Below are 211,283 nucleotides of genomic sequence, written 5' to 3'. Positions count from 1 at the left end.
ATGGAGCGTTTATATCCAAATTTAACCTAGCAAAGTTGGCTTGGCAGACTACTAGAGATTGCCGCACCATTTCGATTTTTTCAGTGTAATCTTTGACTGTTAACCCCTCTCCAACATCGAGAGTTTGACTAATAGATTTAACGCTTGCTAGACGTAGTTCAGCTTTCCCAAGAGTACGTGAATTGCGTTTTCGCCTTCCCATAATTAATACTCATTTTCTCAATTTCTCATAACTCTATAGTGGACATTTGTTGAAGAGGTTGCCATACGTGGAATTGTTGATTTTTCTGAAAAAGCCTAAAATTTGTTTGCTTTATACCAATTCGTAATTACGAATTTTGAATTACCAATTGCGAATTCGTATAACATCAAAGCGGAAGCTGCTACAGCTTGCGCAAAACACGGAAACGTTAAAGCAGAAGTTGCTACAGCTTGCGCAAAACGCGGAAACGTTAAAGCAGAAGTTGCTACAGCTTGCGCGAAACACGGAAACGTGAGAGCGGAAGTTGCTACAGCTTGCGCAAAACACGGAAACGTGAAAGCAGAAGTTCTTACAGGGAAGGCGGAAGCTGCTACAGACTGCGCGAAACACCGAAACGTCAACCCTGGAGCAATATTTTTTGATGCGATCGCAAAATTCCGAAATTAACTAATTGGGGAGTGGAGAAGGAAATAACAGCGTTTTTACCTTATATCAAGCTTACGCCCTGAGAGTTTTCTTACTTAACTTTCTGCTTTTGAAACATCTTATTTATACGTTTTATGCTTAGAAAGGAGATTACTATCAAATCTAAATTTGTTATTAGAGCATCAATCATCTCTTTGATTGGAGCTTCATTAGTTGCCTGTGGTGCTTCTCTAAGAGAATATAAAAAGTTTGCCAACGCTGGACAAGAATATGCAGATGCACTAGATACTTTATTGGTTACATCAGGAAACTACGTTGTTGATGCCAATTCGGAAAAATTGCTGCGTAACCGCCTAGAAGATACAGTCAAAGCTGGTGAAATGTATATCGACATTACTAAACAAGATAAGGATTGGCTTATGATAATTGGACGAATGCGCCAACATACCGATCTACTCCAACGCTACTTGATTGCTTTAGAAAATCTAGCAACCTCAGATTCCCCAACACAAGCACAAGAAGTTACTGAAGATATTTTCACTCAATTAAATAATGTCAGCACTGATATTCAAGGTAATCCTCTTGTCTCTGACAAAATTGGCTCTGCTTTATCTGAAATTCCTAAAATTATATTGAGTAATAAAATTAAAGGTGCGTTGAGAAAAGAATTAGAGCAGAGGAAAGAAACGATTTACCGAGAGCTTGCTATTCAGGAATCAGTACTTGAACTTCTTACTATTGAACTACAAAGTAATTTAAAAACCATTCAAAAAAATCAGGAAGAGCGTTTACTCTTCAGACCTTATACGGCTGCCGATCCAATTAGCGATCCTGACGAATGGATAGAAAAACGGCAGAAGATTTTGACGATGACACTTTCGATAGAAGCTTTGAATGATGCTAGTGAATCAGCCAAAGACTTCAAAGAAGCTTTTCAGTTACTTTTAGAAGATAAGTTTACTATTGCACGCGCTAATGAACTTTTATCTGAAATCAACTCTCTAGTTAATGTAGCTGAATAAATCAAAAATAACTAATAAATAAAAGCAAAAATAATTTTATGTCAGAGATATTGTCTAATATTGATAACAAGAAACAATTAGAATTTTTTAAAAAGATCAAAGGCATAGAGGAAAAATTGTATGAAATTGATATTGAAAGTAAATTTATCAATCCAAAACAGAAAGAAGAATTTAAAGAGTATCGTCAGAAATGGACGAGTTGTGTCAACAAAGTCAGAAACAAAATTGGTACTATTCTAGTTAACAAACTAGAGGAAAATGAAAAAGGTTTTGAAGATGGCATTAAAGCGATAAATCAAGAAATTCAGGAAATAAATAATGCTGTAGGTTTCTTAAATATTTTTAGTAAGACAATTGAGATTATTGAAAATATTGTTGGCTTAGTAATTTGACATGGCATAAAGTTTCAATTGTCTTAAATTTAACGTGAGTTCGACGGCTCTAAAAACCCCACTTCCATTCCTCTCCCCCACAGGGAGAGAGGCTTTGAAACCCTAATTTTTTCGTTGTCAACTAAAAATATTTCTGCCCCTCTCCGCCTCCAAGAGGGGTTGGGGAGAGGTTCATCGAACTCACGTTAATGAATGTTTGGTTTCCTGATGTCAACCCAACCGACAGGGATGAGCGATCGCACTGCGGTTGACCGCAGGTTATCGTACTTACCAATAACGAGTAACTGCATAATTGTCTAACACTGTATCTACGCTAACGATCGGGATCTTTTCTGTGAGTGCTTGGGCAACCAAAAGCCGATCAAAGGGATCTTTATGATGGAATGGCAAAGTCACGATTGCGGCAGCATGAACAACTTTAATCGGTAATATTTCAAATTCATTAACATAGATTTGATGCTCCATCCATGTTTCAAAATTTTCAGGAATTTGATACTTACCAATACTAACTTTGATGGCAATTTCCCAATACGAAGCAGGACTGAGCAAGATGTCATTGAGAGGATCGACAATCAAATCACATGCGACTTGACTAAGGGCAAGATCGTTGAGTACAAACCAGAGAAATGCTTGAGTATCGAGCAGAAATTTCATGGTATGTAGTCGTGAAAATCTTCCAAGTGGGTTTCATCTTCGGACAGGATGGTTAGTGTTCCGATTGCACTACCGGGTTGGCGAGGCTTCCGGGGTGGTTGGAATTCGCCAATCAATCTGGCAATGGTGCGATCGCCGGAAAAAATCTGTACTTCTTCACCGGGTTGCAGACTTGCAATCAGTTCAGGTAAACGAAGTTGAGCTTCTGTTAATGGAATTCGTGTCATTGTTTTGTACTTCTATGCGTTAGCCTAAAGTTTTGACAGAGCCATCGCTTTTACTTAATTTTACAAGTATCTTAAATTTAGGCGATCGCTTATCTAATTAGTTTAATCGTTAGCTTACCTATTCCCATGATTGAAATTCATCAATGGCGCTACGAATTAAGGAAGTTATTTGAGCGCGACGGGTTTCAAAGTTGGCGGCAATATAAATCAATAAAATGCCAACTAACAAGCCAACAACCCATTTTAAAAAGGAGTACTGCAAGCTGAAAATTACCGATTGATAGATTGTCGTGATTAAAAAAGTTGCTGTACCAATGTAGAGAAAAGCTCGTACTCGTAAAGCTAATCCAGCAAAAATAGCGATGAGACTAAAAACACCTGGAATCCAAGCTGTATTTTGATGAAATAAAATTGCCCACCCACAAATTAAACCGCTCCCTAGCACTCTCAGAAAATGACGAGATGTTTTGTACTCTGGTAGCTTCAGTTGGGTATCCACTTGAGCAATATAAAGCAGCGATAACCCAATTGGCGTTACATACCACAAAGCATCAGTCAGATGTAAGGAATCAAACCAACGGTAAAGTGCCCAATCAATCAACGCTACACTAATATAGGTGAAACGGATGTTTTCACCTACTTTTGCTAAAAAGATGTAAAATCCAGCTGCGATTATCAAGGTTATGGGGTAAGTTTGCAGTCTGGTTTCCCATAAAATTATCAGTGGTATGATGTATGCAGCTTGTTGCCAAGGTCTTTTAGACCAACCCCAATTTTCCCAAGGTAGGATGTATAAAAAGTAGGCTACCACACAAGCGATCGCACCATTCCAAGGAACTAATGGCCCAGCCCAAAATCGCCCTACTGCTGTCTCTCGCCAATAAATCCTCATCCCGGCTACCTCTAATAAACCAAGGTAAACCCACATCTCGGCGATTGTAATTCTTCCTAAGATCCTGGGGGAAGTGGGTGAATTTCGTCCCTGAAAGACGGCGTAGCGAATCAAAAATACTCCCGTTCCCAATCCCACCAAACGGTTAACTGCAATGGGAACAGGAATGGCAGCCATTAATAAACAGCTACTCCAAACCCAGTGAATATGGGCAATTCTTTTCAATTCTTGGGGAGTTAGGTGTAAGTAGCTGACTAGCCTTGGCGACAAAATGCGGTAAGCATACATGATACTCGCACCAAGGGCAGACATGGCAATTAATCCATCACCTAACGCTCCTCCTGAAGCTTGTGACATTTGATAGAACAAAAGTTCATAAGCAGAAATTGATACGCCAATAATTCCTAAGTAAAGCAAGGGTTTGAAGCTGTCGTGCCGTCGCCCTACACCAATAATAATTAAAGCTACACCCAAGGAATACAAACCTGTCCACTCGGTGAAGGTGTTCAAACGCAGCAATACACTAAATGCACCATAAATTAATGGCAAAATGTGCAGGCTGCTAGGAAACCTTTCTAATTGATGTCGTCGCCGCCACCACTCGCCAACAAGTTGAGTAATTAAACCCAAGGCGATGTTTGCGATCGCAATTCTCACGATTGAACGTTCCCCCAACCCCAACCCTTGGGCAATCAACAATTCCAAACACCAACCAATGCCATAAAATGCCCAATTTGTCGGTTCGCGCCAACTGCGATAAACAATGGCTGCCAAGGTAATTACAGTGGCAATTAAGAACAAAAATCCTGAAGTCGTAAACCCTTGGTAAATCAGTACTGAGTGCAGCGTCAAACTTAATAATTCAACGCTGCATAAAGCGATCGCCCATTTATCGCTAGCGGCTGCATAGATAACTGCTAATTCGTTACCGCGTCGGCTGAAAACAGTGCGTGCTAACCATAGACTGAGAGTTGCGATCGCTCCGACAACAAACCAACCTGCTACCGCTAGGCGAGGTAAACCAGGTATACCCGCCCACAGCAGCACGCCAATAAAACTTAAAACAAATCCTTCTGTAATTACCGCAGATACTTGGTTGCGCAAATAGCGGGTATTTACAAACATCAATCCAGCACCTACAGCCAAACCGATTAATCTGATTCCTGGTAGTTGTAAAGTTAGTAACTGGGCAATTATTACAGCCAAGACACTCAAGTAACGGCTAGTAAGCCGTCGCTCTATAATTGCGGCATTGGCAACACCCGTCAGAGCTAAAGGCGTAACTAGCCATAAAACTCCCCAATCAGATCGCTCGTCAGTGATGCCATACCAAGATGATTCTGAATTCATCCACAACAGGAAAAAACTCGCTGCGGCTAATCCTAAACCGATGTCCCATGCGCTACGTTGCCATAGTCCTTCCTGCAAGCTAAATCGCCATTCTGCAACCATCAGAGCCAATAAAATACTTGCCCAGCATTGTTGAGTCAGGCTGGGGAATAACCAATTAATGGTAAAGCAAAATGTCAGCACCCCCATGATATGAGTTAGGTATACCAGGGGAAGGGATGAGGGGGAGCGGCGTTGAGTCACAAATGCGAGAGTGGCGGTAGAAAATAGCAGATTTAGCGATCGCAATGGAGGATTTACAAGAGCGATCGTTGTTAAAAAAGCTCCAAATAACAGAGTGAGCAGTTCGCCAAATTTAGCTAATTCTCGTTTTTGGCGGCGATAGAAATTATCTGTAAGCGCCACCATCAAAATTACGTAGGGAAATAAAGCTATACCCAGTAGCGCCCAAGGTTCATTTTGAGAATTGGTAAGTTGGGTAGTAGTTGCGATCGCTAATTTCTGTAAGTTATCGGGTACTAATCGCCAACCTAGCAAAATCGTCTCTAAGCCGATGACGAAAACCCCTGCAAAGTCTCGCTTTAAACTGTACCGCCACAAGCGACTCCCTACAAACCACAAACCCAAACCACAGACAGCTATTGCTTGCCAAGGATAATTTACTACCGATACCACCCAACCCAAAAAGAGTAAAACCCCACCAAGTCTTTCCCAGAGTAAGAGGGATGAAGGAGACAAGGGAGACAAGGGAGACAAGGGAGACGAGGAGGATATTAATGTTACTTCCCCTGCTCCCCCTGCTCCCCCTGCCCCCCTGCTCCCCTGCTCCCCTGCTCCCCCTGCTCCCCTGCTCCCCTGCCCTCCTGCCCTCCTCTGCTCTGCTAACCAAGTCATCAACCAGCCGCAAATGCCAATAGCTAACCCCAACAGTGCGACATCTACCTTGGTAACAAAAATTGCCCGCACCAACAATACTATTAAAGAATAAATAATTACAGTAGCAGGTAAACTAATACTTAACCTACGGCGATCGTCGCTGACAGTACGAGGCTGTTGGAAAAGATTGTAATAAACAGTAATGATAGTTGTGGCGATCGTTGCCAGATAAACAGCAATTAAGGGAAATCCTCTTAATTGCCAACCCCAATGCAGATAACTCAGCCCTAGAATATTTATCAGAGGTAATTTGCCAGTATGCAAATTGGCAAAAATAGTTCGATTTTTGGAGAGTAAAACAGTTATAGCAGTCAGTGTAGGACAGGCGATCGCAACTACAATCCAATCCACAGGATTTTGCCACAATTTGAAGCTATCCATTGCCCAAAAATTCACTGGTACTAACAAAAGAGTGGCAATCAGCAATGTCTGAGCCGTCAATCTGAGGTTATTTTGCCTAGTCGCCCAAAAGCTTAATCCCCAAAAACTCAAAGTATAAGCAAATAAAACCCCGTACTGTCCAGCAGCCGGAAACCTCGCCCATTGACTAGCAGCCAGTACTCCAGAGGATACAACTACCAAAAAAACCCCTAGAAAAAGTAGCCAACGCACACTCAGTTCTGCCCCCAAAGACTGCAACATTGTGCCGATGAGGTTGGGTTTAGCTGGTTTTTGTTGTGGTTGTTTACTGCTACTAGATTGTAAAGCTGCTACAGGCAACTCCTGCACGGAGTCGGAAGTTGCAAATACTACCTTTGTTTGAGCTTCAGCCTGGGGTTGCAACACCACCGCACACACCAGAAACTCTCGACATAACTGCCTGACTTGGGTATCAGATATCAAACCTAAACGCAACCATATATCCAATCCTTCCAATAATTGAGGATGGGAAGATGGCAATCTGATTTCAATTTTTAACGGGCGCTCAAGGGGCGATGACATAAGCGGCAGCAGTACCAGTATATACTTAAATTATTTGTTTAATTAAAGTATATTTTTGCTCTAACTGTGCAACTTATCAGGCTAATTGATATTAATTTTTAACCGCCAAGCGAGATTCAAATGCCAACTATCTGCTTTTAGTTTCCACTTGCAGTCTCCCAGGCGGTAGATGTGCCCGTATCCTTAGTTTAATTAGCTTTTGTTATTTTCCAGAGAAAGTCGTCTACCTGCTGTAACTTTGAGTTATAAACTTTTTCAATTCCAGCTTTTAAGAAATCAGATGGCTCGAACAAGAATAAAAATATGTCACTAAAGCCATTAGTAATCTCTGGTAACTGATTTTTTCCTACAATTTGGAATTGCACTTTTGGATCGATTAAGTTACTAAGTACTTGTAGTGGTGGAATGATGTTATCCTCATCACTAATTAAAAGCGGTTTCTTAGCTTGATTAATAATATGAGCAATGTGAGGATATTCTTGGTATTTTTCAGGGAATTGGTTCCACCAAATCTGCGGTTGAGAGTGAACCATACAAGATACAACCCCGCCTATAACTACCATAAATGCTACAAGTGACCAAAACTTTTTTTGCCAAGCTTTAGTAGAAATAGACGTAATTTTAGTGGTAAATAGGTAAGCAACAGCTAACTGTATCCCTAAAACAGAAGGAAGTGTATATCGACTAGTAGCATATCGTTTTAAAAAGACGAAATCTATTATCAGTAATGGAAGCCCTACTGATGCAATTAAGGTTAAAACAAATAACCAAACTTTTTTAGAGGTTCTTCGACATAAAAAATAGATTGAGTAGCCGATTATAACTAAAAGAATCAAAATAAAAGGAATTAATAAAAACTTAAGTTTTCCAGGCTCGTTAGGACTAATACCTAAATCAATAAACGCACGACTAAAAATACCAGCCCACCTGACAGATGACATAAATACTGTTTGTTTAATATTCGCCCAAGTTACTGCTTCTGGCTGAGGATTGGTAATAATAATCCAAATCCAAGGTACAAAAGTGATAAAACCCGCAAGCGATGATAGCAGGTAAGAAATTAATGTTTTACTCAATCGAAAGCGTTCGATTGTAACTACATAAATTCCTTGTGCAAAAGCAACCAAGGTAAAAAATAGATGAGTATAAAACCCTATTGATAATGTTGCTGCATAAATGCACCAACTAACTTTTGTTTGAAGGCGCATAGCTCGCAGCAGTGCTGCACTCGATATAAAAATGGCTACTATTGCTAAACTATACGATCGCGCTTCTTGTGCATACACGATATGAATAGGTGAAACGGCTACCAACCCGATGGCTATCCACCCGACTAGTGAAGACTCAAATAATTCTTGACATAGCCAATAAAGACAAGGAAAGGTAAGCAGACTAATAAATGCCGAAAAACTTCTGATCGCTGCTATAGAATTGCCAAAGCACTCTACCCAAAACCGGGTCATCAAGATGTATAATGGCAAAATTTGCGAGTCTTCTACAATAATTCCTTTAATTGTATCAATTGTATTTTTTTCAGGATTAGGATACTGGTATTTATGTAAATCTTCTAGGCCAATCAAACGACCATTACCTAATTGCTTCCTCATTTCTGACTGCGTATAGCCAGATATGCGTAATGAGGATAAAGCTTCATCACCCCAATAAATTTTTTTATCAATATTAACGAAGCGAAAAAATACACCTATTACTAATAGAACTATGATTAAAAAACGTAACCAATATTTAGAAATAGTCCATTTCTGTGATATCTGCGTTTTCTTTTGTGGTAATTGCTTTTTCATGTAGTTTTCGATCTCCTCAAGGCATTAATCAACCTTGGTAAAAAATCAACTGATAATTTTTTATTAGCGTGTTGCTAATGAAAAAAGCAAATTAGTATCTCTGAATAAAAGAGTGAACTAAAATTAAGATTTATCTAATTTACGAATTAAATATACGGTCTTATTTTCTTATCAACCAGTATCAAATTGTCTACAAACATTTTAATTAAAAAATTTTACTTCAAATAATTATTTAAATATTGATTTTGCAGTTTTTTGCAACACGTAATTATTATAAATATAATTGTTTCTTTGTCATCCTACAGTATAAATTAATCAAGAAATAAAATACTTATGTGAAAAATAAAAAGATTTAATAAACTTTATATGAAATAACTCTAAGTACGTCTCACTGGATCTGAGAAGCTTCTTAATATCTGTGTTCCGAATTTTTACTTACCTTTTCCCGGACTAAATCTACCATTGTTACAGCAGTCTAAAATACGGCAAGTATATACTACGGTAAATCGATCAATTTATAGTAATATATTAAAACTGCGATCGCTTCCTTTGGTATGTAGCCATTAAGCGCAAGCAACATATCTCAAGTAAACGGACGAGTGCGAACACCGCCCGATCGATCAAACTATGGAGAATTGAGATGAGCAACAAACACATTGAAGTCAAACAGGTAGCAGGTTTCATCGGTGCCGAAATCAGCGGCGTAGACTTGTCACGTCCTTTGCACGATGATGCAGTCAAAGAAATTCGTCAAGCACTATTGAAGTGGAAAGTCGTGTTCTTTCGCGGTCAAAACATCGATCATGCGGCACAGATTGCATTCACAGCTCGTTTTGGTGAAGTGACTTACGCACATCCCCACGAAGACGAGCCGATTGAAGGCTTCTCAGAAATCTTGCCCATTGACCGCAGCCGTTACGAGCGGCGCAATGGTCTGCGTCGTTCCAGCTACGAGAGCCGTTGGCACACCGATGTTACAGCAGTTGTCAACCCACCTGCGGCATCAATTTTGCGTGCGGTTAATGTCCCTAGCTTCGGTGGTGACACACAGTGGACAAATTTAGTTGCAGCCTATGAGGGTCTGTCAGCACCCCTACGGGCATTAGCAGACACATTAAAGGCCGAACATCGCTTCAATGCGCGTTTGAATTTGCCCAGCAACAGCAAGATTGCCCAGCGCATCGCAGCCAATCCCCTGGTTTCAATCCATCCAGTGGTAAGGGTTCATCCTGAGACTGGTGAACGCGCATTGTACGTCAACCCTGGCTTCACCTCGCACATTCTTGACGTATCACGACAAGAGAGCGACTTGCTGCTTGAGTTGTTCTTCAACCAGATTACCAAGCCCGCCTACACCACCCGCTTCCGCTGGAATAACGGTGACATTGCATTCTGGGATAACCGCGCTACCTCCCATTTGGCCCCTCAAGACTTGGATCATCTGGAAGTCGAGCGCGTTCTCTATCGCACCACCATCACGGGCGATGTTCCAGTTGGGCCCGATGGTTTCCGATCGCAAGTGGTTGAAGGTGAGGCGTTCAACAGCGAACTACCAACCGTATTGAAGAACAAAGCTGAGAAGTTAGAACCAGTATCAGCACTTTCATAAGCTACAGAGTGGTAAACAAGGGCTGCGCTGTTCGTAGCCCAGTTTACCTACTGAAATTTTTCTCGGCAGATTTTTACCGATATAGTTGGTTATAAATTGGTATATTTGGTACTATTTTACCTAACGTCAATTTTATGGAAGAAACCCTTCAAACGCCTTTTCTATGAAAAGAAGACAAATTTTTGGCTTTTTGGGTATAGCGATCGCTGGCTTGCTGTTAGCAATTGGTTTACCGTTGGTTCCTCCTTCTCCTGTAGTAGCACAGTCGAACACCAGCATACTCGTGTCCGCAGCTGCCAGCTTAAAAGAGGTACTGGAAGAAATTAAGCCTTTATACCAACAAAGTAAATCAAATATCAATATTAATTATAACTTTGGGGCTTCTGGTGCCTTGCAGCAACAAATTGAGCAAGGTGCGCCAGCAGATATCTTTATTTCTGCTGGCAAAAAGCAAGTGGATGCCTTGGAACAAAAAGGACTATTGCTACCAGGTAGCCGTACTAACCTGGCAAATAACCGTCTAGTATTGATTGTGGCTCAGGATGTTGTTGGCATCAATAGCTTCTACAATTTAACAGATAGTAAGATTAAAAAAATTGCGATCGGTGAACCCAGAAGCGTACCCGCCGGTCAATATGGTGAGCAAGTCTTAAAGAAATTGAAACTTTACGATCGCCTCAAGTCGAAATTGGTCTTTGCTAACAATGTGCGTCAAGTTTTAGCAGCAGTAGAAAGTGGTAACGCCGAAGCGGGTTTAGTTTATGCCACTGATGCCAAAATTTCCAACAAGGTAAAAGTCGTAGTTGCTGCTGATGATAAATTTCATTCCCCAATTGTCTATCCGGTAGCAATAATTAAAAGCAGTAAAAATCCTTCTGCTGCCAAAGAATTTGTTCAGTTTCTATCTGGCGGTGAAGTCAAAACTGTACTCAAAAAATATGGGTTTATTGTGAGTTAAAATAAGGGGCTTAAGCCCCTTGTTGATTAATTGAAGTTTAAGAAGCTGTAGACTGTAATTTTTCTAGTCGTGCCAGCACTTCTGAACTGTGAATAGTTGGGTTGACTTTGACAAAAGTCTCGCGCAAGACGCCTTGAGGATCGATGATGAAACTGTGGCGCATAGATAAAAAGCCGAGCCACGAACCGTAAGCTTTGCTCACTGAACCATCAGTGTCAGCCAACAAGGGAAATTTTAGTCCTTCTGAATCACAAAATTTGGCGTGGGAATCAATGTCATCAGCACTAACGCCAATTATCTGAGCATTTTTTTCGAGGTATTGGGGTAAGTCTTGCTGAAAACGACGAGCCTCTATAGTACAACCAGAGGTAAAGTCTTTAGGATAAAAATACAGGACTAGCCATTTACCGCGCAAGTCAGAGAGGGAAATTTTGCCATCACCTGTGTTGGTTGGCAAAGTAAACTCAGGTGCGGGTTGATTAATTGGCGGAAGTTTACCACCCATAGCATCAGCAGTAGGGGTAAAATTCAGCCAGCTGATGACAGAAATACAGCTGGCAAATAATATGCTTAAAAAAGTGCGGCGGGAAATCATGGTGTAAACCAGAATTACAACTTTACACAAGTTTACAATTCTTGGTTGCGAGAAATCTTATTCTGAATGGGATTCGGCAGGGGTATCTGTGCTTTCGATATATTGACTATCTAGGAGAAAGACACCCCTAGCAAAGCGAATACCCCAATATCCACCGGGTCTGCGGTCGATGACTATACCTTCTTCGCCCATGTGAATTACATTAGGGGGGCGTAGCATGGGCATAGGTTCAGCAGTTTTAACATAAGCTGGTAGCGCCACAACACGGACTTTACTACCAATTGCGAATTCTTTTGACATTTTAATCAAGCGGAGTTTTGATTAACTCATAACTCAAAACTAGCTTGAAAGTCTACTAAATTGAGTAGGGGAATAAATAGGGAAAGGGAAAGGGGATGAAGTTTTTCCCCTTTCCGCATCTTCTGCAAGAAGTCTATATAATTTATTGTGGGATTGAGATGGGCGAGTACTGCCCACCCCAGAATTATTATTTTTTGAAAGATGATTATTGAGGATTGCCTTGTTGACGGCGTGAAGGAGCATTTTGACGGAATTGCTCTAATTTTTGACGCTGTTCTGCGGTTAAGACTGCTTGAATCTGTTGTTTCTCAGACTCGCGGATTTGTCGCATTTGGGTTTTTTGGGCTTCAGTTAGATTTAAGTCAGCAAAACCACCCTTTCCTCGACGTTGACCGGGTTGCCGTTGACCTGTTTGCCCTTGAGCTTTACGCGCTTGCCATTCAGCCCGCCGTGCTTGTTTGGCTGCCTCTAATTTTGCTTTTTGTTCTGGGGTCAAAACTGCTTCAAATTTGGCGCGACTATCGCGGCGAATCGTCTGAATTTGGGCTTTTTGGGCATCTGTTAGACCCAACTCTTTCCAAGGGCCTCTTTCTTTTTGTGGAGTTTGTGCAAGTAACAGGGGTGAAGGAGAGGCTGTTTGAGCGTGAACAGCAAAGGAGGTTGCAGTTAAAGTGAGAGCGATCGCGGAAGCAACTAGCGATAATGCTTTGAGTTTCATTACTTGTCTGGTGGGTTTTTCCTGGTTGGATGCCACCATCATAAGAACTTATCCTCAGCAGTTACATGAGGAGAAAGTCATGGTTATATCCATGACTTTAGTCACGATTGACAAGAGATAGTTAAGAGGTAGAAGTTAGGAGTTAGGAGTTATAAATTATGAAAATTTTGATTATGATGATTTTATCAGTCATTATTTAGCTGATTACCTAACGAATTTGTTCTTTGAATTTGCTTTTAATTTCTCAATCAAGGAACAAATAAACGGTTAAGCATCTGCTAAAATCTTCAGAATTATTCACTTCTAATTCCTAACTTATAACTCATAACTCATCACTTCTAACTGGAGCAACGCGACTAATGAGTCGTCCAATTGAAATTAAGAAACATCCTTTTCCGTCTCTGCTTTATCTGGAGTGGACATTACTGGCAATCACCGCATTGACAGCTGTTATACCACCTCCGTTACGGCGATTTCGTCCCAAGCCTCTAGAGCTATCAATTTGTGGTGCATTTCCAGACTTGTCAGTTTGTAGTATATTGCCAGAATTATCAATTTATAGTCTGATTATTTTTGCGGCAATGGGCTTAACATTACCCAGAAAAAATCAGACAACTAAAGTAATATATACAGTCATTGAAATTTTATTAATTTTAATTATTGGACTTTTTGGGGAAAGATTTGCTCGGCTTTTTCCTTTTCTATATATAATTTTAGTGACTCGTAGTTGTCTAATTTTTCAGTTAAATGGACGCTTATTCGTTACAGCTTTGTCATTTGCCTTATTTTTAGTTACTACACAACTAAAATATCAGCTATTCAATTTTCAAGCATCGCCGCAGGCACAAGAGCGATATCGATTTTTGATTTTGAATTCGTCGCTAGTATTTGGCTTAAGTTTGGTTTTTGTATTGTTGATGATGAATGCAGTTTTGTCTGAACGGCAAAGTCGAGAAAAGCTAGCTCTTGCTAACGACAAACTCCGCCAATATGCCATGCAAATTGAAAATCAAGCTACCTTAGAAGAACGTAACCGTATTGCTCGTGAAATTCATGATTCATTAGGACACTCTCTGACTGCTTTAAATCTGCAATTAGAAACTGCTTTAAAACTATGGCAATCTAACCCAGGTAAGGCTGAAACATTTCTTGCAACTGCAAAGGAATTAGGTTCAAAAGCACTAAAGGATGTCCGTCAATCTGTTTCTACTATGCGTTCTAACCCCTTACAAGAACAATCTTTAGAAGATGCGATCGCTAGTCTTTCAGAAAATTTTTATCGCTTTAATGGAATATTACCAATTTATCAAATCAACCTGGAATATTCTCTACCACCTGAAATAAATACTGCTATTTACCGAATTACTCAAGAATCTTTAACTAATATATCTAAATATGCGTATGCCACAGAGGTAAAATTGGAACTCACTACGACTAAAGGCAATTTACAATTGATAATTCAGGATAATGGTAAAGGTTTTGATGTCGGGCAAAATACTACTGGTTTTGGACTTCATAGTATGCGCGATCGCACTTTAGCACTTGGGGGTCAGTTTAATATTAATAGCGCTCTTGGCTCTGGCTGCAAAATTACAGTTAATATTCCATTAACAAGGTTAACATAATGATTAAAGTATTGCTGGTAGATGACCAAAGTTTAATTCGCCAAGGATTAAGAGCGTTATTGGAATTAGAACCAGATTTAGAAATAGTTGGAGAAGCAGAAAACGGCGAACAAGCAATTAATTTTGTTGCAGAATTTCAGCCAGATGTAATATTACTAGATATCAGAATGCCGATTATGGATGGAGTTGCAGCCACAAAGGAGATTCAAAAACGTTTTGCCAAAACTAAGATTTTAGTACTAACGACTTTTGATGATGATGAATATGTGTCAGCAGCTTTAAAAAATGGGGCTATGGGTTATTTATTGAAAGATACACCATCAGAGGAATTAGCTGTTGCTATTCGTGCCGTTCATAAAGGATATACGCAATTAGGCCCAGGTATAGTTAAAAAGCTGTTGACCCAATTTTCCCATGTTGCACCAACTCATTCGCCGCCTGTACCATCTAGTTTAACTGAACTTACTCCTAGAGAAAAAGAGGTTTTGCGATTAATTGCTACAGGCGCTAGTAACCGAGAAATTGCTCAGGGACTCTACATTTCTGAGGGAACAGTAAAAAATCATGTTACGAATATTTTAAACAGATTAAATCTGCGCGATCGCACTCAAGCGGCGATTTGGGCAAATACATATTTATCGTATTTGAATGAGCCAAGTTAAATAATTCGTAATTATTTACTGAGCTATTTATACAAATAAAAAAATCATAACTTCCGCATTAATAAAGTAGACAAGAAATAATTGAATAAATCAGCAAAAAGCAGGCGATCGCTAGAAATGCCATCGCTCATCACCTTAAGCAGAGCGATCGTTAAGCTTGAAGCTAAAACTGTATAATGGACATTTACATAATACGCTTGTAGTATGTAGATTAATCTCATTGGGCTTAATTGTTTTATGGAAGTCATTTTGGGTGATATCACAAAGTTAAAAGTTGATGCCGTCGTCAATGCTGCAAATACTAGTTTGCTTGGGGGTAGCGGCGTAGATGGAGCGATACACAAGGCATCTGGAGCAGACCTAGTTAATGAGTGTAGATCGCTTGGAGGATGTCAGATTGGCGATGCTAAACTAACCAAAGGATATCGCTTACCTGCAAACTTCATCATTCATACCGTAGGCCCAGTATGGCGAGGAGGTAATGACGGAGAACCCGAACTTCTGGCTCAGTGTTATTATAAATGTATGCAAATTGCCGCAGATAAAGAGTTTAATAGTTTGGCATTTCCTTGCATTAGTACTGGGATTTATAAATATCCTAAAGCTTTAGCGGCTGAGGTGGCAGTGAAAATATGCGATGAACAGCTACAAAAGAATGGTCGTCCACAAAAAATAATTTTTTGCTGCTACGATCCAGAAAACTATGAAATATATGCGAATATTTTAGGGATTACGCATTGACATAAATAAATGAATATTCATTAGAGAAATTACTTTTAAACCACAGATGCACTGAGAATGATACTTGCATGGGAAAGTTTTCCGACTTGAGCAAAGTGTCTGTAACACAAAGAGAAAGAAGGAGAGTTTTCGAGTTACTTTGAAAGGGATACTCTAAAAATAAGTTTTTTATAGTTTATTTAAATAATTCCAAACATTCATTTTTTAAAACGTCTTTTATGACTTTTATTTTCCGAAATGATTTAGCGATTACCTCTTCGCAAGATATACTAATTTGTGATTGATTTACAGTAATTAAATCTTGAATTGAAGCACCATATATAATTTCTGATAAACCACTCCAAACACAAGCAGTTGCACACATCGGACAAGGTTCGCCAGTTGTATATATGCTATAACCTTCTAAAGAGGGGTTTTTCAGTTTAGCTGTTAAACTACGAATAGCATTGATTTCTGCATGGGCTGATGGATCGTTGTCTCTCTTTACAGTATTATGAGCTACGGCAACGACTTCGTTATCTTTAACAATCACTGCACCATAGGGTGCATCGCCTTTTTTTGCTTCTGCCAATGCTAAACGCATAAAAGATTCTGAGTTCATATAAGCTGAGGTTAACATAAGGATAATGGTTAATAATATCGTATTTCTAATGTTATAACTGGGAATTAAGATGTTTTAATGGTCGAGTATGTTACTGAGCAGACAAGAAACAGAATTTTACTTAGAAGACCTAGAAACACCAATAGGTAAAGCGATTAATTTAACCCTTGCCTCTTTGGTGCTAATATCATCAGGAATTTTTGTGGCAGAGACATATAATATTCCTGATGATATGCGGTTTCAGTTAAATGTAGCTGATACTGCGATCGTCATCATCTTCGCTGTGGAATATTTGCTTCGCTTGTGGAGTGCGGAAAACAAAATTAAGTATATTTTTAGTTTTTATTCGATTATTGACTTAATGGCGATTATGCCATTTTTTCTCGGTATGGTAGATATTAGCTTTATCCGACTATTACGATGGTTTCGGATTTTACGATTAATTAGATTTATAGATAGAAAGTTTTTATTCGCTAGCATCAGCAGTGAAGATGGGATGATTTTTGCGCGAATATTATTTACATTATTTGCAATTGTTTTTATTTACTCTGGCTTAATTTATCAAGTCGAGCATCCGGTTAATCCTGAAAATTACGGTACATTTTTGGATGCATTCTACTTCTCTGTTGTCACAATGACAACTGTAGGATTTGGTGATGTTATTCCTATTTCGGAATCAGGACGTTTGCTAACAGTATTGATGATTTTTACTGGAATTGCATTGATTCCTTGGCAAGTGGGGGATTTAATTAAGCAAGTAGTGAAAACTGCTAATCAGGTAGAAATAGTTTGTTCGGGTTGTGGTTTAGCTTTCCATGATGTAAATGCTGGGTTTTGTCAGAGGTGCGGGACTAAGTTACCTAGTCGCAGGATTGATTAAACATCTGGTGAAATTATAGCAGGAGGCAGGAGGTAAAAGTATTGCTAGCTTTAGCATTCACCCTTTACAAATGTCCTAACTTATGTGACTACGGCTATAAATATGCGTTATCTATCATCCTTGGAGAGATGTAGCACTGCTACGTCTCTCCGTTCTTTTTAACTCCTATAGGATATCTCCCTTGATGAAAACCCAGGTTCAGTTTAGGGTGTCGTCTGCGGTGGATTCGTGGAATTAGGAAATGGAAGAGTTGGTACAATTACAGGTACAGGCTTTGCTTTTTCGCCTTGCAGTTGAATTTGGGCTTGATTGCGGCCCTCTATTGCTTGTTGGTAGTTAGGCTTATATTTTATTGCTCGATCGTAAGAAGCGATCGCATCTTGAAACCGTTTTAAATTTAATAGAGCATTGCCTCTACTATACCAGCTTTCGGAGTGGTCTGGTTTATAACGAACTGCCTTATTATAAGACGCGATCGCATCTTCGTATTTCTGCAATATGTATTGTGAATTTCCCAAATTATACCAGAGTTGATAGTTATTTTGCTTAATTATCGCCGCTTTACTATAAGCTTTTATTGCTTCTTCATAACGTTGGTTTTGATGCAGCGACCATCCCAAATTATACCAGGCTTGATAGTTTCTAGGACTGTATTTAATTACTTGATTAAAAGATTCAATTGCTTCTGGATAACGCTGTAAATTCAGCAGTATATTACCTCTAGATAACCAAGCCTGGTAATAATCTGGCTGATATTGCACCGATTTATCATAAGCTGTAAATGCATCTTGATAGCGTTTTAAATTGACTAGTGCATTCCCCAAATTATACCAGGCTTGCTCGTAGTCTGGTTTTAAATCTACGACTTTTTGATAAGCGGCGATCGCTTCTTCATATTGCCGAGAATTCTGCAAAGCTAATCCTTTTTTATACCAAGCTTCGTAATTATCTGGTTTGAGTTCAATTGCCTTTTCATAAGACTTAATTGCTTGGTCATATTGGTTTAAATTACTGAAAGCTTCACCCCTAGCATTCCAGACTTCTGAGTTGTCATTCTTTAATTCTAAGGCTTTATCAAAAGAGGCGATCGCTTCTTGATATCGCTGTAAATTTCCTAATACAGTACCACGTCCAATCCAAGCATCTAAATAATCTGGCTGAATTTGAATTGCTTTATCATACGCCACTAATGCGTCTTTGTATTTTCTTAATTTATTTAGTGTTTTGCCTTGACCATTCCAAGCTTGAGCATAATCTGGTCTGAGATTAACGGCTTTTTCATATACTTCTAGCGCATCTTGATAGCGTTGTAAATCAAAAAATGTATTTCCTTGTTTAGATAATTCTATAGCATTATTTGAATTAATGTAATTCCAAATAAATATTGATGCTATTCCGCCAACAGTAAAGAAAAATATTGTTAGTAAAATTTTACCTAAAATACCTTTTTTTGGTTCAGGTTTGTTGATATTTTTTGGTGGAGGAGGAGTTAACGCTATTGTCTGAACAGGGGGTCGTGTTACCTCCTTCAACGCTTGTAATGCCACCGTTGCCGAAGGATAGCGTTGCCGAAAGTCGTAGCACACCATTTTATCTAAGAATTGAGCAAATTCTGGTGTTACCGTGGCTTTATCGTGCCAGATAATTTCATTAGTCTCAGCATCTTTTACTATTTCCTCTGGTGATAATCCAGTGAGAGCTTGAATAGCAATTATTCCCGTAGCATAGATATCACTGCTTAATTTTGGCGTACCATGAGCTTGTTCGCCAGGAATGTATCCAGGCGTACCGATAGCTACTGTTGCAAGAGTTTGACCTTGGGGAGTAATAACTTGAGTTGCAATTTGTTTAACTGCACCAAAATCAATTAAAATTAGTTTGCCATCTGGTTGGCGTCTAAGAATATTGTGAGGATTGACATCACGATGAATTACATTCTGTTGATGGACAAATTCTAAGATTGTCAAAAGTTCTTGTAAAAGTGAAATGACTTCTTCTTGACTGAGGATTTTACCTGATGTTAATTCTTTACTCAGGTCATGACCTTCGATCAATTCTTGTACAAGATAGAATTCGGCATTTTCCTCAAAGTAAGCTAAAAGTTGGGGAATGCGATCGTGAGTTCCTAATTTATACAGAACTTGTGCTTCCGTATCAAATAAACGCCTAGCTGTTTCCAAAGTTACCGGATCGCTTGCCTGGGGTTTGAGTTTCTTAACAACACATAGAGGTGAACCAGGTAATTGGGTATCACAAGCCACAAAAGTTTCACCAAAACCCCCACCTCCCAAGTTACTAATAATTTGGTATCTTCCTACAAGTGTGTTTCCTAGCATCTTGTTTGCCTAGTTAAGTGCAATGCGATCTGATTTCAATCTTGCCACAGGCTAAGAAGGAGTGATGGAAGCTGAGGAGGCAGAGGAGGCAGGGGAGGCAGGGGAGGCAGGGGAGGCAGGGGAGGCAGGGGGAGAATAACTAATGACGACAAATGACCAATGACCAATGACAAATGACAAATGACAAATGACAAATTTATATGATTCCTATTAGTGATAACATTCGTTGTCGAAATAAACCAATTATTAATTACTGGTTGATTGGCATTAACCTGGCTGTATTTTTATGGGAACTTCAACTAGAGTTTAGCGGTCAATTAGGCTATTTTGTCAATACTTGGGGTATGATTCCAGCGCAGATTAGTGGAGCAGTTACCAATGCTCTCTTTTTCAACTCTGCTGCTTGGATAGTTGTAATTTGGCGGGTATTTACCCTATTTTTTGGAATGTTTCTGCACGGCAGTTTTAGTCAAATATTAGGAAATTTACTATTTTTGTGGGTTTTTGGGAAAACTGTAGAAAATCTTTTAGGACACAGACGCTATTTAGGATTTTATCTGGCTGCTGGTCTAATGACAGGTGTAATACAAATTCTGCTTGAACCGAGTTTGCCAGTTCCCTTGATTGGAGCAAATGGTGCGATCGCAGCTATTTTAGGAGTATACGTTATGAAATTTCCTAAAGCTACAATTGACACTGTTTTACCGCTAATAATCTTGTATATCCCTATCCAGCTACCAGCCTTTTTCTATATATTTTGGTGGTTTGTACAACAATTTTTTTATGGTATAGGCAGTTTAAATATTCCTCCTGTTGGCGTAAATCAATCGGGTGTTGTCGTCTTAGGGCAGGTTGTGGCATTATTAATTGGTGCAGCTTTCATCCGAATAAAGAAATAAATTTTAATTTAGCTATCTAGCTATTATTTCTAAGGTGGACACTATTAACTGACTGATGTCATAAAGCTCAATTTTGATATTTTTGGCAGTGTTTACCCTACAGTTCTTGAAACTGATATATACCTTTTGGCTGAAATATATAAATTGTTTTTGCTTAATCAAGCATAATTAATCAAACGCTTACGCTGTTGTATGAAATTTTAATTTTTATTTAATTATTTAATTACGCCTTGCGGTACTAAGGAATACCTACTCTTCAAGTCGATATTGTTAAACATTAGCGGTGTACAATATGCAAAATGTTGATCAAATTAACTTTCAACTTACTGATGAATTAGCAGTGTTGCGGCAGCGGGTAGCTGAGTTAGAGCAATCAGAGATATTTTATCAACAAAGACAAGCAGCACTTGAAGAACAATTAACAGAACTAAAAAGAAAGCTGGCAGTAGAAGCAGAAAAGTCTTATATTAAAGTTCAAGAAACATCTGTGCATCTCATGTCAACAGAGGTAGCAGTAATTTTCGAGCAACTCCAACAAGAAATTGCGGCGCGTCAGCAGTTAGAAGTAGTCCTTAGAGAGAGTGAAGAACGGCTGAGGCTGACTCTAGAGGTATCCCAGATGGGCTTGTGGGATTGGAATATTGTTACCAATCAAGTTATTTGGTCGGAAAATTATGAACTACTTTTTGGTTTAATTCCAAGTAGTTATGATAGTCCTTATGAAACGTTTAAAAAATGCGTTCATCCTGAAGATAGCCAATCTGTAATGCAAGCGATCGCCCACGCTTTGACACAAAAGACTGACTACAATGATGAATTTCGTATAGTTCGCTCAGACCAAAGTACACATTGGATTTATGCTAACGGAAAATTTATCTATAACGCTCAAGGCCAAGCGGTGCGAATGATCGGCGTTTGTATGGAAACTACTGTGTGTCAGCAGGCAAAAGAAAGTACTCGCGAACTCACAACACAAGTCCAAGAACAGGCAAATATTTTAAATGCCATCCTCACTGCTTCAGTAGATCATATTTACATCTTTAATTGCCAAGGTCGTTATCAATATGTCAGCCGCGATGGAGCAACTATACTAGGTTTAAATCCCGAAGATATTATCGGTAAAAGTTTGCCAGAAATGGATTTACCCGCAGACCTAATAACCCAGGTAGATAATCAACGACTTACTGTAATGAAAACTGGGCAACCGATTAAAGATGAGTGTAAATATGTTACTCGTGATGGCGTACATTATTATGAATATATTCTCACACCATTACGGAATGTTGACCAAACTATTGAAGGCGTAATTACTGTTTCTCGCGATATTACCGAACACAAACGGGCAGAAAAAATTTTACGTGAAAGTGAAGCACGTTTTCGGCGTTTGTTTGAATCTAACTTGATTGGGGTCGCTTTTTGGAATGTGCATGGCTTTGTGATTGATGCCAATGATGCCTTTCTTCAACTAGCTGGCTACACTCGTGATGAGTTTGCTACTTTAGGTGGAATTAATTGGAGAGAACTGACTCCTGTTGAGTATCAGGATTCAGACGATCGCGCCCTTTTGGAGGTGCAAACCATCGGAGTTTCCAAAATTTATGAGAAAGAGTACATCCAGCGTAACGGCAAGCGAGTACCGATTGTTTTGGGGATGGCTTTGCTGAATGATTCCCAAGAACATGGTGTTGCTTTTATACTGGACATCACCGAGCGCAAATTGGCTGAACAAGAATGCGATCGCCTACTCGATTGCGAAAGGACAGCACGACAACAAGCAGAAATCGCCAACCAAATTAAAGATGAGTTTCTGGCGGTTCTCTCCCATGAACTGCGAACCCCACTCAATCCCATCCTGGGATGGTCGAAAATGCTGCGGACTCGCAAGTTTGATGAAAAAACTACTCACCACGCCTTAGAAACCATTGAACGCAACGCCAAGTTACAAACTCAGCTAATTGAAGATTTGTTGGATGTGTCGCGCATCCTGCAAGGAAAATTAAACTTGAATATCTGTCCTGTCAGCTTGGTAATGGTAGTTGAAGCAGTGCTAGAAACAGTAAAACTAGCAGCACAAGCCAAGTCAATTCAAATTAAAACCTTATTTGATCCCAATTTGGGACAAGTTATGGGCGACCCAAATCGGCTGCAACAAGTTGTGTGGAACTTGCTTTCTAATGCGGTAAAATTTACACCAACAGGAGGACGGGTAGAAATTCGACTCATGGAAGTTGGTAATCAGGCTCAAATTCAGGTCAGCGATACAGGTAAAGGAATTAGCCTAGACTTTTTGCCTTATGTATTTGATTACTTTCGCCAAGCTGATGGCACAACTACACGCACATTTGGCGGACTAGGTTTAGGATTAGCGATCGTGCGTAAGGTTGTAGAAATGCATGGGGGAAATGTTCAAGCCGAAAGTCTGGGAGAAGGATTGGGTGCAAGCTTCACTGTCGAGTTACCGCTTTTGGTGAGAAGCGAACAATTTCGGGGTGAAGAGAATCAGTCCTCATATTCAGAGCCGGAATCCTCGCTGCTTGCAGACACTCAAGTTTTGGTAGTGGACGATGAACCAGATATCCGCGATTTAGTTACCTTTATTTTGCAAGACTACGGCGTGCAAGTAACCGCCGTATCATCAGCACAGGAAGCACTACAAGCGCTATCTGACTCGATACCAGATGTTTTAATTAGCGATATTGGAATGCCAAAAACAGACGGTTATATGCTGATGCGTGAAGTGCGATCGCGATCCCCTGAACAAGGAGGAAACGTACCCGCGATCGCTCTGACAGCTTATGCAGGAGAAATGAATCAGCAGCAAGCATTAGCCGCAGGATTTCAAATGCATATTTCTAAACCAGTAGATCCAGATGTATTGGTACAAGCGATCGCTGATTTGATTGAACCAAGTTGATACTAAATCCGTTTTTGAAGTAATAGACTTTTTGGATGAATCAATGAGCTTTCACCCTAAATCCCTCTCCCAAGCTTGGGAGAGGGACTTTGAAATTCGCTCCCCTTCTCCCAATATTGAAAGAAGGGGTTGGGGGATGAGGGCAAATTTTGCGACAATACAGTTCAGAATGAGCAACAAAACCCAGATTGTAGAGACGCGATTCATCGCGTCTTGAAAGGTCAATCGCATTGTTAGTCAATGCAATCGCATTGTTAGTCAATGCAATCGCATTGTTAGTCGATGCAATCACATTGTTAGCCGATGCAATCGCATTGTTAGTCAATGCAATCGCATTGTTAGTCAATGCAATCGCCTTGTCAGCCGAAACAATCGCATTGTCAGCCAAAACGCGATCGCTCATGCCCAGGAACACTACTAAAGGTACTAGTTATCCCTTTAAGAATCGCTATAAGATGACAAAAAGGGTCTTCTAGATTTGGATGAAAATGACTGAGCAACGTGATGCTGATTTACCATCAACTGATTCTCAGCAATTGAGCGAACCGACCGACAAAACGATTGCCAAGTCGGCCGATAATTCCTGGAGAAATCAGATTGCTGGCGTATGGAACAAAGCAACAACACGTCTAACACAACACCTACCCGTAGAACAACTGGCACAGACAGTTGTTGAATGGTTTAGTGTGAGCGATACTCAGGTTGCAGAGATTTTAGAGAAAATCCGAGCCGAACTGCCAACCACAGAAGCCCTCTTAATTGGTAAACCTCAAGCTGGGAAAAGTTCTATTGTGAGGGGATTGACGGGAGTTTCGGCTGAAATTATCGGTCAAGGATTTCGCCCACACACGCAACACACCCAACGTTATGCCTATCCTTCCAATGACCTGCCGCTACTGATTTTTACTGATACAGTGGGGCTAGGTGATGTTAAACAAGATACTCAAAAAATTATTCAAGAGTTAGTTGGCGATTTACAACAAGAAACTCGTTCCGCCAGAATCCTGCTTTTGACGGTTAAAATCAATGACTTTGCAACTGATACCCTACGACAAATTGCTCAACAACTGCGCCAGAAGTATCCAGACATTCCCTGTCTGCTGGTAGTTACCTGCTTGCACGAAGTTTATCCTGGCAATACCGTCGATCATCCCGCCTATCCGCCAGATTATCAAGAAGTCAACCGCGCATTTGCCGCAATACAAGAAGCCTTTGCAGGAATCACAGATCGCTCTGTACTCATTGACTTTACCTTAGAAGAAGATGGCTACACTCAAGTATTTTATGGCTTAGAAGCACTGCGAGATTCCTTAGCAGAACTACTCCCACAAGCAGAAGCCCAAGCGATTTATCAGCTATTAGATCGAGAAGAAGTTGGGAAGCAAATTGGCAACCTTTACCGAGATACTGCACGCCGTTATATTTTGCCATTTGCGATTATGTCTGCAACTCTGGCTGCCGTACCTCTACCATTTGCCACAATGCCCGTACTCACTGCCTTGCAAGTATCAATGGTGGGACTGTTGGGTAAATTATATGGGCAGACAGTTACTCCCTCTCAAGCAGGAGGCGTTGTGAGTGCGATCGCAGGTGGTTTTTTCGCACAGGCAATTGCCCGTGAGTTAATTAAATTTATACCAGGTTTTGGGAGTGCGATCGCAGCTTCTTGGGCAGCCGCTTATACTTGGGCACTAGGCGAAGCAGCCTGTGTTTACTTTGGCGATCTAATGGGAGGTAAGAAACCCGATCCTCAAAAAATTCAGTTAGTGATGCAAGAAGCATTTAAAGCGGCGCAAGAACGGTTTAAGGAAATCAAACTTTAGGAGTAGTTGCAATCCAGTTCAGGTGATTTGATTTTGAATTTTTTTGAATTCTTTCTCAAAACAAATTAAAGCTTTCTGAAATCCATTCCTAGACAGAACTATAAAGAAAAAAGCCCTAGTCGAAATACTTATTTAAAAGTATTTTTTATATCTGACTAGAGGCTGATGAAGATAAAGCATTTGATTAGTTTCCTAGATAAGGAGAGGCTACGCAAAATCGGATAAAAGTTTGGCAACTGTTTGATTTTGTGTCAGCATCTGCAATTAACAGAGGAATTCAAATGTTTTATCACAATAAGAAACTCCAGTATTTTAAGCCGCCAGAAAAACCAGATGCGGTTTATGCAATGAAAATTCAAGAACTCATCGGCGGTACTTTTGGTGAAATGACCGTGATGATGCAGTATCTGTTTCAGGGCTGGAACTGTCGAGGCCCTGCCAAGTACCGGGATATGCTGCTAGATGTTGGGACTGAGGAAATCGGTCACATTGAGATGCTGGCAACGATGATTGCCCATCTTCTAGATAAAGCGCCGCTCAAAATGCAAGAAGAAAGTGTCAAAGATGCGGTTGTGGGTGCTGTCATGGGCGGTAGTAACCCACGGGATGTAATTATGGCGGCGGCGATGAACCCCCAACACGCCATTGTCTCTGGTTTAGGTGCAACACCATCTGATAGCGTCGGCTATCCTTGGAATGGTCGTTTTATTGTCTCCAGTGGCAACTTGTTGGCAGATTTCCGGTCTAATCTCCACGCTGAAAGTCAGGGACGTTTGCAAGCAGTACGACTGTATGAAATGACGGACGATCCAGGGGTGAAAGATACCTTGAGCTTTATGATCGCTCGTGATACGATGCATCAAAACTTGTGGCTAGCAACCATTGAAGATTTAGAAAGTTCTGGACTGGAAACCACTCCGGTTCCCAGTTCCTTCCCGTTGGAATTGGAGAAACGCGAGTTTTCTTATCAGTTCTGGAATCACTCAGAAGGCACAGAAAGCGCCGAAGGTCGTTGGGCAAAAGGCCCCTCAATGGATGGCAAAGGCGAATTCGAGTATGTGGAAAATCCCCAACCACTAGGCCCAGAACCGCAACCTCCTGTGCCCGATCCACGACTGCATGGTACCTCGAAAATGCCACTGGCACAAGGCGACCTTTAAAGCGCACCCCCTTTGATTGACCGTATAACAAATATCGGTGGCTAATCATATTTCCAGCAATACCATTCTACAAAACACCTGATACAGATATATAGCTTTGGTAGCACAGCTAGCTGTGTTACCTGCATCCAAAGGAGAACGCTGTATTGCAATATGATTCAGTTAACGTGAGTTCGACAAGCCCTTTTTTGACCTCTCCCCCAACCCCTCTTGGACACCCAGAGGGGAGCCAAAACCCTAATTTATCGTTGCTCCTCCCTTTCCCCGTGGGAGAGGGAGGTTGGGAGGGAGAGGTTTATCGAACTCACGTTCAGTTAAGGATAATTGGTCTTTCAAGACGCGATAAATCGCGTCTCTACATCATCAGGGTTTTGGGTTTATCTGAACTGTATTGCGCTATATCGTCTCTCCTACACTTTCTCCTTGGCTGCTGGCACAATGCCAAACTTATTTAAACCTGCATCGATTTCCCTAAGTGTTTTAAAATCTTCTTCTGGTAAAGGATAGCTGCTACTGCCGATCAAATCTCCACTGACAGTAGGCTGCTTTTCTAAAAAAGAGAAAGCTTGGCGAAACTGATGCGGTTTAGCTTTAATTGGTGAATCAAAGTGGCAGGGAATTATCCACTCGAAGTCCCAACTTATAACTTTATTAGCCCAGTCAATGGTTTCTTGTGGTGCGCGATTGAGAATCAACGTTTGTAAAATTGGTGCGACAAATAAACGCCCATCACCTCGCAGGGCATCAAACGATCGCTGCCAATCTGACTGCCATTTAAAGGGATACAATCCAAAATAAGCTTTTCTTGAGCGTTCTGGAGCTTTCAAGGCATCTTGCAATACATGATTCCATTGGCGTATATCTAATGTGCTTGGTTGAAAGTACAAAGCAAACAGACAGATGCGCTGCCAACCCTTACGGCGATTTGCCTGACTATCTGCAACAATATCAGAAGCATAATCCTTGGCATGGAATAATAAAGGATATGGATCTAAGAGAACGATCGCGGGTGGATCTTCTGGAATCGAAAGTACAGAATCCGTGACTAAAAGAGTATGCGATCGCTTGTGGAAAAAAGCAACTTCTGCAAACCTTCCAGGGCCAAGACCAATGGGGCCTAGCATTGCATAATCAAACTCGTCAGCAAAGGGGGTTTTGCAACTATCTTCTGGAAGTACTTGAGTTCGTTTTGGGGGTAAGCCAAGCCAGCTAAGGGGAAGATTTAGCGGGAAACTCCACTGATGGGGAGCCACAAACACCTGTGCAGTCGGAAAGTATCTGGCGAAGGGGCCAACAAAAACTTTGTGTTCTATACCAGAGATAGTTGGCAGAATGATGTACTTAATGTCGCCATATTTCACCACCAACTCATTCACAAGTCTTATGCACTCTAGCGTTGGTGCAACAGGCGCATAGACCAGAAGTCCCCCGGTTTCCAACTTCACAACAGTCATCCGAATCGGGACAACAACGTAGAAAATGCCTTGAATCTGGTCAAAATTCCAGATTGTGTCCTTAAGTACTTCTTGACGAATTGTCTGCCGCCTACCGTAGGGGTAGAGTGGCACAACAGGCCATAATCCCCAGGAAAAATCCTTTGGATAAATATGTTGTGTATTGACTATGCGTTCATCAGCCACTCTGCAACCCCCTCCAAATTCGCAATACTCAAATTGTTTTTATTTGCTCTCCACGAAGTTGGAGTTTAGCAAATAGTTGAGATAATAATACCAATTTGTAATTCGTACTACTCCTCAAAGGCAAGAAGCAAGCTACGTAAGTAGTAATTCGTAATTAAGAGGGGTTAGATTTCATCTGGATTTTCAATTTTGAATCTGTAGGTCTTTTTGTAAATGGTATAACCTAGCTCAATACTTGTTGGGTTTTGGGGAAAAGGGTAAAGGGGAAAGAAAAAACCTTTACCCTTTTCCCTTTAACCTTTCCCCCTGCTCCCCTACTGGCTATTTGTATCAACCTGAAAGTGAAATAGTATTACCAAAGGGAGATGCCAAGGCACTGAGATTCTTTTTATGCGTCTCATAAAGAATTGGTATCAGTCCTAAAAACAATTAATTGGAGAATAACGTGAAAATAGCGATTATTGCTAAAACATTAATTACATCTATAGGTTTATTAACTTTGCTTGCCCCAAGTCAAGCATCGGCTCAACTGATACCGCAACCTTGGGTTTCAGTCGGTGGAAAAGATGGTGATATAACTTATGCTGTCGGAGCTAGAGCTTTGAATTTCGGGGTTGAAGTCGGAACTGGCGCTGATGGTGCTACGGGAGTAGATGTTTTAAAATTTATCAATTTGCCTGTAATTTCACCTTATGTAGGAATTGGACTTTATTCAGAGGATAAAGGTGTTGCCGTTTCAGGTGGCGTTCAGGTAGGTGCTACTAATAACGTTTTTGTTGGTGCTGGTTACAATTCTGTTCGTGGCTTTAACGGGCAACTGGGAATTAGATTTTAACTAATTCGTAATTCGTAATTCGTAATTCGTAATGACGTTCGCGGACTCGCTAACATCATTATTGGCGAAATACTCATGCGTAATTGTATTTATTGGTGGTCTTGAATTAGTAGGGTATTTAGACTCTAGGTAATTCAATTACGAATTAAGAATTACGAATTACGAATTAATTATGCAGGGGGAGTAATTGAAGCTGAGATTAGTTCTCTAACATGCTGTGCGGAATCTTGTTGTAATGCTGATGCCGCGATCGCTTCACTCTCAACTATACTCAACCGAGCGATCGCCTGCTTCACTCCAGGTATACTTTGGGGATTTACGCTCAATTCATCCAGCCCTAAACCTAATAAAATTGGTGTTGCTAAAGTATCTGCTGCCAATTCTCCACATAATCCTACCGAAATCCCCGCCGCATGGGCAGCTTGGACAGTTTGCTGCACCATTCGCAATACAGCTGGATGTAGTGCATCAACCAAATTTGCCACGTTTGGATTAGTGCGATCGCTAGCCATGACGTACTGACTCAGATCGTTAGTTCCGATACTAAAGAAGTCTACTTCCGCAGCTAATCGATCGGCGATCGCTACTGCTGAGGGAACCTCTACCATAATTCCTACTTTGATCGCGGCATCAAATGCGATACCAGCTTGATTTAATTCAGTTTGCACTTCGCCCAAAATTACCTTAGCTGCACGTACTTCAGTTACAGTAGCAATCATCGGCAACATGATTTTAATTTGGTGTCCGACACTAGCTCTCAAAATTGCCCGTAACTGAGTTTTGAAGAGTTCTGGACGATCTAAACAGAAACGAATTCCCCGCCAACCCAAAAAAGGGTTAGCTTCTGGCAACCCTACTTTAATATAGGGAAGTGGCTTATCACCACCGACATCTAAAGTACGAATAATTAGCGGCCGATTATCTAAAACTTGGGCGATCGCCTGATACACTAATAATTGTTCTTCTTCAGTCGGGGCGCTGGTTCGGTCTAAATACAAAAACTCAGTGCGGAGTAGTCCCACACCTTCTGCACCGCTAGCCACAGCAACTTGCACATCATTTATACTACCAATATTGGCGAAGACGCTAACTTGCCGACCATCACGAGTAATCGCTGGCTGATGTGCCGTAGCTCGTGCTTCCTGTTGGGCAGTTTGCCAAGCTGATTGCTTTGCTGCCAGTAAATCCAAGATGTCTGATTCTGGTTCTACCCAAGCTCTGCCACTTTCACCATCAAGTGCCATCAGTGTACCATCAGCCAGGTGCAACACTTGGGCATCCACTCCCAAAACTGCCGGAATACCCAACGTCCGGGCGATAATGGCACTGTGGGAAGTTGCACTACCAGAAGTAGTACAAATACCCAACACCTTTGTCGGATCTAGTCCCGCCGTATCTGAAGGAGTTAAATCAGTCGTCACCAAAATCGCTGGTGACTCAAGATGCAAGTTAGCCGCAGCATTCCCAGCGAGTAATCGCAGTACTCTTCGCCCGACATCTACAACATCGTCAACTCGCTCTTGCAGGTAAGAATCCTCAAGTGCGCGGTAGGAAGTCGCTACTTCATCGACTACAGTTTGCCAAGCGGCTTCAGCATTTATATGGTTGTCTAAAATACGCTGATGAGCCGCTTCTAACAGTACTGGATCTTCTAAAAATAGTAATTGGGCATCAAAGATGGCGGCTTCAGCATCACCAATTTGCAGAGATGCTTGGGAGAAAACTGCTTGAATTTCTTGTCGGGCAGTGTTAATCGCTGCCTGTAATCGTTGCCACTCTGCATCAGGATCGTTTACGTGGTATTCCGTAATTGCGATGTGAGTGGGTTGATAACGAACAACAGGTGCGATCGCTACTCCTGGAGAAGCTGCAATCCCTGAAAGTTCGCCGGAAGTTGTTGGTGTAACTTCATGGTGTGCTGGTGGAGAATTCAAGGCAACATTATCTTCACCAAAGTTATTGGCGAATAATCCCTGTAATGCAGCCAGCGCCTCATCTGCATCAGAACCAGTGGCAGTAATCAGCAGTTCGTGTCCTTGACGCACCCCTAAAGTTGTGACTTGGTTAATACTGTCACCCCTGACTAGCTCAGTATTTCTCGTTAAATTCCTTACCAGAATTTGAGATTGAAACCGGGCTGCGGTTGCCACAAACTGGGCGGCGGGGCGGGCGTGTAATCCTAAGCGATTGCTCACAATCAGCCGAATTTCTCGCGTTGGCGATTCTATATTGGTTGTTATTGCGCTGACAACAGACAATGGCTTACTAACTACACCCAATTGAGTTGCTTTGGCGAGGAGTGCACCGCGTGCTTCCACCATAACTTGGTGAATATCTCTACCAGCTGCCGCCGCCACTACAGCAGCGATCGCGCCTTCTACTAGAGGTGCTTCACACAAATATACTTTCTGCTGCTGTGCTTCTGGCAAAAACTCGATTGCCATTTCCGCACTCAGCAAAGCACTACCCAAATCCATTAACACCAAGACACCATCATCAGAAAAAACAGAAGCGATCGCCTCATAAACCTGAATCGGATCTGTACCCAATGGATTTTCAGAATCTTCAATACCTGCTGCAACAGCAATGGGAACTTGGCCTTGAACCATCTGCGCGGCGAGTTCCCGCACACCCAAAGCTAGTTGTTTACTGTGAGAAACGATAACAATTGCGATCGCGGCCACACCGTCAACCTTGTTGAGAGGTTTGCGTTTAGCTAGTTATCCATTTCATTTTCCCATTCCGCTACAATTGCAACTGCCCGAAAATATTCCGGTCTTTCCAGCTAGAAATACGAATAAAATAGCCTTCTTTTACGGAAATACGTGGTTTCCACTCATAAACTCCATCGCTAGCAGTACGGGAAGAAATGTTTTGGATAAGTTTGTTCCCATCGTACAACTTAATCGAGACATCGCCATCAAAATTATCCCGCCACAATATTAAAAAAGGTTGATCCTTCTTTGGAAGCACTTTACCAACTGGTTGAGCGATCGAGATTTTTGGCGCAATCTGATTTGTGCTTTTCTTACGGAATCCCAGATAATGAGGTAAATGTCGGAAAGTAGGATTTTCTTGCAGATTAGACAGTTGGGGAACAATAATGTTTCCTTTTTGGGAATTGAACAAATAAGTCGATCTGCCACCATCAACGGTAATAATATCGCCTTTGACTCCTAATTTACGTAATAAATCGGCTGCCTCATCCAGAGTTGCTTGGTTCACCGTCATAATCAACAAAAGCTCGTCACCTTTAACACCATCTTTGCTCAAAGTACCGATAACTTGATACTTATTCGCTTGGTTTTGGGCTAATACTTTCGCCGGATGATCGCTATATCGGTAAGTGACAATCGCATTCTTCACTGCTTTTTGGTTAACAGGCGCACCGCTAGCTTGGTTGTAATCGGTAATATATGCCTGCTTATCATCCCAGACTAAGGTTTTGAGGCGAATATTACGATAATATTTATCTTTTGGTTCCTTGATTGGGCCATAAGGGCTAGTGCCACCAGTGATGACTACACCATTAAGTTTAATCGGAAAGGATAATTGAGTACTAGATTGGTATTGCTCAAAAAAAGAACAATTAATCGTCGAAAAAACGTTGTTTGCGTAAAGTTTTTTATATTCGTCTGCAACATCAGAAAACAATTTATTTTGGAAAAAAGGGCTGTAATATTCACCTTCCCCTTGATAATATTTTCCTTCATTTAGACCCATATTATCTACCTCTCCGATAATTTGGTCTATGTGCATTTTACGAAGATTAATAACTTGTAAATAGGCTTCGTTACCATTCGTTAATTGTTTTTTATATAAAGCTGCTCCGTCTACAGCTTGGAGAGGCTGATAAGAAGATAAAGGGTTGAAAGTTTGGGCAATCCAAAAGCTACTCAGAATCGGCAGCAAAAAAAGCAGTAAATTGATTAGAGCATTCATCGTCTCGCGATCGCAATTCCACAATAAGTTGTTGTTACTACTTTAAGGCTAATGAGTTTTGATGCCTGCGCCCTGCAATACAAGGGACAGGCTTTTCAGCCCATCCCACAAAACTAACAAAATCATCCCGCAAATATGCAACGGCGGCGATTAAAATTAAAAACGCAGACATAATCAAATTTAGCCAATAACATCTGCAAACCATCCAGACTCATATCGAAAGTTGAGAAATAAAACTCAACATCTACTCTTTGTTAACAGTAATTGCATTGAGCACTATCGTTTGCAAGGTGCTTACAAAAGCACCTCGCAACCCCTGTCACTTAACGATTAGAGAATTTAATAACGATTAAACAAGCACAAAATTCTTTTCGGCTAATGACAGTCCAGCAGATAGTTGGGCAAATTTTACTTGAGTAAACTCAGCCGCACTGCCGTCCTGGTCAAAGTACAGTCCACCTGTAGAATTATCATAAATAAATCGTTGATTGCTTGTCGTTGCAGATGTTCCGATGGTGAACTGAGCATCCGAGAGTGAACCTATTAATAACCCGCCACCAAAACCATTAGCATATACTTCAATCAGTTCATTAGTAGCGTTGAAGTCATAAATAGTGTCAACACCCCCATTGTAATTATAGAAACCAAAGGTATCAGTCCCATCCCCTCCAATTAGGCTGTCATTACCGTCTCCACCTCGGAGGATATCATTGCCATTGCTGCCAACAATATTGTCATCATAGCTGGTACCTGAGATATGTAATTGTTCGATATTGTTGTAGTTAACTCGATACAAGCCTACCGTAATTGAGCCAGTGTTAGTAGTAGCATTGAATGTCGAAGTGATTCCTCCAGCAGTATAGTTGTAAAGGGTGAACAACGAATCATCACCATTACCCCCATCTACCGTTTGAGTCACTAAATCAGACAGGTCAGGATCTAGGGAGTTAATGATTAGATTGAAGGAATCATTGCCATCGCCCCCAGACAGAAGGTTATCACCTGTTGAACTGCTAAAGCTCAACTTGTCGTCACCAGCGCCTCCTTCTAGCGTGTTATTACCAGACGGGCGAGAGTCGGAGTAGTCGTTGGAGTTGTAGCTGTCATAGCCACCAGAGATATCAAGCTCATCATTGCCATCACCCCCAGAAAGCAGGTTATCGCCTTTTGAACCACCAGCGCTCAAGCGATCGTCACCAGCACCTCCGTTGAGAGTGTTATTGCCTAATGAGCGAGAGTCCGAAGAGTCTGTGGGATTATTCTCGTTGTAGCCGCCAAAAATGGTAAGAGAATCATTACCATCGCCCCCAGAAAGCAGGTTATCACCTTTTAAACCACCAGCACTCAAGATGTCGTTACCTGCACCTCCGTTGAGAGTGTTATTGCCTAATGAGCGAGAGTCGGAGATGTAGCCGTAGTTATTCCTGTAGCTGCCAGAAATGTCAAGAGAATCATTGCCATCGCCCCCAGAGAGCAGGTTATCACCTTTTGAACCGCTAGCACTCAACGTGTCGTTACCTGCACCTCCGTTGAGAGTGTTATTGCCTAATGAGCGAGAGTCGAATTTGTCGATTGTGCCACTGAATGTGTCGCTGAATATCCTGCCAGAGATATCAAGAGAATCATTACCATCGTCCCCAAAGAGCAGGTTATCGCCTGTTGAATTGATAGCACTCAAGGTATCGTCACCAGTACCTCCGTCAAGGGTGTTATTTCCCGCACCACCTCTGAGCAGGTCATTACCGCTCAACCCGTCGATGATGTCGTCACCCCCCTGACCATTGATGACATCATTAGAGTTGTCAAAACCCGTAATGTTGTTATCCAGGTCATTAAGGAAGGTAACAGTGTTCCTGTTGAACACAGTAGTTTGAGTGGAATCAGCATCAAACACATCAAAACTGTCGCTGATGCTGGTTTGTCCATTAAACAGGATATTGCCAATAGCTGGTCGTGAAGAAGTTGTTGGTAGATTATCCAGGTTTTCTAACTTAAAGTTTTGTAGAATAACTTTCCTGTCATTATTAAAACCTTCAAAGGTAATTTCTAAGTTGTTACCATTTTGAGTTAATTGCAGATTTTCAGCAGTAAAACCTATAAATTGCAAAGTGTCTAAGGAGGCAATTACGGTTGCTGAGGGATTTGAACCTTTACCTATGCCACCGAAATCGGTGATAATATCAATGTTAGTGCCGTCATAGGAGCTATCGCTCAAGCTATAAACAAATTTATCATTGCCCGTGCCACCAGTTAGGGTGTCCTTCCCACTCTCACCTGCCAAGATATCATTACCTGCACCGCCAATAATCGTATCTTTGCCATAGCTCCCAAAGAGCGTATCGTTACCATCGTTCCCCACAATAAAATCATCGAACTGTGTACCTGAGATATTTAATCGTTCGATGTTCTTGTAGTTAACTTGATTTGTGCCCGCCGTAATTACTCCCTTGTTTGTAGCAGCATTGAATGTCGTTGCGATCCCCTTTGTAATATTGACATTGGAGATGTAATCAACGGACAATACATCGTCACCCGCTCCCCCATCGATTGTATCTTTGCCAGTATTGCCTGTTGAAAGCGTATCGTTGCCACTATTGCCAACAATATTGTCGTCGAAAGCTGTACCTGAGATATTTAATCGTTCGATATTCTTGTAATTAACCTGATTTGTGCCCGCCGTAATTACTCCCTTGTTTGTAGTGGCATTGAATGTTGTTGCGATCGCCCCTGTAGGATTGCTGTACCTGTAATCAACGGACAATAGATCCTCACCTGCTCCCCCATCGATTGTATCTTTGCCATCATATCCCCCAGAGAGCGTATCGTTCGCACTGCTTCCTACAATATTGTCGTCGTAAGCTGTACCTAAGATATTCAATCGTTCGATATTCTTGTAATTAACCTGATATGTGCCTGCCGTAATTTCTACATTGTTTGTAGTGGCATTGAATGTCGTTGAAATACCCGCTGTAGCGAAACTGTAATCAACGGATAAAAAATCGTCACCTGCTCCCCCATCTATCGTTTGAATTGCTAAATCAGAGAGGGGAGTATCTGAGGATTTGGTACTTAGATAGAAGGAATCATTGCCATCGCCCCCAGAGAACAAGTTATTGCCTGTTGAATAATTAGCAGTCAATGTATCGTCACCCGCGCCACCGTTGAGGATGTTATTGCCTGAAGAAAGGTAATAAAATTCTCGACCGCTATAGTTGATAATATCGCCAGATATCGAGAGGGAATCATTACCATCACCCCCAGACAGTAAGTTATTGCCTGTTGAAATGCCAGCATTCAAGGTATCGTTACCAGCACCACCGTTGAGGGTGTTATTGCCTGATGCCTTAAAATTAGGGTCTCCTCTATAAGTTGTAATTCCAGAGGTGGAGAGAGAATCATTGCCATCGCCTCCAGCAAGTAAGTTATTCCCTGATGGAGACTGAGCATTCAAGGTATCGTCACCAGCACCTCCTTCTAGGGTGTTATTACCTGAGGAGGGGTAATAAATGTTAGGGCTGAAGCTGCTATAAGCATTAGAAGTGGAAAGAGAATCATTACCTTCGCTCCCAAAAAGTAAGTTATTCCCGGATGTTGCCCCAGCATCCAAGGTATCATCACCAACGCCACCCTTGAGGGTGTTAGCGCCTGTTGAAAATTCAACATCTAAGCGATCGTTTCCAGTACCACCAATGAGGGAGTCATTGCCCGCACCACCCACGAGGGAGTGATTACCTGTGGAAGAGTCATTACCCGTACCGCCTATGAGAATATCATTCCCCGCACTACCAATGAGGGAGTCATTGCCCGCACCACCTCTGAGTGTGTCGTTGCCACTTAAGCCGTCAATGAGGTCATCCCCGCCCTGACCATTGATGACATCATCTGAGTTATCAAAGCCGCTAACATTATTCTTCAGGTCATTAAGAAAAGTGACTGTGTTCTTATTGAAGATAGTGCTTTGGGTGGAGTTGGCATTGAACACATCAAAGCTATCTGTGGTGCTAGTTTGTGTATTAAATAAGATATTGCCCAAGTCTACAGTGGCCCCTGTAGATTTGCTCAAGTTTTCCAGGTTTTCCAGGGCAAAGTTTTGCAGGATAACTGAGTTATCAATAAACCTCAAATAAGCATCCCCTGCAAAGCTGATTTCCAAATTGTTGCCTTTTTGGGTCAATAACAAATTTTGGGCAGTGGTGCCATCGCCCTCGAATGCTAGGGTATCCACTTCGGCAATGACTGCTGCTGTCGGGTTTGTTCCTTTACCTACACCACCAAAATCGGTGACGATCGCAATATTGTTGTTGTTGTTATAGTAGTAGTAGAAGACGAATTTATCATTGCCGCCTCCACTAGTCAAGGTGTCGTTGCCACCGTTCGGATATATAGTATCGTTGCCTGCTTTAGCGTTAATCGTATCCGCCTCATCATAACTACCCTGTAGGGTCTCATTACCGTTGGTTCCAATGATATTTGCCATAACTTTTACCTTTCTAAATCGTTTTTTTCAGTAACTTCAGTTATCAATTTGTAGATTGTGCTGTTTAAGGGCGCAAAAATTCACCGAAATCTACATAATTTATACGTCACCCTTCAATAACAGTAAATTTCTGAAAAATTTCCCCAATTTCAAGGTTTTTACGTATACTTCTTTGACCTCAAACTATTTAAGTCTTAAGCACTGTACAAATTAATTAGCGTGTGAATTTGCAAGATCTGGTCATTTCAGGTTTTTATCATCCTTTTTGAGTAAAAATTACTCTTTTAAGTACCAAAAAATTCAGCTTCAATACCTAAAATTCTTTCTTCATATTTATTTTTTGCCAGCGCCTAAGTTTTACTAGAAGATAAAAATAATCAACAATTGACTCTTAATCGGGAAAAGATTTTGATGCCTTCCTTGTAGGCTGTTATCCGTGGGCATCTAGCTTGAAAATACAGAACATCTCAAGAACCTCAAAAGAACTACACAGTCAATATCATACTTAGATGTTTCTACTTAAATACTCATCTTTGCATACTCTTCACATTACTTGCTGAAAAATATATACACAAGTATTGAGCTTTGTATATTCTTTATATTCTTCTGTGTCTAGGCAATAAGAAAGTAGAACCTAGTAGGTAAATATTTTAACAAGTAATAAAAAATACATATATTTATTTTTGAAGGCTGCGATCGCCTGTGGTTTTTGCTAGCTACGTCTTGGTTAACTTATACTACGATGAGAGCGATCGCCTGCCAATATATATCCGTGCAAGAATCGCTATGGGTTATAAAAATTATCAACGCAGATATAAACAAACTTAACCAAGAATCCTGCAAATCATTCGCACTCATGCCGAAAGTTAAGGAACCAAACCCAACATTTACTCTCTGTTAGCACTAATTGCATTGAACAATTGAATGGGGGGTTGTTTATAAGTACCTCCCATTTCATGCCTGGAGCGCTAATTAAGATTAGACAACCACAAATAAGAAAGCATAATTCAGTAGGTAAATATTTTGATGGTTTTTACTAGGCTACGCGTGTCAATGTATTGTATTTAAGCAAGAATTGTTAAAAGTTGCTAAAATCACAAACGCAGACATGATTCAACTTAGCCAAGAACACTTGCAAATCATCCGCACCCATGCCGAAAGCACCTACCCAGATGAGTGCTGTGGTATAATTTTGGGCTATCTGGCTAGTGAGGGCAAAACTGTGGTAGAAGTCATGCCAACAGAAAATGCTTGGAATACAGAAGCGGCGGCTGAATTTCCAGGGGAAGGCACAACAGAAAGTAAAAGACGGCAATATACGATCGCACCCGAAGTTATGCTAAAAACACAAAGGGAAGCACGCGATCGCTCACTGAACATTATCGGCATTTTTCATTCTCATCCAGATCATCCTGCTATACCCTCAGAATGCGATCGCCTATACGCTTGGCAGGGATACTCGTATATAATAGTTTCCGTCCAAAACGGCAAAGCTGGAGAACTACAAAGCTGGAGCCTTGATGATACTCATCAGTTTCAAATAGAGGCAATTGAAAATATAAAATAACCGACTTAGTTTAAAGACAGTCACTCATCGCGGTTTTCGCCGCTATCACAGATGAAAATTCGTCTTTCCCACTCCTATCTCCATATAATATCATGTCCGCCAAATTACCCATAATAAAAGAACCCCAACCCCTCCCGAAAAGCGGGGAGGGGAGACAAAGCACAGCTTTGGCGGGGTGTGGTTCTTCGGGTTTAATAAGCAATCAAGCGGACATGATATAAGATCCAGTTTTTCGATAGGATTAATATTCCGCTTTCCCACATCATAACTGCTATGCTCAATCCCAATCTGGACGAAATCCAGTTGACCAAAGACGATTACGAACGCTACTCCCGACACCTGATTTTACCGGAAGTAGGACTAGAGGGGCAGAAGCGCCTGAAAGCCGCTAGTGTAATGTGTATCGGTACAGGTGGACTCGGTTCACCACTACTTTTATATTTGGCGGCGGCGGGTATTGGACGCATCGGAATTGTCGATTTTGATATTGTCGATACTTCTAATCTGCAACGCCAAGTAATTCACGGGACATCCTGGGTGGGTAAACCTAAAATTGAATCGGCAAAAAACCGGATTCACGAGATTAACCCCTATTGTCAGGTTGATTTATACGAAACTCGTCTGACTTCCGAAAACGCCTTGGAACTGATTCAACCTTACGATATCGTCGTGGATGGTACTGATAACTTCCCCACCAGATATCTAGTTAACGACGCCTGCGTATTGCTGAATAAGCCCAACGTCTACGGTTCAATTTTACGCTTTGAAGGGCAAGCTACTGTATTTAATTACGAAGGTGGCCCGAATTATCGTGACCTTTTCCCAGAACCACCACCACCAGGAATGGTTCCTTCTTGTGCAGAAGGTGGCGTTTTGGGAATTTTGCCAGGAATTATTGGTTTAATCCAGGCAACCGAAGCTGTTAAAATCATTCTGGGACAAGGCAACACTCTTAGCGGACGATTGCTGCTATACAACGCCTTGGATATGAAATTTCGGGAGTTAAAGCTGCGTCCGAACCCGATTCGCCCAGTGATTGAAAAGCTGATAGACTACGAAGAATTCTGCGGGATTCCACAAGCTAAGGCAGAGGAGGCAAAACAGCAGATGGAAAGTCAAGAAATGACCGTCAAGGATTTGAAAGAGTTGCTGGATAGCGGTGCAAAGGATTTTGTACTGTTGGATGTCCGCAACCCCCATGAGTACGACATTGCCAAGATTCCGGGTTCAGTGTTGGTGCCCTTACCAGACATTGAAAATGGGAATGGCGTTGCTAAGGTGAAGGAAATATTGAACGGCCACCGCTTAATTGCTCATTGTAAGATGGGCGGGCGATCGGCAAAAGCTCTCGCCATCCTCAAGGAATCCGGCATTGTCGGGACAAATGTTAAAGGCGGAATTACCGCTTGGAGTCGAGAAATCGATCCTTCAGTTCCAGAGTATTAACAAAGAGAGGCAGGAGGCACAAGGAAGGGTTAAAGGGGAAGGGTGAAAGGGGAAAGGAGAATATCTGTCCTTTTCCCTTTAACCTTTTCCCTTTCCCCCTCTTCTTCTGCCGTGAGCAGAGCGAGTTTGCAGTTTAAATCCCCACTTCCCATCTCCTGATGACCTTTTTGGAATTAAAAATTAAAAGTTAAAAATTAAAAATTTTTCTATTTTTAATTAATTAATTTTGGTACAGAGCTAACAATGATAGATAGCGTAGTGTTAGCGAGTCCACGTACTCCTGCAAAGAAGCAAGCTAGGCGCAGCGTCTCGTAGAGAGCGTCTTGAAATTTTTAATTAATAATTTTTAATTTTTAATTGGAGCGAAGCGACTTGACTACCTCGAAATCTCATCTGAATATTTTATGGGTGCAAGTTTGGGTGTTGGCAGCTGTGCAGGGAGCAATTACCCTCTCGTGGTTAATTTATAATATCTATTTACCGCAACTTTTGACTCAGTTTAGTTTTCCTGCTTCACTGGCAGTTGGTTTGGTGCTAGTCGAAAATGCTTTGGGTGCGGTGCTGGAACCAGTGATGGGTGGACTTTCAGACCAAGCTAGACGCTGGGTAGGAACTCGGTTTCCTTTTATCTCAGTAGGTATGATTCTGGCATCGGCTTTGTTTATTGCTATACCATGCGTTGTAAGTTTGATCCCGCCTACTACCGTGATGCGATCGCTCTTACCTATAGTATTGGTAGCTTGGGCATTGGCAATGACAATATTTCGTTCTCCAGTTATGTGCCTATTGGGGATGTATTCAAAACCAGCCCAGTTACCTTTAACAGCAAGTTTTGTCACTTTAACAGGCGGTGTGATTGGAGCTTTTAAACCAATAAGCTACAAGTTTATTCTGAGTTTAGGCCCAGTTTATACTTTTGCGATCGGTTCTTTTGTGATGCTGGGGGCGGCAGCCGTGTTTCGCTTAGTCAATCCCCCAGAAGTACCAGTAGATAGACACCAAGCAGAAACAGTAAAGTTGCCCTTAGAGAAATTGGCGTTGATTTTAGGAACTGGTTTTGGTGTCGCCTGGGGTATCCGATTTCTCATGGATGTCTTGGGTAAAGTACTCAAGACCCAACTGAATACTGATAATATTGATATGCAAATGGTTTGGATTGGAATAGCGATCGCAATTGCCAGCATACCAGCAGGAATTTTTGCCGTTAAAATTGGTAATAGTCAAGCAATGCTTTGTGGGATCTGTGCAATCATCCCTTCGTTATTGATAATGATATCTCTGGGCGCACAAATTCCACTAATTGTGTTGATCGTTGCGAGCTTTAGTTTAATTGTCAACGGGGCAATTCCTTTTGCTTTAGGGCAAGTACCCCAGCGATGGGCGGGATTAGGAATTGGGATGTATTTTGGTGGGTTTGCTTTAGCGATGAGTTTGTTTGGCGTTATATTTCCCCAACTGCAAGTAATAACACCTTTTTTTGGTGCTGTTGGGGGTGGATTAGCATTTTTGTTAGCTGGTATTTGTATTGCGATAAGTGGCATTTCTGAAACGCAAAGGAACGCAGAGGTTTAACGCAAAGGTACGCAAAGTTATTCTCTGCGTACCTCTGTTTAGGAATTACGTTAGCGTAGCAAGACAAAGCCCATTACGAATTACGAATTAGCTACGGGTTTAACTTGACTCAACAAATCGTGCAGTTTTTCGCCTTCAATGACCTCTGTTTCTAAGAGCTGAGTAGCGATCGCTTCTAGCAAGTCTCGATTCTGTCTGAGAATCTCTAGGGCTTGTTCATGGGCTGTTTCCACGATTTCCTTGACTTCGATATCAATCGCTTTCGCTGTATCTTCACTTACCAATCTCCGAGGATTCGGCGCACCATTACCCAAAAATGCTGCTTGTTGTCCTTGTTGATAAGCTAATGGCCCTAAGACTTTGCTCATACCATAAGCTGTTACCATCCGTTCTGCCAAGTCAGTTGCTCGTTGCAAATCGTTGGAAGCACCTGTGGTAATACTGTTAAACACAACCTCTTCGGCGGAACGTCCACCCAACAAAGTTGCAATCTGACCCCGCAGTTCATCTTCATTCATCAAAAAGCGGTCTTCAGTTGGTAATTGCAGAGTGTAGCCCAAAGCTGCCATCCCACGAGGAATAATCGAAATCTTTTCTACACGACCGTTTCCGGTTGTGAGCGCCCCAACCATTGCGTGACCAACTTCATGGTATGCAACAATCTTTTTCTCAGTCTCGTTCATCACGCGACTCTTCTTCTCTAAACCGGCAACTACCCGCTCAATTGCTTCGGCAAAGTCTTCTTGAGCAACCTTTTCACGCAGATTGCGCGCTGCCAATAATGCGGCTTCGTTTACCAAGTTTGCCAAATCTGCGCCAGCAAAACCAGGGGTACGAGTAGCGATCGCTTTTAAATCTACATCATCTCCTAATTTGACCTTTTGAGCGTGAATCTTGAGAATTGCTTCACGGCCAGATAAATCGGGACGGTCTACCAACACTTGGCGGTCAAAGCGACCTGGACGCAGCAATGCCGGGTCTAGAGTTTCCGGGCGATTGGTCGCTGCTAGTACAATTACTGTTGCATCCCCAGCTGCAAACCCATCCATCTCAGTTAGTAATTGGTTGAGGGTTTGTTCGCGCTCGTCGTTACCACCGTAGAAGCCGTTACTGCTACGAGACTTACCGATCGCATCCAATTCATCAATGAATACAATACAGGGAGCTTGTTTTTTAGCCTGTTCAAACAAATCCCGCACTCTGGAAGAACCGACACCGACAAACAATTCGACAAACTCGGAACCAGAGATGCTGAAAAATGGAACTCCTGCTTCTCCTGCTACGGCTTTCGCTAAAAGTGTTTTACCAGTACCTGGAGGGCCAACTAACAACACACCTTTGGGAATCCTAGCGCCAATTTGCGTAAACCGTGCCGGAGTCTTCAGGAAATCCACAATTTCCACTAACTCAGTTTTTGCTTCTTCTACCCCAGCCACATCTGCAAAGGTGATTTTTGCGGATTCGCCTTCAACGTAAACCTTAGCTTTGCTCTTACCAATGGAAAGGGCACCTTGAGGGCCACCGCCACCAGCACCACGTGCAAGAAAGAACTGCCAAATCCCAATAAAAATCAGTGGTGGAATCACCCAACTTAACAGGGTTGTAAACCAAGTATTCTTAGGTGGCGGTGTAGCAGCAAACTCAACTCCCTTTTCTTCTAAGAGTTTGGGTAACTCCAAATCAAAGATGGGTGTAGTTGCAAACACCTGACCCGGCTCGGCATTTTCTGTTTTTATTTGGTAGAGGATCTGGTTTTGACCAACGGAAACGCGGTTGACTTCCCCTTCCTGTACTTGATGAATAAACAAGCTGTAAGGAACACCAGTCGGGCCAGAAGCAAATAAATTAGGCAAAAATAAATTTAAGAGCAAGAATAGCCCTGATACTGCCAGTAATATATTAGCGACGATCCGAAACCGAGGTGACTTAGGCTGTTCTTTAATTCCCATAAATGTTACCAATCCTGAAATAATGAAACTAACTTGAAAATTGTGTATGGGGCATTGGGCATTGGTTTTACCCATTCTCCTCTGTTTCTCATTTTCCTTAACGCTTTGAGAAACTTGATTAAAGACTGGTCAAAAATGCTGGTATATTCGCATCTGAGCATGTCTACGATGGGCTGTAAGGCTCATGATGCTCGTTAGCCCTTACATCTCTTTGGGAGAAGACTCGCTAACGATAAGGCAAAGTTATTCGGCTTGTCTGGGTCTTCAAGTATACTACTCTTTCTCATAATTTCTCCCATTTAGGAATGTTTACAGCATTTTTTTACTTATTTATGTAACTAAACTTAACAATTTAATTAATCTTTGTGAACTAACGAGCAAATACGGTTTACCGTACTCAAAAAATATGCAGAGATTGGGAGACGCAAATAGAAATCCCCCACTAAGAGTTATTTTGAAGCCTTTGTGGAGTTTTCCTTGTTCCAATCTGGAATTTTTATCAAGTCATTCTACTCTGAACTTTGGAACTGCGTTCTCCATATATGCGGTTCCTCTAGCCATTAATGTCCATCATGTGACCAGTGGGGGCGATCGCTAGATAATTTAATCACACCGTAAGAACGCCCAACCTGCCATAAAGTAGAATTTTCATAACTCGTTCGTGGCTGATTAATACTAACTGTCGTTCCACTAGCGTTTTTGATATTTAAGGTTCCTGACCAAGTAATTTCCCAATCAATTGCTAATCTTTGGGTATGACGAGAGGTAAGAACAGGTCGAAAAGCAATATTATAAGCAGCCACCATTTCTTTAGCAGCTTGGACAGAACCAGCATTGGTGTAATGTAGCCAATTAATATCTACATTAGGCATCGGTGGAACATCTTTGGCAGCAATTTCATTATTACTAATACGGAAAGCATAGTGCATTAAATAAGCTCGTTCTGAAGGGCGAAATACTGAAGATATATCGATATTAGCTCCGGCATTTTTTAAGGCTTGCTCAAAAGCTTGTACTTTTTGACGAAAGGGAGAAGCTAAATCATCAATTGAGTCGCTGTCTGGGAAAAAATTAACCCAGGCTTTTCCACTCAGTCGTTGTCTTAATTTTTTAGCGTATTCAGTTATGTTGTCTAAAGCCAACTCCAAATCAATGCCAAGCTTGGTTTTTGTTGTATTAGAAAGCTGTTGAGCTAACTCGGCTCGAAAATTGACGTCTCTGATTTTATAAGTTTCGGCTAGTCCTTTTGTACTGTTGGGGCCAAAGTCTCCATCAGCTACTAACGGCGGATTCAAACGACCGATCGCTGTTAAACTTTTTTGTAAATCTTTGACCTCATTTACTCCAAAGTTAAGATAGGTTAAGAATTTATTCCCGGCATCGGTGTAGATAGCAAAATAAATTGCAAAACCTTGCTCTAGCGCTTTTTTATAAGTAGCAGTATCGACAATTCCCGTTACTGTTAAAGCATTACTAGTCTGATAATCACGAGTTGCTTGGGCTGTAATATTCCCAAAATCCCCATCAACGGCAGCAATCGGGAAGTCATAATCTAAAAGAAATTTCTGCCAAGCAGTTACAATTGGCCCTTCGGATTTTTTTTGGAGAGTCGGAAGTTGCAAAGCTTGAAGTTTAAAGCTCATAGTTTTTCTTGGATGAAACAATTGTTTTGAGTTAATTTCTCTGTCACTATTCGTCGTATAATTTAAGTTACTACCGCTGCCAATTTGGTATCTCGTACTTCATGAGAGCGATTGGAGTTCAATAAACGCTGTTTTGCAAAACCCACTTTGGATTATAACATCCGCAGTTATATTAGCTTTTATCAGGCGATCGCCGATCATCGTATATATAAACGCCTCTATCCTTTTGTTCTTTCTGTGATATCTTACGGTTCCTGTGCTACACGTAATACGTTAATTAAATTCATCCTATCAGGTGAGTCTAATGGGTGAGGTACAACAAACACCAAGTATTGTACCTTGAGGCTATCAAATGGTTGTTTAGCACCCCAATTTCTCGGCTCAAAAATTAGGAAGTAGATAATGACTGTAAACCAAATTATTGGAGATTCAAAAAATAATATTTTTGCAAACCTTGGTAAACATTTTTTTGCCTGGATGATGGCTTCAAATAGTAGTAAATATGATAAAATAGTCAGCGATCGCAAACGTTCTCTTTTTGCTAATCTCCAAGGTAAAGTTTTAGAAATTGGCCCCAGAACAGGTGCTAACTTACGCTACTATCCTAAAGATATCCATTGGATAGGAATCGAGCCAAACTTACAGACGCATTCTTCTCTTCAAAAACAAGCAGAAAAACTGGGTTTAGATATCGACCTCCGCATTGGTAATGCCGAATGGTTAGATGCCGAAGATAACAGCATCGATACTGTTGTTAGTACATTATTTTTATGCTCTGTGCCGAATATAGATTATACATTGCAGGCAATTTTAAGAGTACTTAAACCAGGCGGACGCTTCTTATTTATTGAACGTGTCGCCGCACCTCAAGGAAGTTTATTGCGACAAGTACAAAACACAATTAGTCCAATTGGGAAAGCAATAGGTGATGGTTGTCATCCAGATAAAGAAATTTGGATAGCATTAGGAAAGGCTGGTTTTAGTAGCATCAATTATGAGCGATTTGATGCGCAATTGCCAATTGTTAGTCCTCATATTATCGGCGTAGCAACAAAATAAAAGTATGAATAAACCCCCGGCTTAAGTCGTGGGGTTTATCAGGTTTTCCAGCAGAGATTTTATGGATTCTCGCGCAGGAAAGTATCAATATCATTTAGTTCCTGCTGATTAAGACGAAATTCTCCAGCACCAATGATTCCTTCTACCTGCTTAGGATTGCGTCCGCCAACGATCGCCGCAGTCACCGCCGGATTATTTAAAGTCCAAGCGATCGCTACTTCACCTGGAGAGCGATCGTGTTGTTTACCAATGTGTTGCAACACTTCGACTAGCTTCAGGTTACGAGATAGACGTGGCTCCTGAAATTCATTACTGTTTTTGCGCCAATCATTATCTGGGAAATTAGCAACTCGCTCAGGTGTCATCTTTCCTGTAAGCAAACCAGATTGCATAGGTGAATAAACAATCACACCTATGTTATTTTCCTTACAAAAAGGCAGAATCTCCTTTTCGACATCCGGCTTCACCAGCGAATAAGGCGGTTGCAATGACGTAACTGGTGCAATCTCTTGGATACGTTTCAACTGTTCGACATTGAAATTAGAAACTCCGATATAACGAACCTTACCCTCATCCTTGAGCTTGGCCAAAGTTGTCCAGCCTTCTTCGATTTCTGAGTCAGGGTTGGGCCAGTGGATTTGATAAAGGTCGATGGTTTCAATGTCTAGTCGGCGCAGACTGGCTTCAACCTCCCGCCGCAAAGAATCCGCTTTCAGACTGCGAGCAATTTCGCCCTTTTCATCCCAGACCATTGAGCATTTCGTGAAAATGTAAGGGCGACTAGATCGACCTTTGAGCGCCTTAGCAACAACCTCTTCAGAATGCCCTAGACCATAAATAGCTGCGGTGTCAATCCAATTAACGCCGAGGTCAAGAGCGCGATCGATCGCTGCGATCGATTCTTGATCGTCTTGCTCTCCCCAGCCAAAAGCCCATTCACCGCCACCAATCGCCCAAGCACCAAAGCCGATTGGGGTAATGTTAAGCTCTGAATTGCCAAGCTGTTTGGTTTGCATATCTACCTTCTGCAAGAATTTTTGAGTCAATTGCTACTTTAAGCTGCAAATATTTTCTCAACAGCTATCTGAGGTGTGAATTAGTACTGGTGCAAATATGACAGGCGATCGCTACTTGTGTAGGATTACTAAATCTCAAATATTGTGTTGATACACACTACTTATACACTAAACTTGGTCAAAGATAGTAACCGTTGTCAGTGTTGATCAAAATAGAGAAGTAATATGTCAGAAGATTTAAAAGGTAAAGTTGCGCTGATCACAGGTGCAAATAAAGGTATTGGCTATGAGATTGCTCGTCAACTAGGTTCTAGAGGTGCTACTGTTCTTGTTGGTTCAAGAGATATAGGACGTGGTGAAGAAGCGGCGAATAAACTTCGTCTTAACCAGATCGATGCCCGAACAATTCAACTTGATGTGAGCAACCAAAAAACAATCGACTCTGCGGCTAAACAAATCGAGAGCGAATTTGAAAAACTTGATATTCTTGTGAACAATGCTGGAATAATAAGTGATGGCGATCGCCTTCCACCTAGCCAAGTTGATATTGAAACACTACGACATACTTATGAAACGAATGTATTTGGAGTGTTTGCAGTTACAAAAGCGTTGTTGCCATTTTTAAAGAAATCAAAAGCAGGGCGAATAGTGAATTTATCAAGTGGTTTAGGTTCTCTGACTCTGAACTCCGATCCCAATTACGAATTCGCTGATTTTAAGTTTCTTGCTTATAACTCATCCAAAACAGCAGTGAATGCAATCACAGTTTTATTAGCTGCCGAACTTAAAGATACCCCAATTAAAATCAATGCTGCCGATCCTGGTTTTACAGCAACTGACATTAATCAATACCAAGGGTATCGCACTGTTGAGCAGGGTGCGATCGCAGCAGTAAGACTTGCTACTCTACCTGATGATGGTTCTAGCGGAGGATTTTTTGATGAAAACGGTGTGGTTCCTTGGTAAAAACTAGAGGGCATTGGGCATGGGTTATTTCCCTTATTCCCTTATCTCATCGTACCTCTACGGGAAAGCAAGCTAAGTGCAGTGTCTGTTTGCAACGACATACTACGCAAACGTACAAAGTGTTACGAATTACGAATTACGAATTACGAATTACCAAACCTACCGAATATTAACCTCTTGCAAGTAATTTACTTCTTGAAGAGATTCAATCTTAGTAACTGACTTTTTCGGAACAAATAAATTTGTTCTTTTTGCAGAAGCTATCTTTTGATAGTCAGCTACCACGCGTTGTTTTTGAGTATACTCATTCAATTTGACTTGAGCTTGAGCATAAACTAAAGTATCTTGGGGAATATTTCGGAGAAATTTTACAGCTCGATCGAAATCACCAATAGATGCTTTTTTATAGGCTTTCTGTAAAAAGTAGGCTGCTCTGATCTGCCGTTTTCGATTATATTCAGCTAACTTGTCTTGAACTAAAGCCCCGGCACGACTTTCTTGAGGAATTTGACGTAGATATTGTAAGGCGGCAGAAAAATCTTTGTCAGCAGCTTTTTCGTAAGCTTTTGCTAATAAATCTTGCGTCTGTAATTCAATGTTGACAGATGCTTTTTGAACTATTTTATCTGTTTTAGATTGCCAATATGCAATCTTTGGAACTTTGGCAGCAGCATGAAGAACATCTGACCATCTGTTCTCTTGAAAAGCTAGTTGTGCTATTTCGTATTGCTGTGCAGCTACTTGCCATTGTTCTTGCCATTCTTCAATTGTGGCTTGCGCTTCTGGATAAACATTGCTGTGAGAAGGAATTGATTTAGCGAGTGCGATCGCTTCTTCCAAATCCCCTGCTTGATATTCTTTTGTTGCTTTATATAATGTATCTGTTTCTGAATATGCAGGTGCAGTATTAACTAAAGAATATACACCAAATCCCATCAATAAAGAATTAGCTGCCAGCCCTACTTTCATTCCTGTGAATAATGGGGATAATTTCCCAGACGCAGGATTTTTTGCTACTTCTAAGGAAAATTGAGAATCTTCCTCTAATGTTTCTGATGGCTGAGGTTCCCAGATTATTTGTTTGAGTACCCGCAACACTTCACCCGCAGACTGAAAGCGGTCTTGGTAATTGTAGCGGATCATTTGGCTGAGAACAGCAGCTAAATAATCGTTAACTGGCGTGTTTTGAGAACGCCAAAAAATTTCATTAGTAGAAGGATCGGTTTTTAATTGTAGTGGTTCTAGCCCTGTTAAAGCCTGGATAGCAATCATACCCAAAGCATAAATATCACTGTTGGGCTGTGTTTGACCAATAAATTGTTCTGGCGGTATATATCCCAATGAAGTGACGGGAATTCTATAAATGGGCAATTCTGCACCTATGCCAAAATCGATCGACTGGATTGAGCCAAAGTCAATCATAACTAACTTGTTATCAACAGTACGTCTAATCAAGTTTTCTGGCTTGATATCGCAATGGATAACGCCTTGAGAGTGAACAAATTCTAGAATACCTAAGACATCTATCAAAAAGTTTACAACTTCGCTCTCACTCCACAGACAGCCCCATTGGCTATCGATGGGCAATTCCGCAGTCAGCGCATGTCCTTCAATACACTCTTGCACTATATAAAATCGCTCGTTTTCTTCAAAACAGGCGATAAATTCAGGAATTTGGTCATGGCTTCCTAGAAGCTTGAGGGTTTGGGTTTCAGTCAGAAACAGTAACCTCAACATCTCCAAATAGCCAGATTCGGAACTGCTAACTTTAATCTGCTTAATAACGCATTTGGGATTCTCTGGATAATCTACATCTACAGCAATGTATGTTTGTCCAAACACCCCTGCACCGAGGCTTTGGACAACTTGGTAACGCCCTTGTAGTAATTTACCGATTATGTGGTGGGTCATGACCTGGTTACTCAGTAAGTCCTTTTATCTAGTTTTTCTGACATTCCCTTCTGTTTCCGGAATACTTTAGAAATAAATAACCAGAATTTTGACACTAAAATATAAGTTAATTTTTTTTAAGTATTTTTGCGTATAAAAAACATTTTTTTAGGAAAAAAATACTTCGCAAACAAAATGCCTTTGTTGGGTTGCGCTTTGCTTCACCCAACCTACAATTTTTCTTAACTTTTAAGTAAGTCGGTGCAATAAAACCAAACTGTGTGAAGGAAAGTAAATAAGCCTCAAACTCTTTCTCCCCCTGCCCCCTGCCTTATCCCAATAATTATTTACGCCGACCTACTTACCCTTTCCCCTTGACTTAGCAATTTCTTGTCTAATCTTGAGTTTTTTGTTGATATATTTGCGGCGCAAGAATCACTTGAATTTGCTTTTCGTAGCATTTTTGAGAAAAAACGCTAATTTGCTCGGACTCGCCTCCTTCAATTGACAAAGATTGCAAAAATCCTTGAAATCCTAAAAAAGCTAATTCATAGATAGCTTTTTGAGTAAAAGCACCTTCAAAATAGCCTGTGTGGGTATCAACACCTTGAGGATCTGTATTCTTAAAAGACTTCCGAATAAATGCCAAGGTGAGTAAAATATAATTACCAAAATTTATCGCTGGCTTTTGGATGGCAGAACTAACTATTCCGATCTGCTTCATCCGGTCATCTTTATAATCTGTACAGTCAAAATATGTAAATAAATCTGCGGGTTGTACCAAGTTTTCTGACATTTCAGTTATCTCTTCAAGTTTTCTATGTTCGCTACTAGAAGAACGAATTTCTAAATATTTATAAGGATTATCAAGGCTGTAACCTTTGCCATAGTCTTGTTTGTGTAAATTAACAACTCCATATCTGGGTGTATGACCCACTGAATCATTTTTATTGTTGAAATGTTTAACTGTTATATTACCAAGCCTGTACCCACTAATACGAGTTCGCGCTGGGAAACTAAAATAATTTGCGGCAGTAGAGGTAAATCGTAACGCTAGGTCGCCTTCATTACAAAATATATAAGCTTCTTCACAACGACGTAAAGAAGAACGAAGAAAATTAGCACGTCCTGGCAAGATACTTTCTACAGGGATATCAGGTGCAACTAGCACAAGTCTGCCTAATCGAAATACATTGCCAATATCCGAATTCGGTTTTTTATTAATAGATTTAATATCAAAAACATCAGAGAGAATCCGAATTACATCTGTTACTACAAAACACCCCATACTATGACTAATAAAAGACAATTTAATACGCTTATTTGGGGGAAGCTTTGCTGTATAATCCAACTGTCTGATCAATTCAACTAAATCTGTAGTTCCATAATTACTTGCTCTGTAAGTATCACGAAAATAAGTAGATATCCTGAGAATAATTAGTGTAAAGATAATTGAAGATACAATACCAGATAAAATTAACATTGCTGTGAAAAAGTGGACAGCACTATTACTCAAAATATTTAGGAATAATAAAGCTATGGCAGAGCATATACTAATTGTTAGTCCTAAAGCTAAATTAATAGCTAGTAAAGTTGGTAGAGAAGAAAGTGCGTTGATTAGCTTTTGTCTAAAGGAACCAGATTCATCCGTTTTTATAGGATTTTCTGATGGCCATCTGTATCCGATAAAAATATATTTATTTGGTTGTTCAATATGCGTATTAACATATTCATAAATCTTTTTACACCCCGTCTCTGTATCCGATGGTGTAGAACTATATCCATGAATATTTATAATTATTTCTGGGTCGGGGCTTGATTGCAAACTTTTAGAAATTTTCTCAATCATTTCTTGGGCTGAAGGTTCAGCTTTTCCATCATTGATATTAAAAAACTTTTTATTCGCAACTGATGAGAAATATCTATGAGAATTGTCTTCTTCTGTCTCAACGTTCAGTTTCGCAGTACTAACTACTAAATAACCAGGTATTTTTTCTTGATTATTTTTTTTAAATTCGTAAATTTTATACGGTTGATTGTCTGGCAGACTCTGATTATCAGGATAGGTCATTAGGTCTATTTCCTTTCACAATTTATATTCAGTATATCGCGATCGCTTTTTGGTGATATCGGGTCAGCCTGCTTAGATACTGAGTAAACTCAGTACTTATATGAGTTATCTATAAGCCAACTCTGACCCATACCATTACTGCTTGATGGTCATTAAAAGCTATAGCCTTATTCACCATAGCTTAAAGTTATTCAAGCGTGCCATTCAAGTATGAGCCAGCGTTGGATAGTCGGAAGTTTGTGGTAGTGTAATGAAACAAGGGGGGTTGATGCCTCACCTTGATATAAATTATACCGAATATCAGATTAACTAAATAATCCTTAAAGCCGAAAAAGTTTTGACTTCAAAGTTTTAGTTTTATGGAGAACTATCAGTTTCAGGAAGAACAATTTTAATTCCATATTTTGGAGCAGTTGCTAATATGCTGTCAATCAATTTTTGAGTTATAGGTAACGGTGGAACTGATGAATTCTCTACTTTAGTTCCGACTTGTGCAAAAAACTTTTCTATTCCACCTGGAGTAGCCAAAATCAGCATTTTAGCTGGTGCAGAACCAATATTTTTAAAACTATGGAGTTGACCTTTAGGAGAATGTAAGAAGGTTCCGGGAGTTGCTACAACTGTTTGTTCATCAAGATAAAACTCAATCGAACCTTCAAGAATGTAGAATGCTTCATCTTCTCGACTATGAATATGTGGCGGCGGGCCTAGTTGGGGTGCAAGTACTACTTCAAACAGTGCATACTTGCCATTAGTTTGTTCGCTCGTAGCTTTAAAGGTGGTTACATCGCCTGCTACTGAATAACTATCACCATCACCTAGTTGCGATAAGATCCCATGATTAATTGTCATTTTCATCATCTCCTAAGTTTTATGACAAACAGATTACCCTGCTTGCACAAATAATTAAAATACAGCCTAGCCATGATTCAAAAGCCCAGTAATTAAGCTCCAATGCGCTACCCACTATTGTTTTCCGAAAAGTAATTAGAATAATTATTTCATGCTAAAACTGATATTTACTGGAGGCTTCTATCTAAAGAATTAGTTGTTTTCTGCCTATGGGGTTGCCTAACAAGCACCAAAAAATCGCGCGTCGATTTGCTGCAAAATACTCCCCAATGTTGGACACGATTTGCGATAACACTATTCAATTGCATATTGCTTTCTCTTCCCTTTTTTGTATTTGCAGATAATCCATGAAATATTATTGTTAATTATGAATGGAACATCAATAGCGAACGGAGGCGGCAGATCGTGAACGACTGGAATTTACCCTGGGAAGGTGGATGCCGTTGCGGACAGATACGGTTTCAGGTAAGTGCCCCGCCTCTGCTGACGATGGCTTGCCACTGCACGGGTTGTCAGCGAATGACCGCTAGCGCTTTTTCTTTAAGCGTTGCGATTCCAAGCGTTGGGTTCTCAATACTGAAAGGCCAGCCGACCATCGGCGGTTTGCACGGCGCGACCCGCCATTACTTCTGCCCGCACTGCATGAGTTGGATGTTTACTCACCCGGAAGGAATAGATGAGTTCGTCAACCTTCGTGCGACGATGCTGGACGATGCGTCATGGTTCACGCCTTTCATTGAAACTTGGACGAGGGAAAAGCTGCTATGGGCGACGACCTCTGCGGTTCATAGTTTCGAGACCCTGCCCAATTACGAAGACTATGCTTTCTTGATAGAAGAATACGCCAAGCAAGCGTCGAAACCTGCACGATGACCTATGATATCATGTCCGGTGAAAGACTTATCATTAAGAACGCAGGGGAGCAGGGGGCACGGAGCAGGGGGAAATAGGGTTTTTTGGTTTTTGCACAGATGCAAGAATTATAACTAATTAGGCGAACATGATATCAGTCATCAACTCAAATGGTTGCATTCAGGTTTGGGGAATTTTAGCTACAAAAGTCAATAAACTTTAGTGTTGAACTGAAGCTTGCTTTAGCGGGGTTCCGTTCCAAGAGAAAGTAGGTTCCCCCTCGCAATAGCTCCATCTTGCTTCCCAGGGCATGGGAAAATTAGGAACCAGAAAGCGGATTGAAAATCTTCCCCAGGTGTTGCTCAACTTGCCTGACCCATCTTCTCGTGACGTATCACATTTGACATTGGAGTTACCAACCCAATAGCCATGATAAATTCCACGATTGCTCGTTACTCCAGCTAGCCCTTCAATGAAGATAGTTCCTCCTGGATAAGTCCATATAGCAGTTTTACCGCGATCGCTTTGATAGACCACCCTGCCGTAGCCGCTATTCCACACTTCATCTGCAAACGTAATTTTTGGCACAGCCGCCAAAACAAATACTGTACTGACAATTACTAGTTGCTGAAGCTTCATTGCACTCCTGATTTCTAGTGAGCGTATAACACTACACACAGATGATATCGCTTGTGGTCATAAAACTAACAATATTTAGCTATTGACTTCTTCATCATGTTCAACCACCTCAGATTTATCTTGTAATGGCTTCACTACCCGTGCGATCGCTTCCTGAATAAAAGCTTTAATAAATTCATCTCTGCGATTAATTTGAAACTGTTTCTGCACAACTTCTGTCATTCCACCATCACCCCAATCTTGGTCATGACGAAAATATTCAATGAAACTTTTACCGGCAATTCGCGTTAAATAAGCTGCTGTCACGCCTTGAATTGCTCTACCAACCAGAAAGGTGGCAACATTGAGTTGCAAGGCTGTAGATAATAATTGAATTGCTCCTTTGACAATGCCTAAACTAGCGATGGTTTTCGCTAAAGAAAGAGCTAATTCTCGTCCCCGTTCCATATTCAATTCACAGCCATACACTCTACCAATTTCCACAACCATTTGAGCGTTGACTGCGGCTGTGGCTAATAAATCTACAACTGGTATTGGCGTGACTGATACCACACCAGCACCAATCCATTGAAACCGTTCTACGATTTTGTCAGCTTGACGGCGACGCTGCCCATCGATGAGTTTTCGCGCTTCGTCTCCCAATCGCAGAGATTGCAAAAGAATATTATCTGCTACTAAATCTTCACCTTCAGCACGTAAAACAGCAGCCGTGCGCCGCAGCAAAGGAACAATATCCGGTTCCGGCTGGAAGGTTTCGCCAGTTTCTAGTTGTGCAGGTTGGGGATTAGCAGCGATCGCTACCACATCATTAGTAGCAATAAATCCCCGTACCCGTTGACGCAATCTCGCAAGGATGGATTCTTTATCTTCATCTGTATATAAATCAGTTTTGTTGAGAACTAAAAGCGATCGCTTGCCAATTTCTGCCAACCCCCGCAACGGCTCATATTCTGAGCGTCGTAAGTCATTATCTACCACAAACAACAGTAAATCTGCTTCTGTCGCCAGTTCTCGCGCCATTTGTTCCCGTTCCGTTCCCGCCACTCCTGCTTCTAAAATCCCTGGCGTATCTGTAATTAAAATCTTGCGTTCTAATCCCTTCAACCGCAAACAATAAGTTTCTCCAACCTGAGTTGTACCCATCGGTGCATCTACCTGACCGACCATGCGTCCCATAATCGCATTAACTAGAGAAGTTTTACCAGCACTCCCCGTACCAAATACCACTACTTGAATTTCACCCCGTGCTAAGTTCGCTTCAATCTCTCGCGATCGACTTAATAAAGCTTGACGTGTGACTTCATCTTGAATTTGCGCTACCTGTTGCCGCACAGCCTGGAGAGTTGTAGAAGCAGCGTCAGATTTAGCAGCCGGAATTTGTGCCGCAGTCGCTCGCTTCGGATTGCGACGCGATCGCTTTTCCCCCGATCTAATCACCAATACATAATAAACAAAAGCGGCAACCAAGGCTCCAATCAGGAGAATCAGCAGCAACAGCAGTAAATTGCCTAGCAACGGCGAATAGGATAATTGCCAATAGAGGCGTGAGAGGGAATCAATTAGCCATAGGGCTAGCCCCAAAATGACGATCAGACCGACAATCAGCGTTACTAGGCGTGACAGAGGCATGGCTGGGAAAAATTAGTGAATATTCAGTAGGCAGATGCTTCTAATCTTAATAGTTTCAGCATTTTTTACCAGAGTAGGAGATTTGCAAAGAATAAATTACTCAAAAAAATTACGAGAGCAAGCTTAAATAGGAGCGAAGTTAATTCAGTTATTTACTATCTTCCCAATACACAGTTATATCAAGTCCGCCAAATTACCCATAATAAAAGAACCCCACCCCCAGCCCCTCCCCGCTTTTCGGGAGGGGAGACAAAGCACAGCTTTGGCGGGGTGGGGTTCTTCGGGTTTAATAAGCAATCAAGCGGACATGATATTATATCAAGTCCGGGTAATTAGTTATGATTTCCACAGTCATTGCACCCCACCCCCAGCCCCTCCCCGCTTTTCGGGAGGGGAGACAAAGCACAGCTTTGGCGGGGTGGGGTTCTTCGGGTTTAATAAGCAATCAAGCGGACATGATATTAAAGCAACTGTTGCATCATCAGTTGTGCAAATAGCCCTGATTGATTTGCTAGTTCAACAAAACTACCCTGCTGCACTACTTTGCCATTTGCAAGTACGTAAATTCGGTCAGCGTTTTGAATAGTACTGAGGCGATGAGCGATCGCAACCCTAGTTACCTTTAATTGTTGTAAACTTTCACTGACAATTGCCTGGGTTCTGTTATCTAAAGCGCTAGTCGCTTCATCGAATAGCAAAATCCGGGGTTTCAACACCAACGCCCTAGCAATCAACAACCGTTGTCGTTGTCCACCAGAAAGATTACTACCTCCCTCACTGACGATTGTATGCATCTGCATCGGCATTGCTGCAAGATCATCTGCAAAACCTGCCATCTGGGCTGCTGCCCAAGCTTCGTCCATCGTCACCAAAGCACCACTGGCAATATTCTCGAAAATAGAGGCTGACATCAACCGACTATTTTGCAGTACCACACCCAATTGACGGCGTACAGCATGGACATCCAAAGAAGTTAAGTCTTGCCCGTCGTAGTAAATCGTGCCAGATTTGGCAAATTCAAACCCCAAAAGTAACCTCAATAAAGTTGATTTGCCGCTGCCAGAAGGCCCAACAATGGCAATAAATTCTCCTGGTTCAGCACGAATGTTGACATTATCCAGCGTCAAGGGGCCATCATCGCGATAGCGGAAAGTTACCCGATCTACGACTAATTTGCCCGATAACCTACCCGGATCTGCTTGAGCAGAACTAATTTCCGGTTCAGCTTGCAAAATTGGTTGGGCCCGTTGCCACAAGGGTAAAACTTGCAAAACTTCCACAACTGTGCTGCTTAAGCTAGTGGCTCCGTTAATAAACGTGCCAAAAGCAACGTTGAATGCTAAGAAAGTGCCAGTGGATAAACCACCTCCAGGAGTTTGGGATTGCCCAATTAAGCTAGTAGCAAACCAGAAGAGGGCAGCAGTGGTTAACACAGGTAATACTTGATTGATGACGGCGAGGCTATCTTCAATGCCTTGGGTACTCAGCATTAATTTCAGTTGATGCGTATACTGTTTACCCCAGTAGGCAAAGGCGCGGGTTTCAGCTTTGGCGATTCGGAGTTTGGCAACTCCATTAATTAACTGCACCATTACGCCAAAGATTTGTCCTTGTAGCTCTAGTAATGGGCGAACTTTACGGACAATAAGACTACCAGAGATGATAGTGACGGCAATATTTACCAGTGCCACTGCACAAGCTATGAGAGCTAAGGAAACATTGTAGTAAAATAACAATCCCAGATTCAATAAGGAAAACAAACTGGAGAAGATTGTTTTTAAGACTGTGTTACCCAGTCGCTGGCGAATTTGAGTAATAGCCGTGACTCTAGAATCCAAGTCACCAACTGAGTAAGAGCGAAAAAAGGAAACCTTCAAGTTTAACAATCGATCCCAGACTGCGGCTTGGGTGGAGGAATCGGCAAAAGTTTCCAGCCTAATGGTGGCAAACCCAAGGGCTAGTTGAAACAGCGTTCCGCCAAAGGCAGCAGCCACCAAACCAACAGCAATTTGGCTCAACAAGCCTCGATCGGCATCTGGGATTGCTTTGTCGATTAGGATAGCCGTAGCTTGAGGTGTCAGCATTCCTAACAGACTGATGGTAATTCCCATTACTAAAACTATAATTAGTTCTTTGTAATGTCCTTGGAGGGCAAACTGAAGTAAATCAAAAGTTTTCAGTTTTTTATCAGGTAAAGGTCGATAGAATGCGTAGGCAGTCTTAGCTAGGGCTGCTGCTATGTTGGCATCGACAGAGATAGGTGTTCGTTCTCCAGGAACGTAGAGTTTGTAATGTGTATCAGACACTGGTAATAGTGCCACTGGTAGTTTATCGACAAGCGTAAATGCCAACATCGCCCCGCAATCCTTTTGCCACCAGTTGTCCCGCAACTGAATTCGTCGCAAGCGGATACGCGAAGCACGGGCGATCGCTTCTACAGGATCTTGCACTCGATTAGAATCTTCTGAGGCAGCTGGCGGACGAATCTTAATTCCTAATGCTCGTCCTACAGCACCAGCAGCAATTAGTAAGGCTTGATTTGGGTCAGTTGCATCAAGATTACTACTGAATCCTATATTATTTAGTCTGTCTGACTTTGGCTGTGGCAATACAGATGCTAATTCTGCTAACGTCTCTTGCATCACTTGGCTCTCAAGACGTTCTCTGGCTTGAAATCTCAGTAATTCTGCATCCATCTCTTGCCGTTGCAGCAGGTTAATGCAGTGAAGGAAGTAAGTTTGTAGTTGGGACAAACCACCTAACAAGGAATCGATATCTTCTATGTCTGCGGTGTTAACACTTTTCAACTCCATAGTGTTATCTGCTTGCAACCAGATATTTTCAGCCAAAGGCAACATTCCAGAGGCAGAAGTTAACGGCAGTTCTGCAAACCCCATCCATCTAGCGCGCCCTTGGATAATTTGCACCCACGATATTTGATGCGGCTGGAAGATTTGGTCTTCGACTAAAGAGAACTGGCGGATTTTTGGCAGCGATGTTGGTATCGTTGGCGTAGCGATCCCAGCAAGTACCGAACCTAATTGATAAATCCAGCGTTCTATCAGAGTTACTACTTCTCTATTAGCGTCAGCAAACAACTGGTTAAAGTCTGCTTTCGATACTTTGAGAATTTCTGTCTCCTCAAGCGATACTGCTAAAACCTCTTGCTGCTTACCCTTTAAACTTGGTGCGATCGCAAACATCGCCTGTCCGGCTGTGCTACTAAATAAATAGCGACGAGTGCCTTCGGGAATGCCATCATTAACTGCGATCGCAAATAGCGCCAAGTAACCAGATTTTACTAGCCAAATTGTCTCCGGGTCATCTAGCAGTAGCGATTCATTGCATTGAAAACGATAGTGTTGTCCTTTGAGATTTGCAAACGATAAGAGGGATGAGGAAGACAAGGAAGTAATTTCTTCCCCTACTCCCCTGCTCCCCTGCCTCCCCTGCTCCCCTGCTCCCCTGCTCCCCTGCCTCCCCTGCTCCCCTGCTCCCCTGCTCCCCTGCTCCCCCGCCTCTTCTGTTTCTTCACTACGAATCAATTGTAAATACGGCCCTTCAACTTGCTGCAATTGTGCATGGCTTCCCCGTTGGACTATCTTGCCGCGATCGAGGACAATAATTTCATCGCAATCTCGGATAGTCGAGAGTCGATGCGCCACGATGATACAAGTGCAACCGCGCAACCGCAGATTACGACTGACGTTCTTTTCTGTTTCGGCATCCAGGGCGCTGGTGGCTTCATCCATAATCAGGATACTGGGATTATTCACCAAAGCACGGGCAATTTCAAGCCGTTGTCGCTGACCACCACTCAAATTAGTAGCACCTTCCAAAAGGTCAGCATGATAGCCTCCAGGTAGTGAAAGGATGACATCGTGAAGCGCTGCGTCTTGACAAGCTCGGACGAGATGACTCTCAGGTATGGTAGTATCCCAAAGCGTCAAGTTGTCTCTGACGCTGCCAGCAAATAACAAAATCTCTTGCTCGACGACAGAAATAGAATTGGCTAGTATCTGGCGAGAAATTTGCTCTCTGGGTTTGCCGTCGAATCGAATTTCTCCCTGCCACGGTTCGTACAGCCCACATAAAAGTTTGGCAACAGTAGACTTACCAGAACCACTCCCACCCACCAAGGCAACTCGCTGCCCTGGCTGGAGCAAAAGATTAAAATTTTCAATCAACGGCGGGGCAATTTGGCTATAGCCAAATGTCACATTGCATAATTCAACATACCCCTGGAGTTTGGGCAGAGTGTAAGGAGATAAGAGAGACAAAGACGACAAGGAAATATTTTCTTCCCCTGCTTCCCCTGCTTCCCCTGCTCCCCCTGCCCCCCTGCCCCCCTGCTCCCCTGCTCCCCTGCCTCTTTCCTGCAACTGCCGGTCAATGGGGTTACGTAAGACATCATCAAGGCGAGTCAGATTACCTTCCATCTCTTGGAGTTCGCTTCCCAGGCTGATGAGATTACTTACTGGGGCGAAAAATCTTTGCATCATGCCGAGAAAAGCTATTAACATACCGATGCTCAAGGCTCCATCCATGACTCGCAAACCGCCTACAGCTAAAAGCAGCATAGAAGCGATCGCTGACAGAAAAGATGGTAAAACACCTATTGTCTGGTTTGTTTCCTCTAATTCCTGCTGGGTGTTGATGGCTTTGGCATAGTGACCCGCCCAGCGAGAGAAGAAATCTGACTCTAACCCAGATGCTTTTAGCGTCTCCATACTCTGAAGACCAGAAATTTCTACGCCGCGAACTTTTCCCTGTTCTTGGATGAGTTTGATATTGGCATCTGTGCGCCGCCGTCTCACCCACTGTAAGGCGGCAAGGTTGATCGCGACAAAGGCGATCGCAATTAAAGTTAGTACAACATCATATTGCAGCATCACTACTACATATATAAATACTGATACTGTTGCGATCGCTGTAGTCGCTAATTCACCCGAAAGCATATTAGCGATGCTGTCGTTGAGTTCCATACGGCTACTGATTTCCCCAGCATACCGTTGATCGTAAAAACTCATGGGTAGGCGTAAAATGTGCCAGAGATACCGACTTTCCATACCCACGGACAACTTAATTTTCATTTGACGCAAAAACTGCAACTGTAGCAGCGTCAAAAATCCACTGAGTCCGGCTGTGAAGATCATGCCTAAAATTAAGGGACGTAACCACTCATACCGATGCTCAATCAATACATTGTCTACAAATACCTGGGAAAATGCAGGTAGCGCCAGTCCCGGAATTACTAACAAAAATCCTGCCAGCACGCAGTAAAGTAATGCGCCAATGGAGCCTCGCAACCGCGACCACAAAGCTAAGATTGTACTAGGCTTGCGTCCTTTGCGTTGAAACTCTAAACCAGGCTCTAGAACTAGCACCACACCCGTGTAAGCGCCACTGAATTCTTCCAAGGAGACGATGCGCCGTCCAGTAGCAGGGTCATTGAGATAAACTCGCTGTTTGGTGATTCCTTCTACTACTAAAAAATGGTTAAAGTTCCAAAATACAATGTAGGGAAATTTTAACTGCGACAAGCCAGCTAAGTTGGTTTTAAAGCTTTTAGCGTTGAGTCGATAATTTCTGGCAGCCTTCAAGATATTTAAGGCACTAACTCCATCCCGCGAGACACCGCACGCTTGCCTCAGTTCTGTGAGTGGGACAATGCGATTGTAATAACCGAGAATAATTCCCAAAGCAGCAGCGCCGCATTCTACTACCTCCATTTGCAGCAGAGTAGGAGTATGACACCGCTTGTTTTTTGGCAAGCGCCCTAATATATTTTGCAGATTTTGCCAGAACATAAAAATATTTTTTAAAACTTGGATTTTGGCTTAATTTAAGCGTTTAAACATAAATTTTTAGCTATTTTTCAACATGACTAAAATTGCTGTATTACACTACTTTTCCCTTCGGAAGTCTTGATTGTATTGATGAAGCCAAATTAATAGACCTCTTGCAAAAATCCTTGAATCACCCCTCCCCGTATGTATTGGGGAGGGAGCAAGACTTCAAGTTTCCCCCCTTTATAAGGGGGGATTAAGGGGGGTCGATTCGACTTATGCAAGAGGTCTAATAAGCAAAAAGGCATATTGCTTTCTCATTTTGCTTAAATGCTTTCTCATTTGGGTAGATTTAGCAAGCAAAAAGGCATATTGCTTTCTCATTTTGCTTAAATGCTTTCTCATTTGAGTAGATTCAGCAAGCAAAAAGGCATATTGCTTTCTCATTTCAGTAGATCGCGTATTCATTTTAGTGTTTTCCGCAAATAATTAGATACATTGTTTTCTCCGTACCCCAAAAGGCATTCTTATTTAAGTAATTTCCGCACTCTAGTACAGCCTCAAGGTTGATTCGCTGGGTAAAATTTTTAATAATTTCTTCCTCATTCCTCTTATCGCCAATATCACGAAATGCCACTCCAGGATCTCAGAATCGGCAGGACAAAAGTAATTGGGGCGCGTTCTTCCACAGTGACTTGTACTGAAGTGGTAGTTCCAGAAGTGACTTTCATCTGTGGCCCTTGGGAAGAAGACCATTTGTAGGCGCTGAAGGTCGAATTGTCTGGTTGCAGTCGTGCAGTAATTAGCATCTGTGGCCCTTGTGACATCAAAGCTTCCACGAATTCGGAATTGCCGACTACACTTAATGCACCTTCTTTAGTCACGGGAAAGGCTGAGACTTCTGTGACAGCACCGATGATGCCACCAAAGCGTTCGCGTTGCACTGTGCTAGGTGTGACTTGTAACTTCATCCCTGGTTGAATTTGCTTACCATTACCAACGGGAAAAAATGCCACACTCACAGGTTGAGCCGATCGCTTTTGTGCAGCGATCGCTCCTATGGGTGTACCCTGTAAAACAACCTGTCCGGGACTTGCGGAGATTTCTAAAATTCGTCCAGAGTAACTGCTCTTGACTAAGCTGTTGCTTGATAGTTGCAGTGCTAATTGAACAATATTTCGCTGGACTTCCTGGATTTCTTTTTTGCGGTTGGTTACAGTTTCTAAGTCTTGTTGCGCCGCAGTCGCTTCTTTGCTATCTAGTTGTTTTAATTGCGCTTCCAAATCTTTAATTGAGTTCAAATTCTCTAGGTATTGTCGTTGAGCATCTGCTTCCTTGACATCCAGTTGCTTGAGTTGCGATTCGGCTTCATTAATTTGTGTCACAGCATTTAAGTAGTCTTGCTGCGACTGTAAGACTGTATCGCCAGAAATTGCTCCCTCCTTCAATAGCTGCTGGCGGTTTGTCAATCTCTGTTTGAAGGTAGGTAAGAGATCCCGCAGTGCTTGTAAGCTTTGGGTTTGATTGGCGCGATCGCGTTGAATCGAATTTAGCCCTTTCTCTTTTAAAATCGGGGTGAGTTTCTGTACCGCCTGGAGGTTTTGCTGCAAAGATTGGCGTTGCTGTTTAATCGCTTCTTTGTCTGCCTTTTGCCGCTGTCCTTGCACTAAGTTAGCAGCGCTATCTTCTGTTTGTAGTTGCCCTAATTTAGAGCGTACTAATTGTAGCTGTTTCATCAGTTCGCTTTGGTCTAGCGTCGCCAGCACATCTCCTCTATTTACATAGTCGCCAACCCGGACATTGATTGTTCGCAATTTACCTGCGATCGGTGACTGGAATGAAGTAATTGTACTGGGATAGACTATTATTCCAGTACCCGTCACCGTAATTGGGATTCGACCTAAAAAACTCCAAGTCAGCCCCGCTGCCACCAACGAACCAACAGCAACTAGAGGTAGCCACTTTTTCGGGCTGACTACCTGCATAATTTGATCTAGTTCTTCCGGCGAAGAAGCACGCTCTAAAGCTTCTTTGCGGAATAAGTCGCTTTTTTGATTAATCACTATAAATCATCCCAATTTGCATTGCATTCAGAAGGAATTGGGTATTAGGCTGACAATTGAATAAAAAATTACCTTCTATCTTTAGCGGAAGGCGGATATGTTTTGTTTGCTTTGGCATACTAATAATTCAGATGCAAAAATCAACCTACCATCTGATGAAAGGTCGAAAGCTGAGAAAATCAAATTTTTTATTTTTAAATTTTGCGATTTTGCGTAGACGAAGAGTAACTTTTGTTAAAGTAACGATTTTGAAATCTTTATATGAAAACATTGACGGGTGGGTAAGAAGTAAAGGATAATAATGATTGGTCGCTTACCTTTTGACCTTTCGTTGTTATCCGGCTTACACCCGCCAATGTTTGTGTAACGTTGTAAAGGGTTGTGATGCCAATAATAGCCAGACCACTATGTTATAAGATGTCTGTAGCTTATTCGTAAGGGTCGTTTGTAGTCCTTTGTCAGTTGTTCGTAGCAATTGGCAAAGGATTACTGTTTAATAACTGTCCTAACGAAATAATGCATAGCTTTCATGCTTACTAGCTTAGTGCTGTTTTGATTTGTAACGATGATACAAATCATGATATAGAAATTTTTGGCAATACAAACACTGTTAAAGTGACTTTTGGTTGAGGTGGTAACTCAACATGAGCGTGCTATGGAGATAACGTAGTACCTATTAGTACTAGAAGCGCACGCGGTCTCTGCTATTATCAATCCCTTGATTTGATTTTTGAATAACCTTAGCATCTCCTCCACCAATTGCTATTGCAACACCAACTTGATTGGATACTTGTACGTTTCCACCTTTGGCTTTAACGTTAATTTTAGCCTTGGTATCGATATCTACACCTCCGCGTCCTCCGACAATTTCACTGATTTCTTCATCAGTTAACTCGGTCATGACTGCGAGTGTTTCTTGTTCAAATGTTACAACTGACATCAAAATTCCTTCCTTGTACAAAATGGTTTTGGAATAGTGAAATAGTAACTCAACATGAGCCTACTATGGAGATAACCTAGTACCTATTAGTACTAGAAGTACACACGGTCTCTGCTGTTATCAATCTCTTGATTTGAATTTTGATAAACCTTAGCATCTCCTCCACCAATTGCTGATGCGTTACCAACTTGATTGGATACTTGTACGTTCTTACCTTTGGCATTAACGCCAACTTTGGTTCTGTTATCGATATCTATACCGCGTCCACCGCCGACAATTCCACTGATTTCTTCATCAGCTAATTCGGTCATTACTGCGAGTGTTTCTTGTTCAAGTGTTACAACTGACATAAAAATTCCTTCCTTGTACAAAATGGTTTTGGAATAGTGAAATAGTAACTCAACATGAGCCTACTATGGAGATAACCTAGTACCTATTAGTACTAGAAGTACACACGGTCTCTGCTGTTATCAATCTCTTGATTTGAATTTTGATAAACCTTAGCATCTCCTCCACCAATTGCTGATGCGTTACCAACTTGATTGGATACTTGTACGTTCTTACCTTTGGCATTAACGCCAACTTTGGTTCTGTTATCGATATCTATACCGCGTCCACCGCCGACAATTCCACTGATTTCTTCATCAGCTAATTCGGTCATTACTGCGAGTGTTTCTTGTTCAAGTGTTACAACTGACATAAAAATTCCTTCCTTGTACAAAATGATTTTGGAATAGTGAAATCTTGACTTTAATTAACCAATTAATAAGAATATTTAGATGCTTAAAATAAAAGTATCTAGCAATTTTTATTACCAAACTTGTTGTTAAAACGCACTAATAAATGTGCTTAACGACAATTTGTTATTGGTTTACTTTGCGATTTCACTATGTTTAAACAATACAGGTTTTTCAAAATATTTTATATAAAGAAATGATGAAGTTAGTAGAAAATTTTTTAAAGATTGGTCTTTTAAGAAATATCAAATATCGGTATTAATTGAAATTAAAAAAAGGTAGGATAAGTCAAACGTGTATCTAAAAATAAGTTTTTTTAAAGTAACTATCTATATCACAAATCCTTGCTGTATAAGTAACAGATAACATCTTAAATTATTCATAAAATAATATCCCCAACTTATAAATAAGTTGGGGATACGTACCTTCAATTGGGTACATAAACCGTGAATTTAATTTGAGTTACTGTGAATGCTAAATGGCTGAAGTCACTGTTGAATCTATTGTTTGTCCAACTCCATTTATCAGTGTGAATCTTCTTCTTGTGCGTGTTCTTTGCTTAGTTTTCGTATTCACAATATCCTGATTGGAGTCTTGAACAACAGCATCATTTCCATCAGTTGAAGTCGCATTTATCTGTGATGAAAAATCTAAAACAATACTAATACCTCCCACTATTCCTTTTAATTCGCCATCTATCAGTTCCTCGACAATAACTTTTCGATTACAGGTGGATTTGAAACTCACTTGATTGATAGTAGTCATAAATTACTCCAGAAGAATGCAGACATGTTGTGTCTGAGATGTATTTACAAATAGCAGGTTATTTAATAATTTGTCAACAGATTATAAAAAATATCTTACTTTTCCTAACTAACTTACTTTTCTCATTTTTTATTTTTCATTTCTCTAATTTTTTCTAGTTTTATTACTAATGTTTCTAGAATATACAAGCTTAATATTACAATTTTTCATCAAAAAAGATTGTCGTCTAGTCTTTGCCATCCGACAAACGTGAATTATCAATAAAAGCTGTAAAAACATTTGTTCGATGTTTGCCAAACTACTGCGAATGTTGGCAGCATCACATATCTTGATTACGACATTAAACCGCTAAAATCTCAAATTTTCAATCTTAATTCAAACTTTTGACACAAATAGGTTTTTTGTAAACACAGAAGTGACATGAGAAAATTCAGAAGTCAGATTATTCTGACTTCTGGCTACAGTAACAAACAATGAGGAGTGTACAATTGGTGTTATACTAAATATGATTTGAGCGACAAGGAAGGTGAATTTGTAGTCTTTTTTGGGTCAACAAACTTTTATAAAAATTACAACCTTTACAGGCTAACATTTTTATACTAGCTGCTTCCCTAACTTTATTTACTTCTCAAAAATCACCTTGAGTTGTTTTATGATATTGATTCGCTCAAATTCACCTCAGATGTTATAAATTACGTTTTTTACACTTTACTTCGTCGGATTAGGCAACTCAATTATTATTGAGGAGGCCCAAATGATAAAACAGTTCCTGCAACCTCATCGGCAGCATCGAACACTCTTACGACAAGAGTGCCCACTGCTCTACCTAACGAGCCAAGTAATCCCGCTCCCACTACTCCTTCTAATTGATCATCACTAATTTCTTCCAAAATGATTTCTTGATTGTTGGGTTGTGTCAATTCATTAACGTTAGTCATAATTTTCTCCAAAAAAAAGTGCGTAGGCATTTGTGCCTTGGATGTACTTACAAATATCAATTTATCTAAAAGCTTGTCAACAGTTTTTAGAAAAGATCCTACTTATCCCACTTATCCCAGTTATCCCACTTATCCCACTTTTTAAATCCCACTTTATTTAACTTTCTTCTTAACATTTTAATAGCCTGACAATAGGTGTGAAATAAGCAGTTATTCAAAAATTTACCTAACATCTTAATAACCTGACAATAGATGTCAAACAAGCTAGTTATTATGAAGTTATCTAATTTACGACCTGCTAATAGGGGTGAAATAAGCAGTTATTCCGAAAGTTACGCTAAAGATTTGATCGGCCGCGTTCAATATTCCGTAGCTTGTCACCGCAGACATCGCCAGGGATAAAATTAGTCTGGTACAACCAGTAAAAAACTGGTATTAAAAATTGATCTGGCAATGACCGTATTGAATTGCTCCTCACACCTTTTGCAGGTAGATATTCAACTACCAGACGACTTAGCACCATTGTCATTTATGTTCTTGGGTTCCCTGGTTGGTTCTAGCAAGAGCCAAGCAATACTGAAAATGCTTTCCATTATGCGCGATCGCTCAGACTATCGTGTTATCTGTTTGGACAGGTTAGGCGAAATCCTTGAAAAATTCGTTGATGACACCACCCTCGTATATAACCAGCAGAGAAGGCAGGGGAGGAATTTTGTAAGTTGCTAAATCATCCCGCTTTCTCTGCAACGCCAAAAATTGTAACAATGTCAGAATACATCCATCTACATCAATTCAGGCAAGATTTTAATATGCAGACTATCGCTAAAAAGTCAATAAATAAATCTTGGGCTGGTGCGATCGCAGAACCAGCAAAAGAATTTCCCCTTACTCAACTGTCAATTATTTCTGGTAAAATTCCAGATGGCTTGCGTGGCACTCTTTACCGCAATGGCCCCGCACGGCTAGAACGCGGTGGTAATCGCGTTGGACACTGGTTTGATGGAGATGGGGCAATTCTCGGCATCCATTTCACAGATGCAGGAGCTAGCGGAGTCTATCGCTATGTGCAAACAGCAGAATATCAAGCTGAAACTCAAGCAGATAGGTTTCTTTATGGTGTCTATGGGATGCATCCGCCTGGGCCCATCTGGAAGCGCTGGGGGCAACAGATCAAGAATGCAGCAAATACCTCAGTGTTGGCTTTACCTGATAAATTGTTGGCTTTATGGGAAGCAACCAATCCTTATGCCCTTGATTTGCAAACTTTAGAAACGAAGGGATTGGATGATTTAGGCGCTTTGGATAACGGATTACCTTATTCTGCTCATTACAAGCGCGATTTCCAAACAGGCGAGATTTTTAACTTTGGAATCAGTATCGGCAGTTCCGTACAACTGAATCTCTACAAAAGCGATGCTACTGGCAAAATTATCCAAAAAACTGCTTTTAAGCTAGATCGCTACTCGATAATGCATGATTTTGTTTTAACTCAAAGGTATCTGGTGTTTTTTATGCCACCGATGCGGATGAAAATGCTGTCACTTTTGCTAGGTGTGACTACCTTTAGTGAATCTCTGTTGTGGGAACCTCAATTAGGAACCCAGGTGTTAATCTTCGATCGCGAAAATTTATCCTTAGTTAGTCGTGGCGAAACCGATCCTTGGTTCAATTGGCATTTTGGCAATGGTTGTGAAGATAAAGACGGTTCCGTGGTTCTAGACATGGTGCGATATGCAGATTTTCACCAAACTAATGAATATCTCAGAGAATTTGCAAGTGGTGAGACGCACACAGTTACTAGAGGAACATTGTGGCAAGTTCGCCTCAATCCCCAAACTGGTAAAGTTATAGAAATGCAGGAAGTTGTCAACCGCAAGTGTGAATTTCCTGTAGTACAGCGATCGCAAGTTGGACAACCTTGGCGCTATACTTATGTATCATTAATGCCCCAAAGAGGGGATATAGACAAAGAATTGTTCAGTGCGATCGCCCGTTTTGACTACAAAACTGAAACCCTCACGGAAGCAGACTTAGGAGAAAACTGCTATCCTTCAGAACCCATCTATGCCCAAGATGTCCAAAACTCCGAGCAAGGCTGGGTGCTAACTGTTGTATACGATGCTAATACTCATAGTAGTGAAGTTTGGGTATTTGATAGCGATCGCCTGGATGCAGAACCAGTTTGCAAACTAGGATTACCTAGCGTCATTCCCCACAGCTTCCACGGCACTTGGAACCCAGCTTAACAATTTGGGGAATGAAGCAGGGGAGCAGGGGAGTTATGAGTTATGAGTTGGAGCAGGGGGACAAGGAGGAATTATTGAACAAGTCTCTCCCAAGTCTTCCCCCTCTGACTTGTCTACCTTTGTCTCTTCTTCATACCCAATGCTCAATACCCAATCCCCAATGCCCAATGCCCAATGCCCAATGCCCAATGCCCAATTCACCTAATCTTTGATAATTGCTAAGTGTAAAAACGTAGTATCCTACATATTGGTATCTAAAAATAAGTCCAAAATCATGAGGAGAAACCGGATAGCATTACTATTTAGCGGAGTGATTGTCAGCTTTGGACTGTCATCATTGTTAGCTCAAGCACAACAAAAGGTTTCTGATGCCCAAGTCGCGGCAATGGTAGAGGCGCTACGACTAGCTGCACCGCAGACCGGCACCGCAAATGATGGACTTTACAGTGAATGGCAAGTTAAACCAGAAACCTTAAAAGGCTGGTCGAAATATTGTCTTAAACAAGAACTAACACCAACGCAGTTTGAAAATAGTCCCGCCAAAGCACGCCAAGTTGTATCTTGCATCACGCGCCGTGAGTTTAACAAGCAATTTCTCGCCAACAGTAATAATGAAATTGCTGCTGTGCGTGGCGTCGGTTGTTGGTGGATGACTGGCAACTATACAGGCTGCAACAGTGGATTTACTGCTACATATCTTCAAAAAGTTGTAGGTTTTTACCAGCAGCGTTCAAAACCAACAACTACTCCATAGACATCACCAAATTAATCGTCGCGATTTGGTATAAAAATATAAGTGAAAAAGAATGTAGAGACGTAGCACTGGTACGTCTCTACAAGGGTTATGGATAATGCAATATTTAATTTCACCAAATATCTAATGATTAAGCGATCGCAATTAAGTAAACGTGAGTTCGACAAGCCTTTTTTGACCTTTCCAAAACCCTAATTTCTCGTTGCTCCTCCCTTTCCCCGTGGGAGAGAGAGGTTGTCCGGGAGAGGTTCATCGAACTTACGTTAAGTAAAATCAACCTCTATGCGTCTATGTTGACTTTAATACAAAGTTTTAATCTTAACCTATCCGTATTGAGTTATATCTAAACAAGGGATTGTTTGAACTTTGCCAATGCTGTTAGAATGCCTCAATGTCAAAAAAGCAACATTTATTAAACAAAAAACTCGGTTGGTCTTTGGATGAGCGAGATCCAAAGTTCATAGAATCTCTGATGCCCCTAGTTGGCTTTTTCTATCGGTACTATTTCCAAGTTCAAACTAGTGGCTGGGAGAATATTCCACCCCAGCAAAAAGTTTTGTTTGTTGGTTCGCACAATGGTGGACTCGCAGCCCCAGATATGGTGATGATGATGTACGACTGGTTCCGAAGATTTGGTGTAGAAAAACCAGTTTATGGTTTGATGCATCCCAAAGTTTGGCAGGTTAGCCCACCACTAGCGCAATTAGTCGCCAAGGCTGGAGCAATCATTGCTCATCCAAAAATGGCTTACGCTGCCTTACGCTCTGGAGCGAGTCTGCTAGTTTATCCCGGTGGAGCCGAAGATATCTTCCGACCGAATTATTTACGTAATAAAATCTACTTAGCTGGGCGACAAGGATTTATCAAGTTAGCGTTACGGGAAAATGTGCCGATTGTGCCTGTGATTTCTTGGGGCGCTCACGATACACTTATTGTTATCGCTGACTGCTACAAAGTTGCGCGGCAACTCCACGAATGGGGAATGCCTTGGCTATTAGGTATCGACCCAGAAGTTTTTCCAATCTATCTCGGACTGCCTTGGGGATTAGCAATTGGCCCGTTGCCCAATATCCCATTACCAGTGCCCATGTATACGCGGGTTTGTCCGCCAATTGTATTTGAACGCTACGGTCGTCAAGCAGCTAGCGATCGCCATTATGTCAATGAATGTTATGAATTAGTTGTTAGTCAAATGCAACAAGAGTTAAATAACTTAATAAAGCTAACTGCTCAGACCAATTCTCTTTAAATAGTTATGAGTTAAAAGTTTTGAATCTTTAATCGATCGCTCCTAACTCTTGTACAGACAAGGGTTAATCGCGTCTCTACTCCTAACCGCCGCTGACTGGTGGAATCAACACAACCTCATCTCCATCTTGTAGTAAGGTATCTGGTTCGACAAATATCAAATTAATCCCAAAACGGGTTATATCGCGCCATTGAGAGAGTTCAGGGCGTTCAGCTATGAGGCGATCGCATACTGCTTTGACTGGCATACTATTAGGAAATTCCAGCACTAATTCCGAAACCCTAAAGGCTTCTTGATAAGCAGCGAACAATTTGACGGTAACGGTGATTACAGATTTAGACATAGAACATATTTTCCTACACCCTAAACCTGCAACCTTGCCCTGACGAGCTTTCAGCTTTTCTTAGTGCCATTCTATTCAGCATTGAGGATTTTTGGTACTTTGAAAAATTCCCCTTCCTGTTCGGGCGCACTGTTGAGAATACTTTCCCGGTCAGGATAGGGTTGCAATTCATCCTCTCGTGTGATGTTGCTGACATCAATTGCGCGTGTTGTTGGCAGTACATTACTGACATCAAGTTCATTCAATTGTTCGATATAGTCCAGAATACTTCCCAACTGAGTAGTGAATTGTTCCTCTTCTTCTGGAGTCAATTCTAAACGAGCAAGATTGGCTACTTTGTGAACTTGTTCTTGGTCAATCATAAATTGTCATTTGTCATTGGTCATTTGTCATTTGTCATTGGTCATTAGTCCTTAGCAAATGACAAAGAACTAATGACTAATGACTAAAAGAATACGTCAATTTGCGATCGCCCGGTGGTTTTTAGCCAGTTTTGAGCTTCGATGTAGTTATTGGGAGCCATGCGAATAGCACGAATCCAATAGTCTGCTGCTTGGTCAAAAAGTGCTTCGCCAGCCTCGTTATCTCCAGCTTCTTTTTCTTTTTCGCCTTGGTAGTGATAAATCACAGCGATATTATTCAAGGCTTGGGGCATACGTGGATTCAACTCAATTGCCTTGTGATATAGTTCTAAAGCCTTGTTGTGGTCGCCATTGCTGGCATAAATTAGCCCCATATTGTAGAGTATATAGCCGCGATCGTTGGTATCTTCCTCTAGTGTTAGAGCTTCTTCATAGTATTCCAATGCCTCAGCATATTCCCCTTCCGCTTGGGCTGACATCCCATCTCGATAATAAACAAACGCTTCTTTAGCTTTTTTGTTAGTTGGCAGGATCTTCAGAATGATATCCGCCATCACAGTAAAGGATTTGTCAATAAAATTATCGTTTTTTTGTGTTCTTGGCATATTTCTCTCTGGGTATTGGGCATTGGGGATTGGGCATGGGGCATTGGGAAAACGCTTTTTTATCCCCTTGTCTGCTTGTCTCCCCAATTCCATAGTTCACTCAATAGTTAATTTAACTGATTTGCGGGGGCGTTCTTCTCACTGAGGGGTACGATACATTCTGAACTATTATGTCGAGAGTTGTTTACCAAGGTGCTAACTGGATATGCAATCATTGCTGGCGCTGGATAAGGACGCAATAGCTGCTGTAGGGTTTGGGCCGTTTGTACTTGGGAATCTAGCCATAAATCGTAATCTTGTGGCTCTAGAATTACTGGCATCCGCTCGTGGATGGGTTGGAGTAATTCGTTAGCTGCCGTAGTCAAAATTGTACAAGAAATTATTTCTTCGTTAGCAGGCGAACGCCATCTTTCCCACAAACCTGCAAAACCGAAGGGTTGCCCATCTTGGAGACGAAAATAAAATGGCTGCTTCTTACCTTGTTGGCGTTGCCACTCATAAAAGCCATCAGCTAGCACTAAACAGCGTCTGTGCTTAAAAGCCGAACGAAAAGCAGGTTTTTCAGCAACAGTTTCTGCCCTAGCATTAATCAGCTTTGCCCCCATTCCTGCATCTTTCGCCCATGACGGAATTAATCCCCAATGCAACTGCTTAAATTCTCGCTTTTTGTTTTCGGGATTTTGTAACACTGTCGCCACCATTTGCGTAGGCGCAATGTTATATTCCGCTGCCAAATCGGGAACTGACTCGACATGGAAAACTTCAGACAATCCTGCTGCCGAATAGTTTAGAGTAAATCTTCCACACATAGTTTTCTTTTCGACCATTAACTAAATTAAACATCTCAAACTAGAAATAAATAACATTTTTTTATTTTCTTGAATAATTTCCTGTAGTACGTTCAGAACCTAAATACAAAAAAAATATCCGGTTTTGGGAAAATCTTTTGGTAAAATATTGTATTTTGAACCTTTACTTCTCAACATATTCCTAACTGTATTTTAACATGGAACTACTGCATCTGTACGATTTTTTACCTTCTGGTCATGGTTATAAGATACGTCTTTTATTGACACAACTAGGTATGCCTTTTGAGAGGATAGAGCTTAACATCTTGAAAGGCGAGACTCGAACACCAGAATTTTTAAGTAAAAATCCTAACGGTAAGATACCTGTTCTGGAAATCGAGCCAGGGAAATATTTGGCAGAATCAAATGCTATATTGGTTTATCTCAGTGAAGGTACAGAGTTTTTACCTTATGACCGTTTTTTACGAGCGCAGGTGCTGCAATGGTTATGTTTTGAACAATATAGCCATGAGCCTTTTATTGCTACATCAAGATTTTGGATTTCTATTTTAGGTAAAACTGAAGAATACAGTGAAGCTATCAAACAAAAACGCGAACCAGGCTATGCAGCACTTAACTTGATGGATAAACACTTAACTTCTCAAGATTTTTTTGTCGGAGAACGTTATACGATAGCTGATATTGCCTTGTTCGCCTATACTCATGTAGCTGATGAAGGTGGGTTTGATTTAACACAATATCCTGCTATCCAAGCTTGGATAGGAAGAGTCAAAACTCAACCAAGGTATATCAGTATTACAAAGGCATAAAAATTAGATGAGAGCAAGTTACTATCTCTCGTTTCTTGTCTTTAGTAGAGAATGTCCTGGGTGGAATGTAGATCGCATTCAGAAAGCAGAAAAGTCTTCACAAAAGATATTATTAAGCAACAGTTAGGTATTCGGATCGATTTCCATCAGCTTTTGCCGAGAGGAGAAACCTGACTTAATTCTGATATGAGACTTGGGTACATCAAATTTATCTGCTAGTAGTTTAATTAACTCTTCGTTAGCCTTACCATCAACTGGGGGCGATTTTAAATAAACAGTCAGACTACCATCAGGTTGTTCTTCAATTTTTTGCTGTTTTGAATTAGGTTTAACCTTGACTTTTTTTTGCATAACTTATTTTGTGTAATTGTCGCAGCCATAACCAGCCTAAAACAGAACCCAATACATAATGAGGAAAATCCCACCAAACAAAAGTTGTACCAAGTAACAATTTACCTATCAAGGTGGCGCGCATTTGCTCTAATAGTGGCGGATGCCAAAGTTGCAAGAATTCTAGTATACAGGTGATGACAAAAACCCATATAGGAATTTGGATTACTGCCGCCCAACTTCTGAAAAACCAAAATGCGAACAGACACCAAAATATTTCGTAAAATACAGCTGCTCCGTAGTCATTAAACCAGTGATGAGCAGGGCCGTTATAATACTTAAACAAAAATCCCATCGGTACAACGATGAGTACAGAAATAATAATAAATATTGTTTGCTTACGGTATCGGAGCATTTCTATAGACTAGAGACTATCCAAAATTTTAGCAACGGAACGACTAGAAGTCTCCTCTGGGTACTAGGGAAGAAAATATAAGAAGCTACAAAGCTCCCACAGCCAGTAGTTGGATATTTTTTATTGAGAAGTTTCTAACTAAATAGTTAATGTTTTTTAACATGAAATTACGCAAATTACAAGTAAGCTACATGGAACTGATAAATAGTTCTTTCATTGATGCTGAACTTACATATTTAGTGAGAAATTTAGGAGAGATAATATGGTTTTCGGTACTACAAATCCTGATACGATAAATGGGAGTTCGGGAAATGACACCATAGTTGGTTGGGCTAGTGGTGGTAACGCCAATACTGCCTCCGGTAACGATATCTTGAATGGCTTGGCTGGTAACGATTCCCTCGCAGGTGGCACGGCGAACGACAGTCTTAGCGGCGGAGATGGCAATGACACACTTGATGGGGGTACAGGAAACGATACTCTAAAAGGTGGTGCAGGCAGTGATACCTTCAAAGGCAGTCGGGGTAACGACAACATTGATGGCGGAGATGGCATTGATACCGCAGACTATAGTCAACTAGGTCAAACCATTACCTTATCAGGTGTTGGAACCATTCAAAAAGGTGGGGGATTGGAAAAAGACCTACTCTTTAAAGTAGAAAGGGTGATTGCTAATCCTAATGTTGCCAACAACACTATAGATGCATCCGAATCTTTGGCTGGGGTATCTATCGCCGTTAACCTACAAACCCAAAGTTTAGCTGCTAATAACGTTCCTGGTTTAGGAAGATTGTCATTTACCGCAGTTAACTTTGATAATGTCATCGGCACAAATGGAAATGACACCATTACTGGTGACAATCAAAATAACCAATTATCCGGTAATAATGGCAATGATACACTTGATGGGGGCACAGGAAACGACACTCTAAAAGGTGATGCAGGCAGTGATACCTTCAAAGCCAGTCAGGGTAACGACAACATTGATGGCGGAGATGGCATTGATACCGCAGACTACAGTCAACTAGGTCAAACCATTACCTTATCAGGTGTTGGAACCATTCAAAAAGCTGGAGGATTGGGACAAGACCTACTCTTTAAAGTAGAAAGGGTTATTGCTAATGCTAATGTTGCCAACAACACCATCGATGCATCCCAATCTTTAGCTGGAGTATCTATCGCCGTTAACCTGCAAAGCCGAAGTTTGACTGCTAATAACGTTCCTGGTTTGGGAACATTGTCATTTACCGCAGTCAACTTTGATAATGTCATCGGCACAAATGCAAATGACAACATTGTTGGCGATAACCAAAATAATCAATTATCCGGTAATAATGGCGATGACACACTGAATGGGGGTATAGGAAATGATACTTTAAAAGGTGGTGCAGGTGACGATAGTTACTTTTTTGACACTACTCTTGATATCATTACAGAGGCTGCGAATTCAGGCATAGATACCGTCCGGTCTTCTGTAAGCTACACATTAGGAGCCAATCTGGAGAATCTGAGGCTGAGAGAAGGTGGCAACCTTACCGGGATAGGTAACAGTCTTAACAACTTTCTTTTTGGTAATACTTCTAATAACACTCTAAATGCAAGAGTAGGCGATGATACGCTAGACGGTAGTAATGGCGACGATATTCTCAATGGTGAGGACGGCAATGATAGCCTACAAGGCGGGCCGGGCAATGATATCCTCAATGGGGGATCTGGAAATGATATCCTCATCGGTACTTTTCCTGGTAGTCCGCTTCCACCTGGATTAGGGGAAATTGATAACTTGACTGGCGGGGCCGGGGCAGATAGATTTATCCTGGGGGACGCTGAAAACGTTTTCTACGACGATAACAATACTACGAATCCTGGTTTTGGAGACTTGGCTTTTATTACTGACTTCAACTCTAGCCAAGACCGAATAGAACTCAACGGATTTTCACAAGATTACCGCTTGCAAGTTGTTGGAAGTAACACACGAATATTCTTAGACAAACTGGGAGCAGAGCAAGATGAAATCATCGGTATTGTGCAGGGGGTAGTGGGTCTCACACTTGATAGTGACAACTTCACTTTTCTATGAGCGGGAAAATACTGGATAAAGTACAAACAATACATTCGCCAGTCCTGAAGGGTTAGGTTGCTTATCATCAGGCTCAAACATTAATCCTTCAGCCCAGATTGCCACAGTTCAACCAGGGGACGATCCCGATTTCGACTTTAGACTTCTTGGCATTTGTGGGGAAAAGGGGAAGGGTTAAAGGGTAAAGGTATGGAATTTTCCCAAACCCAGTAACCTTTAACCTTTCTCCAACCGGAAAGCAAAAGCTACTTTTGCAAGATGTCTATTGACTATTGCTATTTGGGCATGAAAAAATAACTACTACTAGCGTACTCTCTCTCAAAGAACCTTCTAATAATGTCCGTCCCAAACCTGATACTTTACTAACCTACAATCCTCGAAATAAAAAACCAATAATTAGACCAACTATTCCAGCAATCAAATCAGCACAAAAGAAGTAGAAAAACAATTCAAAACTTGCTTGAATATTTTGGGTATATCTGAAATAAAATATTGCCCAGATTGCTCCAAGCGTTCCTAAAATTCCTGTTGGAATCGTTACGATTGCTATGAGACTTTGAGTTTCCATTTATATATGTATAGTATTATGAGCCGTAAAAGTTTATAGTTAAACACATAACAAACATAAAAGACCGAAATTCGACAAAAATCCAAAAATACGCACGAATAGGATCTATAAATACGTACTTATCCAGAACGGATTATGAATAAAATCTGATGAAAATCAATCCTCCTAAAACTGCTCCTTCAATAATGCCTATAATCCAAAAAATTGAAATCCAAAGAAGCCAACTGGCGCTTTCAGTGACCAATAAAACCACCAACTATTCCACCAAACAATCCTCCCAAAAATGAGTAGAAAAACAACTTGAGAGTTACTTGAATATTTTGGCTATACAGTAGATAAATTATTGCCCAGAGCAATCCTATGATTGCTGAGATTCCTACTTGTATCGTTGTACAAAAAATTATCGTTTTCATCACTTTTTTTGCGATCTTAGCTATGGCTAAACATCTAAGGTTAAGACGTTAATAGTAACATGACAAAAAATATCGCCAGGAAACGGGAGCATCCCATTTTGCAAAAAGAGGGAAAAAAAACTAGATTATTCGTGAGTTTCTTCCTTTATTTTTGCTGTGATACTCCCTTAAGGCTAAGGTGGGCTAACAAGCCTCTGAACACTATTACTGAAGCTTTAGAGGTGTTTAGAACGGCTATATATGCTCAATTTTTCAATTGGGTTGCCTGGGAAATTATCGCTCATAATTTAACTATTATTAGCCGAGATACTCTCAAAAATAAAATAAGTTATCACAGTTTTGCTTGAAGTTATTACTATCAATTAAGTTTGAGGATGATTTTTAATTGTCCTATCAAATTTAGCGGGATAGTATAGTTAAAACTGGCTTGGTTATATGTACTAACTAGTGATTATTAACAAATTTTTATATCTGATTTGTTCAGCAGTTTCGCACCGATAACTAGTCTCAACTCCAGTAATGACTATCTCGATCGCGGTATCAATGATAACTATCTTGATGGAGGTGATATTTTCATCATCTAATTTAAAATTTCTCTGGTAGCAATTCTAATCCTGATTTTACTTATACACTAGGAGTCAGTTTTGCATAAAAACATTGTCAACTTAAGAAAGTACTAATATCAAAAGGCAGATTCAAGGATACTTTTCCTCGTGACTAGGGGAACACGGCTGCGTGTTCTCCTTTATTCGACATGAGACTCTTTACAAGCCAGTACTTATCTCGAGGAGTAACACATCTTAATTATTTCTAATTGATTAGCGTTCTAAAATTATCTTGATAATTGCAATTTTGGGTAAATGATAATCAAAACTAATCACCTTGACAAATTTAATCGTCAATAGTTGCAATCAAAACCGATGAAATCCCTCAAAAGTCCCTCATCCAGCTTTTCTAATTTTCAAGCACCAGAACAAACTCCTCAATTGGCCTATAGACCGTTTGGTGGCCAAACTCAAAAAGCATCTTTTACGCCCGTGACACAAACGGATGTAGAGAATGAAGCTGAAGAAAAGATGGAAGTAACTGGATTGGAATTACAAGCCAAGCATCGGACGATTACGCCAGAGGGACAAGAACGGCTGACTGTATTGCAAGCCAAGATGGATCGATCTTTGAATTCTCGGCTGGAAAAAGCAACTCGATTTGGTCATAACTTTGCCAATATTCCAGTCAGAAGACCAAATACATCAACACTAATTCAAGGAAAACTGACGATTGGGGAGCCTGGAGACAAGTACGAGCAGGAAACTGACCAAACAGCACGTCAGGTGATGCAAAGAATTCATCAGCCACAGAGTGGGAAACTTCAGCGAGAAGAATTATCTGATGAAGAAGAATTGCAAATGAAACCAGAGGGCAGTATTCAGCGCGAAGAACTGCTAGAAGAAGTACAAATGAAATCTTGGGGAGAAATTCCCTTGCTACAACGGGAGGAACTACCAGAAGAAGAATTGCAAATGAAGCCGCTTGGTACTTCATCCCAGATAATGAATGAGGTAAAATCCCCAAGCAAACCGCTTGAACATGACATTAGTCGAATATCACTGCGGCGTCCACAAACAAAACTGACAGTTAGCCAACCTGGAGACATTTATGAGCAGGAGGCTGATAGTGTCGCCCAATTGGTGATGCAGAGGATGAGCGAACCTGTGCAATCTATCCAACGGGAGGCATTACCAGAGGAAGAAGACCAATTACAAATGAAATCCCTGGCGGATTCTATTACTCCTTTGGTGCAGCGTCAGGGTGGAGGAAGGACAGCCGCAACATCTGAGCTAGAAACTTCAATCCAACAAGCACGTGGCAATGGGCAGCCACTTGCAGATGATATCAAGCACCCAATGGAGCAAGCATTTGGGGCTGATTTCGGTAGCGTCCGGGTTCATACTGATGCTCAATCTGATCGTTTAAATGAATCTATACAAGCTCGTGCTTTTACCACAGGGCAGGATGTGTTCTTCCGTCAAGGCGAATACTCTCCTGGAAGTGATGCAGGCAAGGAGTTACTGGCCCATGAATTGACGCACGTTGTCCAGCAGAATGGCAGTGCAGTGCAGCCGAAATCTCTTCATGTAGCACCAAAAGAAAATAAACTCCAGACAAAAGTGCCGACAACATCTGCGAGGCATGGACTAGCTATCCAACTGCGAGAGAATTTCCAAAAACCAAGTGACGAAGACAACCAAAAAAAATTAGAGTCCAAAACTGATACGGAAAAAGGCGAACAACAAAATCAGCCTACAACAGAAAAACATCAAGCTATCGCTACACCTCCAGATAATGGTGGAAACGCGGCAACAGACCCACCTCCAACAAAAAAAGTTGGTGCAGCAGTAACTCAGAAACAAGTTGAGGTTGGGGGAAATCAACCAAAAGAGCTTGAGTCAAAAGATATTAAAGTTAATACAGAAAAGGTCGATTCTCAACAGCAAGCTCAAAGCAAAGGAGCAGATGTAGGTAAGGTAAACGCAGATTTATCTGGAGGAAACGCAGGGAAAGCGATCGCTGGATTACCAAGAGCAAATGTAGCCGGCACCACAGTAAAATTACCTGATGCAGCTGATGGGAAAAAGGCTCCCACTTCCCCTGAAGATGACCCAGCATTTCAAGCGGTAGTCGGCACAACAAAAGAGGTTGCAGGACTTGAGAAAAAACACCCACCTGCTAATAGCAAAGCCCAAGAAGCCCAAGCGGCAGCTCAACCCCCAGGTAATGAAGTAGACAGCAAAGCGCAAGCCAATCAAGTTGGACAGATGCAACAGGCCCCAACACCAGGATTTGACGCTGCCGCCTTCAAAGCCAAATTGATGCAGCGCATTGCTGATATGGCTCCCAAGAACTTGGAAGAAGCGGACAACTTTAAAAATAACAATAAACTGGACTCTGTTAAAAGCGATTTGAGCGGTCAGGTTAAAGAAGAACAGAAAAGCTCTCAGGGTCAATTAGAAGAAAAAACTAAAGAAAAACCTGATGCCAGTGGGATTGAGGCTAAACAAGTAACACCACTGCCCAAGAATGAACCAGGGACACCGCCAACAGGTGTTGATGCAGATAAAGCCGCACCCAAATCTAAAGGACAAGGTGAAGTCGAAGCACCACTGCAAAATGACAGTAAAAAACTTGACCAGCAGATGAAAGAGGCGGATATTACTGAGGAGCAATTGGCAAACTCCAATGAACCGGAGTTTCAAGGCGCACTCGCAGCCAAGAAAGACGCTCAAACCAATGCCCAAGAAGCACCGCCACAATATCGCCAACAAGAGCAAGGGATACTCGCAACCGCTCAAGCTACGGCGTCAGCTACAGCCCAGCAGCATTTACAAACAATGCACGGTATCCGTACCCAAAACCTCGGTCAGGTAGGGGAGCAGCAGGTGGGTGCCAAGAGCAAGGATGAGCAAGCACGGGCAAAAGTTGCTGGTGATATTAATAAGATTTATGACAAGACCAAAAGCAAAGTTGAGAAAACCCTCAGCGAACTAGACACTCAAGTTATACAAGCCTTTGATGCTGGTGCTGCTGACGCCAAAAAAGCCTTCGAGGATTACGTTGGCAAGCGGATGGACGATTATAAGAGCGATCGCTACAGTGGCTTTTTTGGGCCAGCAAAATGGCTGAAAGACAAATTGTTTGGTATGCCCTCAGAGGTGAACGCCTTCTATCAAGAGGGTCGGCAGCTTTATATTAATCAGATGGATGGTGTGATTAACAAAGTTGTCGCCATTATCAGTAAAGGACTGACCCAAGCCAAAGCAGAAATAGCCAATGGTAAGCAGGAGATTCAGAATTATATCAACAAACTGCCACAAGACTTAAAAGGAGTTGGTCAACAAGCTGCCGCAGACATTGACAGCAAATTTGCAGAATTGCAACAAAGTGTTGACGATAAGCAAGATGAGCTAATTGACACCTTAGCGCAGAAATACAAAGAAAACTTGGAAGCTGTTGATGCCCGCATTGAAGAGATGAAGGCAGCAAATAAAGGTTTTATTCAAAAAGCTTTCGACTTCATCGTGGGAGTCATCAAGACGATCGTCGAACTGACCAAAATGCTTTTGCAAGTGCTAGCGCGAGTTGCTGGCGTAGTTGGGCAAATCCTCAAAGACCCGATTGGTTTCTTGACTAATTTGATCCAGGCGGTGAAGCAAGGCTTCCTCAACTTCATGAATAACATCGGGAAGCACCTCCAACAAGGATTAATTGGCTGGCTGACAGGCACAATGGCAGAAACTGGTATTGAAATGCCAGAAAACTTCGACCTTAAAGGAATCTTTAGCCTAGCGATGCAGCTTTTAGGCTTCACTTATGAAGCAATTCGTGCCCAAGCTGTGAAACGATTGGGTGAAGAAAAGGTCAGCCGATTGGAACAAACTGTTGATGTATTTCAAGTTTTAGCCAGTCAGGGAGTGGCTGGGATGTGGGAGTTTGTCCAAAAGAAGATGGGCGACCTCAACGCTTTGGTGATTGAACCCATCAAGAATTTTATTATTGAAAAGGTGATTACAGCCGGGATTGAGTGGATTCTCAGCTTGTTGACTCCGGCTTCAGCATTTATCAAAGCTGCTAAGGCGATTTATGAAATTGTCAAATTCTTTATTGAACGCGCCCAGCAGATTGCCGATTTAATTAATGCGATACTGGATGCGATTGGTGCGATCGCTAGTGGTGCGATCGATCAAGCAATCAAAGGCGTTGAAAATGCCCTAGCTAAATCTTTACCAGTTGCGATCAGTTTCCTAGCAAGTCTTTTGGGCTTAGATGGAATTGCTGGCAAGGTTCAAGCAATATTCAAGAAGCTGCGTAAACCGATGGAAAAAGCAGTTGATTGGGTAATTGATAAAGGTGCGAAGGCGTTTAAGAAAGTTGGCAACAAATTTAACAAGAGTAAGGTTGGAAAGAAATTCAACGCTGCTAAAGATACGGCGAAGGAGAAATATAAAGCAGGTAAGCAATGGGTTGAAGATAAGAAGGAAGCCGGTCAGAAATGGGTTGAGAATAAGAAAAAATCTGTTAAGGATAAGTTTCACAAGTTTGGCAATAAAATTAAGGATAGATTTAGGTCTGGCAAGGATAAACACAAAGAAAGGCAAGCCAGAAATGGCAAAGCTGATGAGCGGACAATGGAGAAGAAACAAGCTGACCTTAAGGCAGCTTTAGCAGAAGCTCAAACACTGATGCTCAATGATAAACTTTCATTTGAAGATGTCGAGAAGCGTCTGCCTAAAATTAAAGCTAAATATAAGATGACTTCGTGCAAACTTGTCATTGACAAAGATGCTGAAGAGCAAACAACTGCTCATCTTGAGGGTGAAATCAATCCTAAGGCGAAGAAAGACAAGGTTTCCAAACCCAAATTATATGACAATCCCGCCCCGATTGTCGGTAAACACGTGGTGAAGGATGTAGTTAAGGGTCGCAAACCACCACGCCATTCTCACCACGTTCCTGCTAAAGGACTAAAAGTTGCCATCAGTCAGGATTTGGAAGCAATCATCAAAAAGCTGAAAAATAAACCTTTCAAAGATGATAATGCTGCTAAGGATCTGGCAAATAATCTTAATACTCGCGTTGCTGAACTCAACAATATTAATAAAGAAGGTGTGGGACTTAGCGCGATTCTAATTCACGAAGATACTCATAAAAAGAGTTCAACAGCTGTGCATAACAGCAAATTGAAAGAACCACTCGCAAAACATCTAGATGCAGAGCAGCAACTGACTCAACAGAAGCGGATAAGGGTTATGGATGCCACTCAGAAAAAGCTTCTTGTGAATCCAAGGACGAATAACTGGAGAGATTTTTTAGCAGCTTGTTACCAAGAAATTAAAAACAAAGCCCAATCACCTAACCAAAAGAAAGTTACTGAAATTATCTTGAGTGATGCAGAAAAAGAATTCAAGGATATTGACGATGATGATAGAGAAAGAATCTTAGAAAACACCAAAGATCAGTTAAACAATTTACTTGAGCGAGCTTTTAATGACGCCTACCACTTTGATAAAACTAAAGTAAAGTTAGCTTTGGATGCCAGCAAAGTAGATGGTAGCTCAAAGAATAAAAACGCAGCTATGAATGATTTGGAGGATCTAGCAGAACAAACATGGGAACCAATTTATAGACCAATACATTAGGTATTATGGTTTCATCTCAAAAAAATGAATACCAATTGATTTTTGGTACTAAATTTAAACTTTAGTTTCATAAAATATTACATAAGGAAGGAGTAAATCTGACACATAGCTGACAAAATAAAATGAAAAGCTGACAATAGCTAACATTTAGCTTGACAAAAGGAGCAGACATCGACATGACTCGGCTTTCCTTAACCTGTTCTTTTGATCCCTCAACATTCAACTTGAGCGAAAGTACCCGCAAAGCAACTAAAATAGACTTTAATATCCAACCAGAGCAGCGTATCAGTTTGGTTAATCAAGGTACGTGGAGTGTACTTCCTTTCGCCAGAGTTCTTCCTTTTACAGATACCTTTGGCAAGGAGATAGTTGGTATTCGCCTTTTACCTGGTAAAGTCTTAGCGCAGAGTCCTGTAGTTGTCTGCTCTCAAAACCAAATTGTTACTGTATCTACTTCTTTAAGTACGGCCCTACCAATGCTCATTTATAGATATAAGTTGTATAAATTACGCCGTGGGAAGGAATCTCTACGTGAGTTGTGGCCGGAGGTAAAGGACGAACTGATCGAACTCCATGTTGCAATGGGTGGAGAGGATCATCTCGAAGGGCTGGAGTCAGTCATCTTCGATGACAAATTATATCCACAAAGCGACAATGCAGCAGTTGTTCAGGAAGCTGCGTGTGAAAGTTTGGAGCGTTTAGACTCAAATCCGCAACACCTACTATATCGAAAATACCTGCATCAAGCAATAACTAAGCAGGTAGTAGCTATTCCGCTTCCCGATCGGCTTGGTACTTGGAGAAATGCAGCAGCAGTTGTAGCGCTACAGATCAGTAACCAGTTGAAGAAAAATATTGAAGAACAGCAACTTGCAGCTTGGGAGGTTGCTAAACTTCCTGCTTCTATAGATACAAGCACCTCCCGCACAATTGAACATATCTTCAAACTCGGTGGTAATGCTGATTTAAGGGTAGCTAAGGCGGCGCAGATTCTGGTAAAACAGCAGGATTCGGTATTGCAAGAATGGAAACGCGATCCGATTTGGACAGCGACAATAACTTTAGCTAACGAGGGCAAAACATATAATGGTTTGGCTCATGTTGAAGCAGCCAAAAACTTAGATGAATCGGGTGAACCAGCACGCGCCTTTGATGCTCTGATCAGCGCTGCATTCTGGTCTTACAATTTCCAGGGCGAAGCTCTAATATCTGTAGTGGATGCAGCACGCTACCTTGCGACACAACATGAATGGGAAGAAATTAGTGAGATTCTTGAAAACCTGGCTAACCTCTACAACAAGTAGAGTGGACTTTCAAAAGTGGTAACTATTGACACTGCCACCTGATTCAATCTCAAATCAGATGGGCATAACCCCCTATCATCTGGCTAATTCCTAAGAGAACCAGACATTACAATCGCTACTAATTAGATGCTGAATTATTACAGCAAAATCATTAATTGTCAAATAACCATATATGTACGCGATCGCTAAAACAGATGATCATCAAATCAACACCGACTTAACCCTACACGACTCCTGCCAATCTCCCTTAACCGTTCGCGCGATCGCACTCACTCTCACCAAACAAAACAACGAACTCATTGTGTGTCGTCTCACCTTCCAAGTCAACCCACAACTCTACCAACGCATCGATACCACCGCTTTATTCAATCTTAAACCAGCTGTGCGTAACCCTCTATCATCTGACAAATTTCTCCGCGAACCAGACATCACCATCGAAACCAGTCTGAAACCCGATTTATTACCACTACTAGCAGAACACGCTGTCAATATTGATGCAACGGCAAAATATATCCTGAATTTAAGTCAAGAACAACCTGATAATCAAATCCTTTCCACCGAAAGTTGGTTAGGTTTATCTGTTAAACAGCAACAAGAATCAGGCGAAATCGGCTATCGTACTTTTTGGTCTTATATTAGTCCAGAAAAACTAGCTCAAACAAGCACGAACGGTGAAGGAATTGCTGAAGGTATTGTCAACTTTTTTAAAGATTGGACTGAAGCTAATTTATCTGTAAAAACTCAGAAAGCATCTGCAAAAATGCTAGAAAGGATCGATAAATTTTTGACTGAATTTGCTGATATTAACCAAGATGAAATAACACAAAAAATAGAGGCAGATTTGCCCTCAGATTCTACAGATGGTAGTATTTTTGAAGAAATAATCAATTTTTTCCAAGCTGATGATTGGCCCTTTGTACAACTTCCAGGACAGCCAGCTTTACAAATATTGTTCCAAGGCGAAAATGGCAAATGGAATTGTTACGCTAGAGCCAGAAGCGAACAAAATCAATTCGTTTTTTATTCAATTTGTCCAGTCAATTCACCAGAAAATAAGCGGCTGGCTGTAGCAGAGTTTTTAACTAGAGCTAATTCTGGCATGATGATCGGCAATTTTGAGTTAGATTTTACCGATGGCGAAATTAGCTACAAAACTAGTATTGATGTTGAAGGTGACAGACTCAGTTTTGCACTTATTCAACGGGTGGTTTACGCCAACGTGACGATGATGGATGAATACTTGCCAGGGATTATGTCTGTGATTTATGGTAATGTCTCACCAGAAGAAGCAATCGCCAAAATTGAAAGGTAGTTAATCAGCCCTTATTCGTAATGATACCGATAAGCTAAAAAATCAATCTGAGTGTTTCCCACCCGATATACAAGCCGATGTTCTAAATCAATTCGCCGCGACCAAATATCTGCATCCATATATTTTAATGGTTCTGGTTTACCAATCCCCTCAAAGGGGTCTTGCATTACAGCCGTAACCAAATCTAACATTTTCGATGCTTTCTGAAAATCCTGCTTAAACCACCAAGCTAAATCTTCTTTAAATTGAGAACTAAAACCAGGATTGCGATTAACAATAACTGGTTTAATTTCAATAGGTTCGGCTTTTTTTTTCTTCTTGCTCAATCCCCAACTCCTGCTGAAGTTCTGCTAGCGTTTGAGATTGGATGTTACCTGTTTTCGACTCCTCTATTGCATCCAGTAAACGACGCGCATTAGCAGGCGATCGCAAAAGATAAACCGTCTCAAGTAAACTCACTAAATCTGATTCAGCAATCAAGGCTACATTTTCACCATCACGACGGTTGATCATATACACCTGATGATTTTCTACTACCAGCTCTAATAACTTAAAAAAGTCATTTCTCGCATCGGTTGGGGATGTGATTTTGTAAAACAATATTAGTTAATGTACATAAAGTTGTACATAAATTATAAACTATGCGGTTCGTGGGTAGTTGAATATTTGTTTTTTGCTAGTCCCTAAATAGAAGTCATAGTAACAATTGCCACTATGACTTCTGCTGCGTTTGAGTATTTCTGAGTCTTGATTTAAATTTGCAACTAAACCTTTGCTTCCAAAGATTTGAGTAACTCAGTATTCACGCCTGACTCACGAGTTAGGGCAATTTTGCCAGTACGAGCGATTTCTTTCAAACCAAATTTTTGTAATACTTGCACGATCGCTACTAGTTTACCTGGATCTCCCACAACTTCTAAAGTGAGAGAATCTTCCGCCACATCCACGACTCGCGCCCGGAAAATCTGAGACAATTCGATCACTTCTGAGCGATTGCTGGTACTAGCATTCACCTTCAAAAGCATCAATTCCCGCTCGACACAAGGAGTTTCGGTAATATCCTGGACTTTTAAGACATTGACTAACTTGTACAGTTGTTTAGTGAGTTGCTCGATCACGCGATCGTCACCAGGGACAACCATTGTAATTCGGGAGACTCCTCCTTGTTCAGCAGGGCCAACAGCAAGGCTTTCAATATTAAAGCCGCGACGCGCAAATAAACCAGATATGCGGGAAAGAACACCCGCCTCATCTTCTACGAGAACTGAAAGGGTATGTTTCATCTTCGCCAACAGAGGCTAGAGCAGGAATTGAGTAACGCAGACACTAGCAAAGGGCAACGCTAGACCTACTACCGCACTAAATTTTCAGTGCGACCTCCTATTGTAAACTTAAGAGCTGCACTCATTGCATTTCCAATCGAGAAATTGTTTAGAAATCCTACTGCAAGCAAGAATTTGATTGAATGTATATCTTTTTGTTGGCAGATGCAGCATTTGTTGCAAACCTTTTATACTCAGATTTGATCGGTTTCTAATAGGAGAAAAGTTTTTATGGGTTGGCTACAAAGATTGTTTGGCATGGAAAAACCTCAAAATGCAGAAGTAAATCCGGCTCCACAGGCTATACAGCAAGCTCCTAGTAGTGATGTTGCTAGTGCTACGCAATCAATACCCCCAGAACGTCTGGGATTAAGCGGAGAATATGACCAAAGTGGTTTAGCAAAGCGGGTAGCGTTGGCATTTGATGAAGATCCCCAACTCGACGATGTTAATACCCTTTGGGTGGCTCAGACGGGTAGCACTGTAGTGTTGAAAGGTAAAGTTCCCAGTCAAGAAATTCTCAACAAAATGGTTTCTGTGGCGCGTTCTGTAAATGGTGCTACAGATGTTGACACTAACCAAGCGACGATTGGCTAGGTGCAAGAAGGCAGAAGCTTGAGGGAGATGAGGGAGATGAGGGAGCCGGGGAAGAATTCAAACTCCTAACTCCTAACTCCTAACTCCTAACTCCTAACTCCTAACTCCTCTCTCAATCCAATCTAAAATCGCTTGGTTAACTTGTTCTGGACATTCATCATGGGGACAATGCCCTACGTCTTCCAGATTTAGCAGTTCCAACTTCTCGTTATACTGGGCAAATTGGCTAGCTAGGGCTGGCGGCACAAACCGATCTTTTTGTCCCCAAATTAAAAGCATCGGAATTGTTAAGGTTGGTAATACTGTCTTGACACTGGGGCTAAAGTTAATTCCGATCGCCGCTTTGAATAAAGCACTAAATGCCCTCGCAGAACCCCGGTCTTGGGGAGGCCCTGCTAAAATTTCGATCAGTTCATCGGTAATCGCTTCTGGGTTAGCGTATGCAAGACGTGCCCAGCGACGCAGCACCCCAGGACGGCGCACGAAGTTAAACACAGGTTTAAGTATCAACGGCGAAGCAACAACATTTTTAATTGCTGTGACAAGTGGGCGCAGCACAAGAGGAATTGCTTCTTGTTCTAATGACGGGTCTGGTAAACTCATCATCACCATACCCAGCACCATATCGGGGTGGGCGGCGGCGGCGGCCATAGATATCAGTGAACCGTTGGAATTGCCTATTAATATTGCTGGTTGACGGATAAATGTTTTCCAGAAATCGTAAACTTGCTCAACCCAGAGTTCGATGCTGTAATTAGCTGCGGCTTTTTCAGAAGCACCAAAACCCAACATATCTATGGCGTAAACTGTGTGATGCTCACCCAACACCTCTAAATTATGTCGCCAATGACCAATGGAAGCGCCAAAGCCATGTAACAAAATTAGCGGTGTTGTATTGGGGTGACTTTGGCTAGGACGAATGTAAGTGTAGCGAGTTTGCCAGCCACGCCAAATCCAATCTCTTTGATTACCAACTCGTTCCTGCCAGTGTACCGTAGCGATCGCACTTACCTCCGATTTATCAGCACTAAAATACCATTATAAGAATTGGGAATTGGGAATTGGACATTGGGCATTGGGCATTGGGAATTGGGCATTGGGCATCGAGAAGAGACAAGGTAGACAAGGAAGAGGGGGGAGATAAAAGAGAGACTTGTTCAATAATTACCCCTTGTCCTCATTGTCCCCCTCATCTCCCCTGCTCCCCTGCTCTCCATGCCCCATGCCCTATGCCCCATGCCCCATGCCCCATTTCCTATTTACCTAACAAATTGGGGCATAATTTCGGCAGCTGTGAATATTCCATAGATGCCGCGTTGGTGCAATTGTCTACCAGCTTTTAGATAGCCGAAAGCAGGGCCGCAGACATTGGCTGCCATGCTGGTTTCATCTCCCAGAGTAAATGTATGGGTAGAAATCTTTCCTTCAAAGGTACGTCCTGTTACCTTTACATTGGTGCTGAGAGGCTTTTTGGGATTGCGGGTATCGACTACACCACCAACCGTAACGCGATCGCGCCCTACTATCCCGGCTACTTCTAACATCACATCATCAGCGTGTTCCATATTTGTCAAGGTCAGCACGCCATTAGTTTTATCTAGTAGTGCTTCTATTTCTGCGTCAGTCATCGCCCTAGCAGCTTCTACTGTGTAACCAGGCATGTGGCCAATGTCTTCCCGAACAGTGGCGCGGTAAGCTTCCCAGTTAGCAATTCCCACCCCAAAGGTAATTTCAACTTGATGAATTTCGGCGTAACTTTGGGCGGCTAAAGCTGCTGCTGCTGTTAATAGTCCAGGTGTAGCACCGCATCCTGTCATGTAGGTAATCCCGGCGGCTTCCAGTTCCTCCTTCATCGCTAGGAGTTGTTCTACAGCAGTAGTGCGTTTAATCGCATCTACTAGTACCCCACGCCAACCAGATTTGATAAATTCCTTGGCGACATTGGGAATAAAGTCATTAGGTAGGTTGGGTAAAGCCAAAAAATACCCATCTACTTCAGCTATTTCGATTAAATCCTGAATACTTTGATTTGTTAATGTACCAATTGGCTCTAAATAACCCACCGAACCTTGGGACTGATAGGTTGCAACGGATTTTTCAGTATTTAAACCTTCAGCAGCATAAGCGTAACCTTTTTGATCTGCTGCTGCGACTAAAATCATTTCTCGTTTGCCAGCAACTACTTTGGCGGCGGCTTGTCCGAGTCCGCCGAAACCCAGTACTCCTACACGTATCGCTGGCGAAATATTTAGAGAATTTTTGATTTGTTCAGAATTCATAGTCAATTCGTTAAGTTGAATCCAAAGCCTTGAGTATTCGGCATCTCAGCTTCCGGCTGGTAACTGGCGGCTGATGGCTGATAACTCAAAGCTATAGAGATTAATTATGATTCATTATCCTGGGTTCTTTGGCTGGATATTGCAGATATTTATCTACTAGCGATCGCTTTTGAGTTTTTTGACTGGGAATATATCAGATTTAAACCAATGGCCGCAACTGGCAACCGAGAGGAAGGCTTAATAATACTGGCTAAACTTGAAACTTTGACACAATAGAGTTTCTGGCACGATGATGCAAACACTCACGGAGGCGATCGCCTAAAGTGGTAGGAAGTTGTTAAAATTCTGAGCATTATGAAGCGCATTTGCACTAAAGTTAATATTTTTACAATAACTTCATTATCTGCTTTTCTATTTGCTAACACCACTAATTTATTGCTAGTGCAGACAGTCACAGCTAAACCATTACAGACAAAAAAGCCAGTCAATCAACCAATACCATTTAACTCAAAAGTACGAATATATCCTGCAAATAATAGCTTACCAGCAAGCCGTTTGATGACGATTGAAAGTGTTATTAAAAAGTCTAGTAAGATGCAAATCACAGAAGCAAAACTTACAATATACGAGGAATTTGCAGCCAAAACAGGAGAATACAAATCATCGATTTCCAACAACCGAATGGTGTGGATAGTGACTGGTTTTGTCCAAGGGGAGTTGAGAATGGCTAAAGGTAGAAGTGTCTGTACTGATAACGCTAAACTTGTGGAAGTAACGGATGCTGAAACTGGCGATTCTTTTGGTAGAAGTATTTACTGCCCTCCAAACAACCAGATAAATTTTATGCCGTAAAGTTGACTTAGAATCAAAATAACTTGTCTTCAGGAGATTGACTTTCATGACATATATCTCCCCAAAAGCTCTCACATTTGAAGATTTTCTCTCTCAATATCAAGACAATCCCCGCTATGAACTAGCAGATGGAGAACTAATTGACATGGAACCCACTGGCCCGCATGAAACGGTGAGTGGCAAACTTGCAACCAAAATTGGCATCTACCTTGTTGCAGAACAACTCCCCTGGTTTATTCCTCGCACTTGTTTAATTTACCCCTTTGCAGATACAGCTACAGTTCGTCGTCCTGATATTGTGGTTCTTGATGAAACCGTTCTTGATCGTGAACCTCTTTGGGAGCGAGAACCCGTAATTACTCTTGGACGCTCAATTAAATTGGTGGTAGAAGTCGTTAGCACTAACTGGGAAACTGACTATGCAAGAAAGGTTGAGGAATATGCGCTTTTAGGCATCCCGGAATATTGGATTGTCGATTATCGAGGATTAGGCGGTATAGCATTTATTGGTAAACCCAAACAACCTACATTCACCGTTTGTCAATTGGTTGAAGACAGCTATACTCAACAACAATACAGACTTAACCAATTAATTAACTCGCTGCTTTTGCCTGGTATTCAACTTCGGTTAGATGACATTATGCCTCGTTAAGTGTAAGTGCAGAAGAAGGTTTAGAAGTGTAGGCATAGTTTATTAATATAGAAATTTTGGCAGCAATAAGCTTTAATTAGACTGATGCCTAAGCGTAGCTTGTCGTAGACATCGCTTCATTATCTATAGTGATAAGAAGTTTGCCTAGCAGTAATTTTAACGCTCATAAATTTCTAATGGTAAATTGTCTGGGTCTTTAAAGAAAGTATATTTTTTACCTGTAATTTCATCAACTCTGATATTTTCTACCTCTAACCCTTTTGATTTTAAATAAAAAACAGTTTCTTCTACATCATCAACTTGAAAAGCAAGATGTCTTAAACCACAAGACTCTGGTTTACTAGGTCGTTCTGGAGGATTTGGAAAAGAAAATAGTTCAATTTGAGTATTTTCTGCAACTTTTAAATCTAATTTATAAGAATTTCTGGCGGCGCGAAAAGTCTCTTGAATAATTTGAAAGCCTAAAGTTTCGACATAAAATGCTTTGGAGCGATCGTAGTCAGAACAAATAATCGCTACATGATGAATACCAGTGGTTTTCATGTGTACTTTTCAAGCTACTAATCATTTACCTGTAGCACTTTTAGCAGAGTTTTGCTAGTCTTTGCAAGTTCAGGGCTTTCGCAAAGTGCTAATCTGGAAAATGCAAACCTTAATTTTTGCATCGTCCTACTTGGGCGATCGCATCATTGAACTATCTAACCGCTATGAAACTGTTGCTTAATCGGGGATTACCACTCTCTGCGGCAGCATTGCTACGTGATGCAGGTATCGACACTATCTATCTGGGTGAAATTGGGATGTCTGAAGCTGAAGATGCAGAAATCATCCAGAAAGTTAGAGAAGAGAGACGTGTTGTTGCTACACTCGATGCAGATTTTCATACATTGCTAGCACTTGATGAAGCAACTACTCTTTCAGTCATTCGTATTCGGATTGAAAGGTTAGGTTCTCAAGCATTAGCGAATTTGTTGCTGACGGTAATCGCTGAGTGTGAAGAGGATTTGGAACAAGGAGCAGCCGTTACAGTTGAGCCAAGCCGTATTCGTATCCGTCGTTTACCATTGTTGCCTGATATCTAACCTTTCGCATATTTAACTAAAATTTATATTTAATCAGCAAAAAGGCTTATTGCTTTCTCAAAACTTCATATTCAATAAGCGAAAAGGCATATTGCTTACTCAAAATGACATTTTACTTTCTCAAACCCCAGTTTGCTTTCTCATTTTGGTGTTTTCCGCAAGCAAAACAAACTTTTACTTTCTCAAACCCCAGTTTGCTTTCTCATTTTGGTGTTTTCCGCAAGTAAAATCAGCTTTTACTTTCTCAAACCCCAGTTTACTTATTTATTTAAGTAATTTCCGCATTCATTTTGGTATATCGTTAAGCCACTAGCTTGCGATCGCTTTACTCAGCAAGAATCTTTCAGAGTTTACTAATGTCTCTGCTGGCTCATTGGTTAGATATTAAGTTCACCAAGGTTTTGAAGCAATGAAGCAAACATTGAAAAACAAAGTTGAACATATTAATCGAACCACGACTACTCAATTGAATATCAAGACTAGCAAAAATACTGTAAATATACGTAATTTTCTTTATAATCACTGAATAAAGTGTACAATTATACGAAACTAATTTACTTAAGTTCAACCAACAATTTAGATTGCTTCTTACAGATTGCTATATATGTCTAAATACTCATTTAACCGGATGCAGCCAATTGAGTTTGAATCTATGGCACAAGCACTTTTGGAGAAAACATACCGTATTGATAGCAATCTTATTCAGTTTGGTCAAGGGCAAGATAGTGGACGGCTTATTTAGATACTATTCTTGTTGGTGACACTCTTAAGGCTATATACAGTGAAGCGACTTCTAGCGTAAATCGTAAACAGAGTGCCTTTAAAGCTTATTTAAAATTTGTTACAGAACGTGAGGGATCTGCTCGTGCGGAAGAGGCGGGTGATGAACCTGATCTGCCACTAGCTCAAGTATTCATTGATCTAATCTTAAAAATTCGGGACAGTAACAATAAACTCCCTATTGAATGGCTTGCTAGAAAACACAAATCTAAGCCTAACGCTGATCCAGTTCTATTACCAGAAAGTTTGATGCAAGTACGTGCATCATTTGCTCTATTTTTTGCAGATTATCCATATATTTTACTTTTAGGTGGGCCGGGTTTAGGCAAGAGTACTCTGACTCAATTTTTGAGCCTCTATCAAGCTGCTCGAATTGTCGTTCCTGAGTTGTCTATGCGTCTTGCAGATCGGCTTAAGCTGCCTGAAGGAATAACTTCTAAGGATTTAGATGCTAATTGTCGTCCACGTTTTCCCTTCCGAATTGAACTACGCCGCTATGCAAGATGGATGAGTAATCAACAAGACAATAAGCATGAATTGGCTCGTTACATTGTTGAAGTCTTAATTAATCCAAATGCCTCATCAACACTTGGAATGGATGATGTCTTTGACTTGGCATCCAAAAATCCCATCCTCTTAATTCTTGATGGTTTAGATGAGGTTCCAAATTCAGAAACACGACGGGAAATTATAGCGAATTTGCAAGTATTCTTGCGTCGGATAGACTCAGAAAATGGAGACATTCAAGTAATCCTGTCAAGTCGCCCAAAAGGATATTCTGGTGAGTTTGAAGGATTTGAGCCGATTACATGGGAACTTAACGAACTCGAAAGACCAGATTTCGATGAATATTGTGACTGTTGGTTAAAAAATAGAATTCGTGACGCAGAAGATCGAAGTGAGGCAAAAGAGCGAATTAATCGTGGTATGCTTTCTGAAGCAGTTCAACGTTTAGCTATATCGCTTCTACAGGCAACAGTTATTCTAACTATTGTTAGACGTAAGATTGAAATTCCACATCAGCGAAACTCACTCTATAAAAAATATGTTGAAGTTATTTTTGATAGGGAAAAAGAGAAGTCAGAGATTGTACGTGAGCGCGAAAATGAATTGCTTCGACTTCACGAGAGAGTTGGCTATGAACTTCACTGTAAGATGGAGCAGACACGCATTGAAGCTCTTGATCGTGCGACGTTTCGCAGCTATGTTTTAAGTGTTTTGGAAGATTACTCAGCTATTGAACTTAGAAATAAGAAACTGCGAGATATAGCAGATGAAATTATTGAAGCAGCAACAGATCGTCTCTGCCTGTTAATTGGTAAAGGAGAAGATCAGACAGATGTAGACTTTGTTGTACAGCAATATCGTGAATATTTTGCTGCATTGTATTTGTCCAACCATCCTGATGCAGATCCAGATCGTGTTTTTGATATGTTGGTTCGACGTGGTGCTTACTGGGCTTATGTACTTCAGTTCTACGTTGCCCAAGCAAATACTAGGCAGCAAATGCTTTGGGTTACGAATATCCCCGATCAATATAATGAAGAGAATCCTGTTGAAGCTCTTGTTAGAAAAACTAGGACTTATCGAGCAATTCTTAATGTCTTACCTGAATTTACCCTTCAACGGAAGATTGATTTTGAACGTGCCCTCAAAATAATTTTAGGACTTACGCATCGTACATAAGTACTAAACACAATTTGGGTATTTTAGCCATGTTTTGCATCCAGCGATCGCAAATGTCGGAATAAATCAGGGTTATCTGAAGCCTCTGAAAAGACTAAATACCGTAGTACACGTTTTGGTTGATTTGTATAGTGCGTAAGTCCTAAATTTTTAGTTTAGAAACCAGATGGACATGGTTAGAACAGGAAGCGGTTATACGAATATTGCAACTTATTCGTTCCATTAACATTTTTCAAACACTTTGCGAAATGTTTGGAAATCTATCTTTGGAGGATAATGCAACACTAGCTGTAGAACTTTGGCTCTTAGCTAAACTATGCTCTCCCCAATCACCCGATAACATAGACATTTGTAACAAAGTTCAAAATCTTTTGGAACAAGAAAATACACAAGCGCTCGCCTTGCTTTTGGTTTTTCAAAATGATTTGAAAGTAGATTTGACAATATGTGATATTTCTAATGTCGAAACATCGTTTGAAAACTATTACTATAAAGAATTAAGAAAACCACCTTATGAAAGGCAAAATCAGTTATATAACTTTGTATCTTGTCAAACTAAGGAAAAACAGTTTGAACTATTACTTTCTATAGGGAATCGATGGTGGTGGAGTAATGCCCATTTCCCTTATTTCAGTCAATTATTAGAGAAAAATTTATTTCCCGAAATAGAGTTATCAATTTTAGGAGATAGATTAAGGCTACGATTACTGCCTTATTTGTGCCGCAGGCTTGACAGGCTTAATGCGTTGAAATCGTGGAATAAAAAGTTTGATAAACTTAAAATTTTACATGCAAAATATTTAAGTTTTCTTATGAGAGCAATACAAAATCCAACAAATAATGATTTAGATAACGAAGCTAGAGTAATTGAAAGTCAGCTTTCAAAAAATATTAACCACACATGGAAAACTGAATATATTTTAGCACAACCTTCCTCACATTTCTCATCAATCAAGGCATGGAAAGAATTTAAACAAAAGATTAGCGATGTATCCATAAATGATCCGAGGTGGATTGTCAAAAGTGTTGATTTTAAAAGTTCACAAAATTTGTGGGCATGTCTTTTCTTTCATCCGGATCACTGGTCTTTACTGGTTGAAGAAAGTCTAATTACAAAAGAGGAGCATGACAATCTTGTCAATACACAGTTGGGAGATATTCTTAGAATTCCTATAACCCCGATAGATATTTTACAAGGTATAGCCTTATTCTCTGATGCTCCGCTCATAACTCCTCTTCATAAAATTATTAATGTATTTCTCAGTATCCTGGAGAAAGAAGGTATTGAGCGTGTCAGCAAGGGACGAGGCTTGGATGGGTTGCTTTATCTACGCAGAATACAATCAGCCACTATAGAAGAAGTAGAAAATATATTATACAAAGCAAACAATTTGCCATCGCTTCCTTCTATATGGGTGAGTGCTATTTTATGGCTTTGCATAGATATGCCTGAACTTAATATTGAGCTTTTACTTAATTTTTGGGAAAAATGTGAACACTTGAAACCACGTCTTTCTTTTATTCACCAGGAAGAACTTCCAAAAAATTGGAATAACCTTTTGGAAAGGCTTTTAGACAGTAACCGTGCTAGTGCATTACGATTGGGGATAGCAATTGCAGTTTGTTCAAAACCCAATAGAAAAGTTCAAGACACTTTACGAGAGCGATTATTAGCTGAGTCTAGTAGTTATTTGATAAATAAAGACAATGCATCTTATGAATTGTATTATCGTGCACTACTCAATTTAGATCCTAGCTTGGAAGAATTTTCATTATGGGTACAACCAGAGGCTATTCATCCAATATGTAAATCGCCGTGGCTATTAGATCGTCTTAGTACGCGTTTTGTCAGTGCTACTAATCCAAAATTTAAGCTTGATTATGAGCAACTGCGGAAGCAATTATCCCTTTTTATTACTAAGCGATGTGATTATCCAGCAACTATAGCTTTAGGAGCACTTGAAGCTATTCTAAAGATTGATGAAACTAATCTTCCAGTTTTAAATCCAAAGATATGGCAACAATGCCCAGATGAATAGCCGATAACATAATAACCTACAAAATTACGTGATAGGCATTGATTAAAACTCTGAGCGCATGGGTTGTGGTGATGGCAAGTTCGAGAAATTTAGCCTGATGCAATATCTGTGAATATTGCTCAACGAGTTGTTTGGCTTCGGGTAGTTTACCCATTCGGTATTTAGTAGCAATTTCCCAAGCAGAAACACTACTGACAATAATGCGATGATCTGGGTTGCGAATGATGTCTCGGCAGTTAGTGTGGAGTTTTGGGTCGTCAAAGAGCCACCACAGCAGAATATGAGTGTCGATGAGGCTCATTCCCATTGCTGGAGTTCATCTTCTGGTAGTGGTTCAAAGAAAGCATCGCCGAGTTTTCCTTTTAATAAACCAGGGGTGCGCGGTTCGACTTCGCTCACCGCAAGAGGTTGTGTACGTTCTTGACTTAAACCTAGCCGAAAGTAGTGAATTAGGTCATAAAGTTCTGCTAGTTTGTCTTCAGCGATGTCTTGCAATTCTTGGACAATCTTCTGGATCGGCATAAGTCAAACTCTTCGGTAGTTGTTAATCAATAAGTTAGGAATATGCAACTACTTTATTACTCAATTTAGGAAAAGAATATTTTTTCTCGCTTTACGCCAACGCGCGAAACTTTCATCCTGTTAATTAGCAAGGCTGAATTTTTACTATTCCTGTAAAACGGTCTTTGATACAATCCTAGTTTTCTTCAAGTCAGCTTGAGAAAGTTCTTCCCCAGCTTGCAAGCGAGTAGCGGAAGTTTGCAACACTGTTGCTGCACCTTTATCTCCTATTTGTAAAGCTGTTTTAGCAGCCGTTTGCAACATCGTTGCTGCACCAGTGCGATCGCCTTGTTGCAATTTCGCTTCGGCTAACTGAGTCTGACGATACTTCGCTAATGCTAAAATAGAATGTTGTACCTGGGGATTAGATGTCGGTTGATACGCCCGCACTACATCTGCATACACTGGCATCAAGGGCGAAAGTAAGCCTTGTTCGTTAACCAACGGGTCATCATACCGAATTTGCAAATGCCCGATCGCTTGCTTCCCTTCTGGCAATTGTCCCAGATAAATGTTCGCCAAAACTACGCGTTCTACATCCTGCATCAAATCTCCCAAACGCACAGCAAAGCCACCGTCAGCTTCAGTTTCCACTGGTAACTCGATTGTGTCTGGGGCAACTTGAGCAATGGGTTTCAATTCTGCTAATCGGACATTGGGTACTAAAGATAACAGCAAGTAAGCATTAGTTAGCCCAATCGATTGAATCCGTCCAAATAGTCGGCTAAATTGCTCCACAGCTTGTTCGGGACGTTCAATATAAGCTAGAGTTCCACCACCGACATCGGCAATGTTTTCTAGCATATCTTGATTCCAGCTATTGCCAAATCCGAAAGTGTTGATAGTTAGGTTAAGTTTGACAGCCTTTTGCGCCAGTTTCAGACAGCGTTTATTGTCATCTCGCCCTATATCCCACTTCCAAATCCGCAAACCGCTTTCACCATGCCCATCCGTCAGCAGAAACGCCTGAGAAACAGCGCCTCTTGTGCCCTTCATCAATTCTGTAATTCCCAATTCCAAACCATCAGCGATCGCAGTACCGCCGCTAGCGGTCAGTTTGCTTTTTATTTGAGATTTGATGCTTTCGGGGTCTTCAATCGCTTGGTTGGGGATAATGACTTCCGCAGTGCCAGAAAAAGCTACAACCGAGATGCGATCGCCTACTTTCAACCGATCGATTAAACCTTCCACCGCCTGGATCGCCATTTTAATTGGATGTCCATGCATGGAACCACTTTTATCCAAAATCAAGCAGAGATTAAGGGGAAGATTTCGATCGGACTCACCAGCGATTGCCGAAATTGTAATTGCCAATTGACGTTGGCTACTTGTTTGAGCCAGATCAACATTATTGTCATTTAACGCCGAGAGCAATTTAACTTTCATCTAAACTTGAGTTTACTGGGGAGGAGTATCTTGCAAAACTGTTTTGGAGACAATTCTGGTTTTCTTGCGATCGCTTTCAGATAAATCTCCACCAGATTGTAGCTGGGTGGCAGAAGTTTGCAACACTGTCGCTGCACTAGTATCTCCCATTTGCAGTGCAGTTTTCGCAGCCGTTTGTAACATTGTCGCCGCACCAGAGCGATCGCCCTGTTGTAATTTCGTCTCGGCTAGCTGGGTTTGGCGATACTTCGCTAATGCCAAAATAGACTGTTGCACCTGGGGATTCGGGTCTGCTTGGTAATTTTTGACTACATGGGCATAAACTGGGATATTTGGTGTAACTAAACCTACTTTGTTAGCGGCTGGATCGTCGTAGCGGACTTGCACATTAGCGATCGCTTGTTCACCTGTTGGCAATTGTCCCAAATAAATATTAGCTAAGATTACCCGTTCTGCATCTTTCATTAAATCTCCCAACCGCACAGCGAAACGTCCATCAGCTTCTTGTTGCAGCGGTAACTCGATTGTGTCTGGGGAAACTTGGGCGATGGGTTTAAGTTCCGCTAGCCGGACATTGGGCATCAGGGAGAATAACAGATAAGCATTAGTCAATCCCACTGTTTGAACGCGGCTGAACAGGCGATTAAACTCTTCAGCTGCCTGTTCGGGTTTTTGAATATAAGATAAAGTACCTAAGCCAGCATCGGCAATTTTTTCTAAAACATCTTGGTTCCAGTTGTCACCAAATCCCAAAGTATTTAAAGTTAAATTATAGCTAGCAGCCAATTGAGCGAATTTCAAACAGCGATTGTTATCACCGTGTTCATTTTCACCGTCGGTTAATAAAAAAGCTTGGGAAACAGTATCTTTTTTGCCCTTCGCCAACTCCTCAATCCCCAAACGCAACCCTTCATCAATCGCAGTTCCCCCATCGGCGGCGAGGCGATTGATTTGCTGTTTGATTTTCTCTGGATTTTCGACACTTTGATTGGCTACTAAGACTTTGGCACGGTGATCGAAAACTACCACACTGAGGCGATCGCCAGGGTTGAGTCTATCTACCAGACGATTCGCGGCTTTTTTCACCGTTTCTAGCGATCGCCCATTCATCGAACCACTATGATCGAGAATTAAACACAAATTCAGGGGTACATGGCGGTCTTGAGTCTCTGCGATCGCCGAAATCGAAATTCCCAACTGACGTTGACTGTTCAGTTGATTTGCGTCCAAATTACCATCATTCAAGGCAGGCTGCAAATTAACCTTCATAACTCAGAGTCCCTATTCAGGATATACATACTAAAAAATAACTTCAAAGCACCACTTTAGCTCTACGGAAAACTTATCCAACACAAATACATTAATATAATCAGAATATCTTAGAAGCCAAGCATTGGCAGATGCGAAGCCACCTTTAGCATTAGGGAGAAATCCGCACCTTAAGGAAGGTGAGCATCGCGCTAGGATGTATTACAGTTAACGGCATAGTTTCAGGCGATCAGTTGCTATGGACAATTCCCCAATCAAGGCTGTTCAAGCCCCATATTACGGCGATAACTTTTACCGGACACCACCGCCAGATTTACCTTCCCTCTTATTGAAGGAGCGAATCGTCTATATTGGGATGCCACTGGTGCCTGCTGTCACGGAATTGATCGTGGCTCAATTGCTGTTTTTGCAATCCGACGACCCCGAAAAACCGATTAAAATCTATATCAACTCCACCGGCACTTCCGGTTACAGTGGCGAACCCATTGGCTTTGAAACCGAAGCCTTCGCCATCTATGACACCATGAAATATATCAAGCCTCCTATCCATACCATCTGCGTAGGTTCTGCGATGGGTATGTCAGCGATGCTTCTCAGTGCTGGTACAAAAGGTTGCCGCGCTAGTTTACCTCACTCCTCGATTATCCTGCATCAGCCCAAGAGCTACGCCCAAGGTCAAGCAACGGATATTCAAATTCGCGCCAGGGAAGTTTTGGTAAATAAAGGGGCCTTAGTTGATATCTTACATCGCACCACTGGACAGGCTCCAGAAAAAATTACTAAAGACATGGATCGGTTGTTATATTTAACACCCTATGAAGCGAAGGAATACGGTTTAATTGACCGGGTTTTTGAGAAAGAAGAACTCGCCAATCCTCCACTTCCTGCCAGTGTTCTTTAATTTATCTTTTGTCCTTTGTCATTCGTCCTTTGTCCTTATGTTAATAACCAAAAATTATTAATGTTAACAACCAATTGACCAATGACCAATGACCAATGACTAATGACTGACTAATTAAAAACGGAGTAAATTATGCCTATAGGCGTTCCTAAAGTTCCTTACCGGATGCCCGGTGGACAATATACAGATTGGATTAGCATCTACGATCGCCTTTACCGAGAACGGATTATATTCTTGGGGCGTGATATTGATGATGAAATTGCCAATCAAATTATCGCTGTAATGCTGTATCTGGACTCAGACGATCCAGGTAAAGACATTTATTTATACATCAATTCTCCCGGTGGAATGGTTACATCTGGCATGGCTATTTTTGACACCATGCAACATATAAAATCAGATGTAGTGACTATTTGCGTGGGTTTAGCTGCTTCAATGGGGTCTTTCCTGCTGGCTGCTGGCACCAAAGGCAAACGCCTAGCATTGCCTCACTCACGGATTATGATTCACCAGCCTTCAGGTGGTACCCGTGGACAAGCAACCGATATCGAAATTGAAGCTAGAGAGATTCTGCGGATTCGTCACCAGCTCAATGGCATTTATGCTGATAAAACAGGTCAGACCATAGAAAAAATTGAAAAAGATATGGATCGTGACTTTTTCATGTCTGCCGAAGAGGCAAAAGAATACGGTTTAATTGACCGTGTGATTGAAGAACGAACCTCTGTAGTAGCTGGTTAGTAGGGAGGTAGGGGGCAGGGGAGCAGAGGAGCAGAGGAGCAGAGGAGCAGAGGAACAAGGAAGAATAATTAATTCCCCAATGCCCAATGCCCCATGCCCCATGCCCCATGCCCAATGCCCAATGCCCTTTTATAAACAAACTGTCAACATTGAACTTTAAAATAGAAAATTAGCCCTTATCATTAATAGTCCGGGCTTGAAGCTGATACTGACAGATAATAGCCAATAGCTAAATATTCGATAGCTGATAGCTCAAGATGGATCTTGGAGATTGCTACCGTTTACTAGGTTTAAGATCGGGAGCTTCTTTTGCTGACATCAAAGCGTCTTACCGACGACTGGCGCAGCAATATCATCCCGATATCAACCCAGATGACAACAAAGCCAAAGATAAGTTTATTGCCTTGACAGAAGCGTACAAACTCCTGATGACAGTGGTACTACCAGAGGAAACTGTGGCACATTCAACTCAGGTATCAACATCTGGTGGGCGTGATGACGCTAAGGCAACGCATAGGCAGAAAACACCAGTAACAACGGTGACAAGTCAAGAATCAGGGAAACCAAAGCCGCCTAATCTGTTGGAAATAGAAGAACGGCTGAAGTGGAAGACTTATGAGCAATTGCAGCGATTTTTGCAAGAAAAACGATTTCCGCAAGCGATCGCCCTGGCGGAAGCTTTAGCAGATCGTTTGTCAACAGATGCAGAAGTTCGTCAATGGTTAGCGATCGCCTATCAAATTTGGGGACGGGCGCTAATTTCCGAAAAACAACTACTCAAAGCCAGAATTTATCTTAAAAAAGCTTTGAAAACAGACCCTCATAATAAAAGTCTCTGGTATGAAGTCCAGCGCGATTTTCAGCGCTTGGAGCAAATTTTTTAAAGATTCAAAATTAGCCCTTTCAAGACTGATAAAATTTTTGGACAAGAATTTTTCTGATTTTTTGTGTTATCTGCGACTAATGCAGTTAAATAAATTCCCAAAAAATGCTGAGTCATCTTGAAAGGGCTAGTTCTGAGTAGAAAACTTTTACCAAAAACCTTGATTTTAGGATTCTATTAGAAAATAAACGCTTCAATTATCATAGGACTTACGCACACTCTACGAATTCTCGGCGATCTTCTCTTCTCTACGAGACGCTAAGAGCGAACGAGATGCTTCTCTTTCAGAGACGCTAAAGCGAACGCGAAGGCGTCTTGTAAGACTTCCCACAAAATCTAAAATTGGTACGATCATCGCTGCCATCCACGTAGCACTGCTCCCAAGGTAGCGATTCCCTCGACAATCTTTTTAGTTGGTTGAAAGCTAAAAGCTAACCTGATGGCATCATCTCCCTGTCCATTGGCGTAGCAGCGAGTTCCTGGGAGAAAACTGATACCGTGTTCATTGGCAGCAGTTAGGAGTGCTTCGGCGCTGATGTCTGGCGGCAATTTACACCACACAAAAAAGCCACCACCTGGTCGCAAAGCAACTACATCACTGGGAAACTCCTGAGCGATCGCTTCTAACAACAAATTACACTTATGTTTGTACCAGACGATTAGCTCCTGAATGTGATAATCTAGTTTGCCTGTAGCACAGTAGCGACCAACCACATGGCTGACAAACGGCCCCACAGGCCCTTCACTTTTGAACATTGCCAACCGCTCAATAATTGCTGGATCGCCACAAGCCCAGCCTAGCCGGATACCAGGCGCAATGATTTTCGAGAAGGTATTCACGTATAACACCCACCCATCCTTGTCAAGGCTTGCCAAGGATGGTACAACTTCACCTTGGAAGCGCAAATCGCTATAGGCATCGTCTTCCACCACCAACACGCCATACTCAGCCGCTAATGCTACCAGTTTTTGGCGACGAGATAACGGCATAGTAGAGCCTGTGGGATTATGAAAAGTAGGGATAGTGTAAATAAACCTGGGTCGAATCCCCCGTTTTTTCAAGTCGCTTAAAGTTTCTTCTAACGCATCTACATCCATTCCCATCTCATCTACAGGAATAGTAATCAGGCGGGCGCCAGCCTGGACAAATCTATTAACTACTTCTAAGAAGGTTGGCCCTTCCACAATTACCACATCACCACGTTCGACAAACACATCTGGTAGCAAGCCCAAAATCTGACTGGAACCGTAGCCAATAATGACGCGATCGCGATCGGCAGGGATTCCTTGAGCCTGCAAGCGGAGGATTATTTGTTCATAAAGTTGGGCTGAAGGTGGCCCGTAATTGAGAGCGAGCGGAGCTTCTTCTGCCAGTACAGCAGCACTTGCAGCAGACAAATCAGCATGAGGAAAGAGAATTGGGTCAGCCAGACCATAGGCAAAGCTGACGGTGATGATTTTGGTTAACTCAGTGCCGTAAGTTGGTGGTGTCAGATTTCTAGCTCTTTCGGCGAACAAATCAGCAATTTGGTAAGCAGAAGTGGTAGAAGCCATAAGCGATTAAAAATTGAGAGTCAGAATATAGAACACACACAAAGGCAATTAGCAAAAAGTCATACGTATGTATTCTTTCTTATAACATCTTGACAAGTATCGTAAAAATTGGTTGCTAGAACAAAATTACTATGGTGAAATTAATTAACTTCAAGTGGCAGCAGCTAATTCTAAGCTTAGGCTGCCTACTACTAATTATTGCCTGTCAAAGTTTATATCCCACTACTAACCCAGATGTTAAAATTCTCAAGGTCGCCACAGACCCCACCTTTGTCCCTTTTGAATTTCAAACAGCTGACGGTAAGTTAGAAGGTTTTGATATTGATTTGATGAATGCGTTGGCGTCGCCCGCCGCAGGCATCGCTAAAGTAGCAGGTTTTGCAATCCAGTTTGAAAGTCTGCCCTTTGATGGCACGATCTCAACTTTGCAAGCTAAAAGAGTTGATGCAGCAATTAGTGGAATCACAATTACCGCCGAACGCCTGAAAACAATTGCTTTTTCACGACCTTATTTTAAAGCCGGACTTGCGATCGCTGTCCGCGAAGACAATCAAAATATTAAAGACTTAAAAAGTCTCAAAGGTAAAAAAATTGCTGTCCAAATTGGTTCCACTGGGGCAGATTTTGCCAAAACCATCCCCAACGCCAAAATTAGTACTTTTAATTCTGGGCCAGAATTTTTCCAAGACTTACTCAATGGCAACGTTGATGCTGTGGTTAGCGATGCTTTCGCTACTTTGTATGCGATTAAAAACGGCAAACTCAAAGGCATTAGAGTTGTTGCGGATTTGCTCACCCAAGAATACTACGGGATTGCGACGCCCAAGGATTCACCACATTTGGATGCAATTAACAAAGGTTTAGCAACTTTGTTATCCAATGGCACTTACAAGCAAATTTATCAAAAATGGTTTGACGCTGAACCTCCACAATTGCCAGACTCTTGATAATTGGGCATTGGGGATTGGGCATTGGGCATTGGGGATTGGGCATTGGGCATTGGGCATTGGGCATTGGAGATTGGATAGTAGAAAAATTATTTCCTAGTCCCCAGTCTCTAGTCCCCAGTCCCCAGTCCCCAGTCCTCAGTCCCCAGTCCCCAGTTCCCAGTCCCCAGTTCCAGTCCCCAGTCCCCAGTTCCAGTCCCCAGTCCCCAGTCCCCAGTCCCCAGTCCCCATTCCCCATTTCCAAGGAATTAGCTGCCAATATATGAAATATTTATCTAATATGCGTCACAATTAATACTGCCACTAAAATTCATTGATCAACTACAATCTACTGTAGTCAGGGACAGCCAATTGTGGCACCTTGGATGTTAGTGGCTAGAAGCACCTTGGAACGAATGGGAATAAAGGAACTTCCACTATGCTGATTTGCCCTCAGTGTAAATTTGAAAACCCCAATAGCAACAAATTCTGTCAAAACTGTGGCACATCCCTGACTCACAAGGTTTGTCCTGAATGCGGTACCGATGATGTACCTGTGAATGTATTACGTTGTCATAACTGTGACGCAGAATGTGGAACAGTGTTTTGGGCAATTATTGCTAAAGAAACGACTGGGGAAGCTTTGAGAGGAGAAGGGGATGTCAAAGATGTGGGAGGTGAGGGAGATGAACAAGCAATACCTTCCTCATCTCCTGTATCTCCTACTCAAATTACATTAGGCTCCTATTTAGACTCCCAAGAACGCTATCAATTATTAGATGCGCTACCTACGCAAACGGAAACTGCCATTATTACTGATGTGGGTGTGAGAGTTCTAGACTGTCAGCCGTATCAAATATCACCGATTGAGGCAATCCTAGAAAATCAGGAATCAGATTTGCTCACACCATCAGTGGAAGCGAATGAGATTCCTCGCCTTGCTAAACTTTATATTGCTTTACAATCCCAAGGTGAGCGGAGGATACCGTCGATTCACGACGCATGGCAGCAAGGTGATATACAGGTATTAATAATCGAAAACCGCTCGGATTGGCAGTATTTACTCGACCTGTGGCAAGAAGAAACAACCAGTTCGTTAAAAATTTTACACTGGTGTTATGAAATGACCCAACTTTGGGCAGTATTGGAACCAGTAAATTGTCGTCAAAGCCTTTTAGATTTGTCGAATTTGCGATTGGATGAAGACCAAACGTTGGCACTACAAAGGTTGTATGTGGAATCAGCGAATTCTCAGCCTGCCACAGAGTCGTCAGAAGATATCCCTCGCCAAACATCTGCCATTCCAGAGGAGCCGTTAACTATCCAAGCTTTGGGAAGGGTTTGGCAAGCACTATTTAGACAATCGCAACGGACTCAATTTGGCTCCGTAGTCCAAATGTTGGGGGATTTAGAGGTAGGTAAGATTCAGACAATCGCCCAATTGCGATCGCGTTTGGAGGAAATTTCTATTGAACTGGAAGCATTAGGAACTGCAACTTTGCCCCCAATAAAGGAGAACAATACTGCTGTGTCCACTATCCCGCAATCAGATGAGTCAGAAGATATCATTAGCAAAACTGATGATATGCCAACTGTGGTGCTGGCGATGCAGTTAAGTAGCTTAGAAGATGCAGGACGCACAGATGTGGGGCGTCAACGTCATCATAACGAGGACTGCTTTGGCATCGAAACCAAAATTCAGAAACTGGAGTTCCCTAAAAGTCGAGTTTTAGAAGGGCATGGTTTGTATATTCTTTGTGATGGTATGGGTGGACATGCTGGCGGCGAGATAGCCAGCGAGTTAGCAGTCAACACCCTACGGGAATACTTTCAAGAACACTGGATTGCCAACCAGCTGCCAACAGAAGATAGCATTCGTGAGGCAGTGTATTTAGCTAATGAGGCGATTTACAAGCTCAATCAACAAGATGCCCGTTCTGGAGTTGGGCGTATGGGTACAACTTTAGTCATGCTTTTAATTCAAGATACTCAAGCAGCAGTTGCTCATGTGGGAGATAGCCGTCTCTATCGCCTGACGCGCAAGCAGGGGCTAGAACAAGTCACAGTAGATCACGAAGTTGGGCAACGGGAAATAAATCGAGGAGTGGAAGCAAGCATAGCTTACGCCCGCCCAGATGCTTACCAACTTACCCAAGCCTTGGGGCCTCGTGATGAAAACTCGATTAATCCCGACGTTGGCTTTTTCGACATCAACGAAGACACTCTTCTGCTGTTGGCATCGGACGGTCTATCAGACAATGATTTACTAGAAACTCATTGGCAGACCCACTTAGAACCCTTACTTAGTTCTGGTGTTAACTTAGAACGGGGCGTTACAGAATTAATTGATTTGGCAAATCAACACAACGGTCACGACAATATTACTGGTATACTTATTCGGGCAAAAGTACGTCCAAATCTAGAAAGTTAAAGAAGGGACTGGGGACGGGGGACTGGGGACTAGGGACTAAGATAAAATTCTTTATACCCAATACCCAATCCCCAATCCCCAATCCCCAATCCCCAATACTCAGTCCTCTTACCTTATAGGTTACATTGTGGTTAGTCTGACCCTGTTAGAACCGCAACAGAAAACGCCCCTCCAGCAGTGGAGCTTTGAGAACTCCTCCATAATTCGGATTGGTCGAGCGGCAGATAATCACGTTGTTTTAAATGATAGTTTAGTTTCGCGGCATCATCTAGAACTAAGAAAAGTCGGTGATGCTAGCAATGGCGATGCTTGGCAGCTGATTAGTCAGGGTACAAATGGGACTTTTCTCAACGGTATCCTTGTACTTCAGAGTCCGTTACCAGATAATTCCCTTTTGCAATTGGCACAGGGAGGCCCAATATTGCAATTCCAAATTCAGCAGGTAACAGTACTGGAAACTGGTTTGCGATCGCAGCAACAAATACAAGGGACAGAAGAAAACGCCGCTGAGACACTTTACTCAGCAAAAAATCTGGCAAATTTATCTTCTACTTGCACGCACGAAGGCAATTCTCCAAACAATCTGTTTTGCATCCACTGCGGTCAACCTCTCTCAGTCCAACAGAGAATTCGCCATTATCAGGTGTTGCGAACTCTCGGACAAGGAGGTATGGGTACTACCTATCTGGCTTGGGATGAGGCTGGTGTGATTGCGGGTGTGCCACAACTGCTGGTGTTGAAGCAAATGAATGCTGATATGCTAAAAATTGTCAAAGCTCAAGAGCTATTTGAGCGAGAGGCGCATACTCTCAAATCCCTTAACCATCCTGGAATTCCCAAGTATTACGACTTCTTTGTAGAAAACGGAAAAAAATACTTGGCAATGGAACTAATCCACGGACAAGATTTGGAGAAACGTGTCTATACCACTGGCCCAGTGACACCAAACCAAGCGATCGCTTGGATGATCCAAACCTGTGATATTTTAGACTATCTTCATAGCCAAGAGCCTCCACTGATTCACCGCGATATCAAACCCGCCAATTTAATGGTGCGAAGTTCAGAAAATCGTATAGTGGTGCTAGATTTTGGCGCAGTTAAGGAAATTGGCACAGCACCCGGTACTCGAATTGGTGCAGAAGGTTACTGCGCTCCCGAACAAGAAAGAGGACAACCTTTGACTCAATCTGATTTGTATGCAATTGGGCCAACGCTGATTTTTCTGCTCACAGGCGAAAACCCGTTCAAGTATTACCGCCAACGAGGGCGAAACTTCAGGTTTGATGTGGCAAAAGTTCCCACCATTAGTTCCCAATTAAGAGATGTTATCGATCGGGTTACAGAACCATTGCCACGCGATCGCTATCAAAATGCAAAAGAATTGGCTGCGGCTTTAGCTTCCTGCAAAGTTTAGAGAATCGGGAGTATGTAGAGACGCTATTAATCGCGTCTAGGGAGTAATGAATATTAACAATTTCTATTCCCTATGCCCTATTCTCTATGCTTTATTCCCTACTCTTCATCCCAAGTTTCTACAGCGAGCAATTCACTAACTGGGTCTTGCATACTAAAGCCAAAGTCAAGCAGTTCTTGTTTCCAGTGCTGCCATTCATTACCATAGAGCAGAGCGATTTTCCAGATGCTATCGCTTGGCTTGATAATATTCGATTCTATGAGTGATTGCACGTTGCGCTGCAATTTCACCATTGGGTGAATCACTTGCTGAGTCATAACCTCGATTGAATTCTGAATTTTGTGGGTAAATGCTTAATTAAAACTGCTTCCCATTCTGCAATTGTTGCCGGCCCGTAGAGTGGTTTAATTTGGTAAAGCTAGTCTTAACTTTTTAACTATACCATAACAAACTCTACTAAGTTACTGATAAATTCGGTTTTGTACGGTAATTACCACCAGAAAATCCCAATTTTACCAAGCAGTCCTTAAACTTTTCGCAGAAGTCAGACAAAAGTTTTGGGAGAAGGAGTAAGGGATGCTTATGTTTACCCTTTTTCCTTTAACTTTTGCCCCTTTTGTTTTTCCTCTTTACGTTTACCTTTTTTCCGCAACAGTGCAACACTACCTTTCGTAAGATATCTATTGTGGACGCCGAGCAGAATAATTAGTCCTCAGGGAAGTTCCACTAAGTAGTGTGACTGAGGAGTACTAGGAAAATTCTGTTTGTTTAAATTAAGAAAAATATGCTTGCTTGTTGCACTAGCTATAGGATACGAGCTACTTTGAAGGTTTTTGACCGACTGGGAAATTTGCAATTGAGTAGAAATGGTCTACTCTTTCTGTTGATTTAAATGTTATTTAGATTATCGCAAACATCTGGCTTTAGGCGAAATAATTGTAAATCTTTATATAATTTTTATGTTTTGTTTAGAGAATAAGACCTGTTAGGGCACAGGGTAGGGTTTTGCTTTGAGGTATAGGAGCGATGCCTACGGCGGTAAACTACGCATGGCAAAATTGTTGCTACAACATAGGTTTACCATAAGGTTGTCTCGTTTTCAGAGTCAGCATTTGAAGTTTGTGTAAAAAATTTTTAGCGCGGATGTTATTTTCTGTTGAGCAAATGGGTATCCTCAGAACGGAGGCTTGCTGATACTTAAGTGTTTACCGCAGCAAGTATGTGAGACATGGCTGGTTCAGACGAAGAATACCTAATTAACCGCAAAAAGCAGATTCAGCGGCGACAAAAGATTCTCACGATAGTGTCGATGTTCTCGTTTTTTGGTTCTACGTTATTTGCAGTCGTTCCAGCAATCCAACAGGCTACCCAACCTAAGCCAGCAACTGCGTCTGCTTCTCCTGAGTCAGGATTACAGCAACAGGCGCAGGGCTACGAGTTGGTTTTACAACGGGAACCAGAAAACCAACTTGCTTTAGAGAAATTGTCTTTGCTGCGGTTGCAATTGAAAGATTATAAAGGTGCGATAGAACCTTTGGAGAAGTTGGTGAAGTTGCACCCTGAGCGGCAAGATTACAAAGTTGTATTAGAGAAGATTAAAAAACAAGAGGGGAATGGCGATCGCAGCACAAACAACCCGCCAAAATCTAAGTAACAATTTCACTTAAATATTTTTGGAAGATCATAATTTTAAGATTACAAATAAATACAAGATGTTTAATGGCAAATCGATTTTAATCACTGGTGGTACAGGCTCCTTCGGCAAACAATTTGTGAAAACGGTTCTCAGCCGATATCAGCCTCAGAAAGTCATAGTTTATTCACGGGATGAACTGAAGCAGTATGAGATGGCTCAGGAGTTTAACGCACCTGTGATGCGCTATTTTATTGGAGATGTGCGCGATCGCGATCGTTTGCATATGGCAATGAGAGGTGTAGATTATGTTATTCATGCTGCGGCACTCAAGCATATTCCTGCTGCTGAATACAACCCAATGGAATGTATTAAAACTAATATTCACGGTGCAAATAATGTCATTGATGTTGCCATTGAGCAAGAAGTAGAAAAAGTAATTGCTCTATCAACAGATAAGGCAGTTAATCCAATTAATCTCTATGGCGCAACCAAGCTAGCTGCGGATAAACTTTTTGTTGCAGCTAATAACATTGTTGGGTCAATGAAAACTCGCTTTGCTGTAGTTCGCTACGGTAATGTTGTTGGTTCAAGAGGCTCAGTTGTACCCTTCTTTCAAAAACTGATTCAGGAAAAATCCGCCGAAATTCCCATTACAGATCCACGTATGACCCGCTTTTGGATTACCCTACAACATGCTGTAGGTTTAGTTTTTAATAGCTTTGAAAGAATGCACGGTGGAGAAATATTTGTCCCCAAGATTCCTTCAATGAAAATTACTGATTTAGCTGAAACACTCGCACCAGGAGTTCCAATTAAAATTGTTGGTATTAGACCAGGAGAGAAACTACATGAAGCTATGTTTTGTTCTGAAGCTTCACATTTAGCCTTGGAGTTTGCGGATCATTATGTAATTAGACCAACTATTGAATATGCCTATTCTATTGATTACACCTGCAATGCTTTAGGTGAAAAAGGAGTCCCTGTGGCAGAAGGGTTTGAGTATAGCTCAGAGATAAATACAGAATGGCTAAAAGGTTTCCAATTATTGGATATGTTGAAGCAATGAGTGACTACATTCCCTATGGGCGGCAAGATATTAATCAAGAAGATATTGATGCTGTAATTGAAGTTTTGCACTCAAACTGGATTACTCAAGGCCCAGTGATAGAGAGGTTTGAACAAGCGGTTGCTAACTATTGTGGGGCAAAATATGCTGTAGCGGTTTCCAGTGCCACAGCTGCATTACATATTGCTTGTCTTGCAGCTGATTTAGGGCAAGGAGACGTTCTTTGGACATCACCAAATACCTTTGTTGCCTCAGCTAATTGTGGACTTTATTGTAATGCCAAAGTAGATTTTATTGATATTGATTCAAATACCTATAATTTAAGCGTAGATGAATTAGAAAGTAAGTTAGCTGAGGCAGAAGATCAAGGGTGCCTGCCAAAAGTATTAATACCTGTGCATTTTGCAGGGCAATCTTGTGAAATGGAGAAAATTGCCGCTTTATCGCAGCAATATGGTTTCAAAATTATTGAAGATGCTTCTCATGCAATCGGGGGAACCTATCAGAGACAATCTGTTGGTTCTTGTCAATTTTCTGATATGACAGTTTTTAGCTTTCATCCAGTCAAGATTATCACGACTGGCGAAGGCGGTATGGTGCTAACAAATCAGGAGGAATTGTATCAAAGATTAATTAGATTAAGAAGTCATGGCATAACTCGCAATCCAGATTTCATGCAAGGAGAATCTCATGGATCTTGGTATTATCAGCAACTTGAATTAGGTTTCAACTATCGGATAACAGATATTCAAGCAGCATTAGGCGCTAGTCAGATGCAAAGACTAGATGAATTTGTAGAACGTCGCTGGTTTTTAGCTAACCGCTATAATCAACTACTGCAAGATTTACCATTAATGCTGCCGTGGCAACATCCAGATACTTATTCTAGCTGGCATCTTTATGTGATTCGGCTCAAACTGGATAAGATTAATAAAACTCATCGGCAGGTATTTGAAGAACTTCGCGGTGCAGGAATTGGTGTGAGTTTGCACTATATTCCAGTTCATATACAGCCTTATTACCAAAAATTCGGTTTTAAATTAGGACACTTTCCACAAGTAGAAAAGTATTACAAAGAAGCTATTAGTATTCCAATATTTTATGGACTAGATGAAGAGAGTCAAGATAGGGTAGTAGCTTCGTTAAAAGAGAGGCTGATATGAAAACTGTAATTATTGTTCAGACAAGAATGACTTCAACTCGGCTTCCCAGAAAAGTACTCAAAAAGGTATTGGATAAGCCTTTATTAGAATACCAGATTGAGAGACTAAAGCGAGTAAAGCTGGCTGATGAAATTATGATTGCTACTACAACCAATAGTGCAGATTTGTCAATCATTGAACTTTGCGATCGCCTTTCAATACCGTATTTTCGAGGCTCTGAAGAAGACGTATTAGCCAGATACTATGGAGCAGCCAAAGAACATCAAGCAGATGTAGTAGTTCGCGTTACTTCTGATTGTCCGCTAATTGATCCACAAGTGATTGACAAGGTAATTCAATTTTATATTAATTATAAATATGAATATGATTATGTTTCTAACTCTTTAGAGAGAAGTTATCCACGAGGAATGGATACTGAAGTTTTTTCATTTTTAGCATTACATCAGGCGTTTGTAGAAGCAACAGCACAATCTGACCGAGAGCATGTTACTCCATTTATTTATATGCACCCTGAACGTTATCGATTAGCTCAGGTAGTTTATTCAGAAAATGAAAGTTCACATCGTTGGACAGTTGATACAGCAGATGATTTTGAACTGATCAAAAGAATTATTGAAGCACTTTATCCTGAAATTCCAAAATTTACTCTTGAGGATTGTTTGGATTTACTCAGAAAGTATCCTGATTGGTCACGAATTAACGCACACGTAGAACAAAAGAAATATGCTGTATAACTATTAATTTATCAAAAATGAAGCTATTTATCCGGGTAGATGCATCAACACAAATAGGTACAGGTCATGTAATGCGTTGTCTAGCTTTAGCCCAGGCTTGGCAAGATGCAGGTGGTCAAGTAATTTTTGTGATGGCGACGGAAGTACCAGATTTAATAACTCGGTTAAAGGCAGAAAGAATGGAAGTTATCTACCTGCCGATTGAGATTGGAAGTGCTGAAGATGCAGAAGAAATAGCGAAAATGGCACGCCATTTTGATGCTAATTGGGTTGTGGTAGATGGCTACCACTTTGGTGCTAAGTATCAAGAAATCATCAAGGAATCTGAGCTAAAACTTTTATTCATTGATGATTATGGACACGCAAAACAGTACCACGCGGACATTGTTTTAAATCAAAATATTCATGCTTGTGAGGGATTATACAGGAATAGACAGCCATATACCAAACTGTTACTTGGTACAAGTTATAGCCTTTTGCGGCGGGAATTTTGGCAGTGGCGGGGATGGCAGCGATCGCTCCCTCTGATAGCTAAGAAGTTACTAGTTACACTAGGCGGTGCAGATCCAGATAATGTAACTCTCAAGGTGATTCAAGGATTACAACAAGTAGAAATAGAAGGGCTAGAAGCAGTTGTTGTAGTTGGAGGAAGTAATCCGCATTATGAGCAGCTGCGATCGGCTAGTCAGGAGTCCAGGTTTACTATTCACCTGAAAAGGAATGTAACGGATATGTCCGATCTTATGTCTTGGGCTGATGTGGCAGTGACCCCTGGTGGTAGCACTTGTTGGGAACTGGCTTTTATGGGTTTGCCTAGTGTAATGGTAATTTTGGCAGATAACCAACGGGCGATTGCCGAAAAACTAGAGGCAATGGGAGTAGTTGTCAATTTGGGATGGCATGAGAATGTTTCTGCTGTTGAAATAGCAGCGGCAGTAACGCAATTACTGATAACTGCTGAAAGGCGGGAAAAAATGACTAGATGTAGCCAAGAATTAGTGGATGGTCAAGGAAGCAGTCGAGTTTTGTGCTATTTAAAAGATAACTTTTTTCAATTGCGCTCGGTGCAGCAAGATGATTGTCGGCTGTTATGGGAATGGTCAAACGCTCCAGAAGTACGTGCGCTTTCTTTTTCTTCAAAGTCTATACTTTGGGAAAATCATGTTCAATGGTTTAAATCTAAATTGATTAACCCTAATTGTATCTTTTACATTGCCATTAACAATAATAATGTACCTATTGGACAGATTCGATATGACATAGAAAATTATGAAGCTACTGTTTCCATGAGTATTGACCCAACGTTTCGTAATCAGGGTTATGGCAGTAGCTTAATTAAATTAGCTTGTAAACAAATATTTTCTGATTACAATATTACTAGAATTAATGCCTACATAAAACCAAGTAATCATGCATCTGTTAAGGCATTTTCCAAAGCGGGTTTTAAGAGTATGGGAATAACTACACTGCAAGGAAATCAAGCAATCCTTCTAATCATAGACAAGTGTAAATTTGATTAATTGAGAGAGTAAATGCGAGAAATTAACATTGCAGATAGAATAATCGGTGCTAGTCATCTCCCCTTCGTAGTTGCTGAAATTTCCGGCAATCATAACCAATCTTTAGAAAGAGCTTTAGATATCGTTGAAGCAGCTGCTAAAGCCGGGGTACATGCAATTAAAGTTCAGACTTATACTGCTGATACAATGACCTTAGACATAAATGAGGGTGATTTTTACATTAATTCCCCTAATAGTCTATGGCATGGGAAATCTCTGTATCAGCTATATCAGCAGGCTTACACACCTTGGGAATGGCACAAACCTATTTTTGAGCGTTGCGAGGAACTAGGAATAATTGGGTTTAGCACTCCTTTTGATGCTACCTCTGTAGATTTTCTCGTATCTTTAAATGTACCTTGCTACAAAATCGCCTCTTTTGAAAATACCGATTTACCTCTAATTCGCAAAGTTGCCAGCACAGGTAAACCGATGATTATTTCTACTGGTATGGCAACAATTTCTGAGTTGGATGAAACTGTTCGGACAGCACAAGAAGCTGGATGTCAAGATTTAATATTACTCAAATGTACTAGTAGCTATCCTGCCACACCAGAAAATACTAACCTGTTAACTATTCCTCAAATGCGTGAGTTGTTTAATGTGCAGGTAGGGTTATCCGATCACACAATGGGTATTGGAGTTGCTGTTGCTAGTGTTGCTTTAGGAGCTACATTAATTGAGAAGCACTTTACTCTGTGTCGCGCTGATGGTGGAGTCGATTCAGCCTTTTCAATGGAACCAGCAGAGATGCAGCAATTAGTAATAGAATCGCAAATAGCTTGGCAAGCTTTGGGCAGTATAAAATATGGAGCCACTGAGGCTGAAAAAGAATCATTGCTTTATCGGCGATCGCTCTACGTTGCCAAAGATATGAAAGCCGGAGAGATTCTCACTCCAGAAAACCTAAAAGCAGTACGTCCAGGTTTAGGATTACCGCCCAGCTTTTTCGACATTGTTATCGGTAAAGCAGTTAATCAAAATATCAAAAAAGGTACGCCTTTTACCTGGAAACTAGTATTAGCAAGTGAGGAATAGAAAGCTCACTAATAGATAGAATAGTGCTAATTTTAGTTATTATCTATATATATGTTTATGTTTAACATTAAAAAGTTAAGGATGAATCGTCAATGAGTGAAGTTAGCACAAGTGTGCAGATATTACGAAAACACTATCAGAATCTTGTAAGGACAAAAGGTGACTCACCTGGTTCTGGACAGTGGGGTTCTATAGATGAATCTCTTGTTAGATATTTAGAACTTATGAAAATTGGAGACCTTAATGGATGTCGAATTTTAGATATAGGATGTAGTATCGGTTATTTTGCAGAATATTTGCAAGAACACAATATTATTTGCCAATATACAGGCATAGATATTGTACCTGAAGCTATTCAAATTGCACGTAAAAAATTTCCAGATATGAAATTCGAGTGTTTAGATATAACTCAAGAAAGTTTAGAAGAAACCTATGATTATGTTTTAGTCTCTGCTGTTTTCAATAATTTTACACCTAACGGTAATATTTTTCTACAAACTTTAATCAAAAAAGCATTCTCTTTATGTGAGAAAGGTCTAGCATTTAATTTTATTTCCTCTTATGTGAATTTTCGACAAGAAACGATGGCTTATTATGAACCAGAGACAGTTTTAAGTTTCTGTATTCAGCAGCTATCGAGAAAAGCCACAATAATTCATCATTACTATCATTGTGATGTTTGTATTTATGTTTACAAGTAAATGAATATTAAAGAATTTGTAATTAATTGGCAGGAAATAGCAAATATTTGGGATGATTTTGTTGAAGATTCTCCTCAAGGAACTGTTTTTGCCAAAACTGAATTTCTCAATTCATTAGGAGTTCCTTTTCAAATTATTACAGTTTATTTTAGACACAAAATAGTTGCAGGTACTGTTATCTTATTTTCTGAAGATTGCAAGCCATTACCTGCTCCTTTCCCTTTCACACCTTATCAAGGACTGTTACTAGCAGACAATTTTGCTAAAACAAATCACAAACGCAATTGTGAAGAATTTTTTATTGTCACTTGGTTCGTAGAAAAACTTATAGAGAAATTTGATAAAATTTCCCTAGCCCATTCATGGCAATTACAAGATATACGACCATTTCAATGGTATAACTACCATACACCTGAAAAAGGAAAGTTTGAAGTTAAACTCAGATATACGGGGATATTAAAATTAACAAAATTTGATAGCTTTGACTTTTATCTCAGTTGCATCCGCGCTGTCAGGCGTCAGGAAATGCGGAAAGCTATCAAGAATAAATTATCTATTCAAGTGTCTGACAATATTCATATTTTAGACAAACTACACAGAGAAGTTTGGGCTAGACAAGGAATAGAACATATAGAAAAAGAATCTTACTTACTTAAAGCAATAACAGAGAAATCTTTAGCCAAAGGATTTGGAATACTGAAAGTATGCTATTTGGATACAATTCCTATTTCTGCAATTTTATTCCTCTTTGATCGTAAGCGTGGTTATTATATGTTTGCTGGGAATAATTCTGAATACAGAGAAAGTGGTGGCTCAACATTGTTACTACTCGATTTAATTGAAGAGTGTTTTAAACGCAACTTGCAAGAAATTGATTTTGTAGGAGTTAATTCTCCAAATAGAGGAGATTACAAACTCAGTTTTAATCCAGAGATTAAGCCTTATTTTGTTACAGATTTTAATAGAGATTTGTATCTATATAAATAAATATAAAATTTGACTGGAGAAGTAACTAAAACTGTGAATCGTGTCATTGCCACAATAGAAGCTCGGATGGGTTCTTCACGCCTTCCTGGTAAAGTCCTCAAGGAAGCAGTGGGTAAACCAATGCTGTTGTTAATGATTGAGCGTATCCGTCGCGCTCGTTATATAGACGAAGTAGTAGTTGCCACAACCACTAATGAAAAGGACGAAGCGATCGCATCCTTATGCAGTGAAAACAATATTCCTTACTTTCGTGGTTCAGAAGAAAATGTATTAGAACGAGTTGTGGAAACTGGGCGACACTATCAAGCAGAAGTTAGTGTCCTTTTAACCGGAGATTGCCCGCTAATTGACCCTTATGTGATTGACCAGCACATTTGTGCCTTTTTTGCAGCTTACCCCCATGTGGATTACGTTGCTAATTGTGAAGTACGTTCATATCCTCATGGGCTGGATCTCATGGTGCTGTCTTGGAAAACACTAGCTCAAACAGTTGATTTTGCCTCCAGCAAACCCTTTCGTGAACATGTTGGTTGGTACATCCGACGACATCCAGAGCTATATCGTCGCTTGGATATGATTGCTCCTCCAGGTTTAAGTAATCCTTTTTTCCGTATTACCCTTGACTATCAAGAAGACTACGATCGCATCAAAGCCATTTTTGAAGCACTTTATCCTCAGAATCCCCAATTTACTACAGTAGACATTCTTCACTATGCCCAACAACAAGGATGGATTGACTCCTAAGAGAGATTAAACTCATGAAAGTGTGTGTCGGTATTATTGGTTTGGGAAAAATTGGGCATCGCTTTGGTATTTCCCCACAAGGCGATCCACTCAGCCATTCCGAAGGGTATGCCCAAATCCCTAACGTAACAGTTGTATTAGGAGTAGATCCAGATCCAGAGGCTTGTAGAAATTTTCAGCAACGTTTTTCCGAAGCACAGGTATACTCCAGTCTGAAAGATGTACCACATGGACTTCACCTCGACGTAGTATCAGTATGTAGTCCTACTCACCTACACGCTCAGGGAGTTATTGCTGCACTCGCTTGGCGATCGCGTGTCATCCTGTGCGAAAAACCCCTTGCAATTAATGCAGCAGAAGCAGAAATGATGCTAGCTGCTTGCTCTGCACAGGGCTGTATTTTGATAACTAACTATTCGCGTCGTTGGACACCAATGCTGCAAGCCTTGAAAAATCTAACGAACCAAGATGATGGCTTAGGAACCCCAATTGGTGCTTGCTTACGCTACAACGGTGGTTTATTGCACAATGGAACCCATTGGATCGATATGTTATTGGCTTTATTCGGATCGGTTGCTTGTACATATCGTCTGGAAAAATTATCTGTTGCTCAAGATGACGCTGGCGAGTCAATTGCACTATCCTGGAACAGCGGATTAACTGCATATTTGATTGCAGTACGTGGAACTGGGTGTTCAATCGGCGAAGGCGAACTCTGGGGAACCAGCGGTATGCTGCGGTATAGCGCCGGGGGACAGCAAGTCACTTGGCAGACAGTTCAACCCAGCCAATGGTCAAGCTTTCAAGAGTTAAGTCAAGCAAAGATCATCTGTGAAGCTGGCTTAAAAGGCCACATTTTGGGGGCTGTCACCGAAGCTGTGCAATTAGCACAAATTGGCGGACAACCAACCTGTTCTGGCGTTGATGGTGTACTTGCTTTACAAGTTGTTGAAATGGCAAGAAACAACAAATTTCTAATTAAGTAGGTAATTTGATGGTTATTACTAGAGAAAAACCGGCTTTGCTTGGAGGTTCCAAAGTTTTTCCAGAGCCATTCCCAAGGTATATCAGTACTAATTTCCAGGAAACTGAGGCCGCGATTCAAGTATTGAAAAGCGGTATTTTATCTGACTATATCGGTGCTGCTGGGCTGTACTTTATGGGTGGCAAACAAGTTCGCACCTTAGAAGAACAATGGGCTAACTACTTTAATGTTCGTCACGCTTTGAGTGTTAACTCTGCTACTAGTGGTTTACATGCCGCTGTGATTGCAGCAGGTGTGAAGTTTGGCGATGAGGTAATTGTGCCGCCACAAACCATGTCAGCAACAGCAACAGCAGTGGTTATGGCAAATGGTACTCCTGTTTTTGTCGATCAAGAGGAGGCCACTTGCTGCATCGATCCAGAAGCTGTTGAAGCTGCTATTGGACCGCGTACAAAAGCAATTATCGCAGTCAATTTGTTTGGGGGTCCAGCCAAACTGTTGCGCTTACGTAAGTTAGCAGATCGACACGGTTTGATTCTAATTGAGGACAATGCTCAAGCACCAGGGGGCCAGCATCAGGGGCGTTGGTTGGGAACAATTGGGCATTTGGGGGTTTTCAGCCTCAATTGTCACAAAACGATCCAGTGTGGTGAAGGGGGAATCGTAGCCACTAATGACGATCGCTTGGCCCGGCGAGTGGCACTAGTACGCAATCACGGGGAGAATGCAATTGAAGCGGAAAATTGGTATGAAGATACTGATATTGTTGGTTACAATTACCGTTTAACTGAACTTCAGGCAGCGATCGCTCAGGTTCAACTCCAACGTTTAGAAGAATTGACACAGCCACGGCTGAAAATTGCTGAAGCTTTAGACCAAGGGTTGTCTGAGTTTAAAGCATTGCGGACGACTAAAGTTGACTCTGGCGATCGCCATGTTTACTATACATATCCCATCTGGATCGATCCACAACAAGCTGGATTGTCGCGGGACAGATTTGTGGAAGCACTTCAAGCAGAAGGATGTCCTGTGACGGGGCGTTACGTGCGTCCCTTATACAGACTACCTCTTTTCCAAAGGCTGCAACAAGAAGGCAAGACAATTGTCAGTCATCCTACAGGTGTCTGTCCCATAGCTGAAAAGACATATAGCGAGACGCTTTTATCTACAACTCTTATGCAAATACCTGGGGGTATTGACTTAGTTGATGGTTTCATAGCTTCCGTGGCTAAAGTCCTCGCTCATGCCGAAGAGTTAAGCCAAGGGCAAGATGAATGAAGATTATTGCGATCGCTCACGACCCAGGTGGTGCAAATGCTGTCGCCGCAACAGTTGCAGCCTTGCGGGTAGCGGGTACACAGGTTGAAGCGTATGCCAAAGGCCCGGCCATCCGTCAATTTCAACGCCTTGAAGTTGCTTGCACGCCAATTTCTGAGGAACACCAAACTCTTTTTAGCAGATTAACAGGAGATATTCTGCTAACAGGAACATCTCAATATAATGAGTTTGAACGTGATGCTATTTTATGGGCGAGGCAAAAGCATATTCCTAGTATTGCGGTCATAGATTATTGGGCAAATTATCGGCAGCGTTTTCAAGCGTTCAACAATCCTAATACGGAACCAACTTTTCCCGATATCATCACAGCTATAGATGAAGTATGTGCCGCAGGAATGCTTGCAGATGGAATACCAGAGAAGCGAATACGCATTGTGGGACAGCCCTATTTTGCTTGGCTAATTGCTAGGCAAAAATCCAAAAAAAGTATTTTCAAACTTCCAGAAAATATTTTCTTTGCTTCTCAACAAAATGCCAATGAAATTGAGATGCTCCGTATCTTAATTAAGGTATTAACTGACTATAAACATTTAAAAAAATTGCTCATCCGGTTTCATCCCCGCCAAGGTAAGTGTCCTAGTTCACTTGATTTGCTAGCAAAATCAAGCTTCCCATTTGCGATTGACGAAAGCCCTAATATACTAGACACACTGCAACAACAGGATATTGTTTTGGGAATTACTTCCATTATTCTAATTGAAGCAGCCTTGATGGGGATACCAACAGGTAGCTTGGTTATGGGTGTGAATGACACGTTAATAACCAAGAAATGGGGATTTACACTTCCCTTAAACACCCCAGAAAAGCTGCAAGAGTTTTTGTATTTTACCGAACATAGGGAAATAGACAAGCAGTTCTTTGAACAGCAATGCAATGCAGATTATCGAGTAGCACAGTTATGTAAAGCCATAATTTAGTTGCTTTGTATCTCCTAATAAATACGGCTTCAAAAAAATTTGTTTTTTATACATTTGGTATTATTAGATATGTCAACAGTTAGATTAGTTATAGTTCAAGGTCCCAATCAAATGTTATATTCTCTTTCTGTCCTTCGTTATCTCGAAGCAACTGGAGAATATAAAGACTGTGAAGATATATTAATATTAGGTGGATATAGAGCCGACCCAAAACTTACAGAAGTTTGCTTACAAATATCTAAAATTTGGAATTTTAAATCAAAAATAATTTTACATGGTTTTGATTATTTATGCCAAGATAATTTTTTAGATTTTGTATCAGCATCAGAATTATTAAAAAGAGTTATCAATCTTCAATCTGTTGATGTTATATTCGTACTCCGCAATTGGCAATTTATCAACGAAGTATTTTTATACGCTTACCCTAGCGCTCGTAAAATATGTTACGGAGAATTAGGCTGGTTAGATTTTAGTAGTACTTTATGGAGTAATTTTTATGGCAGTCCACCTATTAATCCATCGGGTAAGTTTATTCAAATAGATGAGGCATATCCTGTGTTAGTACCTGTGGATGCAGACCATGCTTTTGAACAATGTCCCATTAAGGTTGTTGGAGGTGATTTTTTTAAGTCTGTTATATACGACAGTGCTAAACAGATCCAAGGACTTAGCAATTACTGTGCGTTAATTGTAGAACAACTTGGTAGTTCCATCACCTTTGTCCTAACATCATATGATACAGAGGCAGGATTTATTAAGAGTTACCAAGATGAAATAGAATGTTATTTGTCTTGCGTCTTACCATATACTCAGGAAGATGAAGCTATAGTTGTCAAAGGACATCCCAGGCAAATATACAACCAGTCGGAATTACTGACAAACAAGCTGTGCGAATTGGAACGCAGAGCCTTTGTTGTTTCAGAATTTACCCAAGTTCCTATTGAGTTATTTATTCCTTTTCTTCCAATAAAAAAGGTAATTGCCCCTATGTCTTCAGCTTCTATAACATTGGGATACTTGGGAGCTTCTGAATTGGTTATAGGATTTGGTGAAAACTTAATAAGTAAATATATATTTCCTAAATGCCAGGAAACCATATTGATTGGGCAGTACCAACGAGCATTAGAAGCGAAATATTCATGTAAGCAAAATTGTGAACCAATCAAGTATTTAGAACTTAAAGATAACTTAAAACAATATTATCAACAGCAAATATACATTAATCTATCTGACGATAATTCTACTCAAAGATATGTTGAGGAATTGACCGAAAAAAATGATTTTATTGATAGGGTACTTAGCTTTGAAAAATCTAAAATACAGCATCCAGATATATCTGTATTGCAAGAGTTGCTTGATTTTAGAAACCATCTGTCCGAATTTTTGTTAACAATAGAAGTAAATTTACTTGAAAGATTATACTCTAACAAATTAGGTAAAGCTTATCAAGCACTATTAAATAGTGGCATTAAAAATGAACCATTCACTATTACTGAACAAAACTTTGTGGTTGAAATATTAGATCATCTTGCTAAAGGATTTGATCAACCAAAAGCTATTCAATATTTGCTAGCAGTAATGCTGTACTGCCGCCCTTACCAATTACCTTTAACTTACAACCTGACTCTTATTCCTAATTGGCTACTTAATGACTACTTTCAATTTCTCTTACAACCTCCTCTTTATTTCCAGGATATAGGAGAAGCAAATATTTATTATGAATATCTAAGTATTATTGTAGATTACATACATAATAATACTCTTAATAATCCAGATTCTAAGTTCTGGCAGAGCGTAGGACATAAGTTTACAATTGAGGCTAACTTTATTCCATTGTATTTTAATAAATTTAATTTAAAGGATATATACGAAAAACGCGCTAATATTATAGAATTCTATTTAAAAAAATCTGATTTTCAAATCGACTATAATTTCCCAGAACGCTCCCCAGAACGGCAGAAAATTCGCCTTGGAATACTTGCAAGTCATTTTAGCCCACAAACAGAAACTTTTGCTAGCTTGTCACTGTACAAGAATTTAAATAGAGATTCATTTGAGATTATTATTTTTACCTTACAAACTAGTAATCATCGCTTAGAACGATATTGTGCTGGTCATGCAGATACTTTCGTTCGGCTACCAAATGATCTGCCTAACCAAGTGCAAAGCATTCGGGATGCGGAACTGGATATCTTGTTCATTTCTACTAATGTGACCGCAGTTACACATGCAATTACTTTAATTGCTTTACATCGGCTAGCACGAATACAGATAGTTGACGCAAATTCGCCAGTAACAACAGGAATGCGTCATACAGATTATTACCTTTCAAGTAAACTTTCTGAAATTGAAGATAATCCTCAACAACATTATACAGAAAAGTTAATTACATTAGATAGTCCTCCTCAATGTTTCGATTTTGCAACAGAAGAGAAAATACTTGCTACAACTTCTATTAGCAGAAACAGTTTAGGTATTGCTACAACTGCTGTAGTTTATGTTTCAGGTGCTAATTACTACAAGATAATTCCAGAGCAAGAAGAAACTTGGACAAAGATAATTGCTAACGTAACTAATTCTGTACTATTACTTTATCCATTTAATCCAAACTGGTCATCTTCTTATCCTTCTATTGCTTTCCGTAAGCGTATAGTTACTACTTTTGCTAAATATGGTCTTAGCGAAGATAGGTTGATTATTCTTGAGGCAGCACCGAATCGTGCTGATGTTAAAGAACGTTTGAAAATTGCTGATATATACTTAGATTCTTATCCTTACTCCGGTATGACTTCACTCATTGATCCTTTGGAAGTGGGCTTACCAACCGTGGTAATGGAAGCAGAACCTTCTCGTTCTCGCAAAGGAGCGTCACTTTTGCGAGAACTTGAGATATTTGATTTAATTACCAACAATGAGGAGGCTTATATTGAAGTAGCTGTTGCTTTAGGAAACAGCCGAGAATTATGTAAACAAAAAAGCGCCACAATTAAAGAGAAAATGCTGGGTAATCCCAGGTTTTTGGATAGTCGCTCTTTTTCAGCTAAAATAGGAAACTTATTTCAAAAACTTTTTATTGACTATCTTGCAGATAGCCTAAACGAAACTTTTAGCTTAAGGGATATTAATTTAATTATTTTCCCAGATTGGCATCAATCAGAAGACTTAATAGGTTTTGACTTAGAACGAGTAATTAAAGCTCTTACTAGTTATCCGGCTAGCCAAAACACCACTCTCTTAATTGCTATTACTAATATTTCTCTGGAAGATGCGGAAATTTTTCTATCCAGTGTGCTCATAAGTATTTTGATAAATGATGATATAGATGTTCCTGATAAACTAGAAATTTCGTTGGTAGAGAATTGGAATGATATTCAGTGCCAAGCTTTGCTTCCGCGTTTGAAAGCTCGAATTGTTTTGGAACATGAAAATCAACAAGCACTGACACAGATCAAAGTAGAAAACCTTTTATCCTATGATTTGGATAGTTTTATTACATCAAATTGTGAAATTACATCTATTTAACTAAAGCAGGCTAAATCATTCCTGAGACATAATAACCCTGACTTCTTTAACAAGTCAGGGTTATTTGGTTTTACTTGTCTCACAAACTAAATTAGGATTGCTATTAAGGTCATTTTGCTTCTATGTACCTTTGCCACATCTGTTCGTAAGCTTTTTCCATCTCACGAGTGAATTGTTTACCATTCCACAAGGGTGCTATTTGTCTTGATTGGCGAAGTTTCCAAGAGATTTGCTCTCTTAAGGCTGCATCATTGCCCAAACGCACACCCCACTCTATATACTCTTCATTAGTCCAGGCAATACCTTCTGTGATACCTGCATTCATCATCATGGTATAGCTATTACGCGCTGCAAATTGTTCACCAACTCTTGTCACTAAAGGGATACCCATCCACAATGTTTCTAAGGTTGTTGTCGCTCCGTTGTAGGGAAATGTATCTAATACAATATCAGCAATGCCTAAATTAGCACGATGAACCGACTCTAAATGAACTTGTGGTAAAAATCGTAACCGAGAACAATCTACACCTTCTTCTTCGGCAATTTGGTAAAAGAAGCGTTTAATTGTTTCCTCTTCAGCAAGTCCCTTAATCAGAAAGTAGCTGTTAGCTACTTGTTTAATAATTTGCATTTGCCACTTTGTCGTTTCTGGATGGCGTTTATATCCTCTTTGGGCGCTGAGATAGACAACAGCATCCATAGGAATATCCAAGTCATCGCGGCGGAGAGTTGGTACACCAACTTCAAAACCATCTACTGCTATGTAAGTTTGAGGTAATCGCCAGATTTTCTCTGTATAGTAATTTTGTGCATCATCTGGCAGTACATAAGGATCTGCGATAAAGTAATCAATTGCAGGTATACCTGATGCATCCCATCCCAGCCAAGTTACTTGAATTGGGGCTGGCTTGAGTGCCATCACTTCACTGGTAATATCGAGAGTGATGCTATCAAGGTCAATTAAAATATCAATTTCGTCTTGATATATCTGGTCAGCAATCTCTAGACCATTCATACCTAATTGACGAGGTTTTCCTGCCTGACCTAGATACCACTCTTGGAGATAGTCATTTACTAATGTGTAGTTAACAAAGTAAGTATGAATATCAAATTTATCTCGATCATGATGCTGAAATAACCAGCGAGCTAGCCAACCAACAGAATGATTCCTTAAAGCGTAAGATACATAACCAATTTTTAATTTTTTCGTAGCTCCGTATAATTTTTTGTTATTGGTATTGTTATGACAATAAATTTTTCCTTCTGATTGGGCAAGAGCTTTAATATAAAAGTTAAAAACTTCAGCTACCTGATTATGAATAGCTCGGAAATCTGCAGGAGCATCTTTAATGTGAGGTATCGCAAAAGATGGCGTAAGCAACCGTAATATTCTTCCTTCTTCTAAAGGAATTCGTTCAGCTTTAATAAACTGTTGAAACACAGTTTCTAATTCTTGAGAAGTTGTACATATCTCTTGCCAATACCCCCCTGCTGACATTAGACCTCTTAACAGCAAATGAAGTGCAAAAATTTTGTCAGCCAAACCTTCTGATAAGGAATAACACAATCTAGCTATCTCTATCCCTTGAGAATAATTACGAGCATCTTGATAAAAAGTTGCTAAATGCCGCAAAATTTCTACATTATCTGGTTCCAATCGTAAATGCAAGCTAAGAATAGATGCTGCTAGCATAGGCTGCCGCAAAGTATGACCAATTCGCATAGCAGCGGGAAGCAATATAGAGAAGCATTGATGAGTATCAGGAAAATAAGGAAGACTAGCTTCTATCAAATTTAGATTGACTGGATTTAAGGGTATAATAGTTAAAAACTCTTTTAAAACTTGTATCAATAGTTCGATATCAATTTCTATATCTTCTTTTGCTTTTAAGCTCTCAATTAATCCCCATTTATTCAAATCATCAATTTCTTCAATTTTTTCTAACTTGAGAGAAAGTATAAGGATTTGAAGCAAATTATTTATATAACTAGGATTAATTTCCCGCATATGCTGGCGAATTAACCAAGCTAGAGAATATTCTGCCAGTGTTTCACGCCTTTCAGCTTCTATTTGCAAAATTTGAAATAGTTGATTTGTCCAAATAGGTAACTGTTCTTCATCTGCCTCTGTCATTGGCAGCATCCAAGTCATTTGAGCTTCCGCTTCTTGCCCTTGTAGTAGCATTAATAGTCCTAAATCCCAATAATAGGAGATAGTATTTGGTTCTATCGCTATTGCTTGCTCGTATAATTTGGCTGCTTGCAAATAGTTCTCTTGAATGAAGTATTCTTTAGCCTGAACTTGCCAATTATATATATCAGTAATCATTTTGATTCTTATAGAAAAAGGTATAGGCAATCCAATTGTGAATAAATCACAAAATTGAAATAGAGTGGATAGAAGAATCTACCCACTTCAGAAAATGCGTAATTTAGCTGAATAAAAGTCGTGATGACAATTAAAGTTCTATATCAAGTGTTGTCGGTGAGTAATTTTGATCTACTAACTCACATATCTACTTAGATAAACTGGTAAAGCCAGTGGGGCAAGTCGGTGTTCCACTGGGAAAGTCGGTTGCTGCGAGTGTAACTATATCTGAACCACCATTAACTCTAGCTTTATCAGCTTCACATACAATAGCTATAGTAGTAGCTTCACTGGTAGCAGCTTGCGTTGCTACACCCACAGCACCAATATAAGTTTTAAGAGGTGCAGTCGCAAGTATTACTCCTCCTTGGTTAGTTACTTGACTAGGCCTGCCGTCAATTGTGTACTGGTAATTTGATGTTTTTGTTGCAATACCAAGACCTAATTTCCCAATTTCACCAGCCTGTGCAAATGTGTTTTGTTCTAGGTAGAAAGCCTGTTGAGCGCGGTTCATGGAACCTACGTAGGTTTTAGCTTCTGACTGCTTGGCTTTGTTAGCTTGGTTTAAGAAAGAAGGCAGAGCGATCGCAGACAAAATACCGATGATGATAATTACTACTAGTAATTCAATAAGTGTAAAACCCTCATTTTCATTCTTTTTGTTGAGGATGTGTTGGAGAAACTTAGCTTTTAATTCGGTTTTCATAAGTGTTTTCCTGGGGTAGGAAGTGCTTGGGTGTTCTAGATGTAACTTACCCAACTGCGATCGCTTTCCTATCACCTCCAGAAAAAAAGTTTGAGGAGATACAATTACACGATCCAGAATCCTTGCATCCGAAATGACACAAACATCACTAAATCTCTGCTGTTGACCAAGGGTGAGATTCTCAACTTCGATTGTGAGAGTATCTTATTCAAACTCAGGTGGCCACAGTTCTGATATTGCCAGTTCCCAACCTGGCAGCAAGTCTGGTAGTGTGAGGATGTCGCCATTGTGCATCACCACTGGATCTTGATTTATTCGATAAACCGTTACTGTCAATTTGTCAGGGTCAATCAATATACCGACTGTAGACCCAAGTTGCAAGAATAGCTGAATCTTCTCTTCAAGTGGTTTGATTCTGTCACTTTTAGATTTAATCTCAACCATCAAGTCTGGAACCAACTCTACAAAGTCGCGCTTGGTCTTCTTCAATCGTTCAGCTTTAACAAAAGACACATCAGGGGCACGCAAGTTTCTTTTTTCCGAGTCGTCCTCTTCTATATTCGGTAGAATAAATCCTGCGCTAGAACCAGTTATACGTCCTAGCTTGCGCGACATTACCCAGTTATTCAAAAAGGTAATTAGACGAGCGCCAATTTCTTCTGACTCGTAATCTGATGGCCCCATAACTATGATTTTCCCCTCTACCAGCTCCATCTGCCATTCTGGATGCTCGGTTTGTAGCTGCTCTAAGTCTGTAATAGTAAAAGACATAACACGACAGCAAATACTCTTATAGCTATCATAAATACTCCTCGCACATCAAGCGGCAACATATAAGCGCTGTCTCTGTATTCCCGATTTTTCTAACTTGCGATCGCTTCCCATCTGACGTAGCCAATCACAGTTTATTATGCTATATTAAGCGTAGTCGTTATGAGTTCGTATATTTTCATGACTAACACAACTGTAGAAAACTTGGTAATTATCGGTTCTGGGCCAGCAGGGTACACAGCCGCCATCTATGCTGGACGCGCTAACCTGAAACCCGTTGTATTTGAGGGTTTCCAAGCTGGGGGTTTACCTGGTGGGCAACTAATGACAACGACGGAAGTTGAGAATTTTCCGGGATTTCCTAAAGGAATTACTGGGCCAGAACTGATGGATCAGATGAAGGCGCAGGCAGAGCGCTGGGGGGCTGAACTATATACTGAAGATGTTATCTCAGTTGACTTGAGTCAGCGTCCATTTACAGTGCGATCGCAAGAAAGGGAAATTAAAACCAACAGCATCGTTATTGCTACGGGTGCAACAGCAAAGCGTTTGGGTTTACCCAACGAACACGAATTTTGGAGTCGGGGTATTTCCGCTTGTGCAATTTGCGATGGTGCAACACCAATTTTCCACGGCGCAGAATTGGCTGTGATTGGTGCTGGCGACTCGGCGGCAGAAGAGTCAATTTACCTCACTAAATACGGTTCTAAGGTAAATATGTTGGTACGCACCGATAAAATGCGGGCTTCTAAAGCCATGCAAGACCGCGTTTTGAACAACCCGAAAATCCAAGTGCATTGGAACACAGAAGCCGTGGATATCTTCGGTAATGGTCATATGGAAGGGGTGAAAGTCCGCAATACTAAAACTGGTGAAGAGAGCCAACTGCACGCTAAGGGTTTATTTTACGCCGTTGGTCACAGTCCCAATACCTCTCTATTTAAAGGACAATTAGAACTGGATGAAGTAGGTTACGTTGTCACTAAGCCTGGTTCTGTAGAAACCAGTGTAGAAGGCGTTTTTGCTGCTGGCGACGTACAAGATCATGAGTTTCGCCAAGCAATTACGGCTGCGGGTACTGGTTGTATGGCGGCGATGTTGGCAGAACGCTGGTTGTCATCCAGTGGCTTGATTCAAGAATTCCATCAACAGCCAGAAACAAAAGATAATGAATTAGAACATCAGCCAGCCGAAAAGACTGAAGCTGAGGAAGAAGCTGGATTTAATTTGGATGGGACACGCCATGAAGGAGGCTATGCTTTACGGAAATTGTTCCATGAAAGCGATCGCTTACTCCTGGTTAAATACGTTTCTCCTGGTTGTGGCCCTTGTCATACCCTGAAGCCAATTTTAAATAAAGTGGTGGATGAATTTGATAGCAAGATTCACTTTGTGGAAATTGACATCGACAAAGACCGAGATATTGCTGAAAATGCTGGTGTGACAGGAACGCCAACGGTTCAATTGTTCAAAAATAAGGAACTGGTGAAGGAAGTCAAAGGCGTGAAGCAAAAGAGCGAATATCGCCAGTTGATTGAAAGTAATCTTTGAGATAGTACGTATTGGACAGTTCCCAATATCCAACACCTGCCATAGCCCAATACGTTTGGATTATAGGTTATTGGTGTAGATAATTGGTATTTTAAGACGCGATAAATCGCGTCTCTACATCAGGGTTTTGTTGCTCATTCTGAACTGTATTGCGTCATAGCTGACAACTTTACTGCTCATTTTTTGCATCTTGATACAGGTGCAAAGAATGAGTCTATCTCCTAAATTGAGCTAATTAATATTAATTATCTTGATGAGGATCGCTTGTACTTTGATCGGTTTCTAGGAGCCGTGAAATAAGCATCTCTGGTTTTCTACTAATAATAGACCTAACTTTATCAATAGCAATTACTTCACTGATTTTCACAACCATTTCCCAGAAAGTATCCTCCTCTGTATCTTTGTTGTAAGTTCTATGTTTAAAGGACAATAAATCATCCCAAACTCCGATAATTGTGGCGAAATACCACTTATCTCTCACTAGTATCCAGATTTCTTGTTCTAAGTAAGTCTGTAGAAGAGGTTTCACAATGACTAAGATAATAAAAAATATTGTGCTACATATTAATTAAGTATTAACAGCCAAGACCACAGTTAAAATACTGAAAGTGTGTCAAAAAAATTAAAGGCTGCATCATCAAGAGGACTGATTCGTTGATAAAGATTATCGCGAATATTGTAGGACTCTGAATCGTAGTTAAAAGCTTTGGCAAAAATCAGGCATAATTTCACCTCTAACTCAGTCTATATCTGTATCCACGTGAAGTAGTCGGACTTTTATTTAAAGATGTTTACGCAATCCCCTATCTAAATATGTAAAATGGTCAGCGTATCAAGCTTTGCTCCAGGCGATCGCTTTATGGCCATTACAAAACGGCGACTACCGACATTTTTACAGTTTGGCAAAAGTCTCAATCTTTCCCAAAAACTCATGCTCATCGGGTTAGCCATTACCCTATTTTTCATCTTCCTGGCATTTTTCGCTCCCGTATTGCAGGCTTGGGGATGGCTGCAAAACCCCAAAGATTTTCTCTCTAATCCAATTCACGAGCCACCCTCAGCTAAACATTGGTTTGGTACTAGCCGTCTGGGCTATGATGTGTTCTCCCGGACATTGTTCGGCGCTCAAGCTGCTTTGCAGGTGGTGATTTTGGCAACGGCGCTGAGTATGATTATCGGTGTGCCTTTGGGGATGCTGAGTGGTTATCTCGGCGGTAAATTGGATAAAGTGCTGCTATTTATTATGGATAGTATCTACACCTTACCGGGACTACTGCTGTCTGTGACACTGGCCTTTGTGGTGGGGCGTGGGATATTGAATGCAGCGATCGCTATTAGCATTGCTTACATCCCCCAATATTACCGCGTTGTTCGTAACCACACCGTTAGCGTGAAAACCGAAGTGTTCATCGAAGCTGCTCAAGCAATGGGCGCTTCCACTTGGGTTGTGCTTTCTCGTTATTTGTTTTTCAACGTCATTCAAAGCGTACCCGTCCTATTCACGCTCAACGCCGCTGATGCGATTTTGGTGTTGGGCGGTTTGGGCTTTTTGGGGTTAGGACTTCCCGAAGAAGTGGCAGAATGGGGACACGATTTAAAACAAGCCCTAGAAGCTCTACCTACTGGTATTTGGTGGACTACACTTTTCCCTGGTTTAACGATGACATTTATGGTGGTAGGGTTATCACTACTTGGTGAGGGGTTAAATGAATTTGTCAATCCCCGATTACGGAGAGAAAATAGAATCCGACAATAGTCATTGGTCAGTAGAGACGCGATTAATCGCGTCTGTACAATGGTCATTAATTTTAGACAAATGACAAATGACAAATAAACAATACAGAGATTTGTATGAAAGATAATCTAACGTTAATTGCTGCCGCTACTGGCGGCTTTATCCTTTCCGTTGCTCTTGCTGGTATCTTAAGAGGTGCGCCAATTACAGCTTGGCAAGAGCAATCTAGTGTTCGTACTATGACTGTTGCTAATTTACGAGTCGCACCCAATAGGACAGAAAATTTAGAATATTTTCGTGCCAAATCCTAAAACCCTGACGAATTGTTGATTTTGAACTCGATGATAGGGAATAGGGAATGGGTGATAACTGTTCACCAATTACCAATGCCTAATGCCTCATACCCAATTACAAATGACAAATGACAAATGACAAATGACAAATGACAAAATTCAAGTAGTTGGCATTGATGTTGGGGGAACAGCAATTAAGCTGGGGCGTTTTGCAGATGATGGTACTTGTCTGCAATCTTTGACTGTGGTATCTCCTCAACCAACAACGCCGGAAGCGGTGTTGGCGGTTCTGGTAGATGCGATCGCTCAAATCGATCCAGGTAATCAAGCTGTTGCGATTGGTGTTGGTACTCCTGGCCCATCCGATGCCGCCGGACGCATTGCCAAAATCGCTATTAACTTACCTGGATGGATCGATGTGCCTTTAGCAGACTGGTTAGAAGCTAAAACTGGCAAACCAACTGCGATCGCTAATGATGCTAATTGCGCTCTTTTGGGAGAAGCTTGGCTGGGAGCCGGTCGCCACTTTCAAAATCTGATTCTGCTAACTTTAGGTACTGGGGTTGGTGGCGCAATTATCCTTGATGGCAAACTATTTATTGGACATCAAGGAGCCGCCGGGGAATTGGGTTTAATTTCATTAAATCCTGATGGGCCAATTTGTAATAGTGGCAATCGAGGCTCTTTGGAACAATATGCCTGTGCTACTGCAATTCGCCGCCGCACTCTCAAGGAACCCATCGAATTGGGTTTTCTTGCCCAACAAGGAGATGCCGCAGCATTGACTTTTTGGCAAGAATATGGTGCTAATTTGGGAATTGGTTTGACGAGTTTGATTTATGTACTCACACCACAAGCGATCGTGATTGGTGGCGGTATCAGTGGTAGCTTTGAGTTTTTCTTACCAAGTGTGAAGGCAGAAATTGAGAAGCGAGTGCAGCCTTTATCGCGAGAGGGTTTACAGATATTGCCAGCGGAGTTAGGCAATTTTGCTGGGATAGTAGGTGCAGCAAAGTTGGCATGGCAAAACTATTCAAGATTTTAAATTATGGTTCAAACAACCCCAGCTAGAGACATCTGTCTTTACAAATTAGAAGAAAAATTAAGCTCTAACTACGAGGTAATTTAATTAATTTTACATTACGTAACATAGTTTAATTTATTCTTGCCCACTTACTTAGCAATTCTAACTGATGTTGAAAAGTGAGTGAAAAGCAACTATTTAAGCTTGAATAAGCGCTATGTAATGTCAGAAGATGCAGTAAAGATGTTTTTCTGACAAAAATCATAAAATGAGTATGTTATTCAGAACCAAAGCCAGTCCAATGACTAAAGGCTTGAAGTATCAGCAAAGAGTCAAGCAAACTTTTACCGTAATGCTAATAAGAGCTAGCCATCGCTACGTACTCGCGGCATTAATATTCAGCTTGATAATTCTTGCCTGCATTAACATCTTAAAATCTAGCCAATCTTCAGTCACCGAATCTCCTATTAACAGTAAAGTCCTGAAGATTTGGTCAGATAAAGGTTATACCTTGGAAGAGGATGAAGCGCTTCAGAAGATAATTAGTAACTGGGAACAACAAAGCGGCAACAAAATTAAACTTACTTTCTATACTAACGATGAGTTGCCACAAAAGACTCAAAGGGCACTTCAGGCAGGTAATTCACCCGATCTCGTCATAAATAGCAGTGCTGAGAGGGAGCTGTATCCACGTCTTGCCTGGGAAGGTAAATTGGCAGATGTCTCTGATGTAATTGAGCCAGTCAAAAGTATTTATTCTGAAGGTGTGTTGGAAGCAGTTCGTTTATATAACAACGTTGATAAAAAACCGAGTTACTATGCAGTCCCAATTAATCAATTAACAATTCACATCTTTTACTGGCGAGACTTACTAGAGAAAGTAGGTCGAACTCAAAGCGATATCCCTAAAGACTGGGATGCTTTCTGGGAGTTTTGGAAACAAGTGCAGGATGATTTGCGCGCACAGCAAAAACAGAATATTTACGGGTTAGGCTTTCCTTTCTCCACTGGTTCTACGGATACCTACTACTTATTTGAGCAGATTTTAGAGGCATACAATGTCCAAATTTTAGACTCCAAGGGTCAACTTCTGCTCAACGATCCCAAGGTGTATCAAGGTATTGTTAAAAGCTTAGAGTGGTATGCGAAATTTTTCCAGCAAGGCTACGTACCACCAGACGCAGTAAACTGGTTAAATCCAGACAATAATCGCAGCTTACTCAATCGTGGCGTGGTTATGACGCCTAACAGTTCGCTCTCGATTTCTGCTGCTGTCCGCCAAGATTCTGACACCTATCGTCACAAGCTTGGTATCCTAGAATTTCCGAACAAACCTAATGGTAAACCGATGCGCTTCTTAGTCTCGATTAATGAAATAGTTTTGTTTGCCGAGTCTAAAAACCAAAAGGTAGCCAAAGACTTTCTCGCATATTTAATTAAACCTGAGATTATAGGAAACTATCTCAAAGCTACCGGAGGTCGGTATCTACCAGTAATGAAGCCTGTTTGGAAAGATCCTTTTTGGACAAATCCAGCAGATCCTCATCTTTCCACTGCAACTCAAACATTAACTAAAGATACTCGTCCATTTTATATTGTCCAAAACCCTGCTTACAGCCTAGTTTTAGAAGAGAATGTTTGGGGTAAAGCTCTCAATGGAATAGTTGTCAATAGAATATCTCCAGAAGAAGCAGCAGACACGGCAATTGAGCGGATAAAACAAATTTTTGATGAATGGCAGTAAGTGATAAGTAGAATCGCGTAAATATTTGTAGTTGGGATGAGGCAGGAGGCAGAAGTTTTAAAATATTTGAATGCGTGAATTTTGAATTGTTAATTTTACCTTGTTCTGCTATACAGAAATTTCAAGACAAAGAATATCCTGTTGCTTTTTGAACGTATTTCACAACTTTTTCATAAGATTCAGGATTACTCACAGGGTTGATGATAATAGGAATAGTGCCATCTGGCAACCAAAAAGTTATCCTGCCGTTCGGTTCGTGACAAAAGGAACTGATGCAGTTGAGATTAATGACATATTCATTTTTTTCGTAAATTATTTTCACCCAGTGGGCACGCTCTAATTCTAATCCTGTCACACATTCTAAATAATCGAGAATTTTTTGATAATCTTCCAGGTTATTTTGTGGGTTAATTATTATGGGAATGGCACTATCGGGTAGCCAAAAAGTAACTCTGCCATTCAGTTCATAACAAAAAGCATGGACACGTTCAAAATTTACTACATATTCTTTCCTCTCGTAAAGGATTTTCACCCAGTACGCCACAACATCTCCTCAAGTCCGAAATTTACGAATGATGCACCCTGGATATCCAAATCTACTGAAGTCTTAAGTTAATGTTGCAATTAATTTTGAATTTTGAATTTTGAATTTTGAATTGTTATGACACCTCCAATGGTGTTGGTGTGCTAGATGTCGAAAGGGAAAGAGCGATCGCTGTTTGAATGAATCCTTTAAATAAAGGATGAGGTGTACTGGGGCGTGATTGAAATTCTGGATGAAATTGGCAAGCAAGAAAGAATGGGTGCTTGGTTAATTCCACAATTTCAACTAAACGTCCATCAGGAGAAGTACCACTAATTACATAGCCAGACTTTAACAACAAATCGCGGTAAGCATTGTTGAACTCATAGCGATGTCGATGTCGTTCATAAATTACATCTTCTTGATAGAGCTTAAAAGCTAAAGTATCAGGGAGAACACGACAAGGATATAATCCTAAGCGCATTGTACCCCCTAAATCCACAACTTCCTGCTGTTCTGGCAATAAATTAATTACCGGATTAGTTGTGTAAGGGTCAAATTCAGCACTATTAGCACCTGTTAATCCCCCTACGTTTCTGGCCCATTCAATCACAGAACATTGCATACCCAGGCATAAACCCAAGAAGGGAATTTGGCGATCGCGGGCGTATTTAATGGCGGCAATTTTGCCATCGACTCCTCGAACCCCGAAACCTCCTGGTACAACTATGCCATCGACACCTTTAAGATAATTTTCGGCTGGTTCAGTTTCCAATTCTTCTGAATTCACCCAACGCAGACGCAGTTTGCCATAAGTGGAGATTGCAGCATGGTTCAGCGCTTCCACTACAGATAGGTAGGCATCACTTAACTGCACATATTTACCAACAATGGCAATTTCTACCTCGTGTTTAGGACTATGCAAGCGTTGTACCAGGGTTTGCCACTGCGTCAAATCTGGTTTACGTTGTTCCATTTGCAGCAAGTTCAGCACTTGTTCTGCCATTCCTTCCCGTTCTAGATTTAGCGGTACTTCATAGATACTTTTGGCATCTTGAGAAGTGATAACGCATTCTTCCGGCACATCGCAAAATCCCGACAATTTCTGCTTTAATCCCTTGGGTAAAGGGCGATCGCTCCGACAAACTAAAATATCTGGTTGAATGCCAATGGATCTGAGTTCTTTAACTGAATGCTGTGTCGGCTTAGTTTTCATTTCACCCGCAGAGGCAATCCACGGCACCAAAGTTACGTGCATATACAGCACATTCTGCCGCCCCACCTCTTTACGGAACTGGCGAATTGCTTCCAAAAACGGCAGCGATTCAATATCTCCCACCGTCCCGCCGATTTCTGTAATTACTACAGAAGGATTTGTACTTTTAGCAACTCGCAGAATCCGGTCTTTAATTTCATTGGTAATATGAGGAATTACCTGTACAGTACCGCCATTGTAATCTCCGCGCCGTTCTTTATTGATGACTGCCTGGTAAATCGAGCCAGTAGTAACGCAGTTCAAACGCGACATCGAGGTATCGGTAAAGCGTTCGTAATGCCCCAAGTCTAAATCTGTCTCCGCACCATCTTGGGTAACGAATACTTCCCCATGCTGAAAGGGACTCATCGTGCCAGGATCGATATTGATATAAGGGTCGAGTTTGAGAATCGACACCGAATATTCGCGCGACTTGAGCAAACGCCCTAGACTTGCTGCTACAATGCCCTTACCAATACTGGAAACTACGCCTCCAGTAACAAAGATAAACTTAGTCATAGTAGTTTGAATTTCTAACAACTTCTAAAAATACATCCCGTCATTGTGCCACAGTTGTTGTGGTGTCATCTTCTGTGATTTGCTGTGAAAAACCTCTTAGGATTAGTAATATTAGGCTGTATTCTCACCTCCTCGGTAGCATTGGCAGAGCCATCTCTTATAGTCGTTTTTCCCCAGACAAACTACCAGACAAGTGCCCAAAAAATCTTTTTTCTGGGCACTGCACCACCAGATGGTCAGGTTTTGATCAATAGTAAGCCAATTACCCGCAGCAAAGCTGGTCATTTTTCCCCTAGTTTCCCCTTGCAGTTGGGGGAGAATCTTTTTACTGTGCGTTACCACAATCAAGAACTTAAAATTAAGGTGATCGGGCTTAACGCTAGCCCTGAACTACCACAGGGGGTAGCTTTTGCGAAAGATTCCCTGACTCCCGCAGTTGACATTGCCAGATTACCGGGAGAAGTAATTTGTTTTGGCGCGTTAGCGAAGCTCCCCGAAGGGATCGCACCCCCTAACGCTAATGTCTCTGTAACCCTGGCTAATCAAACTATTGCCCTTTTACCCCAACCTCAACAAGCACAACTACCAAGTAATTTGGCAGCTTTGACAGGTCAAAATCAGCCTCATGCCCAGTCTAGCCTAGGCAACTATCAAGGTTGCACTACGGTGGCAACAGCCGCCGATCTGGGAAAACCTCAATTTCAACTGACACTTGACGGCAAGACGATAACTCAACCAGGATCTGGTAAGATTGAAATCCTCTCAAGAGCGCAATTGCCAGTTTTTGAGGTTACAGTAGAGTCAGGCGTTGCTCGTACTGGCCCTAGCACCGATTATTCCCGACTCACACCACTGCCCAAAGGCACACGCGCAACAGTTACAGGTAGGGAAGGTGAATGGTTGCGCCTAGATTACGGCGCTTGGATTAATAGTAAAGAAACCCGCATTCTACCTGGTGCAGTTCCGCCACAAACAATAATTCGCAGTGTCGGATACCGTCAACTCCCTAGTGCGACAGAAATAGTTTTCCCTTTACAAGTTCCCGTACCTGTGAGCGTGCAACAAAGTAAGGGTGCTTTCGCTCTCACTCTCTACAATACCACTGCCCAAACGGACATAATTCGCCTGGATGATGACCCCCTAATTTATCGCCTAGACTGGCAACAGGAAGCCCCAGGACAAGTAAAATACACCTTTAACCTCAAAAAAGCTCAACAGTGGGGATATAAGCTGAGATACGACGGTACAACCCTGGTTTTGGCTTTGCGTCATCCGCCTAAAATCGGGAACACAAGACGCAAGCTTTTAGCTAATTTCAAGATTGTACTAGATCCAGGGCATGGCGGTAAAGAATCTGGTGCCAGTGGCCCAACTGGATATTTAGAAAAAGATGTGAATTTGGTGGTATCTAAGTTGCTGCGCGATGAGTTGGTGAAGGAAGGAGCAACGGTAGTAATGACACGGGAGGACGACAAGGAAGTTTCGCTAGTAGAACGTCAGGCAATTATCAGTCAAGAAGAACCTGCGATCGCTATTTCTATACACCACAACTCCCTACCCGATGATGGTGATGCTGAAAAAACCAAGGGATTCGCTGCTTTTTGGTATCAACCCCAAGCCCATAACTTGGCAATGTTTTTACAGACCTATGTTGTTAAAAAACTCGGCAAACCTTCTTATGGTGTATTTTGGGATAATTTGGCGCTGACACGTCCGACAGCTGCACCATCAGTGTTGTTGGAATTGGGTTTTATGAGTAATCCCGATGAATTTGAGCAGGTAGTGAACCCAGAAGAACAGAAGAAAATGGCAAAAGCGATCGCTCAGGGAATTACTGAGTGGGTTAGGAGTGTGAGATAAATTTTGAGGTACAACAGTAGTTCCTCATTGTATTTAGTGGAGTGCGATCGCCTCCGGCGGGGCGTAGCCCATCGCTCTTTTTTAACTAGTTCCTGCTCAATGTTGCGATCGGTCTTTGTTCAAGCTTTTTGAGTTTTATAGTGTATTGCCAAGCATAGCACTTGGTGCTATATAATAAGCGAAGATAATGACCATAGCATGATAATTTACAAAACCCGATGGTTTGACCGTTGGGCACGCAAAGAGGGTTTAAACGACCTCAGCCTCTGCGCGGCTGTAAACGAAATGACAGCAGGACTTTACGAAGCCGATCTAGGAGGCGGGCTGTTCAAAAAGCGGATTGCCCACTCTGGACAAGGTAAGCGTGGTGACTTTCGTACATTGGTCGCAACCAACAAGGGAGATTGCTGGTTTTTTGTTTTCGGCTTCTCGAAAAACGAGCGCAGTAACATTAACAAAAAAGAAGAAAAAGCATTAAAAAAGCTGGCATCAGTGCTGTTATCTTACACGCTAGAGGATCTAGAAAAGGCCAAGCTGGAAGATGAATTGATGGAGGTAATTTGCAATGGCGAAGAAGAAATCAGCGATTCTTGAAGCAGTTCACGAAACGGCTACAGGGCTGCACAAGGCTGGACTGATGGATCAAACTACATTGCGTGAATTCGACAGTCTGTGCTTGTCTGTGATTGAACCGCTAGAACCTGAACAAATTAAGCAAATACGCGAATCATCTCATGTAAGTCAGGCAGTATTTGCTGCGATTTTAAATACAAGTCTATCAACGGTTCAAAAGTGGGAAATCGGTCAGAAGCGTCCCAGTGGCACTGCTCTTAAGCTGTTGCACCTAGTTAAGAAACGGGGATTGAATACCCTGATTGATTAAGGGGTCAACCCTGCATACTTGCTGGATGCGATCGCCTCCGGCGGGGCGTAGCCCATCACTATTTTTTAGCTAGTTGCTGTTCAATGTTGCGATCAGTCTTTGTTTAAGCTTTTTGACTATGACTATAGCATGATTGTTAAGAGTTGCTTAGATTTTGGGAATCCTATAGATAGGTCGTCTCATACAACATCGCCAGTTAGTCATGTGGATGTAATTTTTAAGTTCAAACAACAGATTTGCATTTTGTTAAAAAAGCCATTTTAAATAATATCTTAAAACTTTATTTTTAAAGAAATATGGAAGATTATAATCAAGCTTTGCCAAAAGATTTGAGTCATGAAAATAGATTACAATGCGATTTTACATATTGGACTAGAGAAATTCGGGTAAATAGAAATGATGCTAATGCTTATAAAGAACGAGCTAGCGTTCGTAATTTACTAACGGACTACCAAGGAGCAATAGAGGATTATACTCAAGCAATTTGCATAAATCCAAATAATGATAGTGCTTATTGTATGCGAGGTCAGGAACGCAGAAACTTGAGAGATTACAAAGGAGCAATAGAGGATTACAACAAGGCGATTGAGCTAGATCCAAACTATGCTTCTGCATATTATTTACGAGCAGAATTGCACTACCAGCAGAGCAATTACCAAGGAGCATTTGAAGATGCTGATAGATCAATTCAGCTTGACCCTGACTATCCCTATGCTTACTATCAACGGGGTCAAGCCCGTAGTGAATTGGGAGATTATGAGGGGGCTATTAAGGATTACGAACAGGCAATTCAGCTAACACCTAGTAATTTTTGTGGTTCTTACAATTGGGCTGAGTTATACAGTGACCTTGGCTATGCACGCGCTAATTTAGGAGATTATCAAGGAGCCATCAAGGATTACAACACAGCAATTCAAAAAGATCCTAGTCGGATTAGATACTGCTCAACCTACAATAATCGCGGAAATGCTCGCTATAATCTGGGAGATTATGAGGGAGCGATTGAGGATTACAGTAAAGAAATTTCTTTTTATAAACATGGTTATAACAATGCTGTTGACTACATTAACCGAGGCAATGCTTACAATGAATTGAGAAATTATCAAAGAGCTATTGAAGATTATAACCATGCGATTAAGATTGCTGATAAATATCCTGACGTATACGAATATCGCGGTCTTGCCCGCTATCAAGTAGGTGATAAACTAGGAGCAATTGAGGATTTAGAGAAAGCTGCTGATCTTTATCAGCACGGCGGATTTTTAGAATATTATCAGGAGGCACTGAACCTGATTCAGTCTTTCAATGCTACTAATAAAGATGCCATTATTGAGGATATTCAGGAAATCACTGAAACTGTTAATGATAGCCCCACAGAAGTAGAAACTACAAACAAGTCTGCTGCTAACCCACCGATTTTAAATAACCGTATTGAAGACACGAATAAAGAAAACAGTCAGGGGATTTCAGAAAAGATTAACCACAATCAATTAGCAGAGATAAAGGAGCTTACTGCGGTTATTGAGGCTGACGGGTTTTTCAATCCAAAAAGTATAAAGCAAGCTAGAGAGCGAATTACTATATCTATTGCTCGACGGCAAGGACAACCTCAGTTTCGTCAAAGTTTGCTTGAAGCCTACAATTATCGCTGTGCCATTACTGGATATGATGCACAAGAAGCCTTGGAAGCTGCTCACATCATTCCTTACAATGAAACGGAAAATAATCACCCTTCAAATGGATTGCTCCTACGGGCAGATATACATACACTATTTGACCTTAATCTGATTACTATTAACCCGGAGACAATGCAGGTACGTTTTGCTCCTAGTTTGCGGCATACTTCCTATGGCGAAATGGATGGTAAATATTTGCAAGTCCCTAAAATTTCATCTTATCTGCCTAAAAAAGATGCACTAAAATGGCGGTGCGATCAGTGTGAGTGGTTCGTAGAATATAAATAGCCAGTAAGAGACTATTACATTTTGTTTCTTATTGACCGAAGAAAAAACTTGAAGTTTTTAAAGATTGTGGCAACCGCGACTGCACAGCATTATTACTCGCTTAAGGGTAACTGAAATCCAAATGCTACTTTATTTACGGAATTAGACTCTAGTGACAATCTTCTACTTCTTTCATTTAAACCGCCTTCAAGAATTTTTTCCATAACATTAAAGCATGATTCAAGAAATTCCGAATATGAAATATTTTCACAAGTATTTATAGTGAATATTTTACTTCCTATTTCTTCTTCTTCCAAATGTGGAGTAACTACACTATATACATTAGCATCTATTTTCTTAATGGATATATAAAGAACTATTCCTGATGGAGGCAGTAAATTGTTATCAGCAAAGCTTCGCCCACAGTTGTTAATACTAAAACCTCCATCTTTTAACTTAATTAGTAATTGAAATCCGAAAAAACCTTCTTTTTTTTATACTAATTGCATGTCGAAAATGACAATTAATAGGAATTAAATTGTTTTCACAACTAAGGATAGATATGTTATTAAGTTTGCACCCTAAATACTCAGCTATTTTTTTTAAATAGTTTCAATGAATCTAAAACTTTCATCAACATATAAATATGTATTTTTATAATCTTCACTGACTAAATTTTTTAATTGCTCAAATTTTGATACTGTCATCATTAAAATCGGATAAGTTTAGTTTAATGACATATTATTCTTACATATAAAACAACCGTGGTAATACGTGAAAATACTTTTTAAACTCAAGCAAAGAATAAGTGTGATTATTTTCCAAGAGAACATTCAGGTGTAGAAATCGAATATGTTATTAATACAGGGTTTGAATGCTAGGTCATTAGTGCTAGCACTACCTGCTTTTGTTTCACCTTCGCGTATCTATCTGGTTTGGTCAGATATCAGATGCTAAACCCATGTGGGACTACCATAGTACAGCTTATGTTTGGGTGGGAGCAGCAATATTTCCGATCGCTCTCTTAATAAACTCAAAAATGCTTATCTAAACCAGCTTGTTTCAATACTCCATTTGCAGTATGACGTGATTTTATTTTACTATCAACTACAAAGTTATTATCTGTAATTGGGCTATACCAAATTTCATGATCTCCTTTCCCTTGCCTTTTAAAATAACATCCGGCTTCTGTTAAAAGCTTTTTAACTTCAGGAGTAAAGGAAACACTCATTAGCCAGCCACTTTGATTGATTCATGACGATGCGTTGTTAAGTATAAATCAATGTAATCTTTGTTGCCAGATTCAACTTTATTTAATTCAATAAGTTCTGGAATCATAGCTTTGAGTTTTGCTGTTAACATCTCAATAGTAGAAGCTTCTGTAACCAACCCAGGTAGATTATCACTGCTAGCTACCCACACATCAACCTCAGAATCCCAAAAAGCGCTTACTTTGACAATAAAAGTATTCATAATTCGCTTTTTTAGCTATCGCACGTATGTAAACAATTTTAATTCATAACTTTGAAAATTTTGCAAGTAACTTACAAAATCAGATACAATCTTGACTTGTTATCAGGTGCGTAGGCGTAGCCCGTCGTAGACATCGCTGATTTGCCTACTACGGTGAAACTAGTTGAAGCCTGTAGTAAGCTTTTGCCTGTGATTACTAAGTTTTTCGGCTTGCCAGCTTTGCGAACACAAACGCACCATCAGACTCTGGTAGTTGAGTGCGATCGGGAAACTGAGGCAGTATGGCAATATCACCAAGTGTTTCACTCATACTTTGAAAAGTATTGCAGCTATTTATTTAGTGCTTGAGGCTTCCCATAAGGTGTTACTAACTAGTATAACAGCTTGTTCTGTCTTGATTTCAGTGCTTTTACCCTGCCAGAACCGCTTTGATCGCGGGTAGAAATATATGAAATCTGATATTTTGAAACTGTATGTATTTTAAGTTAGGCGGCATAGTAGGTGCGATCGCTATTTTATTGAGTAATGGCAGTGCGTTCACCGGAGGTGTTGGCGTAGCCATCGCTCAAGATGCAGAAAGATATATCACTGTAGGGCATGATAAATTGGGAAACAGCGTAGCTCTGGACACAAAAACGATTAAGGGCACGATATACAAGCTTTACGGGATCTATGGAGATGGCATCTTCGAGACTACCTTTGATGCATCGTGCAAAGAATCGCGGCTGTTTCGCAATCGCATTGCGATTTACGGGCCAGAAGGACAGCTACTTGAAGAGGATAAAGAAAAAGGAGAAATCCCTTTTGTAGCAAGTTCTTCACCAGGCAAAGGTATGAAAATTGTATGTCAAAAGATTGGTGCAAGTGGTTGGTAGTTGCTCAATATTTTATAAGTGGGGAATGGGGAATAAGCAATGCCCAATGCCCAATTCCCAATTCCCAGGTAGAAAATACTAAGGACAAAACAACGTGTCACGCGTATCTCGTCCTGTAATCGGATTAGTTCCCTTGGCAAGTTTGCACAATTTTTTTTGCTCATCGGGACGCAGCAGCGTATCGGTAAAATCTGCCCCGTCAATGACTGCACCATCAAATCTGGCGTTAGCAGCAAAAGCACCCTCCAATAGTGCATTTGTCAAATTTGCTCTGACTAAACGAGCCGAGTCTAAAGTCGCATTTCTCAAATCAGAACCCTCCAAATTTGCAGACTCCAAATTTGCTGCAAAAAAACTGACGCCGTTCAAATTAGCGTGACTGAAGTTGCTCTGGCGAAGATTAGCTTTAGTAAAGCTAGAGTCTGTTAAATCACGTCCTGAAAAATCAGCCTCGACCAAAATTTCTTTGTTATATTCGAGTGCCAAAGCTGTTGGAGCAAAACCGACCGTTGCGCTGATGGCAATTATTCCCCACAGAAATAAGCTGAGTATGCTTGCCCAAATGTGATGGTCTGTTTTATACTTCAACCTCAACTTTGTTCGGGATAAGTCGAGTGTAGAACCCGTTGTGCGTAGGCGTAGACCGCCGCAGGCATCGCTTAACCTAGAATTCACAGAATTCATCATATTTTTAGTCAATGGCTAACCTTCCTCCATCTCATTATCCAGATATTGGTTCATTAGGAGAAGACCTAGTAGCCCAATGGTTGCAAGCTACAGGTTGGATAATTCTTCATCGTCGCTTTTCTTGTCGCTGGGGAGAAATTGATATCATCGCTGAATATGATAGAAAAGCAGAGGCAGCAGGGAAGCAGGGGAGCAGAGGAGCAGTAGGAGAACTCAGCACTCAGCACTCAATATTGGCATTTGTTGAAGTCAAAACCCGTAGTTCAGGTAGTTGGGATGCCGGGGGAAGAAGCGCAATCACTCCACAAAAGCAAGCAAAAATCTGTCGTACAGCTGAAATATTCTTAGCCCAGTATCCTGAGAAGGCAGATTATTCTTGTCGATTTGATGTTGCTATTGTCTACTGTCAAAGGATATCAAAAAATCTGACTGGGGTTACAGCAAATCAGGAAGCTTTAGCTACTTCATCAGTACCCGGATATAAGTTTAAGCTGCAAGAATACATTCTGGCAGCTTTTGACTTTTCAATTGATAATGGTTAATTGGTAATCGATAAAATATCTTAATTACCAATGACCAATAATTTTGTAGTAGCGTTAGAACCAAATAGGCTTACGCTAAAGTTTCTGGACAGTAACCTAAGCCCCGGACAAACTGCTGCCGGAACGCTTCAATTTCGTCTCTTTCTGGGCTACCGTGAGAAACGATCGCTACCTGATAACGACGCATCACATCCACAGGGCACTGTCCAGCTTCCAAACTCCAAAGTGCCATTTGCACCCTCATTGGCGGCTCATAGCTAATTCCTAATTCATTTAGAAAAGCCCGAAAGTCGCCATCTTCTTGGGGCGAGACTTGACCTTTGAGTTTGATCCTAACCACCCAGCCATCAATTTGATGAATTACGGTGACGAACGAAACTGGTGTCTGGGGTCTAGCGTGGAGGTGTTGAACGACCCTCAGGGTTAGACTGGCATTTGCCAGATAGTACAAGTATTCCATGTTTGTTGGTGCTTGGGATCAAAGCCAATCCTACATATCTATATTCGTCAATCAGTGCCTGTTCCCGGTAGGGTAAAAGCCCCCGTTTTTAGATGGGGAGGTTTACCCAATTTTTATATTAATTTTTCCGTGTTACTTAATAGTAACAATCTTATAGCCTAGCGGCAAAACTGAGCGAAGATGCCTTAAAGTTCCAATATAAGGTAAAACTTAACTCAGCCTTTTTAAGAGAGTATAAATACTAAATAAACCAAAAACTAGTACAAGTCAATTTGAAAGATACATCTAGCCCACAAGAAAAAAATTTTGAATTAGATTGCTCGGTAGCTGGCTATGACTACGAACTACCTCCAGAACTCATTGCCCAAAACCCAGCAGTTCCTAGAGATAGTTCGCGGTTACTGGTAGTTGATTCTCCGACTACAGGCATCGAAACAGCACCTCTACACCATATTTTCCATGATTTGCCTGCACTGCTGCGCTCTGGTGATTTGTTGGTTATGAACAATACAAGAGTCATTCCAGCGCGGCTTTATGGTCATAAATCCACTGGTGCGAAAATCCAGGTGTTGCTGTTGGAAGAACGGCAGCATAACTGTTGGTTAGCTTTAGTTAAGCCAGGAAAAAGCTTCAAACGGGGAGCGAAGATTGTTTTTACAGGAAGGCAATTAGGAATTAAGGATTGTAAAGATTCTTCTTTAGTACCCAGCGATGCACTGAGCTTGTCGAAGTGTCACCAACTCACGGCTACGGTTCTAGAAACAGATGCAGCTACTGGGGGGCGTTTGTTGCAATTTGATGTACCAGAGGGTAAGACTTTGGTGGAACTGTTAGAGGTATTTGGTGAAGTACCGTTACCACCATATATCACTACCTCAGAAGCAGCTGATGAGCAGTATCAGACAGTTTATGCTAAACAACCAGGAGCGATCGCAGCTCCGACGGCAGGATTACACTTTACCCCAGAATTATTACAAAAGTTGGGCGATCGCCAAATCGATCGAGCTTTTGTGACGCTACACGTTGGTGTCGGCACATTTCGCCCTGTGGAAGTAGAGGACGTAACTACCCATCAGATGCATGAAGAATGGATTGAAGTTCCTGCGGCTACAGTAGAGCAAATCCGCGCCACTAAAGCTGCTGGCGGTCGAATTATTGCTGTGGGAACAACGGCAGTACGGGCTTTAGAAGGGGCGGCTCAATCTGGTAATTTACAACCATTTTGCGGAAAAACAGACTTGTTTATTTATCCCGGCTACCAATGGCGGGTGGTAGACGGTTTGATTACGAATTTTCACTTACCGCGTTCTAGTTTGTTGATGTTGGTAAGTGCCCTAATTGGCAGACAACGATTATTGAATATATACAACGAAGCGATCGCTTTTGGATATCGCTTTTATTCATTCGGTGATGCCATGCTAATTTTGCCGTCAGCTGTGGGAGCGGGGAGTGGGAAGAGACGCGATTAATCGCGTCTGTACAAGAAAGAGACGCGATTAATCGCGTCTGTACAAGAGTTAGAAGTTAAAAGTTGGAAATTGGGAATTTTTTCTTTCGTGGTGGGTACTCTGACTTATAAGGGGTTAAAAATAAGTACAGGTCTGCTATTAATGTCTGAAAAATACCTATTTTCTCATTGGTTAAATTTATTTTGTCAGGTAACACTCGGTGGCTGTTCTGCATTTTTGCTCTTGGCTGCACCGACAATTACTAATTTCCCAGTTAGCAAGCTGCTGGCAGAAACTGCAATTTCTCAGGATCTCGAAGCAGCTAGCTTTTTCCAGCAAGGAGTTACGCGCTATAACCGCCAAGACTTACAAGGTGCAGAATATGCCTTTCGTCAAGCATTACAGCGAGATCCTAACCTTGGGGCAGCACGGAATTATCTGGGTAATATATTGATAGAGCAAAATCGCCTGGATGAAGCTTTACATGAATTTACAGAGGCGATAAAAGTTAATCCCAATTCTAGCGAAGCTTATTACAACTTAGGGTTAGTGTTGCACCGACAAGGAGAAAAAGATGCAGCAATTACCGCTTATCGCCAGAGCTTGGCGATCGATTCCACAAGGGTGGCAGGGCTGTATAATCTGGGTTTGTTGCTGTACGAACAAGGAAAGTCAGAGGAAGCGATCGCTGCATACCAAAAAGCAATTAATCTAGATAGCAGCAATGCCAATGCTTATCTTAACTTAGCGATCGCCTTGCAACAACAAGGTCAAATCGAGCCTGCGATCGCCAATTATCGCCAAGCTTTGAAGCTAGATCCTAAAAATGCCGTAGCCTACAGCAACATGGCAAATTTGCTAGCAATGCATGGTCAAGCTTCTGAGGCTATTTCTGTTTATCGGCAAGCGATTCGCCTAAATCCAAAAAGTGCCTCAGCTTACTATAACTTGGGAGTAACTTTATATAATCAGGGCGAATTCAAAAAAGCCAGTGGAGTCTTGAAACGCGCTCACAATGAATATCGCGAGCAAGGTAACATTGAACAAGCCCAAAAAATTGAGCAGCTAATGCAGCAAATTGCTCAGAAAAATGGGCAACAGCAACCTCAAGCCAGTCAAACAGCTACTCCTTCTCAGAGTTCAGATTCTACAGTACAAACATCTGAGCCACAAACGGCAAATCAACCAGAAACGCCCGCAAACCCTGGCGATGTACCTGTCTCAGTCGAACCACAATCCACTTCAACAAGTCCCGGACAATAAAAAACTCAGAGTTAAGGCAATTTGCCCTCATCCCCCAACCCCTTCTCCCAAACTTGGGAGAGGGATTTAGGGTGAGGGCTTTTGATTCATCCAATAAGTCTATTCTCTACTCGAAGTTAATTTTGAGTAAAAGTTGCACACGGCATAACTCCTAACTTTTAATTCCTAACTCCTAACTTTTTTAAATCGGCAAACGATTAATATCTTTATTGCAACCAATAACAACCATTGCTGAACCACGCTCTAAACGCTTGGTAGCGTCAGGATTAATTTGAAATTTCCCATCCTGGCTTACTGCTAGCAAATTTAAACCGTAGCGGTTACGAAGTTGCAGTTCAGTGATGGTTTTGCCGTGAAATTCATCAGGCACAATCAACTCTACAATACTGTTATCGGGGTCGAGGTCAAACCGATCTAGAATTGCTGGTTTAGTAAGAGTACGCGCTAGGGCACAACCCGCTTCATACTCAGGAAAAACAACATGATCTGCGCCTACTCGCCGCAACAGTTTACGATGAACTTCACTAGAAGCTTTAGCAACTACATGAGGTACGCCAGCCTCTTTCACATTGAGAGTGGTTATGATACTTTCTTGAACGTAGTTACCAATTGCGACAATTACAGTATCAAATTCAAAAATTCCAGCTTCTTTGAGTGCAGCTGGTTCTGTAGAGTCTAGTTGCAAAGCATGACCAACTATTCCCTCAGTTAATGCTTCTGAAACTCGTTTTTCATCAATATCTGTTGCCAGCACTTGATAACCAAAATTGTGCAGTGTGGAACAGACAGAGCGACCAAAACGACCTAACCCAATTACAGCAAATTGGTGGTTGTCTTTACGTAAACTGCGAAAAAAACTTAATGATGACAGATTCACCCTTTTTATCCTTATGATGGCTCCCTGTATTTAGGGCAAAAAACGGTTATGCCGCTTGAATTAAAAATTTTATTTTTACCTTACAATGTATATTTTATCAGTTTAGTCATTTGTTATTTGTCATTTGTTATTTGTTATTTTCCCCCTGTTTCTCCTACTCTCTCTCCCTAACTATCCCACGAGTAAATTTTCTTCAGGATAGTGAATTCTGGTAGGGCGGGGATCTCCTAGTACGGCAGACATCAGCAGTAAAACACCGACTCTTCCAACGTACATAGTGACAATTAAGATGAGCTTTGCTCCTGTAGAGACACTTGCTGTAATGCCTGTAGAAAGTCCCACAGTAGCGAAGGCTGATACTACTTCAAACAAAATTTGAATAAAATCTAATGTTGGATCTGTGAGGCTAATTAAAATCGTGGCGAAAATTACGGTTGCTACCGATCCTACTAACACACCTACAGCTTTCAAAATTAAAGTTATTGCTATCTTGCGATCGTACAACAAAACTTCTTCTTTACCCTGAAGAATCGCTTTGGTACAACTGGTCAAAACTCTCAAGGTTGTTGTTTTCATGCCTCCTCCTGTGCCACCTGGACTTGCACCAATAAACATCAGCGCAATTGTAATAAATAGACCAGCAGTAGTCATTTTGCCAATATCGATGGTATTAAAACCAGCAGTTCTGGGAGTAACTGATTGAAACCAAGCTACTAATATCTGGTCACGTAAATTTAGATAACCAAATGTTTCAGGGTTTCTGATTTCTATACAGAAAAAGGCTATTATCCCCACTAATAATAATATCAGAGTTGTACTGATTGCAACTTTGAAATCTAGGGTGAAGACTTGGTTTTGAGTTTTTTTGTGAATGCGATCGCGCAACCAAAGATACATTTCCAAAATTACTTGATAGCCAATTCCCCCAAATATAATCAACATGCTAATGGTAAAGACTACTAAAAAGGATGATTGATAGCCAATTAAGTTATCTTTAAACAAACTAAAACCAGCATTATTCCAAGCATTGATACTATGAAAACTTGCCAACCAAAGTCCTCGATCCCAACCATATTTTGGAACGAAAGCTGGTATAAGTAAGAATATTCCTGTAATTTCAAAAATTAAAGTTGTAGCAATAATTGAACGGATGACTTGGGCACTCCCGCTCATTCCTGGTCGGTCTAAAGCTTGTTGAATAGCTACCTTTTGTCGCAGGTCAAACTTGCGTCCAATTAGCAGAATCAGAAAGGTAGTGCTTGTCATATAGCCCAAACCGCCAATCTGAACCAACAGTGTCATAAACAGCTGACCCCAAAAAGAAAAATAAGTACCAGGATCGACCACTGATAAGCCAGTAACACAAACCGCAGATGTTGAGGTGAACAGCGCCACAATAGGGTTGTTCCATGTACCATCGCTAGTTGAGAAAGGCATCATTAACAAGATTGTTCCTATAGCGATGACAGTCAAAAATCCCAGGCAAACTGTGCGAGAAACGGTCATAATTAATTCGTAGTTCGTAATACTTCGGCTAGGCTCAGGACAAGCTCAGTACAAGTTCGTAATTCGTAATTAAGAAAGTTAGAGTAAATCTAGGTTTTCATTTCTTGTATATGTATGTTGTTTGGAATAATTGGTATAAATTTGACGAAGAAAAGTTTATTAAGGTAAAACTGAGAAATTTTTTCCGGGAGGATAAATCTCGGTTTACCTTCCCCGGAGTAAAAATACCCTTATTTAATTAAAAACATACATGGTAGCCTACCTGTATGTTTTTTTTGAATTCTAATTCGTCTCAATACTACTTTTTTCATGAGTGCAACACTTTACCAGCAAATTCAGCAGTTCTACGATGCTTCCTCTGGTCTGTGGGAACAGATTTGGGGCGAACACATGCACCACGGCTACTATGGTGTCGATGGCAGCCAGAAAAAAGACCGCCGTCAAGCTCAAATTGATTTAATCGAGGAACTGCTTAATTGGGCGGGGGTACAATCAGCAGAAAATATTCTCGATGTCGGCTGTGGTATTGGTGGTAGTTCTTTATACTTGGCAGAAAAGTTTAATGCTAGGGCTACAGGAATTACTTTGAGTCCTGTGCAAGCTGCCAGAGCAACGGAACGCGCAATGGAAGCGAATTTGAGTCTGAAAACTCAGTTTCAGGTCGCCAATGCTCAAGAAATGCCCTTTGCTGATAATTCTTTTGATTTGGTTTGGTCGCTGGAAAGCGGCGAACACATGCCGGATAAAACTAAGTTTCTCCAGGAGTGTTATCGGGTATTGAAACCTGGCGGCAAGTTAATTATGGTGACTTGGTGTCATCGACCGACTGATAAGTTACCACTGACGGCAGATGAAGAAAAGCATTTGCAGGATATTTATCGGGTGTATTGTTTGCCTTATGTAATTTCTTTACCAGAGTATGAAGCGATCGCACGTCAACTTCCATTAAACAATATTCGCACGGCCGATTGGTCAACCGCCGTCGCCCCCTTTTGGAATGTAGTCATAGATTCGGCGTTCACTCCCCAAGCACTTTGGGGCTTACTCAATGCCGGTTGGACTACCATTCAAGGGGCGTTATCGCTGGGGTTGATGCGTCGCGGTTATGAACGCGGGTTAGTTCGGTTTGGTTTATTGTGCGGGAATAAGTAAGAAACAAGACCGCGCTGTAATGAAACAGCGCGATCGCACTACAATTTAAGAAATTCAATGACGGCTAATTTTACAGAGCTTATTATTGAGTATTTTAACTTATTGACAAAAGGTACTTTGTCTTAACTTCTTACGGATATGCTTGTAGAGACGTTGTATTGCAACATCTCTACATACTACTAAATCCCACCAATAACCTTAACTAAGCGGTAAGGAATAAGAGTTACAGAGAGTTCTTGCCTAAGTGATAGCTTAGATAAGGGAATTTAGCGTGTTTCATTCAACGACTGTTACTGAAGCCCCTTCATTGGATGGAGGTATAGCGGGTAATTCCAGACAGTATCCAGCACCATACACTGTCTTAATATAGCGGGGGTGGCGAGGGTCTGGTTCTAGCTTGGTTCTCAAGTGGCGAATATGCACTCGAATCGTTTCTATGTCATCATCAGGATCGTAGCCCCAAACTTCTCTGAGGATTTCGCTGGGAGAAACTGTTTGACCGTGGCGTTGCAGTAAGCAGTGAAGTAGCTCAAATTCCAAGTGAGTCAATTTCACCGTCTCATTGAACCATATTGCCTCAAATCTTTCGGGAACGAGGGTTAATGAGCCATAGTTGAGAATTTCACTATGCTTTGCGGCTTGAGGAATCCGGTCAGTCCGCCGCAAAAGTGCCCGCACCCGCGCCAGCAGTTCTTCAACTTCAAAAGGCTTGGTGAGGTAGTCATCTGCGCCAGCATTGAAGCCTTCCACCTTGTCCTGAGTTTGGCTCAAAGCTGTCAGCATTAACACGGGAATCTCAGAGGTGCGATCGTCGCGGCGCAGGCGTTGACAAACGGTAAACCCATCTACCCTGGGCAACATTAAATCGAGCATGATCAAGTCTGGTTGTAGCTGGAGAGCCAGCGCTTGACCTTTGATGCCGTCTTCAGCTTGACTAACATCGTAGCCAGCCATTTCCAAGTTGACGGCAACTAGTTCTGAAATCGCTGGGTCATCGTCTATGACAAGAATCCTCGGCATTCTTAAAAAATTATTACTACTTATTAAGGATAATTAACAACCTTTGATAGATACAAAGATTTTTGAATCGATTCTAAAAAAGTTTTTAAATCTTACATAAATATTAAGATTAAATGACTGTGAAATCAAGACTCAATTACACGAAATCTTATAGTCTATGATGTGTTATACTCCCCCCTACAATCCGTCTTGGTTTTTACAAAACGGTGTGATGATGACTGTATACACCGCTTTGTGGGGAAAACGTAACTGGGAAAGTACTGTTTTCTTACAAGAACCGTCTTATCACGAAAAAATCTTTATTGGTGGCCAAGGTGTGCCAATTTTTGGCTTGGTTGCCATCCCGGAAAATGCTCATAGCACGATTATCGGTACTTATGGCATTACCGGAGAGTTAGAGACAGAATGGTTTTTGAGGGTGCTAGGGCGTAAAGCTTATGCCCAAGGATACGCTGTAGTGTTATTTGATTGGCGGGGCCACGGAAAAACAGCCGAATTGTCCCCGACTCTAACTTCTGATGGTTTGTATGAGGGGGAAGATTTTGTTCGCATCGCTGCTGCTGCAAAGGCAATGGGATGTCCGGGGAAATTTTGGTTTACAGGGTATTCTTTAGGAGGGCAATTGGCGTTATGGGCGGTGAAGGTGGCTGGTGAGGTGATTAAGGAGGATGAAGATTTAGGATTAGAAGATAGCGATATTGGCGGTGGTATGGTGATTTGTCCGAGTTTAGATTCACAGCGATCGCTATCTTATCTAGTTACAAAGCCCTTTGGTAGATATTTAGAAGCAGGGATTGCCCAAAATTTAAAAAAATTGGCGTGGCGGATTCATGATGCTCATCCTGGAAGCCTTGACCCAGAAGCGATTGAACGAGCAAATAGCATTTGGGGTTTTGATAATGAATTGGTAATTAAGCGACTTGGTTTTCCTTCTGTGGAAGCATATTACCAAGCTAGTAGTGCTTTGCAAATATTGCCGCAAATCTCGAAACCGACTTTGATTCTATATGCTGCGGACGATCCACTTTTTGACCCAGCTATCATACCGGAATTAGAAGAAGCGTGCGATCGCAATCCCGCAATAGATTTGTTACTTACTCAGTATGGCGGTCATGTTGGCTATCTCAGTAGCAAAGAGTGCCAGCGTCAAGTACAAGACCCCGATCTTTGGTGGGCATGGAATCGGGTTTTACAATGGTTGGAGGAAAAGCGAATAGGGTAATTGACGAGAAAATATTCAAGTTGCTAGGCTACTCGACGGATGGAGTCGTATTGTTTGGAAATCCAAAAAAGTGAATAGAGTAGCTTGTTTTTGCTACTTGTCCTAAATAAACTATTGCAATATAGAGGATGGCATTGGCTGAGAAACTACCACAATATTATTGGTAAACCAGCAATGACAGAAGCAACACCTGTCCAGAGAGTAAAACGCTCAACATCTACTTCATCCAAAGCAATGCTCATTTCCTTAATGGCTAATAGAAGCGCTGTCAGTAGTAGCACAAAGAAGACAAGGTATTCTAAATTAATAATCATTCATCCTCACTATGTTCTACAGAAAATTAGCTCTAATAGGTTTTTAACAAGCTTTGGTAAGGTTTTTTTGTTGCAAATTTAACATTTTGCCAGAAAAATGATTTACCAGTGAAGAAATATCTACTTCAGGTAGCCAAATCATTGTTTCATAACCAACCCGACCCATTTCTGGCTCTGGGCCCATAGGCATCTTGACCAAATATTCCCAGCTACCTGACTCAAATCGGTAGTTTTTGATGATGCCTTCCCCACCCATAAAACTTACTATCTGACCTTTACAATGCTTAGGTATTGGCAAAACACTTGCAGACATTCCTCGTAATTCCTTGGACTAAAACTGTATAGCTAATGTTATAGCCAAAAGAAAATTTCCTATTCTCTGTCAAGGGTTTTAATGTATTCTCTTTCAGGGGATTTAACCTGGAGTTAAAGTTCGTACATCTAAAGTAATAAAAATGGCATGTATATATAGAGTAATAAATCAGCATGTTAGTCAGGAAAAGCGCTCACAGCTATCTGTAATTATGTTTACAGTCCGACTTAACAATTAACAACTCTTCTAGCAGATTCATTTTAGGACAAACAGGTGCAGCTACTTTGCTAGGTAATTAAATTAATATTTGAAATGCCATCCATCAAATTAGAAAGCATTGCTTTAATTTGATGCAGTGGAACTGCTTATTCAATAAAGGCAATTATTGTAAAGCTTACAAAATCCTTTTTGTTTTCCAAAGCTGTGGTTCGGCGTTGGTCTGGCGCATAGTATAGTAACACTAAACCGTCAAACCAGATTCTCCTATAATAATCTTTGTAATTAAACAAACTATTAAAGTACAACTCTCTTGACTTTTTGACTCAATGACCGCTTCTAATCATATTTGGCTACCTGCACCGACAAATTTAACTTTGCTACCAGATGAGATTCATATCTGGCGCATAGACCTTGACCAACCAGAAACACAACTGCAAAATTTAGCAGCAACTCTTTCCAGTGACGAAACAGCTCGTGCTGAACGGTTCTATTTTCAGGAACATCGGCAGCGTTTCATCGCAGGTCGTGGTATTCTCCGAACTATATTAGGGCGCTACTTGGGTATCCAACCGTTACAAGTGGAGTTTAATTATCAACAGCGTGGCAAACCAGTACTAGCAGATAAATTTGCCGATAGTGGACTGGCGTTTAACTTGTCTCATTCCCAAGGGTTGGGTTTATGTGCAGTGAATTGTACTCGCCCAATTGGTGTAGACCTAGAATATATTCGCCCGATGTCTGATTTGGAAAGTCTTGCCAAACGGTTCTTTTTACCGAGAGAATATGAGATGTTGCGATCGCTATCTCCCAACCAACAGCAAGAAGTATTTTTCCGTTACTGGACTTGTAAGGAAGCTTATTTAAAAGCAACTGGAGACGGACTATCTCAGCTAGAGCAAATTGAAGTATCGCTCACTCCCACAGAACCAGCCAAGTTACAGATATCCGAAGATTGGAGTCTTTTTGAACTAGTACCTGCTAACAATTATGTTGCTGCTGTTGCTGTGGCGAATTTTGGCTGGAATTTAAAATGCTGGCAATATTAATACTAGTGATTAGTCATTAATTATTCTCCAATTCCCAATGCCCAATGCCCCATGCCCCCTATTTATCTTCCTGCATATTTCTCACAATTCTTGTCACCACCTTTCTAGGTACAAATCTGACGCTTTTTGCAAGTAGTTTATTCATAAAACCAGGAATAACAATGGTTTTGCCCTTCATTAAAGCGTGAAAACCAATTTCTGCTACTGTTCGTGCATCCATCATCTTCTTACCCTTAAGCAATTTAGAGTCTGCCATCCCCGTTCTTTCATGAAAGCCAGATTCTGTTGAGCCTGGGCAAAGAACTGTCACAGTGACACCTGTACCTTCTAATTCATTAGCGATCGCTTCTGAAAAAGATAAGATATAAGCTTTAGTAGCAAAATAAACTGCCATCAAAGGCCCAGGTTGAAAAGCAGCAGCCGAAGCGACGTTTAATATCTTACCTTCACCTTGCTTGACCATGTGCTTCACGAATAGCTTAGTTAAATGGGTGAGACACACCAAATTTACCTGTAGCATTTCCAATTCAGTAGCTAGGTCTGTTTCGTGAAATAATCCATAAATACCAAATCCGGCATTATTTACCAGCACATCAACATTAATATCGGCAAGTTGCAACTCCGTGAAAATTTCTTCAGGAGCAGTTGATATAGATAAATCCTTAACAATAGTTTTGACAAAAATCCCAAATTTTTCTTGGAACTTAACTGCAATTTCTACTAGCTTTGGCCCATTTCTGTCTACTAAGACCAAATTGTAATCATGAGCAGCAAAAATACATGCTAATTCGTAGCCAATTCCACCAGCTGCTCCAGTAATAAGAGCAGTTTTCTTGCTCTGACCTTGATGTTTTGTGTTCATGTAAGAATGTTAGTGAATTCAACTTGATGAAGCTGCGTTGCATTTACAGTGGTTCTCGTTCTACAATTAAGTACGCGTAATATCTGACCCAACGAGAAATATCTTGAGTTATTACCCTTTCAAATGCTTGTGTGGTTCATTAGATAGATGTAGCAGTCCAAACGTAAATTTAGGACTTATGCATCGAAAAAGCTAGGCATTAAAGAAGCTCGGTTATTTAAGACTGCTAGCTGTCACTTTTGATTACTCACAAAAGCAAGCGGGTAAAATTAAACTTTTATGCCAGACACTAACCATTCTATCCTCGATTGCTTCTGTCAAGAGGTGAATACTAAAAATTTACATGATTGAGCATAAAAAAACAGGGCAATTATATTGCCGCTGTTAGTGTATAAGTTATTGCTGGCATCTGAAATATTGGTTATTCAGTAGTACTGAGTTTTAAAAAACATGGACTAAAGAAAATTATTTTGTAGTGGCGTGTCAAGGCTAAAATAGTGCGTTAAATGTAGATGACAGTACAATACTGCGTAGGTTTTGATGATTTGTAATTTCACTTTGTTAAACTCAACCAATCTCTGAAAATGTTGGGTTTCCTTCCTCAATCCAACCTACTAGCGTGACATGCTTAAAATATTGGGTTTAAAAAACTCACAAAACCAAACTCTAATCATTAACAGAATAATTCAACCCAATAAATTCAGCTTGCCGCGCTACTACAATTTTTTTTGCAACAATTTAGCCTTGACACATCCTACGCAATTTATGAATTACTAAGCGAGATTCAAGAAGCCGCTTTGAATCAAGTAGGCAGTATAAGTCATAAACAATTGAGAGTCAATTGGAGGGCAAGCAATAGAACTACCTGCTAGTGCATGAAGAGTATCTTGGCAGCTAATATGAGGTCTTCTAGCTTGTAAATACAAATCAGGAATAGTCAGTTGTTCATCAGACCAACGTTCCAACAAAAATGGCCGCAGAGTGTACAAAGGATTGTCCGCAGAAGTCACATTATTGATTAACTCAGATTGCCATTTTTCATAGGGAATCATTTCAACTGAATAACCAAAAGAGCGTATCCACTCAACTAGCATTTTCAAAGCAGCAGGTTGGGGATGTTGTAAATTGAAAGCCTTACCTATAGATTCTTTTTGCCGTGACAGATAAACGATCGCTTTACTTACATAGTCCACAGGTGACATATCCAACATATAATCTACATCAGGGAAATATCCCATTTGTAGACAGCCCTTGGTCATCAAATTGATAAAGTCATGTGTGTTACAAATGCCTGTTTTGCTATCACCTGAAATCAGTGGCGGTCTGTGAATAGTTACAGGAAGCCCACGGTCACGAGCAATTTTGACTAACTTTTCGGCTACCCATTTTGTTTGAGAGTAACCGAGATAAATACCTTCCCAATGATTGAATTCATCCTGTTCTTTAACAACCTTGCCAGCATAAGCCGTGGATTCAAAAACAGCCACACTAGAAACGTAATGTACAGGCTTGACTTTAATTTGACAAGCCAATCTCAAAACTTCTTGAGTTCCTAAAACATTGGCTGCTTTCAGTGCTGAGTATGGAAAAACATAATTCAACAAAGCACCACTATGATAAATAGTATCAATATTGGTAGCTAAAAGTTGAAACTGTTCAGAGCCAACACCTAACAATGGCAGAGATAAATCGCCGACAATCGGAATAATTCTGGACTTAAATTCTTCTTGCCAAATTGCATACTGTTCCAGATTCTTTTGGAGTTTGCTTTTGCCTTCTTCGGCATTAGCCGCACGCACTAAACAATAGATATCCGCATTAGTTTCTTGTAGCAATTCCCGGATGATAAAGGCTCCTAAGAAGCCTGTTCCTCCAGTTAAAAAGATGTTCTTGGGTTCACCCACCAGCACATTAGATGCAGCACCGGGATGGATGGTGGGGTCAAGAACAGCCTCTGCACCTAAATCTAGAACAGAGGGTGCAGCATTGGCATTAGAGGCTACTACTTTTGTATCTTGAACAGGCGAACCTTCTTGTACTTCTTCAGCTAAACGCTGTGAAAGAGCTTCAATATTTGGGTAATGCCACAATAGCAACGGAGATGGTTGAAATCCGAGCAACTTTTCTAAGTTACTTACTAGAATCATTGCTTGGGCTGAATCCAACCCATAGTTTTCTAAATGTTCTTTGACATCTATTTCATCAGTTGCGACTCCTAGCAACTTAGCTAAGTTAGATACCAAAAATATTTGAATATCGTCTGCTGTGAAAGACTGTTTTATAGTCATTTTTAAAGCTCCAACAATGATGTAGAACGAACAGGGTGATATTGACTGTAATAATTGGAAGCTTGCAGTCCTTGAATTTTCAAATTTTGGACACGATACAAAAAGGCTGCACCAGTCATAATTTGATTAGCAACATCAACTACACCACGATTATTTGGTTCAGACAAATAAGAACCGCGTACCCAGTCATTGAAACCGCCCATTGCCGGGCCACACCAAATTTGATAATCGACTTCTCTACCTTTTTCACCAGAACTAGACCAACGAGAAGATAATCCTAAATACCAGCGAAAAATCAACGCCATTTTCAGTTTAGGATTATTAACTGCTTTCCCAAGTTTCTCAGGATTCTTTTGGGACAGATAAGCCGCAGTTCCTTCCCATACTTCAGCAATAGTTTTGCGAAAAACTTGTTTTTCTAATTTCTCTCTTTCTGCCAAAGGAATCTCTTCAATGGAATCATAAGCACGATAGAGTTCAAATAATTTCTGCGCTCGCATGGGGAACATTGTACCCCGTTTGAGAACTTGCAATTTGACTCCCATTTCAAACATATCTGCTGCTGGAGCCATTATCATATCAGCCATTTCTGCTTGGGCTAATAACTTTTTGGTATGTTCACAAGCCCCAGATTCAACGCATGATTGATTAATGGAACCGGTCATTATATAAGCAGCACCCATCATAAAGGCTGCTAATGCTGATTGTGGTGTCCCAATTCCCCCTGCAACGCCGATTCTAATGGGTGTTTGGTAATGATATTGTGCTTGAATTTCATCCCGCAAGGCAATAATAGAAGGTAACACACAAACCAGGGGACGGTTATCTGTATGACCTCCAGAATCAGCCTCGACGGTAATATCATCAGCCATTGGAACTTTGGCTGCAAGAGTTGCTTGTAAGTCAGTAATTAACCCTTGTTCCAGAAGTTCTTTGATTATTCTGGCCGGTGCTGGTTGCAGAAATTTAGTCGCAACTTCTCGGCGAGAAATTTTGGCAATGATTTTATTTTTGATTTCAATTTGATTGGCGTTATTTAATCCCAATCCAGCAAGACGGTAATAAACAATGTTGGGGGTTAAGTCGAGAAATGCAGAGGCTTCTACTGTTCTTACTTGATATTTGAGGTATAAATCCACAGCCCGGCGTTCAATCGCAGGTTCGTTGGGGCTATGAATTAAATTAAATGCGTAAGGCCCTTGAGGTAAGGCTTGTTGAATGCGATTGATGGCTGCTTCCAAACGTTCTGGAGTTAAACCACCTGCACCAAAGGAACTCAAAATTTGCTCTTTTCCGAGTGCAATGACCATTTCTTCAGAAGCAATTCCGCCAGCCATTGCGCCGGTAACGTAGGCATATTTTACTCCATAAGAGGAGAGAAAATTCGGATCTCCAAATTGTTGAATGCGGATTGGGGCTGCAAATGTTAGCAGTTCTACTTGTGCTGTTGTGCCATTATCACCAGGGCATAAATACCCCTCATTTGTGACACCGATTTTTCCGGCAACTTTCACGATGTAGCAGGGTTTATTTAACACCATCAATTTATCTTTGATGGTTTGTTTCTCGAAAGATACAGTTTCTAAAGAACCTTTCCAAACCTGGTTTTTGTTATAAGACCAGGAAGAGAAATTAAGGCCATTATCGTGTTTACTTAGTACCGTATCTACGGTTGTCACGGCAGTTATCCCTCAGATTACAATTATTAAATAAGGGGAGTGGGGAGTGGGGAATAAGAAATGGGGAAGAAATATTTTCCTTTTATCAGTTCACCTTTCCCCTTACCCAAGTTTATTGATGGTTGAAGTATGTGGACTTATGTCAAGATTCGTCATTAAGCAAATTTTGGGCGCAAGCTAGTTGCAATTGAATGATTTCGCTCATTTGCTGACTGTAGTCTTGTCTAGCTTGTAAAAAAGCAGTATGTGCTTTAGTTATCTTTGAATTATTAGCATTGAGCTTTTGATACTGGGTCTTATTTAAATCGAACATGCTGATGATGCTGCTAATTTTTCGAGTTATGACTGGCGGGGAAGAAAGAGAAATTGGCTGTTTAATTGCGCTTGACTCAGAAGATTGTAATTGTTCTCTCGTTTCAAAAACGTTATCAATGATATTTTTCGGTTTTACTTCTTCTGGCTGAGGCAAGATGTTAGGGGAATGACTTTCTTGTTGAGTTATGTGGTTGGAAGTGTTAAGAAAATCTGTGATTTCAGATTGTTGAACATTAGGTATATCTGGATGCTGTATTTTGAAGCGTTCGCTCCTAAGATCCCCAGCAAAATCTTCAACCAGTTTGCGATTTTCGTCGCTCAAAATTGTAGCAGCGATCGCTTTCCCACCCAAGGTAACTGTTCTTAATGTTGCTTTACTTGAATTAGCGCTTTCTTGGGCTTTGCTATACAGTGGTGATAAATCTACGTTCACCTGATGACTGAGTAGTTTTGCTAATGCTTTAACCATCGAAGCATGGTCATCCATCCCTCTACGATTTAGAGAGACTGTGATATGTTCTTTGCTGCCAAGAATTTTATCAATCCATCGTGAACAAACACTACCAGCACCTGCTTCTAAAAATATTTTGACCCCATCGCCGTAGACACGATTAACTAATTGCGGAAAATCAAGTTCTTGGCACAATCCTTTGGCGATATTGTGAGCGATCGCATCTCTTTCAAGTGCAACTGGTTGATAATCGGCGGCAGAATAAAACACAATCCCAGGAAGATTTTGTGATGGTAAGCTGTTTACCTTCTTGATTTCCTCAAACTGCGATCGCATTGCTTCACAATGTATCACATGGTCGAAGGGAGCAGGGAAAGAATTGCAATCTAAAGTCGCAATCACTCGCTTACAGGCAGCATCTTCACCAGCAATTAATACTTCTTCTGGTGTGTTGATTTGAGTTAAGTAGACATGATTTTCATGTTTCAGGCATTCTCTAACTTGAGATGGAGTAGCCATGAGAACATAGGTATTCCAAAAATTATTATTTGGTGAATCTGTTAATCCCCAATATTCACGCACAGCATTTTTCGGCCCAGATAACTTATCGCCAAATAAAGGTGATGAGTTTAAGGTATTACTTCCGCCTTCAAAATCACTCCAAACTCCTTGGGCAACCATCATACTAGTTTCACCCAAGCTATACCCAAAAACGCATTGCGGCTTGACTTGAAAATCATCTCGGAAAATTGCCGTCATGTATCTAGCAAAGGCAATTTCACTTTCAAACATTGCCAGTGAATCATCTAACAATTGCTTTTCGAGAGTTTCTAATTGCCTGGTTGTCAATTTAGGTAAGCTTCTGGGATAAACCAGCTTTTCAACATCGGCAGCCCGATTGTAGAGATTGTTACTTTTTAAGTCCTCGAAGACTTTCGGAAATAACCGAAATACGGTGCGACCAATGCCGATATAAGAATTGACTGCTGCGGGGTAAACATAAGCAACTGCTCCAGTTTTACCCAATGGTTTCGCTGTGAAATAACTTCCTATTGGTGTTTGCCAATCTGTACCATTCTCAAAGGCATTATTTACACCTTTGCGGGCAGATTCAATTTCTTTAAGTAGTTCTTTTGTGTTACGTCCTGCAATTGATAAGACGTATTTTGCATTAGATTGCTGTTGAAAGGTAGCAAATGTTTGGCTAGCGGTAGCTGATAAAGAAGAACTGGCTTCGATGGATTTTTGGAGATGGTTTAGGATATCGGGTATAGTGGAGCGATCGCTAACTGCGATGGGAAACAGATGAAAAGGCATTTGTTGCAAATATCTGTTGTCGCGCTCCTCTTGGCTGGGTTCCTCCGACAAGATTAAATGGGCGTAACTGCCATCTATACCCATGCTATTAATTGCTGCTATTCTGCGTGTACCGCCTTTATCGACAAACCAAGGTCTTGATTCCATCGCCACATAGAAAGGGCTACCTTCCCATACTTGCGGTGTTTTGACACCAGACCATTTTGGTGTGGCGGGAATATACCTGTAATAAAGACAGAGGGCGGTTTTGATTAAGCTAGCAATTCCCGATGCTGTATAGGTGTGACCGATATTTGCTTTGACGCTACCTAATGCACAATGCAAACCATTGCCCACTTTCGGATAAGCTTGGAGTAAACCTGTGATTTCGGCTTCATCCTCCTGGGGAATGCCACTACCGAAGACTTCCACATAGTTAACCTCTGTGGGTTGAATCTCTGCCATCTCGAAAGCTTGTTTGCAGACATTACTGATAGCTGAAGCATCAGGTTTTACTAAAGCATCACTCAAAGTAGAATTACCTTGTGCGAAACTCATGGCATCAATTACTGCATAGATGCGTTCGTTGTCTTCCTTAGCAGCTTCGTAGCGCTTGAGGACGACAGCACCAGCGCCTTCACCAACCGTCCAGCCATTAGCTTGCTGGTCATAACCCAACGTGTTGACACCCGTATTAATTGGTGCAAATTGGCTGCGGAATAAGACGTTTTCTACACCGCCTGCTAAATCCACCGCACCAACAACGACTGCATCAACTTCTCCCGTAGCGAGTAACATTTGGGCAACTTCCAAGGCTTTGAGGACAGAATTTTCGCCAGCGCTGACGGTGAATGCAGGGCCAGTGAAATTCCACAAAGCCGAAATCCGACTCGCCATGATGTTGGCGATGTGACTCACATATTCGCCGATTTCTACTGGTTGGTGAATGCTATCTTTGACAATGGTTTCCAGTTGGGAAAGGTGTTCAGCAGGTAAAGAAATTCCTTGGTTGAGTAAGCCATCCTTAACTTGCCAAGATAAATTCCATCTTTGCTGTAGCTGATGCACAGAGAATTCTGTCTCGGCGGCAACTATCACTGCGACATTGCCACCTTCCTGTAGTTTCGCATCTTTCACGGCGCGATCGCTAACTTTCAGAAGCAACAATTGTTGTGGATTTAACTTCTCGATTTCATTCGGTGGGATTTTGCACGATAAAGTATCGATTTCAAAATCCCTGATATATGCCCCTACTGGTGCTTTACCATCTGTTAAACCGTACTCTTTCAGAACACTTTCTTGATTTTCTATACCATGCCATCTTTGAGGCGGTAGAGAAGTAAAATGCTGTGTTCCATCATAAATACTGCGTTCAAAAGCATCTAAGCCATTGCAGTTACCAAAAAAGGCATCCATGCCAACAATGGCAACTTTGGTAGGTGGAACAGGCGGAGTTGATTCAACTAATTCTGCTGTAGTTCCTTGTTCTAAAATCAGATGAGAATTAGTGCCGCCAAAACCAAAAGCACTGATAGCCGCTCGTTTAATTGGTGCGTTATTATTAGGCCATGCTGTAGCTGTTCTAACAATTTTGTCGGCGGAAATTGTACCTTTTTCTGAAGTTAAAGGTTCCGAAACATTCATGGTTGCTGGAATTACACCATGAGACATACTCAAAATCACTTTAGTCAAGCCAACCATGCCGGCAGCAGTTAACAAGTGACCAGTATTTGCCTTAGCAGAACCTACTAGAGGCGCAGCTTGATGTTGGCCAAAGAATGTTTCGATGGAGTTGAATTCGGTTGTATCTCCTAGTAATGTGCCGGTAGCGTGACACTCTAGATAATCGATGCTTTTTGGACTAAAATTTGCCTCATTGTAGGCTCGTTCAAAAGCTAAGGTTTGTCCTTTAGGATTAGGGCTGAGTAAGTGCTTACCCTTACCATCATTCGATAGTCCATTACCACAGATAGTGGCGAGAATATTATCACCATCTCTAACGGCATCAGAATATCTCTTCAGCATCACCATCCCAACACCATCGGCGGGAATTAACCCTCTAGAGGACTTATCTAAGGGGCGGCTAATGCCATTTTCTGCATACCCTTGAACACCGGAAAATAACATCCGCACAAATAGCGAATCTGCACAACTGATGGCTCCAGCTAACATAACATCAGCTTTGTGTGACCATAAGTAATGAGATGCTAGTTTAATCGCATAAAATGATGAGGAACAAGCAGCATCCAGACATAAATTAATCTGGGATAGCGATAGAGCTTGAGCTACGATAGATGCTGGTAAACCAGATATCATCGCATTGTATAAAGATGCTTTAGTTGCACTTGGGACAGCTAAATTAAAGTCTTCATCCTGCAAAAGTTCTCTGACAGCAGGATTAATAGCTTGCTGGTAAATTGGAGAGAATAATTGATTAGATAATTTTGTCGGGAATGACAAATTACCTAAAATTACGCCACATTTTGCCAGGACAGTTTGATTACCCCAATAACCACTGTTTACAATTGCTTGTTTAGCGGCATACAATGACCATTTGAAGGTGTTATCTAAACCAGTAACAAATTCTGATGGTAGATTGTACTCGGAGGGGTTAAACTGGAAGTTGCGGATGTAACCGCCTTTGAGTGAATAAGTTTTGTCTGGTGTACCTTTAACTGGATTGTGAAATATTGTCGGATCTACTCCGATTTCTTCGACGGTTGCAGAGGATGTCGAATCTTTTTGATTAACGATGTTTTGCCAGTATTCTTCAGGATTCTTTGCATCGGGGAATAGGCATGATAATGCGATGATGGCTATTTGTTCCACGATTTATATGCTCCGAGTTTGGGTATTTAGCAAGAGATAATTAAAAGGCAGGATTTACGCTGTTCCCCAAACTTTGAAGTGGCAAGTTATAGCAATCCTAAGATTAAGCTAGCTTTGATAGTTCGTAGTAAAGACTTTATTGCTTAGTACAAGATTTCTTGCGAACTCTCTGCGCTCCTTTGCGTTTCCCTTTGCGAACCTTTGCGTTTAAATTTAAACCCTCAATTCTGCACGAATTTACGTAAAGCTATACTTGTAAAATAACAATTAAAGTCCTCGCTACAAACTTTCAACTTGACCAATTACTAGCTTCTGAGCATTTTCATGGACCAAATAATGGCATGAGCGCCGAGCATTCGTGAATAGATTTTACCTTGGCGGTCGTGTATGATGAAGTTTGCGATCGCACTACTTGGTGTCTTAGATAGTACTTCACAAGAAACGTAAAAAGTCTCGTTATGTGGTATCATCGCAAATTGTTCAAATTTTTCTACTTTTCCAGGTAAACAACCTTCTTCATGAAAGTGTTGTGTCCAAACCCATAAGGCGTGCATACTCAAGTCAGTGGTGTAAGGATTAACCCATTGGACAGGGAATTGTCCTTGTTGCTGTGGGGTGAGTTCTGGCCAGAGACATTCTGTAGTAATTTTTTCAGGGCTGATGTTTAAAACTCTTTTGATTTCTTGAAAAGCCGGGCCATGAAATAATGTAGCCCCACCATTTTGGTAAAAATCTTTTCCTGTAGCGGTGATGATATTATCTTCTTCGAGATTGAGAGATTCATAAGTGGGTACATTTGGGATTTCTCGCTGGAGATTGAGTTGAGCGCTAAAATGAAAATGGATTCTGCCTTCAGGGTTTTTACTCGAAATTTTGGCTTTAAGTTCGATTCGTTCGAGATTAACTTTAGAAATTTCTTCTATTTCTAAAATATGTTCCTTTGCCAATATTTCATTGAAAGTAATCCCCTTTAAAACCTTAAAATCTTGGTAATTAAACAACCGATAACCGGGATACAATTGTTCAGAAGCATTGATAATCCAAGTCATTGCACAAGTTGCTGGTAAAACAGGAGAACCAGCAATCGTATGATCGTGCAAAAATGGATTAGCCTCCAATGTCATTTGGCGACGAATACGATAGGTTCGTAGTTCTGAATCTAGCTCTGTAGCCATTGGAACTAGTGGACTACCAATAACAACTTGTGAGGTTGCATGATTGGTATTATCCATTTCTTTCACAAGCATTTGTGCCCCAACTGCAATGGGAATTATTTCGATTTTTCGCTCTTGAAAAATCTTCTTTAATTCTGCTGTCACCATCCCACTATCCCAAGCGCCCCAGTTGATTGCGACAACATGACATGAGGGATAACTTTGCTTAAATATATGGGCTGATTTGTTCAGAATTTCATTTGCGATCGCATAATCAGATTGTCCAGGATTTCCGTAAAAGCCTGTTACTGAAGAAAACAAAACTAAATGCTGAAGTTGATTAGGGTTAACGCAAGCTAACAGGTTTTCTAAACCTTGAACTTTAGCAGTATAAACTTTTTCAAAATCCTCTTCTGTTTTCTTTTCAATTAACTTATCAGCTAAGTTTCCCGCGCCGTGGATGATTCCGGTAATTGGGCCAAGATGTTGTACAGCAGTAGCAAGTTTTTCTTGTAAAGCTGGCGTATCTGTGACATCGACGCTGATATATTCTGCTTTAGCTCCGGTTTTTTCAATTGCTGCTAGAGTCTTTTTAATTTCGCGGCTGGAGGTAATTTTGTTATATATTTTTTGCACATTCATGGGTGTGGGCTTCTCTCCTTGAGAAAGAAGATTTTCCATGATGCATTTTTTCAATGCGGATTCATCGGAATTTTGAGCAAAATCTGGTTCGCTTTCTAATAGTTCGGAGCGACCGAGGAGGATAAATTTACAGGGTTGCTGTTGGGCTAATCTGATAGTACACTCAGCCGTAATCCCTTTTGCACCGCCGCTCACGACAAAGACAGATGATGGACTAAGCTGGGCTGTTTGTGTCATAAATCCTCGTGAATACCTGCGTAAATTGGATTTGATGTGTAACTTATTTTTGAAACCCCACTTCCATTCCTCTCCCCCACAGGGCTACGGTGTATATGCAAGTCTGAAGTAGCTGATTAACCAGGGTTTTACCCCACCCTAACCCTCCCCTTTACAAGGGGAGGGAACTAGATTTCCTGTTTCCCCCCTTTATAAGGGGGGATTAAGGGGGGTAATTCGACTTGTGTGTACACCGAGGCTTTGATTCTTACTCCCTAACGCTAGTAGGGAAGGGGTTGGGGGTTAGGTTCGAGATAAAGTTGCACACAACATTAATCAACTTTTTAATCGGCGATAATGGTGACTCGTCCTTGTGAGCCGTAGCCAACTTCACTTATATAAAGGTTGGGGTCGTGAAGTTCGGCGATGATGTTTTGTACTGATTGTTTAGCATCAAGTCTGGGACTTAAATCGATCGCACGGGTGAAAACTTTTGACCATTCCCATCTGAGAGTTTTGGTTAATCCAAATAAACCAGCCCCGATCGCACCGAAGTTGACTTTGTACTCTAAACCGAAGGCTCCATCGAGGTGAGCAACTGTGCAGAAACAACTACGTCCATGCTTTGCGGCTTCGTTGAGGGAGGGTTTGAGGTGTTTCGCCATCAAAAATACGTGCTTGACGATCGCCTTTTCTGATTCGTTATAAGAAATACTTCCGGTGTGATTTCCTACAAACATCGGATGTAGATGGATGAAGGCCCCAATCGTTCCGCAGTGAGATGCGATCGCTTGCAATTGTTGTTGAAGATGTTCTTCACTCAAGTTTGCTAAGGTGACGCGGGTTACTCCTGTGGGTAAGGGTGCTTGTTGGGCGATAAGCGATTGGGGGAAGCTGATAACTACTACTTTCCAGCCTTTCTCGATTAGGGATTCAGTTAATTTATAAGTGGTGAGGGAACCATCATCGGTGATTAAACCGATGTGTCCCTCTGGTAACGTGAAATCCAAATAATCGGGCTGTGGTAAGCTTCTGAGTTTGACCGGATGGCGCTGGATAGTATGCTCTAATTCCGGTGGTTGTTGGACAAACTCAGGCTCAGACTTTTTTTTTTCACCTCCAGCTAACTGCTGTAGGTAATCAACTATTTGACCGATGGTGCGGAGGTCTCCAAGTTCTTCGATATTTGGCTTGGGTAAGTTGGGGTACATTTCTTGCATCGCCCCTAAGATTTCTACCCGTTTGATGGAATCAATTCCTAAGTCGGCTTCCATGTCCATTTCTAGTTCCAGCATCTCTACTGGATAGCCGGTCTTATCGCTGGTGATGGCTAACAGGGTTTCACCTAAGTTTGCAAATTCATCACTGGTAGCGGGTTCTGGTTCTGGAGTGAATGCGACAACTACGCTTGGTTCAGGTGCAATGACTACCTCAACTACTGGTGCAGTCTCTACTGGAACCTCGGCTGCTTGTTGTATTTCGTGAACTGCAATTTCTACAGAAACACTTTTGGAAGCGTGAGATTGCAGATACTCTACAACTTGACCGATGGTGCGTTTTTCTGACAGTTCTTCTAAATTGGGCTTGGGTAGGTTGGGGTACATTTCTTGTAGCGCACCCAAGATTTCCACCCGTTTGATAGAGTCAATCCCTAAATCAGCCTCCATGTCCATGTCCATTTCCAGCATCTCGACTGGGTAGCCGGTCTTGTCGCTGGTAATGGCTAACAGGTTTTTATCCAAGTCAACAATATCGATGGTTGCGCCAGATACAGGTGCAGCAGTTGTGGGTGCTGGTGGGGTGAATGCAACAACTTCCTCGACTGGAGGTGCGCTAATTTTGACTACAACCTCGGCTTGGGGTTCTACTACTGGGACAGATGGCTCTACTGTCTCGACAGTGGCGAAATGCGGTGTGGGAAGTAGAGATGCGATCGCTCGTGTCTCTGGGGATACAGGAGTTTCAACTACAGGCTCTACAGCAGGCGGCAGAGGTTCTTGAGTAACATTTAAGCCGTTTTTAGCTACAGGCTCAGTTACAGGCAAAGACTGGCTTTCTACTATCTTGGTAGTAGGAGGTACTGGTGCATCACTAACAGTTGTTTCTGTTGTGAATGGGATGAAATTGCTTATCTCTGTTAGTTGGGTTGCTCCATCACCAGAGATGATTTGAGAATACTCTTGCTGTATGAGTTGGAAAAAGCTCTTAGTATATTCCAACTGCTCTTGAAGATATTGTTCATGGATGCGTAGGGTTTCACCTTGTTGGGAATGAAACTGCATCATGCTGCGCTCTAAGCTTTCCATGACAACAAGCTTCATTTTGGCAGTTTCGGCTGTTGATTTACTTTCACTCAACAAGGAATTCTGCTGCTGCATCAGTTGGAAAAATGCTTTAGCGTATTCCATTTGATGGTTGAGATAAGTACCGTGAACTTGTAAATTCTCGGCTTGATTTTCCTGAAACTGTGTTAGAAGATATTCTAAACTTGCTAAAAGTTGTTCGTAATTTGTAAGTTTTTCTGGTGTTGGTTGCATCTTAGATTCCTGGACTGGTTGTGACAGGGTAACAGGATTCATCTGTTGCTCTGGCTGGGTGATGATACTAGCAGTCACACCGTTCATTGCTGGGGTAAGTTTTTTATGTCCGTTAGTTTCTATCACTGCTACAGGTGGAGTCACACCTGGGCTGCTAAACAAAGGAGCCGCATCAGAAGATTCGGGGGTGGGTAATGTGACTTTATGCCCATCCTGCAAAGCTAGAGCGAAGGCGTTTTTCGTTTTTTCGGATCTGTAGTTTATCCCGTTTAAACGGACATTTAATGTCTTCTTCGTCTCAATTGGGGGTATAGTTTGGGGAAGTTGGTAAGGATCGAGGTTATTCAAAGCCAAACCAATTACTCGCAATTGCACAACTGCTTCCCGCAAAGAGCGATCGCTATTCTTTTGAACGCTAGGGTTCAAAGATACGGTGATATGAGGGCGATCGCCAAGGATATCTTTGACTAAGTTGGTAAGAATTCTTCTCGGCCCAAATTCCACAAAGCAAGTACCACCCGCCGCATAGATATTTTCAATTTCCTGTTTAAACAGCACCGAGTTTGAAAGGTGGCTTTCAAGGATTTTTTGAATACCTTGGGCTTCTTTGGGATACTGCTTACTGGTAACGTTGCTGTAAACAGGGATTTTGGGACTTTGGAATTTGACAGACTTGGTGGCGATCGCAAAGGATTTCTGAGCAAAGGCAATTAGCGGTGTATGGAACGCTGCTGATACAGGTAACAGTACAGCCGTATATCCTTTCTCGTGTAAAGCCTCTCTAACTCTCGCTATTTCTGCGGTGGGGCCAGCCAAGACAAATTGAGTCGGAGAATTTTGATTAGCGATCGCAACTTGCGGAAAATGCCTCAGCACTGCTTCCACTTTGCTGATATCTTCTTTGACAGCCAGCATACTACCCGCATCATGATCCGGATCTTCGGGTGCAGCCATTGCTTGACCCCTAGCTTTCACTAAGAACAAGTAATCTTCTGTACTCAAAACCCCCGCAGCCCATAGTGCTGTGAGTTCACCAAAGCTATGACCGGCAACAAAATCTGACTTAAATCCAGCTTGTTGCAGTATGCTGTACATCCCTGCACTCAACACCCCAATGGCTGGTTGAGCATATTCTGTGCGTTGTAAGGCAGCAATTTGGACATTCTTTTCTGCCTCTCCAAAAACAGGATGAGGGAAAACAATCTCTGACAACGGCTGCAAATTATCCTTGAGCAACAGGCTATCCATATAACCATGCAGACGGCGCATCAAAGGAAAATTCATCACCAGTTCGCGTCCCATCTCCAGGTATTGCGAACCTTGACCAGAAAATAGAGAGACAACTTTTCCGCCCAACTCCATACCAGAGGAACGGTAATAAATCCCTTGGGGATGTTCCCAAGATGCTGCTGTTCCTTTGAGTTTGAGCCAGTCAATGCTAGTTTGCAGCAACTTGCAAGCTTCTTCCAGATTCTCAGCTACAAAACCAAATCTGGCAGCAGAGAGGGGAATCTGTGGCGATTTGCATTCCTTGACTAATTGTGCGTAATGTGTAGGTGCATCTGGCGATCGCAACTTACCTAAAATCTCTTCAGATTTGCTCAACAATTGGTCTACCGTAGGAGCAAACAACAGCACTTCACTAGCATCACTGTGTAAGCGGTAAGCGGCGTTTTGGTCAGCTTCATATTCTTCCAAAACGACGTGATAGTTAGTTCCGCCAAATCCGAAAGAACTTACACCTGCGCGTCTTGGCGCTTCCCCTTCTGGACGAATCCAAGGTCTAGTTTCAGTATTCAAATAAAAGGATGAATTTTTAATGTTGAGTTTGGGGTTCGGCTCGGTAATGTTAATTGTCGGCGGTAATACTTTGTGATGTAAAGCCAAAGCAGTTTTAATCAAACTCGCCGCACCCGCAGCCGCTTTTGTGTGTCCGATTTGCGATTTCACACTACCCAAAGCGATGTGCTGCTTTTTGTCATCATGCACATCAAAGAAGTCTTTTAAAGAACCGAATTCTGTCGGATCTCCAGCCATTGTACCTGTACCATGTGCTTCCATCAAACCAACAGTAGCGGGAGAGAAGCCGGCATCTTCATAAGCACGTTCCAAGGCTTTAACTTGACCTTCTTTGCGGGGAGCATAAATGCTCTTGTAACGCCCATCGCTGGAAGTACCAATACCTTTAATTACGGCATATATTTTATCGTTGTCCCGTTCAGCATCTTCTAGCCGTTTGAGAACAATCATCCCGATACCTTCACCCAGCATCATCCCATCAGATTTAGCATCGAAAGGTTTGACATTTTCGCTAGGAGAAACCGCCGGTGTTTTGCTGAACGAGATGTAAGCCATGATGGTGTTATCGGTATCAACGCCACCAGTTAGCATCATGTCAGAACGATGCTCAACTAGTTCGCTGATTGCCATTTTTAAAGCACCGAAGGAACTAGCACAAGCGGCATCAACTACACAATTCATCCCGCCAAAATTTAGGCGATTGGCAATTCTACCCGCGACTACATTAGCTAACATTCCAGGGAAAGCGTTCTCATCCCACTTCACGTAGGCGCTTTTGATTTTATCAACGATTTTTTGGGTATCTTCGTCAGATAAACCACTGCTTTTAAGCGCTTTTTCCCAAATTGGATATTCCAATCTGGCAGAAAGTGGCATTCCTAATTGCTTGGCCATCGCCACGCCTAAGATTACCCCAACCATCTCGCGGTTAAATTCACGTTTTTCGCCATAGCCAGCATCTTCCATCGCTTCTTTCGCAACCAATAAACTTAATAGTTGCGATACATCTGTGACTTCTAAAATGCTGGGTGGTATGCCGAATTCCATCGGGTTAAAATCTACCTCTGGAAGAAATCCACCTCTTTTACAATAGGTTTTATCTTCAGTAGTTCTAGGATTCGGATCGTAATAATCTTCGACGCTCCAGTGAGTCGAAGGAACATCAGTAATACAGTCAATTTTGTTTACTATATTTTGCCAGTATTCCCGCAAGTTTCTAGCTTGAGGCAATAGAGAAGCCATCCCAACGATGGCAATAGGATTGTGTTGTAATTGTCTGTTAATTCTGTTAATTGACACTGATTTATCTGATTTATCTGACTTCATGTTTTTTTCCTCTATAGACCTCATCACAGCCTTTTCACAATTATTGATAAGGCTCTCTAACTCCGCTAAGGCAGTATTAATTGAATAAGCAGACATAGGGCATAGTTAGTACTGTGGATTGTGTAGTTACAGTAATTTCTGTTGCCTACTAAATAATGAAAATCTCTCGTCTTGTAAGCAGCTAGCTATCCTATCTGTGCTAAATGCTTTTCTGCAAATCGACACCACACGACACATACTGCCCTGACAAAGCCTTAGATTTATAGGCGATTTTGGCACACTGCGTAGGCGTAGCCCGTCGTAGACATCGCGAAAAAATGTTATCCAACGCTAGACTCTTGATATTGTGGCAATAGGTCGATGACGTTGTTAAAACTGGTAAAATAGTCTTGGAGTGTAATAGCTGCTTGACCAGTAAATTCAATCCATTTGTAATAGTAGAGATTTGGAGCAATGGTATCCTACTGGAGCGAGGAAAACTGAGGAGTAGCTAAGGAAACAGAAACGTTTTTTTCACTCGAAACCGTTTGATTATCTAGCCTAAACACAGCAATATAGCTGGTGTTAATAAAAACGTTCTGTATCTCAATCAAGGTCATAGCTAGTTTTAACGTCCAGGATAATATATTTTATGGTATATGACCTAGTAAAGTTGACAATTTCGTTACAGAAAAGACACCGCCTTTAATCCGAGTTTATGCAAGTTGGAAAAGTAATTAAACGATCGCTAGATAATGACAACGCAGTTGTTTTTAGTTATTTTTTAATTTCAAAATATTAATTAAATAACTAGTTTCTTTAACCACTTTAAAGCATTGAATTAATAAAAATACTAGCATATTTTACAAAAACTAAATCATTCCTTTAAACTTATTTTATAAATAACCATATACTCTTACTGATAGAATTTTTGAATAAATTTAGCCTAAAAGTATAATTTATAACTAAATAAATATGTGAAAAATTTTGTTACCTACGGGTTAAACATAAATATTTTCTTGGTTAAGTTAACACTACAAATCTGTTGTCTAGTAAGTAACAATTCAATGAATACATATATAAATGCAATAACTACAAGTATTGTTTCTCAAAGAAGCATCATAATTGAGTCAAAGTTTTTGGTTATTTTTTAATATAAGTCAAGTTAAGAAGCAAAGTGGTTATTTATAAAGCAAATATTAATTTTAAGTATGTTGCTAGATAAACATAATATGAGTTAAATGAATTTTTAGTAAACAGTAAACTTAAACAAAGCTCAGGTTTTGCATCTCATCTACCACTGACCTGTGCAATCAATTACAAAGCTAATAGTTTAAGTAAGGGCAATTCATCAATTACCCCTGCTACAAATCGCTATAAGAATGTCTTATATTACACAACCTCGATAATAATAATCTGTTAGTAATATCAAATCTGCTTAATAACGAACTATTTGTACGTATTCAATTGCTAGACAATAGATTAGCGATTGGTACATTTTTTTCAGCACCTTATCTGATTGTGATGAAATCTTTTAGTGAGAGAATCAGGACTTATGCAAATTCAATTAGTTGACAATAATCAACTTTTAGTCCATACTTGATAACAAGTTTATCCAGGTTTTGATCTCATTTTTATTAGCGCTTCGTTGTTATTGAGAGTTAAGTTTGCTGGCTAGCGCTATTGTATTTTACGCTACGGGATTAGATGACAAATTAGGATATAACTTAGGAAGCTTTGAAGTAACACGCCATTAATTTTCACGCCACAATACTAAGTTTGGGCGGTAAAAGCGTACAACAATTCATATAAAACCAATTTAGAGCCATCCACGGAATTTAAAGTATAAATCCTAGAGGAAAAGCCCTCTTGGTAATTTGCGGATGAGTCTATTTTAATCGACTAAATATAACCAGGATATTCTCTAAAAAAGCAGAATTGGAATGAAAATATGGCAGTAAATAAAGAAAGTCGATTATTCAGAAAACCCGTAGGCCGATCGCAAGTAATTTTAGCAGCTTCTCTCACTTTAGCGGCTGGATTAATCGCTTTCTATAGTTTGACACCTTATTGGTCTAAACCCAAAGTTGTGACAGCCCCAGCAAATCCTCCCAAAGCTGCCACGCCTGTGAAAGTTGCTGTGACAGCCTTGGGACGTTTAGAGCCAGAAGGCGAAGTTACTACTTTGACTGCTCCCACTTCTAATAATGGGGTGCGAGTAGATAGACTGTTGGTGAAAGAAGGAGATGCGGTTAAAGCAGGGCAATTACTGGCATATCTAGAAAACTATGGTCGTTCTAGAACCGCGTTGCAACAGGCTTTAGACAAACTCCAAGTTGCCAAAGCTAAACTAGCGCAGGTGAAATCGGGAGCTAAAACCGGAGATGTCGATGCTCAAAAGGCTGCGATCGCTCGTTTAGAGCCACAATATAAAGGAGACGTTGCGACACAACAGGCGACAATTGACCGCATCCAAGCGGAAGTAGACAACGCTCAAGCCGAGAATAATCGCTATCAGCAATTATATAGACAAGGTGCGATCGCGGCTTCTGTAGCAGATACCAAAGCTTTGCAACTAAAGACTACACAACAGCAGCTAACGGAAGCTCAAGCCACCCTCAAGCGAACTCAAGACACATTCCAAGAACAACGCAAGCAAGCAGAAGCACAACTCAAAAGTATTAGTGAAGTGCGTAGCGTAGATGTTCAAGTTGCACAAACCGAAGTCAATAGTGCCACAACTTCTGTTCAACAAGCAAAAGCCGACTTGGATTTAAGTTACATCAAATCTCCCATAAATGGCAAAATTTTGAAAATTCACGCCAAAACCGGAGAAGTAATTAGCACCAGCAGAGGATTTGCTGAGATAGGTAAGACATCTCAAATGTATGTGATTGCAGAGGTGTATCAAACCGATGTTCAAAAAGTACGTGTAGGACAAAAAGCCACCATTACCAGCACTGCATTTCCTGGAACAATAAAAGGAACTGTAAAAGAAATTGGTTGGCAAGTTGATAAACAAAGCATCTTTAGCCTCAACCCTGGTTCAGATACAGACCGCAGAATAGTTGAAGTGAAAATCTCCATCGATAATTCCGCCGATAGTGAAAAGGTCGCTCGTTTCACTAACTTACAAGTCGATGTCGCCATTCATATTTAGTCATAAGGCATAGGTCATTCACAAATGACAAATGACCAATGACAAATGACAAATGACAAATAATAAATAAATCCATGATTTTAAAAATTCCTTTAGCATGGCTACAGCTAGCCCAACAAAAAGTTCGTTTATTAGTAGCTGTAGCCGGGATTGGCTTTATTGTGCTGCTAATGTTTGTGCAACTTGGTTTTCAAGATGCCCTCTATTCTAGTGCAACCGCAGTCCATCAGAATCTCAAGGGAGATTTATTTTTAGTTAGTTCGCAATATAAATCTTTGACCTCAAATCAAAGCTTTTCGCGGACTCGTTTATACCAATCTTTGGGGTTTGATGGCGTAGAGTCAGTTAGCCCGATGTATTTGCAATTTGCCAAACTAAAAAATCCGGCTACTAGTGAGAAATATTCAATATATGTTATTGGTTTCGATCCAGGTAGACCGGTGATGAATCTCCCAGAAGTAGAGAAAAATTTAGATAAACTCAAAATTCCCGATGTCGTGCTTTTTGATCGGGGTTCTCGCCCAGAGTTTGGCCCAATAGCTGAAAAATTTAATGCCGGAGATACTACACAAACAGTTGAAATATTTCCCTTCAATTCATTAATTGGCTATAAAGTGAGAATAGGCGGGTTATTCACATTAGGGCCTTCTTTTGGGGTAGATGGAAATTTACTTGTTAGTGACTCCACTTTCTTGAGGATAAATCCTAATACTCGTCCAGCAGATATGATAGATATTGGCTTGATTTCCCTCAAACCTGGTACTAATGCAGAAACAGTACTGAAAAATTTACAAGGAAGTTTGCCTAATGATGTCCAAGTTTTTACCCGCCAAGGCTTCATTGATTTTGAAAAAAACTATTGGGCTGTCAGAACACCCATTGGTTTTATTCTTAACTTGATGTTGACAATGGCTGCGGTGGTTGGTGTGGTTATTGTTTATCAAATTCTTTACAGCAATATTGCTACACAATTCGTTGCTTACGCCACTTTAAAAGCCATAGGTTATGCCAACAGCTATTTATTAAATGTGGTATTTCAGCAAGCTTTGATTTTGGCAATCTTAGGTTATATCCCAGGATTTATTACTTCTGTCTTGTTATATAGTTTTGCAGCAGAAGCAACTAAACTACCAATAGTTATGACCACTAATAATGCAGCGATCGTCTTAACTTCAACAGTCTTAATGTGTATAACATCAGGAGCGCTTGCTATCAATAAACTTCGCTCCGCAGATCCGGGAGATATTTTCTAGCTACTTGGTAGCAAAATAATTAAATTTTTTGCCATGATATAAACTGATATCTAAATATTAGTGCAGCCTCTCCACAAAGAAATTCTTCTTATACAAAGTTTAGATTTTAGATTAAGAGTATTTACCAATATTTAAATTTGGTATTACTTAAAGTCTTTTATCTAACAAATCAAATTCACCTATTTAACAATAATTTCGATTTTATGAACCTCAAAGACAAAACTCTCCTAATTACTGGAATTAATGAATTTGTCGGTTTGCGTACAGCCGAGTTAGCCATAGTGCAAGGGATGAAGGTTCGTGGACTACAAAGTTCTACAGAACAGAACAAACAATTACAGAATTTAGGTGTAGAGGTAATTATTGGTAGTATTACCGATTCTACTATTGCTCAAAAGGCTTGTCAGGGAGTAGATATCGTTTTACATACAGAGCAAATTGCTGAAGAAGCTGGTGCAATTAAGCATTTTCGTGATGTGAATGTTGGCGGTACTGTCAATATGGCTAAAGCTGCTAAACAAGCTGGTGTCAAAACATTTGTGCATTTATCTAGTGTGATGGTTTACGGTTTTAACTATCCTGATGGTGTTACAGAATCCGGCCCACTCTCTGGCGAAAATAATCCCTACTGTCAAACGAAAATCGAAGCCGAAACAGCACTTCTAGAACTGAATAATCCGTCAGATTTTGGCATCATCATTATTCGAGCCGGAGATGTTTATGGCCCTGGAAGTATTCCCTGGATAGTCAGACCAATTCTGATGATGCGCCAAAAATTATTTGCTTGCGCTAATGATGCTAAAGGAGTAATTAATCATGTATATATAGATAACCTGATTGATGGCATCTTTTTAGCGATGGAAAAAGAAATCTACGGTGAAATATTTAATATCACTGATGGACAAGAAACTTCCTGGAAAGAGTATTTTATGCGTTTAGCAGCAATGGAAGATTTACAAGCACCCCTTTCATTATCGAAAGATGAAATCAAATTGTTTCTAAAGCTACGCGTTCAAGGACAAAAACTGTTTCGTAAAAAAGTTGATATTTTACCAGAGTCTATAGATTTTATGACTCGTCCTTACGCTTGTTCCATTGCTAAAGCCCAAAATCTGTTAAATTACAAACCAACAATTGACCTAGAATTAGGAATGCAGCAAACACATGAATGGCTGCAAAAAACAGATATTCAAAGCTTGGTGAAATAGTTCACAGATTTTTGAGAATTCAGGAGTCAGGAATCAGAATGGGCTAAACGCCCCGCTATCGCTAACAGAGTAATTGCAAAATGAAGAAGCTAGAAGACACTTGATTTACTTGAAATGATTCAGCTTGGTATCAAAGTATCCTTAATCTTGACTCCTGAATTCTGAATTCTTACGTTGCGTCTACCTAACTACGATTAAGCAGAAAATAATTCACAGATTTTCCGAATACTTGTTTTCTATGAGTCGCAATCAGCCACGATTGAGCATCGGATTACCTGTATACAATGGTGAAAAATTTCTCAAAGAAGCCATAGATTCACTCTTGGCTCAGACCTTTGAAGATTTTGAACTTATTATTTCAGATAACGCATCGACAGATAAAACTGAGGAAATTTGTAGAGCTTATGCCGAGCAAGACCAACGTATTTGTTACTACCGCAATGACACGAATATCGGTTGTGCTGGTAACTTTAATCGCGTCTTGAAACTGTCTTCGGGTGAGTATTTTAAATGGGCAGCTCATGACGATCTACATTCTCCAGATTTTATCAAGAAGTGTGTTGAAGTGCTTGACCAAGATCCTACTATAATCTTGTGTCACTCTCAGGCATATTTCATTGATGAACAGGGGAATTTTATCCAAAATTACGATATCAAAGTCAAGGCAGATGCACTAAAACCACAGGAGCGTTTTCACGAATTGCTGACCAAGCATTTATGCAACCAATGTTACGGGGTAATTCGCGCTAGTGCTTTGAAAAAGATACCACCTATGGGTGGCTATGGTAATGCAGATGGAATTCTTTTGTTAAGACTTGGTATTCTTGGTAGGTTTTATGAAATCCCTGAATACCTGTTTTTCTTCAGAAGTCATCCGCAACAATCAATGAGTATGTTCTTTCCCAATTATTTGTTGTTAACAAATAAAAACCAAAAATCATTCTTGAGTATGCTCCCCGATTTTTATGCATATACAGTGTGGTTTGATTCAGCAAAGAAAGGACAAATTTTATTCCCACATTGGAGAATAATCTGGGAGTATATACTCTCTATATGGCGTAGTCCCCTGAGTTTGAATGAACGGCTATGTTGTCATAGAAGTTTACACCAGCAGTTAAAAGGAACAGAATATCTTTTACTGAAAGATTTGCTAATAGTGCTGCCAAGACTTTGGAAAGGTTGGCGAAAAGCATCAATAGACCTCTTGCAAAAATCCTTGAATCACCCCTTCCCAACCCTCCCCTTGTAAAGGGGAGGGGGCAAGATTTCAAGTTTCCCCTCAATAGATCGGGGAGCCACTGCGTTGCGGAGGTTCGCTCCGTTGTAGCAAGTTGCGTGGGATAAAGGGAGGTCTAATAAAAAAACAACAAACCATACTTTTAACGAATCAAAATTACCTATTCTGGTTACAAAATTATGCTGAAACTATCTCATGTTTTCCTTGCTACTTTAGTGAGCATCAGCTTTGCTAAAACAGTGAACGCAGAGCCAACTGCAACACTTAATGTTGTAGTAAATGGAATACATCACAAAAAAGGTGAGATTTGCTTTCGAGTTTATGCAAATGAAAAAGGATTTCCAATGAATAGTACTAGTGAAGCTCAAAGTGGCTGCGCTAAAATTACTGGCACTTCTGTAAAAAAAGAATTCTTCGGTTTGAAGCCTGGAACTTATGCTGTCGCTGTAGTTGACGATCAAAATGGCGATCGCAAACTCAATAAAGACTTTTTCGGAATTCCTAAAGAAGGTTTTGGAATTTCTAAAAATCCAACTGTGTCCATACAAACAGGTACACCAAAGTTTCGTGATGCCAGTTTTGTTGTCAACAAAAATACAACAGTTAACATCATCATGAAATATTCGCTGGATTCGTAAAGGGAATGGGGAGTAGGGAGACAAGGGGACAAGGGGACAAGGGGACAAGGGGGACAAGGGGGAATTTTTGAACAACTCTCTCCCTTGTCTCCCCCCTCTTCCTTGTCTACCTTATCTCTTCTCAATGCCCCATGCCCAATCCATTATTCTGTCGGAGATTAAAAATTTAATGGAAGATTTGGCAATATTTCTGTCTAAGTCTTTGATGGGTTGGCTGGTTATTCAGGTGTGTTTTACGCTTGTCTTTATATGGTATCTGCGCTCGTCTAAAAAAAACTTATTGCCAGACGATCAGCTACCGAAAACAGCAGTAATTCTTTGCTTACGCGGAGCCGATCCGTTTTTGCCGAGATGTTTGCGATCGCTCCTAAATCAAAACTATCCACAGTATGATTTAAAATTAATCGTTGATAGTCACGAAGATCCTGCTTGGAAAATTGCTAGTGAAACCATCACAGAGCAAGAAGCAACCAACGTTCAAATCAGCCCTTTGAGAATAGTACGTAACAGTTGTAGTCTCAAATGCAGTTCTTTAATCCAAGCTGTCCGAGAGTTGGACGACTCCTACAAGGTGGTTGCTTTAGTCGATGCTGATACTATAGTTCATCTGAATTGGCTCAGAGAATTAGTCAGTCCTCTAAGCGATGCGAAAGTAGGCGCAACAACCGGCAATCGGTGGTACGTACCAACAGGCAGGTATTGGGGTTCTTTAGTGCGGTACGTCGGCAATGTCTCTACAGTAGTGCAAATGTTTATCTTCCAGATTCCTTGGGGTGGAACTTTGGCTGTGAAAACAGAAGTGCTTCGCCAAACAGAACTGCTAGATAAGTGGGGACAAGCTTTAGGCGAAGATTTTATGATGCACGACATCCTGAAAAAACATGGTTTTCAGGTAAAGTTTGTGCCTTCGCTGCTAATAGTCAATCGTGAAGAGACTGATTTATTCAACTTAATAGACTATCTTAAGCGCCTTATCCTTTTTTCTCGACTGTATCATCCCCGTTGGTTGGCTCTTGTGAGTGAAGCTGTTTCTAGCATTTTGTTTCCGACTCTACTGTTCGTGTTAGTTCTAGAGTCGTTGTTAGAGGCAAAATGGGAAGCTGCGGCTCTGTTGTTAGTCTGCTATGGAGTTTACACTGTCGGATTACTCTTGATAATGCTGGTGTTGGAATTAGAGATACAGCGAGTAGTTCGCTCTAATGACCAGGCGATCGCCAAATTATCAGCTGCTACAATCATTAAAATGTTGATTGGGATTCCGTTGACACAGTGGGTTTATGGGTTAGCGATGCTATCATCTCTGTGGACATCAACAGTCACCTGGCGCGGTGTCAGCTATCGCGTGCAAGGGCCTTGGAATGTCCGCTTAGTGGAATATCGCCCTTATCAATGGTTGGATCAACCGATTAATAGCAAGGTTTCTCTTTGAATTAAATCGCTAAATATCAACTAGGGCATGAAAGTTATTACACTAAACATTCCCTAGTCTTCAAATTATATTATCTTATATTTAGTAGAACTATATTAGCTATAACCTTGTAAACATATACGTTTTTACTTGTTGATTACCAAAACGTATTTACATTTTTTACAAGGGTTTAGACAAATATATTAAGGGGAATTTTGACTTAGCAATTTGGATGTTTTGATAGTTTCTAACCCAGGTTTATATACGTGTTTGCAATTGAGTCTACTTAATCTCCAACCTTTTCCATACCTTTCTCTAACTCTCTCCTAAAAAGCTACAGTGTACACATATCTTGGTAATGAAGCCCAAACCCTGAATTTACCCCCCTTAATCCCCCCTTATAAAGGGGGGAGACCGGAAATTTATCTAGTTCCCTCCCCTTTATAAGGGGAGGGTTAGGGTGGGGTAAAACCCCTGTGTATACCGTAGCCTAAGAAAATAGGAAAGCGGAAAACCTTTGTTGCTGTCAGGGGAGTGCCTCAAAGCATCTCTTCTAAAAAGAGAGAGATCGGACTCTATTGCACACAAACTAGAAGCACTATAAACATCTACTTCAAAATCTAAAATTTCAGCTATTTAACAATGCGTAAATCCTTAGTCTAGTTTTATTAGTGGGAATTTCTGAGCCAAATAATCAGGATGTTCATGAAACATTTGCTGCGTAAATCCTAAGTTAAAAACCAGCAATTTTCTGAAATATTCCCTTTTATTATGACTAAGCAAAAACTTCGCATTGCACTGTTTACAGGGTTGTATGCTCCTTTTTTGACTGGTGTTTCCGTTGCAGTACACCAACGAGTTCGTTGGTTGCTAGAGCAGGGACATGAGGTTTTTCTAATCCATCCGCAAATCAACGATCGCTACCCCAAAAATGTTGGCGATCGCCCCATGCCAGGTTTGGAGGAAATTCAATCTTTTCCTAATTTCTCTGCTTACGCATTCCCTACAGAACCGCTGCTATTCTATAAGTCTCTTCCTCAACCGTTGAACTATCGACATTGGAGCGATACCAAGTTGCTAGAGAAATTCAAACCCGATATTATCGTGGTTGAAGAAGCAGCCCAAATGAGAGGTTTATACTCATTTTTCTTACAAGGTTATGGTCGCCCAATCGGCACTCAATACGCAAAACGAACAGGCACGCCAATAATATCACTCTTCCATACAGATATTGTTGCGTATATCAAATATTACTTTGGAGACCGATTCTTCAATTTGGTTCGTCCCATCGTTCCCGTTTTAGTTAAGCAATTTAGTGAGTCTTATGACTTCAATTACTTCTCTTCTAAAGAACAATTGACTAAATACGAAGAACTGAAATGCCAACGCGCTGAATACGTCGCTTATCAAGGTATCGATTGCGAAAAATTTCACCCGCGAAACATTTGTTACGATCCTATTCCTAACGATAACCGACCAACTTTGTTGTTTGTTGGACGCATTACACCCGAAAAGAATGTCAACCAATTGCTTGATATCTTTCCAGTCATAGCTGCTAAAATTCCTGATGTCCATCTGGTAATTGTTGGTAGTGGGCCGCTAGATGAAGAGATCCGGGAGCGTGCTAAAAAGTTTGGAGCGGGTATTACTGTATGGGGTGAGTCCCACGGTACAGAACTTCTAGGTTGGTTTGCTAGAGCGGATGTTTTTGTCAACCCCTCCGTCACCGAGAACTTCTGCACGACAAATAACGAAGCATTAGCCTCTGGAACTCCTCTGGTTGCTGTTGTTGCACCTTCAACTTCAGAACAGGTATTTCCTGGTCGTAACGGTTTCCTCGCCCAACCTAACAATCCTACAGATTTCGCCCAAAAGGTAATTGCAATTTTGGAAAATCCCGGTTTGAAAGCAGATATGACTAGACACGCTCGCCCCTCTATACTCGAATTTGATTGGTCAGCGTGTATGCAGAAATTTGAACATAAACTTTACCAAATCGTTGAAGGAGCGCAGAAGGTGGAGGTAGGTACAACCAGTGTAAGACTACAGCAATAAGAAATATGGCGATCGCTAGTACTGTAAATACTAGCGATCGCTAAATAGTTATAGCACATTACTAGCTGATGCTTACAATATCGTGATATGCACCATAAAGAAGACAGTTCGTATTTTTATGTGCGTGTCCCTGCACGAGTTTTAGGATGTCTATGTGCTGGTGAAATTACGATTATTCTATTTCCTGGGCATGGGTTAGTGCTAACAGAACCAATCCAAACCTATCTCATTCCTGAAAACTTGAGAATGCCCAATAGTGAGTTTGATGTGTTGTTCAAACATCCTGGGCGAAAGATGATCCGAATCTTACGACACAACGAATTCTGTCCAGAAATAGATGCAAGTCATGAGTGAAGTTCAACTTATTTCAAGCATTGGAGAATCGACATCTAAAAACCAACTCTCATCAACAAATTCTATATTTTCATCATAAATAAGAACTAATTCCCCAATCTTTTGATTGTTTTAACTCACAATGCGATTGCATCGACTGACAATGCGATTGTCTCGACTTACAAAAAGTAATCCACTTTATCTATTAAGCTGTGCGATAAAACTTACAATTTGGTCAAGCTAGTTTTAGCACCATGCCACCCATGCAAAATTGGCATAGTAAACAATCCCCACGCCAAACCCGTAATCAACCCGAAAGGCGTAACCAGATAGTTATTAAAATTCCACAAACCAAAAATCTGTGCTGCTAATTCCAAAGGATAAGCCATCATTAGCACACTTGCGATCGCCACACCACTCCAGCCATATTGATTTAACCAGTAAAATCCCTTACCACCAGTTATCCCATACAACAGACGAGTAATTAGCAAACCCGTGACAGTGCCGTAGCAGCGCATACACACAGCCATAATAAACGGTGGTGCTAAATCTAACCCCATATCTGGTTGCGGACAGACATGATTACCCATGAAATAAATGATGTCCGCAATCCCAGGAAGCAAAGACACTCCAGACGCAGCCAAAAAGGGAGCAATAGGCGGGCCAAAAACCATTCCTACCAACAAGAAATCAGCTATAAAACTTACCCAATTAACCTGCAATTCACTGAAAGCTACTCTTGTCATTTTCCTTTCTTCTCCTATCGGAGACGCTACGCGAACGCGCCCTTCGCGTCTTCGCGGTTCATTTTCCTAACCTACCTTATTTACATAAGGACTTGTCAACTTATCCAACTGCTGAATCAACAGACTGAGGAACAAACCTACATCTGTCACCACACCCACTGATTCTACAGAACCGCGATCGCTTAACTTAGTCACTACAGCTGGATTAATATCGACACATACCATTTTCACTCCTGCCGGAGTCATATTACCCACGCCAATGGAGTGCAGCATCGATGACAGCATTAAAATCATCTCTGCACCTTCTAGGTGTTTGGCATATTGCTCTTGTGCTTGAATCAAATCCATTACGGTATCAGGCAAAGGCCCGTCATCCCGAATCGATCCCGCAAGCACAAAAGGTACATGATTGTGGACGCACTCATACATGACGCCACTTTTAATTGCTCCCGCCTCCACAGCTTTGGGAATGCTGCCATAACGACGGATACTATTAATTACCTTGAGGTGATGGCGGTGTCCTCCATGTACGGCGACACCCCGCTTCATATCTACACCCAAGGAAGTGCCCATGATATTTTGCTCGATGTCGTGAACTGCGATCGCATTACCACCAAGCAACGCCTGTACATATCCTTCCCGAATCAGTTGCGCCAAGTGTTCGCCGCCACCAGTGTGAATTACCACAGGCCCAGCCGTGACAACTACTTTACCACCAGCATCGCGGATTTTACGCAATTCCCAAGCCACTTGCTCAACGACTAATTCCACGCGCCGTTCGCTGGAAACTCCTGCCGACATAAAGCTGAATTCTTGAGTGCTGCGGAGTTCTCGCGATTCCGTTTTGCGGATGGTGCGGATACCTAAGACATCTACAATTACCTGTTCGCCAACTTTTAAATCGCGGAGTATTTTACACCGAGCTACAAAGCCATTGGCAGTTTCGGTAATGGCGATCGCGCCATCCATCCGCTGATTTTCTACCTTCACCCACTGACCATTAATTCGCACTTCCGTGGGATAAATTGTACTGACGTAGAAATCATCAGGCGCAACGCCATCTTGAATTACCGGCTCTAGTTTTGCATCTCGCTCATCATGGGGTAAATCTACAGCACCCAAATCAATCAATCGGGAGATGATTTCTTCCATCACCTCATGGGATGGTGCTGATACTCTCACCTCGGCGGCTGAAGTACTTTGCCGTTGTTCTCCCAAATTGAAATTCAGGACTTTGAAACTTCCCCCGGCATCTATAATCAAATCCAAAGCGCGGTTAATTAAGCCAGCATCTAGCAAGTGTCCTTCCATGCGAATGACACGGCTTTCTACCGAGACAGTGGCATGAAGTTCATCTCTAACTGGTTCTGTAACCCGCAGAGTTAAGCATTTAGCCGCCCCACCAGCTTTGAGAAATTCCGTCAGCGGCGTTTCTAACACATGGAAACCTGCATCTGCAAGGCGGGTTTTCAAAGCATCACTCGTCTTGTTCATGATGACGATGCTATCCACATTCACCGCATTACAAGCGAAGTTGACTGCATCAGCCTCTTCAATTGCGATGCGCTTTTCGGGTGCGACTCGCATTTCAATTAAGCGGTTGGAGTAAGAATCAAAAGCACCGGGATAGTATAGCAAATAGCCATTTGCTAGGGGACAAAAACAGGTATCCAGGTGATAGAAACGTTCATCGATTAATCGTAGAGATAGCACCTCAATATCCAGCCATTTAGCTAGATAAGGGTGAGAATCTAATTCCGAGCGGAAACCGTATCCCGCCCATAACCAGCGTCCTTCTCGATCCAGCAGTGCGTCTCCTGCTCCCTCAAAGGGCAAATCTTTGGGAAGTTCATTGACTGTATAACCATTTGCCTCAAACCATTGTTTGAAGAAAGGCTCCTCTCCCTGACGTTCCTTGTGCAAAAAGCGACTGAGGACAACATTATCGCCCAGAACCAAGCCAGCATTGGCGGTAAAAACCAAATCAGGCCAGCCTTTTTCCGGTGGTACTAAATCGACAATGGCGTGTTCTTTGAGGATTTGATGTAGTCCCTGCCACTGTTCCACGGCGCGATCGCGCGATGATTTGTGAATATTCCCTTCCATCCAAGGATTAATCACATAGTCCACGTCATAGTGGTCAGGAGGGCACATTAAAAAGCGAATCCGGGAAGTCATAAAAATCTTACAAGCGTTTTATATGCTACAAGCTTACTTTGAATACAGACTTTTGTTTTTTCTACAGGTAAAATCTGTTACTAGAGCATCTATCTTTTGATAGTTGAAGACTTTATCAAGCCTTCGCTCTCAATTCTATTACTGGAACATGGTAATAATACCAATTCAAAATTCAAAATCAAGAAAGCCTGATTTAATTTAGGTTTCCAAGAAAGTGGGGCCACTGGGGGCGTATTAGAGGGCGAAGCAACTAGATCGAATTCATCGGCATTAGCACCAAAATCTTTATCAAATGCTTTCAAATTCACAGTCTATAGTATGCTAGTAACAAGCAACTAACCACTATGTTCGGCAAGTAGAGTTAAGCGAACGTTTGTTTTCCCAGCGTTCGCCTTTAACTTTTCACCAACACCCGTGACTTGAATAGCACGCTTGTTAAACTGAAGGGTAGGTAGCATAAGGATGCTCCAGAGGCAGAGGTATGCAGAGGGCATGGAGAAGAGACAAAGTAGACGAAGAAGAGAGGGGGAAGACTTGGGAGAGAGTTGTTCAATAATTCCCCCTTGTCCCCTTGTCTCCCCTGCCCCCTGCCCCCTGCCCCCTGCCCCCTGCCCCCTCAAGCAGTCACTATATAAGACGAATCGATCGCTGCTACACGCCCAGCATCTACCAAAGCTTGATACACTATCGCCGCTACCTCACCGCGTGTAGCATCGCGGGTAGGATTGAGTTGTTTCAGGTTTGGGTAATTGACGATAATTTTCTTGTCTATAGCTTTTACTACTTCATCCTTGGCATATTCAGGAATCTTGGCTTGGTCATCGAAAACTTTGATAGTTGCCGTACCATCACTAGATAACCCCAATCCATTCACCAGAGAGACAATCACTTGCACGCGCTGGATATTTTTGTTGGGACTAAAGGTATTGTCGGGAAAACCAGAGAGAAATAAACCCTGATATGCCTGCTGAATTACCTTGGATGCCCAGAAGTCTGCTGGTACATCTTTGAATTTGATCGCCGCACGGTTTGGCGATGGGTTGAAAGCTTTTACTAGTATTGCCGCGAATTGTGCCCGTGTCATTGTCGCATCGGGTTTAAATGTGCGATCGGGAAAACCATTAACTATCCCCAATTTGACTAATTCCTTAATAAACCCACCTGCCCAATGATTCGCAATATCGGTTAATTCAATAGCAGGTGTTGGAGTTGGAGTTGGAGTTGGAGTTGGCGTTGGCGTTGGAGTTGGTGTTGGCGTTGGAGTTGGAGTTGGTGTTGGCGTTGGAGTTGGAGTTGGAGTTGGTGTTGGCGTTGGAGTTGGCGTTGGTGTTGGAGTTGGCGTTGGTGTTGGGGTTGGAACTGAACTATCTGCAAACTCTATGTTTCCGGTAACTTTAGACGCATCTATTTTATTTCCTAAAGAAATCAGCTTGTTGGAACTGACATTTTGCAAATCGAATTTACCGTTATTGCGTAGAGTATTGCCCCCTGGATTATTGTTACTGCCGATATCCGGTAGAGCAGTTCCAATTACTGTGATCCCATCATCAGTGTTATTTTCACAGACATTATTACGTAATACGGGACGAGCGCTACCAGAGATGACAATCCCAGAACGGTTTTCATAAATTCTGTTATCTCGAAGGATGGGTGATGCAGTATCGCTAATGGCAATGCCAAAACCCGTTTTAGAGTAGGTGTTATTTTCGATTTGACCTTTAGAATTTTTAGCGATCGCAATTCCATTAGCTGCATTCTCACTGAACACATTACCTAGAATCACTGGGTTAGCATCACCTGTAGCAAATACTCCCTCCCGCTTATTGTTGATGAAGGTGCTATTAGCAACAGTAGGGGCAGTTGATTCAATCCAAACACCACTACCACGACTAGCCAAATTTGTTACAGTCACTCCTCGGAGTTCAGCTTTATCCAGCAGTACAAAAGTGACATTCTGACCAGCAAAAGTACGGCTTAGGTAAGTACCACTTCCTTCAATCAAAATACCATTGCCTTTATTGGTTTCATTACCCACCACTGTCACACCAGATGGAACCGTTAACGGAAAGACTTCACCGCTAGCAGCATTGTAATTACCATTTGCTAGTTGAATTTTGGTATCAACAGTAGCTACCTTAAGGGCTTTAGTAATAGTTTTGAAAGGGGCTTGTTGGCTACCTGGGTTGGCATCACTGCCTGTTACTGAATTTACGTAAAAAGTTTGAGCCATATTTATACTTTCATAAAATACATAGCTATCCTAGCGCTAACCATAAAGGTAGGTAGCAGTTGATGCATTAAGTAAGTTTAAGTACTTTTCATTACAAAGTTAAAAAATTATGTAAATGCTTTTGGGTTTCACTAGTACTCGACTAAATGAACTACCTTTAATTGGCTTCTCTACGAGACGCTCCGCGAACGCCTGAACTAGAGGTTTCTACATCCTCTAGAACAATATGAGCAAAATTACTTTGAGATTTTTGACGCGCGAATTCAATCAGTAAGATGTGAAAATTACAACGGAGATCGAGAGTGAACCTTGGGGTGAAAGGTTGTTTCAAGTCACAGACCCCAACGGTGTCGTGATTCAACTTGTCTAGTGAATCGCCAAAAACATAGGAAAAACAGTATGAATTATGCCCCGCCACCTGGGATAAGGATAAACCTCCGCCCTGCTAGCTTTGCTGATTTGGATTTATTGCGCCACTGGGATGAACAACCTCATGTGATTAACTCCGATCCTAACGATGACTGGGGCTGGGAAGTACAACTTGAACGCACTCCCGAATGGAGAGAGCAATTGATTGCTGAAATTGATGGTCGTCCCATCGGATTTATTCAGATTATCGATCCAGCACATGAGGATAGCCATTACTGGGGTGATGTTACGGCGAATCTTCGTGCAATTGATATCTGGATTGGGGAAGAAACTGATTTGGGTAAAGGCTATGGAACACAAATGATGCGGCTTGCACTTGCTCGATGTTTTGCCGATCCGCAAGTGACGGCTATACTTGTCGATCTGCTAGCCAGTAATACTCGCGCTCACCGCTTCTATGAACGCTTTGGCTTCAAATTTATCGAGTATCGACGGTTTGGTGACGATGAGTGCTTTGTTTATTGTCTGAGTCGAGCAGATTGGCATGGTGAAAGTGAAATTAGCTAAATCACCAGATGAGGAACAATTCAATAAACGACTGCCCGAATTCAATAAACGACTGCCCGAATTCAATAAACGATCGCCCGAATTCAATAAACGACCGCCCGAATTCAATAAACAACCGCCCGAATTCAATAAACGACCGCCCGAATTCAATAAACAACCGCCCGAATTCAATAAACAACCGCCCGAATTCAATCAACGACCGCCCGAATTCAATCAACGACCGCCCGAATTCAATCAACAACCGCCCGAATTCAATAAACAACCGCCCGAATTCAATCAACGACTGTTTGAATTTAATATAACGTGAGTTCGACAGACCTTTCCCGGACAGCCTCCCTTTCCTAAAAGGCGAACGCGTAGCGTCTGGGTAAGGAGAGCGAGGAGAACGAGAAAAGAAAAGTTTTTGCTCCCCTCTCCTGGTAGGAGAGGGGCTGGGGGAGAGGTCAAAATAGCACTCGTCGAACTCACGTTAAAGAAAGGCTTGTCGCTTCACAAGGGGAGAGGTGATTCAAGGATTTTTGCAAGAGGTCTACTTATTTCCTATTTAGAACTTACGCAAAACCGCACATTATAGGGGCAATTGATGAATTGCCCCTATCTGAAAATAAGGGTTTCGGTTATTGTTTGCGTAAGTCCTCCGATTAATAGGGCCACTTCCAATCGCGAATTTCCGGCATATCGTCGCCGTACTTATCAATATATTGCTTGTGTTCGATCAATTTGTCTTGCAAATGTTGCTTGACATAAGCTGCCCTATATCCCAATTTTGGTACGCGCTCAATTACGTCCATCACTAAATGGAAGCGATCGAGTTCGTTAAGAACAACCATATCAAAGGGGGTGGTGGTAGTTCCCTCTTCCTTGTAGCCGCGCACATGCATCTGCTCGTGGTTAGTATGACGATAGGTTAAGCGATGAATCAACCAGGGATAGCCATGAAAGGCAAAGATAATGTGTTTATCTGTGGTGAAAATCGTGTCAAAGTCTTTTGCGCTCAAACCGTGGGGATGTTCGCTTTTTGGCTGTAGTGTCATTAAATCGACTACGTTCACCACCCGCACTTTTAAATCTGGGAAGTGCTGGCGCAGAATATCCACAGCCGCCAAGGTTTCTAAGGTGGGAATATCCCCAGCACAAGCCATTACTACATCTGGATCGCCGTCTTGGTCGTTGCTTGCCCATTCCCAAATACCGATGCCTTTGGTGCAGTGCTTGATAGCAGCATCCATATTTAGGTATTGCAATGCTGGTTGCTTTCCAGCAACGATAACGTTGACATAGTTACGGCTTCTCAGGCAGTGATCGGTTACTGATAGCAAAGTGTTGGCATCGGGGGGCAAATACACCCGAACGATCTCTGCTTTTTTGTTGATTACATGGTCAATAAAACCGGGGTCTTGGTGGGAGAAACCGTTATGGTCTTGTCGCCAAACGTGAGAGGTGAGTAGGTAATTGAGGGAAGCAATCGGTCTACGCCAGGGAATATGTCTAGTCGTTTTCAACCATTTGGCGTGCTGATTGAACATCGAGTCAATGATGTGGATAAATGCCTCGTAGCAAGAGAAAAACCCGTGGCGTCCTGTGAGGAGGTAGCCTTCTAACCATCCTTGACAATTAGTTTCGCTGAGAATTTCCATCACCCGACCATCGGGGGAAAGGTGGTCATCTTCGGGGAGGATCTGGGCTGCCCAATCCCGGTCTGTAACTTCTAGCACAGCGCCTAAGCGATTCGATACCGTTTCATCGGGGCCGACGATGCGGAAGTTGCGGCTTTCTTGGTTAAGTTGCATGATATCCCGGAGAAATTTTCCGGCAACTTGGGTAGCTTCAGCGATCGCTTGCCCTGGTTTGAGAACATCTACGGCATAGTCTCGAAAGTCGGGCATTTTCAAGTCACACAGCAAAAGACCGCCGTTAGCGTGGGGATTGTCACCCATGCGTCGATGCCCCTTGGGAGCCAGTTCTGCTAGTTCGGGAATTAGTGTGCCGTTAGCGTCGAAGAGTTCTTCTGGTTTGTAACTCTTCATCCAATCTTCTAGGAGTTTCAGATGTTCTGGCTGTTTGGCGATGTTGCCAAAGGGGACTTGGTGCGATCGCCAAGAACCTTCTGTTTTTTTACCATCTACTTCCTTTGGCCCTGTCCAACCTTTGGGGGTTTTCATGACAATCATCGGCCACTGAGGACGTTCAGTGTAACCATGTACGCGGGCTTCTCTTTGAATGCTTTGAATTTCGGCGATCGCTATATCTAGAGTCGCCGCCATTTGCTGGTGGACATCTGCGGGATCGTCACCTTCGACAAAGTAGGGCTTGTAACCGTAGCCGACAAACAAGCTTTCTAATTCCTCATGGCTAATCCGTGCCAATACTGTTGGGTTAGCAATTTTATATCCATTCAAGTGCAGGATCGGCAGTACAGCCCCATCATGTACGGGGTTGAGAAACTTGTTGGAATGCCAGCTAGTTGCTAAAGCACCTGTTTCGGCTTCGCCATCTCCGACAACAGCAGCAACAATTAAATCAGGGTTATCAAAGGCAGCACCATAAGCGTGGACGAGGGCATAACCTAATTCCCCGCCTTCGTGGATCGAACCAGGAGTTTCCGGTGCAACGTGGCTGGGAATACCACCAGGGAAAGAGAATTGTTTGAAGAGTTTCTGGATTCCTTCAGCATCCTGGGAGATGTTGTGGTAGTACTTGGTGTAAGTTCCTTCTAGGTAGGTGTTAGCTACCAGTCCAGGCCCTCCATGACCGGGGCCAGCAATATATATTGTGTTGAGGTCATATTTTTTGATTGCCCGATTCAGGTGAGCATAGATAAAGTTCAACCCTGGCGTTGTTCCCCAGTGACCCAAGAGCCTGGGTTTAACGTGTTCCAGCTTTAGGGGTTCTTTTAGTAGCGGATTGTCCAGTAGATATATTTGCCCAACCGAAAGATAGTTAGCTGCACGCCAGTAGGCGTTTATCTTCCGCAATTCTTCATCAGTTAAAGGCTTTGTTTGTGGAGGACTGGCTAATGTCATTTCGACACTCCATTACAAAAGGATTTTGACGGATTCACCAGTATGTAATCTTACTTATTTTCAAGATGATGGCCATCTAACCGATGATGAATTTTTTCAGCCTTTGTGACTAAATTCCTTAGCTCATCACTGGGTGCTAAACATGGCTGAAATACTCAAATTACGTATAGTACTTATGTACGATATGTAAGTTCTAGTTATGTAAAAACTCTAAAGACATAATGAACTAGATTGTGTAAAACTGAACAGTTGTTTTTGAAATTTTGGAGTTTAGGGATGTCAAGCGATCGCCTTTGTCACCTTGAGAATGTTCTGAGTCGTTTACGTCAACAGGTGTCAAGTAAAGAATTGACGTTAACAAAGACTCCCGATGAAGACAAGGAGCGAATTAAGTTTCAGATCGCTGACTTGAAAAAAGAGATGCGGCCGTTTGAGCAAGAGTACTGGCAGATTTTATCACAGCAGTCAGGATCTATCGATATTTCGGAACAAGAGGCACAGGTTGTAGTTGCAGAAATTGTGAACCAAGTTGGTGAAATTGAGGTAAGCTCATCTACTTACTCTGATGAAGTCCTTATGCTCTTAAAAGAAATCCGAGATAAACTGAATCAGCCAGGTAAATCAGCAGCAGCAAAGCTCAAAGGAGTAATTTCTTCAATTCCCCCTTTTGTAGGAATTTCTTACGAAGCCGAGCTAGATACAGAAAACTTCTTGCGTAATCATTTCCCAACTTTTACTAGCTGGATTAATAGAACAATTAAAAAAAAACAGATTCTTTAAGTTATAGTGAACACTATTTTAGTAATTTAAGCACTTCTTATAACTCAAAGATAGAAATAAAAAATGAATTTAAAATTTTTCTTGATAATACTGAAACAAAGTTCGCACATCGAAATCGTGAGAGTATTTCTCTGAATGATTTATTTGTTTTCCCTAGTCTAAGAGTTGTAAAGAAATCGCTAGAAGAAACTCCATTAAAAATTTCCGGTGAAAAACTATTAGAATATGATAGTCGTCTCCTTATTTTAGGAGATGAGCAGTCAGGCAAAACTACTCTTGCAAAAAAATTATTCCTAGATGCTCTTTCCCTTGGATTCCTACCTTTATTCGTTGAAGGAGCAAATATAAAAAATTCTAGGATTGAGGAACAAATTGCAAAGTTAGTTTCAGCTACATATCATTTTATATCTGCGGAAGAATTCATTCAAAAACCTAATATTATTTGTATTGTCGATGATATATCGGTAAGCACACTTAATAAGAAGGCAAAAAGTAAACTTATAGCAAGTCTTAATTCAATTTTTCCTTATACTATTCTACTTGCAGAGGAGTCATTTGCATTTGCTGTACCTGATTTTCCTGAACTTGATGATTATAAGAAGTTAGAAATTCTCCCTTTCGGTAATGTCCATCGTGCCGAACTAATTGAGAAATGGGTTGCATTAGAGTTAACTGAAGAAACAGACGATCAGCAGATTTGGGCAAAGATAGATGAACTGCGTCTCCATGTGGACTCGCTTGTAAACAAGAATGTAGTTCCAGCAAAACCATTCCATATTTTGATGCTTCTTCAGTCTTTCGAGACAGTGACCACACAGAGACTTGAACTCACTGCTTATGGACACTATTATCAGTATTTGATCTACCAAGCCCTAGAGCGTGTTCATGTAAAACGAACTGAGATTGATACGTACTTCAATGTTTTATCAGAACTTGGGGGAGCAATTTTAGAGTCTCCCTCCGAAAGTCTTGATGACTCTGACTTGGATACATTCTTTAAAAAATATTCAACTAATTTTCTTCCAGTTGATCGAGATAAAGTGATTGGAGATTTGGTCAGTTCATTTATTCTGCAACGCTCAGAGACTGGTTTAAAGTTTCGTTACCGTTATCTGTTTTACTTCTTTACAGCGAAAAAATTGGCAGACTCTCTTCATCGAGGAGAGGAAGCTAAAAAGAGAATACAACATCTAGTAAATACGATTCATCTTGAGAAGGCAGCTAACATAGTTTTATTTCTTACGCACCATTCCAAAGATCCTTGGATTCTTGATGAGATTCTACTTTCTGTCATGGATATCTTTACTGATGATAAAGAAGTAACACTAGAAGCAACTTCTTTATCTTTTCTTCAAGATTTTGTTAAAGAAATACCTGACCTTGTTTTAGAGAGTCGTGACGCAAGGCAAGAACGATTAGAAAATGATAGACAGAAAGATTTAATTGAACAACATGAAGAGCAGAATAGTTTTGTGGATGATAATGAAGACTTGCAAGACTTAATGGTAAAGGTGAACAAAGTATTCCGAGCAATTGAAGTCTGTGGACAAATTTTAAGAAATAGGCTTGGCTCTCTAGAGCGAAACTCTCTAGAGTTAATCTATGAAGAATCACTTTCGGTTTCACTAAGATTTCTTAACGTATTTCTAAGATTTTCAGAATACGTGCGAGAAGAGTCAATCAGGAAAATTAAAAAGATATTAGAACAGAGTCCAAATCTTTCCAACGCAAAAGTTATTCGGGAAGTTGAGTCTTTTTACTTAGGGATTAATTACATGATTATTTTGGCGATGCTTTACAAAATTGCGTTTTCTTTAGGTTCTGCTAAAGGTCGTGATATCTATATTAAAGTAACAGAAAGCAACTATAAGCCTTCATTCTGCTTGATTCAAGAAATTATTGAATTACAGTTTGAAAAAAAATTAGATACTCATAAGATTGATAAATTGCACTCTGAATTCTCCAAAAATCCTGTTTGCGATCGTTTATTGAAACAGATTATTTTACGCCACTGTTATATGCATGATATAGGATATAGGGATCGTCAAAAACTAGCAACCAAGCTTAATATTTCAATGCACGATCAGCGTTCAATTTTGCTCGCATCAAAAATAACTCAAGATTAGTTTGTTATTCACACAAAAATAAAATGCTGTGAAGCTATGGTCAAGCAATAACAACAATTTAATAACAATGAATAATCTAATTATTAACTTCCAATAATCCAGGCGGTGGCGTAATTTCAATACGACCAGATGGCAAGTCTACCACTGGTGCGATCGCTTCTACAAATGGAATCAAAACAGTCTTTTGCCTTTTGTCATTTGTTATTTGTCCTTTGTCATTTGTCATTTGTCCTTTGTCAGTGGTAAAAGATGGGTGTAATTTTACTTCTAGCAAATCATTGCCGGCAGGGATGATGTCTACCACCGTACCTACGAGTTTGCCAGATGCTTGCATAAAGACTTCTAAGCCAATCAAATCGAGGACATGATATTCATCTTCGCCTAATTGGGGGCGATCGCTTGCTGGTACCATTAACTTACAACCGCGCAAAGCCTCTGCGCGATCGCAATTTTCCACGCCAGCTAATTTGACCACATACAAGTTTTTGTTACTGATGTAACGTCCTGTCAATAATTCGATTGGCTGCGGTTCTGTGTCACCTGAACACAACAACCAACGTTTTCCCGGTACTTCAAATCTTTCGGGAAAGTCTGATACAGGATAAACCCGTAATTCTCCAGACAATCCTTGAGGGGCAACAATCTTACCAATTTCTAACCAATTATCTAATTTGTCATTTGTCATTTGTCAGTTGTCATTTGTCATTTGTCATTGGGCATTGGAGAAAAAATTCTTATAACTCCTAACTCCTAACTCTTAACTCCTAACTCCTAACTTTCTCTAATCAGGCAGTCACAGCCGCACGCTGATAAGCTTCTTCGGCCACTTTTGCTAAACGTTGCATAGCAGTGGCTATCTCTTCATCTGTACCTGTAAGGCTGATGCGGAAACATTGGTGCTTGTGCGCCCACTCTTGGTCTAAACCGGGGAAGAAGGTACTTCCAGGGACAATAATCACACCTACTTGCTTAACTAGCTGGTAAAATTCCCAATCACTCATGGGTAAATCCTGTAACCACAACCAAGCAAAAATTGCTCCTTCACCGCGATGGAGATACCAAGGTAAATCCTTGGGCATCGCTTGTTCTAAGCTGGTTTCTAAAACGGTAAATTTATTTTGGTAAAAGGGACGAATGACAGTGTGAGAAATTTCCACTAGAGCACCAGAATTGATTGCATAAGCTGCGATCGCTTGGCCGTAACGTGAAGAATGGAGACTCATGTTTGCTTGGAAACACTCCAGCACTTCAATCCACTTTTCATCCCCAATAGCTATACCAATTCTTTCTCCTGGTAATCCGGCTTTCGATAAACTCATGCAGTGGAGGATGTTATCACCGAACACTGGTGTCATGTCGGTAAAGTTTAATGCCGGGAAGGGAGGCGCATAAGCCGAGTCAATTAACACGGGTAGATTGTAAGGCGCAGCTAGGGCAGCAATCTTTTTCACTTCATCATCCGTGAGGACGTTACCAGTGGGATTACAGGGGCGAGAGAAGAGAACACAACCCGTATTTTCTGTAATCGTAAGTTGGCTGAAGTCGGGGCGATATTTAAATCGATGGGCGGCTGCATCAATATCGAGAGTTGGTTTGTAGGCAGTTAAGGCTTTTGGAACTAAGCAGATACCGCCGTAACCTGTGTAATCAGGGCTGAGGGGTAAAACGATTTGTTTTAACTCGCCGCTAGGGGTGTAGCCACCGAAGGTATTGGCAGCGTAGAAGTAGAGGGTTTGACTACCGGGGGTGATGAGGATATTGCGATCGGTTAATTTTAACCCGTAGCGTTTGTTAAAATCGTTGGCGATCGCTTCAACGAATGGTGCATACCCTTGACTTGAACCGTAGCGGCAAACTACCTCACCATATTCTGGACTAGCCAAAAGCTGTGCAGTGCAATCCCGCCATAATTGCTCTACCTCTGGCAAAATCAACGGATTACCAGCACTCAAATTAATAAACTGCTGCCCTGCACCCGCTCGTAATGTTTCGATAATATCCTTCATGATTGCTCTGACGCCAGTCAGGTTGGACATTTGAGCGCCAATTTGAGTTAGGGCAGGGTTCATAAGCTGTGACAAAATGTATTAATTGAGAGGTGGACAAATTATTTGGGGATTGCTGCTGACATCCAGTTTACATTGTTGTCAAAACAGCTATTACCGCCTTTAACCAATCTAGCGAGAGAATGACATTTTAACAAAGGTAATAATATTTATCGTTATAGCCGCGATCGTGCTTAGTAGATACTGATGAAGTAATACAAAAGTCTATCATGCGTTCAATGCCTGTGAGGAAACTGGGGAGTAAAGAAGAGAATAGAGTACAGGTTGCAGGGTACAGGTTACAGGGTACAGGGGGAGCAGGGGAGGCAGGGGAAGCAGGGGAAGAAGACAAATGACAAATGACAAATGACAAATGACAAATGACAAAACTATACAGGAGCGCTGACATTGGAAGTTAAAGCAGCAGTAGCTTACAGTGCAGGTAAGCCGTTGACGATTGAAACCGTTCAACTATCAGGGCCACAAGCCGGTGAAGTTTTAGTTGAAGTGAAAGCAAGTGGGGTTTGTCACACCGACGCTTTTACTTTATCTGGTGACGATCCCGAAGGTTTGTTTCCGGCTATTTTGGGACATGAAGGTGCTGGTGTGGTAGTGGAAGTAGGCGCTGGTGTCACCAGTCTCAAACCAGGCGATCGCGTGATTCCCCTCTACACTCCCGAATGTCGCCAATGCGAATATTGTCTGAGTTTCAAAACTAATCTCTGTCAAGCCATTCGCCTAACTCAAGGACGCGGTGTGATGCCCGATGGCACCAGTCGCTTTAGTATTGATGGGCAGATGATTCATCATTATATGGGTACATCCACTTTTGCTAACTATACGGTGCTGCCAGAAATCGCCTTAGCAAAAATTCGGGAAGATGCTCCCTTTGATAAGGTTTGTTACATTGGCTGCGGTGTGACTACTGGTATTGGTGCAGTCATCAATACTGCCAAGGTGGAACCTGGAGCAAATGTTGTGGTTTTTGGTTTGGGTGGTATTGGCTTAAATGTCATCCAAGGGGCGCGGATGGTGGGGGCAAATATGATTGTCGGGGTAGATATTAATCCCAACAAACGCGCCTTGGCGGAAAAATTTGGTATGACACACTTTGTTAATCCCCAAGAAGTAGAAGGTGATTTAGTTCCCTATCTGGTTGATTTAACAAAAGGCGGTGCTGATTATAGTTTTGAATGTATCGGTAATGTCAAAATTATGCGTCAAGCATTAGAATGCTGCCACAAAGGTTGGGGCGTCAGCGTGATTATTGGTGTTGCTGGTGCTGGACAGGAAATCAGTACTCGTCCTTTTCAACTAGTAACTGGGCGCGTTTGGAAAGGTTCAGCATTTGGTGGCGCTAGAGGACGTACAGATGTGCCGAAAATTGTTGATTGGTATATGGAAGGTAAGATAAATATTGATGATTTAATTACCCATGTGATGCCCATTGAGCAAATTAATGATGCTTTTGAATTGATGCACAAAGGTGAATCAATTCGTAGTGTGGTGACTTTTTAGCTGTTAGAGGATGTTTTAAAAGGGTATTTTGCTCTCATAGCTAGCACATTAAAGTATCTCAGTACATAGCTAAACCTTAAATTGGCGTTGCACTTAACCCAATACAGAGGGTTAGGTTTATGACTCAACTTAGAAGCGTAGAGTAAATAGTCCTGACAATTGGGCTGAACCAAAAAATGTAACTGTATTGTAACGGTAGCTTTAGCTACCGTTTTTTGTTGACGTTGCAAAAGTTTACATTTAGAATGGAATCGTCAAAACCCGATAAGTATTTATTCTTATTTTTCCTGAAAATTTGACATTCAATGAGTATATGTTCTTATCTTTGTCAAAAATTTCATCTTCTAGAGTTAAAGAATGTTTACAAAAGTATTGATTACTTAATATAATTAAATCAAAAGTGATAAGGCAAATTGATTGTCAGAAGTAATGAATGCTATTGAATTTCCCTGGCTAACAGCCATAATCCTCTTACCCTTGGTGGCTACCTTAGCCATCCCCCTAATCCCAGACAAGGAAGGTAGAACTGTGCGGTGGTATGGTCTGGGAGTTGCGATCGCCGACTTTGCACTGATGATTTATGCCTTTTGGTATAAGTACGACTTCCAGAGTTCAAGACTCCAACTTATAGAAAACTATCCTTGGATACCGCAGTTAGGTTTGCATTGGGCTGTGGGGGTTGATGGTTTATCGATGCCCTTAGTGCTTCTGACAGGCTTAATAAATACCCTCGCAATCTTCGCGGCTTGGAAAGTTAACACCAAGCCGCGATTATTTTATGGTTTGATGTTAGCGATGTACAGCGCCCAGCTTGGCGTATTTGTTGCCCAAGATTTGCTGTTGTTCTTCCTGATGTGGGAAATCGAGTTAGTGCCAGTTTACTTGCTGATTTCCATTTGGGGAGGACAAAACCGCCGTTATGCCGCTACCAAATTCATTCTTTACACCGCTGCTGCATCAATATTTATCTTGATTGCCGGTTTTGCACTTGTCTTCTCTGGAGATACCGTCACTTTCGATATGGCGACTCTAGGAATGAAAGAATACCCCAAAACCTTGGAATTATTGGTTTATGCAGGTTTCTTAATTGCATTCGGTGTGAAAATGCCGATTTTCCCTTTACACACTTGGCTACCTGATGCCCACGGTGAAGCATCAGCACCCGGTTCAATGATTTTGGCTGGTGTGTTGTTAAAAATGGGTAGTTATGCTCTCATCCGCTTCAATGTGGAAATGTTGCCCAATGCCCATGTGACTTTTGCCCCAGTGTTAGCAGTTTTGGGTGTGGTTAACATTGTCTACGGTGCTTGCTGTGCCTTTGCTCAAACCAATCTCAAACGCCGCTTGGCTTACTCTTCAATTGCCCACATGGGGTTTGTGCTGATTGGGATTGCCTCTTACACAGAGCTTGGTATCAGCGGTGCAGTATTACAGATGGTTTCTCACGGCTTGATTGCTGCTAGCTTGTTCTTGCTGTCTGGCGTGACTTACGATCGCACCCACACCTTGATGATGGATAAAATGGGCGGTATGGCTAAAGTAATGCCCAAAACCTTTGCTCTCTTTACCATTGGTTCAATGGCTTCTCTGGCTTTACCCGGAATGAGTGGTTTTGTGGGTGAGTTGATGGTGTTTCTGGGTATCGCCAGCAGTGATGTTTACAGTTCCAGTTTCAAAGTTGTAGTCGTGCTGCTGTCAGCAGTTGGCGTGATTTTGACACCGATTTATTTACTGTCAATGCTGCGTCAAGTGTTCTACGGAGAGCAAAATAAAGAGTTGCACTTGGATGCTGTAATCTCTGATGTCAAACCCCGCGAAATATTTATTACCGCTTGTTTGCTACTGCCAATCATCGGAATCGGGTTTTATCCCAAATTAGCAACGCAGACTTATGATGTGAAAGCAGTAGAATTAGTCGCCCATGCTCGTCAAGTTCTACCAGTTGTTGCTCATCAACAACCATCAAGTCTGTACTCACGTATTTTCTCTGCACCAACATTGGCTACTTCTCAAGTTGAAAGTTCAATTAATATTTCTGAGTAAATTAATTTCCCATTAAGGGGTCTGCAAGTAAATTCTAAATTTGAAGGGGTGGTTTTGTAACCACCCCTAAAATTTTGCCAAGATATATCCTAAATACAGGTGAAGCCCCAAAATATTAATTATGACCATTAACTTACCTATAGCCATAGAAATTATACCAATGGTCTTGCAATTGCAACCTGCGATCGCACTAACTGACGACCAGTTTTATGAATTTTGTCAGTTAAACCCCGACTTTCGTATCGAACGTAATCCTGCTGGAGAATTAGTCATTATGCCCCCAACTGGTTCGGAAACTGATGAACGCAATTTTAACTTAGTTGGGCAGTTGTGGGTATGGACAAAGCAAGATGGTACAGGTGTAGGGTTTGGTTCCAGTGGTGGGTTTACTTTGTCTAATGGTGCAGTCCGATCGCCCGATGCAGCGTGGATAAAACGCGATCGCTGGGAAGCGATACCACCAGAACTGCGAAAAAAATTTGCACCGATTTGTCCTGAGTTTGTAATTGAATTGCGTTCTGAAACTGATAATTTGCGAATTTTGCAAGACAAGATGCAAGAGTATATTGATAATGGCACTCAACTTGGTTGGTTAATTGATAGAAAACAACGCCGAGTTTTTATTTATCGTCCTAATATTGCGGTTGAACAATTAGATAATCCAAAAACGCTTAATGGTGAACCTTTGCTAGCTGGGTTTGTTTTGGATTTAAGTCAGATTTGGTAAGGAAGAAATACAAATGTTAGGAATCTATGGCAGCGAAAGACATATTCCATGATGCAGTAAGACGCGCTTTAGAGAAAGAGGGTTGGCTCATCACTAATGACCCGCTTTTCCTCCGTTTTGGTGGTTTGGATATGTACATCGACCTTGGTGCAGAGAAAGTTTTAGCAGCTGAACGAAATCAAGAAAAAATTGCGGTTGAAGTTAAAAGCTTTGTTGCTCCATCTACTACAACTGAATTTAGTACTGCTTTAGGACAGTATCTCAAATATCAATTAGCACTTGAAGAAGAACAACCTGAGAGGCTTTTATATTTAGCAGTTCCTTTAGACACCTATCGTTCTTTTTTTACCTTAGAACTGCCACGCTTATTAATCCAACGTTACCAAGTTCGGCTGATTGTTTTCGAGCCAGAAGAGGAGGCGATCGTGAAATGGCAAAAGTAGAAGAGTACCGTCAACTTATTCAAGAACTGTTGCTAGCTTACAGTGAAATCAAAGCCAGCAACGAAGAAGTAGAAGCAGAAGTTATTTTTGATAGAGAACGCGATCGATATCAACTTGTTCATGCAGGGTGGTCAAATAAGCGCCGTGTATATGGCTGTGTTTTGCATCTAGATATTAAAAACGAAAAAATTTGGATTCAACACGATGGTACTGAAGGAGGTATCGCCAATGACCTTATTAGTCGAGGTATACCTAAAAAAGACATAGTTTTGGCTTTTCATTCCCCCTTTAAACGACAATTTACCGAGTTTGCTGTTGGTTAATAATTCCAATCTTCATGAGTTAACCCTCATTTCACCGTAGATTGTGAAAAGATTATAGTTAAAGCAGGTGAAGTAGCCACAAAGCCATTATGACCACCAACTTACCTGTAGTCACAGAAATTATACCAATGGTTTTGCAATTGCAACCTGCGATCGCCATGACAGACAATCAATTTTACGAGTTTTGTCAGTATTTCCTCACAAGTTCCTCACATTCTCTTTCATCAGATATCTAATATAAGGACAAACGACATATACATCTCTGTAGTTTTAAGATTATTTTTATTGATATTCCAGTAAATTCCAATCTGAATACTGGCAAGATTTAAGTTTTAATAAGCACCGTATTCCCTCACAAGTTCCTCATATTCTTTTTGTAAATTCAGGATAGAGACACTTAACTATTGCATGAATTAGCTTGAGAGTTTACACCTTCTTGTGTTGGGGTATTTCGGCAAAAGCTAGACTGCCTCTTTTCTTAGCGAAGGTATTGAAGCTTAATTCTACTTTTGCATTTATAGGAGAGTTCTCTCATGGATTTTACAGAGAAAGTGCCATTTTTTAATCTCAAGACTTTAGGCTATTACAGGTGAGTCCTACGTAGGTGATGCTATACCTACACTAAGTTAATTCTTGCCACAGTTAAAAACGATTTAGTTTCTAAATAAAGTAAACCTTCTAGAGATTTATCCTGCACTAGTTAAATAGTTGGGGGAGATGCATTTTGACTGCATTTTCCATGAAAAAACAACTTTAACAACATAGGTAGAATCAATATGAATTTTAAACAATTTGGTCTATTACTGTCTCTAACTACAATTCTTGGAATCAACGCGATCGCAACCAAGGCTTTGGCTGATGAGCCTAGTATTACTTTTGGAGATGCAATCGGGTCTGGTGGATGTAGTGTTGCCGATCAGCTTCCTGGAGATGATGGTAGAAGCTTATCGATCGTCTTGGATAACTTTAGTGCATTCAATGGTCAACGTCAAAAGTGTATTTTACGCGTTCAAACTTTTATTCCAAGTGGTTTCATCGTCCAAGATGTACAAGTACTGTACCAAGGAACTACTGATATTGATAGCAAGAGTAAAGGTACTAGCTTAAACAGAACTTATAGCTTTAGTGGTGGTGCTCTTGGTCAAGCCGTAGCTCCCCCTAAAACTAGCAAGTTTACATCTAGTAAGGCATTTGCAGAGCAAGATGAGATTACTGTTCTAGCTGCTACAGGTTTATGTAGTGGTGGTGGGCAAGGACTATTAGGTATTAATATGATTGCACAATCCTCACGAGGAAGTTCTATTTTCGTTGATACAGCCGATCTCAATGCTGGGGATGTAAGGCTTTATTTTGACCTAAGACGTTGCTAGTCCTCGCTTTTAGCGATTCTGCGCATAGATAGTGATACACCGCAGCAAATTCCAAGTTTAGTGGTCTTCAATGAGTGGTGAATCTAAATCCCCCACTCATTGAATCTACCGAATGTATTCTTCTTTAAAATTACAAATTTCTGTTGATGGAGAGGAAGTTATGTTGAGATTAAGTGATGCACGTAATTTTTTCATATTAATGTGCTTGTTTTTTTTCTGTTATAATGCCAATTCATCTAGCACCGCTGTTGCAATAGATAACCAGCCAAACTTTTTGGTTAATAAGAGATGTAATATAACTTTCAATCCGCAAATAAATCAGTTTACACTTGGCTCTAATATAACTGTAAACGCACAATCACCAAGGGCTAGATGTATCGTTAGAATTAATACTTCTAATACTCAAAAGCAATTTAGGCTCGTGCCTTTAGCTGTAAAAGGTGTAGTCAAGAACGCACCAGCACAAATAGCTATCTCATCATTTTTACTTGGCGATAAACCAACTCCATATCAAATGATGTATGGAAGTGCTATGAATTTTGATTTGACTAATCAAATACCTCTAACTAACTATACAACTACAGGAAAAAGTGTTTTAGGCATTAATTTAGTATTAATGACGAACGGAGGAGAATTAGAGTTGACAGAGCTAAAGTTTGCACTTCAACAACAATAAAATGTGGTTTTAGTGCTGGTGGCTCCTTCAGGAAAAAGGTGAAGAACATTAAGATGTTGGGGTGGTGCGATCGCTTGTGAGTCAGAATGAAAACATAAATTTATCATTCCAGTTTCTAGTAAAACAAGCTGGTATTTAGGCGGTGAATTTTACTTTTCAGTCTGATTCTTTGTTTAAGCATCTATGAAACCCTTGGTGGCTGCTATGACAATGCTGACAGCAGGATGATCAACAGCTTTTTCCAGAGCTTCTGATCCTGCTTCTTTCAGGGCATTGATAATTCGAGCTTTCAATTTTGGCTTCTGTTCTATTTGCTCTACTGCTTTGACGCCAACCATTGCAGTACTAGAATATTCTTGTGACAGTTGATCTAAAAGTTCTTTAATATCTTTTGCAGCTTGTGCCAAGTTTTGCGAGTTGTTGATTTGAGTGCCGATTTTATCACGCATGACTTTATCGCCACCAACGTTATCCCCAGAACCGTATTGATTTACTGTTGACATTGAATTATTTTCCTTTTGACGAATTTGATTTTGTTGTTCTTGAACTTGATTTAGGTTGAAATATATATTAGATGGTATTTGCGGAGATTGAGGAGGATTCGCTTCAACCCCTAACTGCTCTAAAAAAAACCTCTCTTTACCCCTATCTATCACATCATCAATTAAGCTTAAAACATTCGCTTTTTCAAAGCTAATATCACATTCAATATCATATTTTTGTTTAGCAATGCGATTTCTTAAATTTTCAAGCTTATAAAAGTGTGGCTCTTGGTTATCTTTGCAAGTGATACAATTACAAGGGATTAACTTATTGTACTTCAGTCGCTTATACGACTCATGAATTTTATCAAGTTCATGTGTAACTATGGTCATCAAATCTCTTTTGTGACGACCTGAGGCTCGAATCTTAATCTCCCGCTTGCCGTAATATTCAATCACCTCAGCTTTGGTCTGGTCTTTGCTAAGAACAATGCCGCTTTTCCAGACACATTTTTGTTCAGTAATCAACTCATGCATGGCAACTATGAACTGGGTGATAATGCCTTTGGGCATGAAGTCGTAAGTGTAACGCAGAATCAGGTTGTCGGTTTGATTCCAGTTATACGAGGGTTGATTAGCAGATAACAGTTGTGGGGCAATATACTTTCCTTGGCTTCTAGGAATTTCGTAGCACAGTTTGAAGTTGATCATCAGGCGCAATAGTTCATCATGCATCGTGGCATATTCGTCTTCACACCAGATGTTTGCCAAGTCAGACCGGGTGAAACTGCCCAGGTTACCAATCACTTTTTCATTATCCAGCACTCTGTAGACTGCATTAGTTCCCCACTTGGGTTTGAGGATGACGGTCTTGTTCAAAAGTGGGTCTTCTTGGAAGTGCAAGCATACTCCCAAATCGTGCAGATAGCTGCTCAACTGCAACTTGTCATTTCTTTGGGTGAATCCATTTTGTTGACAGATATTCAGGTATTCATCCAAGCTAATGTAATTGCGTGCGCCACTCTCCAAAGCTTCCCGGACTCTAACCCAGGTTTTTGGGCTACGGTGTATACACGGTAGGGTTTTTGGGAGGGGACTACCAATATGGGGCAGGTTTTTAACGTAATGTTTGATTTGTTCTAAAACTTGTTCTAAACCTCTGTTTTTAGCAAGGTTTGTTGGTAAAGTCTCCTTCAAATTAGTAAACTGCCCCCGTAACTCACGTTCATTAATCTCCCGATGGCGGTTTTGCTTTTCATTTTTGATGATTAGCAGCGGACTGTTATCGCTCAACAGTTCTACAACATTTAGCCAGTAATAAAAATCCGTGTCTTCCTTGCGGGTATCTGCCACCAAAGCATAGAGTGAACGCTTGGTGAGGAAAAACTGGTGAGTAGCGTGGTAAATCTCTTGTCCCCCAAAGTCCCAGATATTGACTCGAAATTTTCGCTTATTTTTCATTGGGAAACTCCACTGGATAACTTCAATTCCCTTGGTAGAGTCTTCCTCTTGGAGTTGATAATTTTGGTCTTTAATTTTCTTCGCCAGTGTTGTCTTCCCTGCTCCTCCTTCGCCGACTATTAGTAACTTTGCTTCATACAGATAATCTGTGCCTTCTGCTTTGAGTTGCCGGAAATAATCCCTAATCGCCGTAATACCTTTTGCAACAATTTCTGGCGGCGGCTTTTCGATGGGGTTGCCACTTAAATCCAGGGAAGTGAGTTGTTGCAGTCCGGCGATCGCTTCTGGCAGTGTCGTTAATTGGTTGCCACTTAAATCCAGGGAAGTGAGTTGTTGCAGTCGTCCGGCGATCGCTTCTGGCAGTCTCGTTAATTGGTTGTAACTTAAATTCAGGGAAGTGAGTTGTTGCAGGCGGGCGATCGCTTCTGGCAGTGTCG

The 211,283-nt window shown here is 41.1% G+C and carries 171 protein-coding genes and 4 pseudogenes; 91 read left to right on the top strand and 84 right to left on the bottom strand.

Features of this window, described 5'->3' with window-relative positions; translation table 11 throughout:
• Positions 1–202 (bottom strand): annotated as a pseudogene (locus tag RMZ42_RS05950) (hypothetical protein); the annotation flags it as partial.
• Positions 203–304: 102 nt separating this feature from the next.
• On the opposite strand from RMZ42_RS05950, the gene RMZ42_RS05945 reads away from it, so the two are divergent.
• From RMZ42_RS05945 to RMZ42_RS05935, 3 genes are all read left to right on the top strand, one after another.
• Entirely contained in the window at positions 305–649 is a 345-nt protein-coding gene (locus tag RMZ42_RS05945; RefSeq protein ID WP_322670525.1) for a hypothetical protein, read from the top strand.
• Positions 650–822: 173 nt separating this feature from the next.
• The gene (locus RMZ42_RS05940; RefSeq protein ID WP_322670524.1) at positions 823–1,650 is read left to right on the top strand and encodes a hypothetical protein; all 828 of its coding nucleotides are present in this window, start codon (positions 823–825) and stop codon (positions 1,648–1,650) included.
• Positions 1,651–1,688: 38 nt separating this feature from the next.
• Positions 1,689–2,042 carry a hypothetical protein gene (locus RMZ42_RS05935; protein ID WP_322670523.1) on the top strand — a complete coding sequence of 118 codons (354 nt, stop codon included), beginning with the start codon at positions 1,689–1,691 and terminating at the stop codon, positions 2,040–2,042.
• 267 nt (positions 2,043–2,309) lie between these two features.
• On the opposite strand, the gene RMZ42_RS05930 is transcribed toward RMZ42_RS05935, so the two are convergent.
• The 4 genes from RMZ42_RS05930 to RMZ42_RS05915 form a co-directional block, all read right to left on the bottom strand.
• Complete coding sequence (locus tag RMZ42_RS05930; protein ID WP_322670522.1) at positions 2,310–2,696, bottom strand: type II toxin-antitoxin system VapC family toxin; 387 nt, start codon at positions 2,694–2,696, stop codon at positions 2,310–2,312.
• A complete protein-coding gene (locus tag RMZ42_RS05925; protein ID WP_322670521.1) occupies positions 2,693–2,923 on the bottom strand; it encodes an antitoxin of toxin-antitoxin stability system in 231 nt (76 codons plus the stop codon). The genes RMZ42_RS05930 and RMZ42_RS05925 overlap by 4 nt, the downstream gene beginning before the upstream one ends.
• 118 nt (positions 2,924–3,041) lie before the next feature.
• Positions 3,042–7,043 carry a DUF2157 domain-containing protein gene (locus RMZ42_RS05920; RefSeq protein WP_322670520.1) on the bottom strand — a complete coding sequence of 1,334 codons (4,002 nt, stop codon included), beginning with the start codon at positions 7,041–7,043 and terminating at the stop codon, positions 3,042–3,044.
• A 188-nt stretch (positions 7,044–7,231) separates the two neighbouring features.
• Entirely contained in the window at positions 7,232–8,845 is a 1,614-nt protein-coding gene (locus tag RMZ42_RS05915) for a glycosyltransferase family 39 protein (protein WP_322670519.1), read from the bottom strand.
• A 640-nt stretch (positions 8,846–9,485) separates the two neighbouring features.
• Between RMZ42_RS05915 and RMZ42_RS05910 the strand changes: the two genes are divergently transcribed.
• Both RMZ42_RS05910 and modA read left to right on the top strand, forming a co-directional pair.
• On the top strand, positions 9,486–10,454 hold the full coding sequence (locus tag RMZ42_RS05910) for a TauD/TfdA dioxygenase family protein (RefSeq protein WP_322670518.1): 969 nt from the start codon (positions 9,486–9,488) through the stop codon (positions 10,452–10,454).
• Between the two features lie 163 nt (positions 10,455–10,617).
• Positions 10,618–11,412, top strand: a complete 795-nt coding sequence (gene modA / locus RMZ42_RS05905) for a molybdate ABC transporter substrate-binding protein (RefSeq protein ID WP_322670517.1) — start codon at positions 10,618–10,620, stop codon at positions 11,410–11,412.
• Between the two features lie 37 nt (positions 11,413–11,449).
• Here modA and RMZ42_RS05900 read toward each other — a convergent pair whose 3' ends face one another.
• From RMZ42_RS05900 to RMZ42_RS05890, 3 genes are all read right to left on the bottom strand, one after another.
• The gene (locus RMZ42_RS05900; protein ID WP_322670534.1) at positions 11,450–12,007 is read right to left on the bottom strand and encodes a peroxiredoxin; all 558 of its coding nucleotides are present in this window, start codon (positions 12,005–12,007) and stop codon (positions 11,450–11,452) included.
• 57 nt (positions 12,008–12,064) lie between these two features.
• Positions 12,065–12,307: a regulatory protein SipA gene (gene sipA / locus RMZ42_RS05895; protein WP_322670516.1), complete on the bottom strand. Its 243-nt coding sequence runs from the start codon at positions 12,305–12,307 to the stop codon at positions 12,065–12,067.
• A 205-nt stretch (positions 12,308–12,512) separates the two neighbouring features.
• Positions 12,513–13,025, bottom strand: a complete 513-nt coding sequence (locus tag RMZ42_RS05890) for a P pilus assembly/Cpx signaling pathway, periplasmic inhibitor/zinc-resistance associated protein (protein ID WP_322670533.1) — start codon at positions 13,023–13,025, stop codon at positions 12,513–12,515.
• Positions 13,026–13,384: 359 nt separating this feature from the next.
• On the opposite strand from RMZ42_RS05890, the gene RMZ42_RS05885 reads away from it, so the two are divergent.
• Together RMZ42_RS05885 and RMZ42_RS05880 are read left to right on the top strand one after the other, a co-directional pair.
• Positions 13,385–14,650: a sensor histidine kinase gene (locus RMZ42_RS05885; RefSeq protein ID WP_322670515.1), complete on the top strand. Its 1,266-nt coding sequence runs from the start codon at positions 13,385–13,387 to the stop codon at positions 14,648–14,650.
• Positions 14,650–15,312: a response regulator transcription factor gene (locus tag RMZ42_RS05880; RefSeq protein WP_322670514.1), complete on the top strand. Its 663-nt coding sequence runs from the start codon at positions 14,650–14,652 to the stop codon at positions 15,310–15,312. The genes RMZ42_RS05885 and RMZ42_RS05880 overlap by 1 nt, the downstream gene beginning before the upstream one ends.
• A 44-nt stretch (positions 15,313–15,356) precedes the next feature.
• Here RMZ42_RS05880 and RMZ42_RS05875 read toward each other — a convergent pair whose 3' ends face one another.
• Positions 15,357–15,533: a hypothetical protein gene (locus tag RMZ42_RS05875; protein WP_322670513.1), complete on the bottom strand. Its 177-nt coding sequence runs from the start codon at positions 15,531–15,533 to the stop codon at positions 15,357–15,359.
• Positions 15,534–15,549: 16 nt separating this feature from the next.
• Here RMZ42_RS05875 and RMZ42_RS05870 point away from each other — a divergent pair, with 16 nt between their 5' ends.
• A complete protein-coding gene (locus RMZ42_RS05870; RefSeq protein WP_322670512.1) occupies positions 15,550–16,053 on the top strand; it encodes an O-acetyl-ADP-ribose deacetylase in 504 nt (167 codons plus the stop codon).
• Between the two features lie 175 nt (positions 16,054–16,228).
• Here the strand turns inward: RMZ42_RS05870 and RMZ42_RS05865 are convergent, their stop codons facing one another.
• On the bottom strand, positions 16,229–16,654 hold the full coding sequence (locus RMZ42_RS05865; RefSeq protein ID WP_322670511.1) for a nucleoside deaminase: 426 nt from the start codon (positions 16,652–16,654) through the stop codon (positions 16,229–16,231).
• Positions 16,655–16,742: 88 nt separating this feature from the next.
• Between RMZ42_RS05865 and RMZ42_RS05860 the strand changes: the two genes are divergently transcribed.
• Positions 16,743–17,534, top strand: a complete 792-nt coding sequence (locus tag RMZ42_RS05860) for an ion transporter (RefSeq protein ID WP_322670510.1) — start codon at positions 16,743–16,745, stop codon at positions 17,532–17,534.
• A 203-nt stretch (positions 17,535–17,737) separates the two neighbouring features.
• Here the strand turns inward: RMZ42_RS05860 and RMZ42_RS05855 are convergent, their stop codons facing one another.
• Complete coding sequence (locus RMZ42_RS05855) at positions 17,738–19,870, bottom strand: tetratricopeptide repeat protein (protein WP_322670509.1); 2,133 nt, start codon at positions 19,868–19,870, stop codon at positions 17,738–17,740.
• Positions 19,871–20,070: 200 nt separating this feature from the next.
• Here RMZ42_RS05855 and RMZ42_RS05850 point away from each other — a divergent pair, with 200 nt between their 5' ends.
• Positions 20,071–20,769 (top strand): rhomboid family intramembrane serine protease, encoded by a 699-nt coding sequence (locus RMZ42_RS05850; protein WP_322670508.1) that lies wholly within the window; start codon positions 20,071–20,073, stop codon positions 20,767–20,769.
• Between the two features lie 292 nt (positions 20,770–21,061).
• Entirely contained in the window at positions 21,062–23,683 is a 2,622-nt protein-coding gene (locus tag RMZ42_RS05845; RefSeq protein ID WP_322670507.1) for a PAS domain S-box protein, read from the top strand.
• A gap of 40 nt (positions 23,684–23,723) precedes the next feature.
• On the opposite strand, the gene RMZ42_RS05840 is transcribed toward RMZ42_RS05845, so the two are convergent.
• Positions 23,724–24,086: a hypothetical protein gene (locus RMZ42_RS05840; RefSeq protein WP_322670506.1), complete on the bottom strand. Its 363-nt coding sequence runs from the start codon at positions 24,084–24,086 to the stop codon at positions 23,724–23,726.
• 85 nt (positions 24,087–24,171) lie between these two features.
• Here RMZ42_RS05840 and RMZ42_RS05835 point away from each other — a divergent pair, with 85 nt between their 5' ends.
• Entirely contained in the window at positions 24,172–25,506 is a 1,335-nt protein-coding gene (locus RMZ42_RS05835) for a 50S ribosome-binding GTPase (protein WP_322670505.1), read from the top strand.
• 281 nt (positions 25,507–25,787) lie between these two features.
• Positions 25,788–26,666: a manganese catalase family protein gene (locus RMZ42_RS05830; RefSeq protein ID WP_322669217.1), complete on the top strand. Its 879-nt coding sequence runs from the start codon at positions 25,788–25,790 to the stop codon at positions 26,664–26,666.
• Between the two features lie 410 nt (positions 26,667–27,076).
• Here the strand turns inward: RMZ42_RS05830 and RMZ42_RS05825 are convergent, their stop codons facing one another.
• Positions 27,077–28,306 carry a DUF4336 domain-containing protein gene (locus RMZ42_RS05825; RefSeq protein ID WP_322670504.1) on the bottom strand — a complete coding sequence of 410 codons (1,230 nt, stop codon included), beginning with the start codon at positions 28,304–28,306 and terminating at the stop codon, positions 27,077–27,079.
• Between the two features lie 445 nt (positions 28,307–28,751).
• Between RMZ42_RS05825 and RMZ42_RS05820 the strand changes: the two genes are divergently transcribed.
• Entirely contained in the window at positions 28,752–29,141 is a 390-nt protein-coding gene (locus RMZ42_RS05820) for a hypothetical protein (protein WP_322670503.1), read from the top strand.
• A gap of 170 nt (positions 29,142–29,311) precedes the next feature.
• Here RMZ42_RS05820 and ptsP read toward each other — a convergent pair whose 3' ends face one another.
• The 3 genes from ptsP to RMZ42_RS05805 all read right to left on the bottom strand — a co-directional run bounded on the left by ptsP (position 29,312) and on the right by RMZ42_RS05805 (position 37,560).
• Positions 29,312–31,825: a phosphoenolpyruvate--protein phosphotransferase gene (gene ptsP, locus RMZ42_RS05815; protein WP_322670502.1), complete on the bottom strand. Its 2,514-nt coding sequence runs from the start codon at positions 31,823–31,825 to the stop codon at positions 29,312–29,314.
• 61 nt (positions 31,826–31,886) lie between these two features.
• Complete coding sequence (locus RMZ42_RS05810) at positions 31,887–33,083, bottom strand: hypothetical protein (protein WP_322670501.1); 1,197 nt, start codon at positions 33,081–33,083, stop codon at positions 31,887–31,889.
• Between the two features lie 349 nt (positions 33,084–33,432).
• Positions 33,433–37,560 carry a calcium-binding protein gene (locus RMZ42_RS05805; RefSeq protein ID WP_322670500.1) on the bottom strand — a complete coding sequence of 1,376 codons (4,128 nt, stop codon included), beginning with the start codon at positions 37,558–37,560 and terminating at the stop codon, positions 33,433–33,435.
• Positions 37,561–38,668: 1,108 nt separating this feature from the next.
• On the opposite strand from RMZ42_RS05805, the gene RMZ42_RS05800 reads away from it, so the two are divergent.
• From RMZ42_RS05800 to RMZ42_RS05790, 3 genes are all read left to right on the top strand, one after another.
• Positions 38,669–39,127, top strand: a complete 459-nt coding sequence (locus RMZ42_RS05800; protein WP_322670499.1) for a M67 family metallopeptidase — start codon at positions 38,669–38,671, stop codon at positions 39,125–39,127.
• 273 nt (positions 39,128–39,400) lie between these two features.
• Entirely contained in the window at positions 39,401–40,573 is a 1,173-nt protein-coding gene (moeB, locus tag RMZ42_RS05795) for a molybdopterin-synthase adenylyltransferase MoeB (RefSeq protein WP_322670498.1), read from the top strand.
• 372 nt (positions 40,574–40,945) lie between these two features.
• Positions 40,946–42,145, top strand: coding sequence for an MFS transporter (locus RMZ42_RS05790; RefSeq protein WP_322670497.1), 1,200 nt, complete (start codon positions 40,946–40,948; stop codon positions 42,143–42,145).
• An 80-nt stretch (positions 42,146–42,225) separates the two neighbouring features.
• Here RMZ42_RS05790 and ftsH4 read toward each other — a convergent pair whose 3' ends face one another.
• Positions 42,226–44,094 carry an ATP-dependent zinc metalloprotease FtsH4 gene (gene ftsH4, locus RMZ42_RS05785; RefSeq protein ID WP_322670532.1) on the bottom strand — a complete coding sequence of 623 codons (1,869 nt, stop codon included), beginning with the start codon at positions 44,092–44,094 and terminating at the stop codon, positions 42,226–42,228.
• 560 nt (positions 44,095–44,654) lie between these two features.
• Positions 44,655–45,737 carry a peptidoglycan-binding protein gene (locus RMZ42_RS05780; protein ID WP_322670496.1) on the bottom strand — a complete coding sequence of 361 codons (1,083 nt, stop codon included), beginning with the start codon at positions 45,735–45,737 and terminating at the stop codon, positions 44,655–44,657.
• A gap of 402 nt (positions 45,738–46,139) precedes the next feature.
• Here RMZ42_RS05780 and RMZ42_RS05775 point away from each other — a divergent pair, with 402 nt between their 5' ends.
• Positions 46,140–46,796, top strand: coding sequence for a class I SAM-dependent methyltransferase (locus RMZ42_RS05775; protein WP_322670495.1), 657 nt, complete (start codon positions 46,140–46,142; stop codon positions 46,794–46,796).
• Positions 46,797–46,855: 59 nt separating this feature from the next.
• Here RMZ42_RS05775 and RMZ42_RS05770 read toward each other — a convergent pair whose 3' ends face one another.
• Complete coding sequence (locus RMZ42_RS05770; protein WP_322670494.1) at positions 46,856–47,812, bottom strand: aldo/keto reductase; 957 nt, start codon at positions 47,810–47,812, stop codon at positions 46,856–46,858.
• 225 nt (positions 47,813–48,037) lie between these two features.
• On the opposite strand from RMZ42_RS05770, the gene RMZ42_RS05765 reads away from it, so the two are divergent.
• Entirely contained in the window at positions 48,038–48,778 is a 741-nt protein-coding gene (locus RMZ42_RS05765) for an SDR family oxidoreductase (protein ID WP_322670493.1), read from the top strand.
• Positions 48,779–48,937: 159 nt separating this feature from the next.
• Here RMZ42_RS05765 and RMZ42_RS05760 read toward each other — a convergent pair whose 3' ends face one another.
• The 3 genes from RMZ42_RS05760 to RMZ42_RS05750 form a co-directional block, all read right to left on the bottom strand.
• Positions 48,938–50,689, bottom strand: coding sequence for a serine/threonine-protein kinase (locus tag RMZ42_RS05760; protein WP_322670492.1), 1,752 nt, complete (start codon positions 50,687–50,689; stop codon positions 48,938–48,940).
• Between the two features lie 373 nt (positions 50,690–51,062).
• Positions 51,063–52,739: an alpha/beta hydrolase gene (locus tag RMZ42_RS05755; RefSeq protein WP_322670491.1), complete on the bottom strand. Its 1,677-nt coding sequence runs from the start codon at positions 52,737–52,739 to the stop codon at positions 51,063–51,065.
• A gap of 357 nt (positions 52,740–53,096) precedes the next feature.
• Positions 53,097–53,591, bottom strand: a complete 495-nt coding sequence (locus RMZ42_RS05750) for a quercetin 2,3-dioxygenase (protein ID WP_322670490.1) — start codon at positions 53,589–53,591, stop codon at positions 53,097–53,099.
• Positions 53,592–54,080: 489 nt separating this feature from the next.
• Between RMZ42_RS05750 and RMZ42_RS05745 the strand changes: the two genes are divergently transcribed.
• Positions 54,081–54,464, top strand: a complete 384-nt coding sequence (locus tag RMZ42_RS05745) for a GFA family protein (protein WP_322670531.1) — start codon at positions 54,081–54,083, stop codon at positions 54,462–54,464.
• 198 nt (positions 54,465–54,662) lie between these two features.
• On the opposite strand, the gene RMZ42_RS05740 is transcribed toward RMZ42_RS05745, so the two are convergent.
• The 11 genes and pseudogenes from RMZ42_RS05740 to RMZ42_RS05690 all read right to left on the bottom strand — a co-directional run bounded on the left by RMZ42_RS05740 (position 54,663) and on the right by RMZ42_RS05690 (position 67,943).
• Complete coding sequence (locus RMZ42_RS05740) at positions 54,663–55,082, bottom strand: hypothetical protein (RefSeq protein ID WP_322670489.1); 420 nt, start codon at positions 55,080–55,082, stop codon at positions 54,663–54,665.
• A gap of 75 nt (positions 55,083–55,157) precedes the next feature.
• A complete protein-coding gene (locus tag RMZ42_RS05735; protein ID WP_322670488.1) occupies positions 55,158–56,711 on the bottom strand; it encodes a GTP-binding protein in 1,554 nt (517 codons plus the stop codon).
• Between the two features lie 461 nt (positions 56,712–57,172).
• Complete coding sequence (locus RMZ42_RS05730; RefSeq protein ID WP_322670530.1) at positions 57,173–60,118, bottom strand: NHLP bacteriocin export ABC transporter permease/ATPase subunit; 2,946 nt, start codon at positions 60,116–60,118, stop codon at positions 57,173–57,175.
• A 123-nt stretch (positions 60,119–60,241) separates the two neighbouring features.
• Positions 60,242–62,521 (bottom strand): annotated as a pseudogene (locus RMZ42_RS05725) (NHLP family bacteriocin export ABC transporter peptidase/permease/ATPase subunit); the annotation flags it as partial.
• Positions 62,522–62,776: 255 nt separating this feature from the next.
• Positions 62,777–62,968 carry a hypothetical protein gene (locus RMZ42_RS05720; RefSeq protein ID WP_322670487.1) on the bottom strand — a complete coding sequence of 64 codons (192 nt, stop codon included), beginning with the start codon at positions 62,966–62,968 and terminating at the stop codon, positions 62,777–62,779.
• 155 nt (positions 62,969–63,123) lie between these two features.
• Positions 63,124–64,563, bottom strand: coding sequence for an NHLP bacteriocin system secretion protein (locus RMZ42_RS05715; RefSeq protein ID WP_322670486.1), 1,440 nt, complete (start codon positions 64,561–64,563; stop codon positions 63,124–63,126).
• Between the two features lie 682 nt (positions 64,564–65,245).
• A complete protein-coding gene (locus RMZ42_RS05710) occupies positions 65,246–65,503 on the bottom strand; it encodes a hypothetical protein (RefSeq protein ID WP_322670485.1) in 258 nt (85 codons plus the stop codon).
• 92 nt (positions 65,504–65,595) lie between these two features.
• Positions 65,596–65,853, bottom strand: coding sequence for a hypothetical protein (locus tag RMZ42_RS05705; RefSeq protein WP_322670484.1), 258 nt, complete (start codon positions 65,851–65,853; stop codon positions 65,596–65,598).
• 92 nt (positions 65,854–65,945) lie between these two features.
• A complete protein-coding gene (locus RMZ42_RS05700) occupies positions 65,946–66,203 on the bottom strand; it encodes a hypothetical protein (protein ID WP_322670484.1) in 258 nt (85 codons plus the stop codon).
• 511 nt (positions 66,204–66,714) lie between these two features.
• Positions 66,715–67,005, bottom strand: a complete 291-nt coding sequence (locus RMZ42_RS05695; protein WP_322670483.1) for a hypothetical protein — start codon at positions 67,003–67,005, stop codon at positions 66,715–66,717.
• A gap of 737 nt (positions 67,006–67,742) precedes the next feature.
• On the bottom strand, positions 67,743–67,943 hold the full coding sequence (locus RMZ42_RS05690) for a hypothetical protein (protein WP_322670482.1): 201 nt from the start codon (positions 67,941–67,943) through the stop codon (positions 67,743–67,745).
• Between the two features lie 453 nt (positions 67,944–68,396).
• Here RMZ42_RS05690 and RMZ42_RS05685 point away from each other — a divergent pair, with 453 nt between their 5' ends.
• The 4 genes from RMZ42_RS05685 (at position 68,397) to RMZ42_RS05670 (ending at position 72,192) form a co-directional block, all read left to right on the top strand.
• A complete protein-coding gene (locus RMZ42_RS05685) occupies positions 68,397–68,669 on the top strand; it encodes a type IV secretion system DNA-binding domain-containing protein (protein WP_322670481.1) in 273 nt (90 codons plus the stop codon).
• An 83-nt stretch (positions 68,670–68,752) separates the two neighbouring features.
• Positions 68,753–70,189, top strand: a complete 1,437-nt coding sequence (locus tag RMZ42_RS05680) for a carotenoid oxygenase family protein (protein ID WP_322670480.1) — start codon at positions 68,753–68,755, stop codon at positions 70,187–70,189.
• Positions 70,190–70,463: 274 nt separating this feature from the next.
• Positions 70,464–70,943, top strand: coding sequence for a hypothetical protein (locus RMZ42_RS05675; RefSeq protein ID WP_322670479.1), 480 nt, complete (start codon positions 70,464–70,466; stop codon positions 70,941–70,943).
• 391 nt (positions 70,944–71,334) lie between these two features.
• Positions 71,335–72,192, top strand: a complete 858-nt coding sequence (locus RMZ42_RS05670) for a lysophospholipid acyltransferase family protein (protein WP_322670478.1) — start codon at positions 71,335–71,337, stop codon at positions 72,190–72,192.
• An 82-nt stretch (positions 72,193–72,274) separates the two neighbouring features.
• On the opposite strand, the gene RMZ42_RS05665 is transcribed toward RMZ42_RS05670, so the two are convergent.
• The 4 genes from RMZ42_RS05665 to RMZ42_RS05650 form a co-directional block, all read right to left on the bottom strand.
• A complete protein-coding gene (locus tag RMZ42_RS05665; protein WP_322670477.1) occupies positions 72,275–72,535 on the bottom strand; it encodes a MoaD/ThiS family protein in 261 nt (86 codons plus the stop codon).
• Between the two features lie 71 nt (positions 72,536–72,606).
• Positions 72,607–72,897: an Asp-tRNA(Asn)/Glu-tRNA(Gln) amidotransferase subunit GatC gene (gatC, locus tag RMZ42_RS05660; RefSeq protein WP_292856937.1), complete on the bottom strand. Its 291-nt coding sequence runs from the start codon at positions 72,895–72,897 to the stop codon at positions 72,607–72,609.
• A gap of 83 nt (positions 72,898–72,980) precedes the next feature.
• Positions 72,981–73,502: a photosystem I assembly protein Ycf3 gene (locus tag RMZ42_RS05655; protein ID WP_322670476.1), complete on the bottom strand. Its 522-nt coding sequence runs from the start codon at positions 73,500–73,502 to the stop codon at positions 72,981–72,983.
• Between the two features lie 107 nt (positions 73,503–73,609).
• Positions 73,610–74,311: an SOS response-associated peptidase gene (locus RMZ42_RS05650; RefSeq protein ID WP_322670475.1), complete on the bottom strand. Its 702-nt coding sequence runs from the start codon at positions 74,309–74,311 to the stop codon at positions 73,610–73,612.
• Positions 74,312–74,508: 197 nt separating this feature from the next.
• On the opposite strand from RMZ42_RS05650, the gene RMZ42_RS05645 reads away from it, so the two are divergent.
• Positions 74,509–75,120: a glutathione S-transferase family protein gene (locus RMZ42_RS05645; RefSeq protein ID WP_322670474.1), complete on the top strand. Its 612-nt coding sequence runs from the start codon at positions 74,509–74,511 to the stop codon at positions 75,118–75,120.
• A gap of 123 nt (positions 75,121–75,243) precedes the next feature.
• Here the strand turns inward: RMZ42_RS05645 and RMZ42_RS05640 are convergent, their stop codons facing one another.
• A complete protein-coding gene (locus tag RMZ42_RS05640; protein WP_322670473.1) occupies positions 75,244–75,471 on the bottom strand; it encodes a DUF167 domain-containing protein in 228 nt (75 codons plus the stop codon).
• On the bottom strand, positions 75,449–75,865 hold the full coding sequence (locus RMZ42_RS05635) for a DUF2809 domain-containing protein (RefSeq protein ID WP_322670472.1): 417 nt from the start codon (positions 75,863–75,865) through the stop codon (positions 75,449–75,451). Before RMZ42_RS05635 ends, RMZ42_RS05640 begins: the two co-directional genes overlap by 23 nt.
• Positions 75,866–76,127: 262 nt before the next feature.
• Here RMZ42_RS05635 and RMZ42_RS05630 point away from each other — a divergent pair, with 262 nt between their 5' ends.
• Positions 76,128–77,945: a calcium-binding protein gene (locus RMZ42_RS05630; protein WP_322670471.1), complete on the top strand. Its 1,818-nt coding sequence runs from the start codon at positions 76,128–76,130 to the stop codon at positions 77,943–77,945.
• Between the two features lie 367 nt (positions 77,946–78,312).
• On the opposite strand, the gene RMZ42_RS05625 is transcribed toward RMZ42_RS05630, so the two are convergent.
• A complete protein-coding gene (locus RMZ42_RS05625; RefSeq protein ID WP_322670470.1) occupies positions 78,313–78,513 on the bottom strand; it encodes a hypothetical protein in 201 nt (66 codons plus the stop codon).
• 1,333 nt (positions 78,514–79,846) lie between these two features.
• Here RMZ42_RS05625 and RMZ42_RS05620 point away from each other — a divergent pair.
• The 3 genes from RMZ42_RS05620 (at position 79,847) to RMZ42_RS05610 (ending at position 87,736) form a co-directional block, all read left to right on the top strand.
• Complete coding sequence (locus RMZ42_RS05620; protein WP_322670469.1) at positions 79,847–85,120, top strand: eCIS core domain-containing protein; 5,274 nt, start codon at positions 79,847–79,849, stop codon at positions 85,118–85,120.
• 176 nt (positions 85,121–85,296) lie between these two features.
• Positions 85,297–86,424, top strand: coding sequence for a hypothetical protein (locus RMZ42_RS05615; protein ID WP_322670468.1), 1,128 nt, complete (start codon positions 85,297–85,299; stop codon positions 86,422–86,424).
• A 172-nt stretch (positions 86,425–86,596) separates the two neighbouring features.
• The gene (locus RMZ42_RS05610; RefSeq protein ID WP_322670467.1) at positions 86,597–87,736 is read left to right on the top strand and encodes a YbjN domain-containing protein; all 1,140 of its coding nucleotides are present in this window, start codon (positions 86,597–86,599) and stop codon (positions 87,734–87,736) included.
• 11 nt (positions 87,737–87,747) lie between these two features.
• Here the strand turns inward: RMZ42_RS05610 and RMZ42_RS05605 are convergent, their stop codons facing one another.
• The 3 genes from RMZ42_RS05605 to ilvN all read right to left on the bottom strand — a co-directional run bounded on the left by RMZ42_RS05605 (position 87,748) and on the right by ilvN (position 89,019).
• Positions 87,748–88,062 carry a Txe/YoeB family addiction module toxin gene (locus RMZ42_RS05605; RefSeq protein WP_322670466.1) on the bottom strand — a complete coding sequence of 105 codons (315 nt, stop codon included), beginning with the start codon at positions 88,060–88,062 and terminating at the stop codon, positions 87,748–87,750.
• Positions 88,028–88,339 (bottom strand): type II toxin-antitoxin system Phd/YefM family antitoxin, encoded by a 312-nt coding sequence (locus tag RMZ42_RS05600; protein WP_322670529.1) that lies wholly within the window; start codon positions 88,337–88,339, stop codon positions 88,028–88,030. Before RMZ42_RS05600 ends, RMZ42_RS05605 begins: the two co-directional genes overlap by 35 nt.
• Before the next feature lie 161 nt (positions 88,340–88,500).
• On the bottom strand, positions 88,501–89,019 hold the full coding sequence (gene ilvN, locus RMZ42_RS05595; RefSeq protein ID WP_322670465.1) for an acetolactate synthase small subunit: 519 nt from the start codon (positions 89,017–89,019) through the stop codon (positions 88,501–88,503).
• A gap of 270 nt (positions 89,020–89,289) precedes the next feature.
• Here ilvN and RMZ42_RS05590 point away from each other — a divergent pair, with 270 nt between their 5' ends.
• Positions 89,290–89,655: a BON domain-containing protein gene (locus tag RMZ42_RS05590; protein WP_322670464.1), complete on the top strand. Its 366-nt coding sequence runs from the start codon at positions 89,290–89,292 to the stop codon at positions 89,653–89,655.
• A gap of 93 nt (positions 89,656–89,748) precedes the next feature.
• Here RMZ42_RS05590 and RMZ42_RS05585 read toward each other — a convergent pair whose 3' ends face one another.
• The gene (locus tag RMZ42_RS05585; protein ID WP_322670528.1) at positions 89,749–90,657 is read right to left on the bottom strand and encodes an alpha/beta fold hydrolase; all 909 of its coding nucleotides are present in this window, start codon (positions 90,655–90,657) and stop codon (positions 89,749–89,751) included.
• A 257-nt stretch (positions 90,658–90,914) separates the two neighbouring features.
• Complete coding sequence (gene bioU, locus RMZ42_RS05580) at positions 90,915–91,934, bottom strand: (S)-8-amino-7-oxononanoate synthase BioU (protein ID WP_322670463.1); 1,020 nt, start codon at positions 91,932–91,934, stop codon at positions 90,915–90,917.
• Positions 91,935–92,288: 354 nt separating this feature from the next.
• Between bioU and RMZ42_RS05575 the strand changes: the two genes are divergently transcribed.
• Positions 92,289–92,786, top strand: a complete 498-nt coding sequence (locus tag RMZ42_RS05575) for a hypothetical protein (protein ID WP_322670462.1) — start codon at positions 92,289–92,291, stop codon at positions 92,784–92,786.
• Between the two features lie 46 nt (positions 92,787–92,832).
• Positions 92,833–93,438: a Uma2 family endonuclease gene (locus RMZ42_RS05570; protein ID WP_322670461.1), complete on the top strand. Its 606-nt coding sequence runs from the start codon at positions 92,833–92,835 to the stop codon at positions 93,436–93,438.
• 156 nt (positions 93,439–93,594) lie between these two features.
• Here the strand turns inward: RMZ42_RS05570 and RMZ42_RS05565 are convergent, their stop codons facing one another.
• Entirely contained in the window at positions 93,595–93,981 is a 387-nt protein-coding gene (locus RMZ42_RS05565; protein WP_322670460.1) for a VOC family protein, read from the bottom strand.
• 116 nt (positions 93,982–94,097) lie between these two features.
• Between RMZ42_RS05565 and RMZ42_RS05560 the strand changes: the two genes are divergently transcribed.
• From RMZ42_RS05560 to RMZ42_RS05545, 4 genes are all read left to right on the top strand, one after another.
• Complete coding sequence (locus RMZ42_RS05560) at positions 94,098–94,520, top strand: DUF5615 family PIN-like protein (protein WP_322670459.1); 423 nt, start codon at positions 94,098–94,100, stop codon at positions 94,518–94,520.
• A 604-nt stretch (positions 94,521–95,124) separates the two neighbouring features.
• Positions 95,125–95,262 carry a hypothetical protein gene (locus RMZ42_RS05555; protein ID WP_322670458.1) on the top strand — a complete coding sequence of 46 codons (138 nt, stop codon included), beginning with the start codon at positions 95,125–95,127 and terminating at the stop codon, positions 95,260–95,262.
• A 287-nt stretch (positions 95,263–95,549) separates the two neighbouring features.
• Positions 95,550–96,986: a hypothetical protein gene (locus RMZ42_RS05550; RefSeq protein WP_322670457.1), complete on the top strand. Its 1,437-nt coding sequence runs from the start codon at positions 95,550–95,552 to the stop codon at positions 96,984–96,986.
• A 203-nt stretch (positions 96,987–97,189) separates the two neighbouring features.
• Positions 97,190–99,025 (top strand): hypothetical protein, encoded by a 1,836-nt coding sequence (locus tag RMZ42_RS05545; RefSeq protein ID WP_322670456.1) that lies wholly within the window; start codon positions 97,190–97,192, stop codon positions 99,023–99,025.
• Between the two features lie 16 nt (positions 99,026–99,041).
• On the opposite strand, the gene RMZ42_RS05540 is transcribed toward RMZ42_RS05545, so the two are convergent.
• The 4 genes from RMZ42_RS05540 to RMZ42_RS05525 all read right to left on the bottom strand — a co-directional run bounded on the left by RMZ42_RS05540 (position 99,042) and on the right by RMZ42_RS05525 (position 102,241).
• Entirely contained in the window at positions 99,042–99,326 is a 285-nt protein-coding gene (locus RMZ42_RS05540) for a type II toxin-antitoxin system VapC family toxin (RefSeq protein WP_322670455.1), read from the bottom strand.
• Positions 99,323–99,547: a hypothetical protein gene (locus RMZ42_RS05535; RefSeq protein ID WP_322670454.1), complete on the bottom strand. Its 225-nt coding sequence runs from the start codon at positions 99,545–99,547 to the stop codon at positions 99,323–99,325. Before RMZ42_RS05535 ends, RMZ42_RS05540 begins: the two co-directional genes overlap by 4 nt.
• 144 nt (positions 99,548–99,691) lie before the next feature.
• Positions 99,692–100,972 (bottom strand): VWA domain-containing protein, encoded by a 1,281-nt coding sequence (locus RMZ42_RS05530; protein WP_322670453.1) that lies wholly within the window; start codon positions 100,970–100,972, stop codon positions 99,692–99,694.
• Positions 100,973–100,984: 12 nt separating this feature from the next.
• Positions 100,985–102,241, bottom strand: coding sequence for a VWA domain-containing protein (locus RMZ42_RS05525; RefSeq protein ID WP_322670452.1), 1,257 nt, complete (start codon positions 102,239–102,241; stop codon positions 100,985–100,987).
• 238 nt (positions 102,242–102,479) lie between these two features.
• Here RMZ42_RS05525 and RMZ42_RS05520 point away from each other — a divergent pair, with 238 nt between their 5' ends.
• From RMZ42_RS05520 to RMZ42_RS05510, 3 genes are all read left to right on the top strand, one after another.
• On the top strand, positions 102,480–103,142 hold the full coding sequence (locus tag RMZ42_RS05520; protein ID WP_322670451.1) for an ATP-dependent Clp protease proteolytic subunit: 663 nt from the start codon (positions 102,480–102,482) through the stop codon (positions 103,140–103,142).
• A 132-nt stretch (positions 103,143–103,274) separates the two neighbouring features.
• Positions 103,275–103,883: an ATP-dependent Clp protease proteolytic subunit gene (locus RMZ42_RS05515; RefSeq protein WP_322670450.1), complete on the top strand. Its 609-nt coding sequence runs from the start codon at positions 103,275–103,277 to the stop codon at positions 103,881–103,883.
• 257 nt (positions 103,884–104,140) lie between these two features.
• Positions 104,141–104,767: a J domain-containing protein gene (locus tag RMZ42_RS05510; RefSeq protein WP_322670449.1), complete on the top strand. Its 627-nt coding sequence runs from the start codon at positions 104,141–104,143 to the stop codon at positions 104,765–104,767.
• Positions 104,768–105,117: 350 nt separating this feature from the next.
• Here the strand turns inward: RMZ42_RS05510 and RMZ42_RS05505 are convergent, their stop codons facing one another.
• Complete coding sequence (locus RMZ42_RS05505) at positions 105,118–106,320, bottom strand: PLP-dependent aminotransferase family protein (protein ID WP_322670448.1); 1,203 nt, start codon at positions 106,318–106,320, stop codon at positions 105,118–105,120.
• A gap of 131 nt (positions 106,321–106,451) precedes the next feature.
• On the opposite strand from RMZ42_RS05505, the gene RMZ42_RS05500 reads away from it, so the two are divergent.
• The 3 genes from RMZ42_RS05500 to RMZ42_RS05490 all read left to right on the top strand — a co-directional run bounded on the left by RMZ42_RS05500 (position 106,452) and on the right by RMZ42_RS05490 (position 111,091).
• Positions 106,452–107,267 (top strand): basic amino acid ABC transporter substrate-binding protein, encoded by an 816-nt coding sequence (locus RMZ42_RS05500; RefSeq protein WP_322670447.1) that lies wholly within the window; start codon positions 106,452–106,454, stop codon positions 107,265–107,267.
• Positions 107,268–107,685: 418 nt separating this feature from the next.
• On the top strand, positions 107,686–109,677 hold the full coding sequence (locus RMZ42_RS05495; RefSeq protein WP_322670446.1) for a serine/threonine phosphatase: 1,992 nt from the start codon (positions 107,686–107,688) through the stop codon (positions 109,675–109,677).
• A gap of 127 nt (positions 109,678–109,804) precedes the next feature.
• The gene (locus RMZ42_RS05490) at positions 109,805–111,091 is read left to right on the top strand and encodes a protein kinase domain-containing protein (protein ID WP_322670445.1); all 1,287 of its coding nucleotides are present in this window, start codon (positions 109,805–109,807) and stop codon (positions 111,089–111,091) included.
• 98 nt (positions 111,092–111,189) lie between these two features.
• Here the strand turns inward: RMZ42_RS05490 and RMZ42_RS05485 are convergent, their stop codons facing one another.
• Positions 111,190–111,408, bottom strand: coding sequence for a DUF4327 family protein (locus tag RMZ42_RS05485; protein ID WP_012407469.1), 219 nt, complete (start codon positions 111,406–111,408; stop codon positions 111,190–111,192).
• Positions 111,409–112,319: 911 nt separating this feature from the next.
• On the opposite strand from RMZ42_RS05485, the gene RMZ42_RS05480 reads away from it, so the two are divergent.
• The 13 genes from RMZ42_RS05480 (at position 112,320) to RMZ42_RS05420 (ending at position 127,481) form a co-directional block, all read left to right on the top strand.
• Positions 112,320–112,745 carry a tetratricopeptide repeat protein gene (locus RMZ42_RS05480; protein WP_322670444.1) on the top strand — a complete coding sequence of 142 codons (426 nt, stop codon included), beginning with the start codon at positions 112,320–112,322 and terminating at the stop codon, positions 112,743–112,745.
• A gap of 58 nt (positions 112,746–112,803) precedes the next feature.
• Positions 112,804–113,793 carry a UDP-N-acetylglucosamine 4,6-dehydratase (inverting) gene (gene pseB, locus RMZ42_RS05475; RefSeq protein WP_322670443.1) on the top strand — a complete coding sequence of 330 codons (990 nt, stop codon included), beginning with the start codon at positions 112,804–112,806 and terminating at the stop codon, positions 113,791–113,793.
• Positions 113,751–114,956, top strand: a complete 1,206-nt coding sequence (gene pseC / locus RMZ42_RS05470) for a UDP-4-amino-4,6-dideoxy-N-acetyl-beta-L-altrosamine transaminase (RefSeq protein ID WP_322670442.1) — start codon at positions 113,751–113,753, stop codon at positions 114,954–114,956. Before pseB ends, pseC begins: the two co-directional genes overlap by 43 nt.
• Positions 114,953–115,690 (top strand): glycosyltransferase family protein, encoded by a 738-nt coding sequence (locus RMZ42_RS05465; RefSeq protein WP_322670441.1) that lies wholly within the window; start codon positions 114,953–114,955, stop codon positions 115,688–115,690. The genes pseC and RMZ42_RS05465 overlap by 4 nt, the downstream gene beginning before the upstream one ends.
• Positions 115,691–115,707: 17 nt before the next feature.
• Positions 115,708–117,210: a UDP-2,4-diacetamido-2,4,6-trideoxy-beta-L-altropyranose hydrolase gene (gene pseG / locus RMZ42_RS05460; RefSeq protein ID WP_322670440.1), complete on the top strand. Its 1,503-nt coding sequence runs from the start codon at positions 115,708–115,710 to the stop codon at positions 117,208–117,210.
• Positions 117,211–117,222: 12 nt separating this feature from the next.
• Entirely contained in the window at positions 117,223–118,287 is a 1,065-nt protein-coding gene (pseI, locus tag RMZ42_RS05455) for a pseudaminic acid synthase (RefSeq protein ID WP_322670439.1), read from the top strand.
• Between the two features lie 92 nt (positions 118,288–118,379).
• The gene (locus tag RMZ42_RS05450) at positions 118,380–118,988 is read left to right on the top strand and encodes a class I SAM-dependent methyltransferase (RefSeq protein ID WP_322670438.1); all 609 of its coding nucleotides are present in this window, start codon (positions 118,380–118,382) and stop codon (positions 118,986–118,988) included.
• On the top strand, positions 118,989–119,975 hold the full coding sequence (locus RMZ42_RS05445; protein WP_322670437.1) for a GNAT family N-acetyltransferase: 987 nt from the start codon (positions 118,989–118,991) through the stop codon (positions 119,973–119,975). It begins immediately after the preceding gene.
• Between the two features lie 33 nt (positions 119,976–120,008).
• Complete coding sequence (locus tag RMZ42_RS05440) at positions 120,009–120,719, top strand: glycosyltransferase family protein (RefSeq protein WP_322670436.1); 711 nt, start codon at positions 120,009–120,011, stop codon at positions 120,717–120,719.
• 14 nt (positions 120,720–120,733) lie between these two features.
• Positions 120,734–121,705 (top strand): Gfo/Idh/MocA family oxidoreductase, encoded by a 972-nt coding sequence (locus tag RMZ42_RS05435; protein WP_322670435.1) that lies wholly within the window; start codon positions 120,734–120,736, stop codon positions 121,703–121,705.
• 8 nt (positions 121,706–121,713) lie between these two features.
• Positions 121,714–122,982: a DegT/DnrJ/EryC1/StrS family aminotransferase gene (locus tag RMZ42_RS05430; protein ID WP_322670434.1), complete on the top strand. Its 1,269-nt coding sequence runs from the start codon at positions 121,714–121,716 to the stop codon at positions 122,980–122,982.
• Positions 122,979–123,959, top strand: coding sequence for a hypothetical protein (locus tag RMZ42_RS05425; protein ID WP_322670433.1), 981 nt, complete (start codon positions 122,979–122,981; stop codon positions 123,957–123,959). Before RMZ42_RS05430 ends, RMZ42_RS05425 begins: the two co-directional genes overlap by 4 nt.
• A 69-nt stretch (positions 123,960–124,028) precedes the next feature.
• Entirely contained in the window at positions 124,029–127,481 is a 3,453-nt protein-coding gene (locus tag RMZ42_RS05420; protein ID WP_322670432.1) for a hypothetical protein, read from the top strand.
• Between the two features lie 109 nt (positions 127,482–127,590).
• Here the strand turns inward: RMZ42_RS05420 and RMZ42_RS05415 are convergent, their stop codons facing one another.
• The 3 genes from RMZ42_RS05415 to RMZ42_RS05405 all read right to left on the bottom strand — a co-directional run bounded on the left by RMZ42_RS05415 (position 127,591) and on the right by RMZ42_RS05405 (position 131,326).
• Positions 127,591–129,810, bottom strand: coding sequence for a tetratricopeptide repeat protein (locus RMZ42_RS05415; protein WP_322670431.1), 2,220 nt, complete (start codon positions 129,808–129,810; stop codon positions 127,591–127,593).
• A gap of 187 nt (positions 129,811–129,997) precedes the next feature.
• Positions 129,998–130,555 (bottom strand): type IV pilin-like G/H family protein, encoded by a 558-nt coding sequence (locus RMZ42_RS05410; protein WP_322670430.1) that lies wholly within the window; start codon positions 130,553–130,555, stop codon positions 129,998–130,000.
• A 204-nt stretch (positions 130,556–130,759) separates the two neighbouring features.
• Positions 130,760–131,326, bottom strand: coding sequence for a Uma2 family endonuclease (locus RMZ42_RS05405; protein WP_322670429.1), 567 nt, complete (start codon positions 131,324–131,326; stop codon positions 130,760–130,762).
• A 180-nt stretch (positions 131,327–131,506) separates the two neighbouring features.
• On the opposite strand from RMZ42_RS05405, the gene trxB reads away from it, so the two are divergent.
• Complete coding sequence (gene trxB, locus RMZ42_RS05400; RefSeq protein WP_322670428.1) at positions 131,507–132,877, top strand: thioredoxin-disulfide reductase; 1,371 nt, start codon at positions 131,507–131,509, stop codon at positions 132,875–132,877.
• Positions 132,878–133,118: 241 nt separating this feature from the next.
• Here the strand turns inward: trxB and RMZ42_RS05395 are convergent, their stop codons facing one another.
• Entirely contained in the window at positions 133,119–133,406 is a 288-nt protein-coding gene (locus RMZ42_RS05395) for a hypothetical protein (RefSeq protein ID WP_322670427.1), read from the bottom strand.
• Positions 133,407–133,736: 330 nt separating this feature from the next.
• On the opposite strand from RMZ42_RS05395, the gene RMZ42_RS05390 reads away from it, so the two are divergent.
• The 4 genes from RMZ42_RS05390 to RMZ42_RS05375 all read left to right on the top strand — a co-directional run bounded on the left by RMZ42_RS05390 (position 133,737) and on the right by RMZ42_RS05375 (position 137,673).
• A complete protein-coding gene (locus tag RMZ42_RS05390) occupies positions 133,737–134,633 on the top strand; it encodes an ABC transporter permease (RefSeq protein WP_292726601.1) in 897 nt (298 codons plus the stop codon).
• A gap of 95 nt (positions 134,634–134,728) precedes the next feature.
• On the top strand, positions 134,729–134,923 hold the full coding sequence (locus RMZ42_RS05385) for a hypothetical protein (RefSeq protein WP_322670426.1): 195 nt from the start codon (positions 134,729–134,731) through the stop codon (positions 134,921–134,923).
• 124 nt (positions 134,924–135,047) lie between these two features.
• Complete coding sequence (locus RMZ42_RS05380) at positions 135,048–135,950, top strand: ROK family protein (RefSeq protein ID WP_322670425.1); 903 nt, start codon at positions 135,048–135,050, stop codon at positions 135,948–135,950.
• 247 nt (positions 135,951–136,197) lie between these two features.
• The gene (locus tag RMZ42_RS05375; protein WP_322670424.1) at positions 136,198–137,673 is read left to right on the top strand and encodes an ABC transporter substrate-binding protein; all 1,476 of its coding nucleotides are present in this window, start codon (positions 136,198–136,200) and stop codon (positions 137,671–137,673) included.
• Positions 137,674–137,794: 121 nt separating this feature from the next.
• On the opposite strand, the gene RMZ42_RS05370 is transcribed toward RMZ42_RS05375, so the two are convergent.
• The gene (locus RMZ42_RS05370; protein ID WP_322670423.1) at positions 137,795–138,217 is read right to left on the bottom strand and encodes a hypothetical protein; all 423 of its coding nucleotides are present in this window, start codon (positions 138,215–138,217) and stop codon (positions 137,795–137,797) included.
• 115 nt (positions 138,218–138,332) lie between these two features.
• The gene (locus RMZ42_RS05365; RefSeq protein ID WP_322670422.1) at positions 138,333–139,970 is read right to left on the bottom strand and encodes a CTP synthase; all 1,638 of its coding nucleotides are present in this window, start codon (positions 139,968–139,970) and stop codon (positions 138,333–138,335) included.
• Between the two features lie 84 nt (positions 139,971–140,054).
• On the opposite strand from RMZ42_RS05365, the gene RMZ42_RS05360 reads away from it, so the two are divergent.
• The 5 genes and pseudogenes from RMZ42_RS05360 to RMZ42_RS05340 form a co-directional block, all read left to right on the top strand.
• Positions 140,055–141,830 carry an N-acetylmuramoyl-L-alanine amidase gene (locus RMZ42_RS05360; protein WP_322670421.1) on the top strand — a complete coding sequence of 592 codons (1,776 nt, stop codon included), beginning with the start codon at positions 140,055–140,057 and terminating at the stop codon, positions 141,828–141,830.
• Between the two features lie 198 nt (positions 141,831–142,028).
• Positions 142,029–142,424, top strand: a complete 396-nt coding sequence (locus tag RMZ42_RS05355) for a type II toxin-antitoxin system RelE/ParE family toxin (RefSeq protein ID WP_322670420.1) — start codon at positions 142,029–142,031, stop codon at positions 142,422–142,424.
• Positions 142,396–142,713: a DNA-binding transcriptional regulator gene (locus RMZ42_RS05350; protein ID WP_322670419.1), complete on the top strand. Its 318-nt coding sequence runs from the start codon at positions 142,396–142,398 to the stop codon at positions 142,711–142,713. Before RMZ42_RS05355 ends, RMZ42_RS05350 begins: the two co-directional genes overlap by 29 nt.
• A 296-nt stretch (positions 142,714–143,009) precedes the next feature.
• Complete coding sequence (locus tag RMZ42_RS05345; protein ID WP_322670418.1) at positions 143,010–144,677, top strand: tetratricopeptide repeat protein; 1,668 nt, start codon at positions 143,010–143,012, stop codon at positions 144,675–144,677.
• A gap of 861 nt (positions 144,678–145,538) precedes the next feature.
• Positions 145,539–145,686: pseudogene (locus RMZ42_RS05340) on the top strand (PucC family protein); the annotation flags it as partial.
• 3 nt (positions 145,687–145,689) lie between these two features.
• On the opposite strand, the gene RMZ42_RS05335 reads toward RMZ42_RS05340, so the two are convergent.
• Entirely contained in the window at positions 145,690–145,887 is a 198-nt protein-coding gene (locus RMZ42_RS05335) for a type II toxin-antitoxin system HicA family toxin (protein WP_229456128.1), read from the bottom strand.
• Positions 145,887–146,129, bottom strand: coding sequence for a DUF1902 domain-containing protein (locus RMZ42_RS05330; RefSeq protein WP_322670417.1), 243 nt, complete (start codon positions 146,127–146,129; stop codon positions 145,887–145,889). Before RMZ42_RS05330 ends, RMZ42_RS05335 begins: the two co-directional genes overlap by 1 nt.
• A 473-nt stretch (positions 146,130–146,602) precedes the next feature.
• Between RMZ42_RS05330 and RMZ42_RS05325 the strand changes: the two genes are divergently transcribed.
• The gene (locus tag RMZ42_RS05325) at positions 146,603–147,004 is read left to right on the top strand and encodes a hypothetical protein (protein WP_322670416.1); all 402 of its coding nucleotides are present in this window, start codon (positions 146,603–146,605) and stop codon (positions 147,002–147,004) included.
• A 78-nt stretch (positions 147,005–147,082) separates the two neighbouring features.
• Here RMZ42_RS05325 and RMZ42_RS05320 read toward each other — a convergent pair whose 3' ends face one another.
• Positions 147,083–147,679, bottom strand: coding sequence for a pentapeptide repeat-containing protein (locus RMZ42_RS05320; protein WP_416211791.1), 597 nt, complete (start codon positions 147,677–147,679; stop codon positions 147,083–147,085).
• Between the two features lie 23 nt (positions 147,680–147,702).
• Between RMZ42_RS05320 and RMZ42_RS05315 the strand changes: the two genes are divergently transcribed.
• Entirely contained in the window at positions 147,703–148,233 is a 531-nt protein-coding gene (locus RMZ42_RS05315; RefSeq protein ID WP_322670415.1) for a YraN family protein, read from the top strand.
• A gap of 70 nt (positions 148,234–148,303) precedes the next feature.
• Here the strand turns inward: RMZ42_RS05315 and RMZ42_RS05310 are convergent, their stop codons facing one another.
• A complete protein-coding gene (locus RMZ42_RS05310) occupies positions 148,304–148,693 on the bottom strand; it encodes a hypothetical protein (protein WP_012412259.1) in 390 nt (129 codons plus the stop codon).
• Between the two features lie 272 nt (positions 148,694–148,965).
• On the opposite strand from RMZ42_RS05310, the gene queA reads away from it, so the two are divergent.
• Together queA and RMZ42_RS05300 are read left to right on the top strand one after the other, a co-directional pair.
• On the top strand, positions 148,966–150,162 hold the full coding sequence (queA, locus tag RMZ42_RS05305; protein ID WP_416211790.1) for a tRNA preQ1(34) S-adenosylmethionine ribosyltransferase-isomerase QueA: 1,197 nt from the start codon (positions 148,966–148,968) through the stop codon (positions 150,160–150,162).
• 141 nt (positions 150,163–150,303) lie between these two features.
• The gene (locus RMZ42_RS05300) at positions 150,304–151,404 is read left to right on the top strand and encodes a tetratricopeptide repeat protein (protein WP_322670414.1); all 1,101 of its coding nucleotides are present in this window, start codon (positions 150,304–150,306) and stop codon (positions 151,402–151,404) included.
• A 181-nt stretch (positions 151,405–151,585) separates the two neighbouring features.
• Here RMZ42_RS05300 and RMZ42_RS05295 read toward each other — a convergent pair whose 3' ends face one another.
• Positions 151,586–152,281 carry a potassium channel family protein gene (locus RMZ42_RS05295; RefSeq protein WP_289797626.1) on the bottom strand — a complete coding sequence of 232 codons (696 nt, stop codon included), beginning with the start codon at positions 152,279–152,281 and terminating at the stop codon, positions 151,586–151,588.
• A 171-nt stretch (positions 152,282–152,452) separates the two neighbouring features.
• Positions 152,453–153,787, bottom strand: a complete 1,335-nt coding sequence (locus tag RMZ42_RS05290; RefSeq protein WP_322670413.1) for a TrkH family potassium uptake protein — start codon at positions 153,785–153,787, stop codon at positions 152,453–152,455.
• A 309-nt stretch (positions 153,788–154,096) separates the two neighbouring features.
• On the opposite strand from RMZ42_RS05290, the gene RMZ42_RS05285 reads away from it, so the two are divergent.
• Positions 154,097–154,939: a methyltransferase domain-containing protein gene (locus RMZ42_RS05285; protein WP_322670412.1), complete on the top strand. Its 843-nt coding sequence runs from the start codon at positions 154,097–154,099 to the stop codon at positions 154,937–154,939.
• 276 nt (positions 154,940–155,215) lie between these two features.
• On the opposite strand, the gene RMZ42_RS05280 is transcribed toward RMZ42_RS05285, so the two are convergent.
• Positions 155,216–155,959 carry a response regulator transcription factor gene (locus RMZ42_RS05280; protein ID WP_322670411.1) on the bottom strand — a complete coding sequence of 248 codons (744 nt, stop codon included), beginning with the start codon at positions 155,957–155,959 and terminating at the stop codon, positions 155,216–155,218.
• Between the two features lie 157 nt (positions 155,960–156,116).
• Here RMZ42_RS05280 and RMZ42_RS05275 point away from each other — a divergent pair, with 157 nt between their 5' ends.
• A complete protein-coding gene (locus tag RMZ42_RS05275; protein ID WP_322670410.1) occupies positions 156,117–157,181 on the top strand; it encodes a YheT family hydrolase in 1,065 nt (354 codons plus the stop codon).
• Between the two features lie 146 nt (positions 157,182–157,327).
• Here RMZ42_RS05275 and RMZ42_RS05270 read toward each other — a convergent pair whose 3' ends face one another.
• A complete protein-coding gene (locus RMZ42_RS05270; protein ID WP_322670409.1) occupies positions 157,328–157,495 on the bottom strand; it encodes a hypothetical protein in 168 nt (55 codons plus the stop codon).
• Between the two features lie 43 nt (positions 157,496–157,538).
• A complete protein-coding gene (locus tag RMZ42_RS05265) occupies positions 157,539–157,808 on the bottom strand; it encodes a hypothetical protein (protein ID WP_322670408.1) in 270 nt (89 codons plus the stop codon).
• A 545-nt stretch (positions 157,809–158,353) separates the two neighbouring features.
• Between RMZ42_RS05265 and hetI the strand changes: the two genes are divergently transcribed.
• Complete coding sequence (gene hetI, locus RMZ42_RS05260; protein WP_322670407.1) at positions 158,354–159,073, top strand: 4'-phosphopantetheinyl transferase HetI; 720 nt, start codon at positions 158,354–158,356, stop codon at positions 159,071–159,073.
• Between the two features lie 58 nt (positions 159,074–159,131).
• On the opposite strand, the gene RMZ42_RS05255 is transcribed toward hetI, so the two are convergent.
• The 7 genes and pseudogenes from RMZ42_RS05255 to RMZ42_RS05225 form a co-directional block, all read right to left on the bottom strand.
• On the bottom strand, positions 159,132–159,935 hold the full coding sequence (locus tag RMZ42_RS05255; RefSeq protein WP_322670406.1) for an SDR family oxidoreductase: 804 nt from the start codon (positions 159,933–159,935) through the stop codon (positions 159,132–159,134).
• A gap of 773 nt (positions 159,936–160,708) precedes the next feature.
• Positions 160,709–162,223 carry a thioester reductase domain-containing protein gene (locus RMZ42_RS05250; protein WP_322670405.1) on the bottom strand — a complete coding sequence of 505 codons (1,515 nt, stop codon included), beginning with the start codon at positions 162,221–162,223 and terminating at the stop codon, positions 160,709–160,711.
• A 2-nt stretch (positions 162,224–162,225) separates the two neighbouring features.
• Positions 162,226–163,902, bottom strand: coding sequence for a PfaD family polyunsaturated fatty acid/polyketide biosynthesis protein (locus tag RMZ42_RS05245; RefSeq protein ID WP_322670404.1), 1,677 nt, complete (start codon positions 163,900–163,902; stop codon positions 162,226–162,228).
• A gap of 142 nt (positions 163,903–164,044) precedes the next feature.
• Positions 164,045–168,793 carry a PfaB family protein gene (locus tag RMZ42_RS05240; RefSeq protein WP_322670403.1) on the bottom strand — a complete coding sequence of 1,583 codons (4,749 nt, stop codon included), beginning with the start codon at positions 168,791–168,793 and terminating at the stop codon, positions 164,045–164,047.
• 305 nt (positions 168,794–169,098) lie between these two features.
• Positions 169,099–170,826, bottom strand: a complete 1,728-nt coding sequence (locus RMZ42_RS05235; RefSeq protein WP_322670402.1) for an SDR family NAD(P)-dependent oxidoreductase — start codon at positions 170,824–170,826, stop codon at positions 169,099–169,101.
• Positions 170,827–171,149: 323 nt separating this feature from the next.
• A complete protein-coding gene (locus tag RMZ42_RS05230) occupies positions 171,150–176,564 on the bottom strand; it encodes a polyketide synthase (protein WP_322670401.1) in 5,415 nt (1,804 codons plus the stop codon).
• Positions 176,565–176,788: 224 nt separating this feature from the next.
• Positions 176,789–177,067: pseudogene (locus RMZ42_RS05225) on the bottom strand (hypothetical protein).
• Between the two features lie 1,331 nt (positions 177,068–178,398).
• On the opposite strand from RMZ42_RS05225, the gene RMZ42_RS05220 reads away from it, so the two are divergent.
• From RMZ42_RS05220 to RMZ42_RS05185, 8 genes are all read left to right on the top strand, one after another.
• On the top strand, positions 178,399–179,607 hold the full coding sequence (locus tag RMZ42_RS05220; RefSeq protein ID WP_322670400.1) for an ABC exporter membrane fusion protein: 1,209 nt from the start codon (positions 178,399–178,401) through the stop codon (positions 179,605–179,607).
• A gap of 74 nt (positions 179,608–179,681) precedes the next feature.
• Positions 179,682–180,860, top strand: a complete 1,179-nt coding sequence (gene devC / locus RMZ42_RS05215; protein ID WP_322670399.1) for an ABC transporter permease DevC — start codon at positions 179,682–179,684, stop codon at positions 180,858–180,860.
• A gap of 203 nt (positions 180,861–181,063) precedes the next feature.
• Positions 181,064–182,068 (top strand): NAD-dependent epimerase/dehydratase family protein, encoded by a 1,005-nt coding sequence (locus RMZ42_RS05210; RefSeq protein WP_322670398.1) that lies wholly within the window; start codon positions 181,064–181,066, stop codon positions 182,066–182,068.
• 238 nt (positions 182,069–182,306) lie between these two features.
• A complete protein-coding gene (locus RMZ42_RS05205) occupies positions 182,307–183,317 on the top strand; it encodes a glycosyltransferase family 2 protein (protein WP_322670397.1) in 1,011 nt (336 codons plus the stop codon).
• Positions 183,318–183,484: 167 nt separating this feature from the next.
• Positions 183,485–183,943 (top strand): DUF2141 domain-containing protein, encoded by a 459-nt coding sequence (locus RMZ42_RS05200; protein WP_322670396.1) that lies wholly within the window; start codon positions 183,485–183,487, stop codon positions 183,941–183,943.
• Between the two features lie 169 nt (positions 183,944–184,112).
• On the top strand, positions 184,113–185,372 hold the full coding sequence (locus RMZ42_RS05195; protein WP_322670395.1) for a glycosyltransferase family 2 protein: 1,260 nt from the start codon (positions 184,113–184,115) through the stop codon (positions 185,370–185,372).
• A 750-nt stretch (positions 185,373–186,122) separates the two neighbouring features.
• Complete coding sequence (locus RMZ42_RS05190) at positions 186,123–187,406, top strand: glycosyltransferase (protein WP_322670394.1); 1,284 nt, start codon at positions 186,123–186,125, stop codon at positions 187,404–187,406.
• Between the two features lie 87 nt (positions 187,407–187,493).
• A complete protein-coding gene (locus RMZ42_RS05185; RefSeq protein WP_322670393.1) occupies positions 187,494–187,760 on the top strand; it encodes a hypothetical protein in 267 nt (88 codons plus the stop codon).
• Positions 187,761–187,963: 203 nt separating this feature from the next.
• Here the strand turns inward: RMZ42_RS05185 and RMZ42_RS05180 are convergent, their stop codons facing one another.
• From RMZ42_RS05180 to RMZ42_RS05165, 4 genes are all read right to left on the bottom strand, one after another.
• Positions 187,964–188,485: a DUF2085 domain-containing protein gene (locus RMZ42_RS05180; protein WP_322670392.1), complete on the bottom strand. Its 522-nt coding sequence runs from the start codon at positions 188,483–188,485 to the stop codon at positions 187,964–187,966.
• Between the two features lie 66 nt (positions 188,486–188,551).
• A complete protein-coding gene (locus tag RMZ42_RS05175) occupies positions 188,552–190,663 on the bottom strand; it encodes a TIGR00300 family protein (RefSeq protein WP_322670391.1) in 2,112 nt (703 codons plus the stop codon).
• Between the two features lie 335 nt (positions 190,664–190,998).
• Positions 190,999–191,121, bottom strand: coding sequence for a hypothetical protein (locus RMZ42_RS05170; RefSeq protein ID WP_322670390.1), 123 nt, complete (start codon positions 191,119–191,121; stop codon positions 190,999–191,001).
• Between the two features lie 158 nt (positions 191,122–191,279).
• On the bottom strand, positions 191,280–192,893 hold the full coding sequence (locus RMZ42_RS05165; RefSeq protein ID WP_322670389.1) for a DUF1565 domain-containing protein: 1,614 nt from the start codon (positions 192,891–192,893) through the stop codon (positions 191,280–191,282).
• A 399-nt stretch (positions 192,894–193,292) separates the two neighbouring features.
• On the opposite strand from RMZ42_RS05165, the gene RMZ42_RS05160 reads away from it, so the two are divergent.
• Positions 193,293–193,829: a GNAT family N-acetyltransferase gene (locus RMZ42_RS05160; RefSeq protein WP_322670388.1), complete on the top strand. Its 537-nt coding sequence runs from the start codon at positions 193,293–193,295 to the stop codon at positions 193,827–193,829.
• Between the two features lies 1 nt (position 193,830).
• On the opposite strand, the gene RMZ42_RS05155 is transcribed toward RMZ42_RS05160, so the two are convergent.
• Positions 193,831–194,109, bottom strand: a complete 279-nt coding sequence (locus RMZ42_RS05155) for a hypothetical protein (protein WP_322670387.1) — start codon at positions 194,107–194,109, stop codon at positions 193,831–193,833.
• A 361-nt stretch (positions 194,110–194,470) separates the two neighbouring features.
• Entirely contained in the window at positions 194,471–196,852 is a 2,382-nt protein-coding gene (locus RMZ42_RS05150; protein WP_322670386.1) for a phosphoketolase family protein, read from the bottom strand.
• A 255-nt stretch (positions 196,853–197,107) separates the two neighbouring features.
• Here RMZ42_RS05150 and RMZ42_RS05145 point away from each other — a divergent pair, with 255 nt between their 5' ends.
• On the top strand, positions 197,108–197,632 hold the full coding sequence (locus RMZ42_RS05145) for a hypothetical protein (protein ID WP_322670385.1): 525 nt from the start codon (positions 197,108–197,110) through the stop codon (positions 197,630–197,632).
• A gap of 531 nt (positions 197,633–198,163) precedes the next feature.
• Here RMZ42_RS05145 and RMZ42_RS05140 read toward each other — a convergent pair.
• Positions 198,164–198,295 (bottom strand): hypothetical protein, encoded by a 132-nt coding sequence (locus RMZ42_RS05140; protein WP_322670384.1) that lies wholly within the window; start codon positions 198,293–198,295, stop codon positions 198,164–198,166.
• A 143-nt stretch (positions 198,296–198,438) separates the two neighbouring features.
• On the opposite strand from RMZ42_RS05140, the gene RMZ42_RS05135 reads away from it, so the two are divergent.
• Entirely contained in the window at positions 198,439–199,758 is a 1,320-nt protein-coding gene (locus RMZ42_RS05135; protein ID WP_322670383.1) for a hypothetical protein, read from the top strand.
• A gap of 76 nt (positions 199,759–199,834) precedes the next feature.
• Here the strand turns inward: RMZ42_RS05135 and rimM are convergent, their stop codons facing one another.
• Together rimM and RMZ42_RS05125 are read right to left on the bottom strand one after the other, a co-directional pair.
• Positions 199,835–200,443, bottom strand: coding sequence for a ribosome maturation factor RimM (rimM, locus tag RMZ42_RS05130; RefSeq protein WP_322670382.1), 609 nt, complete (start codon positions 200,441–200,443; stop codon positions 199,835–199,837).
• Between the two features lie 100 nt (positions 200,444–200,543).
• A complete protein-coding gene (locus tag RMZ42_RS05125; RefSeq protein ID WP_322670381.1) occupies positions 200,544–201,827 on the bottom strand; it encodes a valine--pyruvate transaminase in 1,284 nt (427 codons plus the stop codon).
• Between the two features lie 384 nt (positions 201,828–202,211).
• On the opposite strand from RMZ42_RS05125, the gene RMZ42_RS05120 reads away from it, so the two are divergent.
• The 8 genes from RMZ42_RS05120 (at position 202,212) to RMZ42_RS05085 (ending at position 208,903) form a co-directional block, all read left to right on the top strand.
• Complete coding sequence (locus RMZ42_RS05120; protein WP_322670380.1) at positions 202,212–203,321, top strand: S-(hydroxymethyl)glutathione dehydrogenase/class III alcohol dehydrogenase; 1,110 nt, start codon at positions 202,212–202,214, stop codon at positions 203,319–203,321.
• 429 nt (positions 203,322–203,750) lie between these two features.
• Positions 203,751–205,364, top strand: coding sequence for an NAD(P)H-quinone oxidoreductase subunit 4 (locus tag RMZ42_RS05115; protein WP_322670379.1), 1,614 nt, complete (start codon positions 203,751–203,753; stop codon positions 205,362–205,364).
• A 121-nt stretch (positions 205,365–205,485) separates the two neighbouring features.
• Positions 205,486–206,091, top strand: a complete 606-nt coding sequence (locus tag RMZ42_RS05110; protein ID WP_322670378.1) for a Uma2 family endonuclease — start codon at positions 205,486–205,488, stop codon at positions 206,089–206,091.
• 26 nt (positions 206,092–206,117) lie between these two features.
• Positions 206,118–206,534, top strand: coding sequence for a XisH family protein (locus RMZ42_RS05105; protein ID WP_322670377.1), 417 nt, complete (start codon positions 206,118–206,120; stop codon positions 206,532–206,534).
• Positions 206,522–206,857: a XisI protein gene (locus tag RMZ42_RS05100; RefSeq protein ID WP_322670376.1), complete on the top strand. Its 336-nt coding sequence runs from the start codon at positions 206,522–206,524 to the stop codon at positions 206,855–206,857. Before RMZ42_RS05105 ends, RMZ42_RS05100 begins: the two co-directional genes overlap by 13 nt.
• Positions 206,858–206,946: 89 nt before the next feature.
• Positions 206,947–207,093, top strand: coding sequence for a hypothetical protein (locus RMZ42_RS05095; RefSeq protein WP_322670375.1), 147 nt, complete (start codon positions 206,947–206,949; stop codon positions 207,091–207,093).
• Between the two features lie 540 nt (positions 207,094–207,633).
• Positions 207,634–208,227, top strand: a complete 594-nt coding sequence (locus RMZ42_RS05090) for a DUF4360 domain-containing protein (RefSeq protein WP_322670374.1) — start codon at positions 207,634–207,636, stop codon at positions 208,225–208,227.
• Between the two features lie 112 nt (positions 208,228–208,339).
• Positions 208,340–208,903 (top strand): hypothetical protein, encoded by a 564-nt coding sequence (locus tag RMZ42_RS05085; protein WP_322670373.1) that lies wholly within the window; start codon positions 208,340–208,342, stop codon positions 208,901–208,903.
• Between the two features lie 173 nt (positions 208,904–209,076).
• On the opposite strand, the gene RMZ42_RS05080 is transcribed toward RMZ42_RS05085, so the two are convergent.
• Positions 209,077–211,283, bottom strand: a 2,207-nt coding sequence (locus RMZ42_RS05080) for a COR domain-containing protein (RefSeq protein WP_322670372.1), incomplete at its 5' end; no start/stop codon positions are given.

The sequence above is a fragment of the Nostoc sp. DedQUE05 genome (assembly GCF_034530955.1).
Lineage (GTDB): Bacteria > Cyanobacteriota > Cyanobacteriia > Cyanobacteriales > Nostocaceae > Nostoc.
This window is presented reverse-complemented; position numbering and strand designations above follow the sequence as displayed.

Bases quoted from the DNA above. Each gene is read 5' to 3' on its own strand.
- ilvN (WP_322670465.1), bottom strand. From the start codon at position 89,019: ATGAAACATACCCTTTCAGTTCTCGTAGAAGATGAGGCGGGTGTTCTT.
- RMZ42_RS05180 (WP_322670392.1), bottom strand. From the start codon at position 188,485: ATGACAAGAGTAGCTTTCAGTGAATTGCAGGTTAATTGGGTAAGTTTT.
- RMZ42_RS05085 (WP_322670373.1), top strand. From the start codon at position 208,340: ATGTATTCTTCTTTAAAATTACAAATTTCTGTTGATGGAGAGGAAGTT.
- RMZ42_RS05280 (WP_322670411.1), bottom strand. From the start codon at position 155,959: ATGCCGAGGATTCTTGTCATAGACGATGACCCAGCGATTTCAGAACTA.
- RMZ42_RS05530 (WP_322670453.1), bottom strand. From the start codon at position 100,972: ATGAAAGTTAAATTGCTCTCGGCGTTAAATGACAATAATGTTGATCTG.
- RMZ42_RS05465 (WP_322670441.1), top strand. From the start codon at position 114,953: ATGAAAACTGTAATTATTGTTCAGACAAGAATGACTTCAACTCGGCTT.
- RMZ42_RS05655 (WP_322670476.1), bottom strand. From the start codon at position 73,502: ATGCCAAGAACACAAAAAAACGATAATTTTATTGACAAATCCTTTACT.
- RMZ42_RS05315 (WP_322670415.1), top strand. From the start codon at position 147,703: ATGGCTAACCTTCCTCCATCTCATTATCCAGATATTGGTTCATTAGGA.
- RMZ42_RS05755 (WP_322670491.1), bottom strand. From the start codon at position 52,739: ATGACCTATCCTGATAATCAGAGTCTGCCAGACAATCAACCGTATAAA.
- RMZ42_RS05690 (WP_322670482.1), bottom strand. From the start codon at position 67,943: ATGACTAACGTTAATGAATTGACACAACCCAACAATCAAGAAATCATT.
- RMZ42_RS05510 (WP_322670449.1), top strand. From the start codon at position 104,141: ATGGATCTTGGAGATTGCTACCGTTTACTAGGTTTAAGATCGGGAGCT.
- RMZ42_RS05290 (WP_322670413.1), bottom strand. From the start codon at position 153,787: ATGACCGTTTCTCGCACAGTTTGCCTGGGATTTTTGACTGTCATCGCT.
- RMZ42_RS05270 (WP_322670409.1), bottom strand. From the start codon at position 157,495: ATGATTATTAATTTAGAATACCTTGTCTTCTTTGTGCTACTACTGACA.
- RMZ42_RS05485 (WP_012407469.1), bottom strand. From the start codon at position 111,408: ATGACTCAGCAAGTGATTCACCCAATGGTGAAATTGCAGCGCAACGTG.
- RMZ42_RS05375 (WP_322670424.1), top strand. From the start codon at position 136,198: ATGAGTATGTTATTCAGAACCAAAGCCAGTCCAATGACTAAAGGCTTG.
- RMZ42_RS05885 (WP_322670515.1), top strand. From the start codon at position 13,385: ATGAGTCGTCCAATTGAAATTAAGAAACATCCTTTTCCGTCTCTGCTT.
- RMZ42_RS05920 (WP_322670520.1), bottom strand. From the start codon at position 7,043: ATGTCATCGCCCCTTGAGCGCCCGTTAAAAATTGAAATCAGATTGCCA.
- RMZ42_RS05645 (WP_322670474.1), top strand. From the start codon at position 74,509: ATGGAACTACTGCATCTGTACGATTTTTTACCTTCTGGTCATGGTTAT.
- RMZ42_RS05430 (WP_322670434.1), top strand. From the start codon at position 121,714: ATGGTTATTACTAGAGAAAAACCGGCTTTGCTTGGAGGTTCCAAAGTT.
- RMZ42_RS05760 (WP_322670492.1), bottom strand. From the start codon at position 50,689: ATGACCCACCACATAATCGGTAAATTACTACAAGGGCGTTACCAAGTT.
- RMZ42_RS05200 (WP_322670396.1), top strand. From the start codon at position 183,485: ATGCTGAAACTATCTCATGTTTTCCTTGCTACTTTAGTGAGCATCAGC.
- RMZ42_RS05540 (WP_322670455.1), bottom strand. From the start codon at position 99,326: ATGAGCCTCATCGACACTCATATTCTGCTGTGGTGGCTCTTTGACGAC.
- RMZ42_RS05635 (WP_322670472.1), bottom strand. From the start codon at position 75,865: ATGCTCCGATACCGTAAGCAAACAATATTTATTATTATTTCTGTACTC.
- RMZ42_RS05255 (WP_322670406.1), bottom strand. From the start codon at position 159,935: ATGAACACAAAACATCAAGGTCAGAGCAAGAAAACTGCTCTTATTACT.
- RMZ42_RS05710 (WP_322670485.1), bottom strand. From the start codon at position 65,503: ATGTCAGTTGTAACATTTGAACAAGAAACACTCGCAGTCATGACCGAG.
- modA (WP_322670517.1), top strand. From the start codon at position 10,618: ATGAAAAGAAGACAAATTTTTGGCTTTTTGGGTATAGCGATCGCTGGC.
- RMZ42_RS05775 (WP_322670495.1), top strand. From the start codon at position 46,140: ATGACTGTAAACCAAATTATTGGAGATTCAAAAAATAATATTTTTGCA.
- RMZ42_RS05550 (WP_322670457.1), top strand. From the start codon at position 95,550: ATGCAAGTACGTGCATCATTTGCTCTATTTTTTGCAGATTATCCATAT.
- pseC (WP_322670442.1), top strand. From the start codon at position 113,751: ATGGCTAAAAGGTTTCCAATTATTGGATATGTTGAAGCAATGAGTGAC.
- RMZ42_RS05900 (WP_322670534.1), bottom strand. From the start codon at position 12,007: ATGATTTCCCGCCGCACTTTTTTAAGCATATTATTTGCCAGCTGTATT.
- RMZ42_RS05390 (WP_292726601.1), top strand. From the start codon at position 133,737: ATGGCCATTACAAAACGGCGACTACCGACATTTTTACAGTTTGGCAAA.
- RMZ42_RS05420 (WP_322670432.1), top strand. From the start codon at position 124,029: ATGTCAACAGTTAGATTAGTTATAGTTCAAGGTCCCAATCAAATGTTA.
- RMZ42_RS05110 (WP_322670378.1), top strand. From the start codon at position 205,486: ATGACCATTAACTTACCTATAGCCATAGAAATTATACCAATGGTCTTG.
- RMZ42_RS05415 (WP_322670431.1), bottom strand. From the start codon at position 129,810: ATGATTACTGATATATATAATTGGCAAGTTCAGGCTAAAGAATACTTC.
- RMZ42_RS05185 (WP_322670393.1), top strand. From the start codon at position 187,494: ATGCACCATAAAGAAGACAGTTCGTATTTTTATGTGCGTGTCCCTGCA.
- RMZ42_RS05620 (WP_322670469.1), top strand. From the start codon at position 79,847: ATGAAATCCCTCAAAAGTCCCTCATCCAGCTTTTCTAATTTTCAAGCA.
- RMZ42_RS05850 (WP_322670508.1), top strand. From the start codon at position 20,071: ATGATTCCTATTAGTGATAACATTCGTTGTCGAAATAAACCAATTATT.
- RMZ42_RS05855 (WP_322670509.1), bottom strand. From the start codon at position 19,870: ATGCTAGGAAACACACTTGTAGGAAGATACCAAATTATTAGTAACTTG.
- RMZ42_RS05590 (WP_322670464.1), top strand. From the start codon at position 89,290: ATGGGTTGGCTACAAAGATTGTTTGGCATGGAAAAACCTCAAAATGCA.
- RMZ42_RS05925 (WP_322670521.1), bottom strand. From the start codon at position 2,923: ATGACACGAATTCCATTAACAGAAGCTCAACTTCGTTTACCTGAACTG.
- RMZ42_RS05830 (WP_322669217.1), top strand. From the start codon at position 25,788: ATGTTTTATCACAATAAGAAACTCCAGTATTTTAAGCCGCCAGAAAAA.
- RMZ42_RS05325 (WP_322670416.1), top strand. From the start codon at position 146,603: ATGTATTTTAAGTTAGGCGGCATAGTAGGTGCGATCGCTATTTTATTG.
- RMZ42_RS05405 (WP_322670429.1), bottom strand. From the start codon at position 131,326: ATGTCTTTTACTATTACAGACTTAGAGCAGCTACAAACCGAGCATCCA.
- RMZ42_RS05300 (WP_322670414.1), top strand. From the start codon at position 150,304: ATGTCTGAAAAATACCTATTTTCTCATTGGTTAAATTTATTTTGTCAG.
- RMZ42_RS05670 (WP_322670478.1), top strand. From the start codon at position 71,335: ATGTCAAAAAAGCAACATTTATTAAACAAAAAACTCGGTTGGTCTTTG.
- RMZ42_RS05705 (WP_322670484.1), bottom strand. From the start codon at position 65,853: ATGTCAGTTGTAACACTTGAACAAGAAACACTCGCAGTAATGACCGAA.
- RMZ42_RS05805 (WP_322670500.1), bottom strand. From the start codon at position 37,560: ATGGCAAATATCATTGGAACCAACGGTAATGAGACCCTACAGGGTAGT.
- RMZ42_RS05610 (WP_322670467.1), top strand. From the start codon at position 86,597: ATGTACGCGATCGCTAAAACAGATGATCATCAAATCAACACCGACTTA.
- RMZ42_RS05845 (WP_322670507.1), top strand. From the start codon at position 21,062: ATGCAAAATGTTGATCAAATTAACTTTCAACTTACTGATGAATTAGCA.
- RMZ42_RS05345 (WP_322670418.1), top strand. From the start codon at position 143,010: ATGGAAGATTATAATCAAGCTTTGCCAAAAGATTTGAGTCATGAAAAT.
- RMZ42_RS05800 (WP_322670499.1), top strand. From the start codon at position 38,669: ATGATTCAACTTAGCCAAGAACACTTGCAAATCATCCGCACCCATGCC.
- RMZ42_RS05230 (WP_322670401.1), bottom strand. From the start codon at position 176,564: ATGTCTGCTTATTCAATTAATACTGCCTTAGCGGAGTTAGAGAGCCTT.
- RMZ42_RS05525 (WP_322670452.1), bottom strand. From the start codon at position 102,241: ATGAAGGTTAATTTGCAGCCTGCCTTGAATGATGGTAATTTGGACGCA.
- RMZ42_RS05765 (WP_322670493.1), top strand. From the start codon at position 48,038: ATGTCAGAAGATTTAAAAGGTAAAGTTGCGCTGATCACAGGTGCAAAT.
- RMZ42_RS05860 (WP_322670510.1), top strand. From the start codon at position 16,743: ATGTTACTGAGCAGACAAGAAACAGAATTTTACTTAGAAGACCTAGAA.
- RMZ42_RS05535 (WP_322670454.1), bottom strand. From the start codon at position 99,547: ATGCCGATCCAGAAGATTGTCCAAGAATTGCAAGACATCGCTGAAGAC.
- RMZ42_RS05125 (WP_322670381.1), bottom strand. From the start codon at position 201,827: ATGAACCCTGCCCTAACTCAAATTGGCGCTCAAATGTCCAACCTGACT.
- RMZ42_RS05190 (WP_322670394.1), top strand. From the start codon at position 186,123: ATGACTAAGCAAAAACTTCGCATTGCACTGTTTACAGGGTTGTATGCT.
- RMZ42_RS05700 (WP_322670484.1), bottom strand. From the start codon at position 66,203: ATGTCAGTTGTAACACTTGAACAAGAAACACTCGCAGTAATGACCGAA.
- RMZ42_RS05745 (WP_322670531.1), top strand. From the start codon at position 54,081: ATGGCTTGCCACTGCACGGGTTGTCAGCGAATGACCGCTAGCGCTTTT.
- RMZ42_RS05425 (WP_322670433.1), top strand. From the start codon at position 122,979: ATGAAGATTATTGCGATCGCTCACGACCCAGGTGGTGCAAATGCTGTC.
- RMZ42_RS05105 (WP_322670377.1), top strand. From the start codon at position 206,118: ATGGCAGCGAAAGACATATTCCATGATGCAGTAAGACGCGCTTTAGAG.
- RMZ42_RS05335 (WP_229456128.1), bottom strand. From the start codon at position 145,887: ATGAGTGTTTCCTTTACTCCTGAAGTTAAAAAGCTTTTAACAGAAGCC.
- RMZ42_RS05935 (WP_322670523.1), top strand. From the start codon at position 1,689: ATGTCAGAGATATTGTCTAATATTGATAACAAGAAACAATTAGAATTT.
- pseG (WP_322670440.1), top strand. From the start codon at position 115,708: ATGAAGCTATTTATCCGGGTAGATGCATCAACACAAATAGGTACAGGT.
- pseI (WP_322670439.1), top strand. From the start codon at position 117,223: ATGCGAGAAATTAACATTGCAGATAGAATAATCGGTGCTAGTCATCTC.
- RMZ42_RS05565 (WP_322670460.1), bottom strand. From the start codon at position 93,981: ATGAAAACCACTGGTATTCATCATGTAGCGATTATTTGTTCTGACTAC.
- RMZ42_RS05175 (WP_322670391.1), bottom strand. From the start codon at position 190,663: ATGACTTCCCGGATTCGCTTTTTAATGTGCCCTCCTGACCACTATGAC.
- moeB (WP_322670498.1), top strand. From the start codon at position 39,401: ATGCTCAATCCCAATCTGGACGAAATCCAGTTGACCAAAGACGATTAC.
- RMZ42_RS05250 (WP_322670405.1), bottom strand. From the start codon at position 162,223: ATGACTATAAAACAGTCTTTCACAGCAGACGATATTCAAATATTTTTG.
- RMZ42_RS05450 (WP_322670438.1), top strand. From the start codon at position 118,380: ATGAGTGAAGTTAGCACAAGTGTGCAGATATTACGAAAACACTATCAG.
- RMZ42_RS05275 (WP_322670410.1), top strand. From the start codon at position 156,117: ATGATGTGTTATACTCCCCCCTACAATCCGTCTTGGTTTTTACAAAAC.
- RMZ42_RS05870 (WP_322670512.1), top strand. From the start codon at position 15,550: ATGGAAGTCATTTTGGGTGATATCACAAAGTTAAAAGTTGATGCCGTC.
- RMZ42_RS05505 (WP_322670448.1), bottom strand. From the start codon at position 106,320: ATGGCTTCTACCACTTCTGCTTACCAAATTGCTGATTTGTTCGCCGAA.
- RMZ42_RS05930 (WP_322670522.1), bottom strand. From the start codon at position 2,696: ATGAAATTTCTGCTCGATACTCAAGCATTTCTCTGGTTTGTACTCAAC.
- RMZ42_RS05675 (WP_322670479.1), top strand. From the start codon at position 70,464: ATGAGGAGAAACCGGATAGCATTACTATTTAGCGGAGTGATTGTCAGC.
- RMZ42_RS05910 (WP_322670518.1), top strand. From the start codon at position 9,486: ATGAGCAACAAACACATTGAAGTCAAACAGGTAGCAGGTTTCATCGGT.
- RMZ42_RS05385 (WP_322670426.1), top strand. From the start codon at position 134,729: ATGAAAGATAATCTAACGTTAATTGCTGCCGCTACTGGCGGCTTTATC.
- RMZ42_RS05665 (WP_322670477.1), bottom strand. From the start codon at position 72,535: ATGTCTAAATCTGTAATCACCGTTACCGTCAAATTGTTCGCTGCTTAT.
- RMZ42_RS05915 (WP_322670519.1), bottom strand. From the start codon at position 8,845: ATGAAAAAGCAATTACCACAAAAGAAAACGCAGATATCACAGAAATGG.
- RMZ42_RS05285 (WP_322670412.1), top strand. From the start codon at position 154,097: ATGAGTGCAACACTTTACCAGCAAATTCAGCAGTTCTACGATGCTTCC.
- RMZ42_RS05650 (WP_322670475.1), bottom strand. From the start codon at position 74,311: ATGTGTGGAAGATTTACTCTAAACTATTCGGCAGCAGGATTGTCTGAA.
- ftsH4 (WP_322670532.1), bottom strand. From the start codon at position 44,094: ATGGGAATTAAAGAACAGCCTAAGTCACCTCGGTTTCGGATCGTCGCT.
- RMZ42_RS05140 (WP_322670384.1), bottom strand. From the start codon at position 198,295: ATGCAACCCATTTCTCAATTAGTTCGGCACGATGGACATTACCGAAAG.
- RMZ42_RS05770 (WP_322670494.1), bottom strand. From the start codon at position 47,812: ATGCAAACCAAACAGCTTGGCAATTCAGAGCTTAACATTACCCCAATC.
- RMZ42_RS05575 (WP_322670462.1), top strand. From the start codon at position 92,289: ATGAAGCGCATTTGCACTAAAGTTAATATTTTTACAATAACTTCATTA.
- RMZ42_RS05685 (WP_322670481.1), top strand. From the start codon at position 68,397: ATGACCGTATTGAATTGCTCCTCACACCTTTTGCAGGTAGATATTCAA.
- RMZ42_RS05350 (WP_322670419.1), top strand. From the start codon at position 142,396: ATGGCGAAGAAGAAATCAGCGATTCTTGAAGCAGTTCACGAAACGGCT.
- RMZ42_RS05265 (WP_322670408.1), bottom strand. From the start codon at position 157,808: ATGTCTGCAAGTGTTTTGCCAATACCTAAGCATTGTAAAGGTCAGATA.
- bioU (WP_322670463.1), bottom strand. From the start codon at position 91,934: ATGAATTCTGAACAAATCAAAAATTCTCTAAATATTTCGCCAGCGATA.
- RMZ42_RS05520 (WP_322670451.1), top strand. From the start codon at position 102,480: ATGGACAATTCCCCAATCAAGGCTGTTCAAGCCCCATATTACGGCGAT.
- RMZ42_RS05195 (WP_322670395.1), top strand. From the start codon at position 184,113: ATGGAAGATTTGGCAATATTTCTGTCTAAGTCTTTGATGGGTTGGCTG.
- hetI (WP_322670407.1), top strand. From the start codon at position 158,354: ATGACCGCTTCTAATCATATTTGGCTACCTGCACCGACAAATTTAACT.
- sipA (WP_322670516.1), bottom strand. From the start codon at position 12,307: ATGTCAAAAGAATTCGCAATTGGTAGTAAAGTCCGTGTTGTGGCGCTA.
- RMZ42_RS05365 (WP_322670422.1), bottom strand. From the start codon at position 139,970: ATGACTAAGTTTATCTTTGTTACTGGAGGCGTAGTTTCCAGTATTGGT.
- RMZ42_RS05445 (WP_322670437.1), top strand. From the start codon at position 118,989: ATGAATATTAAAGAATTTGTAATTAATTGGCAGGAAATAGCAAATATT.
- RMZ42_RS05170 (WP_322670390.1), bottom strand. From the start codon at position 191,121: ATGCTACCTACCCTTCAGTTTAACAAGCGTGCTATTCAAGTCACGGGT.
- RMZ42_RS05740 (WP_322670489.1), bottom strand. From the start codon at position 55,082: ATGAAGCTTCAGCAACTAGTAATTGTCAGTACAGTATTTGTTTTGGCG.
- RMZ42_RS05355 (WP_322670420.1), top strand. From the start codon at position 142,029: ATGATAATTTACAAAACCCGATGGTTTGACCGTTGGGCACGCAAAGAG.
- RMZ42_RS05835 (WP_322670505.1), top strand. From the start codon at position 24,172: ATGACTGAGCAACGTGATGCTGATTTACCATCAACTGATTCTCAGCAA.
- trxB (WP_322670428.1), top strand. From the start codon at position 131,507: ATGACTAACACAACTGTAGAAAACTTGGTAATTATCGGTTCTGGGCCA.
- RMZ42_RS05555 (WP_322670458.1), top strand. From the start codon at position 95,125: ATGTCTAAATACTCATTTAACCGGATGCAGCCAATTGAGTTTGAATCT.
- RMZ42_RS05205 (WP_322670397.1), top strand. From the start codon at position 182,307: ATGAGTCGCAATCAGCCACGATTGAGCATCGGATTACCTGTATACAAT.
- RMZ42_RS05515 (WP_322670450.1), top strand. From the start codon at position 103,275: ATGCCTATAGGCGTTCCTAAAGTTCCTTACCGGATGCCCGGTGGACAA.
- RMZ42_RS05630 (WP_322670471.1), top strand. From the start codon at position 76,128: ATGGTTTTCGGTACTACAAATCCTGATACGATAAATGGGAGTTCGGGA.
- RMZ42_RS05875 (WP_322670513.1), bottom strand. From the start codon at position 15,533: ATGAGATTAATCTACATACTACAAGCGTATTATGTAAATGTCCATTAT.
- RMZ42_RS05090 (WP_322670374.1), top strand. From the start codon at position 207,634: ATGAATTTTAAACAATTTGGTCTATTACTGTCTCTAACTACAATTCTT.
- RMZ42_RS05115 (WP_322670379.1), top strand. From the start codon at position 203,751: ATGAATGCTATTGAATTTCCCTGGCTAACAGCCATAATCCTCTTACCC.
- RMZ42_RS05095 (WP_322670375.1), top strand. From the start codon at position 206,947: ATGACCACCAACTTACCTGTAGTCACAGAAATTATACCAATGGTTTTG.
- RMZ42_RS05680 (WP_322670480.1), top strand. From the start codon at position 68,753: ATGCAGACTATCGCTAAAAAGTCAATAAATAAATCTTGGGCTGGTGCG.
- RMZ42_RS05160 (WP_322670388.1), top strand. From the start codon at position 193,293: ATGAATTATGCCCCGCCACCTGGGATAAGGATAAACCTCCGCCCTGCT.
- rimM (WP_322670382.1), bottom strand. From the start codon at position 200,443: ATGACAAATGACAAATTAGATAATTGGTTAGAAATTGGTAAGATTGTT.
- RMZ42_RS05735 (WP_322670488.1), bottom strand. From the start codon at position 56,711: ATGCCTCTGTCACGCCTAGTAACGCTGATTGTCGGTCTGATCGTCATT.
- gatC (WP_292856937.1), bottom strand. From the start codon at position 72,897: ATGATTGACCAAGAACAAGTTCACAAAGTAGCCAATCTTGCTCGTTTA.
- RMZ42_RS05695 (WP_322670483.1), bottom strand. From the start codon at position 67,005: ATGACTACTATCAATCAAGTGAGTTTCAAATCCACCTGTAATCGAAAA.
- RMZ42_RS05495 (WP_322670446.1), top strand. From the start codon at position 107,686: ATGCTGATTTGCCCTCAGTGTAAATTTGAAAACCCCAATAGCAACAAA.
- RMZ42_RS05640 (WP_322670473.1), bottom strand. From the start codon at position 75,471: ATGCAAAAAAAAGTCAAGGTTAAACCTAATTCAAAACAGCAAAAAATT.
- RMZ42_RS05750 (WP_322670490.1), bottom strand. From the start codon at position 53,591: ATGACAATTAATCATGGGATCTTATCGCAACTAGGTGATGGTGATAGT.
- RMZ42_RS05480 (WP_322670444.1), top strand. From the start codon at position 112,320: ATGGCTGGTTCAGACGAAGAATACCTAATTAACCGCAAAAAGCAGATT.
- RMZ42_RS05220 (WP_322670400.1), top strand. From the start codon at position 178,399: ATGGCAGTAAATAAAGAAAGTCGATTATTCAGAAAACCCGTAGGCCGA.
- RMZ42_RS05570 (WP_322670461.1), top strand. From the start codon at position 92,833: ATGACATATATCTCCCCAAAAGCTCTCACATTTGAAGATTTTCTCTCT.
- RMZ42_RS05235 (WP_322670402.1), bottom strand. From the start codon at position 170,826: ATGACACAAACAGCCCAGCTTAGTCCATCATCTGTCTTTGTCGTGAGC.
- RMZ42_RS05865 (WP_322670511.1), bottom strand. From the start codon at position 16,654: ATGAACTCAGAATCTTTTATGCGTTTAGCATTGGCAGAAGCAAAAAAA.
- RMZ42_RS05435 (WP_322670435.1), top strand. From the start codon at position 120,734: ATGAAAGTGTGTGTCGGTATTATTGGTTTGGGAAAAATTGGGCATCGC.
- RMZ42_RS05720 (WP_322670487.1), bottom strand. From the start codon at position 62,968: ATGAATACGCGATCTACTGAAATGAGAAAGCAATATGCCTTTTTGCTT.
- RMZ42_RS05615 (WP_322670468.1), top strand. From the start codon at position 85,297: ATGACTCGGCTTTCCTTAACCTGTTCTTTTGATCCCTCAACATTCAAC.
- RMZ42_RS05410 (WP_322670430.1), bottom strand. From the start codon at position 130,555: ATGAAAACCGAATTAAAAGCTAAGTTTCTCCAACACATCCTCAACAAA.
- devC (WP_322670399.1), top strand. From the start codon at position 179,682: ATGATTTTAAAAATTCCTTTAGCATGGCTACAGCTAGCCCAACAAAAA.
- RMZ42_RS05380 (WP_322670425.1), top strand. From the start codon at position 135,048: ATGACAAATGACAAAATTCAAGTAGTTGGCATTGATGTTGGGGGAACA.
- RMZ42_RS05500 (WP_322670447.1), top strand. From the start codon at position 106,452: ATGGTGAAATTAATTAACTTCAAGTGGCAGCAGCTAATTCTAAGCTTA.
- RMZ42_RS05210 (WP_322670398.1), top strand. From the start codon at position 181,064: ATGAACCTCAAAGACAAAACTCTCCTAATTACTGGAATTAATGAATTT.
- RMZ42_RS05880 (WP_322670514.1), top strand. From the start codon at position 14,650: ATGATTAAAGTATTGCTGGTAGATGACCAAAGTTTAATTCGCCAAGGA.
- RMZ42_RS05840 (WP_322670506.1), bottom strand. From the start codon at position 24,086: ATGAGCGATCGCGTTTTGGCTGACAATGCGATTGTTTCGGCTGACAAG.
- RMZ42_RS05780 (WP_322670496.1), bottom strand. From the start codon at position 45,737: ATGAGCTTTAAACTTCAAGCTTTGCAACTTCCGACTCTCCAAAAAAAA.
- RMZ42_RS05330 (WP_322670417.1), bottom strand. From the start codon at position 146,129: ATGAATACTTTTATTGTCAAAGTAAGCGCTTTTTGGGATTCTGAGGTT.
- RMZ42_RS05890 (WP_322670533.1), bottom strand. From the start codon at position 13,025: ATGAAACTCAAAGCATTATCGCTAGTTGCTTCCGCGATCGCTCTCACT.
- RMZ42_RS05165 (WP_322670389.1), bottom strand. From the start codon at position 192,893: ATGGCTCAAACTTTTTACGTAAATTCAGTAACAGGCAGTGATGCCAAC.
- RMZ42_RS05810 (WP_322670501.1), bottom strand. From the start codon at position 33,083: ATGAATGCTCTAATCAATTTACTGCTTTTTTTGCTGCCGATTCTGAGT.
- RMZ42_RS05310 (WP_012412259.1), bottom strand. From the start codon at position 148,693: ATGGAATACTTGTACTATCTGGCAAATGCCAGTCTAACCCTGAGGGTC.
- RMZ42_RS05625 (WP_322670470.1), bottom strand. From the start codon at position 78,513: ATGGAAACTCAAAGTCTCATAGCAATCGTAACGATTCCAACAGGAATT.
- RMZ42_RS05150 (WP_322670386.1), bottom strand. From the start codon at position 196,852: ATGACATTAGCCAGTCCTCCACAAACAAAGCCTTTAACTGATGAAGAA.
- RMZ42_RS05100 (WP_322670376.1), top strand. From the start codon at position 206,522: ATGGCAAAAGTAGAAGAGTACCGTCAACTTATTCAAGAACTGTTGCTA.
- pseB (WP_322670443.1), top strand. From the start codon at position 112,804: ATGTTTAATGGCAAATCGATTTTAATCACTGGTGGTACAGGCTCCTTC.